The sequence below is a fragment of the Hymenobacter puniceus genome, assembly GCF_014333525.1.
In the GTDB taxonomy this organism is placed as follows: domain Bacteria; phylum Bacteroidota; class Bacteroidia; order Cytophagales; family Hymenobacteraceae; genus Hymenobacter.
The window spans coordinates 978913-1164371 of the sequence record NZ_JACSCX010000001.1; the positions used below are offsets into that span (position 1 = coordinate 978913).

168 protein-coding genes and 1 tRNA gene (1 of these 169 running past the window's edge) are annotated in these 185459 nt (G+C 59.9%); 79 read left to right on the forward strand and 90 right to left on the reverse strand.

Annotation, left to right across the window (positions count from 1 at the left end; all coding sequences use genetic code 11):
* Positions 1 to 306: the 3' portion of a WG repeat-containing protein gene (locus H8B14_RS04165; RefSeq protein WP_187314315.1), read on the forward strand. The gene continues 1650 nt to the left of window position 1, outside the view; the window shows 306 of its 1956 coding nt (coding positions 1651-1956); the start codon falls outside the window, past its left edge; the stop codon is at positions 304 to 306.
* 21 nt (positions 307 to 327) lie between these two features.
* Here H8B14_RS04165 and H8B14_RS04170 read toward each other — a convergent pair whose 3' ends face one another.
* Positions 328 to 753, reverse strand: a complete 426-nt coding sequence (locus H8B14_RS04170) for a DUF6799 domain-containing protein (RefSeq protein ID WP_187314316.1) — start codon at positions 751 to 753, stop codon at positions 328 to 330.
* 167 nt (positions 754 to 920) lie between these two features.
* On the opposite strand from H8B14_RS04170, the gene H8B14_RS04175 reads away from it, so the two are divergent.
* Positions 921 to 1271, forward strand: coding sequence for a hypothetical protein (locus H8B14_RS04175; RefSeq protein WP_187314317.1), 351 nt, complete (start codon positions 921 to 923; stop codon positions 1269 to 1271).
* Between the two features lie 81 nt (positions 1272 to 1352).
* Here H8B14_RS04175 and H8B14_RS04180 read toward each other — a convergent pair whose 3' ends face one another.
* Positions 1353 to 2930: a hypothetical protein gene (locus H8B14_RS04180; RefSeq protein ID WP_187314318.1), complete on the reverse strand. Its 1578-nt coding sequence runs from the start codon at positions 2928 to 2930 to the stop codon at positions 1353 to 1355.
* Between the two features lie 291 nt (positions 2931 to 3221).
* Here H8B14_RS04180 and H8B14_RS04185 point away from each other — a divergent pair, with 291 nt between their 5' ends.
* The 4 genes from H8B14_RS04185 (at position 3222) to H8B14_RS04200 (ending at position 6042) form a co-directional block, all read left to right on the forward strand.
* Positions 3222 to 4004, forward strand: coding sequence for a hypothetical protein (locus H8B14_RS04185; protein WP_187314319.1), 783 nt, complete (start codon positions 3222 to 3224; stop codon positions 4002 to 4004).
* 158 nt (positions 4005 to 4162) lie between these two features.
* Entirely contained in the window at positions 4163 to 4381 is a 219-nt protein-coding gene (locus H8B14_RS04190; protein ID WP_187314320.1) for a CsbD family protein, read from the forward strand.
* Between the two features lie 285 nt (positions 4382 to 4666).
* Positions 4667 to 5140, forward strand: a complete 474-nt coding sequence (locus tag H8B14_RS04195) for an SMF family protein (protein ID WP_187314321.1) — start codon at positions 4667 to 4669, stop codon at positions 5138 to 5140.
* A 71-nt stretch (positions 5141 to 5211) separates the two neighbouring features.
* On the forward strand, positions 5212 to 6042 hold the full coding sequence (locus H8B14_RS04200; protein ID WP_187314322.1) for a DUF1206 domain-containing protein: 831 nt from the start codon (positions 5212 to 5214) through the stop codon (positions 6040 to 6042).
* A gap of 93 nt (positions 6043 to 6135) precedes the next feature.
* Here the strand turns inward: H8B14_RS04200 and H8B14_RS04205 are convergent, their stop codons facing one another.
* Positions 6136 to 7347: an NAD(P)-dependent oxidoreductase gene (locus H8B14_RS04205; RefSeq protein ID WP_187314323.1), complete on the reverse strand. Its 1212-nt coding sequence runs from the start codon at positions 7345 to 7347 to the stop codon at positions 6136 to 6138.
* 303 nt (positions 7348 to 7650) lie between these two features.
* On the opposite strand from H8B14_RS04205, the gene gcvP reads away from it, so the two are divergent.
* Positions 7651 to 10575 (forward strand): aminomethyl-transferring glycine dehydrogenase, encoded by a 2925-nt coding sequence (gene gcvP / locus H8B14_RS04210; RefSeq protein WP_187314535.1) that lies wholly within the window; start codon positions 7651 to 7653, stop codon positions 10573 to 10575.
* A 169-nt stretch (positions 10576 to 10744) separates the two neighbouring features.
* Here the strand turns inward: gcvP and H8B14_RS04215 are convergent, their stop codons facing one another.
* The gene (locus H8B14_RS04215) at positions 10745 to 11038 is read right to left on the reverse strand and encodes a hypothetical protein (RefSeq protein WP_187314324.1); all 294 of its coding nucleotides are present in this window, start codon (positions 11036 to 11038) and stop codon (positions 10745 to 10747) included.
* Positions 11039 to 11248: 210 nt separating this feature from the next.
* Here H8B14_RS04215 and H8B14_RS04220 point away from each other — a divergent pair, with 210 nt between their 5' ends.
* Entirely contained in the window at positions 11249 to 11863 is a 615-nt protein-coding gene (locus H8B14_RS04220) for a DUF4136 domain-containing protein (protein WP_187314325.1), read from the forward strand.
* 91 nt (positions 11864 to 11954) lie between these two features.
* Here the strand turns inward: H8B14_RS04220 and lipA are convergent, their stop codons facing one another.
* On the reverse strand, positions 11955 to 12851 hold the full coding sequence (lipA, locus tag H8B14_RS04225; RefSeq protein ID WP_187314536.1) for a lipoyl synthase: 897 nt from the start codon (positions 12849 to 12851) through the stop codon (positions 11955 to 11957).
* A 152-nt stretch (positions 12852 to 13003) separates the two neighbouring features.
* Positions 13004 to 13804: a hypothetical protein gene (locus H8B14_RS04230; protein WP_187314326.1), complete on the reverse strand. Its 801-nt coding sequence runs from the start codon at positions 13802 to 13804 to the stop codon at positions 13004 to 13006.
* 127 nt (positions 13805 to 13931) lie between these two features.
* Between H8B14_RS04230 and H8B14_RS04235 the strand changes: the two genes are divergently transcribed.
* Positions 13932 to 14339: an OsmC family protein gene (locus H8B14_RS04235; RefSeq protein WP_187314327.1), complete on the forward strand. Its 408-nt coding sequence runs from the start codon at positions 13932 to 13934 to the stop codon at positions 14337 to 14339.
* Between the two features lie 115 nt (positions 14340 to 14454).
* On the opposite strand, the gene ytxJ is transcribed toward H8B14_RS04235, so the two are convergent.
* From ytxJ to H8B14_RS04255, 4 genes are all read right to left on the reverse strand, one after another.
* Positions 14455 to 14799 (reverse strand): bacillithiol system redox-active protein YtxJ, encoded by a 345-nt coding sequence (ytxJ, locus tag H8B14_RS04240; RefSeq protein WP_187314328.1) that lies wholly within the window; start codon positions 14797 to 14799, stop codon positions 14455 to 14457.
* 13 nt (positions 14800 to 14812) lie between these two features.
* On the reverse strand, positions 14813 to 15112 hold the full coding sequence (locus H8B14_RS04245; protein WP_187314329.1) for a hypothetical protein: 300 nt from the start codon (positions 15110 to 15112) through the stop codon (positions 14813 to 14815).
* Between the two features lie 96 nt (positions 15113 to 15208).
* Positions 15209 to 15502 carry a hypothetical protein gene (locus H8B14_RS04250; RefSeq protein ID WP_187314330.1) on the reverse strand — a complete coding sequence of 98 codons (294 nt, stop codon included), beginning with the start codon at positions 15500 to 15502 and terminating at the stop codon, positions 15209 to 15211.
* 159 nt (positions 15503 to 15661) lie between these two features.
* Positions 15662 to 17650 (reverse strand): alpha-ketoacid dehydrogenase subunit alpha/beta, encoded by a 1989-nt coding sequence (locus H8B14_RS04255; RefSeq protein WP_187314331.1) that lies wholly within the window; start codon positions 17648 to 17650, stop codon positions 15662 to 15664.
* Between the two features lie 140 nt (positions 17651 to 17790).
* Between H8B14_RS04255 and H8B14_RS04260 the strand changes: the two genes are divergently transcribed.
* The 3 genes from H8B14_RS04260 to H8B14_RS04270 all read left to right on the forward strand — a co-directional run bounded on the left by H8B14_RS04260 (position 17791) and on the right by H8B14_RS04270 (position 23449).
* Positions 17791 to 20430, forward strand: coding sequence for a SusC/RagA family TonB-linked outer membrane protein (locus H8B14_RS04260; protein ID WP_187314332.1), 2640 nt, complete (start codon positions 17791 to 17793; stop codon positions 20428 to 20430).
* A 124-nt stretch (positions 20431 to 20554) separates the two neighbouring features.
* Positions 20555 to 22006, forward strand: a complete 1452-nt coding sequence (locus tag H8B14_RS04265) for a hypothetical protein (RefSeq protein ID WP_187314333.1) — start codon at positions 20555 to 20557, stop codon at positions 22004 to 22006.
* Positions 22007 to 22165: 159 nt separating this feature from the next.
* A complete protein-coding gene (locus tag H8B14_RS04270; RefSeq protein ID WP_187314334.1) occupies positions 22166 to 23449 on the forward strand; it encodes a M16 family metallopeptidase in 1284 nt (427 codons plus the stop codon).
* Positions 23450 to 23668: 219 nt separating this feature from the next.
* On the opposite strand, the gene H8B14_RS04275 is transcribed toward H8B14_RS04270, so the two are convergent.
* The 4 genes from H8B14_RS04275 to H8B14_RS04290 all read right to left on the reverse strand — a co-directional run bounded on the left by H8B14_RS04275 (position 23669) and on the right by H8B14_RS04290 (position 25774).
* Positions 23669 to 24295, reverse strand: coding sequence for a hypothetical protein (locus H8B14_RS04275; protein ID WP_187314335.1), 627 nt, complete (start codon positions 24293 to 24295; stop codon positions 23669 to 23671).
* 136 nt (positions 24296 to 24431) lie between these two features.
* Positions 24432 to 24707 (reverse strand): hypothetical protein, encoded by a 276-nt coding sequence (locus tag H8B14_RS04280; protein WP_187314336.1) that lies wholly within the window; start codon positions 24705 to 24707, stop codon positions 24432 to 24434.
* A 145-nt stretch (positions 24708 to 24852) separates the two neighbouring features.
* Entirely contained in the window at positions 24853 to 25218 is a 366-nt protein-coding gene (locus tag H8B14_RS04285; protein ID WP_187314337.1) for a hypothetical protein, read from the reverse strand.
* 64 nt (positions 25219 to 25282) lie between these two features.
* On the reverse strand, positions 25283 to 25774 hold the full coding sequence (locus H8B14_RS04290) for a hypothetical protein (RefSeq protein WP_187314338.1): 492 nt from the start codon (positions 25772 to 25774) through the stop codon (positions 25283 to 25285).
* Between the two features lie 293 nt (positions 25775 to 26067).
* On the opposite strand from H8B14_RS04290, the gene pheS reads away from it, so the two are divergent.
* From pheS to H8B14_RS04310, 4 genes are all read left to right on the forward strand, one after another.
* Positions 26068 to 27105, forward strand: a complete 1038-nt coding sequence (gene pheS / locus H8B14_RS04295; RefSeq protein ID WP_187314339.1) for a phenylalanine--tRNA ligase subunit alpha — start codon at positions 26068 to 26070, stop codon at positions 27103 to 27105.
* Positions 27106 to 27326: 221 nt separating this feature from the next.
* Positions 27327 to 27746 (forward strand): Rieske (2Fe-2S) protein, encoded by a 420-nt coding sequence (locus tag H8B14_RS04300; protein ID WP_187314340.1) that lies wholly within the window; start codon positions 27327 to 27329, stop codon positions 27744 to 27746.
* A 95-nt stretch (positions 27747 to 27841) separates the two neighbouring features.
* A tRNA-Asn gene (locus H8B14_RS04305) sits at positions 27842 to 27915 on the forward strand.
* Positions 27916 to 28089: 174 nt separating this feature from the next.
* Positions 28090 to 29460 carry a phage integrase SAM-like domain-containing protein gene (locus H8B14_RS04310; protein ID WP_187314341.1) on the forward strand — a complete coding sequence of 457 codons (1371 nt, stop codon included), beginning with the start codon at positions 28090 to 28092 and terminating at the stop codon, positions 29458 to 29460.
* Positions 29461 to 29577: 117 nt separating this feature from the next.
* Here the strand turns inward: H8B14_RS04310 and H8B14_RS04315 are convergent, their stop codons facing one another.
* The 3 genes from H8B14_RS04315 to H8B14_RS04325 form a co-directional block, all read right to left on the reverse strand.
* Complete coding sequence (locus H8B14_RS04315; RefSeq protein WP_187314342.1) at positions 29578 to 30861, reverse strand: erythromycin esterase family protein; 1284 nt, start codon at positions 30859 to 30861, stop codon at positions 29578 to 29580.
* A gap of 313 nt (positions 30862 to 31174) precedes the next feature.
* The gene (locus tag H8B14_RS04320; protein WP_187314343.1) at positions 31175 to 31510 is read right to left on the reverse strand and encodes a TfoX/Sxy family protein; all 336 of its coding nucleotides are present in this window, start codon (positions 31508 to 31510) and stop codon (positions 31175 to 31177) included.
* A 161-nt stretch (positions 31511 to 31671) separates the two neighbouring features.
* On the reverse strand, positions 31672 to 31887 hold the full coding sequence (locus H8B14_RS04325) for a hypothetical protein (protein WP_187314344.1): 216 nt from the start codon (positions 31885 to 31887) through the stop codon (positions 31672 to 31674).
* A 70-nt stretch (positions 31888 to 31957) separates the two neighbouring features.
* On the opposite strand from H8B14_RS04325, the gene H8B14_RS04330 reads away from it, so the two are divergent.
* The 5 genes from H8B14_RS04330 (at position 31958) to H8B14_RS04350 (ending at position 38442) form a co-directional block, all read left to right on the forward strand.
* Positions 31958 to 32554 carry a thermonuclease family protein gene (locus H8B14_RS04330; protein ID WP_187314345.1) on the forward strand — a complete coding sequence of 199 codons (597 nt, stop codon included), beginning with the start codon at positions 31958 to 31960 and terminating at the stop codon, positions 32552 to 32554.
* A 63-nt stretch (positions 32555 to 32617) separates the two neighbouring features.
* Entirely contained in the window at positions 32618 to 33364 is a 747-nt protein-coding gene (locus H8B14_RS04335; protein ID WP_187314346.1) for a hypothetical protein, read from the forward strand.
* Between the two features lie 126 nt (positions 33365 to 33490).
* The gene (locus tag H8B14_RS04340; RefSeq protein ID WP_187314347.1) at positions 33491 to 33931 is read left to right on the forward strand and encodes a hypothetical protein; all 441 of its coding nucleotides are present in this window, start codon (positions 33491 to 33493) and stop codon (positions 33929 to 33931) included.
* Positions 33932 to 34133: 202 nt separating this feature from the next.
* Complete coding sequence (locus H8B14_RS04345) at positions 34134 to 37316, forward strand: DUF3427 domain-containing protein (protein ID WP_187314348.1); 3183 nt, start codon at positions 34134 to 34136, stop codon at positions 37314 to 37316.
* Positions 37317 to 37407: 91 nt separating this feature from the next.
* Positions 37408 to 38442 carry a PDDEXK nuclease domain-containing protein gene (locus tag H8B14_RS04350; RefSeq protein WP_187314349.1) on the forward strand — a complete coding sequence of 345 codons (1035 nt, stop codon included), beginning with the start codon at positions 37408 to 37410 and terminating at the stop codon, positions 38440 to 38442.
* 34 nt (positions 38443 to 38476) lie between these two features.
* Here H8B14_RS04350 and H8B14_RS04355 read toward each other — a convergent pair whose 3' ends face one another.
* The 8 genes from H8B14_RS04355 to H8B14_RS04390 form a co-directional block, all read right to left on the reverse strand.
* The gene (locus H8B14_RS04355) at positions 38477 to 39373 is read right to left on the reverse strand and encodes a DUF3037 domain-containing protein (RefSeq protein ID WP_187314350.1); all 897 of its coding nucleotides are present in this window, start codon (positions 39371 to 39373) and stop codon (positions 38477 to 38479) included.
* The gene (locus H8B14_RS04360) at positions 39370 to 40164 is read right to left on the reverse strand and encodes a HipA family kinase (RefSeq protein WP_187314351.1); all 795 of its coding nucleotides are present in this window, start codon (positions 40162 to 40164) and stop codon (positions 39370 to 39372) included. The genes H8B14_RS04355 and H8B14_RS04360 overlap by 4 nt, the downstream gene beginning before the upstream one ends.
* 92 nt (positions 40165 to 40256) lie before the next feature.
* Positions 40257 to 40901: a PD-(D/E)XK nuclease-like domain-containing protein gene (locus tag H8B14_RS04365; protein WP_187314352.1), complete on the reverse strand. Its 645-nt coding sequence runs from the start codon at positions 40899 to 40901 to the stop codon at positions 40257 to 40259.
* 87 nt (positions 40902 to 40988) lie between these two features.
* Positions 40989 to 41717 (reverse strand): hypothetical protein, encoded by a 729-nt coding sequence (locus H8B14_RS04370; protein ID WP_187314353.1) that lies wholly within the window; start codon positions 41715 to 41717, stop codon positions 40989 to 40991.
* A 101-nt stretch (positions 41718 to 41818) separates the two neighbouring features.
* Positions 41819 to 42133 carry a DUF3846 domain-containing protein gene (locus H8B14_RS04375; RefSeq protein ID WP_187314354.1) on the reverse strand — a complete coding sequence of 105 codons (315 nt, stop codon included), beginning with the start codon at positions 42131 to 42133 and terminating at the stop codon, positions 41819 to 41821.
* Positions 42134 to 42203: 70 nt separating this feature from the next.
* Positions 42204 to 42410: a hypothetical protein gene (locus H8B14_RS04380; protein WP_187314355.1), complete on the reverse strand. Its 207-nt coding sequence runs from the start codon at positions 42408 to 42410 to the stop codon at positions 42204 to 42206.
* A 48-nt stretch (positions 42411 to 42458) separates the two neighbouring features.
* The gene (locus H8B14_RS04385; protein ID WP_187314356.1) at positions 42459 to 42845 is read right to left on the reverse strand and encodes a hypothetical protein; all 387 of its coding nucleotides are present in this window, start codon (positions 42843 to 42845) and stop codon (positions 42459 to 42461) included.
* Complete coding sequence (locus H8B14_RS04390; protein WP_187314357.1) at positions 42838 to 43158, reverse strand: hypothetical protein; 321 nt, start codon at positions 43156 to 43158, stop codon at positions 42838 to 42840. The genes H8B14_RS04385 and H8B14_RS04390 overlap by 8 nt, the downstream gene beginning before the upstream one ends.
* 1076 nt (positions 43159 to 44234) lie before the next feature.
* Between H8B14_RS04390 and H8B14_RS04395 the strand changes: the two genes are divergently transcribed.
* Both H8B14_RS04395 and H8B14_RS04400 read left to right on the forward strand, forming a co-directional pair.
* Positions 44235 to 44522 carry a hypothetical protein gene (locus tag H8B14_RS04395; RefSeq protein WP_187314358.1) on the forward strand — a complete coding sequence of 96 codons (288 nt, stop codon included), beginning with the start codon at positions 44235 to 44237 and terminating at the stop codon, positions 44520 to 44522.
* On the forward strand, positions 44509 to 44973 hold the full coding sequence (locus tag H8B14_RS04400; RefSeq protein ID WP_187314359.1) for a M15 family metallopeptidase: 465 nt from the start codon (positions 44509 to 44511) through the stop codon (positions 44971 to 44973). The genes H8B14_RS04395 and H8B14_RS04400 overlap by 14 nt, the downstream gene beginning before the upstream one ends.
* 89 nt (positions 44974 to 45062) lie before the next feature.
* On the opposite strand, the gene H8B14_RS04405 is transcribed toward H8B14_RS04400, so the two are convergent.
* The gene (locus tag H8B14_RS04405; protein ID WP_187314360.1) at positions 45063 to 45419 is read right to left on the reverse strand and encodes a hypothetical protein; all 357 of its coding nucleotides are present in this window, start codon (positions 45417 to 45419) and stop codon (positions 45063 to 45065) included.
* Between the two features lie 54 nt (positions 45420 to 45473).
* The gene (locus tag H8B14_RS04410; protein WP_187314361.1) at positions 45474 to 45734 is read right to left on the reverse strand and encodes a hypothetical protein; all 261 of its coding nucleotides are present in this window, start codon (positions 45732 to 45734) and stop codon (positions 45474 to 45476) included.
* Between the two features lie 478 nt (positions 45735 to 46212).
* Between H8B14_RS04410 and H8B14_RS04415 the strand changes: the two genes are divergently transcribed.
* The gene (locus H8B14_RS04415) at positions 46213 to 46938 is read left to right on the forward strand and encodes a GAF domain-containing protein (RefSeq protein ID WP_187314362.1); all 726 of its coding nucleotides are present in this window, start codon (positions 46213 to 46215) and stop codon (positions 46936 to 46938) included.
* Between the two features lie 413 nt (positions 46939 to 47351).
* Here the strand turns inward: H8B14_RS04415 and H8B14_RS04420 are convergent, their stop codons facing one another.
* Positions 47352 to 47588 carry a hypothetical protein gene (locus tag H8B14_RS04420; protein WP_187314363.1) on the reverse strand — a complete coding sequence of 79 codons (237 nt, stop codon included), beginning with the start codon at positions 47586 to 47588 and terminating at the stop codon, positions 47352 to 47354.
* 240 nt (positions 47589 to 47828) lie between these two features.
* Between H8B14_RS04420 and H8B14_RS21405 the strand changes: the two genes are divergently transcribed.
* Together H8B14_RS21405 and H8B14_RS04430 are read left to right on the forward strand one after the other, a co-directional pair.
* Entirely contained in the window at positions 47829 to 47999 is a 171-nt protein-coding gene (locus H8B14_RS21405) for an Nmad2 family putative nucleotide modification protein (RefSeq protein WP_187314364.1), read from the forward strand.
* A gap of 126 nt (positions 48000 to 48125) precedes the next feature.
* Positions 48126 to 49076, forward strand: a complete 951-nt coding sequence (locus H8B14_RS04430; protein ID WP_187314365.1) for an HNH endonuclease — start codon at positions 48126 to 48128, stop codon at positions 49074 to 49076.
* A 64-nt stretch (positions 49077 to 49140) separates the two neighbouring features.
* Here the strand turns inward: H8B14_RS04430 and drt2 are convergent, their stop codons facing one another.
* From drt2 to H8B14_RS04450, 4 genes are all read right to left on the reverse strand, one after another.
* Entirely contained in the window at positions 49141 to 50712 is a 1572-nt protein-coding gene (gene drt2, locus H8B14_RS04435) for an antiviral reverse transcriptase Drt2 (RefSeq protein WP_187314366.1), read from the reverse strand.
* A gap of 511 nt (positions 50713 to 51223) precedes the next feature.
* Positions 51224 to 54493 carry a type I restriction endonuclease subunit R gene (locus tag H8B14_RS04440; RefSeq protein ID WP_187314367.1) on the reverse strand — a complete coding sequence of 1090 codons (3270 nt, stop codon included), beginning with the start codon at positions 54491 to 54493 and terminating at the stop codon, positions 51224 to 51226.
* Between the two features lie 24 nt (positions 54494 to 54517).
* Complete coding sequence (locus tag H8B14_RS04445; protein ID WP_187314368.1) at positions 54518 to 55720, reverse strand: restriction endonuclease subunit S; 1203 nt, start codon at positions 55718 to 55720, stop codon at positions 54518 to 54520.
* Positions 55721 to 55725: 5 nt separating this feature from the next.
* Positions 55726 to 57315, reverse strand: a complete 1590-nt coding sequence (locus H8B14_RS04450) for a type I restriction-modification system subunit M (protein WP_187314369.1) — start codon at positions 57313 to 57315, stop codon at positions 55726 to 55728.
* Between the two features lie 327 nt (positions 57316 to 57642).
* Between H8B14_RS04450 and H8B14_RS04455 the strand changes: the two genes are divergently transcribed.
* A complete protein-coding gene (locus tag H8B14_RS04455) occupies positions 57643 to 58878 on the forward strand; it encodes a Fic family protein (protein ID WP_187314370.1) in 1236 nt (411 codons plus the stop codon).
* A gap of 501 nt (positions 58879 to 59379) precedes the next feature.
* On the opposite strand, the gene H8B14_RS04460 is transcribed toward H8B14_RS04455, so the two are convergent.
* The 7 genes from H8B14_RS04460 to H8B14_RS04490 all read right to left on the reverse strand — a co-directional run bounded on the left by H8B14_RS04460 (position 59380) and on the right by H8B14_RS04490 (position 64247).
* A complete protein-coding gene (locus H8B14_RS04460; RefSeq protein ID WP_187314371.1) occupies positions 59380 to 60030 on the reverse strand; it encodes a hypothetical protein in 651 nt (216 codons plus the stop codon).
* Positions 60031 to 60083: 53 nt separating this feature from the next.
* On the reverse strand, positions 60084 to 61508 hold the full coding sequence (dnaB, locus tag H8B14_RS04465; protein ID WP_187314372.1) for a replicative DNA helicase: 1425 nt from the start codon (positions 61506 to 61508) through the stop codon (positions 60084 to 60086).
* 6 nt (positions 61509 to 61514) lie between these two features.
* Entirely contained in the window at positions 61515 to 62381 is an 867-nt protein-coding gene (locus H8B14_RS04470; RefSeq protein ID WP_187314373.1) for a hypothetical protein, read from the reverse strand.
* A 143-nt stretch (positions 62382 to 62524) separates the two neighbouring features.
* Complete coding sequence (locus H8B14_RS04475) at positions 62525 to 63109, reverse strand: hypothetical protein (RefSeq protein ID WP_187314374.1); 585 nt, start codon at positions 63107 to 63109, stop codon at positions 62525 to 62527.
* A 108-nt stretch (positions 63110 to 63217) separates the two neighbouring features.
* Positions 63218 to 63613 carry a hypothetical protein gene (locus H8B14_RS04480; protein ID WP_187314375.1) on the reverse strand — a complete coding sequence of 132 codons (396 nt, stop codon included), beginning with the start codon at positions 63611 to 63613 and terminating at the stop codon, positions 63218 to 63220.
* Positions 63610 to 63996 carry a hypothetical protein gene (locus tag H8B14_RS04485; protein WP_187314376.1) on the reverse strand — a complete coding sequence of 129 codons (387 nt, stop codon included), beginning with the start codon at positions 63994 to 63996 and terminating at the stop codon, positions 63610 to 63612. Before H8B14_RS04485 ends, H8B14_RS04480 begins: the two co-directional genes overlap by 4 nt.
* A gap of 26 nt (positions 63997 to 64022) precedes the next feature.
* Positions 64023 to 64247, reverse strand: coding sequence for a hypothetical protein (locus H8B14_RS04490; protein ID WP_187314377.1), 225 nt, complete (start codon positions 64245 to 64247; stop codon positions 64023 to 64025).
* 71 nt (positions 64248 to 64318) lie between these two features.
* On the opposite strand from H8B14_RS04490, the gene H8B14_RS04495 reads away from it, so the two are divergent.
* Both H8B14_RS04495 and H8B14_RS04500 read left to right on the forward strand, forming a co-directional pair.
* Complete coding sequence (locus tag H8B14_RS04495) at positions 64319 to 65068, forward strand: XRE family transcriptional regulator (RefSeq protein WP_187314378.1); 750 nt, start codon at positions 64319 to 64321, stop codon at positions 65066 to 65068.
* Positions 65069 to 66108: 1040 nt separating this feature from the next.
* A complete protein-coding gene (locus tag H8B14_RS04500; protein ID WP_187314379.1) occupies positions 66109 to 66282 on the forward strand; it encodes a hypothetical protein in 174 nt (57 codons plus the stop codon).
* Positions 66283 to 66358: 76 nt separating this feature from the next.
* On the opposite strand, the gene H8B14_RS04505 is transcribed toward H8B14_RS04500, so the two are convergent.
* The 5 genes from H8B14_RS04505 to H8B14_RS04525 form a co-directional block, all read right to left on the reverse strand.
* A complete protein-coding gene (locus H8B14_RS04505; RefSeq protein ID WP_187314380.1) occupies positions 66359 to 67042 on the reverse strand; it encodes a sterol desaturase family protein in 684 nt (227 codons plus the stop codon).
* A gap of 59 nt (positions 67043 to 67101) precedes the next feature.
* The gene (locus H8B14_RS04510; RefSeq protein WP_187314381.1) at positions 67102 to 67644 is read right to left on the reverse strand and encodes a shikimate kinase; all 543 of its coding nucleotides are present in this window, start codon (positions 67642 to 67644) and stop codon (positions 67102 to 67104) included.
* 6 nt (positions 67645 to 67650) lie between these two features.
* Positions 67651 to 68709 (reverse strand): ABC transporter permease, encoded by a 1059-nt coding sequence (locus H8B14_RS04515; RefSeq protein ID WP_187314382.1) that lies wholly within the window; start codon positions 68707 to 68709, stop codon positions 67651 to 67653.
* A gap of 214 nt (positions 68710 to 68923) precedes the next feature.
* Positions 68924 to 70030, reverse strand: a complete 1107-nt coding sequence (locus tag H8B14_RS04520; protein WP_187314383.1) for a BT_3928 family protein — start codon at positions 70028 to 70030, stop codon at positions 68924 to 68926.
* A 192-nt stretch (positions 70031 to 70222) separates the two neighbouring features.
* Positions 70223 to 70777: a DUF1599 domain-containing protein gene (locus tag H8B14_RS04525; protein WP_187314384.1), complete on the reverse strand. Its 555-nt coding sequence runs from the start codon at positions 70775 to 70777 to the stop codon at positions 70223 to 70225.
* Positions 70778 to 70950: 173 nt separating this feature from the next.
* On the opposite strand from H8B14_RS04525, the gene folP reads away from it, so the two are divergent.
* The 3 genes from folP (at position 70951) to H8B14_RS04540 (ending at position 73103) form a co-directional block, all read left to right on the forward strand.
* Positions 70951 to 71832 (forward strand): dihydropteroate synthase, encoded by an 882-nt coding sequence (gene folP / locus H8B14_RS04530; RefSeq protein ID WP_187314385.1) that lies wholly within the window; start codon positions 70951 to 70953, stop codon positions 71830 to 71832.
* Complete coding sequence (cdaA, locus tag H8B14_RS04535; RefSeq protein WP_187314386.1) at positions 71829 to 72671, forward strand: diadenylate cyclase CdaA; 843 nt, start codon at positions 71829 to 71831, stop codon at positions 72669 to 72671. Before folP ends, cdaA begins: the two co-directional genes overlap by 4 nt.
* 72 nt (positions 72672 to 72743) lie before the next feature.
* Positions 72744 to 73103 (forward strand): hypothetical protein, encoded by a 360-nt coding sequence (locus tag H8B14_RS04540; protein ID WP_187314387.1) that lies wholly within the window; start codon positions 72744 to 72746, stop codon positions 73101 to 73103.
* 133 nt (positions 73104 to 73236) lie between these two features.
* Here the strand turns inward: H8B14_RS04540 and kbl are convergent, their stop codons facing one another.
* A complete protein-coding gene (gene kbl / locus H8B14_RS04545) occupies positions 73237 to 74448 on the reverse strand; it encodes a glycine C-acetyltransferase (RefSeq protein ID WP_187314388.1) in 1212 nt (403 codons plus the stop codon).
* Between the two features lie 87 nt (positions 74449 to 74535).
* Here kbl and H8B14_RS04550 point away from each other — a divergent pair, with 87 nt between their 5' ends.
* Positions 74536 to 75378, forward strand: a complete 843-nt coding sequence (locus tag H8B14_RS04550) for a hypothetical protein (protein WP_187314389.1) — start codon at positions 74536 to 74538, stop codon at positions 75376 to 75378.
* 2 nt (positions 75379 to 75380) lie between these two features.
* On the opposite strand, the gene H8B14_RS04555 is transcribed toward H8B14_RS04550, so the two are convergent.
* Positions 75381 to 76415: a patatin-like phospholipase family protein gene (locus H8B14_RS04555; RefSeq protein ID WP_187314390.1), complete on the reverse strand. Its 1035-nt coding sequence runs from the start codon at positions 76413 to 76415 to the stop codon at positions 75381 to 75383.
* A 259-nt stretch (positions 76416 to 76674) separates the two neighbouring features.
* Here H8B14_RS04555 and H8B14_RS04560 point away from each other — a divergent pair, with 259 nt between their 5' ends.
* Both H8B14_RS04560 and H8B14_RS04565 read left to right on the forward strand, forming a co-directional pair.
* Positions 76675 to 77667, forward strand: a complete 993-nt coding sequence (locus tag H8B14_RS04560) for an NAD-dependent epimerase/dehydratase family protein (protein WP_187314391.1) — start codon at positions 76675 to 76677, stop codon at positions 77665 to 77667.
* A 226-nt stretch (positions 77668 to 77893) separates the two neighbouring features.
* Entirely contained in the window at positions 77894 to 78625 is a 732-nt protein-coding gene (locus H8B14_RS04565; protein WP_187314392.1) for a DUF3891 family protein, read from the forward strand.
* Positions 78626 to 78756: 131 nt separating this feature from the next.
* On the opposite strand, the gene H8B14_RS04570 is transcribed toward H8B14_RS04565, so the two are convergent.
* Positions 78757 to 79572 carry a DUF6503 family protein gene (locus H8B14_RS04570; protein WP_187314393.1) on the reverse strand — a complete coding sequence of 272 codons (816 nt, stop codon included), beginning with the start codon at positions 79570 to 79572 and terminating at the stop codon, positions 78757 to 78759.
* A gap of 157 nt (positions 79573 to 79729) precedes the next feature.
* On the opposite strand from H8B14_RS04570, the gene H8B14_RS04575 reads away from it, so the two are divergent.
* A complete protein-coding gene (locus H8B14_RS04575; RefSeq protein WP_187314394.1) occupies positions 79730 to 80698 on the forward strand; it encodes a YihY/virulence factor BrkB family protein in 969 nt (322 codons plus the stop codon).
* A gap of 66 nt (positions 80699 to 80764) precedes the next feature.
* Here the strand turns inward: H8B14_RS04575 and H8B14_RS04580 are convergent, their stop codons facing one another.
* Positions 80765 to 81340: a DUF3575 domain-containing protein gene (locus H8B14_RS04580; RefSeq protein WP_187314395.1), complete on the reverse strand. Its 576-nt coding sequence runs from the start codon at positions 81338 to 81340 to the stop codon at positions 80765 to 80767.
* Positions 81341 to 81424: 84 nt separating this feature from the next.
* On the reverse strand, positions 81425 to 82042 hold the full coding sequence (locus H8B14_RS04585; RefSeq protein WP_187314396.1) for a DUF3575 domain-containing protein: 618 nt from the start codon (positions 82040 to 82042) through the stop codon (positions 81425 to 81427).
* Positions 82043 to 82276: 234 nt separating this feature from the next.
* On the opposite strand from H8B14_RS04585, the gene H8B14_RS04590 reads away from it, so the two are divergent.
* Positions 82277 to 82990, forward strand: coding sequence for a hypothetical protein (locus H8B14_RS04590; RefSeq protein WP_187314397.1), 714 nt, complete (start codon positions 82277 to 82279; stop codon positions 82988 to 82990).
* 56 nt (positions 82991 to 83046) lie between these two features.
* Here the strand turns inward: H8B14_RS04590 and rlmN are convergent, their stop codons facing one another.
* Both rlmN and H8B14_RS04600 read right to left on the reverse strand, forming a co-directional pair.
* Positions 83047 to 84135 (reverse strand): 23S rRNA (adenine(2503)-C(2))-methyltransferase RlmN, encoded by a 1089-nt coding sequence (rlmN, locus tag H8B14_RS04595; protein WP_410054453.1) that lies wholly within the window; start codon positions 84133 to 84135, stop codon positions 83047 to 83049.
* A gap of 131 nt (positions 84136 to 84266) precedes the next feature.
* Complete coding sequence (locus tag H8B14_RS04600) at positions 84267 to 84692, reverse strand: acyl-CoA thioesterase (RefSeq protein ID WP_187314399.1); 426 nt, start codon at positions 84690 to 84692, stop codon at positions 84267 to 84269.
* 153 nt (positions 84693 to 84845) lie between these two features.
* Here H8B14_RS04600 and mnmD point away from each other — a divergent pair, with 153 nt between their 5' ends.
* The 5 genes from mnmD to H8B14_RS04625 are packed head-to-tail and all read left to right on the forward strand — an operon-like array spanning position 84846 to position 88369.
* Positions 84846 to 85532, forward strand: coding sequence for a tRNA (5-methylaminomethyl-2-thiouridine)(34)-methyltransferase MnmD (gene mnmD, locus H8B14_RS04605; RefSeq protein WP_187314400.1), 687 nt, complete (start codon positions 84846 to 84848; stop codon positions 85530 to 85532).
* A gap of 14 nt (positions 85533 to 85546) precedes the next feature.
* The gene (locus H8B14_RS04610; RefSeq protein WP_187314401.1) at positions 85547 to 86128 is read left to right on the forward strand and encodes a hypothetical protein; all 582 of its coding nucleotides are present in this window, start codon (positions 85547 to 85549) and stop codon (positions 86126 to 86128) included.
* Complete coding sequence (locus H8B14_RS04615) at positions 86125 to 87345, forward strand: DUF2157 domain-containing protein (protein WP_187314402.1); 1221 nt, start codon at positions 86125 to 86127, stop codon at positions 87343 to 87345. Before H8B14_RS04610 ends, H8B14_RS04615 begins: the two co-directional genes overlap by 4 nt.
* Entirely contained in the window at positions 87342 to 87926 is a 585-nt protein-coding gene (locus H8B14_RS04620) for a GDYXXLXY domain-containing protein (protein WP_187314403.1), read from the forward strand. Before H8B14_RS04615 ends, H8B14_RS04620 begins: the two co-directional genes overlap by 4 nt.
* Positions 87926 to 88369: a hypothetical protein gene (locus tag H8B14_RS04625; protein WP_187314404.1), complete on the forward strand. Its 444-nt coding sequence runs from the start codon at positions 87926 to 87928 to the stop codon at positions 88367 to 88369. The genes H8B14_RS04620 and H8B14_RS04625 overlap by 1 nt, the downstream gene beginning before the upstream one ends.
* Before the next feature lie 11 nt (positions 88370 to 88380).
* On the opposite strand, the gene H8B14_RS04630 is transcribed toward H8B14_RS04625, so the two are convergent.
* The 12 genes from H8B14_RS04630 to H8B14_RS04685 all read right to left on the reverse strand — a co-directional run bounded on the left by H8B14_RS04630 (position 88381) and on the right by H8B14_RS04685 (position 99316).
* The gene (locus H8B14_RS04630) at positions 88381 to 88902 is read right to left on the reverse strand and encodes an ExbD/TolR family protein (RefSeq protein ID WP_187314405.1); all 522 of its coding nucleotides are present in this window, start codon (positions 88900 to 88902) and stop codon (positions 88381 to 88383) included.
* Positions 88903 to 89028: 126 nt separating this feature from the next.
* Positions 89029 to 89601 (reverse strand): 5-formyltetrahydrofolate cyclo-ligase, encoded by a 573-nt coding sequence (locus tag H8B14_RS04635; RefSeq protein WP_187314406.1) that lies wholly within the window; start codon positions 89599 to 89601, stop codon positions 89029 to 89031.
* Positions 89598 to 90545: a hypothetical protein gene (locus H8B14_RS04640; RefSeq protein ID WP_187314407.1), complete on the reverse strand. Its 948-nt coding sequence runs from the start codon at positions 90543 to 90545 to the stop codon at positions 89598 to 89600. Before H8B14_RS04640 ends, H8B14_RS04635 begins: the two co-directional genes overlap by 4 nt.
* A gap of 100 nt (positions 90546 to 90645) precedes the next feature.
* Positions 90646 to 91512 carry a carboxypeptidase-like regulatory domain-containing protein gene (locus H8B14_RS04645; protein WP_187314408.1) on the reverse strand — a complete coding sequence of 289 codons (867 nt, stop codon included), beginning with the start codon at positions 91510 to 91512 and terminating at the stop codon, positions 90646 to 90648.
* Positions 91513 to 91596: 84 nt separating this feature from the next.
* On the reverse strand, positions 91597 to 93189 hold the full coding sequence (gene bshC / locus H8B14_RS04650) for a bacillithiol biosynthesis cysteine-adding enzyme BshC (RefSeq protein ID WP_187314409.1): 1593 nt from the start codon (positions 93187 to 93189) through the stop codon (positions 91597 to 91599).
* A gap of 231 nt (positions 93190 to 93420) precedes the next feature.
* Positions 93421 to 94734 carry a 30S ribosomal protein S12 methylthiotransferase RimO gene (gene rimO, locus H8B14_RS04655; protein ID WP_187314410.1) on the reverse strand — a complete coding sequence of 438 codons (1314 nt, stop codon included), beginning with the start codon at positions 94732 to 94734 and terminating at the stop codon, positions 93421 to 93423.
* A 314-nt stretch (positions 94735 to 95048) separates the two neighbouring features.
* Complete coding sequence (gene ftsY, locus H8B14_RS04660) at positions 95049 to 96026, reverse strand: signal recognition particle-docking protein FtsY (RefSeq protein WP_187314411.1); 978 nt, start codon at positions 96024 to 96026, stop codon at positions 95049 to 95051.
* Positions 96027 to 96231: 205 nt separating this feature from the next.
* A complete protein-coding gene (locus H8B14_RS04665; RefSeq protein WP_187314412.1) occupies positions 96232 to 96393 on the reverse strand; it encodes a DUF4295 domain-containing protein in 162 nt (53 codons plus the stop codon).
* An 8-nt stretch (positions 96394 to 96401) separates the two neighbouring features.
* Positions 96402 to 96584 (reverse strand): 50S ribosomal protein L33, encoded by a 183-nt coding sequence (rpmG, locus tag H8B14_RS04670; RefSeq protein WP_022825071.1) that lies wholly within the window; start codon positions 96582 to 96584, stop codon positions 96402 to 96404.
* Positions 96585 to 96800: 216 nt separating this feature from the next.
* On the reverse strand, positions 96801 to 98444 hold the full coding sequence (locus H8B14_RS04675) for an aminopeptidase P family protein (protein WP_315984801.1): 1644 nt from the start codon (positions 98442 to 98444) through the stop codon (positions 96801 to 96803).
* Between the two features lie 113 nt (positions 98445 to 98557).
* A complete protein-coding gene (rpmB, locus tag H8B14_RS04680; RefSeq protein WP_044015540.1) occupies positions 98558 to 98797 on the reverse strand; it encodes a 50S ribosomal protein L28 in 240 nt (79 codons plus the stop codon).
* A 354-nt stretch (positions 98798 to 99151) separates the two neighbouring features.
* Positions 99152 to 99316: a DUF5522 domain-containing protein gene (locus H8B14_RS04685; RefSeq protein WP_187314413.1), complete on the reverse strand. Its 165-nt coding sequence runs from the start codon at positions 99314 to 99316 to the stop codon at positions 99152 to 99154.
* Positions 99317 to 99439: 123 nt separating this feature from the next.
* On the opposite strand from H8B14_RS04685, the gene H8B14_RS04690 reads away from it, so the two are divergent.
* The 7 genes from H8B14_RS04690 (at position 99440) to H8B14_RS04720 (ending at position 104779) form a co-directional block, all read left to right on the forward strand.
* A complete protein-coding gene (locus H8B14_RS04690) occupies positions 99440 to 99907 on the forward strand; it encodes a hypothetical protein (RefSeq protein WP_187314414.1) in 468 nt (155 codons plus the stop codon).
* Positions 99908 to 100006: 99 nt separating this feature from the next.
* Entirely contained in the window at positions 100007 to 101260 is a 1254-nt protein-coding gene (gene rocD / locus H8B14_RS04695) for an ornithine--oxo-acid transaminase (protein WP_187314415.1), read from the forward strand.
* 225 nt (positions 101261 to 101485) lie between these two features.
* Positions 101486 to 101710 carry a hypothetical protein gene (locus H8B14_RS04700; RefSeq protein ID WP_187314416.1) on the forward strand — a complete coding sequence of 75 codons (225 nt, stop codon included), beginning with the start codon at positions 101486 to 101488 and terminating at the stop codon, positions 101708 to 101710.
* A 442-nt stretch (positions 101711 to 102152) separates the two neighbouring features.
* Entirely contained in the window at positions 102153 to 102443 is a 291-nt protein-coding gene (locus H8B14_RS04705) for a hypothetical protein (RefSeq protein WP_187314417.1), read from the forward strand.
* A gap of 5 nt (positions 102444 to 102448) precedes the next feature.
* Positions 102449 to 102976, forward strand: coding sequence for a hypothetical protein (locus tag H8B14_RS04710; RefSeq protein ID WP_187314418.1), 528 nt, complete (start codon positions 102449 to 102451; stop codon positions 102974 to 102976).
* A gap of 142 nt (positions 102977 to 103118) precedes the next feature.
* A complete protein-coding gene (gene hemB / locus H8B14_RS04715) occupies positions 103119 to 104111 on the forward strand; it encodes a porphobilinogen synthase (RefSeq protein ID WP_187314419.1) in 993 nt (330 codons plus the stop codon).
* A 164-nt stretch (positions 104112 to 104275) separates the two neighbouring features.
* Positions 104276 to 104779, forward strand: a complete 504-nt coding sequence (locus tag H8B14_RS04720; RefSeq protein WP_187314420.1) for a GNAT family N-acetyltransferase — start codon at positions 104276 to 104278, stop codon at positions 104777 to 104779.
* Between the two features lie 15 nt (positions 104780 to 104794).
* Here H8B14_RS04720 and H8B14_RS04725 read toward each other — a convergent pair whose 3' ends face one another.
* On the reverse strand, positions 104795 to 106168 hold the full coding sequence (locus tag H8B14_RS04725; protein WP_187314421.1) for an APC family permease: 1374 nt from the start codon (positions 106166 to 106168) through the stop codon (positions 104795 to 104797).
* Between the two features lie 154 nt (positions 106169 to 106322).
* Here H8B14_RS04725 and H8B14_RS04730 point away from each other — a divergent pair, with 154 nt between their 5' ends.
* From H8B14_RS04730 to H8B14_RS04740, 3 genes are all read left to right on the forward strand, one after another.
* Entirely contained in the window at positions 106323 to 107279 is a 957-nt protein-coding gene (locus H8B14_RS04730) for a cation diffusion facilitator family transporter (protein ID WP_187314422.1), read from the forward strand.
* Between the two features lie 215 nt (positions 107280 to 107494).
* Positions 107495 to 108700 carry a glycoside hydrolase family 1 protein gene (locus H8B14_RS04735; protein ID WP_187314423.1) on the forward strand — a complete coding sequence of 402 codons (1206 nt, stop codon included), beginning with the start codon at positions 107495 to 107497 and terminating at the stop codon, positions 108698 to 108700.
* 5 nt (positions 108701 to 108705) lie between these two features.
* Positions 108706 to 109425 (forward strand): phospholipase D-like domain-containing protein, encoded by a 720-nt coding sequence (locus H8B14_RS04740; RefSeq protein WP_187314424.1) that lies wholly within the window; start codon positions 108706 to 108708, stop codon positions 109423 to 109425.
* A gap of 110 nt (positions 109426 to 109535) precedes the next feature.
* On the opposite strand, the gene H8B14_RS04745 is transcribed toward H8B14_RS04740, so the two are convergent.
* Entirely contained in the window at positions 109536 to 111188 is a 1653-nt protein-coding gene (locus H8B14_RS04745) for an RICIN domain-containing protein (RefSeq protein WP_187314425.1), read from the reverse strand.
* A 69-nt stretch (positions 111189 to 111257) separates the two neighbouring features.
* Positions 111258 to 111452, reverse strand: a complete 195-nt coding sequence (locus tag H8B14_RS04750) for a hypothetical protein (RefSeq protein ID WP_187314426.1) — start codon at positions 111450 to 111452, stop codon at positions 111258 to 111260.
* 2 nt (positions 111453 to 111454) lie between these two features.
* Between H8B14_RS04750 and H8B14_RS04755 the strand changes: the two genes are divergently transcribed.
* Positions 111455 to 111949: a methylated-DNA--[protein]-cysteine S-methyltransferase gene (locus H8B14_RS04755; protein ID WP_187314427.1), complete on the forward strand. Its 495-nt coding sequence runs from the start codon at positions 111455 to 111457 to the stop codon at positions 111947 to 111949.
* A gap of 165 nt (positions 111950 to 112114) precedes the next feature.
* Here the strand turns inward: H8B14_RS04755 and H8B14_RS04760 are convergent, their stop codons facing one another.
* Complete coding sequence (locus H8B14_RS04760) at positions 112115 to 113002, reverse strand: alpha/beta hydrolase (protein WP_187314428.1); 888 nt, start codon at positions 113000 to 113002, stop codon at positions 112115 to 112117.
* 174 nt (positions 113003 to 113176) lie between these two features.
* Between H8B14_RS04760 and H8B14_RS04765 the strand changes: the two genes are divergently transcribed.
* A complete protein-coding gene (locus H8B14_RS04765) occupies positions 113177 to 113896 on the forward strand; it encodes a tetratricopeptide repeat protein (protein WP_187314429.1) in 720 nt (239 codons plus the stop codon).
* Positions 113897 to 114058: 162 nt separating this feature from the next.
* Positions 114059 to 114838 carry a hypothetical protein gene (locus H8B14_RS04770; protein ID WP_187314430.1) on the forward strand — a complete coding sequence of 260 codons (780 nt, stop codon included), beginning with the start codon at positions 114059 to 114061 and terminating at the stop codon, positions 114836 to 114838.
* 124 nt (positions 114839 to 114962) lie between these two features.
* On the opposite strand, the gene H8B14_RS04775 is transcribed toward H8B14_RS04770, so the two are convergent.
* Positions 114963 to 117419, reverse strand: a complete 2457-nt coding sequence (locus H8B14_RS04775; protein WP_187314431.1) for a M4 family metallopeptidase — start codon at positions 117417 to 117419, stop codon at positions 114963 to 114965.
* A 277-nt stretch (positions 117420 to 117696) separates the two neighbouring features.
* On the opposite strand from H8B14_RS04775, the gene H8B14_RS04780 reads away from it, so the two are divergent.
* On the forward strand, positions 117697 to 118479 hold the full coding sequence (locus H8B14_RS04780; protein WP_187314432.1) for an SDR family oxidoreductase: 783 nt from the start codon (positions 117697 to 117699) through the stop codon (positions 118477 to 118479).
* 166 nt (positions 118480 to 118645) lie between these two features.
* On the opposite strand, the gene H8B14_RS04785 is transcribed toward H8B14_RS04780, so the two are convergent.
* Together H8B14_RS04785 and H8B14_RS04790 are read right to left on the reverse strand one after the other, a co-directional pair.
* Positions 118646 to 119524 (reverse strand): ATP-grasp domain-containing protein, encoded by an 879-nt coding sequence (locus tag H8B14_RS04785; RefSeq protein ID WP_187314433.1) that lies wholly within the window; start codon positions 119522 to 119524, stop codon positions 118646 to 118648.
* A 212-nt stretch (positions 119525 to 119736) separates the two neighbouring features.
* Complete coding sequence (locus H8B14_RS04790) at positions 119737 to 121035, reverse strand: amidohydrolase (RefSeq protein ID WP_187314434.1); 1299 nt, start codon at positions 121033 to 121035, stop codon at positions 119737 to 119739.
* 151 nt (positions 121036 to 121186) lie between these two features.
* On the opposite strand from H8B14_RS04790, the gene H8B14_RS04795 reads away from it, so the two are divergent.
* The gene (locus H8B14_RS04795) at positions 121187 to 121882 is read left to right on the forward strand and encodes a phosphatase PAP2-related protein (RefSeq protein ID WP_187314435.1); all 696 of its coding nucleotides are present in this window, start codon (positions 121187 to 121189) and stop codon (positions 121880 to 121882) included.
* A 52-nt stretch (positions 121883 to 121934) separates the two neighbouring features.
* Here the strand turns inward: H8B14_RS04795 and H8B14_RS04800 are convergent, their stop codons facing one another.
* Positions 121935 to 122720 (reverse strand): SDR family NAD(P)-dependent oxidoreductase, encoded by a 786-nt coding sequence (locus tag H8B14_RS04800; RefSeq protein ID WP_187314436.1) that lies wholly within the window; start codon positions 122718 to 122720, stop codon positions 121935 to 121937.
* A gap of 189 nt (positions 122721 to 122909) precedes the next feature.
* Positions 122910 to 123725, reverse strand: coding sequence for a phytanoyl-CoA dioxygenase family protein (locus H8B14_RS04805; RefSeq protein ID WP_187314437.1), 816 nt, complete (start codon positions 123723 to 123725; stop codon positions 122910 to 122912).
* 189 nt (positions 123726 to 123914) lie between these two features.
* On the opposite strand from H8B14_RS04805, the gene H8B14_RS04810 reads away from it, so the two are divergent.
* From H8B14_RS04810 to H8B14_RS04830, 5 genes are all read left to right on the forward strand, one after another.
* Complete coding sequence (locus tag H8B14_RS04810; RefSeq protein WP_187314438.1) at positions 123915 to 124733, forward strand: WG repeat-containing protein; 819 nt, start codon at positions 123915 to 123917, stop codon at positions 124731 to 124733.
* 164 nt (positions 124734 to 124897) lie between these two features.
* On the forward strand, positions 124898 to 125632 hold the full coding sequence (locus tag H8B14_RS04815) for an energy transducer TonB (protein WP_187314439.1): 735 nt from the start codon (positions 124898 to 124900) through the stop codon (positions 125630 to 125632).
* A gap of 176 nt (positions 125633 to 125808) precedes the next feature.
* Positions 125809 to 126159, forward strand: coding sequence for an energy transducer TonB (locus H8B14_RS04820; RefSeq protein ID WP_187314440.1), 351 nt, complete (start codon positions 125809 to 125811; stop codon positions 126157 to 126159).
* Positions 126160 to 126218: 59 nt separating this feature from the next.
* Entirely contained in the window at positions 126219 to 127775 is a 1557-nt protein-coding gene (locus H8B14_RS04825; RefSeq protein WP_187314441.1) for a hydroxymethylglutaryl-CoA reductase, read from the forward strand.
* 278 nt (positions 127776 to 128053) lie between these two features.
* On the forward strand, positions 128054 to 128800 hold the full coding sequence (locus H8B14_RS04830; RefSeq protein ID WP_187314442.1) for a hypothetical protein: 747 nt from the start codon (positions 128054 to 128056) through the stop codon (positions 128798 to 128800).
* Between the two features lie 96 nt (positions 128801 to 128896).
* Here the strand turns inward: H8B14_RS04830 and H8B14_RS04835 are convergent, their stop codons facing one another.
* From H8B14_RS04835 to H8B14_RS04845, 3 genes are all read right to left on the reverse strand, one after another.
* A complete protein-coding gene (locus H8B14_RS04835) occupies positions 128897 to 129421 on the reverse strand; it encodes a hypothetical protein (RefSeq protein ID WP_187314443.1) in 525 nt (174 codons plus the stop codon).
* An 80-nt stretch (positions 129422 to 129501) separates the two neighbouring features.
* Positions 129502 to 129948 (reverse strand): hypothetical protein, encoded by a 447-nt coding sequence (locus tag H8B14_RS04840; protein ID WP_187314444.1) that lies wholly within the window; start codon positions 129946 to 129948, stop codon positions 129502 to 129504.
* A gap of 255 nt (positions 129949 to 130203) precedes the next feature.
* A complete protein-coding gene (locus H8B14_RS04845) occupies positions 130204 to 131412 on the reverse strand; it encodes a homogentisate 1,2-dioxygenase (protein ID WP_187314445.1) in 1209 nt (402 codons plus the stop codon).
* A gap of 225 nt (positions 131413 to 131637) precedes the next feature.
* On the opposite strand from H8B14_RS04845, the gene H8B14_RS04850 reads away from it, so the two are divergent.
* Positions 131638 to 132636, forward strand: coding sequence for a transglutaminase-like domain-containing protein (locus H8B14_RS04850; RefSeq protein WP_187314446.1), 999 nt, complete (start codon positions 131638 to 131640; stop codon positions 132634 to 132636).
* Positions 132637 to 132845: 209 nt separating this feature from the next.
* Here H8B14_RS04850 and H8B14_RS04855 read toward each other — a convergent pair whose 3' ends face one another.
* Positions 132846 to 134435, reverse strand: coding sequence for a S41 family peptidase (locus tag H8B14_RS04855; RefSeq protein WP_261989865.1), 1590 nt, complete (start codon positions 134433 to 134435; stop codon positions 132846 to 132848).
* A 493-nt stretch (positions 134436 to 134928) separates the two neighbouring features.
* On the opposite strand from H8B14_RS04855, the gene ruvX reads away from it, so the two are divergent.
* Both ruvX and def read left to right on the forward strand, forming a co-directional pair.
* A complete protein-coding gene (ruvX, locus tag H8B14_RS04860; RefSeq protein WP_187314448.1) occupies positions 134929 to 135339 on the forward strand; it encodes a Holliday junction resolvase RuvX in 411 nt (136 codons plus the stop codon).
* Entirely contained in the window at positions 135336 to 135935 is a 600-nt protein-coding gene (gene def / locus H8B14_RS04865; protein WP_187314449.1) for a peptide deformylase, read from the forward strand. Before ruvX ends, def begins: the two co-directional genes overlap by 4 nt.
* 114 nt (positions 135936 to 136049) lie before the next feature.
* Here def and H8B14_RS04870 read toward each other — a convergent pair whose 3' ends face one another.
* Entirely contained in the window at positions 136050 to 137138 is a 1089-nt protein-coding gene (locus tag H8B14_RS04870; protein ID WP_187314450.1) for a DUF5694 domain-containing protein, read from the reverse strand.
* A gap of 209 nt (positions 137139 to 137347) precedes the next feature.
* Between H8B14_RS04870 and H8B14_RS04875 the strand changes: the two genes are divergently transcribed.
* From H8B14_RS04875 to H8B14_RS04910, 8 genes are all read left to right on the forward strand, one after another.
* Positions 137348 to 138364: a sensor histidine kinase gene (locus H8B14_RS04875; RefSeq protein WP_187314451.1), complete on the forward strand. Its 1017-nt coding sequence runs from the start codon at positions 137348 to 137350 to the stop codon at positions 138362 to 138364.
* A gap of 111 nt (positions 138365 to 138475) precedes the next feature.
* Positions 138476 to 139213, forward strand: a complete 738-nt coding sequence (locus H8B14_RS04880) for a LytR/AlgR family response regulator transcription factor (protein WP_187314452.1) — start codon at positions 138476 to 138478, stop codon at positions 139211 to 139213.
* Between the two features lie 82 nt (positions 139214 to 139295).
* On the forward strand, positions 139296 to 140267 hold the full coding sequence (locus H8B14_RS04885) for a zinc dependent phospholipase C family protein (RefSeq protein WP_187314453.1): 972 nt from the start codon (positions 139296 to 139298) through the stop codon (positions 140265 to 140267).
* A gap of 67 nt (positions 140268 to 140334) precedes the next feature.
* Positions 140335 to 140706, forward strand: coding sequence for a DMT family protein (locus tag H8B14_RS04890; protein ID WP_187314454.1), 372 nt, complete (start codon positions 140335 to 140337; stop codon positions 140704 to 140706).
* A gap of 79 nt (positions 140707 to 140785) precedes the next feature.
* Positions 140786 to 141109 (forward strand): CD225/dispanin family protein, encoded by a 324-nt coding sequence (locus H8B14_RS04895; RefSeq protein WP_222840533.1) that lies wholly within the window; start codon positions 140786 to 140788, stop codon positions 141107 to 141109.
* Between the two features lie 6 nt (positions 141110 to 141115).
* Positions 141116 to 141529, forward strand: coding sequence for a DUF2752 domain-containing protein (locus tag H8B14_RS04900; RefSeq protein ID WP_187314455.1), 414 nt, complete (start codon positions 141116 to 141118; stop codon positions 141527 to 141529).
* Positions 141510 to 141743, forward strand: coding sequence for a hypothetical protein (locus tag H8B14_RS04905; protein ID WP_187314456.1), 234 nt, complete (start codon positions 141510 to 141512; stop codon positions 141741 to 141743). The genes H8B14_RS04900 and H8B14_RS04905 overlap by 20 nt, the downstream gene beginning before the upstream one ends.
* A 118-nt stretch (positions 141744 to 141861) precedes the next feature.
* A complete protein-coding gene (locus H8B14_RS04910; RefSeq protein ID WP_187314457.1) occupies positions 141862 to 144201 on the forward strand; it encodes a patatin-like phospholipase family protein in 2340 nt (779 codons plus the stop codon).
* A 165-nt stretch (positions 144202 to 144366) separates the two neighbouring features.
* On the opposite strand, the gene H8B14_RS04915 is transcribed toward H8B14_RS04910, so the two are convergent.
* From H8B14_RS04915 to H8B14_RS04960, 10 genes are all read right to left on the reverse strand, one after another.
* Positions 144367 to 145107 (reverse strand): alpha/beta fold hydrolase, encoded by a 741-nt coding sequence (locus H8B14_RS04915; RefSeq protein WP_187314458.1) that lies wholly within the window; start codon positions 145105 to 145107, stop codon positions 144367 to 144369.
* Positions 145108 to 145326: 219 nt separating this feature from the next.
* Positions 145327 to 147765 carry a T9SS type A sorting domain-containing protein gene (locus H8B14_RS04920; protein ID WP_187314459.1) on the reverse strand — a complete coding sequence of 813 codons (2439 nt, stop codon included), beginning with the start codon at positions 147763 to 147765 and terminating at the stop codon, positions 145327 to 145329.
* Positions 147766 to 148342: 577 nt separating this feature from the next.
* The gene (locus H8B14_RS04925) at positions 148343 to 150652 is read right to left on the reverse strand and encodes a T9SS type A sorting domain-containing protein (protein WP_187314460.1); all 2310 of its coding nucleotides are present in this window, start codon (positions 150650 to 150652) and stop codon (positions 148343 to 148345) included.
* Between the two features lie 246 nt (positions 150653 to 150898).
* The gene (locus H8B14_RS04930) at positions 150899 to 151822 is read right to left on the reverse strand and encodes a bestrophin family protein (protein WP_187314461.1); all 924 of its coding nucleotides are present in this window, start codon (positions 151820 to 151822) and stop codon (positions 150899 to 150901) included.
* 286 nt (positions 151823 to 152108) lie between these two features.
* Positions 152109 to 153557 carry a M16 family metallopeptidase gene (locus H8B14_RS04935; protein ID WP_187314462.1) on the reverse strand — a complete coding sequence of 483 codons (1449 nt, stop codon included), beginning with the start codon at positions 153555 to 153557 and terminating at the stop codon, positions 152109 to 152111.
* 17 nt (positions 153558 to 153574) lie between these two features.
* Positions 153575 to 155005: a M16 family metallopeptidase gene (locus H8B14_RS04940; protein WP_187314463.1), complete on the reverse strand. Its 1431-nt coding sequence runs from the start codon at positions 155003 to 155005 to the stop codon at positions 153575 to 153577.
* Positions 155006 to 155313: 308 nt separating this feature from the next.
* Positions 155314 to 156648, reverse strand: coding sequence for a family 1 glycosylhydrolase (locus H8B14_RS04945; protein WP_187314464.1), 1335 nt, complete (start codon positions 156646 to 156648; stop codon positions 155314 to 155316).
* Positions 156649 to 156805: 157 nt separating this feature from the next.
* Positions 156806 to 158485 (reverse strand): GMC family oxidoreductase, encoded by a 1680-nt coding sequence (locus H8B14_RS04950; protein WP_187314465.1) that lies wholly within the window; start codon positions 158483 to 158485, stop codon positions 156806 to 156808.
* Between the two features lie 37 nt (positions 158486 to 158522).
* A complete protein-coding gene (locus H8B14_RS04955) occupies positions 158523 to 159122 on the reverse strand; it encodes a gluconate 2-dehydrogenase subunit 3 family protein (protein WP_187314466.1) in 600 nt (199 codons plus the stop codon).
* A 145-nt stretch (positions 159123 to 159267) separates the two neighbouring features.
* Positions 159268 to 160275: an SDR family oxidoreductase gene (locus H8B14_RS04960; RefSeq protein WP_187314467.1), complete on the reverse strand. Its 1008-nt coding sequence runs from the start codon at positions 160273 to 160275 to the stop codon at positions 159268 to 159270.
* A 242-nt stretch (positions 160276 to 160517) separates the two neighbouring features.
* On the opposite strand from H8B14_RS04960, the gene H8B14_RS04965 reads away from it, so the two are divergent.
* The 4 genes from H8B14_RS04965 to H8B14_RS04980 all read left to right on the forward strand — a co-directional run bounded on the left by H8B14_RS04965 (position 160518) and on the right by H8B14_RS04980 (position 166605).
* Entirely contained in the window at positions 160518 to 162320 is a 1803-nt protein-coding gene (locus H8B14_RS04965) for a hydroxysqualene dehydroxylase (RefSeq protein ID WP_187314468.1), read from the forward strand.
* A gap of 26 nt (positions 162321 to 162346) precedes the next feature.
* A complete protein-coding gene (locus H8B14_RS04970) occupies positions 162347 to 163009 on the forward strand; it encodes a DUF6989 domain-containing protein (protein WP_187314469.1) in 663 nt (220 codons plus the stop codon).
* An 85-nt stretch (positions 163010 to 163094) separates the two neighbouring features.
* Positions 163095 to 164525, forward strand: a complete 1431-nt coding sequence (locus tag H8B14_RS04975) for a sensor histidine kinase (RefSeq protein WP_187314470.1) — start codon at positions 163095 to 163097, stop codon at positions 164523 to 164525.
* Between the two features lie 85 nt (positions 164526 to 164610).
* The gene (locus H8B14_RS04980; RefSeq protein WP_187314471.1) at positions 164611 to 166605 is read left to right on the forward strand and encodes a response regulator; all 1995 of its coding nucleotides are present in this window, start codon (positions 164611 to 164613) and stop codon (positions 166603 to 166605) included.
* A gap of 791 nt (positions 166606 to 167396) precedes the next feature.
* Here H8B14_RS04980 and H8B14_RS04985 read toward each other — a convergent pair.
* The 3 genes from H8B14_RS04985 to H8B14_RS04995 form a co-directional block, all read right to left on the reverse strand.
* Positions 167397 to 168386 carry an NAD(P)/FAD-dependent oxidoreductase gene (locus tag H8B14_RS04985; RefSeq protein ID WP_187314472.1) on the reverse strand — a complete coding sequence of 330 codons (990 nt, stop codon included), beginning with the start codon at positions 168384 to 168386 and terminating at the stop codon, positions 167397 to 167399.
* Positions 168387 to 168537: 151 nt separating this feature from the next.
* The gene (locus H8B14_RS04990; RefSeq protein WP_187314473.1) at positions 168538 to 174042 is read right to left on the reverse strand and encodes a right-handed parallel beta-helix repeat-containing protein; all 5505 of its coding nucleotides are present in this window, start codon (positions 174040 to 174042) and stop codon (positions 168538 to 168540) included.
* Positions 174043 to 174380: 338 nt separating this feature from the next.
* Positions 174381 to 177113, reverse strand: coding sequence for a 4-alpha-glucanotransferase (locus H8B14_RS04995; protein ID WP_187314474.1), 2733 nt, complete (start codon positions 177111 to 177113; stop codon positions 174381 to 174383).
* Between the two features lie 246 nt (positions 177114 to 177359).
* On the opposite strand from H8B14_RS04995, the gene H8B14_RS05000 reads away from it, so the two are divergent.
* Together H8B14_RS05000 and tamL are read left to right on the forward strand one after the other, a co-directional pair.
* Positions 177360 to 182513, forward strand: a complete 5154-nt coding sequence (locus tag H8B14_RS05000; RefSeq protein WP_187314475.1) for a translocation/assembly module TamB domain-containing protein — start codon at positions 177360 to 177362, stop codon at positions 182511 to 182513.
* Between the two features lie 73 nt (positions 182514 to 182586).
* On the forward strand, positions 182587 to 184932 hold the full coding sequence (gene tamL, locus H8B14_RS05005; protein ID WP_458363598.1) for a translocation and assembly module lipoprotein TamL: 2346 nt from the start codon (positions 182587 to 182589) through the stop codon (positions 184930 to 184932).
* The last annotated feature ends 527 nt before the right edge of the window (positions 184933 to 185459 follow it).

Here is a 185459-nt window from a genome sequence, read left to right on the forward strand (position 1 = left end):
CCTTTCAGTGAGGGCAAGGCCGCCGTGCTGGACCGCCGCGGCTGGTTCTACATCACCGGCCCCGAAGAACTTACCAAAGAGCCGGTCATCTTTCAAGAGGCGTATCCATTTCGGGAGGGGTTGGCCCGCGTGAAGCGCAATGGCCAGTACACTTTTATCAATGAAGCTTACCTCACTGACCCAACCAAGGGCACTGAACCGTTCGGCAACTACGACAGCGCCGCTGACTTTGTGGAGGGCCGTGCCCGCGTCACCCAGCAAGGCCGTACGTTCTATATCGACACCGATGCCGACGAAGTGAAATAAGCGGCCTTGCCCCGCTAGCGGCTAGTCGTCGTGCTTTTTGCCTTTCCGTTTCTTATAGCGGCCCTTGCCACGGCCACTTATCCACTTGGCCCATGCCGGCAAGGCTTGTATGTATTCCGTTCGGCGGTTGACAGGAGCACTGCTGGCTACTGGTTGCAGCACTACCCGGTTGGCCTGCGCGCTGGCAGTGGTAGCTTCGCCATTGAGGTTGCAGCCGCTGCCATTGCGCAGCTCCGTGCGGCGGCCGTCGGCGGCCACTACAAAGCCGTCGTGCGTAACGGTTTGGCCGTTGGGCAGGTGCACATCATGGAGCATGGGGCGCGTCTGGCCGTTGCGGAGTATATACATGGTACCGTCGCGGCGCAGAAACCCGTCGTTGGTTTGGGCATGAGCCGCCACTGGCAGTACGAGGAGCAGTCCGAGCAGAACGGGCAAAAGATGTTTCATTAACTCAGGTATCAGGTAAGGGAACGGGCCCTGCTTACGCACGCAAAACGCCGGATGTTGGAGCTACGCCAATAATCCTGCGGCTTGCCGCCGAAGTGGGTTACCTCTTAGGCGGGCCGCTATTAAGTACTGTTCAGTTACTTTTTCACTCTCAATTTCTTTTTGCCATGAAAATGTCGATTAAAGCTATGTTCGTAGCTACTGCCGTTGCTTTCGCCGCTACCTCCTGCACCCAGGAAGGCAAAGAGAATGCCGATGCAGCTGCCGCCAACACCGAGGCTGCCGCTGAAAACGCAGGGGCTGCTGCCGAAGCTGAAGCTACTAATGCCGCTAATGCAACGGAAGCCGCAGCCAACAATGCCGCTAACGCTACCGAAGCCGCAGCCAACAACGCTGGCAACGCCATCGAAAACGCTGCCGACAAAACAGCTGCCGCGGCCAACAATGCTACCAACAAAGCTGCCGCCGAAACCAAGGAAGCAGCTGCCGAGGTGGAGCAAGCTACCCGCAACAACTAATTTCTGCCGGGCACCCAGTGCCTGACAACCAAACAGGTTCCTTTCAATCCGTCGAGCGGAAAGCAAGGAACCTGTTTGCGTTTAGGCCAGTGTACTGCTGGCTATTGTAGCGTGCGTTTCAGGCGGCGGCGAGCTGCTGCCGGCCAGTTCCAGCAATACGGTGTAGTAGGGGCGCCCCTGCGTGCGGGCATACAGCCAGCTGTAAAAGCTCAATGCCTGCAGGTCTTCCTGTTCCAGTGGTGCAAAGGGCGGCAGCTGGCTTACACGCTCAGCAAAGTCCGGCCGCCGCGCCGCCGCCGGGTCTTCAATGATTTCGCGCACCAGACTCAGGTAGCGCAACACAGCCACGTATCCTTCCCCATCGGCACTGAACCGCTCCCGCAGCACCCTATCGATGGCGCGGAGGCGGTTGAGGGCCAGGTCGGAGTTGCCGAGCTCAAACTGCACCAGCATTTCGCCCATACTTTTGTTGAGCATCCACTCCAGGCCCATTTCCTGCTCGCACCAGTGGTCGGAGCGGCCGATGCTGATGAGTGTCTGGTTGGTTTTGCTGAACTGGCCTTCGGCGAAGTAGTGGAAAGCCAGGCCAAGCCGGGCCGTCATTTCGTCGCGTGGGGCCAGTACGGTGGCCGGCTGGCGCAGCACCTGGTTTAGCAGCTGAATACTCTCAGCGTTGCGGTGCAAGAAAGCGTAGTTAGCGGCCAGCAAAAAGGTGTAGCGCGGCAGCCAGGCAGCCTGGTAGGCTTGGGCACCTCCTTCATCCAGCACGGCGCGTAACTGCTCCAGATACGCCACCGACTCCTGAAACTTGCGGGTCCGATACAGCGCGTGTGCTACCATATATAGCAGCCCCAGCTGGTAGTAGCGGTGCGCAGGCTGAAAGCCGTGCCGCTTTTCCATGAGGTGGTAGCAGCGGCGCACAAACGGGGCAAACGACACAAAATCCCGGCGCACGAGCATGGCACTACGGGCAATAGACATCAGGCGGTAGAGCACGGCCGGGCGCCGGGCAAACGCCTCCTGCAGGTCGTATTCGCGCAGCACATCCTGCAAAATGCCATCAAACGCCTCACCGGCACGGCCTTTCACGCGGGCCTGGCGCAGGCGCTGCCGGATCAGGCTGTCGGCAATGTTGGCGCGCTCTTCTTCATCGGCGGCTTTCTTGTTGATGCGGTGCCGCCGGATGATGTCGGCCAGGTCGTCGGCGTACTCGCTGCCAGCCTGGGCAATCTGCAGCGAGTAGACCGTGTTCAGGAGTTCATACTGTTCGTTGTCGTGGGCTAGCTTTTCGGCCTTGCGCAGCATCGACCAGCCCAAACGAGGCACGCCGGCTTCGAACAGGTATTGCGCCAGCGTGAGCAGGCCGCGCACCGAGGAAGCCGCCGTGGGGTCTTGCTGGCGCTGGCGGAGCAGCAGGTATTCGGTGAGGTGGCGGAGCAGGCGTTTGCGCAGGGCATAGTACGCCACAGCGTTGGGCTCATCGGGGTAGAGCTTGGCCAGCAGCTGCGGCGTGGTGTAGGCTTTGGTGTGCAGCAGAAGCTCACAGAGGCGCAAATCCATGCGGCCCTTGGGCTTGCGCTTCTGCCGCTGAATGAACTGCAGAAATTCCTTGCGGTCGGTGGGCGAAAAGGTAGCCAGGGTGGTACGAAGGTCGTCCATGACGGAATATTAGCGAGGTAGAATAGCGCGTGGCAGCCCAGCACCCGCGGGTGTTAAAAGCTCCTAGAATCAACCACCTAAAGAAAGCGTCTTTACCTGCTAAAACCAACTAGGAAACGCATTCTTAAAAATCCTATTATCTATATATCAATTCCCTAACTATCAATTCACTACACTCAAAAACTGATGTAGCCAGAAGTCCCACAACACAAAAAGCTGGCAGCCACGACGGGCGGACGCATTGGCATCTTCACCACAGTTTCTTTCTCACTCACCCTTACTGCCACTGCCATGCTTCGTTCGCTACTCCTTTCCTTCCTGCTGCTACTGACTACGGCCACCGCGCAGGCGCAGGATCTGCTCGTCAAACACAACGCCGAAGAAATTCAGGTGAAGGTGGTGGAAGTTACGCCCACTGATATCCGCTTCCGGCGCACCGATAACCTTGAGGGCCCGCTCTACATTGTGCGCAAAGCAGAAGTGCGCCTGATTCGCTACGCCAACGGTACTCAGGAGGAATTCGGGCCGGTTACTACTGCTGTTGCTTCGCCACCAGTAGCGGGGTTCGTGCCTGCCGGTCCGGCCCCAGCCAAAGCGGCTACCCCACCTGGCCCCATAGTGCCCGGCGACGAAGAGATTAGCGGCGAGACAGTGTACTTGGGCGGGCCACGCCTTGGTTGCACTGTACTAATGGGTGGCGTAGTAAGTAAAGCTCGGGAGTCGGTGCCGGGCCTCAATCCGTTTCTCACGCAATTTGGCTGGCAGTTTGAAACCCGCATTTTCCGGCTAGCCAACGGCACGTCGGGTTTGTTTGAGTTTGTGCCCCTGATAGGCGGTTTAGAGCAAGGCAAATTTATTCCGAGTCTTAATGCGCTATTTGGCATCCGGGGCCCGAAAGGCCTGGAGGTGGGCGTAGGCCCCAACCTGACACCAGTAAGTGCCAGCATAGCGCTGGCCGTAGGCACCTCTTTCCGCTACGATGGTGTCAATTTCCCGGTCAATGTAGCCGTGGTACCCGGCAACGGTGGGGCCCGCGTCAGCCTGCTGGTAGGCTTCAACTCGCGCCGCAGGTAGCCAGGCGCATTTTACAACGCATTACTCTATATATGAATTAGATACACCACGATTCGACGATTGATAACGGAAGCGTATCGGAAAAATCAGGGCATTATAAACTCAACTGTTGCAGCCACGTATAGCCAGTCATCTTTCCCACTCTAACCTCAATCAACATGGACGCTAACAACAACGGCATCGACGACAGCACTGAATTGCGCACGCGCGGCAACTGGAACGAAATTAAAGGCCAGGCCAAGCAGAAATGGGGCAGCCTGACCGACGACGACCTGCACTACGAGGAAGGCAAGCAAGACGAATGGTTTGGCCGCCTGCAGCAGAAAACCGGCGAGACCATTGAAGATATCAAGCACTGGTTCCAGCGCACATTCTAGCACTGATCCTAAGAACATACATACACACCCCGGGCCGCAACGCTCGGGGCGTTTTGTTTGGAAAGGCCAGATATAGTAAAATACATACCTGGACAATGAATATTTATAAATATTATTTAATTTGCAATAATATTCCTATCTTTAGACAAGTCATCTCCTCAGCTATTTATGCGTATAGCGGCCGAAGAATTGCGGACCCTAGGCAACAAGGTTTTATTGCAGCAATGCAAAACGGCCTTCTTTTGCTCACGTGATTATCCGGCATCTATAGAGTACCTAACGTATGTGTGGGCACTGGAGCAGCGCTATGAGCAATGCTGCGTGCTGTCGGGCTTTCACTCGCGGCTGGAGCAGTCGGTGTTCCGGTACCTGCTGCAGGGGCCGCAACAGCCGATTATCTACGTACTGGGCCGAGGAATTCAACATAATGTACGGATGGAGTATGGCCCCGAAATTCAAGCCAACCGGCTTTTATTCGTTTCGCCTTTTGAAGCCAACGTACGCCACATCACAGAGGAAACAGCTGAAATCCGGAACCTGCTGATTGCCGATTTAGCCGACGATTTCTTTATCCCATACTTAAAGCCCGGTGGTACTATCGACCGGTTGCTGGCGCAGGCTGCGATACAAGGGAAAACCATCTACACCCTGAATATCCCGGATAACAAGCATCTGCTGCAACGGGGTGCCCAGCCCTGGCGGCCAGTAGGCGCCCTGGGGCGCCACCTGCCGCTTTCCTACCGGCCAAGTATTCGATAGCAGGCAGACTCCAGCCGAACGTCACGTGCTTTTTCGCGTACAGGGCAGGTACTCCCTAACTGACGCATTGTATGAACATCTCCGACAACTTAACTGCTGCCGTGCCGACTTCGCCCTCAGGCGGAATCCGGGCGCTGGCCCGCTTTGGCTTTGCCGCTAAAGGCGCCGTGTACCTGCTGATGGGTGTGCTGGCTTTGCTAGCGGCTACCGGCCAGCAAGGCGGACAAACCACCGACAAAAAGCAGGCCGTGCTTACGCTGCAAAGCTTGCCCGGCGGGCCCGTGCTGCTGGGACTCATAGCCTTCGGACTGCTTGGCTACATTGTGTGGCGCTTCACGCAGGCAGTGGTAGATACCGAGAGCAAAGGCTCCGATGCCAAGGGCCTGGGCCGCCGTATCGGGTACGCGGGCAGTGGCCTGCTGTACGCCAGCCTGGCCTGGTATGCGGCCAAGCTAGCCATGAACGGCTCTGCTGACGCAGGCAGCAACACGCAGCAAAGCCTCACAGCCCGCGTGTTGAACTGGCCTGGCGGCGAGTGGATCATCATTCTGATAGGTGTAGCCATTATCGGGAGTGGATTATACCAGATTTATAACGCCTACTCCGGCTCTTTTCACAAGCACGTCAACAGCTCCGACATTCCGGCGGGCCAGCAGAATACTGTATACCGTATCGGCCAACTTGGCTACACGGCCCGGGGCGTGGTGATGGCCATTATCGGTTACTTCTTCGTGCAGGCCGGCCGCCAGCACCGCGCCGCCGCCGTCGGCAGCACCGACGAAGCCTTTGACCTATTGGCGTCTATGGGGCCGGTGGTGCTCGGCATTGTGGCGCTGGGGTTGATGGCTTACGGACTCTACATGCTGGTGCAGGCCAAATACCCGGTGCTCAAGCGCATCTAAGCACTACAACTAGCCGGCAATTATTAAAAAGCGGGTCCGTCTGAGTTTAGCTTAGGCGGACCCGCTTTTTGGTGCATCTCACAGCCAAAACCACTAGGCCACATAGTCAGCTAGATACTGGTACCGCTCGGTGAGCTGGCCGTTGCGGGCAATGGTGGCGCGCTCCACCACATCGTCGGTGCCTTCGTGGATGAGGTGGGGTAGTACATTGTCGAGGAGCTGGCGGCCGAAGTCGCGGCTGGCATTACGGGGCAGCTCGCAGGGCAGGTTGTCCACGGCCATAACGGTGATGTTGCCGGGCGCGGAATAGGCTGGTTCCAGCTCGCCGGTGGCGGGGTTGTAGTCGAAGGCGGGCTCCTGAATGGTGCTGCTGCGCTTGGTGGTCGGGATGGAGCCGTTTACGTCGCAGGTCACGTCGGCAATGGTGTCGATGCGGAAATGGGCACGCTTGGTGTCGGCTTCCTCAAACAAACGCGGTGCGGCCGGGTGCCAGTAGGCGCAGGCAATAAGCAGGTTGGTGACGGGCAGGAAGTTGCGAAACGTGCTTTCGTACTCTTCGGGGTGGCGGTGGAAATCAGGCGTATCCCACACGCGGCCGTCGCGGCGGCGGTTGTAGTCGGAGCTGCGCAGCTGGGTATACACCGGCTCGTTGAAATCGAGGTAGAGGTAGTCGTACACACTCACGCGCCGGATGCCCATCAGGTTCAGCACTTCTACCGCGCCCTGGGCCACGCGGCCCGAGCCGGTTACTACCATCTTAATAGGCGGCAGCTTCTTCACCTTGAAAAACTCTTCCTGCATGTCCTCCATGTCCACGCACTCGTAGGCCGGTTTCAGCTCATACAGACCATGCTTGCGGCCGTACGTCAGCAGGCCGTTGTAGGCGCCCACAATGCCGGCCCAGCGCCCGAAGGCCACAATTCGCTCCCCGTTTTCGTTGGTGAGCATCTCGTAGTCAATCAGCGTGATATTCTTGGCCAGCACTTGCCGCAGCAACTCACGGTTGGCAGGCTGCTTTTTCACGGTGTGCGAGAAGAACAGGTAGGTTTTGTGGGGAATGAGCTGCGCCACGGGCACCTCCTTCACGCCCATCAGAATGTCACAGTCCGCTACGTCGGGGCGCACCTCGACGCCGGCAGTGCGGTACTCGTCGTCGGAAAAGCAGCGGATGGGGCTTTCCTGGGCTACAATCTGCAGGCCGGGGAAGCGGGCTTCGGCCTCGGTACATTTTTTGGGCGTGAGCGGCACGCGCTTATCGGGCGGGGTTTTGCCTTCGCGGATCAGGCCAATGGTAATGGGACGCATACGGGTGGGAATGGGAAGTTCGGGGGCTAAATCTGCGGAAAATTGTTGATCCGTCGCTCCTGCGTATGCCATGCGTCTGTCATCCTGAGCAGCGCGAAGGACCTTCTCACGTTTGGGTTTCTCTTGGATCTAAGACGTTCCGGTGTGAGCAGGTCCTTCGCTCCGCTCAGGATGACAGGTAGGTTGTCGGTTGAAATGCCCAAACATTTGCCCACTTATCGGTTTATGGGTGAAGCCTTTTCGCACTACCTTTGTTGGGGGCCTGCCCCACCCACTTCTGCTACCACCCTCACTCCTGTTACTATGTTGCTGAAGACCAAGCCCGCCGATGTGTTCGTGGACCGTCACAACGGCCCCGACGAAGCTGCCGTAGCCGAGATGCTGCGCGTTATCGGCGTGGAGTCGATTGACCAGCTCATCGACGAAACCGTGCCGGCCGCCATCCGCCTCAAGAAGCCGCTGAACCTGCCCGCTGCCCTCACGGAGCGGGCTTTTTTGGCGAAATTCAAAGGTATTGCCGGCAAGAATAAGCTGTTCAAAAACTACATCGGCCTGGGCTACCACGACACCCAGCTGCCGGCCGTGATTCAGCGCAACATTCTGGAGAACCCGGGCTGGTACACCGCCTATACGCCCTACCAGGCCGAAATTGCCCAGGGCCGCCTCGAGGCCCTGATCAATTACCAGACGATGGTAATTGACCTCACGGGTCTGGAAATTGCCAACGCTTCGCTGCTCGACGAAGGAACCGCCGCCGCCGAAACGCTGCACATGTTCCACTCCCTGAGCAAGAAGAAAAACGCCACCCGCTACTTCGTGTCGGAGCAGGTGCTGCCCCAGACCATCGACGTGGTACGCACCCGCGCTACGCCCCTGGGCATTGAGCTGGTAGTGGGCGACCACCGCACCGTGGACCTCTCCGACGAGACGCTGTTCGGGGCCCTGCTGCAGTATCCCGCCGCCGACGGCGCCGTGTACGACTACACCGACTTCATCAGCAAGGCCCACGACAACAACCTATTCGTGACCGTGGCCGCCGATCTGCTGTCCCTGACGCTGCTCACGCCTCCCGGCGAAATGGGCGCTGATGCCGTGGTGGGCAACTCCCAGCGCTTTGGCGTACCGATGGGCTACGGCGGGCCGCACGCCGGTTTCCTCGCTACCAAAGACGCCTTTAAGCGCGTGATTCCCGGCCGCATCATCGGCCAGAGCATCGACGCGGCCGGCAACAAGGCCTACCGCATGGCCCTGCAGACTCGTGAGCAGCACATCCGCCGCGAAAAAGCCACCAGCAACATCTGCACCGCCCAGGTGCTGCTAAGCGTGCTGGCCGGCATGTACGCCGTGTACCACGGCCCGCAGCGCATCCGCCAGTTTGCCAGCAACATCCACGCCCTCACCCGCACCCTCGATACCGAGCTGCACGCCCTGGGCCTGGACCAGCGCAACGAGTTCTACTTCGATACCCTCGACATCAAGCTGGAAAGCCGGGAGCTGCAGAGCGCCATTCGGAAAGAGGCCGAGTCGGCGGGCATCAACTTCCGGTATTTTGAGGAGCACGGCTCACCGCGCGTGGGCATCTCGCTCAACCAGAACACCGAAATTGAGGATGTACAGGACATCGTGGCCGTGTTCAGCAAAGTGCTGGGCCGCGACGTGCGCCAGGTAGCCCAGGCCGACGAGGTGGAGGTGACCTGGACCGACAACCTGATTCGCAAGAGCGAGTACCTCACGCACCCCATCTTCAACTCGCACCACTCCGAGCACGAGATGCTGCGCTACATGAAGCAGCTCGAGAACAAGGATCTGAGTTTGGCTCACTCCATGATTTCGCTCGGCTCGTGCACCATGAAGCTGAACGCCACCGCCGAGATGATTCCGGTGACCTGGCCCGAAATCGGGGGGTTGCACCCCTTCGCCCCGCGCGAACAGGCAGCAGGCTACACCGAAATCTTCCACGACCTGGAGAAGTGGCTGTGTGAGGTGACGGGCTTCGACGCCGTTTCCTTGCAGCCCAACTCGGGCGCGCAGGGCGAGTACGCCGGCCTGCTGGCCATCAAAGGCTACCACGATGCCCGCGGCGACCAGCACCGCAACGTGGCCCTGATTCCGGCTTCGGCCCACGGCACCAACCCCGCCTCGGCCGTCATGGCCGGCATGACGGTAGTCGTGGTGAAAAGCACCGAGGAAGGCAACATCGACGTGGCCGATCTGAAGGCCAAGGCCGAGCAGTACGCCGACCGCCTGAGCTGCCTGATGGTAACCTACCCGAGCACGCACGGTGTGTACGAGGAAACCATCATCGACATCTGCGCCACCATTCACCAGCACGGCGGCCGCGTGTACATGGACGGCGCCAACATGAACGCCCAGGTGGGCCTCACCTCGCCCGCCACCATCGGGGCCGACGTGTGCCACCTGAACCTGCACAAAACGTTCTGCATCCCGCACGGCGGCGGCGGACCCGGCGTGGGCCCCATCGGCGTAGTGGCCGATCTGGCCCCCTACCTGTCGGGCCACGTGCTGGTGGATGCGGACGGCCGCACGGCCGGCGCGGTTACCTCGGCGCCCTGGGGCTCGGCCAGCATCCTGCCTATCAGCTACGCCTACATCAACATGATGGGCGGTGAGGGGCTGACGCAGGCCACGCGCATTGCCATCCTAAACGCCAACTACATCAAGGCCCGCCTGGAGGAGCACTACCCCGTGCTCTACACCGGACAGAACGGCCGCTGCGCCCACGAGATGATTCTGGAATGCCGCCACTTCAAGAAGGCCGGCATCGAGGTGGAAGACATTGCCAAGCGCCTGATGGACTACGGCTTCCACGCGCCCACGGTGAGCTTCCCGGTAGCCGGCACGCTCATGATCGAGCCGACCGAATCGGAAAGCAAGGAGGAGCTGGACCGCTTCATCGAGGCCATGATCAGCATCCGGAAGGAAATTGCGGAGGTAGAAGCCGGCAACGCCGATGCCAAGGACAACGTGCTCAAGCACGCCCCGCACACTGCCGCCACCGTGCTGGTGCACGACTGGCAGCGTCCTTACTCCCGCGAGCAGGCCGTGTACCCCACCGAGTACGCCCGCAACTACAAGTTCTGGCCCACCGTGTCCCGCATCGACTCCGCGTACGGCGACCGGAACCTGATCTGCGCCTGCACGCCCATCGAGCAGTACGCCGACGCCGAAGAGAAGCTGGTCGAAACCGACAAAGGCCCGTCGTACTAGGGCTCAGGGCTCAGGGCTCAGGGCTCAGGGCTCAGGGCTCAGGGCTCAGGGCTCAGGGCTCAGGGCTCAGGGTGTATGCAAAAGGCCCCGCCGGGTTACGGTGGGGCCTTCTTCTTTGAGCAATATATACGGCCTATTTACTAGGCCCTAAGCCCTAAGTCCTAAAAATCTATTGTTTGCCGAAGCAGCTGCGGTACATGTAGCCGTTGAGGACTTGGCCGTCTTTGGTGACGCGGGCTTTCACGAAGTAAACATCCACTGTGTCCATTATCTGCACCTGTGTATCAGCCCCCACGCTGGTGAGCTGGGCCGACTGCTTGGTCATGCCGTCGTAGAGGATGCATTCCACGATGGTGTTGGCTTGCGCGGTGCTGGCGGTGCGGGAGTTTCCGGTGTCTTCCTTGGCAGCGGTGCAGGCTGCCAGGCCTAGTAGAGAGAGCAGAAATAAGGTGGTTTTGTTCATGGCGGAGTAATAGGATTGGGGTAAGATATATACATTCAGAAGTAAAAGAGAATTTTCCCTGAATAATTTTACTTCAGGTCAGGATATGCGCTAAAACCAGGAACGATGGATGGGCGTAGGCTGTTAAAAAACCAGAACAGCAAGATTTCACGCAGGCGTTGAATCGCCCGGTTTTTGCTCTGCTTCTCACACGTCTTTCTGATATTTTCCATGTCACATATCACTCGATTTTTCAGCCGGCCCGCCGCTGTGCTGGCCTTAAGTTCGGCTATGCTGCTGGGCTTATCGGGCTGCGCCACCTCTTCGCGGGTAGGTGTAACCTCCGACTTCGACCATTCCGTAAATTTCCGGGCCTACAAAACCTGGTCGTGGTACCCAACGCAAACCAAAGACACAGAGGGCGGCCCCGCCCAGGGCTACCAGTCGTTTTTGGATAAGCGTATCCGCACGGCCGTGGAGCGCGAAATGACGGCTAAGGGCCTTACTTATTCCGACACGGCCCCCGACCTCTACATTGCATACTCAGCCAAGGTAGAGGACAAGCAACAGGCTAATTATGGTGGCTTCGGCCCCTATGGCTATCCGTATGGTGGCTACTACGGTGGCCTCTACGGCCGCAATAACGGCTACATCACCAACTACAAAGCTGGTACCGTTATCATCGACTTCGTGGATGTGCGGCGCAAAGAGTTGGCGTGGCGTGGCCAGGGCCAGGCACAGGTAGACAAGCAGACCATTTCAGAACCAGAAGTGTACCGCATCGTCAACAGCATCCTGGGTACTTATCCACCGCAAGGTCCGGAAGGTCCTAATGCCAGCCGGTAGTCGTTAGCCAGCAGTCAACAACACAAAAAAGCCTTCCCTGAATAGGGAAGGCTTTTTTGTGTTGTAAGTAAATCAATTACAGCTCTCCGTGTTAATCAATCGGCACGTTCACGTGGCGCTCGGCGTGGTAGGAACTGCGCACCAGTGGGCCGCTTTCCACGTATCGCAGGCCCCGGGCTAAGCCTTCCTCACGGTAGTGCGCGAATACATCGGGGTGAATGAACTCGGCTACTTCGAGGTGGCGCTTGGTGGGCTGCAGGTACTGGCCCAGCGTGAGGATGTGTAGGCCGTTAGCGGCGAGGTCGTCCATGGCTTTGTACATCTCGTCGCGGGTTTCGCCTAGGCCCAGCATAATGCCCGACTTGGTGCGCTTACCGGCCTCGTAGGTACGCCGGATCTGCTCCAGGCTGCGCTCGTACTTGGCTTGCGGGCGCACGAGGCGGTAAAGGCTGCCTACTGTTTCCATATTGTGCGACACCACTTCCTGACCGCCGGCAATCATGGTATCCAGCGCGTCCCAGTTGGCTTTTACGTCCGGAATCAGGGTTTCGATGGTGGTTTCGGGGGAGAGCTGCTTGGTTTGTACCACTGTCTCATACCAGATGCTGGCCCCACGATCCTTGAGTTCGTCGCGGTTGACGGAGGTCAGCACGGCATGCTTCACGCCCATCAACTGAATGGCTTCGGCCACGCGGCGCGGCTCATCGGTATCGTACTCGTTGGGGCGGCCAGTAGCCACGGCGCAGAACGAGCATGAACGGGTGCAGATGTTGCCCAGGATCATGAAGGTGGCCGTGCCGGCACCCCAGCACTCGCCCATATTGGGGCAGTTGCCGCTTTCGCAGATGGTGTGCAGCTTGTGCTCATCCACGAGGCGACGAACGGCAGCATATTCGGGGCCAACCGGGAGCTTCACGCGCAGCCAGTCGGGCTTGCGGGGCTTGGCTGGGGCAGCGGCTTCGGGCTGAATGATTGGTAGGGTCAGCAGCAAATCTTCCATGCTGTAAAGGTACTAGGTTTGGGCGTGGGGAAATACAGAATCCGCTTCCGGTAAAAGCCGGAGGTGAGACTTTTGTTCGGGTGGCGCACCACTCAAACCCAAGTCTCACCTCCTGCGGTGGCAGCAAACGGTGGCACCACTCAGCTGCGCGAGCCCAGATAAATAGTGAGGTACACCGACGGGTAGAAGCGGTTGTTGATGCTGGTGTCGTCGATGTCGGCCGAAGGCAGCGTGCTCAGGATGATGGGACGTTTGCCGTAGGCTTCCAGCAAAAAGCCGGTTTCGATGCCCGCCACGGCGTCGCGGTAGCGGCCATACTCGAAACTGAGGGCGGCCCGGACATGGGCGCCCAGCAGCGGCTTCAGCTCATTGATGCCTGAAAACAGCGGAGCCCGATCAAGCACCAGGTTTAGGTTGCCGTGCTGGCGGGGGTCGTAAGCTTCGGCCCGGATGTCGTCGGGGCCGGTGGGGTTGCCGTTGGTGTCGCGCGGGGTGTAGTCATAGTAGATGTAGTAAGGCATCTGCAGCCCGATGGACGGACCGGCGCCAAACAGCGCATTCACCTGCACCCCCGATTCCGGCGCTTTGCGGAATATCACGCGCTGTGCTCCGATGGTGGGGCGCAGCACATACAGGAAATTGGCCTTGTCGCGCACGAAAGAGCCGCCGTTGTAGCTGGCCAGACGGCGCTCCTTGGGGTGCTTCACCTCCACACCTTCGATGCTCCAGTAGCGCGACCATTTCTCGTTGAGCACGTGGCTGGAGCGCACTGAAACGCCGCCAATCAGGCCGCCTTTGGTGTTGAAGTTGATGCCATATACAAACTCCTTCCGGTAGGAAGGATCGTCGTTGGGCGTAGCAGTGGGCACCTTCTGCGCCCACGCTGCTGCCGGAGCAGCAGCAGCCAGCACGGTAGCGGCCAGAGTAAGTACGTGTCGCACGGGGCGCAGAAAAGCTAGAGGGTGGAAAGAACTGAACCGGAAGGGCCGCGTGGCGGCTACCCTGTCGAAAGTACGTAAATTTGCAGGTATCATGCTGTTAACCGGCTAACCTCTCAAATCATTCCGTATGAGCACCGCCACCGCCCGCTACACCGGCAATCTGCGTACCGAAGCCACACATACCGCCTCCGGCACCACCATTCTCACCGATGCGCCCGTGGATAACCACGGCCGCGGCGAATCGTTTTCGCCGACCGACCTGGTCAGTGCCGCGCTGGGCGCGTGCATGATGACCATCATGGGCATCGTGGCGGCGCGGCAGAACCTGGACCTGACCGGCGTAACGTACGAAGTAACCAAACACATGAGCGCCGAACCCCGCCGCATCCGGCAGATTGACGTGCAGTTCCGGCTGCCGGCCTCGCTCAGTGAGAAAGAGCGCACCATCCTCGAAAACGCGGCCCACACCTGTCCGGTGGCGCTCAGCCTCCACCCCGAAATCAAGCAGGAAGTTCAGTTCTCCTACGAGAGCTAGCGCCTAAACGAATTGCCCGTCATGCAGAGCGGAGCGAGGCATCTGGCTAGTGTAGTAAATGAGGTTACCACACTAGCCAGATGCTTCGCTCCGCTCTGCATGACGGCCTTTCAACTTACCCGGCCACGGCCTGCTTCACGTCGTTGAGGCGGATGCCCATGTGCGACGCATCGTAGCGGCACTCGCCGTCCTGGATGAGTAGCAGCTGCGGCGACTCGTGCTGCACACTGAATTTCTGGGCTATTTCCTGTGAGATGGGACGGAAACGCAGCAAGTCGAGGTAGTAGAGCTTCACGTTGTCGAGGCCGGCATCGGCCCACTGGCGCTCAATTTTGCCTTTGGCCGCCGCGCTGATGGAGCAGGTGGTGCTGTGCTTGAAGATAAGAACCGGCTGCTCCTGCGACTCGCGCACGATGTCAAGGAGTTGTTCGGATTGGGTGAGGGGTTGCCAGGGAGTCATAGTAAGGGTGGTGTTAGTTGGTGGGGGCGTCTTTTTTCTTTTTGCGCAGCCGCAGCCCGATGGGGCTAGGCTCACTTACGCGAGCTGCACCGGTTTTGTCGAATTTATAAGCCGCCGCTTCCTCTTCGACCTCTGGGGTACGGCCGCCTTCGCCCGGCTTCAGCGTTTCCTTGTTCACGGCCAGGTGCGAATCCTTGTAGGGCGCGGGGTATTTTCGGGCGTCGCGCAGGGCCCGGCGGTTTTCGGCGCGGCGGTTTACGGGCTGGGTCTGGGCCGAAGCCGCCGTAGCCGACAAACCAATAATTCCGAGCATTAACAGCAGATAACGCATAGCAAACAACAGTAAAGAGAAACAAAGGGCGGCAGAGCGCCGAACAGGATACGCAAAAAATACGCCGAAGGCTGCCCGCTAAAAAGGCAGCGTAATGCCCAGAAACTTCCGCTGGCCCACTTTGCGCTTCAGGCGGCGGCGCTCATACTTGGGCTTCTTGAGCAGGCCGTTTTTGGTGTAGCTGTTTTTCTGGGTTTTCACTTCGGCCGGGGCGGCATCGGCCGTACCGTCGGCGTTGGCGTCAGCAGCACCCCGCGCCGAGCGCTTCACTTTGGGCTGCGGCGGACCTTTGGGGCTGGGCAGCGCATAGCGGTGGCAGCTGCTGCCGGCCAGCAGCGCCCCCAACAAACACAACGTAACGAGTGGTTTCATGGAGTTGCAAAAATAGAACGTCATTCCGAGCGAAGCGGAGCGTAGTCGAGGAATCTCGCATGCTGACATTGCGCTGGCACTGATTTTACCACACTAGCGAGATTCCTCGACTACGCTCCGCTTCGCTCGGAATGACGTTCCCGGATGACGTTCTATTGTCTAATAACTCAGCAGCTTCTGCACGGCTTCGCGGAGGCGCTGCTGGGGCAGGAACTGTTTTTCCAGGTTGGGCGAAAACGGAATGGCCGTATCCAGCGAGCCGACGCGCATCAGGGGCGCATCGAGGCTGCGGAAGCAGTGCTCGGCAATCCAGGCCCCGATTTCGCCGCCCAGGCCGCCTGTGAGTGTGTCCTCGTGGAGCAGCAATACGCGGCCGTTTTTCTCTACCGTTTTGCGCACGGCGTCCTCATCCCAGGGCAGCAGGGTGCGGAGGTCCAGAATGTCCGCGTCGAGGTTCAGTTCCTCGGCCAGCGCCAGGGCCCAGTGCACGCCCGCGCCATAGGTGATGATGCTGAGCGTGTCGCCCTCGCGCACCAGCGCCGCCTTACCGATGGGCGTGGTGTAATACACGTCGGGTACAGGGGCCGAAAGGCTGCGGTAGAGCTGCTTGTGCTCGAAATACAGCACCGGGTTGGGGTCTTCGAAAGCGGCGCAGAGCAGGCCCTTGGCATCTACGGGGTTGCTGGGGTACACCACTTTCAGGCCAGGCGTATGCGTAAACCAGGCCTCGTTGCTTTGCGAGTGAAACGGGCCGGCGGCCGTGCCGGCACCGGTGGGCATGCGCACCACCACATCAGCGTTCTGGCCCCAGCGGTAGTGGCTTTTGGCCAGATTGTTCACAATCTGGTTGAAGCCGCAGGTCACGAAATCGGCAAACTGCATTTCCACCATAGCCTTTTGCCCTTTGATGCTCAGCCCCAGCGCCGCTCCCACAATGGCCGATTCGCAGAGCGGCGTGTTGCGCACACGCCCCTTGCCAAACTGCGCCACAAAGCCGTCGGTGATTTTGAACACCCCGCCGTAGTCGGCAATATCCTGGCCCATGAGCACCAGTTCGGGGTAGCGCTCCATGCTCTGCCGCAGCCCATCGGAAATGGCGTCGACGTAGCGCTTGTCGGTTGCTGGTTGTTGGTTGTCGGTTGTTAGCTGCAACGAAGCATCCGCCTCGAAAGCGCGGTACATGTCGCCGACTTCCTGCTCCAGGCTGGCGGTGGGCATGGGCACGGCGTCGGCCACTTTCAAGCCTTCCTCGATTTCGCGCTTGATGGTTTCGCGGTAGCGCATGCGGGCTTCCTCGTCGAGGACACCTTCGGCCAGCAGCCACTTCTCGTAATTCTCCACCGGGTCTTTCTGGGCCCACTCCTCAAACAGCTCCTGCGGCACGTACTTGGTGCCGCTGGCCTCCTCGTGGCCACGCATCCGGAACGTGAGGGCCTCCAGCAGCACGGGGCGCGGGTTCTGGCGCAGATCCTCAGCGAGGCGGCGCACGGTGTCGTACACTTCCAGCACGTTGTTGCCATCTACCTGCACGGCTTCCATGCCGTAGGCGGGGCCTTTATCCACGAAGTAGCGGAAGCGGAACTGCTCGTTGGAAGGTGTGCTGAGGCCGTAGCCGTTGTTTTCGATGATGAAGATGACCGGCAGCTGCCACACGGCCGCCACGTTCAGGGCCTCATGGAAGTCGCCTTCGGAGGCGCCGCCGTCGCCGCTGTAGGTCACGGTTACCTTGGGGCGGTCGGCGAGCTTATCGGCCAGCGCAATGCCGTCGGCCACGGCCAGCTGCGGCCCCAGGTGCGAAATCATGCCCACAATGTGGTGCTCGTTGGTGCCGAAGTGGAAGCTCCGGTCGCGGCCCTTGGTGTAGCCGGTGGTTTTGCCTTGCCACTGCGCAAACAGGCGGTCGAGCGGAATGTCGCGGCCCGTAAACACGCCCAGGTTGCGGTGCAGCGGCAGAATGTACTCGTCGGGCTCCAGCGCCAGCGTGCTGCCCACCGAAATAGCCTCCTGCCCGATGCCCGAAAACCACTTACTCACCTTGCCCTGCCGCAGCAGAATCAGCATTTTTTCTTCAATCAAGCGCGGCTTCAGCAACGCTTGGTAGAGGTGCAGCAGAGTTTCGTTGGTGTAATCTTTCCGGTCGAAGTTCATCGGGAGCAGGCAGAAATGGTGGGTGGCGCCAAAAGTACGGGTTTGGGTTGGATGCGAAATTATTGGCGGCCGGATTGTGAAATGAGCGGTCCGTCGGCATCTATCTTCGTGCACTCAATCCCCGGCCTTATCCTGTTTCTATGACCCGATTATTACCCCTGAGTTCTTCGTTGCTGTTTTCGCTCCCCGCCATGGCCCAGCAGCCGGATACCACACGGCTTCGGGAGGTTGTGGGGGTGAGTCCATCAGATAATATAAATGGGCTTATCCAGGATGAGGTTATTGTAACTACTTCCCACCTCTCCCCTTTCCTACCGCTTCAGGAGCATCTACGGCGAGTAGCTGGGGTGCAGGCTTCGCCCTATTCCGGGGCGCCGGGCGCGCAGGTAGCGGTACGGATTCGGGGAGCGGCCTCACTAGCCCGCAACGCGCAGCCGCTCTATGTGGTAGATGGCGTGCCGGTGTACCAGAACATGGGCGAGAATGAGCTACCGCAGTCTACTGGGGTGTTGGGCGTGCAACCCATGCGGGTGTACGGCCTGAACCCGCTGCTGAACCTGCCTACTGAGGACATTGAATCGGTGACGGTGTTGCGCGGGGCGTTTCAAACGGCGGCATACGGGGCGCAGGGCCAGAATGGCGTCATTAGCATCACCACCAAGCTAGGCCGCCTGAACCAGAAGCCGCAGGTGCGCTACAGCGGCTACGGCGGGTTGCAGCAGGTGCGCCGCCGCTACGACCTGCTCAACGCCCGCGAGTACGCCGAATTTCAGAACGAAGCCGCCCGCAACGAAGGGTACCAAGAGCCGTTTTCGGCCGCGCAGGTGGCGCAGTTCGGCGAAGGCACCGACTGGCAGCAGGAAGTGTTGCGTATGGCTGCCACTCAGGAACACCACTTGAGTGTGGCCGGCGGCTTGCCCAAAACCCGCTACTACGTGGGCTCCGATTACCTACGCCAGAACGGCATCGTGGAAAACTCGCAACTGCGCCGCTACGCCCTGCGCTCCAACGTGCAGCAGCAACTCACGCCCGGCCTCATGTTGGAAGCCCGCGTAGGCGCCAGCCAAGCTGAGGCTCGCCTGCCCGACGAAAGCCTGACGCTGAACATGCTTACGGCCAAGCCCACGCTTCCGGCTCGCTTACCCAACGGAGAGCTGAACAACAGTGAAAATGTAACAAACAACCCTCTGCGGCAGGCACTGCTTCAAACGCGGGAACCCCGGCAGCGGCAACTGTTGGGTGGCTTGGCACTGCGCCAAAGCATTGGGCAGCACCTTACGGCCAGTGTGCTGGGCCAGTGGGAGCGTAACACGCTGCTCCGCCGTAGTTTCACGCCCGGCAGCGGCTTTTTCTCTGACTTTGAAAGCCACCGGGTTGACGACCGGCAATTCCGCCAGCGCACCTATCAAGCGTCTCTCGACTACCGCCGTACCCTGGCCGCGCGCCACGCCCTAGTGGGGCGGCTGGAAGTGCGTCAGCAGAACGTACAGCAATACGACAGCACCGATATACGCACCACCAGCCGATTGGGGCAAGGCGGAGAAATTTCCGTCAACCAAACCGAGTGGAAGCTACAAACCGCCACCCTGCAGGCCGGCTACACCTACGCCGGCCGCTACGAGCTGCAGGCCAGCCTCCGCCGCGACGGCAGCAGCAACTTTGGTAACGATGAGCGCTGGCAGTGGAGTCCCGGAGCGCAGCTCAACTGGCACGCCGGGCAGGAAGCATTTCTGAAAGACAGCCCCATCGTGTCGCAGCTGGACATGTGGGCGGGTATGGGGCGTACGTCCAATACCGGCAGCTTCTACGGGCAAAACTTCTTCACTACTGTTCTGGCTGGTCAGGGCGGGTTTTTCACCATCGGCAAGCCGCTGCTAGAAATTACCACTCAGCACGAAGCTGGCCTGAGCGCCGGGTTCTGGAGCAACCGTTTGCTAGTGCAGGCCAGCGCCTACCAGCGCCGCACGTCTCTGGAAATGCCGGGAACTTTTTCTTACAACGGAACACCTACCAGCCCCAATGCTGGCACGCTGCGGGCCCGTGGGCTGGAGCTGACCCTTACCAGCACTTGGCTGAGCGGCCCGCGCTGGCAGACCACTAGCACCCTGGCCTTGGCCACGCAGCAGAGCCGCTACCAGGGCACCCGCACCTGGGGCAACAATGGCATTCAGCTGACGGCCGACGGCGACCCGCTGGCAAATTACCGCGGCCTGCGCTACCTCGGCCCCGACGCCAGCGGCCGGCCCCGTTACGCCGGCAGCATAGTTGCCTCGCCGGAGGGCACCCCCGAAAACCTGGGCTCGGGCCTGTCTACGCGGCTGCTGGGCTTCACGCAAGAGCTGCGCTACCAGCGCCTGGGTTTGCAGCTGCAGGCCGACGGTGCCTTTGGCCACCAGATATACAACGAAAACAACCGCTTCCTCGAAGACCCTGGCTTTGCCAGCAACGGCCGCCGCCTGCTCCAGCGCTGGACGCCCACCAATGCTGGCACCGACGTGCCGGCGGCCGGCGCGGCCGTACGCGCTAGCAGCTCGTATTTTCTGCAGTCCGGCAATCATATGCGCCTGTCCAGCGTGCAGGTTAGCTACGAGCTGTGGAAGCAGGCGGCCCGCAGCCTGAGCGTGTGGGCGGGCGGCCAGAACCTGCTGGTACTAACAAAATACCGTGGCTTCGACCCCGGCGTGAGCAGCGGCGGCGCCGACGCCAACCAAGCCGGCCTCGACAGCAGCGCCTACCCCACCGCCCGCACCTTTCTGGTGGGTGTGCGAGGTCAGTTTTGAGCCTTTGGTAACCGCAGTAGCGCAAATCAGGGCTTCAACTGAATAGCCGCATTTTTCCCACCCAAAAAACCGGCTTAACTTGCATAGCCCGACCCTAAACGAGTGGCCGGGCTATTGCTTTTTAATGAAAACACGCCTATTCTTCTGGGGGCTGATCCTGTTTGTGGTACTGGATCTGGCCTTCACCTTTTTCCAAGCCAACCAGCTGCCGCTGGAAGGCGATATGGTGGATATTGTAATGCCGGGACCTATGTCCCAACGAGTGCTGCAGGACCCATTCGGCTGGACGGTGCTGACGCGAGACTCGGTATACGTGGCGCCCAACCGCTTTTTTGCCCATGCAGCCATGGGCAGCTATTTCAAAACGATGCCCTTTGCGCTGCAGCATCTGGTGCCGCCCATTGACAGCGTATATGCCGCCTGCGCCCTGTTTGGGGTGCTGGTGCAGGGGCTGCTGCTTTACGTGCTGGCCGTGTATGCTACCGGCAGCTACTCGCTGCGGCGGTGGCAGTTGTGGGCTACCATGGCGCTGCTGGTGCCGCTGTTTCAGCTAGGAGGCTACAACGACCAGATGGGCATTCTGGACCGGGCCATCACCTACACGTTTTTCTACGCCTTCCCGATGGCGTTGCTGCTGCTGCTGCTGCTGCCGTTTTATCTGGCGGCACGGCGCGGCGAGCCGCTGCGCCTAAGCTGGCCGCGCCGGCTGGCGCTGATGGCCCTGATGGTAGTGCTGGCCTTCAACGGGGCCATTATCACAGGCGTGGTAGCGGTGCTGTTTCTGGGCATTGGGGTGCATTGGATGTGGCGGCAGTGGCAGACCGGAGCGCGGTTTGAGTTAGGACAATGGATGAGTCGGGTGCGGCAGCTGCCGGTTTTGCCGGTGGCAATGCTGGGCTTATTCCTGGCCCTGTGCCTATACTCCCTATATATCGGGCAGAATGAGCTGGAAGGCACCGATCATACCTTGCCGCTGTGGCAGCGGTACGCCCGCATCCCGTCGGGTATCTTCTGGCTGTTTCGCCGGCCTGGTTTGCCGGTGCTGCTGGTGGCTACGCTGCTAAACGTGTGGCTGATCCGGCGCCTGCTACCAGTATCCGAGCAGAGCCGCCTCGTGCAGCGGGTGCTGCTGGGCTTGGTGCTGTTCAGCACTGTGTATATCCTGCTGCTTCCACTGGGAGGCTACCGCGAATACCGCCCCCTCATCATCCGCCGCGACTCAATTATGCCGCTACTGCTGGGCCTGATGTTTCTGTATGGCCTCAGCACACTGCTGCTGCTGCGCGGGCTGCCCCGGCTGCAACAGCGCCGCCGCTACTTGGCGGCTGTGCTGGTAGTTTCGGCGTTCTACATGCTCTCCGACCACCCTTTTCTTAAAGAGAACAACAAGTGTGAGCGGCAGAGTCTGGCGCGGCTGGCGGCAGCGTCGGAGCCGGTAGTGCGCCTGGGCGCTGGCTGCACCGTGGCTTCGTGGTGGAAAATCAACGACCCTAAATATTCAGAAACCAGCGCCAAGCTGATTCAGTATTGGGGTATCACCAAAGAAGAAAAACGCTACTACCTGGAAGGCTGGTAGGGTTTAGGATATAGAGTTCAGAAGATGCGTTTAGCTTCTATGCCGTGGGGCAGCCCACGTCTTACGCCCTGACTTCTAAACGCCCTACGCCCTATTTCCGAACTCAGCAAGCCGCTTAGTAGTTAGCTCCCTATCCAGTTTCTCTCCTGCTTTGCATCCATGATTCATTTCGAAGAATTCACGCTGGCTAACGGCCTGCGCTGCATCGTGCACGAAGACCACACCACACCGATGGCCGTGCTTAATGTGCTCTACAACGTGGGTGCCCGCGACGAAGACGCCGACCACACAGGCTTCGCACATTTGTTTGAGCACCTGATGTTTTCGGGCTCCGTGAATATCCCGAGCTACGACGAGCCACTGCAGCGCGTGGGCGGCGAAAACAATGCCTTCACATCCCCCGACATCACCAACTACTACCTCACGGTGCCGGCCGCTAATATCGAAACTGGCTTCTGGCTGGAATCAGACCGGATGCTGAGTTTGGCTTTCTCGGAAAACGGACTGGAGGTGCAACGCAAGGTAGTAGTGGAGGAATTCAAGCAGAACTACCTTAACCAGCCCTATGGCGACGTCTGGCTGAAGCTGCGCCCCCTCGCCTACCAGCACCACCCTTACCAGTGGGCCACCATCGGCAAAGAAATCAGCCACATTGAAAATGCCGTGATGGACGACGTGCGGGCTTTTTTTCAGAAGCATTATGACCCGCAAAACGCTGTGCTGGTAGTGGCCGGGGCTGTGCCGGTGGCCGAAGCGCGCCGCCTGGCCGAGAAATGGTTTGAGCCCATTCCGGGTGGTCCGGCCTATGAGCGCCAGCTGCCCACCGAGCCTCGCCAAACCGAGGCCCGCTTCCTGGAAATAGCCGCCGACGTGCCCCTCAGCGCCCTGTATAAAGTGTACCATATGCCTGCCCGCAGCGCCGACGACTACTACGCCGTAGACCTGCTGAGCGACTTGCTGGGCAGGGGCAAGTCCAGCCGCCTGTATCAGCAACTGGTGAAGGAGAATCCGTTGTTCAATTCCATTTCAGCTTCCGTGACCGGCTCTTTGGAACCGGGCTTGCTGGTAGTGAGCGGCAAACTCAACACCGGCGTGACGCTGGAAGCCGCCGATGCCGCCGTGGAAGCTACCCTGGCTACTCTCCGCGAAACCCTGGTGGCTGACGACGAGTTGGAAAAAGTAAAAAACCAGGCCGAAGCCAGCATTGTGTTCGGCGAAATCGAGCTCCTCAACCGGGCCATGAACCTGGCTTATAGCAAGCTCATGGGCGACGCCAACCTCGTCAACCAGGAAAGCGCCCGTCTGCAGGCCGTTACGCCGGCTGCCGTGCACGCCGCCGCCCAGGAAGTGCTCCGCCCCGACAATTGCAGCACGCTCTACTACCGCGCCCAGCCCGCCGCCGCAGCTATACCGGAAGCCCTGGCTACGGCCGCCGCCGAATAGGCAGCAGGCGCGGCTGTACCGAAGTCCCTCTCTTCTGGAATCGTAGGTACTGCTGGTTTTCCAGGCGAAGTGGTAGCTGTCATCCAACGACGAGAAGTAAATGTTGCGCGTATCTACAGCGTGGTATTGCTGACGACAACGCCGGCACATAAGAAAAGCCCGACCGACGTATCGTCGGCCGGGCTTTTCTTATAGGTTGATACAACTTCAGAGGGCAGCTTACCAGCCGCTACCGCCAGAGCCCCAACCATCGTCCTTCTTCTTAGCCGGAGCGGCTTTCTTGGCAGCGGGCGCAGCTGCTTTCTTGGTGGCAGTGGTGCCACCCGAAGCTTTCGTTTTGCTGGCGCTGGCCGAAGCAGCCACCGGCGCTGGTGTTGGCTCCGGAGCAGCCGCTACCGGCTCGGGCTCCGGTTCGGGCATCGGGGCAGCTACTACCGGATCGGGGCGGCGCACACTGCGCTTGATGTAGGGCGCCAACGGACGGCCTCGGTAGTCAGTGGTTACGCGGTGCGAAGGGGCTGCCGTGAAACCAGGTGCTACCACCGAGCCACCAGGCTGATTGCTGGTACCCGCCGCCGACATACCGCCGCCGAAGCCGGCTTGGCTGGATACGGCATCTGCAGCAGGCGTGGCAGGAGCAGCGGCTTCCGGAGCAGGTGCTGTAGTAGCAGGAGCCGCAGTGGATTTCTTAGGCGCAGCAGCGGCCTTCTTGGGCGCTGCCGCTGGTGTGCCCCAGCCATCCGACGAGCCCCAGCCGTCGTTGGCCTTTTTCTTGGTCTGCGCCAGCGCAGGAGCGGTTACGAGGAATGTGCCGGCCAGCAGCAACGGTAAGGCAAAACGATTCATTGGATCTACAATTAGAAAGTGCTGCAAGATACGGCTCTGCCTGCTGGCAGAAAATGTTCTGTGTACATTCTTGCGAAACGCAATGCTTAGCCAGAAGTTCCTGCTGATACGGGAATTAACGAGCTACATAGCCTGCCTATTGCTTGGCTGGCTTTGGCCTGGCCTTGGCCGGAGTAGCTGGTGCACTCGGCGCTGTAGCCGGCTTGGCTAATGCAGGAGCAGCTTCCTTGGTTTCGGGGGCTACATGCTGGGTTGGCGCCAACTCGTGGTCGTCGGGGGTGGCAGCCGGCGCAAAAGGCTGCACCACCTCCGTTTTGGCTGGTGCGGGCTTTACTTTAGCGGCCGACTGAGCCTGGGCGCTGCAGGCCAGCAAGCAGCCGGCCAACGTGGGCAATAGCGTGAAACGGACCATAACCTGACAGATGAAAGGTGGAACATCCTATAAGTTACGATTTATTTCTTCCTTTTCCTCAGCCACTTATCTATAAAACAAACCCCACAGAAAGCCCAATCTGTTAATTGGGCTTTCCGTGGGGTTGCCACAAAAAATATTTGATTTAGGGCTTGCGGCGGGCGGGCGGAGTCGTCTTTTTTTCTGAAGAAATAGACGATGCCCCAGTGGCCGCAGGTTTAGGCGCCTTCTTTTTCAGCGGGCGACCCATATAGTCAGTAGTGGGCGGGCTGGGCATATTCAGGCGCAGTCCCGGAGCCAGCTTCAGATTTTCCTCGTCGCGCCGGCCCGACCGGTCGTAGCGGGCATAGGCGCCGGAACGTGCTTTTGTGCGGGTATTACTGGTGCGGTGATAGCCGTTGGCCGCCTTTTTGGTGCCGGTAGGCCGGGTGGTCTTCTGCGCCTCCGCCTCCGACATCAGCAAGACGCCTAGCAGAGTGAGGCCAACAGTAAAAGCGGAAACGATACGCATGGCAGAAATCGGTTAGCAAGCTGGAAATGAGCTACCATACGCACGGGCGGCATATTCGGATGTCTTACCAGCTGGCCGGCTCGCTGGAAGCCAAGGTGCTGTTTTCGGTGGTGCTTCTGCCTAAAGTTGTAGCGGCTTTCGCTTTCTGCTTGAGCGGGCGGCCCCAGTAGTCGGTGCTCACGCGGCGATACGGCGCGGTGTTCATACCGGGAGCAGCCATCACGCCCGACGACTGCATCATAGGGTCAGTGCTGGTTTGCTCTTGGTAGGCCACCTCTTTGGCGGCAGCAGTAGTGCGGTTGGCTTTCTGCTTTTTCTTCAACGGACGGCCCCAATAGTCGGTAGTAGGACGGCCATGGAGGCTCAAACTCTGGCCGGGAGCCGTGTTCCAGCTCATCGTGTAGGTGGGGGCTGCCTCGGCTTCATCAGGAGCAACGGCCGCCGGCTCGGCCAGCTCATCCAGCCACGAGTCGGCGCTGGCGGGCAGTTGGCCCTGGGCAAAAGAAGCGCTGAATGAAGCAGCAACCAGAAAAGCAGAGAGGAACAAGGATTTCATAACCAGAAGAGAAAAGACAGCTGATAAACAGAAAGAGGCAACCGGGCCGGAGTGGCAGCAGAACGGGCGGCGCCCCACGTTCCGGCAACTGGCCGCTGGTGTTTAGCCTAAGTCAGCAACCGTACCAATTTTCCTCTATTGGAATCGGCCAAAGCAGCACGTTTCAGCAAAACCGCCTTTATTAAGCAAAAAAGCGGTTTTTATCTGCCATATTTTTTTCAAAAGCTCACATCCGCCGCCTGCAAGGCTGCGGTTTTCTTACTCACCCAGCAACTGCCTACCTTTGCACGACTATGCAGGAGAATATCAACCGGCTGCGCGCCGAAATAGACGCGTACGACCTCAGCACCCCCGAGCAGCTCGACCAGTTTCGCATCGCCTACACCGGCCGCAAAGGCCAGCTGGCCGATTTGTTTGATCAGCTCAAAACTGTGCCGCAAGAGCAGCGCCGTGCTGTTGGTCAGGAGCTCAACCAGCTCAAGCAGCTGGCGCTGGCCCGCTTCGAGGGCCGTCAGCAGGAGTTGGAAGCCGCCATTGCTACTGCCCCCGCCGACCCCACCTTCGACTATACTCTGCCCGCCGTACCGCAGGCGCTGGGCACCCGCCACCCGCTGAGCGTAGTGCGTGAGGAAATCGTGCGCATTCTGGCCCGCATCGGCTTCAACGTGGCCGAAGGACCCGAAATTGAGGACGACTGGCACAACTTTACGGCCCTTAATTTTCCCGAAAACCACCCCGCCCGCGACATGCAAGACACCTTCTTTGTGCGCCGTACACCCGGCGAGCAGGAGTGGGTGCTACGCACGCATACCAGCCCCGTGCAGGTACGCGTGATGCAGGCGCAGAAGCCTCCAATCCGGAGCATTATGCCCGGCCGCGTATACCGCAATGAAGCTATTTCGGCCCGCGCCCACATGATGTTCCATCAGGTGGAAGCGCTGTTCGTGGATGAAAACGTGAGCTTCGCCGACCTCAAGCAGACGGTATATCACTTCGTGCAGGAACTGTTCGGCAGTGATGTGCAGGTGCGCTTCCGGCCGTCTTTCTTCCCTTTCACTGAGCCCAGCGCCGAAATTGATATCACCTGCCTGATCTGCAAAGGCAAGGGCTGTAACATCTGCAAAGGCACCGGCTGGGTGGAAATCGGGGGCTGCGGCATGGTCGATCCGGCCGTGCTAGAGCAGTCCGGCATCGACCCAGAACGCTACTCTGGCTACGCCTGGGGCATGGGCATCGAGCGGATTACGATGCTCAAGTACCAGATCAAGGATTTGCGCCTGTTTACGGAAAACGACATGCGTTTCCTGCGGCAGTTCGAGAGTGTGCAGTAACCTCTGCCCGAGCGTACATACCACAGTCCTGCATCTACCGTTATGACGGCGAGGCGGGACTGGGAGCCGTATAAGCAACGGCGTCCGCGCCCCATTGCTGCAACGAAAGTTTCGCCTGACGGTGATTGATCAATAAGCAGACGAATACAAGCAGCAACTCTTTTATCATGCAAGCACCTGACACCTCTTCCACTGTTGCTAGCGCAGGCAGTTGGCGCGTTATGCTGGGGCTGCTGGCCTTCGTGGGGTCAGGGGTGCTGGCTTCCTGCGAATCCAGTTCCAACGCAGTTGAGCCTCAGATTCCACTGGTAGCTTTCAATTCTCCTATTAACCTTACCAACCAGGAGTACGCAACGCTCCGCGCCGATAATGGAGCCGCTTATGTGGCCGGCGGTGTGCGTGGCCTTATTGTGGTGCGCCAGAATGCCAACACCTATTTAGCTTTTGAGCGCAACTGCCCTTACCGTGCCAACGACACCTGCGCCCGGGTTCGTATTGATGCGTCGCGGCTGTTTCTGAAAGATCCCTGCTGTAATTCACAATTCGACCTTCAGGGTCGTCCTCAAGCCGGACGGGCCAGCCGTTCGTTGCGCCAGTACTCAACTTCTTTATCCGGTAGTATCCTGACAATCACGAACTAGCTATAAAGCACAACTTTTTTTTAGTCTATTATTTGCACAAACTTTCAAATTGGACTAATATTGCACCAGCAACGGCAAAAAACGCCGCCATAACCGCTTCCTTAGCTCAGCCGGTTAGAGCATCTGACTGTTAATCAGAGGGTCCCTGGTTCGAGCCCAGGAGGGAGCGCCTCGAGTAAAAAATGCCCGCCTTTATCGGCGGGCATTTTTCGTTTATGCCCTTCTAGGCGTGCTAACGGGGTTTTGGCTCGGGCGAAATGCTTGCGAACTTCATTTTATTCGATTAGTTTGGTGTTAAACCGGGACAATAACCGGTAATAGAACCGGGACATAATCGAAGATCATGCTGCGCCCTACCACTTACAAGAGGAAAATCAGCGTGCGGCTGTATCCGCGGCTGGCGGCCATCAACCAGAACGGATTCTGCCCGGTGCGCCTTACGGCACGTTGGCATGGCGAGGAATTTCAGATAGATACCGGTGAAATCATCCTGCCGCAGCGGGAGGGCAAGAATGGGGAGGTGGAACTGCTGTGGCACAGCGCAACCCAGAGCGTGATGGAGGGTCGCAAACTGACGGCAAAAGAGGAAGGTACGGTACCCACTCACCCCGACTTTCACTACAACATCAATTCCCGCCTGGCCAAAATGGTCAAGCAGGTAAGTGATATGTTTTACCGGCTCTACGACGCGGCCCCGCTGCACAAGGTGAGCAAGGCGGCTATGCTGGCCGAATTGCTGCCGGCTGAGGCCCGGCAGGTGGCGGCGCCGGTACCAGCCAAAGAAGAGGCCGCCCGCACCTTCCGGCAGGTGCTGGAGGAATGGAAAGCGGAAAACCGCAACCTGGCCAAGGACTCGCTGCGCAAGTATGACCAGCTGGCCACGATGATGGAAGTGTGGCGGCCGGAACTGCGGCCCGAGCAGGTGACGCAGAAGGTGGCCAAGGAGTACCAGCAGCACTTGCTGGACCTGCAGAAGTCGGACGCCACTATCAAGGTGCACTTCGGCGGCATAAGGAAGTGCCTGGAGCAGCTGAATCTGAAGGCGGACATGGCATGGCTGCAGTACTCAGCTAAGAATGCGCCGCAACTGGATCTGGAGGTGGAGGAGGTGCGCCGGCTGATTCAATGGCGGCCGACCTCGGAGAACTTAGCGGAGGAGCGGGACCGGTGGCTGTTTCAACTGTTCAGCGGGCGACGGTACGAGGACCTGGAGAAGTTCGACCGGCGGGAGCGGATCAGCCTGACGCTGGAGGATGGCAGCCAAGTGCCGGCGCTGCTGCACGCGCAGGGCAAGACCGGTAATGATGCAGCCGTACCTCTGCCCCCTATTGCGGTGCACATCGGCGAGCGGTGGGGCTGGCACTTTCCGGCCCGCAACTGGCAGCAGCGTGGCGACTGGATCAAGGAAATAGCGAAAGGGGCGGGCCTGACCCGGGAGTGGGACGACCGGCTGATTACGGGCGGCCGGGTGGTGCACAACTGGCGGCCCATCTGGCAGGTCATCAGCACCCACACGGCGCGGCACACGGCGGGCACGCTGCTCAAGCAGGTCAGCAACGGCAATAAGGCCTTGGCCAAGCTGGTACTGGGGCACGCTGATGAGGACGTGACGGACCGCTACGCCAAGGACAAGGCCCGGCTGCTGGCGCCGGCGGTGCTGGAAGCCTGGCGGAAGATTCTGGGGGAGTGGTACAACGGGGAGCCGGCGCGGTAGTGGGCGTTGGCTGCCTGGGTTGCTACCGGCAAGCGCAGCAACAGCCCATCAGGGTACCGAAACGGAATGCCGGGGCTGGTCCCGCCCCACACTCAGTATGCGTGGCATGACCGATGCCTACTTGATTTTTGTCGTCGCCTGCATGTCCCGGATGAAGAACAGGCCGTCGTACACCTGATTCCACGCAACCGGCGCAATCCGTGCTGCAATCGTGAAATGAGTGGGACTTTTCAGCAGGAAGGGCGTGGCGGGATTGTTGAACTGCCGGTTGTAGGAGGTGAAATCAAGGAAGCCATAGGCCATGCCGGCCGGTACCCAGTTTTCCAGGCCATTCTTGTCGGGCGCCTCCACCTGATACGAAGCTACTCCCAGACGGCCGGCGGTGCCCTGGTATGAGGCAAAACCCAGCACGTACGTTTGCCGGGCCCATTGCAGGTCCTGGGTGAAGTGCGTACCCATGTTGTGCCATATCACCTCATCGAAACGTTTGGCCTTGCTGGTTATCTGGTCGGTACGCTTCATGATATGGGCATTGGCGGCCCAGACGATGACCTTCGCGTCTTTGTACTGCGTGGTCAGCAGGAACTTCAGGTTGTCAGCCATGGCTTTGTCCCGGACCAGTCTGTAGGCCGCGTCATCCTCCACGATAAGGGCCCGCAGGCTTTCTACCACGCGCAGCCAGACCGACGTGTCGCGGGCGGCGAGCTGGGCCTGACTGATAAGCTGCAGGCCATCCGCCAGGGGCTGGCGCATACCCGGGCGAAAGGCGCCGGGCGTACGCGGCCCGGCAATGCGCCCTTGCAGCGCCTCCAGAAACTGCTGGTAGGCGGCCGGGGAAGCAAACCTGCCGGCGATACCCGAGCTAACCAGATAACGGTTCAGGTCTTTTGTCAGGTGTAAGTAGCTATGCCGGTGATAAATCTGCGAATCAAAGCCACTCACCTGGAGCGGGCTGGCGGTCTGGAAGCTTTGGGGGATGTACTGCTCAAACAGGTAGCGGCAGTCGGCGCTGCGCGTCCAGTAGGGCCAGACATTCCGGGGCAGAAAGTGCCGGATGGAGTCGGGTTGTTTGGGCAGCTGGTCCCAGCCCGTGGTCAGGCCGTAAAAGTCGCTCTCGAAGGCCAGCACGGTGAAGCCTTTGCGCTCGTGCAGGTATTTGATCAGGCGCGTTTTGGCCTGGAACGCCGGGCCGTCGCCGTGGTCCTGTTCACCCAGCATGACCACCCGGGCCTCGCCGATGGCCTGGCCCAGAGGGGCTAAATCGGTATAATCATCGGCCGCGGCGGCAGGGTCTACGGTGGTAATGGGCACCGTGCTGGTTGCCACGTAGGAACGGAGGTCCTGCCCGAAGGCCGGGGCGCACAGCAGCAGGCCGGCAATAGTTGCGGTAAGTAGTTTCATCAATACAGGATGGGATAAGAGGAAGTAATAAATGTAGGAAAGGACTGGATGGGGTGCTTTCCTCAAAGACCAAGCCGGCAGCCCCTCCGTGGAGTGAAGCAGGCAGCACGAAGCGCCTCCATTCGCGCCCGGACTGAGCGCCAGATGCGCGGCGCGGCAAAAGGGTTGTCCGGCCCTGACGGGCTTGACGGACCGCTACGCCAAGGAAAAGGCACGGCTGCTAGCCCCAGCGATATTTAGCGCTTGGCAGGTGGTGTCAGGGAAGTTTTATGAGAGGGAGCCGGCGCGGTAGACGGTATCGTTTACTGAGCCACTAGATGCCGCGCGGCTTTTTAGTTTTGAGTTTGGGCTCGGGCAATTCTTCCACCGTCAGGCGGGCCAGATTTGTCAGCCACTCCCGGTCCTCCAACTGCTCTTCAATCAGGAAGCTGGGCTTTGCGCCTGGGTAAGGCGCGGCCTCGGTCACTTCGGATAAAAAAGCCCGTCCCGCTACAGTAGGCTTAATGTACAGCTTGTTGTCACAAACAAGGGCAAAGGGCTTACCGTCCCAGTACAGGGTATACTCCCCGAACATCTTTTTGGCGGTAACGTGGCCGGAGCTGTTAATCTGCTCAACGACAAATTCGACAAATTCCGGAGTAGAGGCCATTGCACACAGGGTGTAGCTGAAGTATTACTGAATCTGTTTGGTTTGCGCTTATTCTACTGGTCAGCGGTCAGCCGGGCTGTGAACCGTTCGTAAGCCCGACAAGCTTCCGGCGAATGTACGAGGCGGGCGCAAGGTGCCTGCAGACTGCCTCCGTCCTGCCTTCAGCGCCGGTTGACGGACGCTGATTTGCCAGTAAGTGCGGCTACTACTTCGGCTTCCGGAAGGCTCGTATAGGCACAGAACTCGGCAACGGAAACGTAGGCGCGGGCGGGCTTGCGCAGCTGGGCGCGGATACGCTGCAGGAGGCGCTTGCCGGCATCGTAGCCGGTGCCGGTGAGTTGGGCAACATCTTTGGGATAGAGGCAGACCTGGGGCATGTGGGGGCGAATTGGGACTACTTGGACAGACGAATATACAACGACTGAGAGTCGGCTGTAGTTTCGTCTCATGAAAGATAAAGCACTGTATATCAGCGGGTTGTTGCTACTGGTTGCAGCTGGTTTCGGGTTGGGCGACACTGCTTTTCAAAGCCTGGCCCCGACCAGCCTCGCAGCCACCACGCCGCCGGAAGAAACAGGCCGGATAGTGCGGGTGGTGGACGCCGATACTTACGATGTGCTGGCCGAAGGCATCACGTACCGGGTGCGGCTGGCCGGGGTGGACGCGCCGGAGCCGGATCAGCCTTTCGGGCCCCAGGCGGCCGACTCGGTGGCCCGGCTCCTTAACTCAAACAGAACGGTGCTACTGACCCGGCGGGGCATGGACTTGTATGGCCGGACCCTGGCCACGGTGCGGCTGCCGGTGGCCGGCAAGCCGGCGCTGGCGCTGGACTCGCTGCTGGTGGTGCGCGGCTGGGCGTGGGCCTGGGACCCGAAACGCCGGGTGGCGGGCCGGGCGGCGCAGCAGGCGGCGGCAGTGGCCGCCCGGCTGCCCCAGAGGGGTCTCCTCTGGAAGTGCGGAGCCGTGGGCGTGCTCACGCCGCGGCAGTGGCGCAAACTCAACTACTCAAACAAGCGGCGCTACGGGGTGGGCTGCACCTGGTAGCAAGGTCGCGCAAGTGCAAGCAGCCAACAACATGGTTTTTCACTCTTAAAACGACTTACCAGTATGGCACGTCAGACAGGTATTATCGGCATCCAGGGCACCGTCGGGGGCCTGGTGTTCGGCAAAAACGGAAACATCTCGCAGAAGCCGGCCAGCGACAAGGCCGCCTTCGCCAACGCCCCGAGCCGGGCCCGCACCCGCGAAAACGCGGCCGAATTCGGGCTGGCCGCCAAGTACAGCAAGGTGCTGCGCGACTCGCTACGGGTGGCCATTGCCTCGGCCAGCGACAGTCAGCTGGCGGCCCGCCTCACCAAGGTTATGCGCGAGGTCATCGGGCTCGACGACACCAACGACCGGGGCCAGCGGGTGTTCGACTCGGGCAATTCGGCGCCGCTGCTGGGCTTCAACTTCAACGCCGGGGCCGGCATCAGCCAGACCATGTACTTCCCCTACGAGGTGACGGGCAACGGCGCGGACGTGACCATGAGCATCCCGGCGCTGAACCCGGCCTCGGACATTGCCGCGCCGCAGGGGGCCACGCACTTCGAGGTGGTGTTTGCGGCTTTGGACCTGAACATGGAGGCGCTGACCTTCACCAACGCCGTGGTGGCGGCTCCGCTGGGCATTCTGCCTCTCAACAGCGCACCATTGGCCAACCAGACGGTGGTGGCCAGCTTCCCGGCCGCCCCAGCCGACGCCAACCTAGTGGTGGGCGTGGTGGGCATCAATTTCTACCAGCAGATCAACGGCAAGTTCTACGCCCTGAACAACAACAGCACCAACCCGCTGGCCATTGAGTACGTGGCCTAGGGTAGAACTGAGAGGTGAGAACTTAGAAGTAAGAGTCGTTCAACGGCCTCGCTCTGGTCCTCACCTCTCTGCTTTGCCAGTCACTTCCTCTCTTACTTCTCATTTCTAACATCTCACTTCTATACCATGGCACTTACCGCCTATCAAACCCAGTTTAAGCGGCGCATGAAACGCGCCATCAGCCTGCGGGCCAAGACTGACCGGAAGGCGCGGCGCTACACCCAACTGCTGGCCGATGCCATCGGGGCAGCCGAGGACGCGGCCACGCAGATGAACGAGCTCAACCAGCTCTACAACGTGGACGTGAGCACCTATACCATCCTCACGCAGGCACTGCACGCCAACAGCGGGCAGGAGGTGCTGCTGGACCACCTAGCCCAGAGTACGCCGGGCGAAGAGCTGATTATCTACAACCAGATTCCGGATGGCAACGGCGGGCAGGAGCTGCCGGCCAATCCGCTGTTCGGGGAAGTAGTAATGGGCCCGCCCATTGTCGCGCCGGTACCGGTTAACATGGCGGTGAAACCGGAACAGGATGCCGCACCGATGGTGGTGAAGGAAGCGTAAACGCTGAGTTAGCAACCACCCCGCGACAACCGGTAAGGCCGGCTCCTACTCCGTAGGGGCCGGCCTTTTGCATTAGGCCAGAATCGAAGTAGACTGCAGGAAGGCGGCACTTGTTGCGGGTGGTTTGGATTCCTGTCACAATCGGGTGTTCCTTGCACGGCCGACGCGACGTTGCGCGCTCAATTACGCTATCCTTACTGTATTGGAAACGGGCCATTACGAGACGCTGGTTACGCAACAGCTGCGGAGCCAGCTTGCGGCAGTAGAAACCACTACCTACGCTATTGCGGAAAAGAGTCTGGGGGCCGATGATGCGGCGGTGTTTATTACGCGGCACCTGACGCAGCTGCTGGGCAAAGTGCTGGGGCAGCTGGCCAAGAACGAAGAGGTAGGCGAACAGCTGACCCTGGCCAACGAAGTCATTGCCTACCTGCAGGAAAAGTCGGATGTGCTGGCGGCGGGCAGCGGCCTGGCGCCGGAAGGGCAGTTGCTGCGGGCGGTGCTGCCGCGGCTGCATGTGCCGCTGGCCGCGCAAAACGACTTGGGCAAGCACCTGGATGGCTTGGAGCCGGCGTTGCGCTTTTCGCAGAGCGACCTGTTCAGCGGGGGCAATTCGGAGCTGTCGATGGAGGCTGAGTTAAAGAAGGAAATTGCGACGGCCGACCGGATTGACTTCATCGTAAGCTTCGTGAAGTGGAGCGGGCTGCGGTTGCTGCTGCCCGCACTCCAGGCTTTTGCCGAGCAAGGCAAGCCGCTGCGGCTGCTCACGACCACCTACATGGGCGCCACTGACCAAAAGGCGGCGGATGCACTGGCCGCGCTGCCAGGGGCCGAGTTGCGCATCAGCTACAACACGGCGCACGAACGGCTGCATGCCAAAGCCTATCTGTTCAGCCGCAACTCGGGCTTTGATACGGCCTACATCGGGTCAAGCAATATGAGTCGCTCGGCGCTGACCAGCGGGTTGGAGTGGAACGTGAAGGTGACGGCCCAGGACAATGCGGCCATTTTAAACAAGTTTCGGGGCACGTTTGAGACCTACTGGAACTCGCCGGAATTTGAGGACTACTGCAGCCTGCCCGAACAACGCCAGAAGCTGGCCCTGGCTTTGCGGCAGGCCGATAGTGGGGCGGCGGAGGCTGATACACTGCCCAACTTCCGCATCCGGCCGTTTCCGTACCAGCAGGAAATCCTGGACCGCTTAGAAGTGGAAAGGAGCCTGCGGGGACACTTCCGTAACCTGGTGGTGGCGGCGACGGGCACGGGCAAAACGGTGGTGTCGGCGTTTGACTACGCCCGGTTTGCCCGGCAGCTGACGGGCCTGCCGCGGCTGCTGTTTGTGGCCCACCGGGAGGAGATTCTGCGGCAGGCCCGAGCCACGTTCCGGCACATTCTGGGGGAAGCCAACTTCGGGGAATTGTGGGTGGGCGCCGAGCAGCCGGTGCAGTTTGAGCACCTGTTCGTGTCGGTGCAGACCTTTGCCTCGCGGCTGGACTTCTTTCAGCAAACCATCCCGCGCGACTATTACCAGTACCTGGTGATTGACGAGGTGCACCATTTGGCGGCGGCTTCGTACCGGCCCATTCTGGCGTGGTTTGAGCCGACTATTTTACTGGGGCTGACGGCCACGCCGGAGCGGGCTGATGGGGAGAGCATTCTGCCGGACTTCGACAACACCGTTGCGGCAGAAATCCGGCTGCCGGAAGCCATTGCGCGGGGGCTGCTGGTGCCGTTTCAGTACTTCTGCATCACCGACCCCATAGATTACCGCCACGTGCGGTGGACCAACGGACGCTACGCCGCCGAGGACCTGACCAACGTGTACACCGGCAACGACGTGCGGGTGAGTGCCATCCTGGACGCGCTGCAAAATTATTTACTGGCGCCCCAGCAGGCGCGGGCCCTGGGGTTCTGCGTGACGCGGGAGCACGCCCGGCTGATGGCGGCCAAGTTCCAGGCGGCGGGCCTCAAGGCCAGTTATCTGGCCAGTGGCGATACCACGGCCGAGCAGCGCCAGGCGGCGGTGGCGCAGCTGCGGCGCGGGGAGCTCAACTACCTGTTCGTGGTGGACATCTTCAACGAGGGCGTGGATATTCCCGAGGTGGACACGCTGCTGTTTTTGCGGCCCACGGAAAGCCTGACGGTGTTTTTGCAGCAGCTGGGCCGGGGGCTGCGCCTGCACGAGAGCAAGGAGTGCCTCACGGTGCTGGACTTCGTGGGGCAGGCGCGGCAGGAATACAGCTACGAGCAGAAGTTTCGGGCGCTGCTGGGCCGCACCGGCGGCTCGGTGCTGAGCGAAGCGGAAGCGGGATTCCCACGGCTGCCGGTGGGCTGCAGCATCCAGATGGAGCGCGAGGCCATGCGGTTCATTCTCGACAACATAAAGGCTGCCACCGGCGAGAATGTGCGGGTACTGGAACGGCGCATCCGCGGCTTCGCCCTGGAAAGTGCGCTGCCACTCACGCTGGCCAATTTTCTGGCGCATACCCACTTTGCGCTGGTGGACATTTACCGCTCCCGCAGCGACCGGGGCTGGACGGCCCTAAAAGTCCGGGCGGGGGTGCTGGCGCCGCCGGAGCTGGCGGCCCCGGAAAAGCAGCTGGTGGGCAGCGTGTGGCGGTTGGCCCAAGCCAACGGGCCGGCTTTCCTGGCCTTTGTGCGGCGGGTATTTGCGGGAGAGGAAGAACTGACGGAACTGTTGGCTATGCCACTGGGCCCGGAAATGGGGCTGATGCTGCACTACCTGCTCTACCAGAAGCCGGGGCCCAAGCTGGGCCTGGATTCGTTGCGGGACAGCTTGGCCACGTTACGGACCATGCCGACCCTGACGGCGGAGGTGCGTGAGGTAGTGGATGTCTGCGAGGCGCAGATCAGCATTCCGCCCGTGGCCCTGGACCTGTCCTACCCTTGCGCCCTGCAGCTGCACAGCCGCTATGGCCGCGACGAAATCCTGTGCGCGTTCGGAGTGTGGACGTTTGAGCGGAATCCGTCGGTGCGCGAAGGGTTGTGTTACGTAGCGGCGCTGAACACGGAGCTGCTGTTTGTGACGCTTGAAAAGTCCAGCCGCAACTACTCCCCTACCACGCTCTACCACGACTATGCCATCAGCGACACGCTGTTTCACTGGGAGTCGCAGAACAGCACGGCCGAGGACACGCCCAAGGGCATCAGCTACATTCAGCACCAGGCGCAAGGGAAGAACATTCTGCTGTTCGTACGCGAGCGGAACCAGGATGCGGCGGGCCTAACGATGCCGTATGTGTTTCTGGGGCCGGTACGGTACCTGAGCCACAAGGGCAACCGGCCCATGGCCATTATCTGGGAGTTGGCAACGCCACTGCCGGGGTTCCTGTGGCACGACGCCGGGAAGATGGCCGTGGGGTAAGTAATAACGGCCCTGAGGCGGTGCAAGGGCCGCTGGTAATTTTGCGTGAGCGGTCTTCGTTTCTTTTGGGCCTGTTTTATCTTCGCTGCCTATGTCTGCTCTCTCGTTACCATCCGATTATCCGCAGTTCCTGACCGAGCTAAAGGCCCACATCCGCGAGACGCAGGTGCGGGCGGCGCTGGCCGTGAATTCGGAACTGGTGCAGCTGTACTGGCGCATTGGCCGCAGCATCTTGCTGCAGGAGCAACAGCAGGGTTGGGGAGCAGAGGTAGTCGTTCGGCTGGCGCAGGACTTGCGGCAGGACTTCCCTACGTTGACGGGCTTCTCACCTCGTAACATGCGCTATATGAAGGCCTTTGCGGAGGCCTGGCCGGACGAAGCAACTTTGCAACAGCTTGTTGCAAAAATTCCATGGGGCCATAATGTCCGGCTACTGGACAAGGTGAAAGACCCGGCCGAGCGGGCGTGGTACGTGCAGCAGACCATTGAAAATGGCTGGAGCCGCAACGTACTGGCCGCGCAGGTGGAAAGCGGCCTCTTCCACCGACAAGGGCGGGCCGTGAGTAACTTCAGCCGCACACTGCCCGCCCCGCAGTCGGAGCTGGCGCAGCAGATTCTGAAGGACCCGTACACCTTCGATTTCCTCTCACTGGGGCTGGAGGCGCAGGAACGAGACTTGGAGCGGGGTCTGCTGGAGCATGTACGCTCCTTCCTGTTGGAGTTGGGCAAGGGCTTTGCGCTGGTGGGCAGTCAGTATCACCTGGAAGTCGGCGGGCAGGACTACTACCTGGATCTGGTGTTCTATCACCTTAAGCTGCGGTGCTTTGTTGTCATCGACCTGAAGATGGGCGAGTTCAGGCCCGAGGACAGTGGCAAGATGAACTTCTATTTGGCGGCGGCCGACGACCTGCTGCGCCACCCGACCGACCAGCCCACCATCGGGCTGATTTTGTGCAAAAATCAGAACCGGGTGGTAGCGGAATACGCATTACGCGGCCTGGGTCAGCCGATTGGCGTGGCCGAGTGGCAGCTTACCGCTACCCTGCCCGCGGAGCTGCGCCGCAGCCTGCCTACGTCGGAAGAGTTGGATGCCGTGCTCGGGAAGCCGGCGGCGCCCCAACCCTAGCTCACTGAAAAGCCTCGATGGAAGGAGGCTATTGCTAAGACGGTGTCTCCGCGTACATCCCCACCGGGCCACCCTGGTAGTGCTGGCGCAGGTAATGAGCCGCGTGGTGGGAATATTCTTCGAGGCGGCGACCTTCGGGGATGAGCTGTTTGGGAGCAGACGTGGCGTTTAGAATTTCTACTGCTTTCTCAAACGCGGAGAACAGCTTACGGTCGGTAGGCTGGGCCAGCAGCAGATCGAAGCGGTAGTTTTCGGCTTCGGCTACTGGGGCCAGTAGGTGGAGCCAGCCGTGGGTGTACACAGCTTTCCGGTTGATTTCATCGGCATCGGCCAGATCGAAGCTGACGGGTTTGATGAAGTTCTCGGTGCCGTTCTGCCAGACGTAATCAAAGCGGACGGTGGTGGCGGCGGCCTGTACTTCCACGTTACGGCGTAGCAATTGGAACACCCCTGCGTCGTGGGCTTCCAGGTTGCGGCGGAAATTGCTGATCAGAAACGAGTCGCGCTTATGCTGGCCGGCGCGGGGCGCTGGCTGGGTTTCAGCAAAGTACAGCTCATAGTACTCGTCGGCCACTGCTTGCGGGTCGTCGTCGGGGTGAGCTACGGCTTTGGTCAGGTTTCCGAAGCGGAGCACGGTAGCGTCGGCCGGCACCAACTCGCGGGTAATAAAGGAAGAGTAGTATTCCGGCGTGAGGGCGCCGCCCAGCTCGGTATTAGCACGAGCCACGCGCTTGCCAAAACTAGTGAGGTAGGAAAGCAGCTGGCGTTCAGAAAACGATTGGTACAGGTGGCGCAGCCGCTTAAAGCGGGCCGGATACCGAAATTCCAGCCGCCCCTGCTCCGGGAAACAGAGCAGGATTCCCACGTTCACTTCCTCCCCAAGAAAGGGGGAATGCACGTACTTGAGCAGGTTGAAATAAATCGTGTTCACGAGATGGTGTGGCGCAGCAGGGTTTCAAATTGCCCAGCGTTGGCCTTTTGATGGCAAAGGTACTGGATTAACAAATCGAAGTCGGGCAAAGAACAATTCAACTCCGAAAGTTGCTGGTGGTACGGCAGCAGCAGTTGCGGGTTGAGGCCGCGCAGATACTCGGTAAAGGTGCCGAACGCTGAGCTGTTGGCTATTGGGCCACGAGCTTTAAGGTAGGAGTAGAACAGATGACGCTGGTATAGATGTTCCCAACGACCGTCTAATAAGTTACTGAAAACCCGTTTAATACCGGAAAAAGCAAGTTCGTGATCAATCAGAATAGCCTCCTGATCGGGCATCAGCAGATTGGGCTTGTCCGGCCGGCGGTCAACGTTGAGAATGAGGTTATCGAAACCGTAAACGGTTTCCATTTCGTAGGCTTCGAGCTTCTTCAGCGGCAGGGAGCGGGAGTAGGCATAAGGGCTTTCTACCAGTCGGCAGCCAAACAGCGGGCCGGGCGCAACTTCGGCCAGTTGCCGTTGCTGGGGCTCGTCGAGCGTAGCCCGGAAAGCTGGAGAAAATTCAATCAGGGCCGGCTCTGGGTGGGGCAGGTCGAACATCTCCGCCAACACGGAGCCAAATACCTCCGCAGCCAGGTGCGGATGCTGATCCAGATGCGAAGCTTTGAACAGCTTGACTACGAAAGGCTGGAGCTTGCCGCGGGTTCCATCGCGCACGTAGACTGCCCACGGCCGGGTGCCACCGCCGGGCATGAGGCCGTTGAAGGAGACGGCGGAGTAAACAGGGAGCAAACGTACCAGACAGAAGGATGGACCAGCAAGGTCGTAATAAATCCCGCAATCAAGTAGTCAGCACATGAGGCCTTAGTCGCCCGGCAAGCAGGCTACGAGAAGAGCCGTGTTGCGTAACGGCGCAGCAGCGCCGTGTATTTTTTGCGGCCCTGCTCGAGGAGGCCGGGCATGGCGGTTAGTTCGACGCGCCATACGGCGTGCGGGGCCTTCTTCTGCACGCCGATGATGAGGAAGCGCGTGGCGCCGAGCACGTCGAGGTAGAGGGCGGCCTGGCGGTCGTAGTCGTACTTTTCGATGGTAGTAAGGAAGTGGGCCAGGTCGGGGCTGCTGGTGGTTTTGAAGTCGATGAGCGTGAACTGGCGGCCGGCGCGGCTGCGCACCAGCAGGTCCGGGCGGAGCTTAACCCCTACTCCGGTGGCCGCGTGGATGGCGGTGTAGGACTGTTCGGCGTGGCCGCGGTAGAGCAGGTCGCGGCAGTAGCGCTGGCGGCGCACCTGGCGGGCCAGCGTTTCCAGGTCGGCCCACTTGATGCCTCGCTCGTCGGTGCGAGCGTAGGCGGTGGGTTCGAGGGTGGCGGTATGGAAGTGGGTGCCGTAGGCTAGGGCCACTGGGTTGGGTTGGCGGGTGAGGCCTAACAACTCGTTTTTGAGGTTGCTCAGGTCGGTGTTGCTGACCTGGGGCAGGGCGCGGTGTTGGACCTGGGTCAGGCCGGGGTGATGGGTGAGGGTATGGAACATGGCTTGGAAGGAGTTAGGAGACAGGAGCTAGAATTTTGCCGGACACCCTAATGGCCCCCTACCCTGCCGGGCAGGGGGCCGAAGGGCTTAGGCCGCTTGTTGGGGTTCGGGTTCCTCCGTCAGGGCCGCTTCTCCCTTGGGAGCAGTATAGCCGTGCTGGATGCGCAGGTCGGCGGCCCCAGTGTGGGTTTCGGCGCGCCAGATGGGGAAGTCGCGGGCGAAGGCGCGGCGGGCGGCCACCTCGGCGGGGTCGGCGGGCTCGTAGCTGAACTGGGCTATGTAGTAGGTGGCTGTTTTGCCTTCCTTGGTGGTCTGCTTCTTCTCGGCGGTGACTTTTACTGTCACGTCGGCCAGAGTGAGGTCGTCGTAGAACAGCGGCTCGATGAGGCGGTACAGGTTTTCGACGCTGTAGCCGTGGAAGAGCACGGCGCAGACGGCGCCTTTGTCATCGGCAAAAAACAGCTCGGCCCAGAGCTTGCGGCCCATGTTCAGAATGTCGTCCTGGAAGATGCGCCAGGCCAGCGGAATGAAGGAAAGCGAATTGCCGAGCGGCGTAACGCCGTTGATGTTGAACTGGCCGGCCTTGGCATCGAAACGCACCTGGCGAGGGTGGCCGGGCAGGTAGCGGAAGCGCGGCACCTGGGTTACTTCGCCGGTGGCCTCGTCGACTTTGTCGATGAGGTAGGCTGGGGCCTCACCCCCCGGCCCCCTCTCCTGTAGAGAGGGGGTGCGTTCTGGGGTAGTGGATGTACCGGCAGGAACGATGGCCGGGAGTTGAGTGACCGGGGCCTTGGGGGTTTTGGTGGCGGTTGCCATAACAGAAAGGAGGTAAAAAGTGGGGCCAGTCGGCGGCCGGCCCCTTCGCCGTAGTGGATTGAAAATCGGGCAAGCGGCGCTTGCACAAATGCGGGCGGGGCCTAGCGGAACTGCTTATCGTGGCAAAGCAGGGCGCGGCCCACGATGCTGTCCTGGCCGCGGGCGGCGGGCTGGTGCTGGTGCCACAGGTAGGTAGCCAGCAGGTTGAGGTAGCAGGGGTTGCGGAACTTGCCTTCTTCGTCGATGATGAGAATCAGCTCGGGCGTGAGGCGAATCACCTCGACGGTCTGGCAATCGAGCAAAGTGTATAGCTCAGCCAGCCGGAAATTGCGGCCGTTAGCGGGGTGGACGGGTTGGGGCTCGGCGCTGTGCGGGTCGAGCAGCTGGGGCTGGTAAGTAGTAGCAGAAGCAGGCATGAGGGGGCTGTTTGATGGGGCCGCCCAGACTGGGCGGCCCCTGATTGAAAAATTGAGTGCACCGGATGGGCTAAAAGCCTTCGACGTCGAACATCATCTGCTCGTACTCGCCATCGTCCCATCCTTGCTGCTCCTGCTCGTGGTGGTGGTACCAGGCCTGGCGCTCCCACTCCTCGCGGGCGGCCAGCTGATCGTAATGGGCGGCCTGGGCTTCATCGGCGGCCATGGCTTCGCCGTGCAGGCCGTGCAGTACGGCCTCGGTTGGTTGATACTCCATGAATAGCGGGGCTTAAGGCCCGCACCACAGCCGGCGCGGGCCGGTGGGCTAAAAGCGGGGGTAGCGGGCGCGGGCGGCCTGCAGAGCAGCGCCGGCCGGGCTGGCGTGGAAGACCGCGGCGGCGGCAGCGTAGGCGGCGCGGGCCTGCTGGTAGCGCACCACGGCGGCGCGCAGCTGAGCGAAGCGGCCGGGCCCGGGCCGGGAGGTGTCGCGCAGCGCATAGCGGGCGGCGCGGGCATCAAACAAGGCCGACTGCGTGCGGGCCAGCTCCCGGCGGACCGCGACGACGGCAGGGTCAACGGGCGCCGGCGCGGGCGGCGGAGGCGAGGCCGGACGCGGGGCGCAGAGCTGGTCCAGGCGGGCCTGCAAAGCGGCCAGCCGGCTGGCAGCCGCGCCCACGGTGGGCGCGGCTGGGGCGGTGAGGACGCTAGGCATGAGCGGGCACCCCGGCAAACTCATCCTCAGCCTGCAGAACCTGCCACACGGCGGCGAAGGCGTAGCCGGGCGCCACGGCGCGCAGGGCGCGGAAAGCGAGGCGCAGGGCCTCAAACGGGCAGGGCGAGGAGCCGGCGAAGCCCCCGGAGGGCTGACAGGCGGGCCGCTCCGCCAGGCTGAGCATAACGTGCCAAGTGGTGCCGCCCTGGCCGTAGGTGGCAGCGGACTGCGAAACGTAGATGCCCGAGAACTGACACAGGGCGGGGCCTTTCCAGGCGGCAGCGGCAAGCTGCAGGAGTTGGTTGGGTTGCATGGCTGTAGATGTTAGCCGTGGGTGCCCCGCGCCGTAGGCCTCCGGGTAGGGCGGGCAGCCGGGCCTTTCCCGACTTACTACCCTAAATATACAAAATAAAGTAACATCTTGTTACATTAAGTAATGATATTCCAGCTTAAAAGAAGCCCGCATTTACGAGGCCTTCAGCTGCGCCAAATACAATAAATACTTGGCGCGACGCCTGGTCAGGCCCGCCCCACCAGAACGACTAGAAGCCTTGCCCAGGGGGTTTGGGGGACGGGCTGAGGCCCCCAATAGACCTTCGGCGGAGCCGGCCTTATGAGGCGGTAGTGGCCGACCAGCGGGAGGCTGCGGTAGCCGAGGCAGATGACCGGGCGTCAGCCAGGGCATGGTGGCGGGGGTTTGGGGTACTCCCCAATTAGACCCTCCGCGAAGCGGGCCTTATTCGTTGGCCTGCGTGGCCTGAACGCAGATACTACTCGCTGGCGGCAGGCTTTTTCAGCCGGCGGCCTGCTCCTGCTCCGGGGAGGCGGACGCGCGGTGTGGGGCCTTTTTCAGGCCCGGCACGGCGGGGCCGTGGTGCGGCGGGTGGGCGTCTGGGTTGCATCGGGGAGCAACTGGTGCTGCCGCGGTGGCGGTGCGGTGGGGAGAGGGCCGGGACGACGCGGAATGGAGGAACGGACGCCGCGGAGCGGGGTTGGGGCGGAGGTACGGAGCCCCAACCCGGCGGAGCAAGGTAGCGACGGAGTGGAGCGGCGGCTGGGCCCGGGGCGGGGGTTGGGGGGCGGCGGCCGGGTGGCCCGTCCTGGAAGGCGGGTGGCCCGGCCGGCGGTGGGTGGGCGGAGCGTGGGTGGTAGTGGGAGAAGCAAGCAGTGTCCGGGGGGGGAGTGGGTTGGCTGCAGCAGGGATGGTAGCCAAGCCGACCAGCGGGAGGCTGCCCGCAGGGCCGCAGCGAAGCGGAGTGGCGCACAGCCCGGCCCGCAGGGGCTGCCCTAAAAAATACAAACATCGGGCAACTAGCACTCAACAACTATGTAGCAAAATGTTACGTAAATTTGTAACATACTTTGTATCTGTAACCAACCTCCTCCGCCATGTTTAGTAGCACGAAAGCGGGACACCTGGCCCACATCCTGACGACGGCCCTCGTTGGGCAGGTAGCCAGCCATGAGCTTACGCCCCCGGACCCTGATACCATTGAGCAGTACGGGCACCTGATTATCCAGGCGCTGGTGGCCATCGTGACGATTTGGGCGACGGTGCGCAAGGCGCTGCAGAAGCCCGAAAACGTGGTGAAGGCGCCGGTGGTGGGCGTGGTAGCGTCGCCGGCGGCGGGTGCTCCGGAAGCGGCCGTTACGCCGGGAACTGATGGCAAGGAATAAGGCCCGGCCGGGGGTGGAGCGGGCGGCGCCGCAGCTGAGTGGCGGGCAGCAGAAGGTACAGGCGACCCGGCTGGCGCAGGCGGTGCCGAGTCTGGGCGCGGCCTACGCGCAGGCCCTGGGCCGGTGGCTTGGTGACCCGGTGCTGCGGCTGGCGGGGCGGCCAATTATTACGGAGTGCTACCGGAGTCCGGAGCGGCAGAATGAGCTGTACGCGCAGGGGCGCAACAAACCCGGGCCAGTGGTGACCTACAAGCGGGGTGGGGAATCGAAGCACAATCTGGGGCCGCCCACGCCGGCGCTGGACGTGGCGTTTCTGCTGGCCGATGGGTCGGTGTCGTGGTCGGGGCTGCTGCTGAGCAAGTTCGCGCGGCTGATGAAGGCGGCCGACGCGCGGGTGCGCTGGGGCGGCGACTGGCCGGGGTTTAAGGACCGGCCACATTTTGAGGTGTAGGACGGAAATGAAACGAGCGGGCCAGGTGGCCCGCTCGTTTTGGTTGGGGGTGAACTGCGCCCAGGGCATTCGGCTCGGACAGGGAGGCGTTAGTCGTTGCGGTCCGTGTCGGTGACGGTGATGACGTTGTTGCGGTCGATGGCCACCGTGTACTCGTGGCACTTGCTGGCGTCGAAGGATTTGACGTAGTCGACGTTGTTGACCTTGAGGGTGAACGTGGTGGTGCCGGCCGCATAGTTGGCGTAATCCGAGGAGGCCCCGGGGTCGATGTTGTTGATGTTGACGGTGCTACCCCCCGAGGTTTTTACTTGCACACTCGCTTTTTGCGTCCCGTTGTTGGTGACGCGGGCGCGGGGGTCTTCGTCGTTGCACTTTTTGCAGCTGGTGGCCGAAAGGGTGAGCACGCCGGCCAACAGCAGGGCCGCAAAGGGAGTAGGGAATTTCATGAGGTAAAAGGTAAGAGGGCGTTAAACAGGGTGTGGGAGATGCCAGGAAACGGATTAGTGCTTGCCTTTGCCGTGGCCCTTGCCTCGCACCTGGTAGTAGGCCGGGCCAGACGGCACCAGGTACACCGCCTGGCCTTTCTTGGCCTTCTTGGGGTGGTAGGCCTTGTACTTGGGCGCATGCCTGACCACCACGACGCGGGGCGCGTGGGCGGGCTGGCCGATGTTGATGTTTATCTGAGCCTGGGCGGACGGAGCCGCGACCAGGGCAATAGCGCCGACCAGGGCCGTGCCAAGAAGGGTGGAAAAAACAGTCATACAAGCGGTTATTGAGGAATAGAGTTGAGTGAGGGCATCCCGAATAAAGGCAAGACCGGACGCGGAAAACAGAGTTGGGGCATCCGACTTCATTTCGAAAGTACAAAAATGCGTCCAACTTTGGAGCGGGCGGGTTGCTGAAATCAGCGCCTGGTGAAAGTCAGCGGGCCGCTTGTCGTTTACCGCGCGCAGGACGGGGCTGCCGGGCCCCCAATTCAGCCACCGGGCAGTCGGCGGCGGGGGCGTACCAGGGCGGGTGGCGGAGCAAAAGCAGCGCTCGGCAGCAGCGGGCGCGGGCCCGGCCGGGGTGTGGGGCCTGGCCGCGGGTTGAGAGGTGGGCGGCCAGGCAACGAGCGGGCCAGTCGGGCCGCTCGTGGTGGTTTGAGGAGGGCAGGTGCGGCGGCCGGACGCGCCGGTTGGAGGAGGCTGACCAGTTAGCTATCTTGCACCTGGTACACTTCCCGCTTCTGCTGCCGACATGCCCCATCCTTTCTCTTCCGCCCGGCCCGATGACGAAGCGGCCCGGCTGGCGGCGCTGCGCTCCTTCCAGGTACTGGCCGCCCTGGCTGAGCCGGTGTTCGAGGAGTTCGTGACCCTGGCCGCGCGCCTGTTCCAGGTGCCCATCTCGCTGCTGTCGGTGGTGGAGGAAACCGAGGCCCATTACCCCGCCGCCGTGGGCGTGCCCGCTCCCATGCGGCAGCCGCGCGCGGAGACGCTGTGCACGACGGCCGTCACGCGGGGCGAGGCCGTGGTGTACCACGACCTGCTGCTGGAGCAGCGCCCGCCGATTCCGGACGAGGTGCTGCGGGCCGCGGCGGAAAGCCAGGTGCGCTTCTACGCCGGGGCCCTGCTGCGGCTGCCGGATGCGCGCCCGCTCGGTACCCTGTGCCTGGTCGACCACGCGCCCCGCCCCTTCACGGCCGATGAGCAGCGCATTCTGGAGCTGCTCGCCGGGTTGGTAAGCCAGGCGCTGGCCGTGCGCAGCCGGTGCGGGCCACGCCCGACGGGCGGCGAAGACCAATGGGCGCACTTGGGCGCGGAGCTGCACGAGGAAATCGGGGCCTTGAATGCGCTGGTGCGCTACCTCAACGCCCGCAATGGCAGCGTGGTGCCCGTGCCCACCGTGTTTCTGGGCCAGGTGGAAGGCCGCCTGCACGACCTGCGGGAACTGCTCGATGCCCATGGTCCGAACAGCAAGCAGTGAGCTGCCCCGGGCCACGCGGACGGGCGCGGCGCCCCGGCCGGTAACCCGCCTAGCAGCGCGCCCCGCGCCTGATTCGGAGGGCGGTTGAATCAGCCCGCGCCGGCCCGGGGCTCCTGCCCTGGCGTCCGGCGCTTCCCTTACCTTTGGGGGCCCGATGGCGGGCCGCCTTTTTTGACCATGACGAACGTGACTACCCCGACTGAAGGAACTACAATGCAGGCCGAGATAACCGAGTTTGCCGCGCTGCTGAACCAGCAAGGCGTGCACGCGGCCCTGGGCTACCTCAACCGCCGGACGCCCCACCGCTACACCGGCCTGTGGCGGTTCGACGGGGACATGCTGCGCAGTGAGGCTTTGTTCGACCGGAACAAACCCGAAGTGCGGCAGGGCGCCGACGCGCCCATGGCCGCCACCTATTGCTCGCTGGTGGGCCGTAGCGAGGCCCCCGTGCAGATTCTGGATGCCGCCGTGGCCCACAGGCGCAGGGCATCGACACGCCGGTTATCTCCTACTGCGGCACGCTCGTACGCGACGGCCAGGGCCAGGCTTACGGCACGCTGTGCCACTACGACCTGCAGCGCTGCCAGGAGCGCACCAGTGACCAGCCCCTGCTGGCGGCCGCCGCACAGCTGCTCTACGCGTGGCTGCATCCGGGTAGCGCGCGGTAGGTGCACGCCGGAGCCTGGGGCCCGCCGAGCGTCTGAACGACTAGGGGGACGCCTGGCCGCCGGACAGAACGGGGGCAGCCAGTGTGCCTGCTGGTAGCGTTAGCCGCCCGCAGGAGAATACCCTGCCCAGCCAGGGTTGCGGGGCCGACTGCATTTTGAGGGGCAAGGGTAATGCAACGAGCGGGCCGGTTGGTCCGCTCGTTTTGGTTTACTTGCGTCTGCATGGCTCTCTATTCCTATGTTCTCCGTTTCGATACCGGTGACGCTCCTAACCCTTACGGTGGCGTGTGTACGCTCGCTGTGTGCAAGCCGGCAATTCGCCGCACCGCTCAGATAGGTGACTGGATACTTGGCACCGGCTCCAAGAACTCTCCGGTTGGCGATGCAGAATAAAGTGTATGCTGATCCTCAGCTACCGGTATGGGATAAAAGCGCAGCGGTTATAGTAGATATTCCGATACTGTTTACTCCTACCCTGCCAGTTACCTGATTCTTTAACTTCTTCTATCCTCTGTCAGCTTGAGTACCCTATCCCACTACCTAGTCCGGCTCACGAAGCTGAAGACATACGTACACCCGGAAACGAAGCTGGAGGCGCCCTACAAGCCAGCGCTGCTATTGGCCGTGCTGGAAGGCATTGAGGAACAAGCTATCCGGGATAACCGCATTGCCATTACGCCCGAGCTGATTGCGGGCTTCAAAGCGTACTGCCAGCTGCTGAGCCCGGGGCCGGAGTTTGGGGCCAGTCCGTTTCAGTTACCATTTTTTCACCTGCGGAGTGAGAAGTTCTGGCACCTGCACGCCCGGCCGGGTCAAGAGTTAGTGCTGACGGCATCGAAGTCGGTGCGCAGCTTCGGGCATTTGCGGGATGTCATCGATTATGCCTCGCTTGATCCGGCACTGTGGGAGTTGCTGCTGCAGCCAGTGGCGCGGGAGGAAATCCGGCAGGTGCTGCTGGGGCGCTACTTTCCGCTGACGCGCCACTATTTCCGGCCACGGGCGGGTCTGGAGCGGCTCGATGAGTTGGGCCGGCAGATGCTGGAGGAGCCGGCGGCGGTGTACAACCGCGCGGTGGAGGTAGCCGATGAAACCGCCCTGGCGGAGCGCAGCGGCGTGTTTGTGCGGGAGGTGCTGCGGGCGTATCAGTCTACCTGCGCGGTGTCGGGCCTGCAGCTGGTGAGCACCACGGGGGCGGCGCCGCTGCTGGATGCCTGCCACATTGTGCCGTGGTCGGTGAGCCGGGATGACACGATTGGGAACGGGTTGGCGCTATGCCCCAACCTGCACCGGGCCTTCGACCGGCACTTGTTCTGGATTGATGAAGACTACCGGGTACGGGTGGCCGAAGGGTTCGGGGAGCTGGGCGGGCACGACTACGGTGTGCAGCGCTTTAATGGGCAGCCGCTGCGGTTACCGAAGGTGCGGGCGTGGTGGCCGCGGGTGGAGAACTTGGCGGCGCAACGCGGCTAACTTTGGTGCACATTGGCTAAGAATAATTATAATTTTAAACTTCTTAGCTAACAGACTATACGATTTACCTTTTCCTCGATATAAGCTTACCGCTATTTGATTTGATGCTAATTCTCCTTGCATTTTTCTGGCTCAGATCAAACAGTACTTTTTTAACGTGCCTAGAAAGTTGCTTTCTTATAGCAATTGCATTCATACCTGTTTTATCTATTCCACTTATAGTTCTGTAACTGCTACGCGAGGCGTTTAAAGCATAGCTAACAAAGTTCCTCTTTCCTATGTGTGTATACCTATGATACAGCTTCTTTTTGAAAATGCGCTTTCCTTTGCTAATAGGGCTATATGCCATCTTCACGGTTTTGGTGACCCGTGCCTTGGCTTTCCTGAAATATCTTGACAAACTGGATGACCTGATACGAATATCTTGGCCATCAAATTCAAAACCAAGATACTGAAGCGGCTTTAAATACTTGTGCTCATTGTGTTTGTCTAACACAACATCAGGCTCTAGTCTTAACTTGATGGCATTAAATGATCGTATTTTTCCTATGCTATTTTTTTTAAAAACAATCTCTTCCTCCTTTTTTTTCTGGATATCTAGCTTTAAATCCTCTATTTTATTATAAGCAAATTCTTTGGCCTTATCAACATCTGCTGTATTAACGATAAGCAAAATATCGTCACAGTATCGGCGATACACACCACCAATTCCATTGACAAAAGAGTTCATCGCCATATCATAATCCGCCATATAAATATTCGACATCAAGGCACTTATTGGAGACCCTTGAGGAATACCGAATTTATTTATATTGGTGACTATGATATTATTCTTTCTTAGAGCATCAAATTTAACAGAATCTTTACTACCATTAATTAATTCAAGAAGAGATTGTGGTTTCGGGTCTAGCGCAGTTAAGTTAGTGCCTGTAAACCGGAGCAAAGAATTTTTATTGATGTAACTAAACTTTGTTAGGGAGCGAAATATCTTAAACTGATCGTCTGCTAGCTTCTCAACTCCAAATTTCTGACAAACACTCTCTTCAGTCTCCTCCGCGCAAACTATTTTTTTCCATTGCTGCAGCAAAGTCTCATGATCGAGGTTATCAAAAAAACCTTTGATATCTAGTGCCAATACAGTGCACTCCCCACGGGTCTTAACATGGTTAAATACTTCCTGTGAAAAGTCTATGTTACTTGCACTTAGATCCGTCCTATAAGCAAGTACGCAATCGTTGATTTTATAATGATGTATATAGCTTTCGTATTGCTTTGTCAAGCAATGTGAATAAAACGAATATATTAATGCATCCGAATTGGATGCATAATTTATAGGCCTTTTTTTATATTCAATTCGTCGACACTCGCGTTTGCTGTCGTATTTATAGCGGGGGACCGTTAGTATAAACTTAAGAAAGGGATGAAAAGCCCGCTTAATTATTTTATCAGGATTTTGCAGAATATCCTTAAGCTTTTTCTGCTCATCAGCACCACGCAACCAAATTCTCTTATCCAGATGAAGATACCCTTTCTTCAGGTACTTTTTTTTACACTTACCTGATTCCTTATCCTTTGTGTGTTTATAATTAGCTAGCTCTTTCTTGAGCCAATCATTCCAAAGTTTTTCCGTAAACATAAACTCGTTATAGATTCACCTATTACTGTCAAAGGGAGAGGCCAGGACTACTCCTATCCTTGAAGGCTTTATGCCTCCTACAGGCCTTTCCCGCACGGGCTTATAACACAATTACTTCCGTCGGTTACCCTAGTAAAGTAGTTCCGTCACAAACACACACCGTACTCACTTCAAGCTACGCTAGAAATAAGACATTCCCGGGGTTACCCTCGGTGCATTAGACCTTAATTTCGAACTTAATCAGATTAGGCCTTAGCAAGGTGGAGGAGCAAGTTTAACAGTATGGAGAAGCTTAATTACATTCCGACACCTCTTCTTGGCAAGGTTATTGCTATCAAGGAAGTATTGTCATGGTGCTCTGACTCGATGACCGTCGTGGGCATGGTGCTCACGCTAATAATCTACGCCAGCGCGTATTTAAACCTCAAACCCCCATCCCTAATGGATGGGGCGATGCAATATACTGCTATAAGACAATAGTGATTACCCTCTACGGATCATTATTTCCTTATTATCTCTTTGTCAGCTCGTTGGCAATAAGCTCGGCCTGCTTTAATACCGTTTCGGTGGCCAGCAGCTCCATATCGGGGGGGTATCCGAACTGGCGCAGGGTGCGCTTGACAATGACTTTCAGCTTGGCTTTCACGCTTTCCTTGATGGTCCAGTCGATGGAGGCGTTGGCGCGGACCCGCTCGGTGAGGACCACGGCCAGCTCGCGCAGCTTGTCCTGCTGCATCAGCTCCTGAGCGCTGTCGTTGTTGGCGACGGCGGTGTAGAAGGCATACTCGAAGTTGGTCAGCCCCAGGGCCTGAGCCTCGCTGTCCATGTGGGTGATTTCCTTGCTGAGCCGGATGAGCTCGTCCATCACTTCGGCGGCGGTCAGGATTTTGGCGTGGTAGCGCTTGATGGCGCTTTCCAGCATTTCCATCAGGCTTTTGCTCTTGACCAGGTTTTGCCGGGCGCGGGCTTTCAGCTCGTCGTTGAGCAGCTTTTTGAGTACTTCCAGGGCCACGTTCTTGTGCTGCATGCCCTTGAGCTCCAGCAGAAACTCTTCGGAGAGAATGGAGATGTCGGGCTTTTTGATGCCGGCGGCGTCGAATACGTCAATCACCTGCTCGGATACCAGGGCCTTATCGATTACCTGCCGGATGGTGGTTTCGATTTCCTCGTCGGTGCGGCCGGTGCCGGTGCTGTCGAACTTGGCCAGGCGGGCTTTTACGGCCTGGAAGAACGACACCTCATCCTTCACGGCCAGGGCCGCCTCGTGCGGAATGGCAATGGCGAAGGCCTGCGACAGGGCCGTCACCTCGTTGATGTAGCGCTTCTTGCCGTCGGGCAGGCCCAGAATGTGCTCTTCGGCGGCCAGTATGAGGGAGAGTTTGGCGGAGGTGGCCGCGTCGTAGTAGGAGTCGTAGTGGAAGCCGTGATAGAGGTTCTGCACCACTTCCAGCTTTTCGGCCAGCAGGGCCACGGCCTGCTGCTGGGCTACGGCGGGGTCGCCTTTGCCGCCGGCGTCGGAGTAGAAGGACAGGGCTTTTTTGAGGTCGGAGGCGATGCCCAGATAGTCGACCACCAAGCCGCCGGGCTTGTCCTTGTACACGCGGTTGACGCGGGCAATGGCCTGCATGAGGTTGTGGCCCTGCATGGGCTTGTCTATGTAGAGCGTGTGCAGGCTGGGCGCATCGAAGCCGGTGAGCCACATGTCGCGCACAATCACGAGCTGGAGCTCATCGGCGGGGTCCTTCATGCGCTCGGCCAGGGCGCGGCGCTGCTCCTTGGTGGTGTGATGTTTGGCAATGGCGGCGCCATCGGTGGAGGCCGAGGTCATGACCACTTTCAGCTTGCCCTGCTTGAGGTCGGTAGAGTGCCAGTCGGGCCGGAGGGCAATGATGGCCGCGTACAGCTCGGCGGCGATGCGGCGCGACATGGCTACGATCATGGCTTTGCCCTCGAATACTTCCTGGCGCTGCTCGAAGTGGGCCACCACGTCGGCGGCGATGGTGGCGATGCGCCGCTCGCTGCCGATGAGGGCTTCGAGCTGGGTCCACTTGGCTTTGGCTTTCTGGGTATTGGTGAGGTCGTCGGCGTCCAGGTCCTCGTCCAAGTCGGCGACCAGCTTTTTGCCCTCCTCGCTCAGGCTTACCCGGGCCAGGCGGCTTTCGTAGTAGATGCGCACCGTGGCCCCGTCTTCTACGGCCTGGGCAATGTCGTAGATATCGATGTAGTTGCCGAACACGGCGGGCGTGTTTACGTCGGTCTGCTCGATGGGCGTGCCGGTGAAGCCCAGGTAGGTGGCCTGGGGCAGGGCGTCGCGCAGGTACTTAGCGAAGCCGTAGACGGTGCGCTTGCCGATTACCTGGCCGTCTTCCTTCACATCCACTTCCTTGGCCTTGAAGCCGTACTGGGTGCGGTGGGCCTCATCGGCCATAACGATGATGTTGCGGCGGGCCGACAGCTCCTCGTATACGTTGCCTTCTTCGGGCTGAAACTTCTGGATGGTGCTGAATACCACCCCGCCCGAAGCCACGCGCAGCAGCTCCTTGAGCTGCTCGCGGGTTTCTACCTGCTTAGGTTCCTGGCGCAGCAGCTGGGTGCAGGCGGCGAAGGTGTCGAAGAGCTGGTCGTCGAGGTCGTTGCGGTCGGTGATGACGACCACCGTGGGGTTGTCGAGGGCCTGCACGATTTTGCCGGTGTAGAACACCATGGTCAGGCTTTTGCCGCTGCCCTGGGTATGCCATACCACACCGCCCTTCCGGTCGCCGAAGGGCTGGGTGGCGACGCCGGGCACGCCATAGGTTTCGGGGGCTTCCTGTGCCAGCGCGGGCGGCAGGGTGCCGCGCCCGTAGCTGCAGCCGGTGGGTGGCGTGGCGGCGGCTACTTCAGCCGGCGTGTGGCCGGCGGCCCGCAGCGTGGATTGCACGGCGGCATTTACGGCGTAGTACTGGTGGTAGGCGGCTACCTTCTTGACCGTGGAGATGCTGATGACGCCCGTTTGGGGGTCTTCCTTTTTGAACTTCTCGAACACCACGAAGTGGCGCAGTACATCGAGCAGGGTGGCCGGGGCCAGCAGGCCGCGAATGAGGGTTTCGAGCTGGCTTACCAGGGGCGAGGCTTCGGCCAGGCCGTCGGCCGACTTCCAGGCCATGAAGCGGCTCAGGCCCGCCGACAGGGAGCCGGCCCGGGCTTCGAGGCCGTCGGAGATGACGAGCAGGCCGTTGTAGGTGAACAGGCCGGGGATGAGGGCCTTGTAGGTATCGAGCTGCTGGTAGGCCGACTTGAGGGTAGCGGTTGAGGAGGCGGCATTCTTGAGCTCCAGTACCACCAGGGGCAGGCCGTTGACGAACAGCACCACATCGGGCCGCTTCTGATGGCCGTTTTCGATGACCGTGAACTGGTTGGCCACCACGAACTCGTTGCGGTCGGGCTGCTGAAAATCGACGAGCCACACCACCTCGCCGCGCTCCTGGCCGTCCTGCTGCTTGCCCACCGGCACCCCCTCGGTGAGCAGGCGGTGGAAGGTTTCGTTGTTGGCCAGCAGCTCGGGCGAGGCTATGCGCTGCACCTGCCGCAGAGCATCTTCGCGGGCCTCGGCCGGCACGGTGGGGTTGATGCGGGCAATGGCGCCGCGCAGGCGCTCGAGCAGCAGCACATCGGCGAAGCTGGCCCGCTCGGGATGGGGGCCGTCGGGGGCGAAGTCGGGGGCGTAGTGGTAGTGGTAGCCCAGGGTTTGCAGCAGCTCGATGGCCAGCTCCTCGATGGCGTTTTCAGTCAGCTTGCCCATAACGGATAGACGGCGAAATAGTGATTAATAGGCCACGCGCACTTCGCCGCTCATCAGCTTCGGCAGCAGCGTGTCGCGCAGGGTGGAAAGGGTTTGGATTACACCCCGGTTTTTATCGGCTTTATCAATGAATCCTTGAGCTATTGTGGAGAATTCCTCTGCCTTTTCAATGGATGGAATTCTCACTTTAATATTTAGAATGTCTTCCGGCCTGATACGCTGGTGACTTCCGCTTGTTCCTGAAGCAGCCATTGTCATTTCGCCTACAACATCTTCCGACTTAATCAGGAAGTAGAAGTAAGCGTAAAGGCTCTGCTTTTTAGGTTTGAAAACCTGAAATTCAGTTGAACACACTGAATTAGGTTCTACACTTTCCCCAATAGCCCAGATTCGAGGAAAGCGAGGATTCAACTTTGAAATCAAGATTGTATTGGGCGAAACCTCGTATTTATTGCTCAATATTTCCAACCCTAGCTCCCGAGTTGGAACTTGTCCGTTGTCATAAGCGGGCAAACTATATTGGCAATACAATACTGTATGATTCGCAACCGGATTAATGCCCACTTTAAGGTGAGTGGCAATATCCCCAACTTTACGTTCCTCCCACTCCTCCTTGGCCTCCTCCACAAACCACTGCCGGAACAGCGTTTCGGCCAAGGCTTCCAGGGTGGCGTTCTGGCGGTGCAGCAGGTCTATTTTGTCGTCCAAGCTACTGAGAACGGCGGCAATGGCGCGTTGCTCATCTAGCGGTGGAATCTTCCATTCTGTGGTCTGCAAAAACTTCCAGTCCGCCCTTGGCATACGGGTGCCACCTTCGCCACTATTTGCCAAATTGACAAAATCCCAACTCGCTAAAAAGTAAAAGAGGAAACCTTGGTCAATATCTTCCTTGGCTCTAAAGACCCAAATATCGGTTGAGCAAATACCCCCAAATTTTGGCCTCGCCACTTTCCTAAAATAGGGACGCAGTTTCCCGAACAAAACATCACCCGCTTCAAATTTGAACTTGTTGCTGGTGACATCAGATGAATCCCCCGGAGCATTTAGTCTGAGTTTTTCTTGCTGGATGTGTTCTAGTCCAATGTAGTTAAAATCACTGCTGCCATCGGGATTATATTGGTCTTTTACAGGCTCTGTAAGTTCGTCTAGCCTGTAATCACGCCAGTCATTCAGGTCACTGACTTTCGTCTCAACCTCCCCCCACTGTATTTCCGTCTGCTTGCTCATCTTTCCTAAGCTGTTAAAATCTTCGCCAGGTTATCGGCAATCAGCTTATTCAGGGCGGCTTCTTCGCTGAGCTGGGCGTCCAGCTCGGCCCGCAGCGTGCCGAAGCGCTCGGCGAAGTCGAACTCGTCCTCGTCGTCGGGCAGGCCCACGTAGCGGCCGGGGGTAAGCACGTAGTCGAGCTCGCGCACCCGCGCCAGGGGTGCGGCCATGCAGAAGCCGGGCACGTCCTGGTAGCTGCCGCCGGGGTTGCGCCACTGGTGGTAGGTATCGGCAATGCGCTGGATGTCGTCGTCGGACAGCTCGCGGGTGCGGCGGTTTACCAGGAAGCCCAGGTTGCGGGCGTCGATGAACAGGATTTCGTCGCGCCGGTCGCGGAAGCGGCCGTCGCCCTGGCGGCTGCGGTTCATGAACCACAGGCCGGCCGGAATCTGGGTGTTCAGAAACAGCTTGGCCGGTAGGTTGACGATGCAGTCAATCACGCCGTCTTCCACCAGGGCCTTGCGGATGTCGCCCTCGCCCGAGCTTTTGGAGGTGAGGGCGCCCTTGGCCAGCACCACGGCCGCCTGCCCCGTGGGGGCCAGGTGGTGCAGGAAGTGCTGCATCCAGCCGAAGTTGGCGTTGCCGGTGGGGGGCACGCCGTACTTCCAGCGGCCATCGGTGCGCAGCAGCTCGCCGCCCCAGTCGCTCACGTTGAAGGGCGGGTTGGCGATGATGTAGTCGGCCTTCAGGTCGCGGTGGGCGTCGTTGAGGAAAGAGCCCTCGGTGTTCCACTTCACCTGGGAGCTGTCGATACCCCGGATGGCCAGGTTCATCTTGGCCAGTCGCCAGGTGGTCTGGTTGCTTTCCTGCCCGTAGATGGAAATATCGTTGACGCGGCCCTGGTGCTCGGTCACGAACTTCTCGGAGTGCACGAACATGCCGCCCGAGCCGCAGCAGGGGTCGTAGACGCGGCCCTGGTAGGGCTCCAGCATTTCGACCAGCAGCTCTACCACGCTGCGCGGGGTGTAGAACTGGCCGCCCTGCTTGCCCTCGGCCAGGGCAAACTCGCCAAGGAAGTACTCGAACACGCGGCCCAGCACATCGGCGCTGCGGGCTTTGGCGTCGCCCAGGGCGATGTTGCCCACCAGGTCAATCAGCTCGCCCAGGCTGGCAGGGTCCAGGTTCTGGCGGGCGAATACCTTGGGCAGCACGCCCTTGAGCGGAGGGTTGTCCTTTTCAATCCAGTCCATGGCGTTGTCCACGGCCCCGCCGATGCTCACGATAACGCCTTTGCCCTCGGGGTCGAGCACCGGAATCTGGGCCACCTTGGCGTGGTTTTGCAGGAACTGCCAGCGGGCGTACTCGGGCACGAAGAACACATTTTCGGCCTTGTACTCGTCCTTGTCTTCGGGGTCGGCCCCGGCGTACTCGCCTTCGCCGGCTACTAGCTTGGCGTAGTGCTCTTCGAAGGAATCGGAAATGTATTTGAGGAAGATGAGGCCCAGTACGACGTGCTTGTACTCGGCGGCATCAATGTTTTTGCGGAGCTTATCGGCGGTTTTCCAGAGCTGCTTTTCGAGCGGCTCTTCGGCAACTATTTTCTTCTGTTTGGCCACGGGAATGGGGTACTTCTAAGGAACTGGCGATTGAGAATACGCCTCATTTGCGGGACGGATTCAACCTCTTAACGGAACTCAACGCAGGGTATCCAGGCGCGTCATCTACGGAGCAAAGGGGTACCTGGTGAGCCGGAATGCAAGTTAGCTGATTCTCTCAGGTGCCAGGTAACAAGTTTGCGAAGGAAGGCAGGCTCTTTGTCGGAAACCGGCGGCCGGTGTCGCAACAGGTATCGTAACACACACCATCCTTTGGCTTTCAATTTACTATCTATCAAAGCTATACCTATCGTAACAGGTATCGTAATTTACCGGTAATTTTGCCGAATGAATGCACCTACCCTGCTCTACCGTGATGCTGCCGCCATTGCGCCGCTGAAGCCCAGTCCGGTACCGCCCACGCTGGCGGAGCTGGCGTTGCAGGTGGTGAAGGCGGCGGCGCGGCTGGAAGGGCGTTTGCACCCGCTGACGGCCCGGGCCATTGCCGACTTTCTGCGGCCGGCCAACAGCTACTACTCCAACCTGATTGAGGGACACGATACGCACCCGCTCGATATTGCCCGCGCCCTGCAGGAAGAGTACTCCGCTGACAGCCGGAACCGGTCGTTGCAGCTGGAAGCGCGGGCCCACATTGCGGTGCACGCCCGGCTGCCGGAGCTGCTGGCGGAGGCAGACGGCAACCCTTATACTGAGCGATTCTGGCGGGCCCTGCACCGGGCGTTCTATGCCCACCTGCCCGACGAATTCCGCTGGACCACTACGGTGGAGGGCCAGCGGCTGGAAGTGCTGCCCGGAGAGCTACGCACCAGCGAAGTGCGCGTGGGCCGGCACGTGGCCCCGGCGGCGGATGCGCTGCCCACGTTTATTCACCGGCTGGAGGACGGCTATCAACCTAAGTACGAACCCAACCACCTGGCGCGCGTGGTGCAGATTGGCGCGGCCCACCACCGCCTGGCCTGGCTGCATCCGTTTCTGGATGGCAACGGGCGGGTGATGCGCCTGTTCAGCGACGCCGCCTTTCGGGCCGAAGGACTGGATGCGGGCGGGCTGTGGTCGATGTCGCGGGGGCTGGCCCGCAGCGAGACGGCGTATAAGCGGGCCCTGGCAGCGGCCGATGCGCAGCGGGAGAATGATCATGACGGGCGCGGCAACCTATCGGAGCGGCAGCTGGTGGCCTTCTGCCACTTCTTCCTGGGAGTGGCCCTGGACCAGATCCGGTACATGACCGACGTGCTGGGCATTGATGACATGCTGGGCCGGCTGCGGGGCTTGGTGCAGCTGCTGGTGCTCAGGCGCAAGTGGCGGACGGAAACGTACTACGTGCTGGAGGCCGTGTTTTTGAAGGGCAGCATTCCACGGCGGGAGGTGGAACGGCTGACGGGCCTGTCGGAGAGGACCGCCAAGGCGCTGGCCACGCAGCTGCTGCAGGCGGGCCTGCTGGCGACGGACCAGGGCGACCATCTGGCTCCCTACCGGGCGGCGTACCCGATTGGGTTTGCCCCGGCGCTGTTTCCGGGGCTGTACCCGGCGGGTAAGGAAGTGGATATGCTCAGCGTGGGGTAGTTTTAGTTGGTCTGCCCTTCAGAAAACTGGTTCGTCCGGTGGGAACAGGGATTCATCATAAAAGAAGGAGGGCTCCTCATACCGGGCGCAGCGCTCCGGGGATAAAAACTCACGTAGGGTAGGGTCAATCAACTGGCGAACACCCAGCACGGGTAATAGTTGACGAGTGTGGGGCAGCACACAGCCCAGACGGCCACAGCCGCCGATAACGAAAGGCCACTCGGGTAGTTGGTTGGGGTCTGAGGGCATCAGGTTTCGGAACGTAAAAACAGCTATCAATAGCAGAGGCCGGGGCGGTTTCCTACTGGCTTGCTTGGTCAGAAGCTAAATTAATGAACAGGCCCCGCCGCATCAAGCAGGCGGCTATTCCTTCGTCGGTGGCCCCGTTGCGGTGCTTGGCCACGTCGGACAGGGCGGTGTCAGCGGTGGAGGGGCGTTCGTCATTCTCATCAACTATTTACTATGTCTCCTATTGGCTTTGAGAAGGTTGCCCCAACGTTCTTACAGGGTTTCGCTGGAAATAGCGGCTGGCTTATAGTTCGCCTCGAACACAGCCCGGGCGAAGCCGGCGGGCGTGGCGGAACGCAGGTTGGCGCGGTTCTTTGAGTCGGGGAGGTTGTGCATTTTGGAGCCGAGGATGGGCACTACCGCCTTGGGCTCGGGCAGTTGGAAGCCGCCGCCGGTCCACAGGCAGGTGCGCTTGGTGTAGGCTTCGCTGAGCTGGCGCTCGGCGGGCAGGTACCCGGCGTAGTCGCAGGGGTCGAACCGGAAGTCCGGGGGGCGCCAGTAGGTACTGACGGTGCTTACCGGGTTTTCGATGAAGTAGGGGGCCTGGCACCAGGCGGCGAGGCGGGCCGACCACTCGAACAGCTGCAGGGCCTTGATGACACTTCCGAGGCCTTTGCGGCGGAAGTGGGCCCGGCCGGAAATGGCGGTATCGGTGCAGGGCGGAAAGAAGGCAGCGAAGGCCACGGGTCCGTAGGGCGGCAGCCACTCGCGCACGTCGATGCCGACGCGGATGATATTGCCCTCCCGGGTTTCGCCGGGCGGGTGCTGCAGGTCGACGCAGTAGTAGAGGTAGCCGGCTTCGGCCCACGGCTGCACGAGCGTGGTAGTGAGGTCGAAGCAGCTGATGACGATGGGAGTTGGCATATGATCTTGAGCTGTTAGCTATCGGTTTTCAGAAAGAGGCTACCCGTCAGCCGTTAGAAGCTGACAACTTGGGATTGCAAGTCGCTGAACACGCCGCGGCGGAGGTTGCAGGCGGCTACTACCTCGTCGGTGGCGCCGTTGCGGTGTTTGGCCATGTCGAACAGGACCGTGTCGGCGGTGGGGGTGCCGTCCTCGTACTCGGGGATGCTGTAGTACTCGCCGCGCCAGAGGAAGACGATGCAGTCGGCGTCCTGCTCCAGGCTGCCGGACTCGCGCAGGTCGGAGAGCATGGGGCGCTTGTCCCCTCCCCTTTTCTCCACGTCGCGGCTGAGTTGGCTGAGGGCAATGACGGGGGCGTTGAGTTCTTTGGCCAGCTCCTTGAGGCCGCGGCTGATGCTGCCCACTTCCTGCTCCCAGTTGCCTTTGGTGTCGCCGCGCATGAGCTGGATGTAGTCGACCAGCACCAGGCTTAAGGGGTGCTGACTGTGGAGGCGGGCGCACTTGGTGCGCAGCTGCTGGATGCTCAGGCCGGGCGTGTCGTCGAGGTGCAGGGCGTGGCCGTGGGTGTGGAGGCGCCGGGCCTGCTCGCGGATGTGGGACACCTGCTCCAGGCCGCCGGGGAGGTTGCCGCGGCGCAGGTCGGAGTTGGAGTAGCCGGGCACCTCGCTGGCCACCATGCGCTGCATGAGTTGCAGGGTAGGCATTTCGAGGCTAAACACGGCGGTGTGGTGGCCGTGGTCGAGGGCGGCGGTGCGGGCGAAATGTAGCAGGGCAGCTGTTTTGCCCATGGCCGGCCGGGCCGCCAGGATGATGAGGTCGGAGGGCTGCCAGCCGCCGGTGAGGCCGTCGAGTTGGGTGAGGCCGGTAGGAATGCCGGTGAGACCGTGCTGCTGCACGGCCTGGGCCAGACGGTCAAACGTGGCGGCGAAAGCGGCGGCGGCCGTTTGGCCGGGGCGGGTTTCGAGGGTACGGTGGAGACTGGTGAGGTGGGTTTGGGCGGTGGCCAGTAGTTCGAGCGGGTCGCGGGTGTTGTCGTAGCCATAGGCGGCCAGCTCCGAGCCGGCGCGGATGACCACGCGGCGGGCGTGCTGCTCCTGCAGGATGCGACAATGGCTGTCGAGGTGGGCAGCGGAGTTGACGCGGCTGGTGAGGCCGGCCACGAAGGCCGGGCCACCGGTGCGCTCCAGCGTGCCCCGGTGGCGCAGCTGCTGCACGACGGTGAGCAGGTCGGCATGCTGGCCCGCCTGCACCAGGTCGCGGATGGACAGGTATACTTGCTGGTGAGCCGACGAGTAGAATACTTCCTCGGTAGACAGCGTGGCCAGCAGGGTGCGCTGGGCCGGGGCTTCGAGTAGGGCGGCGCCGAGCACAGCAGCCTCTAACTCCAGCGCCTGGGGCGGCAGATGGCCGCCGGTGGGCGCGGAAACGGTGGGACGAGCGGAGGCGCTGAACTTGGCTGGTTGCATGGGCGGCAGCATGGTAGGTTAACTCCAGCGGGTGGGGTCGGCGGGTTTAGGGGCGGTGCGGGCGCGGGCCGGGGGCGCGGCCGGGCTGGGGCCGTGGGGGCCGGCGTTCTGGAACTGGGGGCGGCGGCGCATCCAGCCGCGGAAGGCAGCGCGCCAGTCGGCCATGGGGGTTTTGCCGCTCACGCGCCAGCCGTTGCTTTCGTAGTGGTCGTGGAAGGCAGCAGCTTCGGTTTGGGCGTCGGGGCTGTTGGGGTGCTGCTCGGCGGCGTAGGCCTGGATTTCGGCGAGGGTGGGCGGGACTTTCTGGCGGCGCGGCTGTGGGGCCTCACCCCCCGGCCCCCTCTCCTGTTGAGAGGGGGAGCCTGACGATTTCCTTTCTTCTGACTCTGACTTTTCCGAAATGAGGGCGGGCGCGGATTGGGTGGCGTCAGCTGCCCTCTCTTTTATTGAAGATGTAAGTGAAGATGAAAATGAAGGGGTTGGGATTTGCTTGTCCCGGGTGGTTGGGGTTTGGTTGGGGTTTTGGTTAAGCAAACGCGGGTTGCCACCCTTTCTGCCGGCGGCGGTACGCACCTGGCGCAGGTTTTCATCCTTGACCATGCGGCGGCAGTAGAGGGCGCCGTCGGACTCGCGGCGGCTGGCCACGCCGTAGGCCAGCAGGGTGGTTAGAATTTGGTTGGCGGTTTGGTTATCCAAACCCAAGCGGCGGGCAATGACGGCATCGGGCATAGGCTGGCCGTTGACAAGCAGCACGCCGCGCTCGTCCGAGTCGTGCATCATCAGCAGCAGTTCGAACCAGGCCCCGCGCTGCGCGAGGTCGAGGGCCTGCACGCCCTGGTCTTTGTGCCAGTCGCCGGGGTAGAACTGGATAGCCGGGAGCTTCATTAGCAATTAGTAATGAGTAATTATTAATGAGCAATTCACAGTCGATGCCCAACGATGCGCCTCACCCCCCGGCCCCCTCTCCAAGGGGAGAGGGGGAGCCTGACGAAACGGTGCTGCCATGAGCAATTCACATCCGGCGCCGCCTATCCCAGAGGTCGGGGCAACGGCTCATTGCTCAGGGCTAACTGACCATCGAACAAGTCGAGTTGGCGGTACTCGGTGCATTTGCCGCGCAGGGCGGCTTCCACTTCAGCTAAAGCCGTGGCCAGAGTAGTTTCCAGCAGGCCGGTGTAGGAATAGGTGGCCTGCTCGTCGTCGAAGGACTGGTAGGGCGTGGTCAGGTTCAGGACCCGGCCGCCGGTCAGCTCGCGCTGACCGATGAGTGTTACGCCGCCCTGGTTGCGGCCCAGGGAGAAGCCGGTGACGGTGAAGGACGCGAACAGGGCGGGCAGCTCCTCGGACTCGTCGGGCCAGAAGTCGGGCGTTTCGGTCAGCTGCTCAGTGAGCAAACACAGGTGCGGCACCAGGCGGCTGAGGGCGTGGATGAGGTCGGGATGCACCTGCTCGGTGCAGGTCAGGGCGAAGGCCCGGGGCGGCGCCTCTTGGGTGCGCTGCTCGGTGAATTCGCAGGTGAGGTGCTGGTCTTTGACCTTGACCTTCTGGATAGTGATGATGGACGTGGTGGCCTCCGGACTATCCGGGCCGACGATGGGAAGTAGCTGGGACATGACGCGGGATGGAGTAGTAGGTAGAGCCTCACCCCCGGCCCCTCTCCGGGGTAGAGAGGAGTCAGACGAGCGGGGAGCCAGAGGGCTGCAGTAGGCGGATGAGGCCTTTTATACCGGGCGAAAGGGGGAGCGACGGCCGCGCTTGGCGCGGGGGCCGGGGGCGGCGACTGGCTCGCCATCGGTGCGGTTGCGGCGCTGCCAGTCATGGATCTGGGACAGCAGCACCCGGTCGCCGCGGCTGGATTCGCCCGCGAGGTAGTGCAGGCGGCGCGGGTGGTGCTCGGGCAGGCGCATGTAGTCGCGCAGGGTTTCGGGGTGCAGGTCGAGCAGCGCGGCCGTGCGGGGCACGGAGTAGGCCGGGTCGGGCGTGGGGGCCGTTTCGAGTTGGCGGCGGGCCTCAGCGGCGCAGGCCTTTTCCAGCGACTCGCGCACCCAGGCGTGGTCATCGGGCAGGCGCACGGTGATGTGCAGGCCATCGGCCGTAGTGGTGGATAGCTCGGTCATGGCTGCGGGGACGTGAGTTGTTCGGGGAAGAAGATGCCACCCTTGTAGGGCACTGGGGCAATGCCGGACGCCTCGCGGTGACTGATGATGCGCTTGAGCTGGCGGAGTGCTTTGGCGGTGGTGGCGGCGTCGAACTCATACTGCCACAGATCCAGCCAGACAGCTTCGCGGTGGGTGAGGAAAGGGCTGTCGAGGGTGCAGCTCAGCTCGTAGCGCTGGGCGGGCGTGGGGCGGGAAGCGGAGCTGGTAAAGTCCCGGGGCGGGCATTTCCGGACCGCGGCCTCCAGGGCCGCCGTGGCCTTGCGGGGTTCTTCGAGCAGGTAGGGCGCCGGTGGCAGCGGGCGGCGGGGATAGGGCTTATTGGCTTCGATAAGGAGCATCATAACGGAAGAGGAATTGAAGTAAGTGGCTAGGGCTTGAGTTGGGTGAGGTCGTGCTGGACCTGCTGGCTGCCGGCGGCCTTGATCAGGCGCACGGCCTCGGCTACGGCCGGGTGCGCTGGCCGACCCTTCTGCAGGGCCTTGGAAACGGCCGCGTGGGAGATGTTGAGCTGGCGGGCGATATCCGAAATAGCGCCGTGAGGCAGCAGGGCCCGGAGGTCAGGTGGTGGGGAGGTAGTTTCAAGTGGTTGCATTTGGAATTTTATTGTTACATTTGAAAGGATAAATCAATCCAAATGCAAGTAAAAGTTACTAAGAGTTGCAAATGATACCGGCCGAGAAAAAAAAGATCAGCGCCATTACGCCCCTGCCCTCGCTCACCATTGGCGAGCGGTTGAAAGTGGTGCGCCAGTCGCGGGGCATGACGCAGCAGGAAATGGCGGACATGCTGGGCGTGTCGCGGCCGTTGATCACGCAACTGGAGGGCGGCCGTCATCAACCCAGCAACGAAGCCCTGGAAACCATTGTGGACAAGCTGGGCATCAGTCGCAACTGGCTGTGGTTCGGCAGCGGCCCGATGGAGGAGTTCAGCCCGGTGGGCGGAAACGTGAAAGTGCTGGCCAGCCTGGATGAAGGCGACTACCTGGACATTCAGTTCGTGGCCTGCAAGGTGCGCGGCAGCTTCCTGGATTTGATGGATGACGGCGGCGGACTCAACCAGTTCGAGAGCCTGGACATTGTGCGCATCTACGACCCGACGCCTGATATGCGCAAGCCGGGGACGCTGGGCTTTGAAATCGACGGGGACTCGATGGAGCCGCAGCTGCGCTCAGGCATGCGCGTGGTGGGGGTGCGCGTGGGACTGGCGGATGTTAAGTACGCTACCAGCGGGGTGTACGTGGTGGCGTTCGGCAACCAGCTCACCATTAAGCGGGTGAAGAGCAACGACATTCTGGAGCGCGGCATTCTGGTGCTGCATGCCGACAACCCCAACGCCGGCAGCCTGCCGGTGGCCGGGGAAGACATTCGGTATATGTGGCGGGTGGTGCGGATTTTCCACGCCGACGTGATATAGTACTCGCGACAAGTCATCCCTGGGTCTTTTGAGAATATGTAACTTGCACAAGATTTGAAACAGCGCTTTAACAAATGGCACACCGTTATACCATCGATTGTCCGAATTGCAATTCCATTGTCCTTATAATAGAAAGGCCGCTCGGAGGGGTTGGAAAAGAAAAAGATCAAGCTTACTGTCCTAAGGAGGGATGCCACACTCTCTTAGCCGAACATATGACAACTGGCTCCCTAAATACTAGTCTTGTTACGAAGCATTTAGAGGAGGATTAGTCCCCGCAATAGCAAGCTACTGCTGTTTACTATAGTGGTGTTTGGCAATCAGCTGGCAATAAAGCACGTTAAGAGTGACAAGGTATTAAGCAGGTGTCTTCATATTGCATACTGATAACCCCAGCACGGAAGTCTGCCTGTAGAAACTGAAGACATTCGCCGCGTGTGGCGGGTCGTGCGGATTTCTCACACCAGCGTGACATAACTTCGGAAGAGCACAAAACCGGGACACAAGCTAATATCGGGACATAAACCGGGACAATTTCCTGTCAAAAACCGCTTTCAAAGCCTGTATAAGCAATTATGCGGACCCAGGAGGGAGCGTCAAGAGTGAAAAATGCCCGCCTTTATCGGCGGGCATTTTTCGTTTCTCAGGGTGTTGCAGTTCCTATTGAGTGTAGAGCGAGGTGGAAGCACCATTAAAATGGTGCTTCCACCTCGCTCGTTGCAGCCGAACCCAGCGACTTCCACCTTGTGCCGGGCTCCGCCTCCGACGATGTTCGCCTCGAAGACATGCTCACACTCCTGTCCTACCTTAGCTACCGTATGCTGTCAGTTGCGCGGCTGTACCTGAAGGGAGCATTATGCATAGGCTAGGCAGCGTTGGTTGCACCGGGCGCCCAGCACAACGCGCCGGTGCACAGCAGCCCGCACCTCTGCGGTGGTCTGCTGTGTACCGTGAAGGGTATTAACCTTTTGGCGGCTGGGCAAGTACACCCCTCAAAGCCCGAATACTCGTGGCCCGGCACTTCTCTCAACTTTTCCGCCATGCGCGCTATCCGTTTTCCTTTCCTGGCAGCTATAATGCTGCTGCTCACTTTTTCGCTTAGCAGCTGCGACGCCATTGGCACCATTTTCAAAGCCGGCGCCTGGACGGGCATCATCGGCGTACTACTTATTATCGTGCTCCTTTGGTTTGTCATCAACCGTATTCGGCGCTAAGTTGCCGGAGTTTCACCACCGAAAAGGGCGGCCCCATGGGGCCGCCCTTTTCGGTGGTGAAACTCCGGCAACGATTTTATTCGCTTTTTTTCTCGCGAGGCATTGTGCCCACAATATGGTCCCAGAGGGTGGTGCTGACGCCGAAAGCAATTTCATCTTGCCGATAGTGATGCTGGGCATGATGATGCCACCACACCTTCAGGAAGTTTTTCGGCGGTGAGTACACGTGAATAGCGTAGTGCACAAACAGATACAGCGCATAGCCAAACACGAAACCGGCCAGGATGCCGAAGCCAGCATTGCCGAAGGTGAAGCGGAAGATGAAAAACAGCAACGACGCCACGAACACCGTCAGGATGGGGGGCATGGCCAGGCGGGTTTTATCCTTTGGATACTCGTGGTGCACGCCGTGCATGGTGTACTGAAACTTGGCCTTGCGCGGTGTGTCAGCCTTGATGTGGTACACATAGCGGTGCATCAGGTACTCAGCCAGCGTGAAGAGAAACCACCCAGCTAGAAACAGCCCAAACGCCGACAGCCCCGACAGCAGGCCGCGGCTCAAACTATAATAGAGGCTCACGGCCGCCACGCCAAAGAAAATGCTGAGCGGCCCGGCAATGTGCGTGTGCGTCAGGCGCTCAAGTACCGGGTTTTCAAACAGCTGCGCCGAACCTTTGTGCTTAGGCTTTACAGCTTGGGCGGGAGCAACGGGGCGCAGTTCAACATCAGGAGTCGGAGCAGCAGGTGCAGTCTGATTCATGGAGGCAAGTATCTGATTCAAGGGGCAAAAGTACGCAGCGCAACCTAAACCAGCAGTGGTCAGGCCAGGGACAGGTACCGAGCAAGCAACCGTTGAACGTTATCGACGGTACTACCTGCTACCGTACAGCTTAACGGTGCGCGGTCGTAAAACCTCGTTCTCTGCTGCAAGGTTTCATCGAGGCGGCTAATCAGTGCTTCGCGGTCGGGTAGATCGGCGAGCAGGGGGCGGCTGGCGGCGGCGGCCAGAATGCGCGCTGCCAACTCTGCCGTGGGCACTTTCAGGTAGAGCACCGGGCCATCGGCGAGCAGGGCATCCATGTTGTGCTGAAAGCAGGGCGTGCCGCCACCAGTAGCTAGCACGAACCGGCCGGGCTGCTGCTGCACCTCCCGCAGCACAGCGGCTTCCCGCTCCCGAAAATACGCTTCACCTTCTGCCGCAAAAATATCGGCCACGCTACGGCCTTCCCGGCGCACAATTTCCTCGTCGAGGTCTAGAAACGGCAGTTCGTAGGCCACCGCCAAGCCGCGTCCCAGCGTGGTCTTGCCGGCACCAGGCATCCCGATCAGGTACAGCCGCTGCAGCTCAGGTTCGGAAGCCATACGCAGTTAGGAAGTCAGCTTTACCCGCGGATCGAGCACGGCGTATAGCACGTCTACGGCAATATTCACGACCACAAACAGCGCCGCAATGAAGATGGTAGCGCCCATCACCACCGGAAAATCCAGGTTTTCTACGGCCCGGAGCGTGACTGTACCCAGGCCCTTCCAGTTGAAGATGTACTCAATAAAGAAGGCACCCGCCATCAGCGACGCCAGCCAGCCCGATACGGCCGTAACCACCGGATTCAGCGCGTTTTTGAGGGCGTGGCCCACCACCGTGCGGTAGCCCGACAAGCCCTTGGCCCGCGCCGTGCGGATGTAGTCCTGCCCCAGCACATCGAGCATGCTGGAACGGGTGAGCTGCGTGATGACGGCCAGCGGCCGGATGCCCAGCGCGAAGGCCGGCAGCAGCAGGTTGCGCAGCACCAGATGGCGGCCCGTAAAAGCGTCGGTTTCAAAGAGCTGGCCCGTGAGATTGAGCCCTGTCCAGCGGCTCCAGTAGAAGCCGAACGTAATGGCAATCAGGATGGCCGCCACAAACGAGGGCACCGAAATACCGAGCACGGACGTGGTAATCAGCAGCCTGTCTAGCCAAGTGTGCGGCTTGAGTGCGGCCACCACCCCGAACGCAATGCCCAGCACCGCAGCCAGCAGCATGGCCGCCAGCGCCAGCCACAGCGTGCCCGTGAAGTGGTCGAGCAGGATGGTGAGCACCTCTTTGTTGCTTTGGAAAGAGCGGCGCAAATACGGCGTTTTTAGCACCACCGCCCGCTCGCCCAGCGGCAGCAGCGTGAGGCCGCCGTACTTGGCCGTGCCCACCGAGTCGCGCGGGTGCAGCCCCAGCGGCGATACGTCGTTGAGGTAGCCGAGCAGTTGCGCGGGCAGCGGCTGGTCGAGGCCCAGGTCGGCGGCAATGGCGGCGCGGGTGGCGGCGTCGGAGCGCTGGCCGGCCAGTAGCGCCACCGGGTCGCCGGGCAGCACCTGGAACAGGAAGAACACCGTGAGGGCTACGCCCGCCAAAATCAGCAGGCCATGCCCCAACCGGCGCAGAAGGAAGGTGAGCATGCAGTAAAGGTAGTGCGGCTGACTGTCATTGCGCACTGTCATTGCGAGGAGGCACGACGAAGCAATCCGTCCTCTCCGTGCGCTAAGCCACCCTTAGCGACAAGCCCTCTGGCAGTAATGTAGTACACTGACGCCGGAGGGCTTTGCTGTTAGGGAAGTGTCTGCCACAAGAGGAAGGATTGCTTCAGCTTTCGTCCTCGCAATGACAGCCTTTCTAAAACAACTTCTCCACCTTGAACAGATCGGGAATGTCGTGGTAGTGGTATTTGGCTTTCACCACGCCGTCCTGCAGCACCATCAGGCCGGGGTTGGAGCGGATCATAGACTTGAGCACGGTGGCGTCGGCGAGGTAGTAAGGGGTGGCCAGGTTCACATCATGGCGAAACGAGTCGAACTCGGCAGGGCTGGTGCTGGTGATGGTAATGGCCTTGATGTTGCGGCGCGACTTGCCAGCTGCTTCCATCAGGGCGTTGATGACTTTGAACCGCTCCCGGTCAGTCTTGTTGGTGTTCTGCACGATGAGCACCAGCTTATTGCCCTGCAGCAGCTCTTGGGTGTAAGAGTTGCCATCCACGTCCGACACCTCAAAATCGGTAATGAGCGGCTTGGACTTTTCCGGATTCAACGACTCCATGCTCTTATACTTCCAGGTTGAGTCAGCGGGGTATTGGTCGAAGGTTTTGGTTTCGCCGTTGCGCTCCATCACATACTGGTAGCGGGCCTGTTCCTGCGGCTTCATCAGCTGCCCGATGTTGTTGCCGACCTTGTATGGCAGGAAGTCGAAATACGGCAGATGGCCCAGGGCCCGCACCCCGATGCCGATGGCTACGGCCGAGGCCAGCGTGATGTACATCACGCCTAACTGGCCCTTGGCAAAGCTGTAGCGCAGGAAACGCTGGTTGAAAAACACCACCGCCCACAGCCCCAGCAGCAGCATATCCTTGCTAAACGACTGCCACGGCGTGAGCTTGATAAAGTCGCCGAAGCACCCGCAATCCGTAACTTTGTTGAAGGCCGCCGAATAGAACGTGAGGAAGGCAAAGAACACCAGCAGCGCCAGCAGCACCCACAGCGTTTTGGTCAGCATCCAGCGCAGCAGCAGCGCAACACCCAGCACTACTTCCAAGGAGCTTAGGAAGATGCTCAGCGTGCGGGCGTAGTCCTTGAAAAACAGAAAAAAGCGGCCGAAGTCTTCGGCAAATACATCGAAGTATTCTTCCAGCTTCAGGGCCGTGCCCACCGGGTCGTTGAGCTTGATCAGCCCGGAGAAGATGAACAGCGCCCCCAGCAGCAGCCAGCAGACTTTCGTAACTAATTTCATAACAGTGTTTTGGAACCTTGAAGTCAGAAGGGCGTGGTTGGTTTGACTGCGCAACGGGCGCAGGCGGTTTTGGCCATTGGGATGACCAGACGGCGTGCGCCGTAGCCTCGCCGCGAGGTACATACGCTAAATGCAACCGCCGGATACAGCCAACCCCGGAATGAGGCGTAAGATACAGCCCAGCGCCACACGCTACACCCCCGAAACGCCGAACCCCTTTTTAATCAGCACAAACACGGCGTAGTTGAGCATGTCGCGGTAGTTGGCCTCCACGCCTTCCGACACGCGCGTAGCGCCGGCCAGGTCCTCGATCTGCTTGGTGCGGTGCAGCTTCATCAGGATGATGTCGGTGATGCTTTCGATGCGCATCTGGCGCCAGGCCTCACCGTAGTCGTGGTTTTTGGCGAACAGCAGGCGGCGGTTTTCAGCGGTTTGCTCGTCGTAGGCGGCCGCCACGGCTGCCGGCTCCAGCTCCAGGGGCGCATCGGCGGGCAGGCGCAGCTGCATCAGCGCCATCACGCAGTAGTTGATGATGGCCACGAACTCGCCGTCCACGTCGTCCTCGACCATTTGGTGGCCTTTCTCCTGAATGCTGCGGATGCGCTGGGCCTTGATGTAAATCTGGTCGGTGATGCTGGGCAGGCGCATGATGCGCCAGGCCGTGCCGTAGTCGTGCGTCTTGGCCACAAACAGGGCGCGGCACTGCGCAATCACCTGGTCGTATTCGTGCTGGGTTTGATTCTCCAAGTTTTTGAGGCTATTTTGTTGCAATTCGCCTTTCTCGTCATGCTTTATGTGGCGTCCGCAAAGGCGCAGCCGCAGTAGAAGCATCACTACTTCTGACTACTTTCATGCTGTTTGAACGAAGCGGTAGAGATGCTTCGGCAAGCTCAGCATGACGTTCATTCCCGCCCGAAATCATGCTCCAGGCCCCGCAAGATACATGTTTCCCCGCTGCGCAAACTCTGCGCTGCCCCGGTGGGCGCCTGCTCGATTTGCGCCGGCCGCAGGTGATGGGCATCCTCAACCTCACCCCTGATTCGTTTTTCGAAGGCAGCCGCATCGAAACCGAAACCGACCTACTACGTCGCGCCGAAACCATGCTACAGGCTGGCGCGGTCGTGCTGGATCTGGGCGGCTACTCATCGCGCCCCGGCGCCGAGCACATTTCGGAAGACGAGGAAAAGCGCCGCCTGCTGCCCGCCGTGGAAGCCCTGCATCGTGCCTTCCCGGAGGCGCTGCTGTCCGTGGACACCTTTCGGGCCGGCGTGGCAGCCGAGGCCGTAGCGGCCGGCGCCGCCATCCTCAACGACATCAGCGGCGGCACCCTCGATGCCGATATGCTGCCGACCGCCGGCCGGCTGGGCGTGCCCTACATTCTGATGCACATGCGCGGCACGCCCCAAACCATGACCCAGCACACCCACTACGAGGGCGACCTGGTGCTGGAACTGGTGCGCTACTTTCTGGGCAAGCTGGCCGTGCTGCGCCAGCACGGCGTTACGGATGTGGTGCTCGACCCCGGCTTCGGCTTTGCCAAAACGCCAACCCAAAGCCACGAGCTGCTGCGCCGCCTGCCCGAGCTGCGGGTGCTGGGCTTGCCGATTCTGGCGGGCTTGTCCAGGAAAAGCATGGTGTATAAGCCGCTGGGCCTCACACCCGATGCTGCCCTCACGGGCACCGTGGCCGTAAATACGCTGGCCCTGCTAAACGGGGCCCGGTTGCTGCGCGTACATGACGTGGCCGAAGCTGTGCAAACCGTGCAGCTCGTCTCCAATACCTTTCCCCCGTTTCCGTCGTGATTGGCTCTTTCCCCATCGGCTTCCTGCGCATTGGCTGGATCGACGTCGTGGACGTGCTGCTGGTCACGGTGCTGTTTTATCAGCTCTACAAGCTGCTGACGGGCAGCGTTGCGCTGAAGATTTTCCTGGGCTTCATGTCCATCTACCTGTTTTATCTGGTAGTGAAGGCCGCTGGCATGGAGTTGCTGACCAGCATTCTGGGGCAGTTTATGAGCGTGGGCGTGCTGGCCGGTATCATTTTGTTTCAGCAGGAAATCCGGCGGTTTCTGCTCAATATCGGCAAGGCTACGGCCTTTGAGCGGATGCGCATGTTTCCGTGGCGCCGCGACACCGAGGATGCCGAGCGCCTCAACGTGACGCCCTTCGTGGAAGCCGCCAAGAGCCTGGCCGGCAAGCAAACCGGCGCGCTCATTGCTTTCAGCCTCGCCTCCGACCTCAAGCCCTTCGGCGACACCGGCGACCTGATCGATGCGGCCGTCAGCAAACGCCTGCTGCTGAGCATCTTCAACAAAACCAGCCCGTTGCACGATGGGGCCGTCATTATCAGCCGGGGCCGCATCAAGGCGGCGCGCTGCATCCTGCCCGTAAGTGAAAACCCCGACGTACCGGCGGCCCTCGGCTTGCGGCACCGCGCCGCCATTGGCCTCACCGAAATAACAGATGCCGTAGTGCTGGTAGTGAGCGAGGAAACCGGCCAGATTTCGCTGGTTCGCGGCGGCGAAGTCTTCCGCAACTTAGCTCCCGCCGACCTGCGCGCCCGTCTCAACGAGTTCCTGTTCGACGCGGCGCCCAAACCGGCCGCCGCGGCTGGCACTACGGCAGCGGAGGTAGCAGCGTAGTAAAACCCCAGTAACCTACCCGTTCGTTTTGCCGTTATAATTAGCAAATCGTGCTAATAAAATAGGCAACATATGAAAATCCAGGTTGAAAAAGACGAGGAGGGCTTCCTGCCTGACGGTCGTCATTCCGTTGAAATAACGGATATTGAAGAAGGCGTGAGTGAGCACCAGAATGTGCCTTTCTTTGCCGCCCGAATGGAAAACGAGGATGGGTTTGTTTCGCAGCGGTTCTACAACTCGCCGGCCGGCAAGCCAATCATTTTGTCTTTGTACTCCGCGGTAGGCATCAAGCCCGAAGGCGACCAGGACCTTGACACTAAGCAGCTCATTGGCAAAACCCTATCGGTGGAGGTGAGTGACCACACGTACGCCGACCCCGCCACCGGCCAGGAGCGTAGCATCCGCCAGGCCACCGGTTTCCGCGCCAGCTAAGTACATTGCCAGTCTGACACAACCACAAAAAAGCCCCCACTACCCAGTGGAGGTTTTTTTGGGCATTAGAATACCTTAGGTTTTCAAGCCGGAATGCTTACGGCGTGTTTGTTACTACTTGGCCGGCTTCGGGCTAGGCGGCGCTACGGTCTTTGAGGGTACCTAGCTCCTGCCCTACCGCAATAAATGCCGCAATGGCTTTATCCAAGTGCGCGCGGGTGTGGGCGGCAGAGAGCTGCACCCGGATGCGGGCCTGGCCTTTGGGCACTACGGGGAAGTAGAAGCCTACCACGTAAATGCCCTTTTCCAGCATCTTGGCCGCGAATTCCTGCGCCAACTTGGCATCGTAGAGCATGACGGGCACGATGGGGTGCTCACCGGGCTTGATGTCGAAGCCGGCAGCCGTCATTTTCTCGCGGAAGTATTTGGTGTTCTCTTCGAGCTGGTCACGCAGATGGGTGCTTTCGGTGAGTAGCTCCAATACCCGCAGGCTGGCGCCCACAATGGCTGGGGCCAGCGTGTTGCTGAACAGGTAGGGGCGGCTGCGCTGGCGCAGCATGTCGATGATTTCCTTGCGGCCCGAGGTGAAGCCGCCCATGGCCCCGCCCAGCGCCTTGCCCAGTGTGCCCGTGATGATGTCGACGCGGCCCATGGCGTTGCGGTACTCGTGGGTGCCGCGGCCGGTTTTGCCCAGGAAGCCCATCGAGTGGCACTCGTCAATCATCACCAGCGCCTCATACTTATCGGCCAGGTCGCAGATTTTGTCGAGCTGCGCGATGGTGCCGTCCATGCTGAACGAGCCATCCGTCACGATGATGCGGTGGCGGGTGCCTTTGGCCTGGGCGTCCTGAAGCTGCTTTTCCAGGTCCTGCATGTCGTTGTGGGCGTAGCGGTAGCGCTGGGCCTTGCACAAACGCACGCCATCGATGATGGAGGCGTGGTTGAGGGCGTCGCTGATGATGGCGTCCTGCTCGTTGAACAACGGCTCGAACACGCCGCCGTTGGCATCAAAAGCCGCGGCGTACAGGATAGTGTCTTCGGTGCCCAGAAACTCGGCCAGCTTGGCTTCGAGCTGCTTATGGATATCCTGGGTACCGCAGATAAAGCGCACCGACGACAGGCCGTAGCCGTGCGAATCAATGGCCTCTTTGGCGGCCTTAATCACCTCGGGGTGCGACGACAAACCCAGGTAGTTGTTGGCGCAGAAGTTCAGCACCTCGCCCGCCTCCGCGGTTTCAATTTCGGCGCCCTGGGGCGAGGTAATCACCCGCTCCTTTTTGTAGAGGCCGGCGTCTTTGATTTCCTGAAGCTGCTGCTGAAGATCGGGCTGAAGGGTGGTATACATACGGTGAGGTGATGAGTTAGTGACTTAGTGAGTGGGAGACAATAGAACAAAACTACATAATGCTTTTGCTAGTGCTTTTGTCTAACTATGAGTTCGAATAATCTTGATACTATCCTGATGCAAAACTGGCTTGATTTAGAAAACAGATTTCAGTCTCTTGCCCCTACTGGCCAACACCTACGCGTCGATTTTCAATGGGGAGCAGCTGGCGAGTACGCATCCGTAACTGGAATAAGCAATGGCTATGTCAAAGCTCAATTTTCTGCATTAGCTGACATGGCTGGCAGATATTTGGCTGAGGCTCTTCCAAAGACAGAACACACTCAAACTGTGCTATCTTATTCTGATCACGTCAAAAGATGGCTTTACGCGCTAAAAGAATGGAGCGGCGCCTTTCAGCATCTGCATGTTGTCCAACAGATAGATGACTCAGGAAATGATGCAGGTCATATATATACTGGGCAGATTAATGAAGTTGCAGCTGTTTCAGCTGTTTTATGTCTGCATCTGCAGAATATTCATCCACTTCCACAGCACAAAAAGCTAGAGTCCAATATGACGGTGAATAACTACGTTGTCAACAGCCAAGTCGGCTTACTTAATACAGGTGATATCAACCATGTAAAAAGCATATCCATAAACGTAGGCCGACTCCAAGAACAAGGTCAGCAACAAATAGCTCAAACGCTCAATGATATTCTGGAAGCTGTTGCAGCGTCCGACTCACTGAGCCACGATGAAAAGAACGAACTACTCGACCAGGTTGAGGAGTTAAGCAAACAAGCTACGCTGCCTACCGAGCAAAGAGCTAAGCCAGGAATGATTAAGGCAATTATAGGCGGCATCGGAGCGACTATCGGTACAGCAGCATCCTTATCAGACCTTTGGTCGACTTGGGCACCTGTCATCCGAACCTTCTTTCAACTCTAGGTTCACCGCCCAAAAAACGCCTGCACCCCGGCCCGGCCGCTGTCCATGAGCAACTGTTTCTGCGCATCTGATACCCGCTTGATTTTCGGATTGAATCCCATGGTGCTGATGCTGACGGTGCGGGCCCAGTCGGCGGGGCGGGCCGGATTCAGGTTCTCGATAGCCACCGTATAGAGCGCCCCAACGTAGGAGCCAAAATCCTGGATGACGTAGGGTGCCAGTTGCCGCTGGCGGCCAGATTGGGCATCCAGCGCAATCTGCTCGGCCCGGTCGAGGCGCAAGCCCAGCGTTTCGGGGTTGGTAGTTGCGGCCGTGCCAGCAGGCACAGTGAAGTAGCGCGCATCATCAAATAAATCAATCGGGTAGTTGGCCAGCAGGCCCCCATCCACGAGCACCTCCACGGGCTGGCCGGGCGCCGGCTGCCGCACCACGTGGCCAGTGGTATCAAGCAGCACGGCCCGGAAATACAGCGGAATGCTCATGCTGATGCGCACCGCGTCGGCCACGCGCATAGCCGGGTGAGTTTCGTAGCTGAACACCTGCGTGCACTGGCGCGTGAGGTTGGTGCCGGTGGTATACAGGTCGCGGTAATGGGTGGGGCGTTGCTGAACCAGCGTATGCAGCTCGCCCAGCGTGAGGTTGGGGTTGCCGGTTTTGCGGTTGACCAGCTCGCTCAGATACTTCGTGAATTCGTCGCCGCGGTACCAGCCGTACTGCTTTACTAAGCGCGTGCTGCCGCCAAAGAAGATCAGCCGCCCGTCGTTGAGGCGCTGAATGGGCGTGTGGTTCACCACCTCAATAATTTCCTGCGGCGAATAGCCAACCGCCAGCAGCGCTGCCTGAATGGCGCCGGCCGAGGTGCCGCCTACCCGCTGCAGGCCGGCCAGCACGCCTTGCTTTTCCAGCTCTGCCAGCGCGCCGCCGTACGCAATTCCCCGGATACCGCCGCCTTCCATTACTAGGTTGCGGTACACGGGTCGGGCCGGCGCCTGGGCCCGCACGGACAGGCTGCCAAGCAGCCACAACAATAGAAACATACAGCGCATAAACGATGCAGGGAAGTAGGCAATCAGCAAGAGCCCGAAGATACCGGGGAAGTTGCAGCCGGCGCCTCAGTGGCGGGGCAGTAGCGCGAACTTTGCCGTTCGCGTCCCCGCGCCGTTTGGGCGGCTTTGTTGTTGCGGGGCAGTAGCGCGAACGGCGAAGTTCGCGCTACTGCCCCGCAACAATCCCCGAAACCCCGGCCGCCCCGTATCTTTGCCGTTCCCCACCACCCACGTTTCCTGTTTTCTGTTCATGGCTACTTCCTCCAGCACCTCCGCCACCACCCCCGGCGACACCATCCTCGTTATCGGCGCCGGCGGGCAGCTGGGCCTGGAGCTCACCCACGAGCTACGCCAGATCTACGGCGCTTCCAACGTAGTAGCCGCCGATGTGCGGGCTCCCAAGGACGCCGAAACCGCCCAGGCCGGCCCGTTTGAGCTGCTGGATGTGCTAGACAAAACGCGGTTGGAAGACGTTATCCGGCAGTACAAGCCCAGGCAGGTGTACCACCTAGCCGCTCTGCTCTCTGCCACCGCCGAGAAGAACCCGAAGTTTGGCTGGCAGCTGAACATGGATGGCCTGTTTCATGTGCTGGATGCGGCTGTGGACCTAGGCGTGCAGCAGGTGTACTGGCCCAGCAGCATTGCCGTGTTCGGCCCCGACACTCCGCGCCAGAATACGCCCCAGCTTACCGTTATGAACCCCAACACGGTATACGGCATCAGCAAACTGGCCGGCGAGCAGTGGTGCGAGTGGTATTTCCGCAAGCATGGCCTGGATGTTCGCAGCCTGCGCTACCCCGGCCTCATCGGCTACAAGAGCCTGCCCGGCGGCGGCACCACCGACTACGCCGTGGACATCTACCACAAGGCTGTGGCCGGCGAGCAATACGAGTGCTTCCTGCAGGAAGACACCTACCTGCCCATGATGTACATGCCCGACGCGCTGAAGGCCACCCTCGACCTGATGCACGCCCCCGCCGACAACATCAAGGTGCGCAGCTCCTACAACCTGGGGGCCATGAGCTTCAGCCCGCAGGAAATTACGGCCAGCATCCAGCGCCACTACCCCGATTTCCAAGTAAGCTACAAGCCCGACCAGCGCCAGCAGATTGCCGATTCCTGGCCTGCCAGCATCGACGACACCCAAGCCCGCCAGGACTGGAACTGGCAGCCGGAGTTCACGCTGGATAAGATGACCGACGACATGCTGCTGCACCTGAAGGAAGCGGTGGTGCTGAAGTAGCCGGCTGGGGCAGTAGCGCGAACTTTGCAGTTCGCGTCCCCGCGCCGATAGAATCGTTCGAACCGCGTGGCGGCGCGAACTACAAAGTTCGCGCTACTAACTGCCACGCAGCTTACCACATCTGAACGCCTCACCCAAGCGGGTGGGGCTGTTTTGTTTCCGGACAATGGCGAAAACCTGACTGGTACTGACGCGTTCCAATACGGAACCCTACCCCTTCCCTACCATGATTGTCAACCACACGCCCGCCGGCTGGCAAATTATCTACCAGCAAGCCCACGCGCTGCTGGCGGCCCAGCTGCTGCACCAGTGGCCCGCGTTTCTGCCCTCCGACCAGTGGGTGGGCTTGCTGGCCGCCGCCGCCCAGCACGACGACGAACAAGCTGACTGGACCGGCCACTACGGCCTGACTCCTGCCGGCGCCCCGGCCAACTTCACCATGAAGGAGTTTTCGCTGGAGCAGGCCACCCGCCTGATGAATGCGGCGCGGTTCCAAGGGCGCTGGCGCAGTCTGCTTACCAGCATGCACCTGAGCACCTTATATGAGAGTCTAAGGGGGCAGAAGCCGGAAATTGACGCATTTTTGGATGAGCAGCAAAGCCAGCAGAAAAACTGGCGGCGCGCCCTTCACCTCACCAAAGCCCACGCCGAGCAGGCCTATGCCCTACTGCACTGGTGCGACCGGCTCAGTCTGATTCTGTGCCGCCAGGAACTGCCCGAAATGGGCCGCGCCCTAGAAATCTACACCGGCCCCGATGGCCACCGCCACGAAGTGCGCCGCCCCACCGAAGACGGCCCCGTACAGGTGCAGCCCTGGCCCTTCCGCGAGCCACGGGTTGAAGTGAGCGTAGAGGCCTCAATGCTGCACCAGCTACAATTCGCCCATGATGCCGAGTTGGCCGCCGCTTTGCGCGAAGCGCCCATCGAAACCTTACGCTGGGAGCTGGCGAAAGGGTAAGAAACTATCAGGCAGAGAAACTTTAAGAACGTCAAGCAGAAGCGCAGCTGAAGCATCTCGCGCGCTGACGTTAGGCTAGTAATCCAACATCAGCACGCGAGATGCTTCGGCTCCGCCTCTGCTTGATGTTCTTACAGCTTTTCTATCGGTTTAGGGTTTTGCATGACGCCGGCGGGCACATTGCTGAAGGCTGATATGTGGCCCAGCTTGCGGCCGTCCTTGCCGTCGGTGCGGTCAGCCGACAGCATGATGCCGTTGTATTTCTGGTAGCCGGTCCAGCGGCGGCGGAAGGCGGGCTGGGCGTCAGTGGCTTTGGGGAAGTAGGCCCACTCTTCCAGCAGGTTGGTTTTGGGGTTGATTAGTACCTCGTACTTGTTGTCGGGTGTCACGCCCACGTTCTTGAAGGTCATGTTGAGCACCTCGGCCGGCTGCCCGTCCATGAACTTGCCTGCACCCTTGTACGTCAGTGTCACGCCCGAATCCTTGAGCTTGAAGGGCATCAGCAGCCACCACGAGTTGTTCACCCAGATAGGGTACATGCGGCTGAGCAGCTTCTCGCCGTCGGGGGTGGCGGATATGTCGCGGCCGTTGCGGAAGGCTTTGCCCTGCTTGCTTTGCAGGTTGTACACGGCCACCGTGCTGTCTTTCTGCCAGCGGAAGTCGCCGGTTTGCTTGTCCCAGAGCTGGTAGGAGCCATCCAGAAAGTCCCAGCCCAGCAGGCGGGTTTGCTGCCAGGCCGGGTAGCCACCCATAGCCAGCATCACCTGGTCGGCCAGGGCTACGGCACGGGCATCGGAGCCAGCCGCATCAAAACCCTGGGCAGCAGGATAAGAGCCTTTTTTGACTTTGGCTGGCTTCTGAGCTGCCTGGGTAGTACGGCTGGGGGTTGCCTGACAAAAGCCTGCCAGCGGCAAAGCCGCCAGCGCGGCCACAAGGAGAAAACGCATAGAAGTGAGGGCGAAAAAGCAGAAACAAAATCTGCCGGCAAAGTAGCCGGTCAGCGGGGATTCTCTACGCAAAGCACCCGGAATTGATTAGCTCGACCGAACGCCACCGTTCTGCAAGCCGTACTAGCAGCACACCTCTCTGAATCTACTGCGCCGTATGGCTACCCATTACAAGCTTTCCGATATCATTAGCATCCTCAAAACTACCGCTGGGGAGTTCATGGTCAATAACTCGTTCCGGCACGCGGCGGCGCTGTCGTACTACACTATCTTTTCGCTGCCGCCGCTGTTGCTGATCGTCATTACGGTGGCCAGCTCCGTGTATGGCAGTGAGGCCGTGACCGGCCAGGTATACGGACAGCTGCGTGGCTTCGTGGGGCCCGATTCAGCTAAGTTTCTGCAGGACTCTATTGCCGAGTTTACCAAGCAGCAGAAAGGGGGAGCTGCCGCTATTATTGGTATTGGCACCCTGATATTTGCCGCCACCACGTTCTTCGTGACGCTGCAGGAAAGCATCAACGACATCTGGAACCTGAAGGTAAAGCCCCGCAACGGCGTCTGGCAGTTTGTGCGCGACCGGCTGCTCTCGTTTGGCCTGATTCTGAGCGTGGCTCTGCTGCTGCTTATCTCCTTTGTTATCAGCGCTATGCTATCGGTATTCACCGGCTACCTCCAGCGGCTGTTGCCCGAAGTCACAGTTATCGTGATTCACTTCGTGGATTTCGCCCTCTCGCTGTTTATAACCTCCCTGCTTTTTGCTCTTATCTACCGCTACCTGCCCGACGCCATCATTCGGTGGCGCGACGTGGGCGTGGGCGCGTTCATCACGGCCCTGCTGTTTATGATTGGCAAGTACCTGATAGCGGCCTACATTGCCTATGCTGAGCCCGGCTCCGCGTTTGGGGCGGCCGGCTCGGCCATTCTGCTGCTGCTCTGGGTGAACTACTCGTCTTTGATTATCTTCTTCGGTGCCGAATTCACCCAGGAATTTGCCGACTCCTTCGGGCAGAAAGTGCAGCCAAAAGCGCACGCCGTGCGCATTGAAACCCGCGAAGTACCCAAGGGCGAAAGCCACGAGGAAATAACGACGGGGCGCCCCCGCGCCGAGGGCCGCTGGCGGGCATAGCTTCTGCTATTTGCACACAAAAGCCCGGCCTACTTCTCTGCAGGCCGGGCTTTTGTGTACTACTACTTAAAACGCAATGCCGAACGTTACGCCCGCCCGCAACCCAAACCCGTCAAATGGACCTGGGTCATATGATACGTTGCCTGACGAATTATCTTCCTCGATTTCGCCGGCGTTGTAAGATGGTCCCAGGAAAGCATCCAATGAGAAACGCTCTTTAAAAATCCAATGACGGCCGACTACTACGCCACCCCCAAACGTGTTGAGCGACGTTTCGCTGGTAGTGGTATACGGATTACCGCTGGCATTGTAATCAGTATAGGTGGTCTTGATGGCCAGATTCTGATAGCGTAAAAATGGCCCTACGTAGAAGCCCTCCAAGGCCGTGGTCTTTTCCGATAGGTAGAAGCGATACTCCGGCGTAATGGCAAAGCCCGTGATTCGGTCTTCGTCATCGATTCTGAAGTTGGTGAATAACAGTCCTAGTTGCATCGAGCTGTTATCCGTCAGCTTACGCTCGTAGAAAAACGAGCCGGTTTTCACAATGGGGCTTAGAATATTCACTTTCAACACATTGTCCTGCGCCAAGGCTGACGTTGCGGATGCTGCCACGAGAGTGGCCACGAGTAAGGTTTTTTTCATTAGGTATATAAAAAGAGGAAACAATTTTACTGGCAGTGGCGGGTAGCTCTTTTAGAGAGGTGAGCCAGCCCTGCCTAGGAAACCTTAAAAGGCCACCCCAAAAGTTACGCCACCACGAAGACCGTAATTCATGTCATCGTAGAACCCCAGAAAGTTATCTTTCTCGACGTCGGCTCCATTAGACGATACACTTGATACCATGTAGGAAGGTCCTAGCTGGGCATCCAGTGAGAAGCGTTGCTTAAAAATCCAGTGCCGGCCCACTACTACTCCGCCCCCAAAAGCATTGAGTTTAGCATCTGCAGAACGCTGGAAATACTGCCCCGTGACCGGGTCGTAGGATTCGTAAGTACCTTTCTGGCTTAGGTGTTGAAAGCGTAGAAACGGGGCCACATAGAATCCTTCCATTGCTGGATGCTTCTCAGAAAGGTAAAACCGGTATTCAGGTACAATACCGAAGCCCGAGGTCTTGCGGCCTTCGTCAGAGAAACTAAAGCCGCCATCTTCGCGGTAGTTAGCCGTCACAGACACTCCTAGTTGGAAACTACTGGTTTCACTAAGCTTATGCTCGAACGATAGCGCCGCAGTATTTACGATAGGCTGGAAAATATCCAGCTTCACCACATTGGTTTGGGCTTGTGCCTGAGAAGCACCCAGTAAAGCTCCCACAGCCAGCAGACTGCATTTCGTAAAATTTTTCATAGCGGAAAGGAACTAATTCATGAACGTCGACCACAGCACAAGATTAGTGCCGATAACGATAAGAGTCGGCAAAAGCAGATAAGGTTGTTCCATAAAATAAAAGTCTACAGAATTATTTTGAATATTCTGTGAAGGACAAGTGCTCAGCCATTGGCCCGTAAAACAAGCTATTACCTATTGTTTGCCAATTAAACGACAAGTAATTTGCCGAGTATTATACCTTGTTTTTCTCTGATGAAGTCTACTATTCTTCGTGTTGTATTGCTGATAAGCTTATGCAGCACTGCCTTTGCAGGCCGCGCTCAAACTGCACCCGACAGCATAGCCGAGCAGAAAACTGTGCGCCTTGTGGGTGCCGATATCTGCCGGCAGCTGGAAGCAGAAGACAAAAAAAAACCGCTCAGCAAGCTCTCTAAAGACGAAGCGCAGCAGCTTTTCATCCGCCTGACAATGATGAGTGCGGCTAACAACCCAGAGTTTATGGCCCTGCTTACCAGCGGCAGCGACAACAGCGACACAATCAAGGCTAAGGGAGAGGTTTTTGGGCGCAAAGTAGCCATGTGGCTATTAGGCGAGTGCCCGGTCAGCCAGCCATTGTTTATGCGCCTGAGCGCCGAGCAGACGAATAAGCCTATGCCAGTGCCCCTGCGGCCCGAAGAGGAAAGAGCTCTTCGGCCAGTATCCAATGATTTGTGCCGCGACCTGCAGCCCCGCATTGCCACTATCAAAGCGCTGAGCTCCGCGGAACGCATGCAGGTGGTAACTCAGGCTTTCGAGAAGCACCTGCAAGCCCACGCCACGCAGTTGAAGAAAGTATTTGGCGCCGATATATTTCAGAATGAAGCCCGCATGCGCGACATGGGCGTCAACGTAGGAATGCAGATGGCGTCAGAGTGCCCCGAAGCGGTACTGCTCTTCTCTGATTTTAATAAGGCCGCGCCGAAATAAGCTGCCGTTTATACCACCAAAAGGGGCCGGCATCCATGGATACCGGCCCCTTTTTGTTATAGGAAGTAAGTTGGTGCTATGCCGCTTCCCGACTTCTCTTTCACGGCCAGCTGCCCGCAGGCGGCATCAATGTCTTTGCCGCGCGAGCGGCGCAGGTTGGTTTGCACGCCGCGGTCGGCCAAGTACTTCAGGAACGCCATCAGCTTCACTTCGCCGGTGTTGCGGTAGTCGGCGTTTTCGATGGGGTTGTACTCGATGAGGTTCACTTTGCACGGAATCCACTTCGAAATCTGGAGCAACTCCTCGGCGTCCTGCAGCGTGTCGTTGAAGCTCTCGAACACGATGTACTCGTAGGTGACCTTGCGGCCCGTTACCTGGTGGTAGTGCTTGAGGGCGTCTTCCAGCGAAGCCAGCGAGTTGGCTTCGTTGATGGGCATGATTTCGTTGCGCTTGGTGTCGTTGGGCGCGTGCAGCGAGAGGGCCAGATTGGCTTTTACGCCGTCGTCGGCCAGCTTTTTGATCATCTTGGCGATACCGGCAGTGCTGACCGTGATGCGTCGCGGCGCCATGTTCAGGCCGTCGGGCGCGGTGATGCGCTCAATGCTTTTCACCACGTTGGCGTAGTTGAGCAGCGGTTCGCCCATGCCCATGTACACAATGTTGGTGAGCGGCGTGCCGTACTGGCTTTCGCACTGCTCGCGGATGCGCACCACCTGGTCGTAGATTTCGGCGGCATCGAGGTTGCGCTTGCGGTCCATGTAGCCGGTGGCGCAGAACTTGCACGTAAGCGAGCAGCCCACCTGCGAGCTGATGCAGGCCGTCATGCGGGTATCGTGCGGAATAAGCACGCCTTCCACAATGTTGCCATCGTAGAGCCGGAACGCCGATTTAATGGTGCCGTCGTTGCTGAGCTGCTGGTTTTGCACCTGCACGCCGTTGATGACGAAATGCCGGGCCAGCAGCTCGCGCGTGGCCAGGCTGATGTTGTTCATCTCCTCGAACGTGCCGGCTGTGTTTTTCCACAGCCACTCGCTCACCTGCTTGGCGCGGAAGGGCTTCTCGCCGTGCTCCACCATAAAGGCCTTGAGCTCGTCGGGGGTGAGTTTGCGGATGTCGCGCTTGGAAACTACGGGCAGGTCAATCATCATAGCGCAAAGATACAACGAGCGAGGCAGTTGGGTTCCACGGAAATTGTCATTCCGAGCGGAGCGAGGAATCTGAGTTGAAACCGACTGAAGTACTTGACCCAGATTCCTCGCTCCACTCGGAATGACAGCTAGCCCGCCAGGTGCGCCAGTTCTTCTTCGCTCAGCGCCAGCAGCTTGCGGGTGGTGTAGTCGAAGGCGAGCATACCGGTTTTGGCCCGCGCAATTTCGCGCTGCTCCTGGTTCCAGACCTGATACACGATGTCGAAGCCGTATTTGTGCGGGTCCGCCACGGCCATGTCCACGCGCAGCGTGTCGGCGTGGAAGGCCTCGCCTTTGTACTCGATGGCCACGTCGGCCATGATGTGGCCGCGACCGGTGGCGCGGTCTACCTCGGGGCGGCCCAGGTGCTGCAGAAACTGCACGCGGGCCTCGTGGAGCAGCCCCAGCAGCGAATCGTTGCCGAGGTGGGCGCCGTAGTTGAGGTCGGTGATGCGCACGGCGAGGGTGCTGGAAAAGCGGAAAGTTTCCGGTAGATTTACTTTGATGCGGGCCATGTAGCGGAACGATAAGAAAAACAGGTAGTCATCCTACGCACGGCTTGCAGGCCGGGTAGTGAAGACGCAGGCAAACAGGCCTTTTTCTTGCCGGACATGCTTGGCCGCTCCCCACCGCTCTTGCCTGCCACACACCCTCTCAACCGCTCCCGTATGCTTACCCCTACCGTAGAAGTCCGCACCACGGCCGACGGCTCCAGCACGCTGTACGTCCCAGCCCTCGATGAGCATTACCACTCCACGCATGGCGCCATCCAGGAGGCGCAGCACGTGTATCTGGGCGCGGGCCTGGCCCCCGTAATGGCCGCCGCCACGGGTTTAGTGTGGGTGCTGGAAGTCGGCTTCGGCACGGGCCTGAATGCCCTGCTTACGCTGCAATATAGCCTGGCCAGCCCCCACCCCATCTTCTACGACACCATTGAGAAATATCCGCTGCCGCCGGCCGTCATCGGGCAGCTGGGCGTGGAGCGCTACGTACTCAACCCCGAGCTGCTGGATTACCACGAGCAGATTCACGCGGCCAGCTGGGGTACGCCAGTAGCCCTCACCCCGCAGTTTGCGCTGCTGAAGATGGCCGGCGAGCTGCAGCACACGCCCTTGGCCGACGATACTTACCACGTCATCTACTTCGACGCCTTCGCACCCGAAAAGCAGCCCGACATGTGGACCGACGAGATATTCCGGCAGCTGTACGCCGCCACCGCGCCGGGCGGCTGCCTGGTCAGCTACTGCGCCAAAGGCAGCTTCAAGCGCAGCCTGCTGGCCGCTGGCTGGGAAGTAGAGCGGATTCCGGGCCCGCCCGGCAAGCGCGAAATGACGCGGGCGTGGAAGCGGGCGTAGTAGCAGACACAGCTATGCACATCAAACAATACTCCAGCAATGGCGAAGACGTAGAACTGGAAGTCGTTTCCGGTGAATTGCTTTTTATAGACCCCTTATACTGGGACGATATACGAGTTGACCGGCAGTTGCTGGAAACTCTACCTATTGCCACCGGCCTACCATTCGTGCGTCAGTTAAATGCAGCTTTCTTCCCGTATGGCGGAGAACTGCTTCTTGGGTATCAGAGAGTTGAGCCCACCGAAGGTATATTCAGACTGCCAATCAGCCACATCCGCTCATACGGGTCCAATGACGAGGAATGGGAGCAGCAGCTTCTGGCCACTAACACCACCGCTTTCAGCCTGGATTCCGGCGGCCTGTTGATAATTGACCTAGCTAACTTCTGGCCTTTATTGGATCTGCTTGATTTTGATGCCTTAGACGAGGCCAGCGAAGGTGATTTCGCAGCATATCAACAGCACGTAAACCAGACTATCGGCAACTGTGGCTGGGCGTATGCGCACACGCCTAGCATCGGCAACGGCTTTGATTTCGTGGGTAGCGGTTCCTATTTCCTCGGGAAGCCTGACGCCATGCCTACTTTTACTTCATGAGCCGAAGATTACTGGAAACCGACGGGCGGGATTGGGTGCAGCGCGGCATTATTGCGGAAGAGCAGCGCACGAAGCTGCTGGCGCTGTATCCGGCCGAGCGGCCGCCACTGGCGCTGCTGCCGCTACTGGGCAGCCTCCTGATTCTGCTGAGCGCCCTGAGCGTGGTGGCCGCCAACTGGCAGGGCCTGCCCGAGGCGGTGCGGCTGGCGCTGCTGCTGGGCTCCCTGGCCGGCACCTACGCCGCCGCCGAGTACTTCCTGCGCCGCCAGTACGAGTCGCTGGGCATGGGGCTGGTGGGGCTGGCGCTGCTGCTGTTCGGCCTCAGTATCCTGCTCACCAGCCAGATGTACCAGCTCATTGGCTACGACCTGTCGGGTTTGGTGGCGTGGGCGGTGGCGGGTGTGGCCCTCACGTGGGTGTATGGCAGCCGGTTCCTGTTTGTTTTAACTGTGGTGATTGGCGGGCTGGTGCAGGGCTACAACACCGGGCAGCTGGGCGCGTTCAGCTACCTCACGGCGGGTCTTACGGCCGGTGGGCTGGGATACTACTGGTGGCGCCGCCCCGATTCGGTGCTGGGCGCGGTGCTGGCTTCGGGCCTGCTATGGCAGGCGGCGCTGCTCATCAGCCATCTGCACATCAAAATCACCTGGTTTTTCATCCCGGCCATGCTGCTCTACGCCCTCGGTGACTGGCAGCCCGACCGGCCCGCGGGCCGCGCCATTCAGGGGCCGCCGCTGGTGGCGGCGTTTCTGTTCACGCTGGGGCTGGCGTTGTTCGGTGAGTCGGATATCTACGCCGGGCGGCTGCGGGCCCCGATGCTGCCGTATCTGGTGGCGCTAGCCGGGGTATTGGCACTGTCGGCAGTGGGCAAGCAGCGGCGTGGCCGCCTCGGCAGCCTCACCGACTGGCTATTGCTATTGCCGGGCTTCTACTTCACGGGCGGATTGCCGCTGGCTGTTGCCACGCTGGTGGTGCTGTATGCGTATTCCGGCGCGGTGCTGTGGCGCGCGCACCAGGAGCAGAATCCCGACCGGGTGACGCTGGGCACCGTGCTGTTCATTGTGACAACGGCCGTGGCCTACTTCAAGCTGACTTGGGGCTTCATGGACAAGTCGTTGTTTTTCCTGCTGGGCGGCGGCTTGCTGCTGGGCTTGAGCTGGTGGCTGCGCCGCCGGGCGGCACACACGTTTTCCGCGTCTGAAGCACCCAAGCCATGACGGATTCTACCACCGAAGTGCCGGTGGCCGGCCCGTCAGCGGCGGCCAGCCACACGCTGCCGGAGCCGCAGCGCCGCCGCTGGCTACGGGGCCTAGTACTAGCGCAGCTGCTGTTTGTGCTGGCGGTGGCCGGTGCCGGCTACGCCACCGAGCAACTGGGCACCACCATCACGCTGCGCACCGCCCCCGCCGACCCGCGCGACCTGCGCTTCCACGACTATCTGGAGTTGCGCTACCTCATCAGTGAGCTGCCCGGCCACCTGTGGAAGGGCCGCACCATGCCGCGCCGCAAAGACCCGGTATATGTGGTGCTGGAGTTGCGGCAGGGCACTTACGAAGCCATTGCCGTGTACCCGGAGCAGCCCGCCGTGGCGGCCGGCCAAACCGTTCTGCGGGGCTGGGTGCAGGAAACCTGGCGCCGCAGCATGCGCCTGCGCTACGGCCTGGAGCGTTACTACCTGCCCGAAGAAGCCCGCCGCCAGTTCCGTCGGCCGCAGCCGCTGCAGGTCACGGTCAGCATTGCGCCGTGGGGGCAGGCGCGCATCTCGCAGGTGGCAGTGCTGCCAGCCTTGCCCCGCTGATGATGCGCCGAACCTTGCTGCTGTTGCTGGGTTGCATAGCTACCGCCATCCTGCTGGCGGGCTTACTGGTGGGTTTCCAGACGCTGCTACAGCTGAAGCTCGAAATCCAGATGCACAACACCTACTTTGTGCTGCCGCCTTACTGGTTGGTACTGGCGCTGCTGTTCCCTTTGTTGCTGCTGGCGCTGGCTGGCACGGCGTTGTGGCGCAAAAGTCCCAAGCTGAGCCAGATGCTATTGGTGGCGGCCAGCCTGCTCCTGCTGTTCGGCGCCGACCTTTCAATGCAGGTCCTTAATCAGCTGACGGCCGTTTCGGCGACGATGTTTCCAGCCGAAGCCGCTCCGCCCCGCTGGCTGTTGCTGGCGCAGGTGCTGCACCTGGCGGCCATAGCGGGAGTAGGCTTCGGGTGCTACCAGTTAGGAAGTCGAGCAACTAACCGGTAGCCTGCCTGCCGCTAATGCCGCACCTGGGGCTGGTAATCTAGGAGCTGCTGGTCGGCAGGAGTGAAATCGACTAGGGCGTATTGCTGCTGGTCGGTGATGTTCATTTCGTCGAGCACGTCTACCAAGTCGCGGTATTTGGCATCGGGACCGGCCTTAATGAGTACGAAGGGTGCGGGCTGCTGCCGCTGGCGGTCCAGCAGAATCTGGCGCAGGCCAGCGGAACTGAACGTGGTGGTACGCAGAGTCGGCTTGGTTTCCGCATCGTTCAGGCCGAAGAAGTAATGCACCTGGCTGTCTTTGCCCAGAATCAGGGTCAGGGCCTTGCTTTGCTTGAGCGGGGTGGCGGGCCCTTTACCGTCAGGCATGGTCAGGTCCATGGCGTTCTGCCGGGCAAACGTGGTAGTGAGCATGAAGAACGTGAGCAGCAGAAACGCCAAGTCCACCATTGGCGTCATATCGAGGCGGAAGGCCGACTTTTTCACGCGGGGTTTCGAGCCACGGGCGACAGGGGTGGCGGTTTGGAAGTCGGCCATAACGATGCTGGGATTTAAGTGAATACAGATTGTATTCAGCTAACGCTATGGCTCGGGCCAGTATTGTGCGCAGGGCGACAGTTGCCGCAGAAAACGCTAAGAGCTTAACAGAGGGTGCAGAGTCGTTCAAAACCGCCACACTCGCTCCGGTGTGAGGCAGGCGTGCAGCCGCACGTCACCGTCCCAGGCATCAGTAATGCGCGACACCGGTGGCCCTAGGCTCACCCCGATGCGCAGCGCATCAGGCCGGCATTCGGCCAGGAACCGGTCGTAGAAGCCTTTTCCATATCCTACGCGGTGGCCGGTTTCGTCGAAAGCTAACAGTGGCACCAGCACGGCATTCAGTTGCGGCGGCAATACCTCAGCGGCGTCTATCGGCTCAGGAATTCCCCAGCGGTTTTCTACCAGCGTCGTTGTGGGTGTGAGGTGGAAGTGGCGCAGCGTGTGGCCATCGGGCTGCACCACGGGCACGGCCAGCTGCAGGTGCGGCAGCGCTGCCCACAGCCGGCGAATCAGCAGCCAAGTGTCGGGCTCGCGCTGCTGCGGAATCGGTAGAAACAAATGCAGCCAGCGCCACTCCGCCACCGGCAGTTCATTCAGAAGCTGTTGCCACAGTTGCGCGCTTAGTTGCGCCACTGCGGCTTCAGGCAGGCCGCGGCGGCGGGTCAGGGCTTCGCGGCGGAGTTCAGCTTTCGTCACAGCTTGGGCTGGGCGGCAGACAGCTGGAAAGCCTGCATGGCCGCCGCGTTATCTGACTCAATGCCGAAATAGTCCCACGGGTACGGTGGGAAGTGCCCACCTAGCGCTACTAGAATGGCGTTACGCTTTTCCCGCTCCCCCACTAAGTGGTACAGATATGCTAGGTTATTATTGGCATAAATGGATACCAACGTGTTGTTCAGCGACAACTGCGGCTGCGCTAGCACTTCTTCAAGCAGCTCCCGGTAAGCCGGATACCACCGCTGCAGCGCAGTGGCTTCATCCTCCGTGTCGGCGTCGCTGTACATTTCCACCAGAAACATCAGCCAGAGCGTGTGACGCAGCGCATCGTCGTCCACCGACTGGATGTAGCCAACCAACTCTTCTTCGCTGCCCAGCCATTTGGGCGAGGCCAGCTTGAACACGTGGTGGTAGGCCCAGAACTTCCGCACATCCACAACAATGCTTTGTTGAAAGGCCATCATGGCGCGGTCGGGCTCATTCAGGCCCATTTCCACTCGTACCAGCCGGGCTCTGGCTTCGCAGAGGAAGGCTGGTGTAGCGAAAGGGCCGCCCAGTAGCTCCCGTGCCAGCAGCAGATAATGCTCGAACCCTTCTATCTGTGACTTCGACAGGTTTTCAGCCCATTGCCCGGAGCGCGCCTGCCAGGCCTGATAGAGGTACCAGGCTCCCAGCACCAGCCGGGCAAATTCCTGGTTTTTCTCCTTTCCCAGCGGTATAATCTGCTTGTTAAACTGATCCGTCAGGCAGATACCATCCAGCAGTCGGGATAGATCGTCCGACATTACGCTCAATGCTATCTGCTCGACTTGGTCCCACTTCTCCCGCTTCACCAAAGGCGTTATCTGCCGGGAATCCAGCAGGCCAAACGACAAATCACGGGCACCAGGGGTGCTAAACAAAGCACGAATCCGGGAAAACATAGGCTACAGCTATAAAGCAGTCAGGTGGCGTAAAAGCCCTCAATATATAACTCAGGCTGATCTGAATCGTCGCCGGGCCGCAGGACTAACGCTTTCAGCGTTAGTCCTGCGCCGTTACGTAAAAGCTGATGCGGGGCTGCATGCCCGCCAGATACGCCCCGGCCGACTGCCGCTCCCAGATTCCCTGGCTGGTTTCGCGCACGTACAGGTCGTTGTTGGCGTACCCGATACTGGCCGAAAAGGCCAGTTGGTTGGTGACTTTGGCCGCGTCGGCCCCGCCAATCCACTCCAGCGCCAGAAAGAAGTCGTCGTCAAGAATCAACTGGTCGGCGGTTAGGTCCACCGTAATCGGGCCTTTCGCCACGCTGCTGGTCACGATGATGTCGCGCTGCACGAGCTTCTCCGTGGAAGGCTTCCCGTTAGGCAGCAGCCGGTACAGGTTCACCCTGAATTTCAGCGAGCCGGCCCGGTTGTAGGCCACGTTGAAATTGGCGGTCAGCACCTTAGTCGGCTTGTGTTTGAGGCTGATAACCGTCCCGATTTCCGCGCCCAGGTCTTTGGCCGAAAGCGTAAGGGTGGAGTTTTCGGAGTTGCTGGTAATACCCAGCGTGCGGGCGCGCCGAAAATAGCCTTTGGCCTTCACCTTCACTTCGCGTAGCGCCACGGCATCTTCAGTGAGCTGCACATTGGGCTGGCTTAGCAGCGCCTGCACCGTGAGGCGGCGCGGCCGAAACCCGATGCTGGAAATGCGCACCGTGTCGGTAGGCGTGGCGCCACTGAGGCGGTAGCGGCCCTGCTCATCAGCCACGGTGCCCACGGCTTTGCCCGGCACCCCAATGTTCACGAACGGCACCGGCTCCTGGCTGCCCGCTTTCGTGATGATGCCGCTGATAGCCTGGGCGTGGACTCCTGTCGCCAATGCCAGCAGCAGAATACATAAGGTAAGTGAGAAGCGTAATGGGCGCATAAAACTCCGGATAGCATGAGTGATGTGCGGGAAAGATACCGGGCTGCATCCAACAGTTGGCTGGCCCGGTATCTTTTTAGGCAGCTACTCCTCTTCCAGCACCGTAAACTCCAGCGCCAGCGGGTCGAAGGCCTCGAGCAGCTGCTGGATGAAACCGGGGTTGTTAATAAGGATGCTCAGCACGTTGTCTTCGCGCTCCTGCAGGTGGCCGTTGGGCATCAGCTTGTCTTTGAGGGCCGTGAGCTGGGTGTAGGCGGTTTCGTGCTTGGCTTCGGCGGCTTTGCTCAGGCGCTTTTCCAGGCCCTGCACAATGCCGAATACTTTCTGCTGCTCGGCCGCCACGGTTTTTACCAACGTCGGGTCGAGGCGCTGGGCCAGCTCGGACATTTGCTGAAAGGCGGCGGCCAGCTGCTGCTGCTGCGCCAGCAAACTCACTTCTTCCTGCCCCAGCGTGGTGCCCACCTGCTTCTTCAGTTCCGGCAGCGGCCGGAAAATGTCATGGGCCGTGAGGCCGAGCTTGCGCAGCTTGCCGGCGTTGGCCTTGCCGATGTATTGGGCCGAGTTGCGGGGCAGCAGCACCGGAAACGGCACGTTGTTCTGGTCGAATACACCTTTCAGCTGGAACCAGTAGGCCACCTCGGCCCCGCCGCCGATGTAGCAGAGGTTGGGCAGCAGCAGCTCCTGGTACAGCGGCCGCAGCACCACGTTGGGGCTGAACTGCTCGGGGTGCTGGCGGGCCAGCTCCAGCAGTTCTGCCTGGGTGTGGCAGTGGCCGGTGTTGCGCACCGTAATCTGCACGCAGTCTTGGGCCGCGTCGTACTCCAGCCGCTCCCGCTTGCCGGCGTCGGTGAGGAAGAACAGGTTGAGCGGGCGCGAGTACACTTGGGGCTTGTAGCCGGCGGCTTCGAGGCGGGCGTTGGCCGCCTGCACGGCCTGGTTGGAAGCCTGGGCCTGAATTTCCTGCTCCAGCACTGGCACCAGCGCCTGCTTCAAAGCCGGCGCGTCAGCATCCAGACTCACCAATCCGTATTCCCCAAACAGGTCGTGCGTGAGGCGGCGGGTGGCCTCGGCCAGCGTACCCGACTGCTCGTAGGCTTCGCGGAACAGCGCCGGCACGTCGGCGGGTAGCTGGTCAAGTAGCTCCTCTTTCAGGCCGCCCAGCGGCAGCCGGCCCACGGGGCCGCCCTGGTCGGCGGCATTCCACTCGTACTTCTTACCGAACAGGTTCAGGTGGTTGATTTCGGCGAAATCGTGGTCCTCGGTGGCCATCCAGTACACCGGCACGAAATCGTACTGTGGGTATTGGGCCTTCAGCTGACGGGACAGCTTCACAGCCGTTGCAATCTTATAAATGAAGTACAGCGGCCCGGTGAGCAGGTTGAGTTGATGGCCGGTGGTGATGGTGAACGTCGTGTCCTTGTCCAGCAACTCCAAGTTGTCCTGCACCGCCGGGTGCACCGTGGGCAGCGTGGCGTACTGCCGGCGCAGCTCGGCGGTCAGCCGCTGCCGGGCCTCGGGCGTGTACTGGGCCTGCTTCTCTTGTATCTGCTCCTCGAAAGCGGCCAGCGTGGGGAAGCGGTGGTAAAATGGTTGCAACGCTTCCGTCTGGGCCAGGTAATCAGTGAGCAAAGAGGAAAATGCGCCGGTTGCGGCGTACGAAAGAGTCGTGACGGACATACGAGAGGAGGATAATCGGGCTATAACCGGCCAGCGGCCACAAAGTAACTGGGTATTTTTTGGGCGGGCTGAATAAAAGAACGTCATTCCGAGCGAAGGCGGAGCCGGAGCCGAGGAATCTCGCTAGTGTGGCAAAATCAATAGTACCACAACATCAGCACGCGAGATTCCTCGGCTCCGCCTTCGCTCGGAATGACGTTCTTTTTGCCCTTAACGAATCAACCCCAAACCCTACACCAGCTTGCCGTACAGGTCGAAGTCGGAAGCCTCGGTAATCTGCACCTGGGCGAAGTCGCCGAGGCGTACGTAGGTGTCTTTGGTGGCGGGTACCAGCACTTCGTTGTCCACTTCGGGCGAGTCGTACTGGGTGCGGCCCACGAAGTAGCCGCTTTCCTTGCGGTCGAACAGCACCTTGTGGGTCTGGCCCACGCGCTCCTCGTTGAGCTCCATCGAAATGCCCTGCTGCAGCTCCATGATCTGGTCGGCGCGGTCCTGCTTCACCTCGGCCGGCACGTCGTCGGGTAGCGTATAGGAGTGCGTGTTGTCTTCGTGCGAGTAGGTGAAGATGCCCAGGCGGTCGAAGCGGGTTTCCTCCACGAAGTTGTAGAGGTCCTCAAAGTCCTGCTGCGTCTCGCCGGGGTGACCGGCAATGAGCGTGGTGCGCAGCGCAATGCCCGGCACCCGCTGCCGAATAGTGTCCACCAGTTCCACCGTGCGGCGCTTGCTGATGCCGCGGCGCATGGTTTTCAGCATGTTATCGGAAATATGCTGCAGGGGCATATCCAGGTATTTGCAGATGTTGTCCCGCTCGTTCATCACGTCCAGGGCGTCCATCGGGAACTGCGAAGGATAGGCGTACTGCAGCCGGATCCAGTCGATGCCGTTCACATCGGACAGGTTGCGAAGCAGGTCGGCCAGCTTCCGCTCGCCGTAGTGCTGCAGGCCGTAGTAGGTCAGGTCCTGGGCAATGAGAATCAGCTCCTTCGTGCCCATGCTGGCGAGGCGGTTGGCTTCCTTCACCAAGTCCTCAATGGGGCGGTCCATGTGCTTGCCGCGCATCAGCGGGATGGCGCAGAACGAGCAGGGGCGGTTGCAGCCCTCGGCAATCTTGAAGTAGGCGTAGTGCTTAGGCGTGGTCAGCAGCCGCTCGCCCACCAGCTCGTGCATGTAGTCGGCCTCCAGCGTTTTCATTAGCTGGGGCAGCTCTAGCGTCCCGAAAAAGGCGTCTACCTGCGGAATTTCCACCTCCAGGTCGTCCTTGTAGCGCTGGGAGAGGCAGCCCGTCACATAGAGCTTGTCCAGCTTGCCGGCCTCCTTTTCGTCGGCGTAGCGCAGGATGGTGTCGATGCTTTCCTGCTTGGCGTTGTCGATAAAGCCGCAGGTGTTGATGATGACGATGTTGGCGTCGCTCTTGTCGGCTTCGTGCGTCACGTCAAACTGGTTGGCGCGGAGCTGGCCCATGAGCACCTCCGAGTCCACGAGGTTCTTGGAGCAGCCGAGGGTGATGACGTTGACTTTATTGGCCTGCTGGCTTCTTACTTTCATAGGGGTAGCGCGGAGTTTCCCTTCGCGTATCGGTGAACGGGCGGCCGGGCAATTTCTTATCAGTGAGAAACTTGCCCGCTACGGCCCGCGACGAAAATCGGACCGCAAAGGTACGCAGGAGGCAACGCCTTTTCCTACTGAGGAAGTTTCTTTGTGCCAAACGGTACCGACAGGACGGTCCCTAAATAAGGAACGTCATGCTGAGCTTGCCGAAGCATCTCTACCGCACCGCTAATCAAAAGAGAGTAGCATTACGGTAGAGATGCTTCGGCAAGCTCAGCATGACGTTCTTTCTTAGCCTGATTTAGCTCTATCTACTTCTTAAATAGTGAATTCACAAACGTTGTCCGGTCGAACAGCTGCAGATCGGTCATCTTCTCGCCCACCCCAATGTAACGCACGGGCACCTGTAACTGATCCGAGATGCCGATGACTACGCCGCCCTTAGCCGTGCCGTCGAGCTTGGTGATAGCCAGGGCCGACACTTCGGTGGCTTTGGTGAACTCCTTGGCTTGTAGGAAAGCGTTCTGGCCGGTGCTGCCATCGAGCACCAGCAGCACCTCGTGGGGCGCATCGGGAATCACCTTCTGCATCACGCGCTTGATTTTGCTCAGCTCGTTCATCAGGTTGACCTTGTTGTGCAGGCGGCCGGCCGTGTCGATAATCACCACGTCGGCCCCCATTTCCACGCCTTTCTGCACCGCGTCGTAGGCCACGGAGGCCGGGTCGGTGTTCATGCCGTGCGAAATAACGGGCACGCCCACCCGCTGGCCCCAGATGATAAGCTGGTCTACGGCGGCAGCCCGGAACGTATCGGCGGCGCCCAGTACCACCTTCTTGCCGGCCGAGTGGAAGCGGTGGGCGAGCTTACCAATCGTGGTAGTTTTGCCCACGCCGTTCACGCCCACCACCATAATCACGAAGGGTGAGCCAGGGCTGTCGGGCCGGTCGAGGATGGCGCGGGAGCCGGTGGCGCCGCTGTTGGCATCAAGTAGCTCCACGATTTCCTCGCGCAGGATGCGGTCCAGCTCCGAGGTGTTCACGTACTTGTCACGGGCCACGCGCTTCTCGATGCGGTCAATGACCTTCACCGTGGTGTCGATGCCCACGTCGGCGTGCACCAGCATGGTCTCCAGGTCGTCGAGCACGGCCTCGTCGACGGTGTTGCGGCCGGCTACGGCTTTGCTGAGCTGGTCGAAGAAGCTGGTTTTGGTTTTCTCCAGTCCTTTATCCAGCGACTCCTGCTGCTCTTTGCTTTCTTTGTCTTTCTTGAAAAAATCGAAAAGGCCCATAGTGGGGTCTTGGGGGCTTAGGGTCTTGGGGACTTGGATAAGAAAAAGGAGCTGCGGCTGTGGTCGTCGCAGCAGAGCAAGCGTTGCTGAAGTTTACGAAACCTAAGACCCCAAGACCCTAGGTTCCCAAGGTCCTAACATGCAAAAAAGTCCCACGCTGGCGGGACTTCTTCACTTCAAATCAGGAAGCCACAGGGGCACCAGGTTATTTAACGCCAGTGGACAGATACTCCTGTACCTTGTCAACAGGTACCATTTCCTCACGGAAGGTGTAGGCACCGGTTTTCTCTGATTTCACGGCGCGAATGACTTTCGCCCAGTCCTTGCCGCCAGGGGTCTTCAGGGTTGCTACTACTTTCTTAGCCATTGCTCAGGTTACTTGATTTCCTTGTGAACAGTCATCTTCTTGAGCACGTTGTTGAATTTCTTCAACTCGATGCGCTCAGGCGTGTTCTTACGGTTCTTGGTGGTGATGTAGCGCGAGGTGCCCGGCTGCCCCGAGTTCTTATGCTCAGTGCATTCAAGGATTACCTGCACCCGGTTGCCTTTCTTAGCCATCTCGACGGGGGTTTTGGGATTAAGGACTGCAAAGGTACAAGGGTTTTCGGAATAGGCAAACAGTCAACCGAATAATACGCTTTCGAATACAGGTTTGCTGATCATTTAAGTGCCTGCAACAGCCTGAATGTACACAGAAAGTTCGCTGCTGCTTTCCTGAAACGTGAAACTCTGACCTGGATCGGGCAGCAAGCCGTCATGTATTCATTGGCTTTGCTACTTCAGCGCTGGCAATCGTAGAGCATCCAAAGCACTGGGTTTGGCCATCAGCGCCTCTATATCAGCTACGGTGCGCGGGGCTTCTCTTGAAAGATTCTCGGGGTTTGTTTCGGTGATAAGAATATCGTCTTCAATCCGGACGCCGATGTTCCACCACTTTTTGTCGCAGGGGCTGCCCTCCGGAATATAGATGCCTGGCTCCACGGTAATGACGTTGCCAGCGCGCAACGGGCTGTAAGCGCCCCGGTCGTGCACATCGAGGCCAAGGTAGTGGCTGGTGCCATGCGGGAAGTAGCGGCGCACTTCCTCGGGTTGCTGAATGATACCCAGCTTCAGCAGACCCTCTGTAATTATCTGCTGGGCTACTTTGCCGGGCGCCCGGAATTCGTTGCCGGCCCGGCACTCCCGGATACCCGCTTCCTGCGCGGCCAGCACCAACTCGTATATCTGGCGCTGGGCCACGCTGAACTTTCCGGATGGCGGCACGGTACGCGTCACGTCGGCGGTGTAGCCGTGGTATTCGGCGCCGCAGTCCATCAGCAGCAGGTCGTTGCCGAGGCGGGGTTTGTCGTTGGTTTCATAGTGCAGGATGCAGGCGTTGTTGCCCGCGCCCACAATGCTGGGGTAGCCTTCAAATTCGGCGCCGTATTTCTTATAAACAAACTCGTGCAAACCCTGCACTTCCATTTCGCCCATCTCGGGCCGCAGCGCCTTCATCACCTCCTGCTGCCCTACCGCACTAATACGCACGGCGCGGCGCAGCAAAGCTATTTCCTCGGGTGTTTTCACGGCCCGCAGCTCGTCCAGCGCGTCGTTGAGGGTGGTGTTTTCGTGGCGGCTGGGTGGGCGGGAGGTGAGGGCCTGCTGGCGGGTAGCGTCGGTGGTAGCCTGCAGGTAGCCCAGCACGTAGGCGTCGGTGGCCAGCGCGGGCTGGGCGGTCATCTGGTTTTGCAGATAAGGGCGTAGCGCCGCGGCATTCACTACCCCTTCGCGCTGCATGGTCAGGTAGACGGCCTCGCGGCGGGCATTGAAGTCGGTGGGCACGGCGGCCTGGCGGCGGAAGGCAGCCACCAGATCGAATAGGTCGGCGGGGTCCTGCGGGTCGTCGCGGACGTCGGTGGGCAGGTCCAGAAAATGAATGCGCGCAAAGCTGGCCCAGCGGATATCAGCCGTGGCAAAAGCGGTGTTATCAGCCACGTACTGCAGCTTCAGTTGTTGCTTAGTGCCTTCGGTGCCCAGGCGGCGGCCAGTCCAGAGTTCGGCTTTGGGGTCGCGGGGCTGCACAAACAGCGCCTCCGTGACGCCTGCCTGCCCGCCCAGCGTCTGGGGCTCCTTGAACAGCACTAGCACGGCATCCGGCTCATCATAGCCGGTGAGGTAATACAGGTCGGGGTGCTGGTGGTAGAGGTAGTTGACGTCGTTGGCGCGGTTGCGTACCGGATTGGCAAAAAGTACGGCTACCGAACCTGCCGGCAGCGCCTGCCGCAGCAGTTCCCGCCGCCCTTTGTGAAACGCCGGATCCAGGAAATCGGTGGGGCGGCCGGGGCCGGCAGCGCGCTGCGCCAAGGCGGCCAGGGGCAAACTCAACAGTAGGAAAGCCCCAATCCAGCGGGCGGCAGAAGTCAGACGAAGTACAGGCACGGCGACGAAGCTAGCAGGCAGATACAACAAAGACGCGTACCCACCCCAAAAATTGCTTCTGGGGTGGGTACGCGTCTGAATACAATTCGCTCCGAGGAACGGCCGGGGGCAGACTAGTAAACGATGAAGCCCTGCTCCTTTGCCTTCTTCAGGACCGACATGATGCCGTTCTTGTTGATGGTGCGGATGGTGCTGGTAGCTACTTTCAGCGTTACCCAAGCATCCTCTTCAGGGATGTAGAAGCGCTTTTTCTGCAAGTTCGGGTAGAACTTACGCTTAGTCTTGTTGTTGGCGTGCGACACGTTGTTACCTACGCGGGTACGCTTGCCGGTCAAATCACAAACTCGGGCCATGATATCAGGAACTTAGAGGTTTCAAAGCGGAAAAACGGGGCCGCAAATATCGGTATAAGTTTGATAGAAGCAAAACCACTAACTGAAAAATAGCGGGTTAGCTTTTTTGGGAAAGGGTGGCAAGCCACGGGTAACGGGCAACAGATAAGTTGCAAAAGCGTTGTCTCGGAGCATCAGACACGCCTTTCTTGCTTGTTGGCTAGGCCTGCGCACCCTTGCGGCTGGGGCCTGACATGTGGTTTCATCATTCTGCCTCCGCCATCCCAAAGCTCTGCTCAGCGCAGGCAATGCATTGTCCATCAGCGAAAATTCGTCTTCTTTTCTGACTGGCCTTTCACTTCATCACCATTCACCTCATTGCCGGGCACGCTTTTCCTTTTTGCGCCAAGGACAATGGCGGCAGCCGTTGCCGCAGCAGCTGCCGCGGCGCAAGTGATATTGCTCCGTAAAAACCATGTAGCCTTCCGGGGTGAAATAAAAGTCGCCGGGCTGCAGGGTTTGCGGTATGGAGTCGGGCATGGTAGGCACAAAAGAGGCTGCAAGATACGGTGCGTAGTACAGAAGGCATTACAGGCAATTTTATGGTATCTTTACAGTAAATAATTGCATATAAATCTCGCTTCACGCTAATATTCTGTCCCAATGCGGTATTGGATTTTGCTCTTAACCCTGCTTATAGGCGGGCCCACAGCCCAGGCCCAGCAGCCAGCCATACCGGTGGCTGCTACCCGGCTGGCGCTACAGTTGGCTACCGCCGAAACGTTGCCGCCCGCGCCGCTGAAAGAGGCGCGCCGCACCCTGGCACAGGCCCGGCAGCGCTTCAACCGGGGTTTGCCCGCTGGCGACCAGCTGTTCGTGACGGCTACATTACTTGATGATGCTGCCAACCGGATGCCCCAGCTGGTGCAGGTACTAACCTGGCAGGATGGACGGGTGTCGGGCCGTGTGGTCGGCACCGACCTCCCTGAAGGTAATAACCACGAAGAGTTTGACGAGGCGGAGGTGGTAGACTGGCTGATTCTACACCCCAACGAAGCAGAGGAGGGCAACTACGTAGGCAAGTTTCTGGATCTGGAAGACCGGCTGGGCAGCCTCTCGGGGCCGCGCTGACTCAGGTGGTCGGAACGAGGGTTTTTGCGTAATTTTCGGCGGTGAGCGGCGTAGGCTGCCTGCCGCTTTTTGCTGTTCTGCCCTCAAACTCCTGCCCATATGCACGCTACCTCCGCCCCCACCACCCAGCAAAGCCGCAGCCAGGAGCTGATGGCTCTTGAAGACCACTACGGCGCCCACAACTACCATCCGCTGCCTGTGGTGCTGAGCCGCGGCGAGGGAGTGCACCTCTGGGACGTAGAAGGCAAGCACTATTTCGATTTCCTGTCGGCGTACTCAGCCGTTAATCAGGGCCATTGCCACCCACGCATTATTGGGGCTCTCACAGAACAGGCGCAAAAACTGACCCTTACCAGCCGCGCCTTCTTCAACGACCAATTGGGTGCAGCCGAAAAGCAGCTGTGCGAGCTGTTCAATTACGACAAGGCTCTGCTGATGAATTCCGGAGCCGAGGCCGTGGAAACAGCCCTCAAGCTGGCCCGCAAGTGGGGCTACCAAGAGAAAGGTATTGCCCCTAACCAGGCCCGCATTCTGGTGGCCGAGCACAACTTCCACGGCCGCACCACGGGCATCATCTCCTTCAGCACCGACGGCGACTCCACCGGCGGTTTCGGCCCCTACATGCCCGGCTACCAGGTAGTACCCTACGACGACCTGGCGGCGCTGGAAGAAGCTCTGCAGGACCCGCACGTGTGCGGTTTTTTAGTGGAGCCGATTCAGGGCGAAGCCGGCGTTATGGTGCCATCGGAAGGCTACTTGGCCAAGGCAGCCGCCTTATGCAAAGCCCGTAACGTGCTCTTCATTGCCGACGAGATTCAGACAGGCCTGGGCCGCACAGGCCAGCTGCTGGCCGTTTGCTACGAAGGTGTGCATGCTGATATCCTAATTCTGGGCAAGGCCCTAAGCGGCGGCGTGCTGCCGGTGTCGGCGGTGCTGGCCCGCAACGAAATCATGCTCACCATTCAGCCCGGGCAGCACGGCTCTACGTTCGGTGGCAACCCGCTGGCGTCCGTGGTGATGCGTGCCGCCCTGGACGTGCTGCTCGACGAAAAGCTGGTAGACAATGCCCGGGCTCTGGGCGAGGTATTCCGGGAGCGGATGCGCCGCGTGATGGCCAAACGCCCCGAGGTGGTAGAGCTGGTGCGCGGCAAAGGCCTACTCAACGCCGTGGTTATCAAGCCCGCTGCCGACGGCCGCACGGCCTGGGACGTGTGCGTGACGCTGATGGAGCGCGGCGTGCTGGCCAAGCCAACCCACGGCGACATCATCCGGTTTGCGCCGCCGTTGGTTATCAACGAAGAACAGCTGCACGAGGCCTGCGACATCATCGAGCAGGTGATTCTGGACTTCTAGCCGCCAAGCGCTTATTCTGAAATTTGGTAGTCGCTGCCGGGATGGACTCCAAACAGGGTTCATTCCGGCAGTTGCTGTTTGCAGGATTTTCTAGCGGGGGCAAATACCCTTTGGCCGGGCCATTTGCCCGCTGGTCGGGCGTGGTGGCGGCTTGGTCGAGAAGAGAAAAAAGGCAGGAAAGCGGGGCGTACTTTTGCCGTGTTACTTCTTCACAGCCATATGCTTGTGCCTACGTCTCGCCCGCTGATTTTTGTATTATCTGCAGTAGCATTGCTGCTGGCGAGCTGCCAGACCAGCCGGGTGGCGTTCCAGTCCCGGCCGTTTGGGCACGTGGCGGCGGCCCCTACCGACACGACTACTACCGTGCTGCTCCTGCACGATTCGCAGGGCCCGCAGGCCACCCGCGTTTCCCTGACTGCGGCCGAGGCGGCCACCTGGCAGCAGCGCTAGAACTGTGCCCGCCAGCTGGCAACCAGCCACGAACGATTCCCTATTTTTCCTTGATTCTCTTGTTGATCTGGCCGGCGGCCTTACTTCCTATGTGGGAGCAAGGCCGCCGGCCAGTGGTTTTTGGGGGCGGCGGCTGGAAGACAACATGTGGCAAAGCGTGCCGGGCTGGCTACCTTGGGGCATCCATTCGCTTTGCCTCTGCCCGTTGAACTTCCGCTTCTCTTTTTCCTGCCTGCTACTGCTGGCCGCTGGCTGCCGCAGCCCGCAAGCTGCCTTCCGCTTCGCGCCAACGCCAATACAGGCTACCGTTTCGGCCACCACGGCTCCTACTCCAACCCCAACCGAACCCGCAGTTGCACCAGTTGCACAACGAGCGGCCGGCGCTTATCAGCCCCCAAAGGCCAGTAAAAGAATGCGGCCTCTTTCGGAACGAGCAGTGGCCTTGCGCTTACCACACGTGCAGCCGGCAGCCACGGAAGCAGCTGCCCACCACCCTGCGCGGGTGCGGCGCCAGCTGCTGAAGCCGCAACAGCCACTGCTGGAACACACCGGAGCCTTTGTGCTGGGCACGGCGTTGGTGGTAGGCGGCGTGGTGGTGGGTGTACTGCTGGGCGGCTGGCTGGGGCTGGGGGTAGGGGCAGTGGTTGTGCTGGCGGGCTATTACTTTCTGGGTGTCGGGCTGGGTGGCGAGCATGCCTGGCTGGAGGTGTTTCAGGAGTTTTTCAATCTGTAATACCGATGGCGCGAATGTTTTGGAAGCTGCTGGTGATTCTTAGCCTATTAGCCAGCTGCCGCAGCGAGAAGGTGGCTTTCCCGTTTCGGCCAGCTGCGGCTAGCCCTTCGGAACTGGCTATTGCGTCCACTAATCCTACCGTTGTTGCTGCCACCAAGCGCCCTATGGAACCACAGTTGTCTGAGCCGGCTGGCCGGCTGGTAACGCAGCGGCCCATAGCGCTGGGCACCGCACCTCTGCTGCCGAAGCTGCAACGTCTTGACGCAGCCTGTGTCCGCCAAATCAAGCGCGTGCCGGTGGTAGCGGCGCAACGCCTGCCACTGCGCAAGCGCCTGACTGCCTCCTCCCAGAGGCCGCAACGCTCAATCCGACCAATTCTTTTTCTGCTGGCGGCCGCAGTTCTGGCACTGGTTTTTGCACTAGGGGCCAGTACTATTGAGCTGGCCTTTCTTGTCCTGCTCGTGAGCATAGCGTGCGTAGCAGCCATTGGCGCACTTTTGCTGGTGCGGGCCACACTCCCGTATCAGCCCTGACGTGCTCCAACCATTTGGGGCGCTAGCACCAAATGGAAGCCAACGCCCCGACCACACCTGCTGGACGCGCACAAACACTCCTGCCCGCAACCTTACCTTTGCGAAGGCTGTTCTATCCTATCTGTCAAACTGAACCCCGCATATGCCCCAGCTCCCCACGCACCGCCCGCGCCGCAACCGCAAGTCGCAGATTATCCGCGACATGGTGCAGGAAACCCGCCTCACAACGCATGATTTCATCTTCCCACTGTTTCTGATTGAGGGCCACAGCCAGCAGGTGGAAATTCATTCCATGCCGGGCATTTTCCGGTTTTCGGCCGATAAGCTCATCGATGAAGTAGGCCGCTGCGTGGAACTGGGTATCCACAGCTTCGCGCCGTTTCCAAGCATCAATGATGGCCTGAAGGACCGGCTGGCCCGCGAATCAGCCAACCCCGACGGGCTCTACCTCAAAACCGTGGCCGACATCAAGCGGCAGTTTCCGGATGTAGTGCTGATGACCGACGTGGCCATGGACCCCTACTCCTCCGACGGCCACGACGGCGTGGTGGATGCCGAGTCGGGCGAGATTCTCAACGATGCTACTTTGGAGGTACTTGGTCAGATGGCTCTGGCCCAGGCCCGCGCCGGCAGTGACATCATCGGACCTTCCGACATGATGGATGGCCGCGTGGCCTGGATTCGGGAAGTACTCGACCAAAACGCCTTCAGCCACGTGAGCATCATGAGCTATACAGCCAAGTACGCCTCGGCTTTCTACGGCCCGTTCCGCGACGCGCTGGACTCGGCCCCGAAAAAAGGCGACAAGAAGAGCTACCAGATGAACCCCGCTAACCGCCGCGAAGCCCTGCGCGAGCTGGCCCTCGACGAAGCGGAAGGCGCCGACATGGTGATGATCAAGCCAGCTCTGAGCTACCTCGACGTGATTCGGGAAGTGCGCGACCATACCCACCTGCCCGTAACGGCCTACAACGTGTCGGGCGAGTATGCCATGGTGAAGGCCGCCGCCCAGAACGGCTGGCTCGACGGCGAGAAAACCATGATGGAGGTCCTCACCAGTATCAAGCGCGCCGGCGCCGACGCCATCCTGACCTACTTCGCCAAGGAAGCCGCCGAAGTGCTGCGGCGCGGGTAGCCTGCGGGAAGAAATAAAAAACAGAACGTCATGCCGAGGCGCAGCCGAAGCATCTCGCGTGCTGATGTAGGATTAGTACTCCAAACGTCAGCATGCGAGATACTTCGGCTGCGCCTCGGCATGACGTTCTTTGCTTCACCATTTTCCACCGTAAACTTTTCACAATGCCCCGCCTCGCCACCATAGCCGACCTGCCCGCCATTCTCGACCTCATCCGGCACGTGGTGCCGCTGATGAATGCGGCCGGTAACTGGCAATGGACGGCAGAGTACCCGAACGAAGAAGTCTTCCGGCGCGACATAGAGCGACAGCATCTCTGGGTGGCCGAGCTGGATAGCCGGGTGGCTGCCGTAGCCGCCCTCACCCACAACGACCAGGATGCCGAGTACGCCCAGGCCGATTGGGACGCCACCGAGCCGGCGCTGGTCACGCACCGGCTGGCCGTGCATCCGCAGGCGCAGGGCCACGGCCTGGCCGCTGCGCTGCTAGCCCAGGCTGAGGTGCTGGCGCGGCAGCAGGGCCTGCGGGTGCTGCGCGTGGATACCAACTCCGAAAACCAGGCCACCCAGCGCCTTTTCCCGAAGCTAGGCTACCGTTACGCCGGCGAAATCACGCTGGCGTTCCGGCCGGGCCTGCGGTTTTTCTGCTATGAGAAGTGGCTGGGGTAGCGGCCGGTACTCCAGCTACCGCCCGAACGGCCACCTTCTTAGCCGGCGGCTCCAGAGCAGAAACGCCCCCACCCCGGCCCCGATAACGGCCAGCCCGGAGAGCATGAACTGCGGGCCAGTGCTCCAGAACACCCACAGCCACACGGCCACCGCCAGCACCACCGGCAGCGGGTACAGCGGCATCCGGAACGGCAGGTGCGCCGTGCCGTTGCGGCGGCGCAGCAGCACCAGCCCTACAGCCTGGCCCACAAACTGCACTAGAATCCGCATGGCCAGGATGGCCGAAATAACTTCGCCCAGCCGGAACAGTAAGCTGAACACAAACCCCACGCCGCCCAAGATCAGCAACGACACGTGCGGGAAGTGCTTGGTGGGGTGGGTTTTGGCGAAGATGGGCAGAAACTCGCCGTCGGCGGCGGCCGCGTAGGGGATGCGCGAGTAGCCCAGCAGCACCGCAAACAAGGAGGCAAACGCCACCCACAGCACCAGTGCCGTAGCGGCCTGCGCCGCCAGCGACCCGTAGATTTTCTCCACGAAGCTGCTCACGATAAACTCGGAGTGCTGTGCCTCCTGCCACGGAATAACCGAGCCCACGCTCCAGTTCAGCAGCAGGTACAGCGCCATGATGCCCACAATACTCAGGAAAATGCTGCGCGGAATCACGCGCTGCGGCTCCTTGATTTCGCCGCCCAGGTGGCACACGTTGTAGTAGCCGAGGTAGCTGTAGATGGTCTTGACGGTGGCCTGCCCCATGGCGGCCGAGAGCAGCACGCCCGGCAACGCCGCCACGCCGCCCTCAGGCAGCCAGGCCACCGGCACCGTAGCGTGCGTAACGCCCCCGAAAATCAGCCAGCCCATCAGGGCCAGCACGCCCATCCAGAGCAGCACGCCCAGCTTGCCGATGTCCTCGATGCGGCGGTAGAGCAGCGCAATCAGCAGCAGCACCACCGCGCCCGACACCAGCTTGGGCTGCCACCACTCGGTGAGCGGCACCAGGTAGCCGAAGTACTGCGCGAAGCCGATGGCACCCGAGGCCACCACCAGCGGCGCCTGCACCAGCGTCTGCCACACGTACAGAAACGAGAACAGCCGGCCCCATTTCTGCTCGCCGTAGGCCAGCTTAAGGAAGCGGTATGAGCCGCCGGCCTCGGGGTAGGCCGCGCCCAGCTCACTCCAGATCAGGCCGTCTACCAAACTCAGGCCCGCGCCCACCAGCCAGGCCAGCAGAAAATTCGGCCCCATAAACCCCATCACCAGCGGCAGCGTCACGAAGGGCCCGATGCCCACCATGTCAATCATGTTGAGGGCCGTGGCCTGCACCAGCCCCAGGCGGCGGCGCAACGGGGCAGTGGTTTCGGAAGCAGCAGCGGCGGGGTCAGGGTGAGGCATACGCGGGGGAGAGAAGCTGTAAAAGTCGCAGAAACCCGGAATGTTCGGCGGCGCCTCTATTACGCTGCCGAACTGCCCGGCCCACGAGCCCGACCTGACAGTGCCAACCCCAGCACGGCCCGGCGCGTACCAGCAGGCTCACGCCCCTTGCCTTATGTCTGCTGGTTCTTCCAAGATTGCCATTTACGGAGCCATTGGCGCCAACGTCGCCATTGCCATCAGCAAGTTTGTGGCGGCCTTTTTCACCGGTAGCTCGGCCATGCTTTCCGAGGGCATTCACTCCCTTGTGGATAGCGGCAACGGCCTGCTGATTCTGTACGGCGTGAAGCAGTCAGAGAAGCCAGCCGATGCTCGCCACCCGTTCGGACGCAGCAAGGAGCTGTATTTCTGGTCGTTGATTGTGGCCGTGCTGGTGTTTTCGGTGGGAGGCGGCATGTCGTTCTACGAGGGCGTCGAGCACCTCAAGCACCCCGCCCCCATCACCGACCCCACCTGGAACTACTGGGTGCTGGGCCTCTCGATGTTGTTTGAAGGCATTTCCTGCTTCCTGGCTTTCCGCGAATTCAACAAAACCCGCGGTGACGCTGGCTTCTGGACTACGCTGAGTGGCAGCAAAGACCCCTCGGTTTTCGCCATTCTGATGGAAGATCTGGCAGCGCTGGTGGGCCTTGTTATTGCCCTGGCCGGCGTGTACTTCGGGCATGCCCTCAACAACCCGTATTTCGACGGCGGCGCCTCTATCTGCATCGGCATTTTGCTGGTATCGGTGGCTGTCTTCCTGATCTACAAAACCAAAGGCCTGCTGGTAGGCGAAGGCGTGGACGATGAAACCCTCGACTCTCTTGAAGCGCTGGCCCGGCAGCAGCACGGCGTGGAGCAGGTGCGCCGCCCCCTCACCATGTACATGGGCCCCCAGGATGTGGTGCTGGCCCTGGACGTAGAGTTTCACGACCACCTGTCGGCCGTAGAAGTGGAGCGCACCGTGGACGCGCTGCAGGACAGTATCCGGGAGAAACACCCCGAGTTCAAACGCATTTTCATTGAAGCCAAAGGGCTGGCTGGCAAAGAGCGCAACCCACTGGACAGCGGTTCGGTTTCGCCGCAGATCTAGCGGCGGTGGCAGTCGTTTCAACGCAAGACAAGGAGGAGTTGCGGCCAGCGAATACGTTTACCTGAGTTCATCCTGCGTCGGCATAACTGCTGTTTGCGGCCGGGCCGGCCCAAGCTCAGCGCTAACCCCACCGGCGGTTTTGCGGTACACAAGGCGGTGCGGCCTTCCTTTTGGGGTGGGCAGCACCGCCTTTTTGCTTACTAAACCGTGCATCTATGTCTGTTGCCACTACCCGCTCCAATCCGTTCCAATCTTTCTGGATGGCTGGCTACGAGTGCACCGATCAGCTCAACGCCTTCGGCCACCGGGTTGATTTTCTGCCGCTGACGGGCCACCTGCAGTTCATCGACGACGACTACCGCGCCCTGCACCAGCACCAGCTGGGTACCGTGCGCGAAGGCATCCGCTGGAGCCAGATCGAGAAAACGCCCTACCAGTACGATTGGACCACGGTCCGCCAGATGCTGGCCGCCGGCCAGCGCCACGGTATCCAGCAGGTCTGGGACATCTGCCACTTCGGCTACCCCGACGACCTCACGCCGCTGCATCCGCTGTTTGCGCGGCGCTTTGCAGCGCTGTGCCGGGCCTTTGTGGCTTTCTACCGCGAGGTGCGGCCCGAGGGGGAGCTGATTGTGACGCCTATCAATGAAGTGAGCTTTATGAGCTGGCTGGGCGGCGACGTGCGCGGTACCTCGCCCTACTGCATAGGCCAGGGCTGGGAAGTGAAGCGCGGGCTGATGCGGGCCTACATCGAGGGCGTGGCGGCCATGCGCGAGCAGGACCCCAGCATCCGGATTCTCACCACTGAGCCGCTCATCAACATCATGCCGCGGGCCGGGGCCAGCCGCCAGGAGCGGCAGCGCGCCGCCGAGTTTCACATCAACCAGTTCCAGAGCGTGGACATGCTGGCGGGGCGGCTGTGCCCCGAGCTGGGCGGCCGGCCCGAGTACGTTGATATGCTGGGCTTCAACTTCTACTACGACAACCAGTGGGAGCTGGACCCGCACTGCCGCATTCCATGGGCCGATGTGCCCGCCGACCCGCGCTGGCAGCCGCTGCGCCACCTGCTGGCTGCCGCCCACCGCCGCTACAACTGCCCCGTGGTGCTCACCGAAACCAGCCACCCCGGCCAGGACCGCCCGCTCTGGATCCGGATGATTGGCGAGGAATGCGCCGCCGCGCTGCGCATGGGCGTGCCGCTGTGGGGCGTGTGCCTCTACCCTATCGTGGACCGGCCCGACTGGGATTTTCCGGAACGGGAGTGGCACCGCTCGGGTCTCTGGGATGCTGTGCTGCGGCCCGACGCGCCCCCGCTGCGGGTGCTGCACGCGCCGTACGCCGAGGCCCTGGCCGAAGCGCAGCAGGTAGTAGCCGAAGCCGCACCACAACTGGCTGGTTCGCTGGCGCTTTCTCTATCTTAGGCCGCATGAACCTACGGCCCGACTCCCCCACCGATCTGCTGCAGCATTTCCAGCGCGCCTTCGCCGACTCTACCCTCTCGCCGGACGAGGCCCGGCAGCTGCGCCAGCGCCTCACCGAACGCGCCCAGCACCCGGCCGGCCTCGCCGATTTGCGCCACCAACTGTTTGGGCTGGCCCGCAACCGGTTCAACAACTTCCAGGACAAGGCCGTAGTGGAATGGCTGGAAGCGGCGAGTGCCCTGTTGCTGCCGGCAGCAACCCCGACGGCGTCCTCCACCACCAATTCCGAGGTATTCTTCAGCCCCAACGACGATTGCGTGGCGGCCATCCGGCGGTTTCTGGGGCAGGCTGCGCACCAACTGGATATCTGCGTGTTCACGATTGCCGATGACCGCCTGACCGATGCTGTGCTGGCCGCCCACCGGCGCGGCGTGCGCGTGCGCCTACTCACCGACAACGACAAGCTCTACGACCGGGGCTCCGATGTTCGCCAGCTGCACGCCGCCGGCCTACCCATCCGCGTGGATCGCACCGACAACCACATGCACCACAAATTTGCCGTGGCCGACAGCCGCAGCGTACTGACCGGCTCCTACAACTGGACCCGCTCGGCCGCCGAGCTGAACCTGGAAAACCTGCTCATCAGCAACGATGCAACGCTGGTGCAGCGCTACGCCAACGAATTCAGCAAGCTTTGGGACGCGCTGGAGGAATTCACAAACTAACCAAACGCCACTTGCAGGCACCCAGCAAAACAGCCCGCCCCGGATGTTGTATCCGGGGCGGGCTGTTTCAGTTTGCAGCGGCCGCGAAGCTCTGCTTAATAAGGTGGCAGCTATTTAGCCGCTTCCGGCTCCGGCGCCGCTTCGGGAGTGCCCGCATTCGGGCGGCGGATGCTTACCATCTGGCGGGTGGTGGAGGCGCCCACGGTCAGGTTGAGGTTGTAGTCGCCGGAGGGCAGGCCCGTGAAATCGATGGTTTGGTGGTGGGCGCCGGCCGTCTGGCGACGGTAGTCAGACACGCGCACAGCCGAGCCGCGCTGGTCGTAGAGCACCCAGCCCATCGGCTGGTCCTGGCCAAGCTGATAGGCCATCTGCACCACACCGCTTGAAGGGTTGGGGTACACGCTCAAACGGTTGGCACCCGTCACAGGCACGTCGGCGGGTAGGCCGGCAAACTGGTTTTGCTGCTGCGCTACGGGCTGCAGCTTCCACTGCTGGTTGGGCTTGCTGGCGTAGCGGCGCTGCTGCAGGCCGCCTTCTTCCTCGGTGCCGGCCGTCAGGGCTTTTTTGCTGTGCTTGGCAGTGAGTTTGTAGTAACCGTCGCCGGCATCCTCAATTTTCCAGAGCTGGTTGTTGCCGCTGTAATACGGCCACAAGCTCAGGGGCGCTCCGTTGGAGGTGGAGCTGCCCAGCACTTCCATCACCTTGCGGCTGCCCTGCACCGTGAGCTTGTAGAAACCAGTGCCAGCTTCCTCGATCTGCCATTGCGGGGCACCGGCCGGCGCAGAAGCCAAGCCCGGCTCTTTCGATACGGGAGCTTCACCCTGCACCTCCAGCGGCTTGCCATCGGTGCGGCCCATGATGGTGAACACGCCTGGAATCCCAAGGGTTTTGGCCAATGCCTCGGGCGTGGGCGCCTGCGCTTTGGCTGGTTTGGCCGGAGCAGGTGCTTTGGCCACGGCGGGCTTGGCAGCCGGCGCCGCGGGTTTGGCGGCCGGAGCCTTGGCCGCGGCCGTTTTGGCGGCGGCAGCCTTGGCAGCGTCGGTTTTAGCGGTGGCTTTGGCGGCCGCTACTTTGCTGGCTTCGGCATCAGCTTTGGCTTTTGCCTCGGCTTTGAGAGCGGCCCTGTCGATGGCGGGCTTGGCTTCCGGGGCGGGCGGCGGCGTGAAGGCCACCGGCGGCGCGGCTACCGGCATGCCCGGACCTTCCAGCGGATACAGATATACCGAAGGCACTGTCTGAGAGCCTTGGTTGGGGCGAACCCACTGTAGGCGCACGGTGGCTTCGCCTTCCTGGTCGTAGTACTCCATCTTAATGGTGGCCCGCTCACCGGCGGCTAGGCTTACCTCGGCGCTGGTAATAGTGGTGGTGCCCTGGGCGCTCCAGTTATCGAGGATCTGTTTGCCGTTTACCCACAGCCGCACGCCGTCGTTGGAGCGGGTAATAAACTTGTAGCGGCCCGTTGACGGGGCTTCCACCTGGCCTTCCCAGCGCACCGAGAAGTTGTCGTTGCGCACGCCGGGAGCCGGAATGCCTTCCTTCCACTCAAAGTCCACTACTGCATCTACGCGGCGCAAAAGGGGGGTGCCAGCCAATGAGCCATTGTTGAAATAAGAACCTGTGAGGCCTGTACCCTCGCCCACACCGGCTACGCCCGCCACGGCAGAAGTGCCCGATAAACCCGTGGGGCCCGAAACGGCGGATCCGCCCAGCGCTGGAGCCGCCGAAAGCAGGCCGGCTACGAAACAGAACAGTAAGTGTCGCACTATGCGTTAGGTCTAAGAATGAATAAATTGCATGCCACCTCGGGAAGGTGAATCAGCAACTGGGAATCATTATTTCCAGCTGTCATTTTCCGCACGCTGAAGCAATATAAAGCATTCTTTTGCCACCGGCATTGCCTGTAGACCGACAACCTGTTCATTTCCAATTTTTTCCTCCATATAGTCCATTACCAGCGCTATTGTATAAATAGGGCGCTGGCTGCCGCTCTTTTTTGCATTTTTACCCGCTCCTTTTTCTTCTTTCATCTATGACCGGTACGCAAGCTTTCCTCCTTACACCGCTTGGCAGCCTGCGGCTGCAGGGCTCCGACGCTGGCTTGGCCGCTGTGGAATTTATGGATGAGGAAGTTGCTCCCACGCCTACTGCGCCATCGGCCGTAGCTGAGCCATTGCGGCCCGCTTACATGCAGTTGCAGGCTTACTTCGGCCGCGAGCTACGGGACTTCCAGCTCACCTACGATGTGCAGCAGGGCACCGAGTTTCAGCGGCGGGTGTGGGCGGCACTGCCGGCGGTGGGCTACGGCCGCACCGCTTCCTACCTGGATCTGGCCCGCCAGCTCGGCAACCCTGGCGCCGTACGGGCCGTGGGCGCTGCCAATGGCCAGAACCCATTGGGGCTGGTGTGGCCCTGCCACCGCATTATCGGGGCAGGCGGCCAGCTGACAGGCTACGCCGGCGGCCTCTGGCGCAAGAAATGGCTGTTGGAATTCGAGCAGCCCACCATGCAGACAGCGTTGTTTTAGGGAATAGGGAATAGGGAATAGGGAATAGGGAATAGGGAATAGGGAATAGGGAATATGCGAAAGGCCCCGCCGTGTTACGGCTGGGCCTCTTTTTTTCTGTTTGTTTTTCCTACTCTTTATGTTCTATGCCCTAAGTCCTATTACCTGTTCTCTATTCCCTAACACCTAAGCCCTGACACCAATGAACTTCAGCAATTCCTGGTAGATGATGTTGTGCTGGAAGTAGAGTTGCAGCACCATGGGGGCGTGCTTTTTGCCGGGCAGCACCGTCAGTTCCGGCTGCTTGCCCAGGCTCTGAAGCTTGCGCACAAACTTGCGGCTGCTACTGCTGATGGATGGATAGGTTTCGCCGCCGATGAACAGCCGCATGGGGGGCGTTTGGACCGTAACGTGGTACATGGCCGACACGTCGCGCCACACGGTCGGGTCCTTCCCGAAGGGCACGAGGTACTGCGCGTCGCCGGGGTACTCCTGCTTCTGCAGGTAGTCGTACATATCCAGGCCGGCCGGATCGTTGAGCAGCACGCCTTTCACCGGGTTTTGGGACCAGCCGTGGCGGGCCAGCAGGCGGTTATCGGCGGCTAGCAGCGCCGCCAGCCCGCCCCCAGCCGAGTGGCCCATTAGGAACAGCCGCTGTGGGTCGCCGCCGTATTCGGCAATGTGCTGAGCAGTCCAGGCCACGGCGCGGGCGCAGTCGTCGGCCATTTGGGGCACCTGCACGGCCGGCGCCAGGCGGTAGTTGACCACCACTGCCACCACGCCCTGACTGGCCAGCCGCCGCCCGATAAAAGAATAGAAGTCCTTGTTGCCACTGTCCCAGCTGCCGCCATGAATAAACACTACCACCGGATACGGCACTGCCGCTTTCCTTTTGGGTGTATACACATCGAGGCGGTGGCGCTCGGTATCGAAGGAGGGGTCGGAAGCTGGCACGTAGGCCACATCCTGGGTACGGCGACTGGGGCGGGCAGTGGCGTATTCGTTGGCAAAACCCAGTAGCAGGGGCAGCACCAACAGAGCTGGCAGGTACAGCCAGCGGCGGGAAAAAGACATATGGGTTCCGGGTAAACTATTTCCGTCAGATTGGCGGCGCCTTGCACGTACGCAATGGCACGCGGCCCGGATGCTTCTCTGGCACACACCACAGCCCGGCTGGCTGGCGTTATATTTGCCGGAAGCGGCTGGCTACCAGCTGGCGGCTTTCTTTCCAGATCTTCTTTTTGCTACATGAAATACCCACTTTACGCAGCCTTGGGGCTGTTCACGCTCTTTGCTGCGCCGGCCCATGCCCAACGTAAAATCAGAGCAAAAGGCGACGCCGCCGTGGCGCTGAGCTCGGCCAGCCGCCTGCAACCACTATTCGGCGGCGCAACTGCGGCCCAGGCAGAAACGCTGCTGGGGGCCGGCTACATTGAGAAAGTAGCTGGCAGCTTCACATCCCGCGAGGAAGCCAGCCGCTTTCTATCGGGCAAGGGCTACGAGTACCTGGCGGAAGGCCTCACGGATACGGCCGCGTTCCGGTTCAACCTGGCTTGGCTACTCGATGCCAAAAACCCCGACGTCTACCGCGGGCTGGGCATTGTGGCCAGCCGCCAGCCCACGCCCGACCAGTCTATTGCCCTACTTACGCAAGGCCTGGCGCTGGCACCTGCCAATGCCCTTATACTCAGCGACCTGGGCGCCAGCCACCTGATCCGCTACGAGCAAACCAAAAAGAAGAAGGACCTCACCATCGGCGCCGATCTATTGCAGCGGGCCCTCACGGCCAACCCCGACAACGCCATTGCCTGGCAGCAGATGGCCCGCGTACACTACCTGCAGGAAGACTATGCCAAAGCCTGGGAGGCCGTCTACAAAGGCCAGGCCCTGAGCATGGCCAGCATCGACTTCGAATTTTTAAGTGAGCTGATGGCCAAAATGCCCGATCCGCAGGGCAAGTTTAAATAAGCTGTGATGCGGTAATGAAATGGCAGGTAAAATGGGGGAAGTAACGTGGGTAGAAACCTATTTTCAGACCAAAGCCGTACTTGCTTGCGTTGAAGGCTTGCCGCTGCTGCCAGCCATGCAGGCAAACTCCTGCTTCTCACGTGCTACCTTATCACCTGCCACGTGTCACCTCATCACCTCATTACCCCCTACTGCGTGAAGCGTTTCGTGCTGATTTCTTCCTTGGCGGCCAGTGTTTTGCTGGCTCACTCTGCCACTGCGCAGGATGGGCCGGAGCGCCGCCGCCGCTACTACAGCAACCAGGCAAGGGCCTACTATCGTGGTCCGGTACGCTTTACGGCCGGGGCCGGGGCCGCCTTCTACAACGGCGACCTAGCCGGCAACTTAGCCAACAACTTCCCGGGGCCCAGCGCCAGCCTGGGTGTGCTGTATCTGTTGCGGCCACGGTTGGTAGTGGGCGGCGAGGCCACGTATTTCCAGATTGGAGCCAAAGACCAGCTGCCAGAGCGTGGACTAGCCTTCCAGGGCCGCAACGTGACGGGCGTAACGTTTCTGCGCTTCGAGCTGCTGCGCGATGAAAGCCAGTATGCCACGCCCAAGCGCCCACCGGCCCTCATCAAGCCCTACGTGAAGGCCGGAGCCGGCTTTCTGCTCTACAGCCCTAAAGCCTACCGCGGCACTCTGCGCCCCAATGACCAGACCAGCTACCTGGAGCCCGAGCGCAACGATTACCCGGCGCTGGGCTTGGTGGCACCAGTCGGGTTTGGCGTAGTGTTCCGGCTTACGCCGCAGCTCAACGCCACTGCCGAGGCCGCCTATTACTTCACCACCACCGACCAGCTCGACGACATCAGCCCGGTTAGCGGCCGCTCCGTTTCCGGACGCAATGATGGCTACGGCCTGGCTGAAATAAAGCTGGAGTACGCGCCGTGGGGCCGATAAGCCCCGCAGGAGTTGCCGCTGCCGATAGTGATGCGCCAACATCGGTTCTAGAAACAAAAAAGGCCCGTCGTGAGACGGGCCTTTTTTGTTTGGCAGTCAGCGCAGCGCGCTGGCCGGGGTTCTGCTATTGCTTGATGAAGCGCTGGTGGAACACTTTCTGGCCATCGGTGGCGGTGAGGGTGTAGATACCCTTAGCCAGTGCCGACACGTTCAGCTGGTCGCCATCCACTTTCACGCCCGATACTTTAGCACCGCGCAGGTCAGTCAGCGTTACAGAAACCAGCGGCGCGTTGTCAGGCATGCTGATGCGCACCACGTCGGTAGCGGGGTTCGGGTAGAGCTCCAGGCCGCGGGCCGTAGTGCCCTGCGTGAGGCCCATGCTGCTGCCACCGGCAGTTGCACCGGCAATGGCGGCACCGCCCGTGATATTCACGGTGTAGTCTTCGGTTTCGCCGTAGCTGTAGCTATTGCAGCTGGTAGTGGCCGAGTTGTCGCTCAGGATTACGCGCAGGCGGGTGGCGCCGGTGCGGGCCGTGGTTGGTACCGTGAACGTGCCGGTGAGCGTGGCAGCGCTAGCTGAAGAGCCGGATACGACCAGTTCGCCGGTGTCAGCGAAGTCGCCGTCCCGGTTGTAGTCGATGTAGATCTTCCAGTACTCGGTGTACGCCGTAGAAGCGAAGCCAGCCGAGAAGCTGATGGTTTGCGACGAGCCGGCGGCAATGGAAGTGCTAGTGGCGGTGCCATTGTAGTAGCCAGCATCAGCCGCGGAGGTACGGGCAATGGTGCCCAGCTTCACGTAGTCGATCCACTCATACGCGACGCTATTGCCCTTGCTGGCGCAATAGGTAACCGTGGCAGGCGGCGGCGTGGTGCCAGCGGCGGCGCCCACACCCACGGCGTACCACGCGTTGGTGGTGGCAGTTACTTCCGGCGAGCCGGCACCATATAGGTCGGTAGCAGCTTGAATAGCGCCGGTGCGGGCATTCGCATAAGTGCTGCTGGCCGTTAGGTACACACTCTCGGTGCGGTAGGCAATTTTAGCGGCCTTGTCGATGCCGATGGCAGCCACCGTGTAGGCGCTGCCGATGTCGTTGGTGCCGGAGCCGCCCACGCTGAGCAGGTAGAACCAGAAGTTCAGCACGCCCGAGTTGGTGTGCACTCCGCCGTAGTCGTTGGCGCTGGTGGGCGAGGTGGTGGTCGGCTTCCAGTTGGTGCCCTTGTAGGTGTCGGGCTGGCCTTCGGCGTTGGGGTTGCTCATCGAGCGCAGCGAAGGCCGCACCTTGTCGATGTCCTCACCAATGAGCCAGGTCTGTTTGGTTGGCGCCTTATAGTACTCTACGGCCGCACCCCAGATATCGGAGAACCCTTCATTCATGGCGCCCGACTCGTTCTGGTAGGTCAGGTTAGCGGTTCTTTCGCAGATGGCGTGGCCAATCTCGTGAGCCGCCACATCGAGCGAAGTCAGCGGGCGGAAGCGCGAAGCACCGTCGCCGTAGGTCATCACCGAGCCATTCCAGTAAGCATTTTCAAAGCCTACGCCGTCGCCGGGCGTGTCATCGAAGTGCACGTAGCTCTTAATTTTCGCCCCGGCATTGTCCCAGGAGTTGCGGGCGTGCACGTTTTTGAAGTAGTCGTACGTGCCCTGCGCGCCCCAGTGAGCATCAAGAGCCGCGTTGTCCATGTTGGTGTTGTTGTACTCGGTCCAGGAGTTGTCGGCGTCGATAAAGTCAACGGCAGTAGTGTAGCTGTTGCTTTTGCGGGCGTTGTAGGTTTCGATGCCCAAACCGCGGGTGAGTTCGCGCAAGCGGTAGCCGCCGGTAGCGGTTTCCGTGGCGCCGGTTTGCGTGCCTGCATACTTGGTGGCAAAGGTGCCGGTAGCTGCCGCGTGCTTGATGATTTTATCTTGTGCTACCACTTCGCCGCTGTGCGCATCTACATAGATGTAGGCCCGGCTGACAGGCGACTGAGCGTACACATTGAACTTCCAGGCCAGCACAGGCTTACCGGCCAGCGCTTCATTGCGGGTGAGTTCGGTGCGCACTACCACTAGTTCGCCCTGAGGCAGATAGGTGGCGTTGGGGTTGTTTTCCTGCTGCTTGAGGCCGGCTTCCTCGCGGGCATCCTGCCACATGTATTTGCGGGCACCCACAAACGAGAGGGCGCGCTGCAGGGCGTCGGCGGCGCTAACGGAAGGCGTGGCATTGAGGCCGCGGATTCTTTCGAACTGGCCGCTGATGCCGGCGACCTGGCCCTGGCGGGCGTGCACCGAGTAGGTGGCGTGCTCTACCTTGATGCCTTTGTAGTACTGCTGGTACTTCTCGTGCACGAAGCCCAGCTGGTCGGCCTCCGATTTGGCAGGCAGCAGCTGGTCGTCGGAGGTGAGCTGCAGCTGGTCGCGCAGCACGGTGCTGGCGTCCTGCAGCTTGTAGGCGCTGCTCCCATCGGTGCGGAACTGCACCAGGTAAGGCGTGCCGTTGTCGTTGAGGGATTTGGCCTGCACCCGGGAAAAGTCCTGGGCCAGCGCCGATGTGGTGAGGCCACCTAACAGCATGAGGGTTGCTGCAGAGTACTTGTTGATCATACAGTGCGGTTATGAAGAATGGTAAAAGGGCGAAATGCTCTATTTCAAGAAAGCAGGCTGCTAATTTATATTATTTTCAAAGTAATACGCATTTCATTGAAAATTCTTTTTCAACACACACCATTTTTTGCAACCATTACAAATAGAATACTATTATTTAATTCCAATTTAATTTCCATTTAGTCCAAGAAGCAGGTTCTGTAGTAGCCATCAATTTCATCTGGCCAGCGTAGACGTTGCGTAGTTTTACATACCCTTCCTTCTTCCCTACTGCTTTATGACACATATCCCTTCTTCCTCCCGCTGGCGCCTCGATGGCCAGCTAGCCCTGGTCACGGGGGCTTCTAAAGGCATTGGGGCGGCCGTGGCTACAGAGCTGCTGCAACTGGGCGCCACAGTGCTGGCTGTAGCCCGTAAAGCACCCGACTTGGAAGCCCAGATAGCCCAGTGGCGTGCCCAGGGTTTGCAAGCCTATGCTGTAGCCGCCGACGTAAGCACGGCCGCCGGCCGGCAGCAAGTGCTGGCAGCCGTGGCCGAATTGGGCTCGGCCCTGCATATTCTGGTCAACAACGTGGGCACCAACATCCGCAAGCCCACTACCGACTACAGCCCCACTGAGTATCAGCACCTGCTGGCCACCAACCTGGAATCGGTGTTTGGGCTGTGCCAGGGCGCGTATCCGCTGTTGCAGGCGGCGGGCAGCGCCAGTATTGTCAATGTGTCGTCGGTGGCGGGGCTTACGCACGTGCGCACCGGCTCCATCTACGGCATGACCAAGGCCGCCATGAACCAGCTCGGCCGCAACCTGGCTGCCGAATGGGCGCCGGCCGGCATCCGCGTGAATACGGTGGCGCCGTGGTACATCCGCACGCCACTGGCTGAAACTGTGCTGCGCAACCCCGAGTACCTGGCTGAGGTGGTGAGTTGCACACCGGCCGGGCGTGTGGGCGAGCCAGAAGAAGTGGCCGCGGCCGTGGCATTTCTGTGTTTGCCCGCCGCCAGCTACATCACCGGCCAGACGCTGAGTGTGGATGGCGGCTTCAGCACGAGTGGTTTCTGAATCACGGATGATAGCGGATTAGACGGATTAATGGGATTTTGTGGACGATTTCGTTTTAAAAGAGAAGGGCTTGCCGTGTGGCAAGCCCTTCTCTTTATTTGGATAGACAGCGGATTAAGGCAGAGAAAAACAGAGCAGAATCGTCCACAAAATCCGACCAATCCGCTTACTCCGCTATTATCCGTGACAAGGCTTGTTCGTAGCGGGTGAGGCTGTTTTCGTCGGACGCCAGATAGAGGAACGGCTCGATGAGCTCCAGCTCCATGAGCAGCAGCTCGCCGTTGGCATCCACACCATCAACGCGGGCATATAGGCAGTTTTCGGCGAATTCGCGCACAATCTGGTCGGCGGTGGCGCGCAGGTGGGCGGGTGCCTCCTGGGGCTCGATGCCGCCACCGAGGTAATGCTGCACCCGAAAGTCGCCGGCCTTGGGGGTTTTCAGCACGCAATGGCTGAACTCGCCGCCCAGATAAATCAACGACCATTCGCCCTGAGTCTGAATTTCGGGCTGAAAAGGCTGGGCCATAAAATCCTCGTGGCGCAGCAGCTCGGTCAGCTCGGGTGCGCGGCGCTGGGCTTCCGGCAGCATCAGGTCGAAGGTATTTTTGGCCCCACCGCTTATGGCCGGCTTCACCACCAGTCGCTCGGTGCCAAGGGCTGCAAACAGGCTTTCGGCGTCGAAAGAGGTGCCTTTGGTGAGCCAGTGCGTGGGCACGATGCGCACACCGGCCTGCTGCATATCCAGCAGGTATTTCTTGTCGGCGTTCCAGCGCACGGTAGCCACGGGGTTGAGCAGGCGCACACCCAGCGCCTCTATGCGGTCCAGCCAGGCGTAGAACTCCTGCACCCGGTCGAAGTAGTCCCACGGCGACTTGAGCACTACGGCGTCGTAGCTGCGCCAGTCCACGGCAGGGTTGCTCCAGATGCGGGGCTCGACGTGGTGGCCCAAAGCCCGCAGGTGGCGCGTGAGCAGGTTGTCTTCGTCATCAACGTTGGGAGCGGCGTACTGCGCCAGGGTTTCGCAGGTTACGAGGGCAATGGTCATGTATTTGGTAAGGGTGATGGAGTAATGAGGTAATGAAGTGAGGGGGTGATGGAGTAATGAGGTGATGGTAGAACGTCATGCAGAGCGCAGCGAAGCATCTCGCGTGCTGATGTTGCAACGATGCTCAACGTCAGCACCCGAGATGCTACGCTCTGCATGACGTTCTTCTTCTTGTCAACTGTCACCTCATAAGCCCTTCACCTCATCACGCTTCACTTTTTCATAGCCAGATAATCGGCAGCAAGGGTGGCGAGGGTGCGCACGCCCAGCGTGAGGCCGCTTTCATCTACGAAAAAGCCCGGCGTGTGGTGCGGCGCGGTGGTAGCGGGGTCTTTGCCTTTGGGCATGCCGCCCACAAACAGAAAGAAACCAGGCACTTTCTCCTGGTAATAGGCGAAGTCCTCGGCGCCGGTGACGGCCTTTTGCAGCACTACGTGCTCGGGGCCGGCCACGCGGCGCAAGGTGGGCAGCATCTGCTCGGTGAGGCGCGCTTCGTTGAACGTCACGGGGGCGTAGTTCACGATGTCCACCTCGGCCGTGGCGCCGGCGCTTTCGGCAATGTTGGTGCTGGTGCGGCGCACAGCGGCCCAGATCTGCTGCTGCATTTCTTTGTTGAGGGTTCGGATGGTGCCGGTTAGCTCCACCTGCTCCGGGATGATGTTGTTGCGCACCCCGCCGTGCACCATGCCCACGGTCAGTACGGCCGCATCCTGCGTCAGCTCGGTCTGGCGGCTGATGATGGTTTGCAGGCCCACGATGATCTGCGCAGCCGTCACCACGGGGTCCACGGCCAGCCACGGATACGCGCCGTGCGCCGACTTACCCTTCACCTTGATGGTGAAAACGTCGGACGAGGCCATGGTGCCCTCGGGCCGGTACTTGAGCGTGCCTACTTCAGTCTGGGCGTTGATGTGCACCCCGAATACGGCATCGACCTTGGGCTTGTCGAGCACACCTTCTTGCACCATCAGCTTGGCCCCACCCGTCACGCCGGGCAAAGAGCCTTCCTCGGCGGGCTGGAAGATGAATTTCACGGTGCCGCTGAGGTCTTTTTTCATCTCGCTGAGCACGTTAGCAGCACCCAGCAGCATAGCCACGTGGGTGTCGTGGCCGCAGGCGTGCATCACGCCCACTTCCTGGCCGTTGTACTGGGTGCGGGCCTTAGAGGCGAAAGGTAGCGTGGGACTTTCCGTCACGGGTAGGCCGTCCATGTCGGCGCGCAACGCCACCACGGGGCCGGGCTTGCCGCCGCGCAGGATGCCCACCACGCCGGTACGCGCCACGCCGGTTTGCACTTCCAGGCCCAGCCGCTTCAGCTCGGCGGCAATAATGCCGGCCGTACGGATTTCCTGGTTGCCCAGTTCGGGGTGTTCGTGCAGGTCGCGGCGCCAGGCAATCACCTGCTTTTCCTGCTGCGCGGCCAGCTTGGCAATGCGGGCATCGAGGGCGGTGGTTTGGGCAGACGCGGCCAGGGGCAGCGTGAGGGCAAGTAAGGAAAGCAGGCGCTTCATAAAGTACAGGCTGAAATGGGTGGCAAAAGGTACGACACGCGCGGCGGAGTGCCCCGGCGTAGCGCCTGGTTTGTGGGCGCGCCCGCTGTAATACCCCCCCACGTGTAGGGCAGGCTCGTAGTGCACGCCGGTCAGGCTGTACTTTTGCTGTATGCCTGCTTTCACCGCCAATCCTGCTCCCTCCCCTACCCTCCGCTGGCCCGCAGCCTGGCGCACTCCTGGCTTCCGGGCGCGGCTGCTGCTGGTGCTGGCGTTGCTGCTGGGGCTGCTGGCGGCGCTGCCGCGCTTCTTCGCCTACATCCAGGCCCGGCCGGGCGTGGTCCTCTCCGACCCATTGCTGGCGCTACTGCCCGCCCACGACGTGTCGGCGCTGACGTTTGGGGCTATCTACCTGAGCGTAGTGGCAGGCTTGTGGAGGTTGTTGCCGCGGCCTCTGCTGCTGCTGCGGGCACTGTGGGCGTATCTGCTGCTGCATGTGTGCCGCTGCCTGCTGCTGTGGCTGCTGCCGCTGGAGCCGCCCGTGGGCCTTGTGCTGCTCCAGGACCCGCTCGTGGACCAGCTGGTTTACGCCGCGCCGGCGCCCATCACCAAGGACCTGTTTTTCTCGGGTCACACGGCTACCGTAGTGCTGCTGGCGCTGGCCGTGGGCCGAGGCCGACTGCGCCGCGGCTTGCTGGCAGCGGCCGGGCTGGTAGGCACGCTAGTGCTGGTGCAGCACGCCCACTATACTTACGACGTGCTGGCTGCGCCGCTGTTTGCCTGGGGCTGCTACCGTGTGGCTAAGGACCTCACCCCCTGGCCCCCTATCCAAAAGAGAGGGGGAATTAGCTTTAGAGTTAGAGATTAGAAAGCTAGAACTATAGCCCTTCTCTTTTGGCGAGGGGTTGGGGTGAGGTGCTTTACTTCAGGTGCTTTTCGTAGATGCCGGCCGCAATTTTCTCGGTTATCGACTTCGGCACCAGCCCGGTAAGCTTCGAGGAAATCTTGTTCAGCGCGCCCGGAATCAACTCGGCCTCACCGGCCAGCAGCGCCGCAATGCCAGCCTGGGCCACCTGCGCGGGCGTCATGGATACTTTGTTGGCGGTTTCCTGCAGGCCGGCGCTCATGCCAGCACGGTCGGCGAAGTCGGTGGTGGTGGCGCCGGGGCTGAGGCAGGTAACGGACACGCTGGAGTCGCGCAGCTCGTAGCGCAGGCCGCGGGAGAAGCTCAGCAGAAACGCCTTGCTGGCCGCGTAGAGCGTGAGCGTGGGCACCGCCTGGTAGGCAGCGGTGCTCGACACGTTCAGAATGTAGGCTTTGGGCTGCTGGCGCAGCGCTGGCAGCAGGCGGTGCGTGAGGGCCACCGGTACGTGCATGTTCAGCTGCAGCATGTTCTGCTGGTCCTCCAAGGCCAGGTCCTCAAACCGTCCCCACAGGCCGTAGCCGGCATTATTGACCAGCATAGCCAGCTCCTGCGTCTGGCTGCCGGCCCACTCCGCCACGGTTTCCACGGCGTGCGGCGCGGCTAGGTCTTGCGCCAACACCGCCGCCTCCACCTTGAATTGCTGCCGCAGCTCCTGGGCTACCTCTTCCAGCTGCGCTGAGGAGCGCGCCACCAGCAGCAGGTTGTAGCCGCGGCGGGCCAGCTCGGCGGCAAAAGCGCGGCCAATGCCGCGGGAAGCGCCGGTAATGAGAGCAGTAGGCATGTAGTGGGGTGGTTTAGAGCTAAAAGCTCCCCTTCTTTTTCAAGGAGGGGTGGCCGAAGGCCGGGGTGGTAAACTAGAGTTAGAAAGCTAGAGCTAGTTGTCGTTCAATGATTGAACCACCCCGGCCTTCGGCCACCCCTCCTTGAAAAAGAAGGGGAGCTTTTAGCTCTAATCCTGGTTCAACCCAGCTTACTTCACTAAGTGCAGAAACCGCAGATAGAACGGTGTGGGGCTGTTTTCGTGCTTGGGCTGGTACTTGCCGGCCACGATGGGCACGTACATCACGCGGCGACGCGACACCTCCCCCACCAGCGGCGACTGGGCCACGCGGTGCCACATACGGCCGTCGTGCACGGTCAGGTCGCCGGGCTCGGTTTCCACGGCTATTTCGTGCGGATCGGGGCCTACGTCTTTGTAGTACTTCTTGCGAAACAGCATGTCGCGCAGCGGCTGGTGGTGGGTGCCCGGAATCAAACGCAGGCCGCCGTTGGTGGCGGGCGTGCCGTCGAGGTGGAAGCCTACGTTGAGCATGGGGCCGATGCGCTTGCCGTAGAATACGTCGCGCAGCGAGTCGGTGTGCCAGCCCATCTGCGAAAACTCCGAGCCCGGCACGTTCACGTAGTGGTTGATGACGAGGCCATCCTTTTCATTGACGCCAACGCGGCCACCCGGCGCTTCGAGCAGCGGAAACAGAGCCCGAAACCGGGCATCCTGCAGAAATTCGGCCAGCACCGGGCTGTAGTGCGAGGCAAAGGCGAAGCGCTGCACGATGGGCGAGCCATCCACGTCTTTGCCGTATTTGATGGGCACACCGTTCACTTTCTGCACCCCTTCGGCCAGCCATTGCTGCTGTACAGCTTCGGTGGCGCGCAGTAGCTCCTGTACCTGCTCGGGGCTGGCGAAGGCGCGAAAGTGCAGGAAGCCGTGTTGTCGAAAAAAGGCCTGTTGCTCGGCAGTGAGCGTGGCTCCTAGCGTAAACCGCGGATAAGATTTCAAGGAAGTCATAATAACCCAGGCCGCCTGAAAGCAGGCCTGCGAAGGCAAAGATACAAGGGGAAGGCGGCGCCTTGGATGCGCCACGCAAAACGCAGCCCCGACCGGGCCGCTAAGCTGCAGTCAGCAGCGTGAAGAACAAGTGAATAGCAACCGGGCCGCGGCACGGAGGTTTTCGCCGAGCCTCGTACCTTCGCCAGTATGCCTGGCTCTCAGTTACTCCCGTTTTCGTTGCGCTGGCCGCTCTGGGCACTGGCGGGAGTATTGCTGACTACCGAAGCCACCGCCCAAACGCCCCCCGCTACCCGGCTAATACCGTTCCGGCAGGGCCGCCGCTTCGGCTACGCCGACGTCTCGCGCCGCCTAGTGCTTCCGGCCGCCTACGACGATGCCGGCCCCATGGTGAACGAAGTGGCCTGGGTGCGCCAAGGCGCGCTCTACGGCTACATTGATGGCAGCGGCAACCCCGTAACGCCGGTGCAGTACAGCGCCGCCAGCAGCTTCGGGCCCAACAACCGCGCCACTGTAGTACTGGCCGCCGACACCTTCGCCATCGGCCCCGACGGCCAGCGCCAAACCACGCCCGCCGAGCCTGCTCCCGAAACCGACTACCTGGAGCAGGGCGACTTGGTGCGCCGCCAGGGCAAGGTGGGCTTCCGCTTCACAAGCGGCTCCAGTACCGTGGTGCCAGCCGAGTACGACGAAATCCGGGACCTACACCACGACGGCCTGCTGCTGGTGCGCCAGGGCGCCAAGTGGGGCGTGCTCAACGCCAAAGGCCGCCTCACACTGCCCTTGGAGTACGATGCCATCCAAGCCACGGCAGCCAACGGCTTCGTGCTGCCGGTGGTGGAGCAAGCCGGCCGCTTCGGCTACCTCGGCCCCGACGGCAAGCTCCTGACGCCCATCAAATACGCCACCGCCGCGCCCTTCGTGCAGGATGTGGCCCGCGTCACCACCGCCACCGGCCAGCCCGGCTACCTCGACAGTCGCGGCCGGGAATTCTGGGACGACAAGTAGGCGTGGCTGTGGCCCGGACTTCAGGCCGTAGCCCGTCGGTACCGCGCAATTTATCGGGCTTCAACGGGCTGCAAATTGAAGTCCGGGCCACAGGCCGGCGCCGCCCGCAATAATGCGGCGCGGAAAGCGTATTTTTCAGGAGCTATCCTTTTTACCTCCTATCTATGCTACCGCTGCCTATCCTCAACGTACACCTGCAGCCCTGCTCCGAAAACTGGCAGCAGATGATGCCCACCGCCCAGGGCCGCCACTGCGCCAGTTGCCAACGAACGGTCGTCGATTTCACTGATAAGACGCAAACGGACCTCGAAGCCGCCCGCGACGCTGCCCCCAACGGCCGCCTGTGCGGCCGGTTTCGGGCAGAGCAGCTGGCCCACCCGCCGCGCCTGCGCCCAAAGCTGCGGCGGTTTCTAGTGGCGCTGGTGCTGGTCTGCGGGCTGGGGCTGACGAGTGGGGAGGCGTGGGCGCAGGTGCGGAAAGTCGAGCTTAACACCCGATTCAAACCTACTACCGAACTACAGCTTTTAACACCTGAAGATTTTAGCCCTTTGTCTCTGACAGAGGCTGGCCAACAGCCCAAGCAGCACGAGCAGATATTTCTGGGAATATATGTTGAGCAAATGCCCTCATTTCCTGGTGGGCAGGATTCACTGACGGCTTACCTGAAAAGAAATCTGCACTACCCTGATTCCACCCCCGACGAAGGCAAGGTGTTCATTAGTTTCGTCATCACAAAAACCGGGCACATCGCGCAAGCCAAAGTGTTGAAAGGTGTCACTCCAACTCTGGATGCTGAAGCGTTGCGGGTGGTGCGACAAATGCCCCGCTGGATCCAGCCACCCCGGCAGCACCCGATAGAAGTGAGCTATACGCTGCCCATCACATTCAGCCAGAAATAGCCGTGAAACTGCTGCTACTTGTGCCACTGACGCTGCTACTCCACCATCAACCCACCGCTGCCCAAACAGCCACGGCCACGGTTGGTACAACTCGGCCCTATTTGTTGACATTCCCAACTGGCCCGACTCCCTATCCCTCTCTACCATCCCCGGGCCGTGTAGGACACATCGACCAAATGCCCGTATTGCAAGGCGGCGCCGATGCTTTGCGCTGCTTCCTCTACCAAAATACCCAACTCAGCCCGCTAAAGAATGACTACCCATCTGGGAAAGTGTTTGTTGGATTCATCATCGATACTACGGGGCAGGTACGAAAAGCGCGGATTCTGCAAGGCCTACACCCGGCCCTGGATGCCGAAGCCCTGCGGCTGGCGAACCTGCTGAGCGGACGCTTCACGCCCGGACAACACAACCAGCAGCGGGTTGCCGTTCCGTTCACTCTCCCGATTCCATTTCCGACAGTAGCTCCTGCTGGCAGAAAACAGCGGAAGCGCTGCGCCTCATCTTTTACTGCCAATACCCGTTGAGGTAAGCAAAACCTTCCTATTTTCCCCGACCCGATTCCTAACCCAACCGCGCCCGCTCTATGGTTTTCACGCCCAGCCCCATGCTTCTCAAGCTGCTTTACACCCGCGGCAGCCTGCACAATACGCCCGAAGGCGTGGCCTTCAGCATTAAAAACCGCCTCGACACGGTGCGCATCACCCGCATCGACCACGTGCAGCTGGATGGCGTGAAGATTGGCGTGGAGCAGATTGCGCTGGACCTGGGTGAAGGCGACGTACGGCCCGCCACCGTCTTCAACGCCGACAGCGCCGGCTTCACGCTGCCCGTCGGCCAGGCTGCCACCTTCCACCTCGCCACCGAGCACCTGAAAGAAGGCTTGCACACGGTGCAGGTGCAGTTTGCCGCCGACCCCTTCGGCGACCTGAACGTGGAGGTGGAAGACGCCATTGCCGCCCAGCCCGACAAGCGCACCCGCATTCCGCGCTCCGACCAGGACGACTACTCCGACGATGCCATCCGGGCGCGGCAGCAGTTCGCCGAGGAGTTTTCGGGGCAGGAGTTCCAGCACCTCAAGCACTACTCCTTCGATGCCCACGACCTGCAGGGCAACTGCGAGCATTTCACGGGCGTGGCCCAGATTCCGGTGGGGCTGGCTGGGCCGCTGCGCGTAAACGGGGAGCATGCCGACGGCGAGTTTTTGATTCCGATGGCTACCACCGAAGGCACCCTGGTAGCCAGCTACAACCGTGGCATTCAGCTGCTCAACCTCTGCGGCGGCGTGAAGTGCACCGTCATTGGCGACGCCATGCAGCGGGCCCCGGTGTTCGTGTTCGATGATGCCCGCGGCGCGCGCGACTTCGGCAAGTGGGTGGAAGAGAATATCGACCAGATCCGGCCCGAGGCGGAAAGCACCTCCCGCGTGGCCAAGCTGCAGTACATCGATACCTATCTGAGCAATAAGTTCGCCTTCCTGCGCTTCAACTACAGCACGGGCGACGCGGCAGGCCAGAACATGGTGGGCCGCGCCACATTTGCCGCCTGCTCCTGGATTCTGGAAAACTACAAGGGCGCGCCCATCCGCCACTTCTACCTGGAGTCCAACTTTGCCACCGACAAAAAAGCCTCCCAGATTAACGTGATGCGCACCCGCGGCAAGCGCGTGGTGGCGGAGGCCGTCATCAAGCGCGACATTCTGCAGCAGCGAATGCGCGTGACGCCCGAGCAGCTGGCCTACCACGGGCAGGTCAGCAACGTGGGGGCTTTTTTATCGGGAGCCAACAACAACGGCGCCCACTCTGCCAACGGCATTACGGCCCTGTTCATTGCCACCGGCCAGGACGTGGCCAACGTGTCGGAATCCTCGGCCGGCGTGCTCTATTCCGAAGTCACGCCCGAAGGCGACCTGTACATCAGCATCACCATCCCGAGCCTGATTGTGGCCACGCACGGCGGTGGCACCGGTTTGGCCACCCAAAACGAGTGCCTGCGCATGCTGAACTGCGTGGGCCGCGGCACCGTGAATAAATTCGCCGAAATAGTGGCCGGTGTGGTGCTGGCCGGTGAGCTAAGCTTAGGCTCTGCCATCAGCAGCTCCGATTGGGTAAGCAGCCACGAACAGTACGGCCGCAACCGGTAGCGGCAAGGTGCTGGCGCCTTATCTGGGTGATGTCCAAAAAGTCGTTTAAAGCCTACTGAACGTCATGCTGAGCGAAGGCGCAGCCGCAGTCGAAGCATCTCTACCGCTTCGCTGCAATGGTAACCTAAGGAAGCGGCAGAGATGCTTCGGCAAGCTCAGCATGACCGTTTTGTAGTTTTCAGACACAACATAGTAGCCATGCGCCCTAATCATTCATTTTAGTGAAATCCGACTCTATTTCTCAAGCAGTTACTTTCGGGGCCGTGGCTTATTCAGCCATGAAACGCCTTGCCAGCCTGCTCGTTATACTGCCGCTTGGTACTGGCTTGTGCCAGGCCCAGGCCGGCATGAACTCCTACGACATGGCCGACATCACGCGCGGCCGGCCTACCTCCACACGCAACCTCAACCAGAGCAGCGCCGACAAGGAAGCCGCCATTGCGGGCACGCCCATCCTTGGCTACCTCAACCAGGGCTGGAATGTCGGCACCTTGCAAACGCTGGATGCCCAGCCCGGCCCGGTAGCCGGTCTGCGCTATAACCTAAAGCTGCAGTGGCTGGAAGTGCAGGATGCCACCGTGCCGGGAGGCGTGCGGGTGTATCCAGCGGGCAGCCTGAAAGGCTTCACACTGGTACCGGCCGCCGGCCAGACCCCGCGGGTTTTTCTCGACTACAAGTACCGTAGCACCGGCAGCGGCTCGGGCCGGGGCTATCTGGAGGAGCTAAACCACGTCGGCGACCTGCGCCTGCTGGTGCGCCACACCTTTGAGGAGCGCCCCGAGGAGATAAACCCGGCTCTGAATACGGTAGTGCGGCCAGCCCAGCAGATGCAGGCTTCCAGCCTGTTCTACACCGCTCCTAGCCAGCCTGGCCTAGCTCAGCAACTGCAGCTAGACCGCCGAAGCGTGTTGCGTATGTGCCACAACCACGCGCCGAAGCTGGAAGCCTACGCGAAAGAAAAGAACCTCGATTACACCAACCTGAATCATGTACTGCAGATGGTAGAGTTCTGCAACCTGCAGTAGCAAAACGGTTGAATAGCTGATACAAGCAATTTTGCTCCATCAAAAAAGCCGCCGCTATCCAGATAGCGGCGGCTTTTTTGATGGGGCTGCGGAATGCTACAGCGGGTCGGCAGTTACCTTGAACTTGGAATCGGAGCGGAGTGTGAGCTCCCGCGCTACGTTGCCACGCAGCGTCACCTCGGTGTAGAGCGTGTAGCTGGGGGCTTTCAGGTACTTGTCGAGCTTGGTGTTGCTGGACTGTAGCTCGATGCTGGAAACACCCATCGGAACGTTGTCAAGCGCAGCCAGCGGCACTTTGTCGTTTTGGTCGGTGCCGATGGAAATTTTGATGCTCCGCAGAAAGTTGAAGTTTTCGGCAGCAGGATCGGTGATGGTAAGCGTCAGCTTGGTCAGGCTCACGTCCTTTACCAGGTCGGCGCTGGTATTGTTGTTTTTGAAATTCTCCTGTGAGCGTGCCGGCACGGCTATCGGAGAAATGAAAGGAGGCGTCACCAAGCCGCTGGCCGGAATCTTGATGTTCTGCGAATCCGAGATTTCGAAGGTCAACAACTCATTTACCTTCTTGCAGCCGGAGCCAACCAGCAGTGCCAACAGGGGCAATAGAAACAGTACTTTTTTCATGGCAGTTGAATTTTACCCCGAAGATACAAAACCATCCACTAATCAGGTAAGTGGCCAGCAACCTGATTAGCAGGAGCCAGTCAAGGGTTTCGTGCCTGTACCTGATAGCGAAGCTGCAATTGCAGGCGGGCTACTGTTTGCCCTGGCTGCCGCATTTCCAGCTGAGGTGTCAGGAAGTACTGGTCAGAACGCAAGTAGTTGAGCAGCGAGGCATTGGTTGGCGTCAGCGTGAGGGTAGTAGCTCCCAAAGGCACATCCGGAAGCGTAGCCAGCACCATCCGGTCGTTGCCCTGCTTGGAGGTAATGTACCAAGTCAACTGCCGCAGAAAATCGAAATTCTGGCCCGCGGGCGCCTGTATTGTTAGGGTTGCGCCGCTAAGCGTGGCTTGCTGCAGCTGATCCAGCGTGGTTTTGTTGCGTCGGCAGGAATCCGCCGCCGCCGAGTACACCCGTGTGGTAGGCATAAAAACCGTCAGGGGCCCCGATGTAGGCGCATTCACGTCCATCACCGCGGCCCAGGTATCCACTACCTCAAAGGCAACTGTTGCCTCCCTTTCTTCCTTTTCACAGCTAAAACAAAGGGCCACTGCCAGTAGCATCCCCAGAAAATTCAACAAGCGCATACGAGTAGCTAAATCGGTAAGACTCCTAGCAAAAGTAGGATGAGCCCACGCTGGAGCGCTTGACCTAAATCAAGAAAAAACGAACGGGGCCAACCGGTTTTCTCAGCCAGCCCCGTCCACTAAATCCGTGCAATCCGTCTAATCCGAAGAAATCCGTGCTCAGTCCATCATGTCGGCCGACCGCGGCGGGTCGGGCACGAAGCCGGGCTGCCAGCTCATGGGGTAGCGCGGGTCCACGTAGGGCAGCGCGGCCTCAGTGAGGTAGAGCGGGCGGAATGTATCCACCATTACGGCCAGCTCGTGGGTTTCCTTTTTGCCGAGGCTGGCTTCCACAGTGCCGGGGTGCGGCCCATGCGGAATGCCGCTGGGGTGCCACGTAAACGAGGCCAGATCCACGCCCTTACGCGACATGAAGTTGCCGGCCACATAGTACAGCACCTCGTCGGAATCGACATTGGAGTGGTTGTAGGGCGCCGGAATGCTCAACGGATGGTAGTCGAAGAGGCGCGGCACAAACGAGCAGATGACAAAGTTGTTGGCCTCGAAATGCTGGTGCACCGGCGGCGGCTGGTGCAGGCGGCCCGTAATCGGCTCAAAATCGTGGATGCTGGTGGCATAGGGATAGAAGTAGCCGTCCCAGCCCACCACGTCGAAGGGCGAGTGACCGTAGGTGAGGTGGTGCAGCTGGCCTTCCTTCTTGATCTTGACCAGGTACTCACCCGACTCCTGCACGTCGTCGGTAATCAGCTCGCTCGGCGGCCGGATGTCCCGCTCGCAGTAGGGCGAGTGTTCCAGCAGCTGCCCGAAGTGGTTGCGGTAGCGGCGGCACGTTTCCACGGGGCTGAACGACTCGATAATCAGCAGCCGCACCGGCCCATCTTCGAAGTGCAGCTGGTGGATGATGGTGCGCGGAATAACGATATAGTCGCCGGGCTCGAAGGCCACCTTGCCCATCTGGCTCCACAACTCGCCGCGGCCTTCGTGCACGAAAATCACCTCGTCGGCCAAGGCGTTTTTGTAGTAGTACTGCATCCGCTTCTCGGTGGGGTTGCAGATGCTCATGGTCACGTCAGCGTTGCCGAGCAGGGTCTGGCGGGCCTGCAGGTAGTCGCCGCCAGTGCTCACCTGGCCGAGGGTGCGCAGGTGGCTGGGCTCCAGCGGCCGGTCCTTCAGCAGCTTAGGGCTGTAGGGCTCGGGCGTGCCTACCTTCTGGATTTCGGTGGGCGGATGCTGGTGGTAGAGCAGCGACGAAACGCCGTGGAAGCCCAGCGTGCCCACCAGCTGCTCGGCGTAGAGCGTGCCGTCGGGCTGGCGGAACTGGGTGTGGCGCTTGCGCGGAATCTGGCCGAGGCGGTGGTAGTAAGCCATTGCGAAACGGACGTTGGGTGGGTGGGAAGTATGGGGAGGTGAAGGTAAGAAGGTTTGGCGGCACCCACGCAGCCCGGGGCCCCACCAGAAAACGGCCAGCTTTAACTGCGCAAACCCCAAACGTTAGGCTGCGGCACTGGTTCGGGCCGCCGGCTGCCGAAACGGAATGACCTACCTTTGTGTTAGCACTATCCAGGCGGCCGTTGCCGCTGTTTTCTGTTCTTTATGCGCTCTGTTTTTATACGCTGCCTGCTGCCCGCCGGTGTTGCTTTGCTGGCGGCCGGCCCCACGTCGGCGCCCCGCACCCGCACCTTCACCTTCGAGTACACGGCCACCGTGCCCGCCCTGCCCGCCACCGCCGACTCGCTGGAGCTGTGGCTGCCCGTACCCCACCCCGACGCCTCACAGGAGCTGCGCAACCTGAAAATCAGCACGTCCGCACCCTACACGCTTACCAAGGCGCCGTTCGGCAATACCATGCTACACCTGAAAGTGCCCGCTGCCCAAGCTGCCGGTCTTACGGTAGCTATGCGTTTCGAGGCCACCCGGCGCGAGCATCAGAATCCCTATTTAGCTGGCGTAGCCCCCAAGAAAGCACGCGCCGCCGATGCCGCCGACCCTAACATGGCCCGCTGGCTCCAACCCGACCGCCTCGTGCCCCTCGACGATAAAATCAAGGTGTGGGCCCACGAAGTAGTGGCAAAAGCCGGCGCCAAAACCGACCTCGAAAAAGCCCGCGCCATCTACGAGCACGTCGTCAGCACTGTCACCTACGACAAATCCGGGCAGGGCTGGGGCCGCGGCGACATCTACTACGCCTGCGACGCCCGCCGCGGCAACTGCACCGACTTCCACGCCGTGTTCATCGGCTACTGCCGGGCCGTGGGTATTCCGGCGCGCTTCAGCATCGGGTTTCCGCTGCCCGCCGAGCGCGGCACCGGCGAAATCAAGGGCTACCACTGCTGGGCTGAGTTCTACACCACCCAGACCGGCTGGGTGCCCGTCGATGCATCCGAAGCCGCCAAAGACCCCAGCCGCCGCGCCTACTTCTTTGGCGCCCACGACGAAAACCGTGTGGAGTTCAGCCGCGGCCGAGACCTGGCCCTCACCCCCCGCCAGCAAAGCCAGCCGCTCAACTACTTCATCTATCCTTACGCTGAGCTGGGTGGTAAGCCTTTCGAAGGCGTGAAGCGCGAGTTCCGCTACCAGGATCAGGCGAAGTAACAATAGCCGTGTAGTAAGAACGTCATGCCGAGGCGCAATTGAAGCAGCTAGCCTGAGTGGCCAATGATGCTACCATACTGGCGAGATGCTTCGGCTGCGCCTCGGCATGACGTTCTTATTCAATGCTCTTACCTACCCTTCAAATCAAAACGGCCGGAGTCCCCACCCCGGCCGCTTCGCAGTATAGATTTCCCCTAATTGTAATGTACTTATTTCATGGACAGCTTTTGCATGGGATTGGCCGAACCATCAGCCATAGCCTGCACTGCCTGCTTCACCTCTGCATCCTGCTCACGCAAGCTGGCATAGTAAGCGGGCTTACCATACGCACTACGAGCAATATACGCTTTTAGTTGATTGCGAAGCAGTTCGGCGCAGCGACGCAGGTGCGTGGGGTTGGCCGGCATGCCATCCTTGGCTGCCACTTCGGCTAGTTCCTGGAGTTGCGCATCACTGATGCGGAAGGTGGCCAGGTATTGCTCGGGGCGCAACGCCTCCAGCTCTGCTTTGTGGCTCTGGAAGTAATTCAGCGCAAATTCGCGCACCAGATTGTGGCTCTGCAGGCGGGTGTAGTAGGCTGAAAACGCCGTGGTGTCGCGCGGTACAAACAGGTCGGGCATGATGCCGCCGCCGCCGTACACGGTGCGGCCGTGCACCGTTTTGTAGCGCAGCGAATCCGCAAAATGGATGCTGTCGGCGTGGAATAGCTCACCGTGGCGCAACCGGTTCTGCAAATCCTGCTCGTAAGCGGCCAGCCCATGGCTATACGATTTCTGGATGCTGCGGCCTGAAGGCGTGTAGTAGCGCGCAATGGTCAGGCGTAGCTCCGAGCCGTCGTTGAGGGCAATGGGCTGCTGCACCAGGCCCTTGCCGAAGGTGCGGCGGCCCACCACCAGCGCCCGGTCGTGGTCCTGTAGAGCACCGGCTACCACTTCGGCGGCCGAGGCCGAGCCTTCATCCACGAGCACTACTAGCGGGCCTTCCTCAAACTCGCCCAGCACCCGCGAATAGGTTTGAGTGTCGTACTGGTCGCCCTTGCCGTCTGTGTACACGATTTTTCGGGTGCCGCCGATGAACTCGTCGGCCAGCTTGGTGGCGCGGTCGAGGTAGCCGCCGGGATTGCCGCGCAAGTCCAGCACGAGGCCGGTCATGCCCTGGCGGCGCAGGTCGCCGAGCGCCTGCTTAAATTCGTCGTAGGTGCCGCTGGCGAAGCGGCTGATTTTGATGTAGCCGGTGGTAGCATCGAGCAGGTAAGCCACGTCCACCGAGTTGTTGGGGATTCGGTTGCGCACCAAGGCCACATTCAGGGGCTTGGCCACGGTGCGGCGGCGCAACTGCAGCACTACCTTGGAGCCCCGCGGGCCACGCAGCTTCTGAAACATCTGGTCGGTGCTGATATGCACACCCGATACCCGCTCGCCGTTCACGGCCAGAATTTTGTCGCCGGCCTGCAGGCCCGACTGCTCGGCGGGCCCGCCGCTGAGCGGTGCCACCACCGTTACGGTGTCATGGAAGATATTGAACTCCACGCCTACCCCGTCGAAGTCGCTCTGCAGAAAAGCTGAAGCCTGCTGCTGCTGCTTGGCCGGGATAAACACCGAGTGCGGGTCGAGCCGCTCCAGCATGCGCGCAATGGCGTAGTCGGAAAGCGCCTCGGCGTCTACAGAGTCCACATAGTCGCGGTCCACGTAGCTCAGAATTTCCTTGAACTTCAGATAGCCGCGCGCTGTGCCATCGGGGTTCTGGTCGGAGGGCCGAAACGGGTTGGCGCCCAGCAGCACGCCGCATATCAACGCCAAAGCCAGCAGAAACGGCTGCCGTGACCGGCGCCGTACAATAGGCACTTCGGGTGCTGAAAAAAGCACTGGCTTAAGCGGAGGCTTGACTGCCATAAGGCGCTGAGAGAGTAGAGGTTTGGGCTATAGAAACTACTTCTGGGTATGGACAGGATTTCAAATCTATTGAAACTTTTCCAAGAAAATCAGCTGCTACATGCAGCCATATGAATTATCCGATAACAGTACAATTTCTTCTTTATTTAGCGCAATATATTCCCATTTTAGGTTGATTTCAGTGCAAATTCAAGTTTGATGTCTTTGCTTCTAAACGAAGGTATGTTTGTGATTATATGAAGATTAAATCTTTCGCTCAATTGTACGAAATACTCGATGAGCCGGATTGACGATGCGCTGGGTAGCTAGTGGGCAGCAAGCCGGTTCCGGCAGCCTGTCGTATCTTTGCAAGGCTGGCAACAGGTGTTGTCGGCTGCGTACTTTCTCCACTGTCTTCGTGATGGGCCGTATTCTTGCCATCGACTATGGCCACAAGCGCGTAGGGCTAGCCGTCACGGACCCGCTCCAGTTGATTGCCACCCCACTGGATACCATCCACAGCAAGGATTTGCTGGCTTACCTGAAAGCTTACCACCTGCGTGAGCCGCTGGCAGCGCTGGTGGTGGGCATGCCGCGCACGCTGCTCAACGAGGCCACCGACAGCACCAGTGCTGTAGTAGGCCTGCTGCGTACGCTACGCCGTGAGCTGCCCGAGGTGCCGGTGCACGAAATCGACGAGCGCTACACCTCGCGCATGGCGCACGCAGCCATGCTGGCCGGCGGACTGGGCAAGAAAGACCGCCGCGACAAAGCCACCGTAGACAAGGTGGCGGCTACCCTCATTCTGCAATCTTTCCTCGAATCCCGATGATTTACCCTATAGTTGCGTTCGGCGACCCGGTGCTGAAGGCCCGCGCCAAAGACATTCCGGCCGACATGCCAGCCGCTGACCTCAAGCAGATCGTGCAGGATATGTACGACACCATGTACCACGCCCACGGCGTTGGGTTGGCCGCGCCACAGGTTGGCAAAGGCATCCGGCTGTTCGTCATCGACTCGGAACCCATGATTTACTCGGAGGACGAGGAAACCGGCGAACCGCTGCCCGACGCGGAATTGGCCGTGAAGCGCGCCTTCATCAACCCCCAGATGGTGAGTGAGACCGGCGAGGAATGGGGCTTTGAGGAAGGCTGCCTGAGCATTCCGGGCGTGCGCGAAATGGTGTACCGCCATGAAACCATTGTGATTCGCTACGAAGACGAGCAGCGCCAGGTGCACGAGGAAACCTTCTCGGGCATGACGGCCCGCGTGATTCAGCACGAGTACGACCATCTGGAAGGTGTGCTGTTCACCGACAAGATTTCGGGCTTTAAGAAGCAGCTCATCAAAGGCAAACTCTCCCGCATCACGAAGGGTGATGTGAGTGCCGACTACCGCATGCGGTTCGTGGGCCAGGGCCGGCGGTAGAACATACGAACCTGAATACGCAAAAGGCCCACGGCATAGCGCTGTGGGCCTTTTGCGTATTCAGGTTCGTATGTTCCGGGCAACGCTATGCGAAGCAAAATCTTTGTCCTACTGCTACGGCAGGTCGTTGAAGCTGAGCACTTTCACGCCGGGAGTTTCGCGGAGCAGCTGGCTTAGCAGTTGGCCGTGCGAGGCCCCGACGGCCACTACCACCCGGCGGGCACCCTGCTGGCGGGCCAGGCGCACCACGTTGGCGCACATGCCCTGGTTACGCAGCAGCCATTGCGCTTTCATACCTTTCACTTCTTCGGTAGGGAAGCCGGGCGCGCCGTACAGGGCCACTCCGCCGTAGAAATTGACGGGCTCATCTACCTGGGCATAGGCGGGCGCATTGAGGGCCTGATAGATGGCCAGCGGGGTGTTAGTGGCGGGTCCGTAGTTTTCGTAAGCGGCGTTGGCGGCTTTCATGCGGCGCCAGGTAGCGGCTTCCGCCGACGTGGAATCGACTTTGATGCGGGCCTGCAGGGCTGCTACCTGCTCAGCGGCCTGCCCCCAGGCAGTGCTCCAGGCAATATCGTAAAGCTGGCAGTCCATGGGGTACACCTGCGCGTGCTTCAGCTCATAGGCCAGTGGAAAGTAGATCTTGTGGTACTCGCTGGTGGTCCGCACGAGCCGGCGCTGCCGCAACGAGTCGGAGCCGCCGAATACAGTGTTGAAGTAGGCTAGCTCCTGCGTGCCGAAGCGGGGCTTCATTTCCTGGTGAAGAAGGTAGAGTTGGTACTCGGCATTAGCTCGGTCGAAGCCAAGCACGTAGCTGCGCGCCAGGTCCATGCGGGTTTTGTGGTAGTAGGGGAAACCGGCCAGCGCCTGCCGGGCTTTTTCCATCTGGTGCGGAGCCAACGGCCGGGCTTTGGGGCTGCGCTGCTGCACGAACCGTTGGCGAGGCATGAACATCCGGGAAGCGTAGTTGTCGGCGGGCAGCTGCTGAAGCTCCGTGGCCGAGGTGTACTCGCCGAAAATCATATCGGGCTTGTAGGCTTTCAGCTTCTCGACAATGGGCCGGTAGTTGGCTGCGGGGCCGGAATTGACGTGCGAGGAAGCCACCACCACCACTTCGAGCGGTGCAACAGATTGGGAACGGGCGGCCAGGGGCAGCACCAGCAGCAGGCAAAACAGCAGGTAGCGGAGCGGGGAAAGCAGCATAACGAAAGAGAAAGGGAGTTGAGGCGGTAGAACTGATTCAAAGGTGCAGGCCCGGACGCCCGGCCGGAACTTTATTATCTCAACCACCCAAAACCAGCTGCCAACTCCCAACCAGCCCACCTAAGGCCCGCCAGCCCGATTCACAGGCTGAACTGGCGGGTTCACATAATAAACTGCGTCTGCCGGGCTGCTCCTGCTACTTTTAGGACATGACGAAACGCCAAACCATCGGGCTGCACCTGCTCTGCTGGACGCTGTGGGCCGGCTACATCGGCCTGGGCCTCTACTTTGATAAGGCCAAGCCGGAGCGAGCCATCCTCACGGGCACCATCCTGCTGGCCGAGTGCGTGGAGTTTTACCTGGGCTATCTGTGGGTGTTTCCGCGCTACCTGCGGCGCGGCAAACTGCCGCAACTGCTGCTGGGCGTAGCCGGCATCATGGCCACGTTCATTGCGTTGCGCTATCTGCTGGAACAGGTGCTGCTGCCCGCCACGTTGGGTTTCGGCAACTACAGTTCCGACACGCCGGCCAGCGCGTACGTGCTGGAAAATCTGTACTGGGGCACCTCGTACATCGTGCTGAGCGCGGCTGTGTGGGGGCTGGAAAACGCGTTTCGGCGGGAACGGGAGCACCAGCAGCTACAGCAGGAGAAAACCCGGGCCGAGCTGGCCTTCCTCAAAACCCAGATCAACCCGCACTTCCTCTACAACACGCTCAATTACCTCTACGCCGAAGCCTATCTGGTGTCGGAGCCGCTGGCCGACGCGGTGCTGCGCCTCTCCGACCTGATGCGCTACATGCTCACGGAAAGCCCCGACGGCACGGCCAATCTGCAGCATGAGGTGGATTACCTGCACAACTATCTGGCGCTGCACCGGTTGCGGTTCGAGGACCGGTTCTTTGTGGAGATGGACGTGCAGGGCCCGCTTGATGGGCAGCGGGTAGCGGCGCTGCTGCTGATTCCGTTCGTGGAAAACGCCCTCAAGCATGGCGTCACCAGCCGGCCCGAGTGCCCGGTGCGCATCAGTTTGCGCCTGCTGGCGCCCCGACAGCTGCAGTTTGAGGTGCACAACCACATCAGCCAACACCAGAAAGACCATACCACCGGCATCGGGCTGGCCAATATCCGGCGGCGGCTGGAGTTGCTCTACCCCGGCCGGCACCGGCTGGAAATCCGGAACGACGGCACCACGCACCACACCCGGCTGGAGCTGGAACTGGGCTGAAATCCTGGATATTTTCTGACGACGGGCCCTGCAAAAGGCACGGAGGAAAGCGTGGAGGGCGCAGCGCGGTTCTGCCGGCTATATTGCAGCTTCCACCTGCTGCCCGCCGCTATGCTCCGCTGTATTGCCGTTGATGACGAAGCCTACGCCAGCCGGCTGCTGGCCGCTTACATTCAGAAAATTCCGGGCCTGGAGCTGGCCGGCACCACCACAAACCCCATTGAGGCGCTGCAATGGGTGCAGGAAGGCCGCGCCGACCTCGTGTTCCTGGACATTCAGATGCCTGAACTGACGGGCCTGCAATTCCTGCGTCTGTGCGGCAGCCGCTGCAAAGTCATCCTCACCACCGCCTACCCCGAATATGCGCTGGAAGGCTACGAGCACGACGTAATCGACTACCTGCTCAAGCCCATTGCCTTCGACCGGTTTCTGCGGGCCGTGCAGAAAGCCCAGGCCTTGCTGGCGCCGCAGCTGCCGGCCGTGGCGGCCACGCCACTGTCCGTAGCTGCGGCACCAACGGCTCCGGCCAATGACTACCTGTTCGTAAAAGGTGAAAGCAAGAACAAGTTTCTGCGCGTTAGCCACGCCGACATTCTCTATGCCGAAGCCCTGGGAAACTATGTGACGCTCTTCGTGGCGGGCCAGCGCCTCACTACCTACCAGACGCTGAAGGAACTGGCCGCGCAGCTGCCGCAGCCCCCGTTTCTGCGCGTGCATAAGTCGTTTTTGGTGTCGGTGGACAAAATCAGCATGATAGACAGCAACACGGTGTACATCGGCGAGCAGGCCATTCCGGTGGGCGAAACCTACCGCGAAAGTCTGTACCGGCTGGTGCGGGAACGGGAGTAAGGCCAGCCGCTATGGCCAGCAGTTGCCGCACTCAGGAACTCCGTGTATCTTCCTCGCTCTATCCGCTGTATTCCAGATGCCTATGCCCCGTCTTCTACTGTTGCTTGGTTTGTTACTCCTACTGCCGCAGCAGCCCCAGGCGTGGGGATTTTTCGGGCACCGGCTGCTCAACCGACTGGCGGTGTTCACGCTGCCGCCCGAAATGATGGGCTTCTACAAAACCAACATTGAGTACCTGACCACCAACGCCACCCGGCCCGACTCGCGCCGCTCAGTGGTGCCCGGCGAGGCGGCCCGCCACTTCCTCGACGTGGACGTGTATGGCGACTCGGCGCTAACCAAACTACCCCGCTCCTACGCCGACGCGGTAGCCAAGTACGGCGAAGACTCGCTGATGAAGCACGGCATCGTACCCTGGCAGGTGGTGCGGATGAAAGGCCAGCTCACCGAAGCCTTCCGCCAGCGCGACGCCGACCGGATTCTGAGCCTTTCGGCCGACATGGGGCACTACATTGCCGATGCCTGCGTGCCACTGCACACCACCCACAACTACAATGGCCAGCTGACCGGGCAGCGCGGCATCCATGGGCTGTGGGAGTCGCGGCTCCCCGAAATTCTGGCTGCCAACTACGATTTTTTCACTGGCCCGGCCCCGTATCTGGAGCGCCCTTCCGAAACCATCTGGGCCGTGGTGGCCCGCTCCAATGCGGCCGTCGATTCGGTGCTGCGCTTCGAGCAGGACCTGACGACCAAGATGCCCGACGACAAGAAATACGGCTTCGAGGAGCGCGGCAACGCCGGGGCCGTGCGCGTGTACTCGCGCGAATTCAGTGGCGAGTACCACCAGCGTCTCGCGGGCCAGGTGGAGCGCCAGATGCGCCTGGCCCAGCGCCTGATTGGGGCGTTCTGGTACACGTGCTGGGTGGATGCCGGCCAGCCCGACCTTGATGCCTTGCCCAAGCAGCCCTCCGACAAAGAGCAGTTGCGCCTGGCTCGCGAAGCTAAAGACCTGCAGCAGGCGCCCCAGGCCGCCATACCCGGCCACGAAGACTAAGGCCCGAACAGATAGCCAACGGGCTGGCATCCGTCGTATGCAGGCTGTTTTCCTTTAGCCTCGCCTCATGAAAGCCCTGTCCACCGTTGTGCTGCTCACCATCTCTAACCTATTCATGACCTTCGCCTGGTACGGGCACCTAGAGTTCAAAAAGATTTCGTGGCTGCAAGGCCTGGGCCTAGTGGGCGTGATTCTGGTAAGCTGGGGGCTGGCCTTTTTCGAGTACGTGTTTCAGGTGCCGGCCAACCGCATCGGGTTCGAGGAAAACGGCGGGCCGTTCAACCTGTTTCAACTGAAGGTGATTCAGGAGTTCATTTCGCTGTCGGTGTTCACGCTGTGCGCCGTGTACGTGTTCAAAACCGATAAGCTGGGCTGGAACCACTTTGTAGGGTTCGGGCTGCTGCTAGCAGCCGTGTACTTCATCTTTAAGAAGTGGTAAAGGACAGTGTTGGGAGTTGGGTATTGATAGCGGAATCTTTAGCTTTCCGCCGTTTATCACTCTACCCTACTTTTCCTGTATGGAACAATCCTACTCTTCGCCTTCAGGCGTGCCCCCAATGCCACCTACCGGACCACCACCTAAGAACTGGCTGGTCGAGTCGATTCTGGTGACGATTTTCTGTTGCCTGCCATTCGGTATCGTAGCCATCATCAACGCCGCCAACGTGAATTCACGCCTGGCTCTTGGCGACTACAACGGGGCGCTGGATGCGTCGCAGAAAGCCGGCAAGTGGGTGAAATATTCGCTTATCGGGTGGGCGGTTTTTGCCGTGCTCTACGTAATATTTGTGGTGGTAATGGGCGTGGGCGCTGGCATGCTAGGTGCGCTCAACGACCGATAAACGGCTTTGTCAACTACCATTGCTAAGCGGAGGGCCGCTGGCGCCATTGTCCTGCTGGTAGGGCTGGCGCTGGCGGCCCTCTATTTTCGCCTGAATCCGGCGCACTACCCGTTTCCGCGGTGTCCGGTAAACTGGTTGACGGGTCTGCACTGTCCCGGCTGCGGCACGCAGCGCGCACTGCACGCTTTGTTGCACGGCCGTTTGACCGAAGCCGTGAGCTTCAACCTGCTGGCCGCCACGCTGGCGCCGCTGGTGGTGCTGGGGCTGCTACACGAAGCCCGGCTGCAGCTGAGCGGGCAGCCGCGCCACTACACATTACTCTACCGGCCGTGGCTGGGCTGGAGCATCATGGCTTTGACAGTGGTGTTCACGGTGCTGCGCAACCTGCCCGGCCCGGTGGGTGCCTGGCTGGCCCCCTGACCAGCAAGAAGCTATTCACTACTCTTTAGCCCACAGCCTCGGCGACCTGTCGCGCCTCACGGCGGCGTATTACCAGGCCGATGTGCTGAGCGAAGGCGCCGGCCTGGGTTTGTGGCTGAGCAGCCGCATTCTGGAATTGCACGGCAGCGCGCTGCAACTAGCAGAAGATGAGGGCGTTTTTGCCGCTCGATTTACACTGATCAGCAGCAAATAATAGGCATTCCTTATTTTCTATTCGTGTGCTTTGTGCGGAACTCCGCCCTGGCAGCAACTTGCCCTTCTACTTTGCGTACGAAACGCGCCGCCCCAGCTTGGGCCTCACTTAATTTCGTATGCGCAAAACCTACCGTTTTCTACATTTTTTACTGTTGAGCTGCCTGTGCGCAGTTACCACTGCCCAAGCCCAGAAAGTGGGTTTGGTACTCTCGGGCGGCGGCGCCAAGGGCCTGGCCCACGTGGGCGTGCTGAAGGTGCTGGAGAAGAACCGCATTCCCATCGACTACATTGTGGGCACGAGCATGGGCGCTATTGTAGGGGCCATGTATGCTGCTGGCTACTCGCCCGCCGAAATCGAGGAAATTGTGCTCAAGCCGGAGTTCCAGAACTGGGTGTCGGGGGAGCCGCTGGAAGGCAAGGTGTACAACTATTACGATGGCGACTACAACCCCGCCGCCCTGCACCTGCGCCTGGCCGTCGACTCGACCCTGAAGGCGCGCGTAACGCCCAAGCTCGTAGACGACGTGACCCTCAACTACGTGCTGGCTACCATGCTGGCCCCGGCCGGCGCCATTTCCGGCTACGATTTTAATAAGCTGCTGGTGCCTTACCGCAGTGTGGCTTCCGAGGTATTCACGCGCGAGCGGGTGGTGCAGCGCAGTGGCTCCCTGTCGGATGCGGTGCGCAATTCTATGGCTTTTCCGCTGGCATTCCGCCCCATCCGGCAGCAGGACGGCCGCTACCTTTTCGATGGCGCCGTGGTAGACAACTTCCCGACCGGCGTGATGCGCGAGGAATTCAAGCCGGATGTGATGATCGGGGTGAATGTGGGCGACGTAGCGTTCAACAAATACCCGCATAAGAAAGACGACGCGCTACTCACCAGCACCCTACTGTTTCTGGGTTCCAACGTAGCCGACACGGCCTCAGTGGGCCGTAACGGCATCTTCATCCAGCCCAACTTGGAAGGCATTACAGCTGCCGACTTCAACAAGGTGAAGCAGCTGCTCAGCCTGGGCGAGCAAGCTACCCAAAACAAGCTGGACTTGCTGCTGAGCCGTATTGCACGCCGCGAAGACACACTGGCGCTGCAGCAGCGCCGCCGCGCTTTCCAGGAGCGGGCTCCCAAACCCGATTTCAAGCAGGTGACGGTGCAGGGAGTACCCAAGCAGCAGCAGGAGTTTGTGCGCCGCTTTTTCCAGCGGACTGGCTCCACGTACTCACCAGGTGATGTGGAGGAAGGCTACTACCGCCTCGTCAACAACGACTTTTTCAACAATGTGTATCCCCGGGTGCGCTACAACAGCCAGCTGCAGGGCTATGAGCTCAACCTCGATGCCCGCCAGAACTCCAACCTTACCACCGACTTAGGCGTGTTGCTCTCGTCGCGGTCCATGAGCAATTTCTACTTAGGGGCCGCCTACCGCTACCTCAACCGCTACCTCTACACCATTAAGGCCAACGCTACTATCGGGCGCTTCTACAACGGGGCGCAGGGGTCGTTCCGGGTGAGTATTCCTGGCCGGGCGCCGCTCTACTTCGAGCCCACCGTCACGTTCAACAACTTCAACTACCAGGACACGGGCGGCCTGCTGGGTAGCTCGGCCCAGAACACGCAGCTGCAGCAGCGCGACCTGAAAACCTACCTGCAGATCGGCTACAGCCCCAACTACCGCAGCCGCTATATCCTGAGCGGGGGGGTATTCACGAGCCGCGACCGGTTCGCCAATACCAACGAAATCAGCTCGGGCGCCGAGCTGGACCAGAACCGGCTGGATGGTTTTACGGGCGCGCTGCAGTTTCAGCGCAACTCTCTGAACCGCCGGCAATACGCCGTGAGTGGCCGCCGGGCTGACTTTGGCTTCCGGGGAGTGCTGGCCGAAGAAGACTACTCGCCGGGCTCCACGGCCAACGGCCTGCAAGGCCGCACCAAAGACCACCAGTGGGTGCAGGGCCGCATGTACACCGAGCAGTACTTCACGTTTCACAAGGTTGATTCGGTGGGGCAGCGCGTGCATGCCTGGGGCTACACCCTCGATGCCGTAGTTACTACGCAGGGCAGCTTCGCCACTTACCGCTCGTCGCTGACGTCGGCGCCGGCCTTCCTGCCTTTGCCCGACTCGCGCACGCAGTTTCTGGACCGGTACCGCGGCACGGCGTACGCCGCCGTGGGTTTGAAGTATATTAAGGCCATTGTGGGCTCTCTGGAATGGCGCACCGAGGCCTATGTACATACACTGTTCCGGCCCTGGGAGCGGGAGAACGACAACCCGCTACTACCGCGGCGCGGCTCCACCATCAGCCGCCCCTACCTGACGGCCATGACCGGGCTGGTGTATCAAACGCCCGTTGGGCCGGCGTCTTTGCAGGTCATTCACTACGATGATTCCAACCGCAAATTCGGCGTCTTTGCGCATATCGGCTACGTGCTGTTCCGCGAGCGGGCCCTGGATTAACGGGGTAGCAAAACAATGGCTATGACGCTATAAAACGTCATTCCAAGCGGAGCGAGGAATCTCGCGTGCTAACGTTGGATTACTACTCCTGCGTCAGCACGCGAGATTCCTCGCTCCGCTCGGAATGACGTTCTGCTTTTACTGCTACTGCGCCGCTCTACTCCATTAGTGCACTTTCTCGCCGAAGGCTCGTAGCAGCGCCGCTACTTCATCGGGGGCCTCGTAGGGCAGCAAATGACCGGCGCCGGCTATTATTTCCAGCGGAGTGCCTTCGGGTAGCAGCGGTAGCGTTTCCAGCCCATGCACCGACGGCGACATTACCGCGTCCTGGTCGCCGGCGAGTAGGGCACAAGGCACCTGCACTTCGCACATACGGTTCGCCAGGTTTTCGCGGCTGCCGTGTAGCAGCCAAGCATCCCAGGCGGCTTTAGAGCTGCGTAGGTTGTCCTCGATGACTTGCTGGCGTAGGGCGGGGGCCAGCGGCCGGGCCGTGATATGCTGGAGCGTCTGCTCGGCAGTGGCCTGCTTGCCCCAGGCATGCAGGCTGGCTTTGCGGTCGGCATCGGTCATGGGCTCGGGCGTAGGCGGCGACGGACTGAGCAAGGCCACTCCTCGCAAGCCGGCCGGCTGCCGGGCCGCCAGCGCCAGCGCAATTTTGCCGCCCATGCTGTGGCCTACCAGCACATACTGCTGCAGGTGCTGCGCGGCCACGAAAGCGGCCACCTCCTCGGCGTAGGCATCCACGGTATAGCCGCCGGCCGGGGCTGCAGCCCCCCCGAAGCCACCCAGGTCGGGTGCCAGCACGGCGAAGTCGGGGGTCAGAAGTTCGGAAACAGCCTGAAATGCCCGGCCAGAACCCGCCCAGTAGTGCAGGTAAACAAACGTGAGAGAATCAGGAGTTGGCATAAGGAAGTGCTACCGATAGCAAGTGAATACACTGACTGCTTTGCCCCTGTATACTCTCGGCTGGTTTTCGTGTTGCTAAGATTTTGTATTTGCTCCAGCCTCCCAACACATCTGGCAAGCTGTGTAAAAGGCAAAAAAAATACCCGGCACCAACAGGGCCGGGTATTTTCTGCAGCGCATTACCGTGCTGTAGCAGCTACGCTAGTTAGTGGCGCTTAACTACTTGGTGAGCACCAGCTGACGGATAGTATACTCCGAACCGGACTGCACGCGCAGCACATACATGCCGGTAGCCAGGCCCGACAGGTCGAGCTTGTTTTCCGCATTGTCGCGGACGGTGGTGGTGTGCACTACCTGGCCGAGGGCGTTGGTGATTTGCACCTGCATGGCACCTTTGGCTTTGGCGTCACGGATATCCAGCGTTACCTGGCCCTGGCTTGGGTTCGGGAACATAGAGATAGAGCGGGCCAGCGCTGGGCTGTTGGTAGACAGTACGCGCGAGCTGAAGCCTACTTCAATACCAAGACGCGTCTGAAGTGTCGTTGTATTTACATCTGTCCAAGCGCCTGTAGCGCTGGTCTGGAAGTAGAAAGTACCAGAGCGAAGTGGGTTTTCTACTTGGTAGCCAATGCCAACACCACCCGAAACCTCTTTCAATCCCACGAAGAACGTACCGTTAACGGTGACACCAGTTATTGGCACCGTCACGACACCCGCCGTCGTTGGGCGGTTAAGGGTTGGTGAAGTGAAAATTACTGCACCGGGAGTGCCTGTAGCGCTGGCGTTCAGTACCACCACCTGATAAGTTGAGGTGGTAGTGGCATTGGCTAGGAAGCTCAGCTTCACCTCGCCAATGTTAGCCGACGAGTTGATATTATACTTTACAGCCAACGTACCGCCAGGATTAGTGCTGGAAACGGCAACGCTAGCAGTAACAGGCTGGCTATCGTCAAGGTAGGAAATGCTATTAGCCGTTACCAACTGTGCAAAAGCCTGCGTGTTATTGGTATTCAAACCATCAGGCTGCAGCGTTACCGTGAGCGTATTAGCACCAATAGCTCTTGGCGTATAGGCCGTGAACGTCACGATGGCCGAACCGCCTACAGCAATGGCCGGGACGATTTTAGCATCTACGAAAGTGTTGGCCCCTGTTACGTTCAGCGTTACTGGCACATTGACAAGGGCAGCAGCCCCGGTATTGCGAATTACAGCTTGTACTACCTGCGGGGCAGAAACCGGCGCTTTGCCTACAGAATAAATAGCCTGTACCGCGGCATCATTCGCTGGAATAGAAACGGCGCAGATGCCGAACTGACCGGTAGGTGTAGTGCCGAAGCTCCACACACGGGCGTAAATGGTAGAGCCAGGCGTCAGGCCGCTGGCCGTAGTGGTGGAAAAGAAGTTGCTGGCAGTGGCGTCGTCGCTGCAGGCCACTTCCGTGAGCGTACCGCAAGTGCCCGTGTACAGTACCAAGCCAGTGTCGTTTACCGGCGAACCAGTAACGGCGTTGGTGGTAACCGTAACGGCACCTGAAGCAGGCACCAGAATGCTGTACCACACATCATTGTTGACCGGCGTGGTAGCCGTGAAACAGCCTGTGCCCGTGCTAGAGCTTGGCGCCGGCACCCCGGTAGAGGCGGTGGCACCCAGGTTGGTGGTGGTAGTAGGCGTGCAGCTGGTTCCAACCGTCAGGGCCGTAGCGGTAGCACAGTTGTCGTTAGCCGGAGCCACAATGCTAGTGCTGAACGAAGCCGTTGCTACCGGTGACGTAGTGCTGCCGGCGCAGTTGCCCGTGATGGTCACGGTGTAAGCGGTGCCGGAGGTCAGGCCCGTGAGGCTAATAGGCGAAGCCGTAGGAGCCGGCGTAACGGTAGTGGCCGTACCGCCCGCAGGCGTATACGTGACGGTGTAGCTGGTGCTGGCCGCACCGGGCGTGAAGGAAATCTGGGCCGAGGTAGGCGTGATGTTGCTCACTGTAACGCCCGTCACGGGTGGGCAGGACAGCGGCGTCAGGCCTGTAAGCTGAATGTTGGGCCGCAACAGGCTAAGTGCGCCGTTTGCCGTTGGAGCGGTGTTGTCCGTTGCCCACAGCTGGGTGCGGTTGTTGCCGGTGCCGGTAGAAGAATAGCGGAAGGCCTTGCCGGTGCTGGTTTCGTTGCCGCCACCAGTGGCGTTGGTTTCCACAATTACTTCCAGGTTGGAAGTACCGTTGTAGGCGAAAGGAGCCGACAGCGGTACACTCACCCAGGTATCCGGCGTGAAGGAAGCCGCCGGAATGGTGGCGTCATATACCAGCGTGGCGCCGGTTTCCTCGGCCGCTACTGTGGTAGCCGTGGCAAACGTGGCATTAGTAACGGTTTTGAGGTAGATTTTGGTGGGCGTAGCACCGGGCGTCGACACTGAACTCACATAAAAGCCAATGCGCGTAAGGTTGCCGCTGGTACCAATTTCGGCAGCTGTGTAAATCATGGCGCTGCGCTCGTAGCCAAACCATGAGCCCAATGGCCGCCGGGAACTGCCCCCGTTGGGGTTGCCAGCCGGCACTTCAATCTGGGCCCAGGCAGCGGGCGCCAACAAGAGGGCGGTAGCTAATGCTGCCAGCCGCGGCCGCAGTTTTCCAGAAAGCCAGCCGGTTGAGGAGTAATGAGTTACTGTCATGCAGAAAAGGGAAAAAGAGGTGAATGAAAAGAAAAGTATGTTGAATCCGACGAAACAGGCAGTGTGCCTCAATGACGATTTAAGTTAACCGCTTTTCTCTGAGTATCAATTTTTTTCCTTTATTATCATATACCAATAATTTTCGTCCCTGTCTTCGTGCACCAGTACTGTGCTTCAACTGCCCACTACCATTCGCAGTATCCAGTGCATTCACACATAGACAGTTATATTATCTACAGGCTGTATCTGAAAATCCGATTGCAATTCATTGAGCGTCATGCTGAGCTTGTCGAAGCATCTCTCCCGCTTCGTTAAGATTACCACTGCGGTAGAGATGCTTCGACAAGCTCAGCATGACCGTTTCATAATTTTTAAACACCGCCTAGCGTACAAAATATACCTGCAACGCTACCTATAGATATACTATATAAGGTGTGCTACCCTGTCAGGCGTGTTTTTTTGGTAGCTACCACCACTCCGGATACGTTGCTGATAGTCATCAAACACAAGAGCCGGCCTCCCTCAGGAAGCCGGCTCTTGCATATAATGAAATGGACTAGTGGCGCTGAGCAGCCCGTTAGCGCTTGATAATGCGCTGCGTTTGTGGCTTGCCGGCAGGCGTTACTACGCGCAGCAGATAGGTGCCACTCTGCACGCCCGATAGATTCTGCAACTCCAAATCGTTGGTGCCGCTGGTCAGTTCCGTGCTACGCTCCAGCACTACCCGGCCCGTCAGGTCCAGTAGCTGCAGCTGGCCTTTGCCGGCTGCTTCCGACTGCATTGTCAGGCGCACTTCGTTCTGGAACGGGTTAGGATACGCTTCCATCCGAGCTTCAGCAGTAGCCGAGCCCGAGAAGCTCAGCACCTTGGGACCGTAGAAGTTCTCTTGGCCATCCACATCAATCTGGCGCAGACGGTAGTAGCGAATGCCGCCTTTGTTGGCTTCCGTATCGAGGTAGCGGTAGCGCAGCAGGCGGTTGCTGTTGGCGTTCTGGCTGGGTACAAATGCCAGGGTCCGGAACGTGCGGCCATCGGTAGACACCTGCACTTCGTAGCCGCGGTTGTTTTGCTCACTCACCGTTTCCCAGGTGATTTCGGCATTGGTGCCGATGCGCTTGGCGGCAAACGCCGTGAGCGTAACCGGCAGCGGCGACGTGGCCTCACTTAGGGTGAAGGTGGCGAAGGCAGTGATGTTATTTTTCGTCAGCGTATTAGAGCCGGTGTTGAGGTCGTCGCGGCCCAACTGGCCGAAAACGTCGCCTGATGAGGTGGAAACGAACAAGGCCAGCTTGTTCTCGTCCAGCGTCTGGGCATTGGGCACCAGATTGGTTGTCTCATTATCCAGATAGCGGAACAGCATTGTGGCACTCAAACCGCCGTTGTTGGTTTGCTGGTCGGCGGGGCGGATGCCGAAGATGCGCCGGATGCTGGGCTTGCTGTTAGCGCCATTGTTGATGGAACCGTAGTTTTCGCCGGTATTCCGGGTTATTGTTACTACGCCGGGGTTGTTGTTGCCGGTGAAAGTCAGGGTAACACCAATGTTGCTGAAGTCCTGGGGCACGCCCAACGCAACTCCCTGAGCTGTTTTAACAAATCCCCGCAGGTAAGTCGTTTCGTTTTCACCTACCATTCGGGCCGCCGGAACCGTAGCAGTGCCTGTGCCGGCAGAGTTTGCCAGCTCTACGAACGACGTGTTTACGCTGGAAATATTGGTAACAAGCACCCCATTGATAAAGCGCAATGTTCCACCGGGCTGCACAACAAAGTTTGCAACCAACGACTTTATACCACCGCCATCAATTTCCACATTCACAAGCCCCGAAGCTGAACCGCTGATGGACTGGTTGGTACCAGTGAAGCTGATTGTGGTATTCTCGCGCTGGATGAAGCTGTCCTGCAGATTGCTGAAGTCACGGTACACTTCTAAACGGCCAACTACCAAGCGCGTAATCGAGCGTTGCGCTTGGCTGGTGCCCCGCATGATCAGGTCACGCGTCTGAGCCGGACCGGAAGTAGAGTTATCATAGCCGGGCACCTGCGTAACTACCGTGGAAAACGTACCATCCGGATTCTGAATAGTGGTGGTAGTGGTGCTGTTAGGCTTGGCCGCGTTGCTATAGATGTTGGGATACGACACCGTGGAGCCAGAGCCAAAGTCCGGAATAGTGGCATCCCTGTTTGGGTTAGGCACACCATTGGTCCAGTTTCTTCCATCAAACCAGTTGTCATTGAAGCCTCCTGTCCAGGTGGTGGAAGTTGGCGGCTCGGATGGCCGGACACCCTGCACCGTAAAGCGGGCCTGATACGTGAATCCGGGAGGATCTTCTTTGGTGAAAGAGCGGGTCGTGTTGTTGTTGCGGCCGTTGGCCCGGAAAGACACGTCTACCGAATAAGTACCAGCGGGTAGCAGGGCGCCCAGGTCATCAGCTGCCAGCAGGTTGGCATTCGCCGTGCTGTTGGCAAATGTTTTCGCCCCAGTGGTATTGCTGGGCGCAGCCAGTGGCACTTGCTTCACGCCGTAGGAGAAGCCGCTGGTGATGTTGGTTACCTCATAAAACAGGATGGCTGAGCGGATTTCATCCGGCGCTACTTCCGTAGTTGACAGCGTGCCGCCATTGAGTAGCAGGCTGGTGCTAAAGTTGGCCACATTGAACGTGCCCAGGTTCTGCCCGTCGAAATCGGGGGCCGTTGTGTTGCTCTGTCCATCAAACGTTTCATTGCCTGCGCCACGATCAATAATGATAGTGGAGCCCGTGATACTGCTATTGGCCTGCGCCTGCACGGTGCGGGCAGAACCAAGGCTGACAAACAGCGCCAGCAACGGCAATAAGCCCTGCCAGGCCCGGCCAAACAGCCGGAAATTGTGAGTAGGAATTTGAGGTTTCATTCTAAGAAAAGTGGGGGATTTTAAAAGGAACAGACCCTGCTGTATCGAAATGAGACAGGGTTTGAGCGGCGTATACGGAGTTTTAAAAATTCAGCTGACATTTTGTATAAAAAAAATAATATTCATGTAAAATATCCATACAAAGCGCGTATACCGGCACTTTACCCTGCCTAAAATACTATTTTACGATACTATAAAATTCAATAAATTATATATAATGTACTTTTTATCAGACATAAGTATGCATCAATGCACAATGCTGTAGGGCGGTGCCGCCAATGCTTTCTTGAAATGGGGCAGTTCCACTCCCAGTACATCGTGCACACTCACCCTGATTTTGTTGGCGAGCTGGGTGATAGGCAAATCGTTGCTGTCGGTGCCGAAAGGCTGCTCTATTTCTTCGCCTATCATCTCCAGCCCCAGCATCACGTAGGCGCCTACCATCGTAATCGGAATCATCCAGTAGCCACAAGTATCCACCAGCACGATGGGCATAATTCCGATGAAAAGCGTGATGAACATCTTGATAAAAAAGCTATACGAAAACGGGATGGGCGTTGACCTGATTCGTTCGCAGGAGCCGTTCACTTCCATCATGCCCAGCAGGTGGGGCTTGATGGTCATCAAATGAACCGGGTCGATGATCTGTGCCTGGCGTAACTGCTCTATGCTTTCCTGCAGCACTGCTACCAGGCAGGTGGTCACGCTTTCCGCCGACCGCAGCCGGTCCATGATATCGGGTGTGGCTTCAAGCTGCTCAAACTGCACTCCATTGCGCAAAGCGCCTTTTAGGGCCAGCGGGAAGTTGGAGATGAGGGCGGCGTAGTAGAGACGGCTGCGAACAGCATGGCGCGGCAGAATGGCGTTAAGCTCCATAGCCAGCCCCCGGCAGTGGCTTACCAGCTGGCCCCACAATCTGCGCCCTTCATAGTACCGGTCGTAGGCAGTGTTGGTGCGAAAGACCAGCAGCAGGCTCAGCATAATTCCCAGAAACGAGAAATATTCGCGCCCGATCTGAATGCTCAGAAAATGGTACTTCAGCACGACCAGCGCAATTGCCAGGTTGTAGAGTCCGACCAGCACTACACGGCGCAGCAGCAACAGGATGACCCTGGACGTGTGGAAATGCCATAAGGCTTTCCACCAGTCACCGGTTTTGTATACAATCATGGGAACAGGGGATTTGGGGCCTCCAACGGAGAACCTGTAGCAGAGTTTTCCGCAGGCTAGCCAACAGCAGCTACAACCGGCACCGCATACTGCCTCGCTAACCAACTACCAGGCAAGCATATAGCCCCTGGCGAGTGAGCACGCGCCCCAGACTAGATGCATGCCTATCTGGAAGGGAGTATTTTGTGCAGGCACTGCTGCGCCAACTCCGTCCCCTCACCTGTACAGGCACAAAAAAGCCGCGCCGGATATCCGGCGCGGCTTGCTACCCGTAGCTTTGGCGGTGCTACAGCGGCTTCTTGCGTGAGGCCTGGAACTTCTTGATCTGCGGATCAATGATTTTTCGGTCGCCGACCACCACAATGGTCATAGCCTCAGGCCGCACGTACTTGCGGGCCGTTTCGCTGACTTGCTGCGGCGTTACGGCATTGATATTTTTCACCTGCTCAGTCAAGTAAGAGTCGGGCAGGCCGTGCAGGTCGAGGGTGTTGAGCTGGCCGATGATGCCACCGGGCGTGGAGTTGCGCAGCACAAACAGGCCCGACTCGTAGTTCTGAATGCCCTTCAGCTCCTCGGCGGTAGGCGGCGTTTTCTGCAGCTGCTCAATCTCATACACGATTTCCTTGAGCGAGTTGCCGGTTTCCTGGGTGGTCACGTCGGCGTTTTGGCTCCAGTTGCCGGTGCGGTAGTGGGTTTCGAGGTAGCTGTAGGGCGAGTAGGTGTAGCCTTTATCTTCGCGGATGTTGCGCGTGATGCGCGAGCCGAAAGAGCCACCCAGCAGCGAGTTCATTACCCGCACGCGCGTGTAATCGGGGTGTGAGGGGTCCACGACGGGCAGGCCGATGACAATGGTGGACTGCGGCGCCCCCGGCCGGTCCAGGGTCGTTACGTCGGGGCGGGTCTGGGATTTGGCTATTTCGATGCGCGGCGCCGGGCCCTGGGGCATAGTGGCCCAGGCGCGGGTAATGGCCTCGCGCACAGCCCCGTTGTCGAACTTGCCGGCCACGTATACGCTGGTGCGCTGGGCGCCGTACTGGGTTTGGTAGAAGTTCTTCACCTGCGCCATCGTCAGGGCGTCTATTTCGGTGTCGGTGGGAATGGGGCGGCCGTAGGGGTGGCTGCCGTAGAGGGCCTGGGTGAACTTCTGCCGGGCCTGGGTACCAGGCTGGGCGCGGGCCAAGTTCATCTGGCGTTTGAAATCGGCTTTGATGCGGGCCAGCTCGCTCTCGGGCAGCGCTGGGTGCAGCACCACATCCGCCAGCAGCGCCGCCAGCTCAGGGGCAAATTCGCTGAGGCACGAGGCGTACACCTGGGTTTGGTCCTGGCTCACCGAGATGTTGAGCGAGCCACCCAACCGGGCCACTTTGTCGGCCAGCTGGGTGCCGGGCAGCGTGGTGGTGCCTTCGCTCATGAGCTTGCCCAGCAGATCAGCAATACCAACTTCCGTGGCGGCTTCGTGTACGTTGCCGGCCTGGATGGCCACCATCATGGTGGTTTTGGGCACCTGTCCGTAGGGCACCAACTTCGCTTTCAGGCCGTTGGGCAGCGTAAATTCTTCTTTGGCCGGCAAGGTAAAGTCGCGGGGCGTGCCGCCGGCGGGTGGGGTTTCGCGGGGCACGGCCGGAGCCGTATCCACCAGAATGGGTTTTACTTTTGGCTTGGTTTGGGCCAGCGCGGCCGGGGCGGCAGCGGTAGCCAGGGCCACGCAGAGCAGCCCGAAGTTCAAAGATTTCATGGCGTAGTCTTCGAGGTTTAGCTTTTGGCCAGTGGATTCACAATCAGCAAAGTACGGTTGGTGGGCCGCAGATACTCCTGCATAGTGCGCTGCATGAGGGCAGGCGTCACTTTGCGGAATTCAGCTTCCAGGCGGTTGATGCGGCTGGGGTCATTGTCGAACAGCGCAAACGAGGCCAGCATATCGGCCCGACCGAAATTATCAGAGCCCGAAAGCTGGTCGTAGAGGTTGGAGCGCAGCTTCACCACGGCCAGATCCAGCGTGGCCTGGTCGATACCGCCTTGGCTGAGGCGGTTGATTTCCTGGTCGAGCACGCGCACCACCGAGTCGGCATTCACCGACTGGTCGTAGATCAGGTCGCCCATCCAGAGCATGGGGCCGGAGTAGTTGAAGGCGTTGCCGAGGTAGTTGATGCCGCCGTTCACGTTGTCGGAGTAGCCGCGCTTCTGCACCAGCGCCTGGTAGAGGCGGCTGTCTTTGCCCTGCAGCAGGATTTGGTCGAGCAGGATGAGGGCGTAGTACTCGGGCGTGTTGCGCTCGGGCATGTGGTAGGCGAAGGCCAGTGCCGGCTTGGTGGCCAGCTTATCATCTTTGGTGAAGCGCTGCTCTTTTTCCTGCCGAGGCTCCGTAATGTCGGGCTTGGGCGGCTGCGGAGCGCTGGGAATGTTGGCGAAGTACTTCTCCACCCAGGCTTTGGCCTCGGCTGGCTCGAAGTCGCCGACCACCGCCAGGGCGGCGTTGTTGGGGGCATAATAGGTCTTGAAGAACTGCTGGGCATCGGCCAGGGTGGCCGCGTCGAGGTCTTTCAGGTCGCCGTAGAAGTTGTGGGCATTGTTCCAGTTCTGGTTGGCCTTCTGGGGCATGTCCAGCCACGGAAATCCGCCGTAGGGCGCATTCAGCACGTTCACGCGCACCTCATTTTTCACTACTCCCTGCTGGTTGGTCACGTTGGCCTGCGTGATGGCCAGCCCGCGCATGCGGTCGGCTTCGGCCCACAGCATGGTTTCCAGCTTGTGGCTGGGTACTACTTCAAAATAATTGGTAAAGTCGAAGCGGGTAGAGCCATTGAGTATGCCGCCGTTTTTCTGGATCAGCTGGATAAACTCCATCTTGCCCAGGTTTTTAGAGCCCTGAAACATCAGGTGCTCAAACAGGTGGGCGTAGCCGGTCCGGTCGCGGGGCTCGTTGCGGAAACCCACGTTGTAGTAGGCGGCCACGGTGGCTGTAGGGGCCGTATGGTCGGGCGAGAGCACCACTTTCAGGCCGTTGGGCAACGTATAGTACTCCACCGGAATCTGAAAAGCAGCGGCCGGGGCGGGGGCAGCCGGCGTTTCGGCAACCGGCGTAGGCGCCGTCACGACGGCCGTGGCTTTGGGACTGCAGGCGTTCAGAGCCAGCAGCCCAGCCAGCCCCAGCAGATAGTGGCGGCCGGAAATACGTTTCTTCATAGGAGAGAATAGGATAGGGTGACGAACAAGTGGAAAACGCCGCCAACCTACACAATCCCGGGAAGAAAATACAATATTCCGCTATGGAAGAAAGCGCGGCCTAAGCGAAGTGCAAGCATCTGGCAGAAAGACCATTGACTAAGCCTCACCGCCCACAAAAAAACCCCGGCAGCATCTGGTGCTACCGGGGCTTTGCGTATCAATGGCATCTGTTGGTCGGGCGCTTGGTAGCGCAAACTTTGTAGCTCGCGTCTTCATGCCATTTGGGTAGCTCTACCGACGCAGAGCCGCGAGCTACAAGGTTCCCGCTACTTCTCCACTTTAAGCGTGGCGGGGCGGTTGGTGAATTCGAACATTTCGCCATGGGGCATGATGGTAATCTGGCCGAACTCGCGGATGAGCATCTTGTAGCTCTCCCCTACCGGCCGGATCCTGCGGTCTAAATCGTAGAGGCCGCAGGCGTTGACGGTAAGGCGCTTTTCAGCCAGGCTAATGTCCCAGTCCACTTGGTCGAGCAATGAATACCAAGTGAAGCCCACCACCGGCACGCCGTCCTGGCGGATGCGCTGCACATTCACCCATTGCTTCCAGAGCCAGCATTCGGCGTCCTTGGCATTGAAGGTGTTGGTTTCGGTGTGCATCACGGGCTTGCGGTACCGCTCGTAGTATTGGCGCGTCATGGTGTACCAGCCCAGCACGTCCTCGGCCTGGCAGATCTTGCCATCGGGCTTGATAATCTTCTCGTTGCGGCCGTAATAGTCGTTGCCCATGATCTGGTAGCCGGGCGGCTCGCCGGCCATAAACCAGTCAAGCTCTTGGCGGGTGAGGCCGTTGTCGAGGCAGTAAAGCAGCACCTCCGAGTCGAGTGGGTGAGCGTAGAGCAGATCCAGCGACAGGAAGCGCAGCTTGTTGGTCAGGCGCACCCCGGCGCTTTCCACTGCCCGCATCTCATGGATGTATTCCGCCGACTCGCTTTGCACAATGATGCAGTCGGGCCGCACCTGGGCAATCTGCTGAGTGCCCATGATGCTGGCCGCCGTAATGTGCTTGATGGCTGTAACAAAAGCCCGGTCATCCTTGAGCTGCTCGTTCCAGATGCCGTCTTTGGCGGAGGCCCGGGCCGTCACATAAATTTCGTTGACAGGCGTGTAGAAGCGCACCCAGGGGTAGCGCCGGGCCACAGCTCCGCAGTACTCGGCAAAATGCACCGGCAGCTCAGGATTCTGGAAGTTGCCCACCCAGTCGGGCACGCCGAAGTGCATCAAATCCAGAATGGGCGTGATACCCAGCCGTTTGATTTCGGCCATGGCAGCGTCAGCAAATTCCCAATCGAACTGACCGGGCGCTTTATGGATGAGGTAGTACGGCAGGTTGTAGCGCAGCACCTTCAGGCCCAGCTCCTTCACCAGCGCCAGGTCTTCCTTGTAGCGGTTGTAGTGGTCAGTTTCGGCCAGCAAATCGCGCCGGATGGTGCCGCCCGCAATGGTTGGGTATGAGCACTCGATGCCGGTGGCAAACATGAAGTTGCCCGCGTCGCCGGTGGGCAGCCCGGAGCCGTCGTGGCCAGCGGCGCCGCCATGCTCGTCGCCCTCGTAGTTGCCGTTGCCGAACTTCTCTTTGATATGATTGAGGAAAGACTTCATTTTTGAAGCTAAAATGACGTGCCAGAAGCACGCCTCGTAATGAAGAAGAACGTCATGCAAAGCGCAGCGAAGCATCTCGCGTGCTAATGTTGCACTGGTATTCAGACATCAGCACGCGAGATGCTTCATTTCGCTCTGCATGACGTTGTGGTTCCGCCTACGCCCGCAGCGCCGCCAGAAACTTATCGGCGGTGCGCAGGCTCAAGGCCATAATGGTGAGGGCCGGGTTTACACTCAAGGCACTCGGGAACACCGAGTTGTCGCAGATGTAGAGATTGGGCACGTCGAAGGCTTTGCCTTCGGGGTTTACCACGGCGTCGTCGCCGCTCAGGCCCATGCGTGCCGTCCCGATGACGTGGGCGTAGCGCTCGAAGGCCCAGATGTCGGTGGCGCCGGCCGCTTCCCAGATCTGGCGCATCAGCTTTTCGGCGTGGCGGTTCATGCGCTGTTCGTTTTCCTGAGCTGTGAAGTGAAAGCGCGGCTTGGGCAGGCCACGCGCATCCTTTTCGTCGCTGAGTTCCATGAAGTTGGCGGCGTGCGGCAAACAGTCGCCCAGGATGTTGATGCCGGCAATGTGGTTGTAGTTGCGCATATAGTCGCGCAAAGGCTGGCCCCAGAGCTTGCGCTGGCGTACCATCTGGGTGGCAAACGTTACGGGCATCACGCCAATGCTTTGCAGCAGGTAGCCGCCAACAAAGTCGGCGTCTTTGGGCCGGTGGGTGTCCTCGGAAATCAGACCACCCGGAATGCCTTTGTAGGGCCGGATGTCTTCGGGGAAGGTGCCCCACACCTGCATACCGGGGTGCGCCATGAAGTTCTTGCCCACGTGGCCGCTGCTCAGTGCCAGTTCATTCAGCATCAGCAGGCGCGGCGTTTCCACGGCGCCGGCGCACAAGAACAGGTGGCCGCAGCGCTGGCGCACTGTCTGGCCATGCTGCTCATACACCACGCCTGTTACGCGGCCGGAGGCGTCGCGCTCAATCTCCGTCACGTAGGCGTCGGCCCGGATTTCAGCCCCGTAGCTTTCCGCCAGGGGCAGAAACGTAACGTCCATGCTGGCTTTGGCGCCGCGGTTGCAGCCGGCCTGGCAGAAGCCCCGGTTGGTGCAGGCCTCGCGCCAGCCAATGCCTTCCTGGTAGTAGCGCGCCGAAAGGGCTGCGTTGGCCGCCGGCGATGTCTGAATACCGAGCTGGCGGCAGGCGCGCTCCATCAGCTGGGCGGCGCCATTCAGCGGTAGCGGGGCCAGTGGGTAGCCTTTGCGCCGAGTAGGGTCCCAGGGATAAGGCGTAGGGCCCGAAATACCCAGAAAGTGTTCTATTTCTTCGTAATACGGCTCCAACTCCTCGATGCCAAAAGGCCAGTCGACGCCCTGGCCGAAGTCGGTGTGCAGCTGCAGGTCGCCGCGGTGGGCGCGGGGCGTATAGGCGGTGTAGTGCAGCGTGGAGCCGCCTACACCAGTGCCGGAGTTGTTCTTACCGAAAGCCACCGGATTCTGGCCAGCGGAAAGGCGCTCATCGTTCCAAAACAGGAAGTTCTGGGCTTTTTCGTCGGTAGCGTAGTCGGTGGTGGGGTCGCGGCGGGGGCCGGCTTCCAGGGCCACTACCTTTAGGCCGGCCATGGCCAGGCGGGCCAGCAGCGGCGCACCGCCCGCCCCGGTCCCAATCACCACGCAATCCACTACATCGGTAGGGTCGGGCAGCGGTGTGGGCGCTTCCTGGCTGGCTGGCTCGGGAGCCAGCGTTTCGTTTTCGGCCAGAATGCTTTTAAGCAGTGGGTCCTGTATTTCGGGCTGAACCGGGTTCAGCACACCTTCTTCCAATACTTCCTCGTCAGGCATGTGCAGTGCTCAATTAGTAATTAATAATTAGTAATTATCAATTACTAATTTGTTCCGGCTCCCGCTCTTCCCGCTCGTTGAGGCCAATGCGCGTCCAACCGGGCTGGTCGGCCATGCCCACGTAGCCGATTTCTTCCTGAGCCAGCGGATGAGCGTAGTAGCTTTCGGTCAGCTCGGCCAGCATTTCCTCGAAAAAGCGGTGCTGTGGCAGCTGGACCCAGTTTTCGCCCGGCGCCTGTCCGGCGGCCAGCTGCCCGATAATCTGGTCCTGCTGCCCGGCTCTCAGGGCCATGAACGGCTGCTGAAACTGCGCTTCGGCGGCTTGGTTGATGCCCCCGAGGCCAAGGCGGTAGGCTTCCCGGTCGGGGGGCATGGCATCGTAGCGCCAGCCGTCGGCGCGGCCGTCGGCTAGGCGCTTGTCTACGTTAGAAGCCAGCTCAATGGGCGTTTCCCGCTCCGGCTGGGGGAAAATGCGGGCAGCCACGGCACGAAGCAGCGCAAACGTGTCGGCATCGAAAAACTGTGGCTCGTACTGAACAGGAGCATCCAGCCGGGCAGCCAGCGCAGCGCGGGTGGCAGGCGTAACGTGGTCGGAGGCAAGCAGCGCCCGGACGCTACCTTCGGGATAATTGGGCATAGGAACAAGAAAGCACGAATGGAGGAGCTTGCTGGTTGTACTGACGAGCTAGCTCCTCGGAAGGTTATCTATACAACAAAAAAAGGCGCCCTCCCGCGGTTGGGAAGGCGCCTTTTTTATAGGCTGGCTTGGCTTGGGAGTGGCGCTATTGGTCGCTGCTCATTTTGCCGCCCGTCACGTGCACCAGCGAGCCGGTCATAAAAGAGCCGTCCTGGGAGGCGAGCAGCACGTAGGCGGGCGCCAGCTCCTCGGGTTGGCCGGGGCGGGCCAGGGCCACTTCGTAGCCGAATTTTTCGATTTCTTCGCGCGGCATGGTGCCGGGGATGTTAGGCGTCCAGACCGGGCCGGGCACCACGCAGTTCACCCGAATACCCCGCTCGCCTAAGTGCGTGGCCAGGCTTTTGGTGAAGGCATGAATGGCTGATTTCGAGGAGGCATAATCAATCAGGATCGGGATGCCGGTGAGGCCCACGATACTGCCGGTATTGATGATACAGTCGTCTTTCTTGAGGTGGGGTACGGCGGCCTGCGCCATCCAGATGTAGCCCAGGATGTTGGTATCGAAGGTGCGGCGAATCTGCTCTTCGGGAATGTCCTCAAACTTCTCCTGCGCCATCTGGAAAGCGGCGTTGTTTACCAGAATGTTGAGGCCACCCAGCTCGGCGCGGGTGCGGCGGACGGCTTGCTTGCACTGCTCCGGGTCGCGCACGTCGCTTTGCAGCAGGATGCAGCGGCGGCCCTGCGCCTCTACGAGGCGCTTGGTTTCTTCGGCGTCCACCAGGTTTTCGTTGAACAGCACAGCCACATGGGCGCCTTCCATGGCAAAAGCCACGGCCACGGCCCGACCGATACCAGAATCAGAGCCGGTGACAAGAGCTACTTTGTCTTGGAGCTTGCCGGCGGCGCGGTAGGTGCTGAAGTCCATGGCGGGCTGCAGCTTCATATCGGCCTGTTTGGCGGGATAAGGCAGCGTCTGGGCGTGCTGCTTCATGTCTTTGGCGGTGGGCCGCTTCACTGGCTTGGGGGCCTCAGTTGCCGCTTTAGCAGCTTTTTTGGCAGCGGGAGTTGCAGCCGCTTTGGTGGGAGCCTTGGGCTTGGCGGGTGCGTTCTTGGCGTTGGGCACAGACGGGGTAGCAGGTTTTTTGGCGGCCATAAGGAAAGAACTACAAAAGGAATAACAGACTATTCAGTGCTTACGAGAAACCCGCCTTGGTGTTGGCCGGCAGCTTAAACACCACACGTGGCTGCGGCAACCCCATTTATAGAATAATAGCCGCAATAACTAGTAGCTTTAGCGGACCTGCCCCACCGCTAGCCTGTGCCTGCTGGGAGCAAACTCGCTCAGTTACACTACCTACACCTACCACCGGGGCCGCTGCCGTTCAGCGGAGAATCATGCCGAAGAAGGTTGTCATTTTGGGAGGAGGCGTTGCGGGCATGAGTGCCGCGCACGAATTAGTGGAGCGCGGCTTTGCCGTAGAGATATATGAGCGGCAGCCGCAGTACGTGGGCGGCAAGGCGCGCAGCGTGGACGTACCCGACAGTGCCGCTGCCGGCCAGCCGCCGCTGCCGGGCGAGCATGGCTTCCGGTTTTTTCCCGGCTTCTACCGCCACATCACCGACACCATGAAGCGCATTCCCTACGGCCAGAACCCACAGGGCGTGTTTGATAACCTGGTGCCCACCCAGCGCGTGATGATGGCTCGCACCGGCAAGCCACCCATAATTGCGCCCGTCAACTTCCCGAAAACCCGCGCCGACTGGCAGGCCCTCGTGGATAGCCTGCTGCACGCCAACACCGGCCTCACTGATTCCGACAAGAAGCTGTTTGCCGACCGGGTGTGGCAACTGCTGACCAGCTCCTACGAGCGGCGCCAGCAGAGCTACGAGCGGGTGGCGTGGTGGCAGTACATGAGCACCGACCAGCAGTGCGGCTCCCGCCAGCCCTGCCCCTACGAGCTGTACTGCGTGGGCGGCCTTACCCACTCGCTGGTGGCGGCCCAACCGCAGCTGATGAGCACTAAAACCGGCGGCGACATTCTGCTGCAGCTGCTACTGCTGATGGCCAACCCCGCCGCCCACACCGACCGGGTGCTGAACGGCCCCACCAACGACGTGTGGCTGAACCCGTGGCTGCAGTACCTGGAAAACAAGGGCGTGGTGTACCACCACAACCACCTCACCACCGCCCTGCACTCCGACCCCGCCACGCGTCTTATCAGCGGGGCCACGGTGGTGAACCTGGAAACGCACGAAGCCCAGACTGTCCAGGCCGACTACTACCTGGCGGCCGTGCCGCTGGAGCGCATGGCCAAGCTCATCAGCCCCGACATGGTGAAGCTGGACCCGACGCTGGCCTTTATCGAGCAGCTGAATAATCCGCACCTGCACACGCTGAACTGGATGAACGGCGTGCAGTTTTATTTGCGCGAAGACGTGCAACTCACGCGTGGGCACGTCATCTGCATCGACTCGCCGTGGGCCATTACCGTTATTTCGCAGCCGCAGTTCTGGCCCGACTTCCCGATGAGCGGCTACGGCGACGGCCAGGCGAAAGGGCTATTGTCGGTGGATGTGTCGAACTGGTTTGCGAAGGGTGTGCTCGACTGGCCGCTCGACGACGGCACCACCGGCCGCAAGCAGGCCTGCGACTGTACGCTAGACGAAATTGTGGAGGAAGTGTGGGCCCAGTTGGAGCAAAGCCTGAACACGCCCGGCCTGCCGCCCCTGCTCCGCCCCGACATGCGCCTGCGGGCCTACGTGGATGCCGACATCCGGCCGGAACTGCTGAGTGCGCCGGAGCAAGCCCTACATGTTCCGACCCGCTCGGGCCACAACGATGAGCCGCTACTAGTGAATACGGCCAACTCCTGGAGCTTGCGGCCCGAAGCCAGCACCGGCATTGCCAACCTGTTTCTGGCCGCCGACTACGTGCGCACCAACACCGACCTGGCTACTATGGAAGGGGCCAACGAGGCCGCCCGCCGCGCCGTGAACGGCATTATTGCCGCCAGCGGCGCCTCGGTGCCCACCTGCCAGATCTGGCCGCTGCACGAGCCCGGCGTGCTGGCCGTGCTCCGCTGGCTGGACCGCCGCCGGTTTGCCCAAGGTTTGCCCTGGACCAATGAAGTGCCGTGGCTGGGTAAAGTGCTGCACCGCCTCAATTACCTGTTTCACAAGATACGCGGCTTCAAATGAACCTAACATCTACCCTTACTTCCTCCTTGCCTACCCGTGCCACCCGCTACCGCCTGCCCGTGATGCTGGGGCTGATGACCGTGGGCATTCTGGCGCTCATCCATGACAGTATTACGGGGCTGGGCTGGACTACGGCGGCCCGCTGGGGCTACCTGCTCACGGCGGCCTACGCCCTCTACGCCTTCTGGGCCCGCGACGTGGTAGTGGGCCGGCTGCTGGGCTTTGCGCTGGTGGCGGGCCTGGCCGAGCTGCCCGCCGATGCGTATCTGGTACACACAACCAAGACGCTGGTATACCCGATTCCGGAGCCGATGCTGTGGGCGTCGCCGGTGTACATGCCGTTCAGCTGGGCCGTGGTGCTCACCCAGATTGGGTTTGTGGCCTGGCTGCTGCTGCCGCGGCTGGGGCCGTGGCGCACCGGCCTGCTGCTGGTACCCGTCAGCGGAGTGCTGATTCCGCTGTATGAGAAATGGGCCATCAGTGCCGGCTGGTGGCAGTACCGGGGCGCGCCCAGCTGGCACGGGGTGCCCTACTACATTTTTCTGGCCGAGGCTCTGCTGATGCTGCCGGTGCCGTGGCTGCTGCAGCACGCGGTAGGCAAGGGCGGCCGCTGGGTAGCTTTGAGTGGCTTGGCTGAGGGCGCCGTGATGCTGCTGGCCTGCTGGGTGGCTTTCAGGCTACTGGGGTAGAGCCGCGTTGCAGCCCGCGGCCTTTCTGTATCTTCCCACCACTCCTTCCTGTTTCAAATACGTGCGGGCCGCCGGCCGCCTTTTCATGGATCGTATTACCTCCTATTTCATGCCGGCGAACTTCGTCGGTACAACTGACCAGACCCGGCAGGCGCGCATCATCACCAACACGGTGCTGCTGACCAGTCTGTTTTCCTTCAACTTTCTGCTGCTGTGCTGGTGGGCCGGGTTCTGGCCAGGCATGTACCTGATGATTTTCAACGTGGTGGCCTTTCTGGTACTGCCGTTCGGGTTTCGGCAGGGGCTGTTTTCCTACGTCACGTTCGGCTACATCTATCTGGTGGCGGGCTACCTGGGCGTGTTCATGAACAGCGTGTACCAGGGCGGCTACTTTGCGGCCACTACCAGCTGGCTGGTGCTGTGCCCGGTGTCGGCCACGTTTCTACTGGGCCGGCGGGCGGGCATTATCTTCTTTGTGGTGTCGTTGCTGAGCGTGGTGGGGCTCTGGGAGCTGGAGCGGCGCGGCATCCACTTGCCCAGCACGGTGCCACCCGAGCACCGCCTGTTCTGGAGCCTCGACATCTTGGGCGGGCTAATGCTGATTCTGCTGGTGGTGTCGTTGGTATTTGACCAGATCAACCAGAATACCCTGCGCCAGCTTACTGAAAATAACGACCTGCTTTCGTTGCGCACCGGCCAGCTGGAACAGTCGCTCAGCGAGCTGCGCGCCACCCAGGCCATGCTGGTTCACAGTGAGAAGATGGCCTCGCTGGGCGAGCTGACGGCCGGCATTGCCCACGAGATTCAGAACCCGATGAACTTCGTCAATAACTTCTCGGAGGTGAGCTGCGAGCTGCTGCAGGAGCTGTCCCCAACCATGTTTACGGCGCTGCCCGCCGCGCAGCAGGCCCTGGTGCAGGGCACGCTCGAGACGCTGGGCCGCAACCTGGCCCGCATTACGCGCCACGGCCAGCGCGTGGATGGCATCGTGCGCAGCATGCTGCAGCACGCCCACACCGGCCCGCGCGAGCGGCAGCCCACCGACCTCAACCAGCTGGCCACCGAGTACCTCAACCTGACCTACTCCAGCTTGCGCGCCAAAGACCCGGCTTTCCATGCCAGCCTGCACACCGAACTGGACCCCAACCTGGGGTTAGCCAACGTGGTGACGCCCGATATTGGCCGGGTGCTGCTGAACCTGTTCAACAATTCGCTTTATGCCATTCAGGAAGAGCGGCGCCAACGCCCGGGCGGCTACCTGCCCAGCCTCACGGTCAGCACCCAACAGGTAGGCTCGGAGGTGGAAATCAGGGTGCGCGACAACGGCTGCGGCATGCCCGAGGAAGTGCGCCAGAAAGTGTTCCAGCCCTTTTTCACGACCAAACCCGCCGGTACGGGCACGGGCCTCGGCCTTTCCCTCTCGCACGATATTGTGGTAAAAGGCCACGGGGGCCGTTTCCTCGTAGAGTCTCAGCCCGGCCAGGGCACCGAATTTCAACTATGGCTGCCGATTTAGAAATTAGGGCTTGGGGATTAGGGGTTAGGCCATTTCAGCAACCCAAATTTCCAAGCCCAAATCTCCACGCCCTAAGCCCTAAATTATGCCTACCAAGATTCTGGTTGTTGATGATGAAGAAGACGTGGCTGATCTGCTGGGCCAACGCTTCCGTCATAAAATCAAGGACGGCACCTACGACTTCCGCTTTGCGGAAAGCGGGCAGCAAGCCCTGACGCTGATGCAGAACGAGCCCGACTTCGACGTGCTGCTGCTCGACATCAACATGCCCGACATCAACGGCCTAACGCTGCTCAGCCGCCTGCCCGAGCTGATGCCGCTGAGCCGGGCCGTCATCGTGTCGGCCTACGGCGACATGGACAACATCCGGACGGCCATGAACCGCGGGGCGTTCGACTTCGTGTGCAAGCCCATCAATTTCCTGGACCTGGATGCCACCATCGAGAAAACCGCCCAGCACGTGCAGCAGTTGCGCGAGGCCGCTCAGGTGAAGATGATGGCCGAGCTCAAAACACACTTTTTCGACAACATCACCCACGAATTCCGCACGCCGCTCACCCTGATTCTGGCGCCGGTGGCGGGCCTGCTGCAACTCCCTGACCTGCCCGAAAGCCTGCGCCCCGACCTGCTGACCGTGGAGCGCAACGCCCGCCAGCTGCTCTACCTCATCAACCAGCTGCTGGAGCTGGCCCGCCTGGAAGCCGGCCAGCTAAGCATATCGGCGCAGCCTGGCCCACTCAGCGACTATCTACAGGAACTGGTGGCCGGGTTCCAGGCCCTGGCCCGGCAGCGCGGCATCACGCTCACCTACGACTCCCAACTGCCCGGCACCTGGCTCTACGACGCCGAAAAGGTGGCCCACATTGCCTACAACCTGCTGGCCAATGCCCTCAAGTTTATGCCCCCGCTCTCGGGCTCGGCTACTGCCGACACGCGCCGCCAGGTAAGCGTGCACCTGAGTGGCGCAGCCGGGTTGATACGCCTGACGGTGGCAGACACCGGCGTGGGCATATCGGCCGCCAACCTTCCGCGCATCTTCGACCGGTTTTATCAGGCCGCGCCGGGCGCCACGCAGCTGCCGGTGGGCTCGGGCATCGGGCTGGCCTTGGTGCGGGAGCTGACCACGCTGATGGGCGGGCAGGTGAGTGTGCAAAGCAGCGTGGCGGCCCCTGCAGGCAGCACTTTTGTGGTGGATCTGCCGCTGCAGCAGGCCCCGGCCAATGAGCTGGCCACGCTGGGCACGGCCGCGCCCGATTGGCTACCGGTGCCGATGCCCATTCCTGCAACGCCCGAGCTGCCATCCGGCCACGCCCCCGATTCGCCGCTGATTGTACTGATTGAGGACAACGAGGAGCTGCGTACCTACCTGGCCCGGCAGCTGGCTCCCATGTACCGCGTGCTGGCCGCCTCCAACGGCGCCGAGGGCTGGCTGCTGATTCAGCAGGAGCTGCCCGATGTGGTGGTGTCAGACGTAATGATGCCCGAGCTGGACGGCTACGAACTCACCTACCGCATCAAAAACACGCCCGCCACCGACCATGTGGCCGTGGTGCTGCTCACGGCCCAAGGTACGCACAACCAACGCCTCACTGGCCTGCGCCAGGGCGCCGACGAGTACCTCACCAAGCCGTTTCATCTGGAAGAGCTGGTTTTGCGGCTCCACAACATCCTGATCCGGCAGCAGCGTTTGCGTACGCTCTACAGCCAGCAGCTGAGCCGGCCCGAGCTGGCACAGCCCACCGAAACCGTGCAGAACGGCTGGCTTCGCAGCCTATATGAAGTGCTGGAAAAACACCTCGACGACCCGGAGCTAAGCGTGGAGCGCCTGGCCGACCAGCTGGCTATGAGCCGCAAAACCCTGCTGCGCAAAGTGCAGGCCCTGACGCACCTTGCCCCGAGTGAGCTAATCCAGCAGTACCGCCTGCGCAAAGCGGCCGACCTGCTCCGCGCCGGCCACTCAGTAGCCGACACGGCGTATGCGGTGGGATTCAACACACCGGCTTATTTCGGGCAGTGCTTCAAAGAGCTCTACCAGCTTACGCCCAGCGAATTTAGCGCATCCCCTATTCCATTGCCTTGAGCCCAACTTCCACCCTTAAGTCTCAAGACGTCCCAGAATAAGCCTATATACCTTGTTTAAGGCAACTTAACTACCCCGCTGCGGCTTCTATTGGAGGCGCGGCGGGGTGGTTTTTTATGGCGTCCCCGGATTGAGTGTTTTTGTCTCAAATATGAGCATTGTCGCCTGCGCAAACGGCCATATTTGTCATGTTCTCTGCCGCGCATTTTCACTCTACCTCAGTTGCACATTATGATGACTTCTGACCACCGCCTGCCATATACCCCCCAGCTAGCATGGCAAACTGCTCCACGCCGGATCCGGCGTACGCCCGCTCGCCCGGCTCCACCCCAGCCGCTTAATACGGATAACAGTGAATCGTCCCAGGCGCTTCGGCCAGTTATCAACTTTGATAAACCAACTTTCCCCGACTCACCACGCATTGTGGGGCCAGGGTACTAAGTGAATTGCCGCCCCTCCTTTCTGTGCTTTGAAGCCAGCTTTTCTATTTTTGAATTAGTGCAGAAATCAATTCTTACAGCAGGCACGACTGACACAATCGACTGTATACACCTAGTATTAAGTTAATTATAACAGAACAACATTCATTCGCCTATTTTATAGCTAGTCATACGCGCTGATTCCCCCCAGCAACAGTCTGGTCGGCCTGTATTGCACTGTGCATCCGCTTATTTATCAACTGCAGCCAATTGCTTCGGATATCCCCTCCGGTGCGGTTGGCTGCTATTCGTTTAACTTATCTGGCCTTGTGCTGCTTTAAGCCGGTCATCCCTTTCCTGAAATGCACCAAATCATTTCGGGCACTCTTCGCGGGTGAGTTGCTCGTTGAGGCAGATAGCAGCCTGCGCGCCCTGCGCGGCAGCCAGAATAGCTTGCTGCGTGCCAGGTGCGGTGTCGCCGGCTGCGTAAATGCCCGGCTGTGAGGTCTGGTTGTTTTTATCAACCCAAACGGCACCTTTGCTGGTAAGTCGGCAGCTCATTTGCTCAGCCAAACTGGTGCGTTGGTGCTGGTGGGCGTGCAGAAATAGTGCCTTGCGAACCAACACCTCTTCCCCCTCAAATACCACATGTATGTGGCCTTTAGGGCCAGCTTCCAGCCGGGTAATTACTTCTTCCCGTATCTGAATTCCATGCTGGCGTAGTCGGCGGCGGGCATTTTTAGTAAGGATTCCTTGTCCCCCGGTACACACGATTACGTCGCGGCTCCAGCGGCTCACCAACAGCGCCAGCCCAGTCACGACTTTGCCCTGGCCATACACGGCAAGCGGCTGGTCGCGCACTTCCCAGCCATGGCAGTACGGGCAATGCAGGACACCAGTGCCCCATAACTCACGCATGCCATCCAGTGGTGGCAGCTCATCCTCAACCCCAGTAGCCAGCAGAATTTTACGCGTTGTAAGCGTGCTACGGTGGCCAGTTGCAGCTTCTGTTTGCAACTCAAAACCACCTATTATAGCCTGTATGTTCAGCACTTTGCGCTGCTCCACAGCTACCGTAACGTACGGTTTCAGTTGTTCTTTCCCGAGTCGCAGCAATTCAGCTGGGGTAGTGCCATCCCGGGTGAAAAACCCTTGTACGGCTGGTGAAGGCGCATTGCGCGGCATGCCACCATCACAAACCAATACGCGGCGCAGACACCGCCCTAGTACCAATGCAGCACTTAAGCCTGCGCTTCCCGCTCCAATAATCACCACATCGAAATCCGGAACAGGACCGGTAGCAGGACGGTGGCGGCGTGGTCTGGGCACTGTGGCCTTAGATGGAGTAGCAGATGCTGGCATATATCAGACAGAGCAAAGTATTCAGCTTCCTTTTATACCAGCCCTGGCTTTAATGGTTGGCTGCAGCAAGCTTACTGGCGAAATACGAACACAAAAAAGCCCCTTCTGAAGTCAGAAGGGGCTTTTTCACTATTAGCAGTCAGCAGACCACTTATTTCTTAATCAAACGCTGGTTCAGGCTTAGGCCGTTGCCGCGTACCAGCACGATGTATGTGCCCGCAGGCAATGCTTGTACATCAATAGCCTTATCCACACCACCCTGCACTTCATAGGAACCCATGATACGGCCTGTGGCATCAAGCACGGTAGCTTGGTAAGTGCCGCGTGGCAGCGTAGCCAGGTCCAGCGTAGCGGTGCGGTCCAGCGTAGTGGCTGGGTTCGGGAACACGCCCAATGTTACCTGCGTCGTGCCAGTCGTAGCCGGGAAGCTCACCGTGCGCACAGGGCTGGAGCTAACCGTTCCGTCAGTGTCCACCTGCTGCAGGCGGTAGTATACCACACCTTGGCGCTGGCGCCCAACGTTCGCATCTGTGAAGCTATAGGTAGTAGTCTGGCTGGTGGTGCCGCGGCCCTGCACCTGCCCGATGCGCTCGAAGCTACGGCCATCGAAGCTGCGCTCTACATCGAAGTGGTCGTTGTTCTTCTCGGAAGCGGTGCTCCACGTCAGCAAAGCGCTGGCGTTGCGGGCCGCTACCTCGAAAGCTTTCAGCTCGACAGGAAGAGGAGAAGCGCTGACAATAGCATTGCCCGAGAATTCCGATGTGTTGCCAACAGCTACACCGTTTACCAGCGTCGTGCTCAATATTGTCGCGGTAGCCGTAATACGAGCATTCGTAGCATTCAGGGCGGCTAGCTGAGCAGCGTTGAGGCTGGCTAGCGGAATAGTGAAGGAGAAGCGCCGAGCGTTATTTTCACTGCCCTGGTCTGCACCGTAGATCAAGCCGGAATAACTGCCCGTCCGGGTGTCAGCGTCGTCCGTGGTATTGCCTTCCGTTCGGGCGGCCAGGTAAGTGCGTCCTTCGCCAAAATCGGCACCTACAACATCGGCTACATAAAACTCTACAACTGCGTTAGCAGGAGCATAGCCCAGAATTCGCACGTTGGTTCCGTCTTTCGACAACTGCGTGATAACCGGGAAATTAAGCAACCCGTTGGCGCCGGTATCAGCATCACCGTCATCGTTGGTCGAAATACCATTGCCAGTAACCGTGGCATTATTGGTCAGGTCGATGCCTAAGTCACCATTTCCCGAGAAGCTATTCTGAGTGAAACGGTTGCCGCTTGTACCACTCTGCGCCACAATACCATCTCCTGCATTACCAGTAATAGTGTTCTGGCTGAATAGGTTGTTGTTGCCAACCTGGATGCTGATGCCTGCATTATCCGCCGAAGCACCGTTTCCATTGTTGAGGATAGTGTTGGCAGAGACGAAGTTGTTGTTGTTACCACTGGTAGCCAGTAGCAAGCCCCACCCTCTGTTGCTGCTCATCACGTTGCCCGTGATGATGTTAGTAGAGGCATTTACCAGGTTAATACCGTCGGCATCGTACGTCGTGGTACCGTTAGTGGTAGACACATTGCTCCGCAGCACGTTGTTGCTCACTGTCACACCCGTAGCACCGCCATCAAGACGAACACCCGCAATGGCATTGTTGAGCGCCGTTACATCAGTTACCACTGACCCAGTTGCGGCGGCACCATTGATCGTTACGCCTGCGCCATCTGAGAAGGTAGGTGTACCCGTCGTTGTTACGCTGCCACGAGCGTTGCTAAGCCCAACTGAAGCTATGCGAGTGTTAGCACCCGTCACGACGAGGCCCCTTACGCTGTTGAAGTCCACTACTACTTCCGGGCCAGTGGTTTCGCTACCAACAGTTGTGGAAGAAGCAATGTTGTTGCCTGTCACCGTAGTTTGCTTGCTACCATCCAGCGCTGTGTTAGCGGCGGAGATGTTCGGCAGAGCCGTGGCCAGCGTAATGGTTGCTACGTTATTAACAAAGCCGCCATTAACCCCAGAGCGCAAGCCAGCCGGAATGTTGCTTGTGCGGCCATCGCCAATCATAAAGATGCTGGTTTCAACACCCGCAGCCGGATCTACTGCTGTAGTGCCTGTGGCCACTGTACCGTTGAAAGCCACCTGATTTAGGTTGGTATTCGGCAGCGCGTTGCTGTTGAGGATGAATTGCCGCAATGAGCCGGCACCTGCATCGTTGGTGTTCGTAATAACGTTGAAGTTGAAGCCAAAGTCAACGTTGGTAGCTGCTGCAACTACTGCCGGAATAACCACAGTAGCCACTGACTGCAACGTTGATGTGCCGCCAATAGGTGCGTTTAAGGCAGTGAAGGTCTGCGAGCCATTGTTTTGCGGAGCATCTGCAATGGTTGGCACTTCGCCACCCACACGGTTTACATCACCGTTTACGAAGGTTTGAACTGCCAGCACGCCTGTTGCCGTAGCATTCCGGACTGAGGTTACCGTCGAGTTAACTACACGTACCGCGTAATTGCCGCTTAGCACTAGAGGGAAAGAATAGGTTCCGTCAGCAGCAGTAGTCAGCGTATTCACCATTTGGTTGGTGGCCACATCATAAAGCTCTACTACGGCACCACCCCGCGCGATGCTATTATTGGCAAAACTGGAAGCCACTGCCGACGCGTTAGCAGTAGTGTAGTCGCGGCCTGCGCCGCCACCGTAGTTCACGTCATCATAGATGCGGCCCGATATAGTTGTGGCGTTTTCTATCGAAATCGTGTAGGTCGCTGGGTTTGCACTTAGCTCGTTGCTGTTATCGATAGCGCTGAACAGGAAGGTGGCCTCACCAACAAAACCAGCCACTGGGTCAAACTGCAGGGTAGCTGCCTGAGCCGCGGTAATAATCTGGCCGGTGCTCACCGCCACACCATTCAGGGTCAACAGACCTTGCGTGGTAGCATTGGGAACCGACTGGATGATGTATGAATCAACCACGCCCGGCGCAGTATCGGTACCGGCCAATGAAGGAATGGTGGTTGCGGCGGCTCCATTGGCAATCCGGAACGACACGTCACTGGCTACCGGCAGAATGTTAGCATCACAGTTGCTGCCGTCTTTGGCTTGGGTAGCAACTGATGCGTTGGTCACGGCCATTTCATCTAAAATGGCTTGGCCTGCGCCTGCACCGAGAGCGTCGAAGGCAATCTGTATGCGTGCTAATCCAGGAAAACCACCAAGATTAAACGACTGAGATGTGGCATTTGTATTACCAATGTTGGTAAAGCCAGTTTCTGCAATCAGTGCGCCAGCGCTGTTTACTAAGCGCAGATTATAGCGGGGAGTGCCTGTGAGGCTCGTTGCCCGGAACTGGAAGGCAACCGAGCTTGAGTTGGTCAGGCGCAGTAAAGGGCTAGTATAGCTCGAAGCAGTCGTGGTCAGCGTGCCAGTAACCAACGACGTATTCCCGGCAATAACCTGTGCCGCCGTATTAGTAGTTGTCATATTAACGTACGTTTCGCAGATATCAGTCGGCGTGCGGCCTTCAAAATTCTGACGATACGCGGCTTCCCCGGCATTCACCTGCTGACTCGCTTCGTTGTTAAGCGGATTGGTTTCAGCAGTAGTGGAAGTAATAGTTGACGTGTTAGTGAACGTGCCGTTCTGGTTGATTCGAGCCGTAATGGTTAATGTGGCCGAGGCACCACTGGCGAAAGTAGTAGTGCCTGAAGTTACCGTCCATACGCCGGTAGCATTGTCATAGGCACCTTGCGTGGTAGTAGCGCTTACAAAGGTTAAGCCGGCAGGTAGAGCGTCGCGCACCTGCACGTTTAGGGCAGGACTACCCGTATTGCTGGCTACTACCGTGAATGTCACTTGGTCGCCTACCAAATAAGGCCCTAAATTCACTTGTTGCGTAACTGCCAGGTCGGTAGCACCAGCAGCTGCACCAACTGGGATGGTATACGTGGCAGTGTTGGAAGTAGCGCCCAAATCATCTGTTGCTACATAACTAAACGTAGCATTGCCGACATAATTCAACACCGGGTCAAACCGCAGCGTAGTCATTTCGGCCGGAGTGAGTGTCCGGTCAGCGAGTGAAGAGGTATTGCCGGTAGCAAGCGTGATAGTTGCGCCTGCCCGAGTGTAGCTCAGCGTACCCTGCGTGGTGGTGTTAGGCAAGGCACTGATTACATAGTTGGCAATCGTGTTGTCACCATCGGGGTCTGATCCTTGCAAAGAAGGAATATCAGTTGCCGCGTTGCTGTTGGGCATTGTTGGAGCCGTCACGTTCTGCGCCGTTGGCGGACGGTTGATTACCGTCGTTACCTGCGCATTCGGCAGGCTGCCATTGTTGTTTGTAGGCTCAATATCGAGGCCGGTTGTGGTGCTGCTGGCACGGCCGGTTACGGGGCCTGGAGTAGGCATCGTAAACGTAATGGTGGCCGTGCTGCTAGCGCCAGGGGCAAGTGTACCGGCGGGTGGCAACGTCAGTACACCAGTTGTGGAATTGTAGTTAGTACCAGCAGCAGTGCCATTAATGGTTACGTTGGTCAGACCAGCTGAGAGCTGTACGGAAGCTTGTACTCCCGCAGCCGCAATGTCACCTTGGTTGGTGGTAACTGCCGAATAAGTAACCGTCTGGCCAGCTATTGCCCGTGCCGGACCCGTCAGTGTTGTAGCCAAGTCCACCTCCGCGCACCACACCATAGAAGGCAGGTTGATGGTTTGCAGACGTAAACGGTTGGCTTGGTAGGTCTGCGTATTACGGTAGATAATTTCCAGACGGGCAATAGCAATGGCCGGAGGAAAGGTAAGCACCACTGTACCAGCCGGACCGCTATTATTTGTTACACCTACAATTGTGTTAGTACCTGATACGAAAGCATTCGACCCATTAAGGCCCAATGCTACATCAGCTGCCGACAACTGGTATGGAGTGGAACTCCCAATAGCATACGCGTTGAAGGTCACTTCATCCACGAAGTCACTGCCCCCATTTTCCAGCGTACTAACGTCAATATCCTCCATGCTGAACGCCAGATTGCGTACAGGACGGCTGAAGTTCATTTGCACCGTAGAACGGTTGTCGGTGGCAACGTTTTCGTTGTCTAGCTGCCAAAATAATCCCCGATTGGGAATCAGCGTAGTAGCATTGTTGACTTGCAAAATGTTGGTTTGTCCCGCTGGCACAGAGGATGTGTAATTGCTGGTGCTAACCGTAGTATTTGCAACGGTTATTCCAGTCTGTGCCTTCCAGTTTTCTCCAGCAGTGCGCTCCGAAAAGTCGATGGCGCTATTCTGGCTGCAATCAGCGTTGCTAACTGGCAGCGAGAAGCTTGCGGCAGTAGCTACGTTAGAGGTATTGTACGTGAAGCTATAGTTGCCTGCCGGAGCTGCGGCATCCGGGTCGTAGGAAAGCTGGCTTCCGTTCGCTACCGTAATGTTGCGCGGGACAGCAGTAATTTCGACGCCATTTAGGAGTAGACGCCCCCGGGTAGGAAGCGTTAGGATGTTATAGCTGCCTGGAGTAGCCGTAGCTGCCAGCGGCTTAATGGCTGTGGCACCAAAGGATTTTGGTATGATGGGTGCAGCCCGGTTCACGGCTGTTTGTGCCCAGGCAGGAGCTTCCATCAGACCCAGCCAGGCGACCAATAAGGTGGCTAAGCGTAAGGTTGTTTTCATGGTAAGAAGTATGGTGTTGTAAAGAGTTGCAAAGGCTGTTAAATCAGATGGTGTTCAGGCAGCTAAAGGCTTAGTTGGAGCCAACAAAACTAATTTGGTTTTTGGGCTGAAGAGAGTGATTTTCGCTGAATCCGGTAATATCCTCGGTGAATAAGTCAGCTTGTGCGCAAATTCTTGGTATTACTATTCTCCTATCTCAGCCACTCAAGCACAAGGTCTATTCTAGCTATTCTCTTTTACGTTTTATTTCCCAGACTTGGATTTATAGTACAAAACAAATAAAAAAGAGGCCATCCTGCAACAGGAAGGCCTCTTTTAGTTGTTAAGGATAACTACCTCTAATACGCGCTGACTCTGTTGCTACGAATATTAATATTTTTTATTTCTTCATTAAAGTCAATTTTATCAAGCAATTCTTCCAATGCTATGTGCAGCCGATACTTCCAGAAGTGCGTGGGGTTAGCCGGCACGTTAATTTGTTCATCGTCGGGGTTGGCACGGCGCAATTCGGGACTCATAGCCAGCAAATCCTGGAGTGGGAAGATGGCCCACATGGCGGGAGAGTGCAGATGCTGTACTGTTATTTCGCGGGCAACCCACGGCTCACAATGGTATGGCGCCTGCTCACCCCAATGGCCCAGAATGGTCTCAAAAAAGCGCTGGGTTTTCACGTGGTCTTCCTCCCACCAGCCGCGCACTGTGCTCATATCGTGCGAGCCGGGGCTCACCACTGACAGATAAGGCGCCGCATCTGGGTGGCCGAATTCCACGGTAGGGTCAGAGGGCATGCGCTGGATGTTGAGGCCCAGCATGCCAAGGGCCTGCATCACGCCGGGCACCGAGGCCGGCACCATGCCCAGGTCTTCGCCGCAGATGAGCATGTTGGTGGCGTAGCGCACTGGTGGCAGCTTCGTGAGGCCCTGCTCCCGCCAGAAATTCTCGTGGCGACGGAAGAAGAAGTCATTGTAGATTTCCCGCATGCGGTGCTGGTCTTCGCCATTCAGCTCCTTAAATGAAGTCGACTTCTCCACCGTGATGCGCGGGTGGTAATGGTCGGGGCGCAAATCATCGGGCACGAACAGCACCTCGTTGGCGAGGCTGTAGAGGCCGGCGCGCAGCCACTGGTAGTGTTCGGTGTTGGCGGGGTCGGCGGTTATTTTGTCGGCCAGCACGCTTTCCATCTGGCGCTGGGTGCGCACGTGCTTCTTCAGCCGGATAGCGCCGTAGCCAGCGTCTTCCATAAACTCGTCGAACACAGCCTGCGCCTGGCCGTGGAAGATACCCTGCAGCGTATGCCAGCGGATGTACGGCTCGCACAGACGGCCATAATTAAACCAGCCCAGACGCTGCTCGATTTCGTGCTGGTGTAGCGGCAGAGCGGGCGAGAAATGCCCGAGCAATCCTTCCACCGAGTGGCCGGGAATCTCCCAGATACGGAAGAAGCCCAGGATATGGTCAATGCGCAAGGCATCGAAATAGCGGGCCAAGGTGCCCATGCGTTGTTTCCACCATGCGTAGCCGTCCTCGGCCATCCGCTCCCAGTTATAGGTAGGGAAGCGCCAGTTCTGGCCAGTGGTCGAGAAGTCGTCGGGAGGGGCGCCAGCCTGCTGGTGCATATGGTAGAGCTCAGGCTGGGTCCAGGCGTCCACGGAATGGCGGTAGATACCGATGGGCAGGTCGCCTTTGAGCACCACACCGTGCTGGCGGGCGTAGTTCACAGCATCGAGCAGCTGCTTATCCAAGTGAAACTGGATGAAGAAGTGCAGGCCTACCTCGTCGAAATTGGGGGCGTCTTCGCGCACTAGCTCGGCTACCTTGGCTGGCGTGCGGTACTGTTCAGGCCACTGCTGGAAGTCAGCGGTGCCGTACTGGTCGCGCAGGGCGCAAAAGGCCGCGTAAGGCTCCAGCCACGACTTCTGCTCTTCGCGGAACAAGTGGAAAGCCGGATCGGCCAGGAATGCAGCTTTCTCCTGCTGATACAGCAGGCGCGCAAACTTCCACTTGGCGTTCATCACCGGTTCGTAATCCACAAAGTCCTTGGCGTTCAGCTCCTGGCGGATCTGCTCCAACTCCTGCTGCGCGGCTTTGTCTTTCAGTGGCGTAATGGCATCGAGGCTGAGGTACTGCGGGTGCAGGGCAAACACCGAAATAGCCGCGTACGGGTACGAATCGACCCAAGTGTGGGTGGCTACGGTGTCGTTGATGGGCAGGATTTGCACCAGCTTGAGGCCGGTTTGCACAGCCCAGTCGGTGAGCAGCTTCAGGTCCGGGAACTCGCCTACGCCCAGGCCCTGCTGGCTGCGCATGGCAAACACGGGCAGCGCCACGCCGGCTCCGCGCCAAGTGCTGGGGTAGCGGAAGTTGTCATCGGCCCGAACGCGCAGCGTGCGGCGGTCCTGGGCGGGTGGCAGAATCCGGTCTTCGCCGGTTTCCAGCAGCACGATTTGCTTGGTAGCCGGGTCCCAGATGCCATACTTATACTGCGTGGCCTTGTCGGGTTGCTCTAACGCCACCTCGGCCGTCCAGGTTGGGTAGTCAGCATCGGAAAGAATGACGGCTTTACGGGCATCCCAGGCGCCCAGGGCCGCATCGGAGCCCAGCACGCACACCTGATGGCCGGACTCTACGCGCGGCGCGGCCAATTGAAAGCGCATCACCGAATCGGCAACGCGGGCGACTTTGGCAGTTTTGGGTTCAGTGGCCGGGCGGCGTAGCAGGGCCTGCGTGAAAGCGGCCGTGAACAGCTCGTTTTCGGGCTGCGCGGCCGGGCGCCAGTAGTCTTCCAGCACAAGGCGCGAAAACTGGCGGCCATCGTACTGCACCTCGCGGTTGGGGCCCCATTCCCAGTGCTTGCCACCGTCCTGGTCGTCGAGCAGAATGTATTTGTATTCGACTGTACCAGGCGCATCGTCGGGCAGGCTGATTTCCTGGCTCCAACGGCCGAGTTCGGGGTTGTACTGTAGCTGAAGAGCTTGGTCGAGGTTCCAGGCACCCAGGCTGAGCTCGGAACCGCACACCACCAGTCGCTGGCCCCACGCAGTGCGGAAGGGCAGGGAGAAACGAAGAATCATGGGGCATCTAAGATGAAGCACGAAAGATACGGGGTCAGGAGGGGAATGTGCGCATTTGCGGCGCAACAGCTTCGCATACTTTGGGGCAGCTACAAGTCCGTACCGCCGGAACTTGGCATCTAATTCCCAACCTGCGGGCCGCTTTGGCCGTTGGGTTACACTACACCCTAATTCTGTACGGTTATCAACTCGCTACCTACTTACGCCCGTCGCGCGCTCTATGCCCTCCTGGGCCTAGTAGCTTTTGTGCTGCTCCTAGTTATAGGAGTGGTTGTGGCGCTGCAATTTCCTTCGGTGCAGGACTACGCCGCTAATAAAGCGGCTGGTTATCTGCAGGATAAAATTGGCACCGAAGTACGCATTGCCAAGTTTCGTACTGATTTCAAGCACGCGCTTAGCCTGGAAGGCGTGTACATCGAGGACCAGAAAGGCGACACGCTGCTGTCGGTGGGCCGCCTGGGCGTCGACCTGGATTTGTGGGCCCTTACGAAGTCAGAAATCAACCTCAAGGAGCTGGAGCTGAACGACGGCAGGCTGGCCATCAGCCGCACGCTGCCCGACAGCGTGAGCAATTACGACTTCATCATCAATGCCTTCACCACGGCCGATACGGCCACTACCGCGCCGGCCGACACCACTGCGGGCTTTAAGTACGACATCGGCGACCTGCGCCTGACCAATATCCGCCTCACCTACGACGACCAGGTGGAAGGCATGAACGTGCGCACGAAAGTAGGCGAGCTGGCCGTAGCCATGGACGCCGTGGATGTCGATCAATCCATCTATAAGGTAGACGAAGCCACGCTGCGCAACACGGCCATCAGCATCGCCCAAACCAAAACCGCCCCGCTCGATACGGCTGTGGCTGAGCCGCTGGCCCTCACGTTCGGGCTCAACAAGGCCCTGCTCAGCAACGTCAGCCTAACCTACAAAAACGACCCGTCGGCGCAGTTTATCAGTACCCGCGTAGGCGAGGCTGAAATTACAACCGACAACATCGACCTGATAAACTCGCGCGTGGCCCTGAACACGGTGAAGCTGCGCAACACCAGCATTGCCTACGCCCAGAACGAAAACGTGCCGGTGGAAAAGCGCCTCGTAAACCCCGCCGAGGTGGTGCGCGACCTGAACGACGCCGTGGAAGGCGCCACCGGCCAGCCCAGCAACTGGGTGGTAACGCTTAACCGCTCCGACATCCGGGGCGTGGATGTGGCCTTCGACAACTTCGACGAGCCCAGGCAGCGCACCCGCCTGCCTGCCCTCGACTACAACCACCTCAAGTTCTCGGACCTAGTGCTGAACGTGGAAAACCTGCGCTACTCCGAAAACAGCACCACCGGCCGCATCAACCAGCTGGCCGGCCGCGAGCAAAGCGGCTTCCGCATCGACTCGGCCACGGCCGACGTGGTATTCGACTCGGTGCAGACCCGCCTCACCAACCTCGACCTGATTACGCCGCACACCCGCATCCGCCAGACGCTGGGCATGCGCTACAAGAGCCTCGACGCGCTGGCCGACACCCGCCAGCTGCCCAACCTGGGCATCGAGGGCGACCTGCGCAACGTGCGCCTCGGCTTCCGCGACATTCTGTATCTGGCCCCCGACCTAGCTGGCACGGCTCCGTTCAACACCGGCCCCAACCAGTCGGTGCTGCTGAGTGGCCGCGTGAGTGGCCGCGTAGGCGACATGCGGATTCAGGGGCTGGAGTTCGTGGGCTTCCGCAACACCATCGTGAAGGCCAGCGGCCGGATTCAGGGCCTGCCGGAAACTGACCGCCGCCTCTACACCGACCTGCGGATTCAGCAATTCACTACCTCTGAGGCTGATATCCGGATGCTGGCGCCCAAAGGCACCATTCCGCCCGGCTACAACATTCCGCCCCGCATGACGGTGGCCGGCACGTTCCGCGGCCGCCCATCGGCCATGCTGTTTGATGCTGATTTGCGCGCTACTACCACATATGGCAACATAGCGGCGAAGATTGACCTGGGCGCCGGCCCCAAAGGCCAGGAACCGATTACGGCCGTGTTCAGCACACAAAACCTGAACGTAGGCCGCATCCTCAACGACCCTACTATTGGTACCGTCACGGCCAATGGCCGCCTGAGAGGCCGCGGCGGCCTCGACCCGAATCTGCTGCGCGGCCAGCTCACGGCTAACGTGCAGCGCGCCACTTACAACGGCTACACCTACCGCGGCATCACGGCCAACGTGGGCATCGACCGGAACCGCTACGTCATCGATGCTAAGAGCCGGCAGGACCCCAACCTGAATCTGGATTTGCTGGCTACCGTGGATCTGCGCAATGCCAGCAACCCTAGCTACTCAGTGGAGCGCCTGAACCTGCGCGGCGCCAACCTCACGGCCCTGGGCTTCTACACCGGCGGCGACCTGCGCGTGCAGGGCGACCTGACCGCCAACCTCAGCGGCTCCGACGCCAACACGCTCAACGGCACGTTCTCGGGCCGCAACATCATCATCGTGCGCGACAACCAAACCATTCCGCTGGACTCGGTGAGTGGCCGTATTGTGCAGCGCCCGGGCCGTACGGAAGTAGTGTTCAACTCCAACGTGGCCGACTTCAACCTGCAGGGCAACACCCGCCTCGGCGACCTGGCCACGGTGTTGCAGGAGCACATCGACCGCTACTTTGATTTGCCCGGCGTGCGCTACCGGCCCTCGGCTACTTACCGGCAGTTCACGTTTGATGCCGACGTGAAGAACACCCGGCTGGTGCAGAAGCTGGTGCCCGACCTCAAGCAGCTCACGCCGTTCAAGCTCACCGGCAGCTTCGACAGCCGTGCCGCCAACCTCCAGCTTAATACCCGCATTCCGCGCATCGTGTATATGGGCTATGCGCTGGATTCGCTGAAATTCAACGTCAGCTCGGATGCGCAAGAGCTGGACTACGGCCTGGGCTTGCGCCAGATCAGCCAGGACACCACGCTGCGTATCCCCAACCCTACACTGGCCGGCAGCGTGCAGAACAACCAAATCGGCACCCGCCTGCGCATTGCGGAATCGGATAGCGCCGAGCGGCTGAATATGGCCGGTGTACTGCGCGTGCTTGGTGGCGGCGACTCCTACGCTTTCAGCTTCGACCCCAAGCTGATGCTAGACCGAGTGGCCTGGAACATCACGCCCGGCAACGAGCTGCGCTACACCACGGCCACCGGCGCCATCTTCGCCAATAACCTGGAGTTCAGCCGCAACAACCGCAGCCTGAAACTACAAACGCTGCCCGGCGCGCAATATCCGCTGCAGCTGAACATGCAGAACCTGGAATTAAACGGCCTGGGCCGCGCTGCCGGCCTGCAGGATTCGCTTATTGCCGGTACCCTCAACGGGCAGGCCCTCGCCCTTAGCTTGGGCCAGCCGACACAGGCATTCACTGCCGACGCAACGCTCAGCAACCTGGTTTACAACAAAACGGTGGTCGGCGACGTGAACCTGAAAGCCACCAACCCTACCGCCAACCGCTACAACGTAGACGCCCGCCTCACCAACGCCCAGGGCGCCGACGTGCGAGCCATAGGGTACTATCTGGCCACGCCGCCCGACCCAATTCGCTTTGATGTAACCGTTAACCGGTTTGATTTGAAAATGGCCGAGCCATTTTCGGCCGGGCAGCTGCGCGAAGGGCTCGGTGGTTTGACGGGCAGCATCGTGGTGACAGGCACCGCCGCCCAGCCCATCATCAACGGCGCGCTTACTACCACCGCTGATGCCGGCCTGACGCTCACCCAACTGGGCTCCGACTTCCGCATGCCCAACCAGACGGTGCAGTTCAACCCACAGAACATTGCCTTCGACAACTTCACTGTTCTGGATTCGCTGGGCAACAAGGCGGTAGTGGATGGCCGCATCATCGTGCCCAACTACGCCGACGTCAACTCCTACCGCTTCAACCTCAACGCCACCACCGATGACTTCCTGGCCGTCAATAGCCGCGCCGCCGACAACGAGTTATTCTATGGCAAACTGGTACTGGACTCCGACACGCGTATCAGCGGCAACCTGAATCTGCCCGTGCTCAACACCAACGTGCTAGTAGAAGAAGGCTCCGACCTAACTATTGTGGTGCCCAACGACGAAGCCGGCCTAGTCGCTACCGACGGTATCGTGGAATGGATTGACAAGAGCGCACCCGTTGATACGATGCTGGCCCGGCAGCTGGCCTTGGATTCCGCCAAAACCGCCGCCGGCTACGACATCACCGCCCGCATCACCGTCCGCGACAACACGCCGTTCACCCTCGTCATCGACCCGATTTCCGGCGACAACCTAAAGGTGCGGGCCGAGGGCACGCTTAACACGGCCATTGACCCCACCGGCACCATTAGCCTCACCGGCCGCCTCGATGTGACCGACGGCGCCTACAACATGTCGCTCTACGACTTGGCGTCGCGCGAATTCAAGATTGGCTCCGACAGCTACATCGTCTGGAGCGGCGACCCTTACAATGCCCAGCTTAACATTGCGGCCATCTACAACGTGAAGGCCGCGCCGGCCGAGCTGCTGGCCGCGCAAGGCGTAGCCGACGAAACGCTGAGTGCGGTGGGCCGCAATCAGCTCCCGTTTCAGGTTTTCCTGAACGTCACCGGCGAGTTGCTGAAGCCTGTCATCGGCTTCGATATCCGCTTGCCCGAGGAGTCGCGCTCCGAGTTGCGTGGGCCAATTGAAGCCCGTTTGGCTCAGCTGCGCCAGCCCAGCGAGGCGTCGGAGCTGAACAAGCAGGTGTTTTCGCTGATGGTGCTCAACCGCTTCATGGCCGACGACCCTTTCAAAAGCAGTGGCGGCAACATCGTGGCCGACCAGCTGCGAGGCTCCGCCAGCCAGGTACTCACACAGCAGCTCAACAACCTCACCGGCTCCTACCTCTCCAATCTGGGTGTGGAGTTGGGCGTAAATTCTTATGCCGACTACAGCAGCGGTGCCGAGAAAACCCGCACCGACCTCAACGTAGCCGTGCGCCGCCAGCTGCTTAACAACCGCCTCACTGTCCGCCTTGGCACCGATGTGCCGCTGGGAGGCGGCAACCAAGCCAGCCAGGGCCAGAATCAGGCTGGCATCAGCTCGTTTGCTGGTGATGTGAGCATCGAATACAACGTGCTGGCGAACGGCCGGATTCGGCTACGGGCCTTCCGCAACAACGCCTACGGCGACATCGACGGACAGTTTGTGCGCACCGGCGCCTCGCTCATCTTCCAGCGCGACTACCGCGACCTAGCCGACCTGTTCAAGGGCATTGATGATACGGTGAAGGAGGAGGTAAAGCAAAACCGCCGCCGCCAGCGCCAGGAAAAGAAAACCGCGCAGGATTCAGTCCAAGCCGTTACGTCGGAGCTGCGGCGCGACACTACGCGTACCGCACAGCGGCCGGCCACCTCCGGCCGCTAGCTGCCTATAGTCGCCGGTTTCTGCGGCGCTTCACCACCGTATGATTTTCTCGAAACCGCCTGTTTTCCGCATGATGCCTTCTTTCTTTTGTCGCACTATTCCAGTTGCTGTAGCGCCATCTGCTGGCCCAGCTTGGGCATGGCGGCCTTCTGTTGCGCTGTTGGTATTGTTGTTGGTTGCCAGCTGCTCTGGCACCAAGTTCGTTCCGGAAGGCAGCTACCTTTACACGGGAAGCAGCGTCAAGTTGCAGTCCACCGACCCTATTCCCAACGAAGCAGCCCTCACGACCGAACTGACGGCCGTTATTGCGCCCAAGCCTAACACCTCGTTGCTGGGTGCCCGCCCCAAGCTCTATTTCTGGAACATGGGCCAAGGCAAGACCAAGGGATTAGGCAAGTGGCTGGCCGATAAATATGGCGAAAAGCCGGTCTTACTCAGTGAAGTGGACACCCAACAGGTGAAAAACCTGATGGCCAACCGCCTCAACAACAACGGCTATTTCAAGCCGGTGGTCCACAGCAAAGTCGAAAAGAAGGACCGCACCGCCACCGTTGATTATCTGGCACAGGTAGGCAAGCCTTACCTCATCAAGCAGATTCAGTACCCCGAGCGTGACACCTTGCTTGATCGGGCTATTCGGGCCACGCAGGCCGGTTCACTCCTCAAAGTCGGCGAACCTTACAATCTGCAGAAACTCATCAATGAGCGAATTCGAATTGATGCAGCCTTGAAAAACCAGGGCTATTACTATTTCACTCCCGACTATCTGCTGTTCCAGGTGGATAGCACCCTCGACAATCAAGCTAATATCTACCTGAAGGTAAAGGGCTCTATCCCAAAGCGCGCTGCCCAGCCTTATGTGCTTAACCGCGTCAGCCTTAACACCGATTATTCGCTCTCCGATACCGCCTCCCAGGGCCGCCCGCCCATCATCTACCAAGGCTACCGCTACTATCCGGATGAGAAGATGTTCAAGGCCAAGGCCATCACCAACGCCACATTCCTCTACCCGGATAGTGTCTACCGCCGCCGCCGTGCCGACCAGACCTTAAGCCGCCTCATGAGCCTGGGCACGTTCAAGTTCGTCGACATCCGCTTCCGCCCGGCTCGCAACCAACCCGACTCGGCTGAATACGGCCACCTCAACGCCTTTGTGCGCATGACGCAGGTGCCGAAGAAAAGCCTCCGGGCCGAAGTGGCGCTGGTCAGCAAATCCAATGGCTTCGTTGGTCCTGGCTTCCGGATTCAGTTCCGCAACCGTTCCGCCCTGCGCGGCGCCGAACAGTTACTCATCAACGTCACGGGCGCTTTCGAAAACCAAACCAAGACCGGTACCAACGCCATTGGCCTCACCTCCTACGAGCTAGGCGCCGATGCCCAGCTTATCGTACCCCGGCTCATCACGCCGCCCTTTGATATCCGCCTGCGCAACTCCGATTTCCAGCCCCGCACCACGTTCGGCGCCGGCTACAAGTACGTGCAGCGCCTCGAAGCCTTCCAGCAGGATGCCTTCAGCCTCAACTACGGCTACACCTGGAAAAACAAAATCACCAATGAGCACGAACTGCGCCCCATCGACCTGCAATACCTGCGCTTGGGTAATGTTTCGCCAGTGTTCCAAGATCTGCTTGATAACAATGCGTTCCTAGCAAATAGCTTTCGTCAGCAGTTTATCTTGGGCAGCAGCTACCGCTACACCTATAATCAGCAAACCCTGGAGCAGCGCCGCAACCAAATCTACTTCAGCGGGGGCGTTGAGGTGTCCGGTAATGCTGCCTACTTACTCAGCAACCTCACCGGCCAAACCAAAGAACAGAACCCCGACGGCACGAAAGCCTACACATTCATTGGTCAGCAGTTTTCGCAGTACACCAAAGTTGACTTGGAACTGCGCAACTACCTCCGCACTTCCTCCGACCCTACCAGCGGCAACAAGATTGCCACCCGTGTCCTGATTGGTGCCGGCCTGCCCTATCTCAACTCCAGCGTGCTACCCTACCTCAAGCAATATGGTATCGGCGGCCCTAATAGCGTCCGCGCTTACGCTGCCCGCGGCATTGGCCCGGGCACCTACAAACCCAATACAGAACGTCTCACCAACTTCTACGACCAAGTTGGCGACCTGCGCTTCGAAGCCAATGCCGAGTATCGCCAAGACTTATTTCCCTATGTGAAAGGAGCCTTGTTTGTAGATGCTGGCAATATCTGGCTGGTCAACGAAGATCCTGACCGCCTAGGAGGCAAGTTTGAACCCAGCAAATTCTTAAATCAACTAGCCATAGGTGCCGGTGCCGGTATCCGCATCGACGTCCAGTTCTTCGTCATCCGTTTCGACGCCGCTATGCCCATCCGTGCACCATATGGCACGCCAGATGACAAAGCACCTCGTCTAAACATTGCCATTGGGTATCCCTTCTAGAACTAACACTTCCGCTAAATGAAGAAGGCCGCGCATCTGCGCGGCCTTCTTCATTTAGCGGAAGCAGCAAGTCTTAAATTGCTGAAAATCAGTTTAGACGATGACCTAATTCAATTTAGCAGTTGATAAGTAACAACCAAAAGACTGAAGCTTTTAAAGTAATTCAATCCCACAAGAGCTATTAAAATCAGCATTGAGCCATTATGTGGCATCTCACTGCCAAGGCTTTATGAGCAGAGCTATCTAAGGGTTATAGCGGCGTTGCTAAACGGTCATCTGATCATCCGAAGTAAGTTCGCATATTCATCACCCAGCCTCCGATTCCTGCTGTAGACTCCAGAGTATTAGGAATGCCTGGCACCAGCCTTACCAGTTGGCTTACCAGCTAGCAAGCAACAGGTGCCTATTGGCTTAACCACAAACAGTAAGCGGCCCCCGCGCCGGCCTCCGCAGGGGAGGCCGGTCCGGGGGCCGCTCGGCTGTGGCCGCACACCCCGTGCCGGGGCGGGCCACAAAGACAGTAAGGT

Coding starts and splice junctions, on each gene's coding strand:
- ytxJ (WP_187314328.1), bottom strand. CDS start 14,799: ATGACTCCCTGGCAACCCCTCACCCAATCCGAACAACTCCTTGACATC.
- H8B14_RS04730 (WP_187314422.1), top strand. CDS start 106,323: ATGTCTGCTGGTTCTTCCAAGATTGCCATTTACGGAGCCATTGGCGCC.
- H8B14_RS04580 (WP_187314395.1), bottom strand. CDS start 81,340: ATGAAAAAAACCTTACTCGTGGCCACTCTCGTGGCAGCATCCGCAACG.
- dnaB (WP_187314372.1), bottom strand. CDS start 61,508: ATGCTGCCGCCCATGCAACCAGCCAAGTTCAGCGCCTCCGCTCGTCCC.
- drt2 (WP_187314366.1), bottom strand. CDS start 50,712: ATGTTTACGGAAAAACTTTGGAATGATTGGCTCAAGAAAGAGCTAGCT.
- mnmD (WP_187314400.1), top strand. CDS start 84,846: ATGCTTACCCCTACCGTAGAAGTCCGCACCACGGCCGACGGCTCCAGC.
- H8B14_RS04540 (WP_187314387.1), top strand. CDS start 72,744: ATGAAAATCCAGGTTGAAAAAGACGAGGAGGGCTTCCTGCCTGACGGT.
- H8B14_RS04845 (WP_187314445.1), bottom strand. CDS start 131,412: ATGGCTTACTACCACCGCCTCGGCCAGATTCCGCGCAAGCGCCACACC.
- H8B14_RS04350 (WP_187314349.1), top strand. CDS start 37,408: ATGTCTGCTCTCTCGTTACCATCCGATTATCCGCAGTTCCTGACCGAG.
- H8B14_RS04380 (WP_187314355.1), bottom strand. CDS start 42,410: ATGGAGTATCAACCAACCGAGGCCGTACTGCACGGCCTGCACGGCGAA.
- H8B14_RS04815 (WP_187314439.1), top strand. CDS start 124,898: ATGCTACCGCTGCCTATCCTCAACGTACACCTGCAGCCCTGCTCCGAA.
- H8B14_RS04550 (WP_187314389.1), top strand. CDS start 74,536: ATGAGTTCGAATAATCTTGATACTATCCTGATGCAAAACTGGCTTGAT.
- H8B14_RS04290 (WP_187314338.1), bottom strand. CDS start 25,774: ATGAAATCCTTGTTCCTCTCTGCTTTTCTGGTTGCTGCTTCATTCAGC.
- H8B14_RS04200 (WP_187314322.1), top strand. CDS start 5,212: ATGAACATCTCCGACAACTTAACTGCTGCCGTGCCGACTTCGCCCTCA.
- kbl (WP_187314388.1), bottom strand. CDS start 74,448: ATGTATACCACCCTTCAGCCCGATCTTCAGCAGCAGCTTCAGGAAATC.
- pheS (WP_187314339.1), top strand. CDS start 26,068: ATGCAGGAGAATATCAACCGGCTGCGCGCCGAAATAGACGCGTACGAC.
- hemB (WP_187314419.1), top strand. CDS start 103,119: ATGCCCCAGCTCCCCACGCACCGCCCGCGCCGCAACCGCAAGTCGCAG.
- H8B14_RS04785 (WP_187314433.1), bottom strand. CDS start 119,524: ATGACCATTGCCCTCGTAACCTGCGAAACCCTGGCGCAGTACGCCGCT.
- H8B14_RS04825 (WP_187314441.1), top strand. CDS start 126,219: ATGGTTTTCACGCCCAGCCCCATGCTTCTCAAGCTGCTTTACACCCGC.
- H8B14_RS04215 (WP_187314324.1), bottom strand. CDS start 11,038: ATGAACAAAACCACCTTATTTCTGCTCTCTCTACTAGGCCTGGCAGCC.
- H8B14_RS04505 (WP_187314380.1), bottom strand. CDS start 67,042: ATGAATCAGACTGCACCTGCTGCTCCGACTCCTGATGTTGAACTGCGC.
- H8B14_RS04615 (WP_187314402.1), top strand. CDS start 86,125: ATGAGCCGAAGATTACTGGAAACCGACGGGCGGGATTGGGTGCAGCGC.
- H8B14_RS04315 (WP_187314342.1), bottom strand. CDS start 30,861: ATGAAACTACTTACCGCAACTATTGCCGGCCTGCTGCTGTGCGCCCCG.
- H8B14_RS04725 (WP_187314421.1), bottom strand. CDS start 106,168: ATGCCTCACCCTGACCCCGCCGCTGCTGCTTCCGAAACCACTGCCCCG.
- H8B14_RS04995 (WP_187314474.1), bottom strand. CDS start 177,113: ATGATTCTTCGTTTCTCCCTGCCCTTCCGCACTGCGTGGGGCCAGCGA.
- H8B14_RS04310 (WP_187314341.1), top strand. CDS start 28,090: ATGCTGCGCCCTACCACTTACAAGAGGAAAATCAGCGTGCGGCTGTAT.
- tamL (WP_458363598.1), top strand. CDS start 182,587: ATGCCTTCTTTCTTTTGTCGCACTATTCCAGTTGCTGTAGCGCCATCT.
- H8B14_RS04810 (WP_187314438.1), top strand. CDS start 123,915: ATGCCTGGCTCTCAGTTACTCCCGTTTTCGTTGCGCTGGCCGCTCTGG.
- H8B14_RS04895 (WP_222840533.1), top strand. CDS start 140,786: ATGGAACAATCCTACTCTTCGCCTTCAGGCGTGCCCCCAATGCCACCT.
- H8B14_RS04720 (WP_187314420.1), top strand. CDS start 104,276: ATGCCCCGCCTCGCCACCATAGCCGACCTGCCCGCCATTCTCGACCTC.
- H8B14_RS04495 (WP_187314378.1), top strand. CDS start 64,319: ATGATACCGGCCGAGAAAAAAAAGATCAGCGCCATTACGCCCCTGCCC.
- H8B14_RS04340 (WP_187314347.1), top strand. CDS start 33,491: ATGGCACTTACCGCCTATCAAACCCAGTTTAAGCGGCGCATGAAACGC.
- H8B14_RS04220 (WP_187314325.1), top strand. CDS start 11,249: ATGTCACATATCACTCGATTTTTCAGCCGGCCCGCCGCTGTGCTGGCC.
- folP (WP_187314385.1), top strand. CDS start 70,951: ATGCTCCAGGCCCCGCAAGATACATGTTTCCCCGCTGCGCAAACTCTG.
- H8B14_RS04405 (WP_187314360.1), bottom strand. CDS start 45,419: ATGAAATTCCCTACTCCCTTTGCGGCCCTGCTGTTGGCCGGCGTGCTC.
- H8B14_RS04910 (WP_187314457.1), top strand. CDS start 141,862: ATGCGCAAAACCTACCGTTTTCTACATTTTTTACTGTTGAGCTGCCTG.
- H8B14_RS04420 (WP_187314363.1), bottom strand. CDS start 47,588: ATGCAGCCACGCGTAGAGCAGCTGTGCGGCGGCCGCCAGCAGGGGCTG.
- H8B14_RS04890 (WP_187314454.1), top strand. CDS start 140,335: ATGAAAGCCCTGTCCACCGTTGTGCTGCTCACCATCTCTAACCTATTC.
- H8B14_RS04800 (WP_187314436.1), bottom strand. CDS start 122,720: ATGCCTACTGCTCTCATTACCGGCGCTTCCCGCGGCATTGGCCGCGCT.
- H8B14_RS04490 (WP_187314377.1), bottom strand. CDS start 64,247: ATGCAACCACTTGAAACTACCTCCCCACCACCTGACCTCCGGGCCCTG.
- H8B14_RS04960 (WP_187314467.1), bottom strand. CDS start 160,275: ATGGCCGCCAAAAAACCTGCTACCCCGTCTGTGCCCAACGCCAAGAAC.
- H8B14_RS04740 (WP_187314424.1), top strand. CDS start 108,706: ATGAACCTACGGCCCGACTCCCCCACCGATCTGCTGCAGCATTTCCAG.
- H8B14_RS04520 (WP_187314383.1), bottom strand. CDS start 70,030: ATGAAATTAGTTACGAAAGTCTGCTGGCTGCTGCTGGGGGCGCTGTTC.
- H8B14_RS04775 (WP_187314431.1), bottom strand. CDS start 117,419: ATGATCAACAAGTACTCTGCAGCAACCCTCATGCTGTTAGGTGGCCTC.
- rpmB (WP_044015540.1), bottom strand. CDS start 98,797: ATGGCCCGAGTTTGTGATTTGACCGGCAAGCGTACCCGCGTAGGTAAC.
- H8B14_RS04735 (WP_187314423.1), top strand. CDS start 107,495: ATGTCTGTTGCCACTACCCGCTCCAATCCGTTCCAATCTTTCTGGATG.
- H8B14_RS04625 (WP_187314404.1), top strand. CDS start 87,926: ATGATGCGCCGAACCTTGCTGCTGTTGCTGGGTTGCATAGCTACCGCC.
- H8B14_RS04965 (WP_187314468.1), top strand. CDS start 160,518: ATGCCGAAGAAGGTTGTCATTTTGGGAGGAGGCGTTGCGGGCATGAGT.
- H8B14_RS04185 (WP_187314319.1), top strand. CDS start 3,222: ATGCTTCGTTCGCTACTCCTTTCCTTCCTGCTGCTACTGACTACGGCC.
- H8B14_RS04880 (WP_187314452.1), top strand. CDS start 138,476: ATGCTCCGCTGTATTGCCGTTGATGACGAAGCCTACGCCAGCCGGCTG.
- H8B14_RS04415 (WP_187314362.1), top strand. CDS start 46,213: ATGCCCCATCCTTTCTCTTCCGCCCGGCCCGATGACGAAGCGGCCCGG.
- H8B14_RS04620 (WP_187314403.1), top strand. CDS start 87,342: ATGACGGATTCTACCACCGAAGTGCCGGTGGCCGGCCCGTCAGCGGCG.
- H8B14_RS04645 (WP_187314408.1), bottom strand. CDS start 91,512: ATGCGCCCATTACGCTTCTCACTTACCTTATGTATTCTGCTGCTGGCA.
- H8B14_RS04445 (WP_187314368.1), bottom strand. CDS start 55,720: ATGAGCAAGCAGACGGAAATACAGTGGGGGGAGGTTGAGACGAAAGTC.
- H8B14_RS04280 (WP_187314336.1), bottom strand. CDS start 24,707: ATGGTCCGTTTCACGCTATTGCCCACGTTGGCCGGCTGCTTGCTGGCC.
- gcvP (WP_187314535.1), top strand. CDS start 7,651: ATGTTGCTGAAGACCAAGCCCGCCGATGTGTTCGTGGACCGTCACAAC.
- H8B14_RS04460 (WP_187314371.1), bottom strand. CDS start 60,030: ATGCCAACTCCCATCGTCATCAGCTGCTTCGACCTCACTACCACGCTC.
- H8B14_RS04335 (WP_187314346.1), top strand. CDS start 32,618: ATGGCACGTCAGACAGGTATTATCGGCATCCAGGGCACCGTCGGGGGC.
- ftsY (WP_187314411.1), bottom strand. CDS start 96,026: ATGGGCCTTTTCGATTTTTTCAAGAAAGACAAAGAAAGCAAAGAGCAG.
- H8B14_RS04515 (WP_187314382.1), bottom strand. CDS start 68,709: ATGCTCACCTTCCTTCTGCGCCGGTTGGGGCATGGCCTGCTGATTTTG.
- H8B14_RS04320 (WP_187314343.1), bottom strand. CDS start 31,510: ATGGCCTCTACTCCGGAATTTGTCGAATTTGTCGTTGAGCAGATTAAC.
- H8B14_RS04945 (WP_187314464.1), bottom strand. CDS start 156,648: ATGAAGTCTTTCCTCAATCATATCAAAGAGAAGTTCGGCAACGGCAAC.
- H8B14_RS04260 (WP_187314332.1), top strand. CDS start 17,791: ATGACCCGATTATTACCCCTGAGTTCTTCGTTGCTGTTTTCGCTCCCC.
- H8B14_RS04470 (WP_187314373.1), bottom strand. CDS start 62,381: ATGAAGCTCCCGGCTATCCAGTTCTACCCCGGCGACTGGCACAAAGAC.
- H8B14_RS04820 (WP_187314440.1), top strand. CDS start 125,809: ATGCCCGTATTGCAAGGCGGCGCCGATGCTTTGCGCTGCTTCCTCTAC.
- H8B14_RS04390 (WP_187314357.1), bottom strand. CDS start 43,158: ATGCAACCCAACCAACTCCTGCAGCTTGCCGCTGCCGCCTGGAAAGGC.
- H8B14_RS04795 (WP_187314435.1), top strand. CDS start 121,187: ATGCCTGCTTTCACCGCCAATCCTGCTCCCTCCCCTACCCTCCGCTGG.
- H8B14_RS04935 (WP_187314462.1), bottom strand. CDS start 153,557: ATGAAATCTTTGAACTTCGGGCTGCTCTGCGTGGCCCTGGCTACCGCT.
- H8B14_RS04375 (WP_187314354.1), bottom strand. CDS start 42,133: ATGCCTGCTTCTGCTACTACTTACCAGCCCCAGCTGCTCGACCCGCAC.
- H8B14_RS04985 (WP_187314472.1), bottom strand. CDS start 168,386: ATGCCAGCATCTGCTACTCCATCTAAGGCCACAGTGCCCAGACCACGC.
- H8B14_RS04565 (WP_187314392.1), top strand. CDS start 77,894: ATGATTGTCAACCACACGCCCGCCGGCTGGCAAATTATCTACCAGCAA.
- rocD (WP_187314415.1), top strand. CDS start 100,007: ATGCACGCTACCTCCGCCCCCACCACCCAGCAAAGCCGCAGCCAGGAG.
- rlmN (WP_410054453.1), bottom strand. CDS start 84,135: ATGATTGACCTGCCCGTAGTTTCCAAGCGCGACATCCGCAAACTCACC.
- H8B14_RS21405 (WP_187314364.1), top strand. CDS start 47,829: ATGGCTCTCTATTCCTATGTTCTCCGTTTCGATACCGGTGACGCTCCT.
- H8B14_RS04560 (WP_187314391.1), top strand. CDS start 76,675: ATGGCTACTTCCTCCAGCACCTCCGCCACCACCCCCGGCGACACCATC.
- H8B14_RS04870 (WP_187314450.1), bottom strand. CDS start 137,138: ATGCTGCTTTCCCCGCTCCGCTACCTGCTGTTTTGCCTGCTGCTGGTG.
- H8B14_RS04300 (WP_187314340.1), top strand. CDS start 27,327: ATGCTGGGGCTGCTGGCCTTCGTGGGGTCAGGGGTGCTGGCTTCCTGC.
- H8B14_RS04500 (WP_187314379.1), top strand. CDS start 66,109: ATGCGCGCTATCCGTTTTCCTTTCCTGGCAGCTATAATGCTGCTGCTC.
- H8B14_RS04665 (WP_187314412.1), bottom strand. CDS start 96,393: ATGGCTAAGAAAGTAGTAGCAACCCTGAAGACCCCTGGCGGCAAGGAC.
- H8B14_RS04930 (WP_187314461.1), bottom strand. CDS start 151,822: ATGATTGTATACAAAACCGGTGACTGGTGGAAAGCCTTATGGCATTTC.
- H8B14_RS04395 (WP_187314358.1), top strand. CDS start 44,235: ATGTTTAGTAGCACGAAAGCGGGACACCTGGCCCACATCCTGACGACG.
- H8B14_RS04765 (WP_187314429.1), top strand. CDS start 113,177: ATGAAATACCCACTTTACGCAGCCTTGGGGCTGTTCACGCTCTTTGCT.
- H8B14_RS04575 (WP_187314394.1), top strand. CDS start 79,730: ATGGCTACCCATTACAAGCTTTCCGATATCATTAGCATCCTCAAAACT.
- H8B14_RS04710 (WP_187314418.1), top strand. CDS start 102,449: ATGGCGCGAATGTTTTGGAAGCTGCTGGTGATTCTTAGCCTATTAGCC.
- H8B14_RS04285 (WP_187314337.1), bottom strand. CDS start 25,218: ATGCGTATCGTTTCCGCTTTTACTGTTGGCCTCACTCTGCTAGGCGTC.
- ruvX (WP_187314448.1), top strand. CDS start 134,929: ATGGGCCGTATTCTTGCCATCGACTATGGCCACAAGCGCGTAGGGCTA.
- H8B14_RS04410 (WP_187314361.1), bottom strand. CDS start 45,734: ATGACTGTTTTTTCCACCCTTCTTGGCACGGCCCTGGTCGGCGCTATT.
- H8B14_RS04915 (WP_187314458.1), bottom strand. CDS start 145,107: ATGCCAACTCCTGATTCTCTCACGTTTGTTTACCTGCACTACTGGGCG.
- H8B14_RS04440 (WP_187314367.1), bottom strand. CDS start 54,493: ATGGGCAAGCTGACTGAAAACGCCATCGAGGAGCTGGCCATCGAGCTG.
- H8B14_RS04755 (WP_187314427.1), top strand. CDS start 111,455: ATGACCGGTACGCAAGCTTTCCTCCTTACACCGCTTGGCAGCCTGCGG.
- H8B14_RS04245 (WP_187314329.1), bottom strand. CDS start 15,112: ATGCTCGGAATTATTGGTTTGTCGGCTACGGCGGCTTCGGCCCAGACC.
- H8B14_RS04265 (WP_187314333.1), top strand. CDS start 20,555: ATGAAAACACGCCTATTCTTCTGGGGGCTGATCCTGTTTGTGGTACTG.
- H8B14_RS04570 (WP_187314393.1), bottom strand. CDS start 79,572: ATGCGTTTTCTCCTTGTGGCCGCGCTGGCGGCTTTGCCGCTGGCAGGC.
- rpmG (WP_022825071.1), bottom strand. CDS start 96,584: ATGGCTAAGAAAGGCAACCGGGTGCAGGTAATCCTTGAATGCACTGAG.
- H8B14_RS04235 (WP_187314327.1), top strand. CDS start 13,932: ATGAGCACCGCCACCGCCCGCTACACCGGCAATCTGCGTACCGAAGCC.
- H8B14_RS04250 (WP_187314330.1), bottom strand. CDS start 15,502: ATGAAACCACTCGTTACGTTGTGTTTGTTGGGGGCGCTGCTGGCCGGC.
- H8B14_RS04955 (WP_187314466.1), bottom strand. CDS start 159,122: ATGCCCAATTATCCCGAAGGTAGCGTCCGGGCGCTGCTTGCCTCCGAC.
- H8B14_RS04850 (WP_187314446.1), top strand. CDS start 131,638: ATGCGCTCTGTTTTTATACGCTGCCTGCTGCCCGCCGGTGTTGCTTTG.
- H8B14_RS04980 (WP_187314471.1), top strand. CDS start 164,611: ATGCCTACCAAGATTCTGGTTGTTGATGATGAAGAAGACGTGGCTGAT.
- H8B14_RS04835 (WP_187314443.1), bottom strand. CDS start 129,421: ATGAAAAAAGTACTGTTTCTATTGCCCCTGTTGGCACTGCTGGTTGGC.
- H8B14_RS04510 (WP_187314381.1), bottom strand. CDS start 67,644: ATGGCTTCCGAACCTGAGCTGCAGCGGCTGTACCTGATCGGGATGCCT.
- H8B14_RS04690 (WP_187314414.1), top strand. CDS start 99,440: ATGCGGTATTGGATTTTGCTCTTAACCCTGCTTATAGGCGGGCCCACA.
- H8B14_RS04760 (WP_187314428.1), bottom strand. CDS start 113,002: ATGTCTTTTTCCCGCCGCTGGCTGTACCTGCCAGCTCTGTTGGTGCTG.
- H8B14_RS04780 (WP_187314432.1), top strand. CDS start 117,697: ATGACACATATCCCTTCTTCCTCCCGCTGGCGCCTCGATGGCCAGCTA.
- H8B14_RS04885 (WP_187314453.1), top strand. CDS start 139,296: ATGCCCCGTCTTCTACTGTTGCTTGGTTTGTTACTCCTACTGCCGCAG.
- H8B14_RS04975 (WP_187314470.1), top strand. CDS start 163,095: ATGGATCGTATTACCTCCTATTTCATGCCGGCGAACTTCGTCGGTACA.
- H8B14_RS04830 (WP_187314442.1), top strand. CDS start 128,054: ATGAAACGCCTTGCCAGCCTGCTCGTTATACTGCCGCTTGGTACTGGC.
- H8B14_RS04920 (WP_187314459.1), bottom strand. CDS start 147,765: ATGACAGTAACTCATTACTCCTCAACCGGCTGGCTTTCTGGAAAACTG.
- H8B14_RS04685 (WP_187314413.1), bottom strand. CDS start 99,316: ATGCCCGACTCCATACCGCAAACCCTGCAGCCCGGCGACTTTTATTTC.
- H8B14_RS04790 (WP_187314434.1), bottom strand. CDS start 121,035: ATGAAGCGCCTGCTTTCCTTACTTGCCCTCACGCTGCCCCTGGCCGCG.
- H8B14_RS04175 (WP_187314317.1), top strand. CDS start 921: ATGAAAATGTCGATTAAAGCTATGTTCGTAGCTACTGCCGTTGCTTTC.
- H8B14_RS04600 (WP_187314399.1), bottom strand. CDS start 84,692: ATGGCCCGCATCAAAGTAAATCTACCGGAAACTTTCCGCTTTTCCAGC.
- H8B14_RS04270 (WP_187314334.1), top strand. CDS start 22,166: ATGATTCATTTCGAAGAATTCACGCTGGCTAACGGCCTGCGCTGCATC.
- H8B14_RS04330 (WP_187314345.1), top strand. CDS start 31,958: ATGAAAGATAAAGCACTGTATATCAGCGGGTTGTTGCTACTGGTTGCA.
- H8B14_RS04205 (WP_187314323.1), bottom strand. CDS start 7,347: ATGCGTCCCATTACCATTGGCCTGATCCGCGAAGGCAAAACCCCGCCC.
- H8B14_RS04400 (WP_187314359.1), top strand. CDS start 44,509: ATGGCAAGGAATAAGGCCCGGCCGGGGGTGGAGCGGGCGGCGCCGCAG.
- H8B14_RS04190 (WP_187314320.1), top strand. CDS start 4,163: ATGGACGCTAACAACAACGGCATCGACGACAGCACTGAATTGCGCACG.
- H8B14_RS04385 (WP_187314356.1), bottom strand. CDS start 42,845: ATGCCTAGCGTCCTCACCGCCCCAGCCGCGCCCACCGTGGGCGCGGCT.
- H8B14_RS04370 (WP_187314353.1), bottom strand. CDS start 41,717: ATGGCAACCGCCACCAAAACCCCCAAGGCCCCGGTCACTCAACTCCCG.
- def (WP_187314449.1), top strand. CDS start 135,336: ATGATTTACCCTATAGTTGCGTTCGGCGACCCGGTGCTGAAGGCCCGC.
- H8B14_RS04610 (WP_187314401.1), top strand. CDS start 85,547: ATGCACATCAAACAATACTCCAGCAATGGCGAAGACGTAGAACTGGAA.
- H8B14_RS04990 (WP_187314473.1), bottom strand. CDS start 174,042: ATGAAAACAACCTTACGCTTAGCCACCTTATTGGTCGCCTGGCTGGGT.
- H8B14_RS04475 (WP_187314374.1), bottom strand. CDS start 63,109: ATGTCCCAGCTACTTCCCATCGTCGGCCCGGATAGTCCGGAGGCCACC.
- H8B14_RS04940 (WP_187314463.1), bottom strand. CDS start 155,005: ATGAAGAAACGTATTTCCGGCCGCCACTATCTGCTGGGGCTGGCTGGG.
- H8B14_RS04925 (WP_187314460.1), bottom strand. CDS start 150,652: ATGAAACCTCAAATTCCTACTCACAATTTCCGGCTGTTTGGCCGGGCC.
- H8B14_RS04180 (WP_187314318.1), bottom strand. CDS start 2,930: ATGGACGACCTTCGTACCACCCTGGCTACCTTTTCGCCCACCGACCGC.
- H8B14_RS04365 (WP_187314352.1), bottom strand. CDS start 40,901: ATGTTCCATACCCTCACCCATCACCCCGGCCTGACCCAGGTCCAACAC.
- H8B14_RS04480 (WP_187314375.1), bottom strand. CDS start 63,613: ATGACCGAGCTATCCACCACTACGGCCGATGGCCTGCACATCACCGTG.
- H8B14_RS04630 (WP_187314405.1), bottom strand. CDS start 88,902: ATGGCCGACTTCCAAACCGCCACCCCTGTCGCCCGTGGCTCGAAACCC.
- H8B14_RS04750 (WP_187314426.1), bottom strand. CDS start 111,452: ATGAAAGAAGAAAAAGGAGCGGGTAAAAATGCAAAAAAGAGCGGCAGC.
- H8B14_RS04170 (WP_187314316.1), bottom strand. CDS start 753: ATGAAACATCTTTTGCCCGTTCTGCTCGGACTGCTCCTCGTACTGCCA.
- H8B14_RS04325 (WP_187314344.1), bottom strand. CDS start 31,887: ATGCCCCAGGTCTGCCTCTATCCCAAAGATGTTGCCCAACTCACCGGC.
- H8B14_RS04455 (WP_187314370.1), top strand. CDS start 57,643: ATGAATGCACCTACCCTGCTCTACCGTGATGCTGCCGCCATTGCGCCG.
- H8B14_RS04255 (WP_187314331.1), bottom strand. CDS start 17,650: ATGAACTTCGACCGGAAAGATTACACCAACGAAACTCTGCTGCACCTC.
- H8B14_RS04875 (WP_187314451.1), top strand. CDS start 137,348: ATGACGAAACGCCAAACCATCGGGCTGCACCTGCTCTGCTGGACGCTG.
- rimO (WP_187314410.1), bottom strand. CDS start 94,734: ATGAAAGTAAGAAGCCAGCAGGCCAATAAAGTCAACGTCATCACCCTC.
- H8B14_RS04555 (WP_187314390.1), bottom strand. CDS start 76,415: ATGTTTCTATTGTTGTGGCTGCTTGGCAGCCTGTCCGTGCGGGCCCAG.
- bshC (WP_187314409.1), bottom strand. CDS start 93,189: ATGTCCGTCACGACTCTTTCGTACGCCGCAACCGGCGCATTTTCCTCT.
- H8B14_RS04640 (WP_187314407.1), bottom strand. CDS start 90,545: ATGTTTTCCCGGATTCGTGCTTTGTTTAGCACCCCTGGTGCCCGTGAT.
- H8B14_RS04950 (WP_187314465.1), bottom strand. CDS start 158,485: ATGCCTGACGAGGAAGTATTGGAAGAAGGTGTGCTGAACCCGGTTCAG.
- H8B14_RS04485 (WP_187314376.1), bottom strand. CDS start 63,996: ATGATGCTCCTTATCGAAGCCAATAAGCCCTATCCCCGCCGCCCGCTG.
- H8B14_RS04275 (WP_187314335.1), bottom strand. CDS start 24,295: ATGAATCGTTTTGCCTTACCGTTGCTGCTGGCCGGCACATTCCTCGTA.
- H8B14_RS04590 (WP_187314397.1), top strand. CDS start 82,277: ATGAAGTCTACTATTCTTCGTGTTGTATTGCTGATAAGCTTATGCAGC.
- H8B14_RS04585 (WP_187314396.1), bottom strand. CDS start 82,042: ATGAAAAATTTTACGAAATGCAGTCTGCTGGCTGTGGGAGCTTTACTG.
- H8B14_RS04805 (WP_187314437.1), bottom strand. CDS start 123,725: ATGACTTCCTTGAAATCTTATCCGCGGTTTACGCTAGGAGCCACGCTC.